This is a genomic window from Nocardioides sp. CCNWLW216 (assembly GCF_037120545.1).
Lineage (GTDB): Bacteria > Actinomycetota > Actinomycetes > Propionibacteriales > Nocardioidaceae > Nocardioides > Nocardioides lianchengensis.
Window position 1 is genome coordinate 307,001 of record NZ_JBBBBJ010000002.1, and the last position, 223,414, is coordinate 530,414.

Genomic DNA, 223,414 nt, shown 5'->3' on the forward strand with positions numbered 1-223,414 from the left:
CTCGCGGTCCTTCTCCACGAAGTCGCCGCCGGCCATCGAGTGGACCAGGTAGACGACCACGTCGACGTCCGCGACCGCGTCGCGGACCGACTCGTCCTCGGTCACGTCGAGGACCACCGGCTCGACGTCGTCGGACCAGTCGAACCGGTCCAGCCCGTCGGGGTCGCGGGTCGCCACCCGCACCGTGTGGCCCGCCTGCACCAGCTCCGGCACCAGGCGGGAGCCGACGTACCCCGTCGCTCCGGTCACCAGCACGCGTCGTACGTCCGTCATCGGGTCCCCCGCTCGTGGCGACCGCGGTGGACGCTCTCACCCCCGGTGCCCGACCCGGCGGTCCTCGAACCGCCGGGTCGCGCACGTCACGTCCGGATCACCGGCAGGGGATCACGTCCTGGCTGCCGAGGAAGCCGTCGTACACGCGCTCGCGGTTGCCGACGGTCGGCTGGGAGACGACCGTGTACGCCGCCGCGCCGGTGGCCCGGGCGCCGGTGCCGGGGAAGTGCGCGCGGTGGACCTTGACCCGCAGCGCGATCCGCGGCGCGTCGATCCCGGGGAAGCAGGCCGAGCCGCGCCGGGCCTCCCGGGCCTCCTGCGGGCTGACCCGGTCGCCGGGCTGCTGCCCCCGGTAGCGGAGGACCACGTTGCTCACCGCGCCGGTCCGGCGCTCCCACGGGGCGGTGACCGAGATGGACATGCCCTCGGTGAGTCGGGTCGGCACCCGGAGGACGACCTTCCCGTCCCGGACCCGGCGCACCGGGCCGGACCACGCCGCGTCCTCCCCGCTGCGGTAGGAGTGCGCCGTGAACGAGCAGTCGTCGCACCCGGCGACCCGTAGCACGACCCTCGTGATCTCAGCCCTCTCCGCGGGCGCTCCGGCGGTGGCCGGCGGTGCCGTGATGGTCAGGGTCGTCGCCGCGAGGACGCCCGTGAGGGCGAGGACCGCAGCCTGAGCTGCTGTGCGCGTCATGGTGGAGCTCCTTCTGGTCGGTGGAACGTGCTTGTCGGTGAGTGGGACACCCTCCGGCCACGAGAAGTTGTCGCCGCTCACGAGTGCTGCCCTCGATCTCCGAAACGCCTCGCCGCCCGGCGCAGGCGATCTACCCTCGGCCCATGAGCCTCTGGTCGCGACGGTCGGCGACGCACCGCGCCGACCTCGACGACCCGACCTGGGAGCCGCCGGTCCTGCCGCCCCGAGCGCCGTGGCACCGCGATCGGGTGGGGCTGGCGCTCGCCCTGATAGCCCTGGTGTGCCTCGTGATCGGGCTGGCGGACTCGGTCAACGACTGGGATCGGCCGTGGTCGCTGGCGCTTCCCGTCGGTCTCGTGGCGAGCTTGATCGCCAGGCTCCGGAGCTGGTGGTTCGAACGGCGGACCGCCGCCGCGAGCGGTGAGCACGCAACGGTTTCCTGAGCGTGGTCGGTTGCCACGTCACCGGCAGCGCCTGAGCTGTCTGCTCGCGCAACCGGATCACGGTCTCGACACGCCCGTCGCGGGGCTCGCTCAACCTCTTCGGGTCACGGCGGAACTTCTGCCCGCAGTCAGATGAAGGCCGGACTAGATGCCAATCAGCCTCTGACCTGCACGTTCTCGCATCGGTTGTCGTGGGTGGCGTTGGACAGATTCGGACGTCCTGCGGACCAAGTGCGGACTGGCGCCGGGCGAGCGCTCCCGTGGCCTGTGCAGCTGACGGCCGCAGGTGCGAGCAGGCGTCCACCGTGGTGGTGCTCGTCCTGGCGGGCGAGCAGCACGCTGGGCCGTGACGACGTCGTCCGTGTCGGCGATCAGTCCCGAGGCGTCGAGGTGCCCGCCCTCACAGCTGCCAGGAGAGGTCGTTGCCCTTGCGGGTGACCCTGACGTTGAAGCCGCCGATGAGGTTGCCGTTGCCGTCGTGGGTGGTCAGCCGCCCCTGCATCTGGGTCGCTCCCCGGTAGGTCATCCACTCGAAGCCGATCCCGAGCTTGCCGCTGTTGCGGGCCACGTAGAGGAGCTTCTTGGGAGGACTCCAGGTGTGGCCGGTGTTGTCGGTCTGGGTGCCCGAGGACATCAGCCTGACCGTCGTGGCGTACTGGTTGGCGTAGTCCGCGTAGAGGTTGACGCGCTCCAGCTGTCCGTTCTTGAGCCTGGCGGCGATGCATCCGCGCACGTGGACCTTCGAGGCCAGGGTGTCGTGCCAGGGCCCGCACCTCGTGTAGTTGGCGAACTCGTCGGCCGCCGCGGCGGGCTGGGCGGGGAGAGCGGCGAGGACGGCGGCGGACAGGGTGGTGGCGATGGTGACGATCGCGCTGCGGCGCAGGGCCATGGGAGCTCCCGAGGGGCGGGGGTGGGTGGATGCTCTTTGCCCGCTCCCGATGGCTAGAAACATCTCTTACCGGCTCCGACCGCCGGGACGCTCACCAGGACGGAACCGCCACGTCGACGGTCTGGTGGGGCTTGAGCCCACCGTGGTCGACACCTTGCCGCCGTGCCTCAGGCGACGATGGCTGAACGAGACCACCGCCGCGGTGGTGACCGGCGCATACGTCGACCCTCGCGCTGGGCGGATGACCTTCCGGTCGTAGTTCGACGACTGGTTGACCCGGCGCATCTACGTCGATACGACCCGCCGCGCCGTCGTCCTGGCCGCGCACTCGACCAGCTTCGCCGACGTACTGCTCAACGCGATCCGCAGCCGGCGCGTCGAAGTGGGTCAAGGACATGGTCTCGATCAAGGGTCTGGCCGGACCTACCCGAGGCGGCCGTGACCTGGCAAAACAGGCCAATCTAGACGTTGAAGCGGAACTCGACGACGTCGCCGTCGACCATGACGTAGTCCTTGCCCTCCATGCGGACCTTGCCGGCCTCCTTGGCCTTCTGCATGGAGCCGGCGGCGGTCAGGTCGTCGAAGGAGACGACCTCGGCCTTGATGAAGCCCTTCTCGAAGTCGGTGTGGATGACGCCTGCGGCCTGCGGGGCGGTGTCGCCCTGGCGGATCGTCCACGCGCGCGACTCCTTGGGGCCGGCGGTGAGGTAGGTCTGCAGGCCGAGGGTGGCGAAGCCGACGCGGGCGAGCACCTCCAGGCCGGGCTCGGTGACGCCGGCCTCGGCGAGGAACTCGGCCGCCTCCTCCTCGTCGAGCTCGACCAGCTCGGACTCGAACTTGGCGTCGAGGAAGATCGCCTCTGCCGGCGCGACGAGCGCCTGCATGCGGGTCTTCAGCTCCTCGTCGGCCAGCTCGTCGGAGTCGCAGTTGAAGACGTAGATGAACGGCTTGGCCGTGAGCAGGGACAGCTCGCGCAGCAGCGTCCGGTCGATGGAGGTGGCGATGATCGGCGTGCCGGCCTCCAGCGCCTCCTTGGCCTGCTGGGCGGCCTCCAGGTTGGCGACCAGGTCCTTGACCTTGCGCGCCTCCTTCTCGAGGCGCGCGATCGCCCGCTCGACCGTCTCCAGGTCGGCGAAGATCAGCTCGGTCTGGATGGTGGAGATGTCGTTGCCGGGGTTCACCTCGCCGTCGACGTGGGTGACGTCCTCGTCGCGGAAGACCCGGGTCACCTGGCAGATCGCCGCGGACTCACGGATGTGGGCGAGGAACTTGTTGCCCAGGCCCTCTCCCTGCGAGGCGCCGCGCACGATCCCCGCAATGTCGACGAACTCGACGGTCGCCGGGAGGATCCGCTCGGACCCGAAGATCTCCGCCAGGACCGGCAGCCGCGAGTCGGGAACCCCCACCACGCCGACGTTGGGCTCGATCGTGGCGAACGGGTAGTTCGCCGCGAGCACGTCGTTCTTGGTCAGGGCGTTGAAGAGGGTGGACTTGCCGGCGTTGGGCAGGCCGACGATGCCGATGGTGAGAGCCACGAGGGGCGAGTCTAGGTGCGTACGGCGAGCACCCAGGAATCAGCGCACCGGCCGGATGGGGCCGTCCCCCGGCGGGACCGCCTCGAGCACCTCGACCTCGTCGCCCACCCGGATGGTCACGCCCGCGACGTCGGGCACCAGGTTGACGCCGAACCACACGGCGCCGTCCCACCGCCGGATCCGCGCCAGCGACGCCGTCGGCTCCTTCTCCCGGTCGGCCGTGTCGGGGTCGATGGTGGTGATCACGCAGCGCGCACAGCCCTTGACCGCGCGGAACACGGAATCGCCGATCCGCACCCGCCGCCAGTCGTCCTCGGCCCACGCCTCGGTGCCGGTCACGACGACATTGGGCCGGAAGCGGGTCATCGGCAGCGGCTCGTGCGCACCCTCCGACCGCTCCACGACGGCGTCGTTGAGCGCCGCGAGCGACGCCTCGGTGGCGACGAGGAGCGGGTAGCCGTCGGCGAACGACACCCGGTCGTCGGGCTCACTGAACATCGGGCTGGTGCGTCGCCGCGTCGGATCGTCGAGGTGGACGAGGCGCGCCGTACGCCCCAGGGCCGCGGTGAACCAGCGGTCGGCGTCCTCTCCCGCCGGCGCCGCGGTCAGCAGCGAGCTCCACAGCCCCACCGGGACCTGGCTCGCCGGATCGGGCGTCGGTACGACGAGCCGCGGCAGCTCGGGCGCGGTCACGACGAGCCCGTCGTCGGTGATCTCCGGGTGGACCAACAGCATCCGGTTGACCTCGCGCGCGGTGATCGCGGCCCCGATCTCGTCCACGACCATCCAGCGCCGGTCCCCCGCCAGCCCCCAGGGCTCGACGAGCGCGGACGCCACGGACTCGCCGCGACAGGACTTCACCGGGTACCGGTGGATCGAGGACAGGTGCGGCACGCGAGAAGGCTAGTGGCCGGCGTTGGACCTGGCAGCCTTCCGCCATGACCACCCACCACTTCCGCGCCTTCGACGGCGTCGCCCTGTCCGCCCGCGTGGAGGGTGCAGGCGACCGGGCCGTGCTCCAGCTGTCCGGCGGCCCGGGGATGGTCAACTACCTCCCGGCGCCGCCCGACGGGTTCCCCGCCCGGGTCGTCTCCCCCGACCCCCGCGGCGTCGGCGCCAGCGCCGGCGGGCCGCACGGCCTGGAGCGGGCGATCGCGGATCTGGAGGCGCTGCGCCGCTCCCTCGGGCTGCAGGACTGGGACGTCGTGGCGGGCCACTCCTCGGGAGCGGATCTCGGTCTCGCCTACGCCGCCGAGCATCCCCACTCGGTCGCCCGGCTGGTCTCCGTCTGCGGCACCGGTCTGCAGGACGACCGCAGCTGGCACGCGGCGTACGAGGCAGCGCGGGACACCGAGCCCGACCTCGGCCTCCCGTACGACGAGGCAGTCCACCGCGCCCTCCTCGACGACTGGCGGCGCTGGATCCGCGAGCCGGACCTGTTCGAGCGGCTCCGACGGATCGACGAGCCGCCGCGCTTCGTGGTCGCCGAGCTCGACATCCGCCCGTCCTGGCCCGTCGCCCAGCTGGCCTCGCTGATGAGCGAGCGACCGCTGGTCGTGACCGGCGTCGGTCACGACTTCTGGCACACCCACCCCGAGCACTGGTGGGCGCTCGTCGCGCCGGAGGTGGGGCGACCTCCGGGCGAGCCTGACCCAGGCGAAGCCGCCACCCATGTCCGGGAACGGCTCGACATCATCGGCCCGTTGGTCGAGGCGGTCGACGACGCCCACGCGATCCTCGACCTGGTCCTCGGGTCGGCGGACGTCCGGGAGGCGTCGGAGCGCCTGGTCCGCGAGCGCGGGCTGACGGAGATCGCCGCGGCCGCCGTCCTCGACCTGCAGGTCCGCCGGTTCGCCGCGCGGCAGCGTCACCGGCTGGGCCAGGAGCGGGACGACCTGCTGCGCGACCTGGCCGAGATCACGCGACCCGACGACGACGTACGTCGCCCCGGGCGCGAGGCACCCGGGGCGACGTAGGACGAGCGGTCGGTCAGGCGGGCCGCTCGCGCAGCTTCCAGACCAGCGTCGACTCGCTGTTGACCGGCGCGTTCGACACCGTGCCCGACGTCCCGGTGGGGCTGTAGCCGCACCGGCCGTTCGACTGCAGCTGGTAGCGCAGCTTGCTCGCGGTGAACGAGCGCGTCTCCTGGGTCTGGTACATCTGGTACTGCACCCCGGCGGCGCCCGGTGTGTTCAGGGTGTACGACCAGGTCTTCGTCGCCCCCCACTGCTGGGCGAGCGAGACGCCTGCGGTGGCGCTGGCCTGGGCGAAGATCACCCCGGCCTCGGCCGAGACCGAGGCGGAGACGGTGGCGGTGGTGCTCGCCGTCGCGCTCTCCGAGTAGTTGATCGACCCGGATCCCTCCACCCAGTTGCTCTCCAGACCGGTCGGTGCGGTCCCGGACGTGATGCCCGTGATGCTCCAGATCGTGGTCTGCCCGTCCGGCGCCATCGAGCAGTCGGCAGCGGACGCGACTCCTGCGGTACTGACCAGTCCCACCCCCATCAGGGCCGTAGCAGCGACTGCACTGGTGATCCGGCGAGTGGCCCGTGTGCGGGTCATCCTCTTGCTCCGTTTCTTCAGATGTCGTGCTTCTGTCGCACGTCCGGTAGCCGACGCGCGGCCGACCACGCCCGGTCGGAGGGCGGAAGGATCCGGGTTTGAAGAGATCTCTCAGGCGGCGGGGTCGGGCTCGGGCTCCACCGGGACCGCGGCCGTCCGGCCGGCCGAGGGCCGCGCGCGGAAGGTGAGCCACAGGCTGACCGCGACGTAGTAGGCGACGTACGCGAGCGAGGCGACCGAGAGCCAGTCGGGGGCGTCCGGCAGCTGGGCGGTGATGACGCCGAACGCGACCAGCCAGAGGGTCGCGAGGGTCATGTTGAGGTACCAGAGGTCGGCCGTGCGCGACGGGTAGACGTACTTCACCGGCACGAAGACCAGCACCGCGAAGGCCATCAGCAGCACCACGGTGGCCCCGGTGCCGATCCCGAAGACGACGACGTAGAAGGCCACCACGTTCCAGTACGACGGGAAGCCCAGGAAGAAGTGGTCCTCGGTCTTCGCGTCACTGCGACAGAACTGGTAGCAGGAGGCCAGCAGCGGGATCGCCGCGACCACCCCGCCGGCGGCGCCGTCCGGCAGGTAGCCGTTGGCCCACAGCAGCACCATCGGCGCGAACGCGTAGGTGAGGTAGTCGACGATGTTGTCGAGCAGCGCCCCGTCGATCTGGGGCACCACCTCCTTGACCCGGAAGTGCCGGGCCAGGAAGCCGTCGGTGCCGTCGACGACCATCGCGACCAGGAACAGCCACAGGACGGTCTCGACCTCGCCCTCGTAGGAGAAGTGCACCATCAGCAGCGCCAGCACGGAGCCGACGGCGGTGTAGGCGTGGACGGACCACGCGGCGAACCTCTCCATGTGGCGCAACCCTACGGGCTTACTAGGGTGAGCCCGTGCGACTGGCCACCTGGAACGTCAACTCCCTCCGCTCCCGCATCGACCGTGTCGAGGCGTTCCTGCAACGTCACGACGTCGACGTCCTGGCCCTGCAGGAGACCAAGGCCCGCGAGGACCAGCTCCCGCTGATGGGCCTGCAGTCCCTGGGCTACGAGGTCGCGGCGGCCGGCGTCAGCCAGTGGAACGGCGTCGCGATCATCAGCCGGGTCGGCCTGGAGGACGTCGAGGTCGGCTTCGCCGACATGCCCGGGTACGGCGAGCCGCTGGCCCCGGAGGCGCGCGCGATCGGGGCGACCTGCGGCGGCGTACGGGTCTGGTCGCTCTACGTGCCCAACGGCCGCAAGCCCGACGACCCGCACTACGTCTACAAGCTCGACTGGCTGGCCCGGCTGCGCGACGCCGCGCAGGCCTGGACCGACGGCCCCACCGCGCTGGTGGGCGACTGGAACATCGCCCCGACCGACGAGGACGTCTTCGACGTGAAGCAGTTCGCGAAGTCGACCCACGTCACCCCGCCCGAGCGCGCGGCCTTCCAGCGCTTCCTCGACGACGGGTACGTCGACGTCGTCCGCCCGCACACCCCCGGCCCGGACGTGTACACCTACTGGGACTACTACCGGCAGCGCTTCGAGCGCAACCGCGGCCTGCGCATCGACTTCGTCCTCGGCTCCCCCTCCTTCGCCGACCGCGTCACCGGCGCCTTCATCGACACCGAGGAGCGCGACCCCGCGCAGTTCTCCGGACCGCCGTCGGACCACGCGCCCGTGGTCGTCGACCTGCACGACTGATCTCGTGCCGAAGGACCATCGCCGCGAGCTCTACAGCCCCACCTCGCCCGGCGCCGGCGAGCTGCCCGACGCGGTCGGACCCGACGGCGTCCGGGTGACGCTGCGGGTCGAGCCGGCCCTCGACCGCTACCTGCGCTGGCGCTTCCGTCTCTTCACCCCACCCGTGCTGACCGACCCGGTCCGGGCGTACGCCGGCTACCGCCTGCTGCCCGGCCTGGTCCAGCGACACCTGCTCCGCGACCGCTGGGCGGTCGCCGTCGAGGCCGACTCCGGCGAGCACTGCCGGGTGGTGGCCGCCGACCGCGACGAGGCCGCGGCCCACGCCCGGGCGATCCACGACGGGGTCACCGGCGACGGTGTCGCCTTCCTGCGCACCTTCGCCAGCTGAGCCGACCTGAGCCGACCTGAGCCGACCTGAGTAGGCAAGCTCAGGACGCCGAGCGCCGTCGGTCGCGACCATGGGTCCCGTGATCGTCTGGCTCCTCCCGCTCGGCCTCGCGCTGGTCTTCGCGGTCGTCCTGCTGCCGACGCGCGGGACCGATCGGCGTCGTCTGTCGACCGGCACCTGGGTCGGCTGCTGGCTGGCGATCGCCGCGATCGTCCCCGTGCTGGGGTTCCTGCTGGGCTGGACCCACTTCGAGCTCACGGAGTGCTCCGGCGGAGGCTCGGGAGAGTGCGATCTCGCCGGGATGGCCGGGCTCATCTGGGGCGCGGGCGCCCTGGTCATGACCGTGCTCGCCTGGGTCGCCGACGCCGTACGACGTCTCCGCCAGCCCGCGCGGGAGCGCTGACTGTCGGTGGCCCCCGCCATGCTGGCGCCATGGAGACCCTCACCGCCCTCCTCACCCTGCTGGTCGGGCTCGCCCTGGGCGCGCTCGTCGGCGTCCTGTGGGCGCGCTCGCGCCCCCAGCACGTGCAGGCCGTGGGCCAGGGCATGGTCGACCAGGCCGAGGTGATGCAGGGCCTCGACCGGCTGAGCGACCAGCTGGCCGACCTCGACCACCAGCGCTCGACCTGGCAGGGCCAGCTGCACCAGCAGGTGGCCGACATGCGGCTCTCGACCGAGACGCTGCGCCGCGAGACCCACGCGCTGAGCACCGCCCTGCGCAAGCCCCAGGTGCGGGGCCGCTGGGGCGAGCTCCACCTCCGCCGCGCCGTGGAGCTGGCCGGGCTGGTCGACCGGTGCGACTTCGCCGAGCAGGTCCGGCTGGACGACGGCGCGCTCCGCCCCGACCTCGTCGTCCGACTGGTCGGCGGCCGCAGCGTGGTCGTGGACGCGAAGGTCCCGCTCGACGCCTACCTCGACGCCACCTCCGCCGACGACGACGAGCGACCGGCCCACCTCGCGCGCCACGTCCGACAGCTCCGCACCCACGTCGACCAGCTCGGGGCGAAGGCCTACTGGCGCGCACTGCCCGAGACGCCCGAGTTCGTGGTGCTCTTCGTGCCGGCCGAGTCGTTCCTCGCCGCGGCGCTCGAGACCGACGGGTCCCTGATCGAGTACGCCGCGGCGCGCCAGGTCGTGCTCGCCACCCCGACCACCCTCATCGCACTGCTGCGCACGGTCGCCCACGGCTGGACCCACGAGGCCCTCGCCGACCAGGCCCGCGAGATCCACCGCCTGGGCCGCGACCTGCACGGGCGGCTCGGGACCCTCGGCGGCCACCTCGATCTGGTGGGCCGCTCGCTCAACGCCGCGGTCGGCCACTACAACTCGGCGGTCGGCTCGCTGGAGTCGCGGGTGCTCGTCGCCGCCCGCCGGTTCAGCGACCTGGCGGTCACCGACGAGCCGCTGCCCACCCCGCGGGCCGTCGAGCTGCGTGCCGTCGACCGGCGCGCCGCCCCCGACGAGCCCTCCCCCACCCCTAACGTGGGCTGGGAGAAGGAGGCGCGGTGAGCGGCAAGACCCTCTGGGAGCAGGGCCACGAGCCCGGCCGGCAGATGGTCGCGCTCGGACTCGCCGCCGCCCTGACCGTCGTCGCGATCGACCTGCTCCTCACCGGGCGGGTCAGCGTGCTGTTCGACATCGCCTTCGTCGCCCTCTCCGTCGGCCTGGCCCTGCGGGTGCGCCCGCGCGACTTCTTCACCGTCGGCGTGCTGCCTCCTCTGGTGATGGTGTCGGTGTTCCTGCTGCTCGCGGCCACCCGCCCGGAGGCGGTCGCCCACCCCGACGACAGCGTCGTCCAGGCCGTGATCTCCGGCCTGTCGAGCCACTCGGTGGCCCTCGTCCTCGGCTACGGCCTGTGCCTGGCCTGCCTGGCGGTGCGTCAGCGGTTCGTGACGGCGGAGCCGCGGCCGGCCGCGCCCGCCGCGGACGTCAGGCCTCGAACCGCTCCGGATCCCCAGCACCACGCCGGATGATCTCGGGAGAGCCGTCCGACCAGTCCACGACGGTGGTCGGCTCGGCCGGGGTGTCCCCCGCCTCGACGACCAGGTCCACCTGGTGGTCGAGCTCCTCCTTGACGTCCCAGCCCGACGTCCGCGGCTCGGTCTCGCCCGGCAGGATCAGCGTGCTGCTCAGCAGCGGCTCGCCCAGCAGGTCCAGCAGGGCCTGCACGACCGTGTGGTCGGGGATCCGCACGCCGACGGTCTTCTTCTTCGGGTGCAGCAGCCGGCGCGGCACCTCGGGGGTGCCCGGCAGGATGAAGGTGTAGGGCCCGGGCGTGCTGGCCCGGATCGCCCGGAACGCCGCGTTGTCGACGTGCACCAGCTGACCCAGCTGCGAGAAGTCCTTGCACACCAGCGTGAAGTGGTGGCGGTCGTCGAGCCCGCGGATCTTCAGGATCCGGTCGCGCCCGTCCCGGTTGCCGAGCCGCGAGCCGAGCGCGTAGCCGGAGTCGGTCGGGTAGGCGATCAGCTGGTCGTCACGCAGGGCGTCCACGACCTGCCCCAGCAGCCGCGGCTGCGGGTTGTCCGGGTGGATGTCGACGTAGCGGGCCACGGCTCAGGCCCGCGCCGCGGCAGCGGCCTTCAGATCGCGACGCAGCTCCTTGGGCAGCGAGAAGATCAGCGACTCCTCGGCGCTGTGCACGGCCTTCGCGTCCGGGAAGCCCCGCTCGGCCAGGAACGCCAGCACGCCGTCGACCAGCGCCTCGGGGACGCTCGCGCCCGAGGTGACGCTGACGCTGCGGACGCCGTCCAGCCAGGCCTCGTCGATCTCGCTCGCGTCGTCCACCCGGTACGACGCCTTCGCGCCCGCCTCCAGGGCGACCTCGACCAGCCGCACCGAGTTCGACGAGTTGCCCGAGCCGACCACGATCACCAGGTCGGCGCCCGGGGAGATCTCCTTGACCGCCAGCTGCCGGTTCTGGGTGGCGTAGCAGATGTCGTCGCTGGGCGGGTCGAGCAGCTCGGGGAAGCGCGCCCGGATCGCCGCGACCGTCTCGAGGGTCTCGTCGACCGACAGCGTGGTCTGCGAGAGCCAGGCCACCCGCGACGGGTCGCGCACCACGATGTTCGGGACGTCGGCCGGGCTCTCGACGAGCTGGATGTGGTCGGGCGCCTCGCCCGCGGTGCCCTCGACCTCCTCGTGACCGGCGTGCCCGATCAGCAGGATGTCGTAGTCGTCGTCGGCGAAGCGCCGCGCCTCGTGGTGGACCTTGGTCACCAGCGGGCAGGTCGCGTCGATGGTCTTCAGCTCGCGCTCGGCGGCCTGGCGGTGCACCTCGGGCGAGACGCCGTGGGCGGAGAACACCACGGTCTGGCCCGCCGGCACCTCGGCGATCTCCTCCACGAAGATCGCCCCGCGCGACTCGAGGTCGGCGACGACGTGCTTGTTGTGCACGATCTGCTTGCGGACGTAGACCGGCGAGCCGTAGAGGTCCAGCGCCTGCTCGACGGTCACGACGGCGCGGTCGACACCGGCGCAGTAGCCGCGCGGTGCCGCCAGCAGGACCGCCTTCTCAGCGTCCTCCGGCGACAGGATCGGCGGCATGCCCATGTTGGTCGATCGGCCGGTCGTCATGACGTCCAGTCTAGGTCTGTCCGCGGCATCCCCTAATCTCGCCGCCATGGCCCTGGAGACCTCGCCGCAGGCACCGGCCCCGGTCCGGCAGATCGCCAACGCGATCGCCGGCTGGGTCGACCGGCTCGGCGCGGTGTGGGTCGAGGGCCAGGTGGCCCAGGTCAACCGCCGTCCCGGCGTCGGCACGGTCTTCCTCACCCTGCGCGACACCGTCGCCGACATCTCCGTCCCGGTGACCTGCTCGCGCACCTACTTCGACGGCCTCAACCCGCCGCTGGTCGAGGGCGCCAGCGTCCTCGTGCACGCGAAGCCGTCCTACTACGCCAACCGCGGCACGATGTCGCTCTACGCCCGCGAGATCCGGATGGTCGGCCTCGGCGAGCTGCTGGCCCAGCTGGAGCGCCGTCGCCAGCTGCTGGCCGCTGAGGGCCTGTTCGCCGCCGAGCTGAAGCGACCGCTCCCGTTCCTCCCGGGCTGCGTCGGCCTGGTCACGGCCCCCAACAGCGCGGCCGAGCGCGACGTCCTGGAGAACACCCGCCGACGCTGGCCCGCCGTCCGCTTCGAGGTCGCGTACGCCGCGATGCAGGGCCCCCGGTCGGCCAGCGAGGTGATGGAGGCCCTGGAGCGGCTCGACCGCCACCCCGACGTCGAGGTGATCGTCGTCGCCCGGGGCGGCGGCTCGGTCGAGGACCTGCTGCCCTTCTCCGACGAGGCCCTGGTCCGCGCCGTCGCCCGCACCCGCACGCCCGTGGTCTCGGCCATCGGCCACGAGCCGGACAGCCCGCTGCTCGACCTGGTCGCCGACGTGCGGGCCTCGACCCCGACCGACGCGGCCAAGCTCGTCGTCCCCGACGTCCTGGAGGAGGTCCGCGGGGTCACCTGGGCCCGCGACCAGGTGCGCGCCGGGCTGCGCCGGATGCTCGACCGCGAGCAGGCCGGTCTCGACGCGCTCCGCTCCCGCCCCGCCCTGGCCGATCCCCGCCACCTGCTCGACGTCCGGCTCGACGAGGTGCACGCGCTCCGCGACCGGGCCCGGCGCACCCTCGGCCACGCGCTCGACCGGGCCGCCGACGACGTCGGCCACCAGCGCGCCCGCGCCCGCGCCCTCTCCCCGCTGGCCACCCTCCAGCGCGGGTACGCCGTCCTGCAGGACGGCGACGGCCACGTCCTCACCTCCGTCGCCGACGTGACCGCCGGCGACGCGGTCAGCGTCCGGGTCGCCGACGGCCGGGTGCACGCCACGACCACCACCACCGAGCAGCTGGAGGACCCCGGTGCCTGAGAAGCAGACCGAGCAGAAGCCCTCCTACGAGGACGCCCGCGAGGAGCTCGTCGACGTGGTCCGTCGCCTGGAGGCCGGCGGCACCACGCTCGAGGAGTCACTGGCCCTGTGGGAGCGCGGCGAGAAGCTCGCCACCTGGTGCCAGGAGTGGCTCGACGGCGCCCGCCAGCGCCTCGACGACGCGATCGGGAAGGACGAGGGCTAGGAGACCGGGTCGAGCGTCAGCAGCCCGATCAGCGTCTCCTGGTCCGCGACCGGCGCGGAGCCGTAGACGAGCAGGTTCTCCTCGCCCTGCCCGGTGACCACCTCGGTGGCGAAGCCGTGGTCCCCGCCCTCGTCGGAGAAGGTCTCCCACTCGGCGCCGAGGGCGCTCTCCACCGTGGCCGGGCCGTCCTCGCTGGCGTCCTCGTCGACTAGCTCGGCAACGAGGTCGTCGACGGACTCGTCCTGCTGGCGCAGCCCGACGTACGTGCCGTCGTCGGTGAGGATCCCGAGACCCCAGCCCGGGCGCGGGCCGCGGTCGACGACCACGCTGGTCACCTTCCAGCCCTCGGGCAGCGTCGGCGGGTAGGCGACCTGGCGGCCGCTGTCCTGGAGGGCCGCGACGGCCGGCAGGTAGTCGACCGGCTGGAGGTCGGCCTCGGGGGTGTCGCGGAAGACCTCGCGGAAGATGACGACGCCCAGGACCGCCACCACGGCCACGATCATCGACCCGATCAGGCCGCCGGTGGTCCGCTGGTAGCGGCCCGGCTTCTCGGCCGGCTGCCCTGACTCGCTCACGGCCCCATCCTCACAGGTGCCGTAGGTTGCGCGCGTGCCGCCCTCCGTCGACCTGCTGCAGCAGGTCGTGCCGCTCGTCGCCCTCGCGGCCCTGCTGACCACGGCCTACCGACACCCGCGCGCCCGCGTCGAGACGGCCGTCGCGGTGCTCGCGGCCACGGTCGTGCTCGCGGCGGGCGCCGTACCGCTCGGCGACGCGTGGGACGCCGTCGAGCACCTCGCGCCCGTGGTGCTGTTCCTCGTGACGATCCTCGTGGTGGCCGAGGTCTGCGCGCGGGCCGGCGTCTTCGCCGCGGCGGCGTACGCCGTGCGCCGGACGGCGCGCGACCGGCCGGTCCGCCTCCTGGGCGGGACGTTCGTGCTGGCCGCCCTGGTCACGACGGTGCTGAGCCTGGACGCCACCGTGGTCCTCCTCGCCCCGGTCGCGGTCGCAGCCGCCGCGGCCCTCGGGACGTCGACCCGCCCCGTCGCCCACGCCTGCCTGCGGATGGCCAACTCGGCCTCGTTGCTGCTGCCGGTCTCCAACCTCACCAACCTGCTCGCCCTCCCCGACCTGGACCTGTCCTTCCACGAGTTCGCGGTGGCGATGGCACCGGTGCTGGCCGCCGTCCTGGTGGTGGAGTACGTCGGGCTGCGGCTGCTCTTCCGGCGCGAGCTGGCGGGGACGACGTCCCCCGACGACCCCGAGCGGCCCGCTGTGGAGCCGGTGCCGCTGGTCGTGGTCGGGCTGATGCTGGCCGCCTTCGGCCTGCTCTCGCCGTTCGGCGTCGAGCCGGGCTGGGTCTCGACGGTGGCCGCGGCGGTGCTCGTGGCCTGGGCGGGCCGGCGCGGCCTGATCGGCGTGCGGGCGACGGCCTCGGCCGCGCACCCGTCCTTCGCCGTGTTCGTGCTCGGCCTCGGCGTCGTCGTGGCCGGGGTCGCCGACGGGGTGGTGGGCGACCTGGTCGCCGACCTGCTGCCGGGCGGGACCGGCTTCGCGGGCCTGCTCGCCGTCGCGGTGCTGGCCACGGTGCTGGCCAACCTGCTCACCAACCTGAGCGCGACCCTGCTGGTGGTGCCGCTGGTGGCGCCGCTGGGCCCGGAGGCCGTGCTGGCCGCGCTGCTCGGGCTGAACATCGGCTCCGGCCTGACGTACTCGGGCTCGCTGGCCAACCTGTTGTGGCGGCGCACCCTGGCCCGCACCGGCGCCGACCCCGGGCTGCGCGACCTGCACCGGGTGAGCCTGCTGCTGACCCCGGTCTCGCTGTTGGTCGCCGTCACCGTGCTCAACTGGACCTACTGAACCGCATCTGCGGCCCGGCATCCTCGAATCTGACCGCAGGTGCGGCATGATGACCGCGTGACCACGTACCGGATCGCGGAAGCCGCCGAGCTGCTCGGCGTCAGCGACGACACCCTGCGGCGCTGGACCGAGGCCGGCCGGGTGGCCTCGACCACCGAGGACGGCCGCACGGTCATCGTCGGCACCGACCTCGCGGCCCTGGCCGAGTCCCTCGCCGACCACCCGGACCGGGACGCCACCCGCGCGGCGGCCGTCAGCGCGCGGAACCGCCTGGCCGGCATCGTCACCAGGGTCACTAAGGACACCGTGATGGCGCAGGTCGACCTGATCTGCGGGCCCTATCGGATGGTCTCCCTGATGAGCACCGAGGCCGCCGAGGAGCTCGGCCTCGCCCCCGGCGTACGCGCGATCGCGTCCGTCAAGTCCACCAACGTCGTCGTGGAGCGTCCCTGATGAAGCGTGCCCTGCTGCCCGTCCTCGCCCTGCTGCTGCCGCTCACGGCCTGCGGGGGCGACGACGAGAGCACCGCCGACGACCGCGGCGACAGCGGCGGGACCACCACTCTGACCGTGTACGCCGCCGCGTCACTCACCGCCACCTTCGAGCAGATCGCCGCGGACTTCGAGGCCGAGCACGACGGCGTCGAGGTCGAGCTCAGCTTCGGTGGCTCGTCCGACCTGGTCACCCAGATCACGGAGGGCGCCGAGGCCGACGTCTTCGCCTCCGCGGCCACGAAGAACATGGACGACCTGGTCGCGGCCGACCTGACCGGCGCCGAACCGCAGGACTTCGCCACCAACGTGCTGGAGATCGCCGTACCCCCGGGCAACCCGGCGGGCGTCGAGTCGCTGCAGGACCTCACCGGCGACCTCAACCTGGTCCTCTGCGCCCCCGAGGTGCCGTGCGGCGCGGCCGCGCAGCAGGTCGCCGAGGCGGCCGGGATCTCCTTCTCCCCCGTCAGCGAGGAGCAGGCGGTGACCGACGTACTGGCCAAGGTCGCCTCGGGCGAGGCCGACGCCGGCCTGGTCTACGTCACCGACGTGGCCGCCGCGGGCGACGACGTCGAGGGCATCGAGTTCCCGGAGTCGGCCGACGTGGTCAACACCTATCCGATCGCCCCGGTCGCCGACAGCGACGAGGCCGACCTGGCCCAGGAGTTCGTCGACTTCGTGCTCGGCGCGACCGGCCAGTCGGTCCTCCAGGACGCGGGCTTCGGGCAGCCTCAGCCCCGGTGACCACCCAGCAGCGCCAGGTCGGGGTCCCCGCCTGGATCTACCTGCCCGCGCTGCTCGGCGCCGTCCTGGTCCTGCTGCCGCTGGCCGGCATGCTCAGCCGGGTCGACTGGTCGAGCTTCGTGGACCTGGTCACCACCGACTCCGCCCGCACGGCGCTCGGGCTGAGCCTGCGCACCTCCGCCGTCAGTACGGCGCTCTGCGTGCTGCTCGGCGTGCCGATGGCGGTCGTGCTGGCCCGGACGTCGTTCGCGGGTCAGGGCGTGCTGCGCTCGCTGGTGCTGCTGCCGATGGTCCTGCCGCCGGTCGTCGGCGGCATCGCGCTGCTCTACACCTTCGGCCGCAAGGGCCTGCTCGGTGCCGAGCTCGACGCCCTGGGCGTCCAGGTCGCCTTCTCGACGATCGCGGTCGTGCTGGCCCAGACCTTCGTGTCGCTGCCGTTCCTGGTCGTCAGCCTGGAGGGCGCACTGCGCAGCGCCGGCCAGCGCTACGAGGTGGTCGCGGCCTCGCTCGGCGCCTCGCCGACCACGGTGTTCCGGCGGGTCACCCTGCCGCTGGTCCTGCCCGGGCTGGTGTCGGGCGCGACGCTGGCCTTCGCCCGGTCGCTGGGCGAGTTCGGCGCCACGATCACCTTCGCCGGCAGCCTCGAGGGGACCACCCGGACCCTGCCGCTCTACATCTACCAGCTCCGCGTCACCGATCCCGACGCCGCCGTGGCCATGTCGCTGCTGCTGGTCGTGGTCGCCGTCGTCGTCATCGGCTTCGCCCGCCCGGGGCGCACGGGATGACCCTCCGCCTGCGCGCCACCGTCGCCGACCGCCGGTACGACGTCGCCCTCGACGTCGCCGACGGGGAGACGGTCGCCCTGCTCGGTCCCAACGGCGCCGGCAAGTCCACGACGCTCGACCTGGTCGCCGGTCTGCTGCGCCCCGACTCCGGCGCCGTCCACCTCGACGACCGCGAGCTCACCGGCGATCGGACCTGGGTCGCGCCCCACGACCGTCGGGTGGCCCTGCTCGCCCAGGAGCCGCTGCTCTTCCCCCACCTCAGCGTGCTCGACAACGTGGCCTTCGGCCCGCGCAGCGCGGGTGCCGGCCGGGCCGCGTCCCGTGAGACGGCCCGGCACTGGCTCGCCGAGGTCGGGGCCGCGGAGCTCGCGGACCGCTCCCCCGCCCGACTGTCGGGCGGCCAGGGCCAGCGGGTCGCCGTCGCCCGGGCGCTGGCCGCCGACCCGCGGCTGCTGCTGCTCGACGAGCCGATGGCCGCCCTCGACGTCGCCGTGGCCCCGGCCCTGCGGCAGACCCTGCGCCGGGTGCTCGCCGACCGCTCGGTCGTCGTGGTCACCCACGACGCGCTCGACGCCCTGCTGCTGGCCGACCGGGTGGTCGTCCTGGAGGACGGCCGGGTCGCCGAGGAGGGACCGGCCGCCGAGGTGCTGGCCCGGCCGCGCAGCGCCTTCGCCGCCCGGATCGCCGGCCTCGACATGCTCCGCGGCCGCTGGGACGGCGGCGTCCGGACCGCCGACGGCTCCCTCGTCCACGGCCTGGTGACCGGCCCCGAGCCCGACCCGGGCGACCCGGTGGTCGCCGTCTTCCGCCCCGCCGCGGTGGCGGTCTACCGCGAGCCGCCGGGCGGCAGCCCGCGCAACGCCTTCGCGGTCGAGGTCACCGACCTGGAGCCGCTCGGGGACCAGGTCCGGGTCCGGGCGGGCGACCTCGCGGCCGACGTCACGACGTACGCCGCTGCCGAGCTCGACCTCGCTCCGGGGACCTGGGTCACGTTCAGCGTGAAGGCCAGCGAGGTCGCGGTCTACCGCACCTGAGCGGGGGATCTGCCGACCCCGGATCACCGATAGGGTTCGGCCCATGACGGAGAGCCTGAGCGTCGCCCCCGAGTCCCCCGACCGCAACCTCGCCCTCGAGCTCGTCCGGGTCACCGAGGCCGCCGCCATGGCCGCGGGCCGCTGGGTCGGCAAGGGCGACAAGAACGGCGCCGACGGCGTCGCGGTCAACGCGATGCGGGTGATGATCTCGACCATCGGCATGCGCGGCACCGTGGTCATCGGCGAGGGCGAGAAGGACAACGCGCCCATGCTCTACAACGGCGAGGAGGTCGGCGACGGCACCGGGCCCGAGTGCGACGTCGCGGTCGACCCGATCGACGGCACCACCCTGACCGCGAAGGGCATGAGCAACGCCGTCGCGGTGCTGGCGGTGGCCCCGCGCGGCTCGATGTACGACCCGTCCGCGGTGTTCTACATGGACAAGCTCGCCACCGGCCCCGAGGCGGCCGACGTCGTCGACATCCGCCTCCCGGTCGCCGAGAACATCCACCAGGTGGCCAAGGCCAAGGGCGGTAAGCCCGAGGACGTCACCGTGGTGCTCCTCGACCGGCCCCGCCACCAGCAGCTCGCCGACGAGATCCGGGCCACCGGTGCCCGGATCAAGTTCATCGTCGACGGCGACGTCGCGGGCGCCATCTCGGCGGCCCGGCCCGACAGCGGCGTCGACCTCCTGCTCGGCATCGGCGGCACCCCCGAGGCGATCATCACCGCCTGCGCGATGAAGGCGATGGGCGGCGTGATCCAGGGTCAGCTGTGGCCGACCGACGACGAGGAGCGGCAGAAGGCACTGGACGCCGGCCACAACCTCGACCCCGACTTCGTGCTCACCACCGACGAGCTGGTCACCGGCGACGACTGCTTCTTCGTGGCCACCGGCATCACCGATGGCGATCTCATGCGCGGCGTGCGCTACGCCGGCGGCGGGGCCACCACGCACTCGCTGGTGATGCGCTCGCGCAGCGGCACGATCCGCTCGATCACCTCCGAGCACCGCCTGCAGAAGCTACGCGCTTACTCCGCGATCGACTTCGACCGCTGAGCGCGGCGTGAGCTGCGTCGCCAGGGCGGCGCTGACGTGGTCGACGACCCGCGGGTCCACGGCCATGCCGACGTGGCTCGCGGTCACCTCGATCGGGACGGCGATCGGGTCGACGCAGGCCCTCCAGTCGACGATGCCGTCGCGCCGGCTGTAGATCGCGGTGAAGGCGACGTCGTCGGCCAGCGGCTCGCGGCTCTCGTCGAAGCTCTGCCGCGCGCAGGCGCCGCCCACGCATTCCTCCGACATGAGCCCGGGCAGCCCGGCCCGGCTCAGCCGGACCAGGACGTCGACGCTCGCGGTGAGGGCCAGGTGGTGAGCCCCGGGTGCCAGCATCGGGCTGCCCATCGTGACGATGCCCGACACCAGGTCCGGGCGTCGTACGGCGACCCCGCGGGCCAGCATCCCGCCGAGGCTGTGCCCGACGACCTGCACGCGGCTGCCGCGCCGCATCGCGATCGACTCGAGTCGGGCCTCCAGTTGGGCGGCGGCGTTGAGGGTGCAGCCCACGTTGGCGCGGATGTGCGAGCGGTAGGTGCGGAACCCGCGCTGGCGCAGCACCGTCGACATCAGGCTCAGCGACAGGTCACCGGCCAGGAAGCCGGGCACCAGGACCACCGGGTCGGCGAACCGCTCCGGGGCGCGGTCGCCGTACGGCGTGGCGTGGCGAACCCGGCGGTCGCCGACCCGCCGGACGACGTGACGACCGGCCTCGCCGACCAGGCTCGCCTCGCGCAGCACCGCTCCGACCCCGGGTCGGGCGAAGCCCGCCGGGAGCAGGAAGGAGGCGAGGGTGTTCTGGCTCACACCTGCAGATTACGGCGATGCCACACGAAATCGTAGGAATTCCAACTATCCGGGCATTTCCTGACAGCGGCACTGTCAGCAACACTCTTATCCATGACCAGCGCGCCCCAGGTCCTTGTCTCCCCCGAGCTGTTCGCCCCCGTCGGCGACGGCGTCGAGCTCTGCTACCAGACGTTCGGCGACCCCGACGACGAGCCACTGCTGCTCGTCATGGGCCTCGGCGGCCCGATGACCTGGTGGGACCCCGAGCTGTGCCGGATGCTCGCGGCCCGCGGCTTCTTCGTCATCCGCTACGACAACCGCGACACCGGCCGCTCCTCGCGGATGACCGGGCGGATCGGCCGGGCCACGCTGGTCCGGGCGTTCACCGGCGCGAAGGTGCGGGCGCCGTACTCGATCGCCGACCTGGCGCGCGACGCCGTCGGGCTGCTCGACCACCTCGGCCTCGACTCCGCCCACGTCGTCGGCGTGTCGATGGGCGGCATGATCGCCCAGACCGTGGCTCTCGACGCCCCGTCCCGGGTCCGCTCGCTGACCAGCATCATGTCGACGACCGGCAAGCGCAGCGTCGGCTGGCAGCACCCCTCGTTGCTCCCCACCCTGCTGAGCGGACGCGGCGACTCGCGCGAGGAGTACGTCGCCGGCAGCGTCGTGATGGCCCGACTGATCGGGTCCCCCGCCTACCCCGAGCCGGAGGAGGGTGCCCGCCTGCGTGGCGAGGAGACGTTCGATCGCGGCATCAACCCGGCGGGCGTGCTGCGCCAGATGGTCGCCGTGCTGACCCAGCCCAACCGCGGCCAGCGGCTGCGCGGCATCCGGGTCCCGACCCTGGTCGTGCACGGCCTGGCCGACAAGATGGTGCACGTCTCGGGCGGGCGGGCGACCGCCGCGGCGGTCCCGGGCAGCGAGCTGCTGCTGGTCGACGGGATGGGCCACGACCTTCCGGCCGAACTGTTCGAGACCTTCACCGCCGCGATCCGCCGCAACGCCGATCGGGCCTGAACCACCGCGCTCACCTCTTCGGGTGACGGCGATGTTTCCTGAGAGCCCTCCTTGGTTAGTGGACAAACCACGTGAACAGGGACTAGACCGTGTGACACGTGCCACACGATCCGGGGAGGGGCCGCATGTCGTCATCCGCATCGCCACCGAGGCGGAGGGCCCGACGCGGCCTGGCCGCCGCCGGGGCACTCATCTGTACGGCGGGGTTGCTCTCCGCGTGCGGGGAGTCGGGCAAACCGACGCTGAACTGGTACATCAACCCCGACGGGCAAGCCACCCTCGGCAAGCTCGCCGAGCAGTGCAGCACCGACCAGTACGACATCGAGCTGCAGCTGCTCCCGGCGAGCGCGACCGACCAGCGCACCCAACTGGCCCGCCGGCTCGCGTCGGGCGACACCTCGACGGACCTGATGAGCCTGGACCCCGTCTACGTCGCGGAGTTCGCCAACGCCGGCTGGCTCGAGGAGCTGACCGGTGACACCGCCACAACCGCCGTCGACGACGACGTCCTGAAGGGCGCGGCCGACACGGTCACCTGGGACGACGGCGTCTTCGCCTTCCCGCAGTGGGCCAACACCCAGGTGCTCTGGTACCGCAAGTCGCTCGCCGAGGCCGCCGGACTCGACATGAGCCAGCCGGTCACCTGGTCGCAGGTCATCGACGCCGCAGCGGACAACGACGGCACCGTCGGCGTCCAGGCCAACAAGTACGAGGCGTACGTCGTCTGGATCAACGCGCTCATCCAGGGCGCTGGCGGCGACATCATCTCCGACACCGAGGCCGGCGCCGACGCGCAGGTCGACATCGACTCCGACGCCGGTCGCGCCGCAGCCGAGGTGATCCAGCAGTTGGCCGACTCGAAGGCCCGCCAACCCGACTTCACCACCTCCAACGAGGGCACCTCCCTCGGCCAGATGTTCCCGGCGAGCGGGGCCGGCGAGTTCATGACGAACTGGACGTTCGTCTACAACAACTACAAGCCCACCCCCGACAACGGGATCACCGAGGAGCAGTTCTCCGACCTCGGCTGGGCCCGCTACCCCCAGACCGTCGAGGGCGAGGAGTCCAAGCCCCCGATCGGGGGCATCGACATCGGGGTCGGCGCCTACTCCAAGCACTCCGACTGGGCGCTCGAGGCCGCGGAGTGCGTGACCACCACGGAGGCGCAGGTGGCCCTGGCCGTCAACGAGGGCCTGATGCCGTCGCGCTCCTCGGCCTACGAGGCCGCCGAGCTCCAGGAGGCCTTCCCGCCCGAGCTGCTCGCGCTGTTCCAGGAGAGCGTCGACAGCGGGGGCCCGCGCCCCAAGACCGCCTTCTACTCCAAGGTCTCCGCCGCGATCCAGAGCGTGTGGCACTCGCCGACCTCGGTCGACCCGTCGAAGACCCCGGAGGAGTCGGCCGAATTCCTGTCCGAGATCCTCCAGAACAAGGCCCTGCTATGAGTACGACGACGCAGGCCGCTCGCCCGGCCACCAAGGTCCAGGACAGCGACCGGCTGAAGGCCGAGAACCGGCTCGGCCGCAAGCTGGTTGCTCCGGCCCTGATCGTGATGCTGGTCGTCACCGCCTTCCCGATGCTGCGGGCGCTCTACCTGTCGCTGTTCAGCTACTCGCTCACCGCGCCCGACGACCGCGAGTTCATCGGGCTGAGCAACTACGTAACGGCGTTGACCGACAGCCTCTTCTGGCGAGACACCGGCATCACGGTGCTGATCATGCTCGTGACGGTGTTCTTCGAGCTGGTCATCGGGTTCATCTTCGCGATGGTCATGCACCGAGTGATCTTCGCCCGGGGCGTGATCCGCACCTCGATCCTGATCCCCTACGGCATCATCACGGTGGTCTCGGGCTTCGCCTGGCAGTTCGCCTTCAGCCTCAACAACGGCTTCGTCAACGGCTGGCTCCCGTTCGTCGACGACACGTTCAACTGGTTCGAGAGCACCACGCCGTCGCTGATCGCGATCATGGTCTCGGAGATCTGGAAGACCACGCCGTTCATGTCGCTGCTGCTCCTGGCCGGTCTGGCCCAGGTCTCCGACGACATGATCGAGGCCGCCAAGGTCGACGGGGCCACCTGGTGGCAGCGGTTGTGGAAGGTGATCCTGCCGAACATGCGGGCGGCCATCATGGTCGCGGTGCTCTTCCGGGCCCTCGACGCCTACCGGATCTTCGACAACATCTTCGTGATGACGGCCGGCGCCAACGGCACCGAGTCGGTCTCGTTCCTGACCTACCGACAGGTGGTCGAGCAGTTCGCGCTCGGCATCGGCTCCGCGCTCTCGGTCCTGCTGTTCCTCTCCGTCCTCCTCATCGCCTGGCTGATCGTCAAGATCTTCAAGGTCGATCTCGCCCAGGCCCGACAGGAGTAGTGGCTATGAAGCAGAAGATCGGAACCGCCGTCGGGTGCGTGCTCATCCTGGTCTGGTGCCTGCTCCCCGTCGCCTGGATCATCTCGCTGTCGTTCAAGTCGCAGGAGTCGATCACCAACGGCAGCCCCGGGTTCTTCCCCTCCGACGGAGGGGGCGCCGGCTGGCAGAACTACCAGGACGTCTGGAACAACGACCAGTTCCGCCGGGCTATCTTCAACTCCATCGGGATCAGCCTGATCGCCACCCTGCTGTCGGTGATCATCGCGACGCTGGCGGCGTACGCCATCGCCCGCCTGGAGTTCAAGGGCAAGAAGTTCGTGCTCAGCACCGCGCTGGCGATCGCCATGTTCCCGGTGGTCTCGCTGGTCGGTCCGCTGTTCGACATGTGGCGCACCTTCGGCCTCTACGACACCTGGCCGGGACTGATCATCCCCTACATGTCCTTCACGCTGCCGCTGGCGATCTGGACGCTCTCCGCCTTCTTCCGCGAGATCCCGTGGGAGATGGAGCAGGCCGCCCAGGTCGACGGCGCCACGTCGTGGCAGGCGTTCCGCAAGGTGATCGTCCCGCTCGCGGCGCCGGGTGTCTTCACCGCGGCGATCCTGACGTTCTTCTTCGCGTGGAACGACTTCGTCTTCGGGATCTCGCTGACCTCGACCGAGAGCGCCCGGCCGATCCCGGCCGCGCTGTCGTTCTTCGTCGGTGCCGATCCGTTCAACCGGCCGGCGTCGCTGCTGGCCGCGGGAGCCGTCATCGCGACGATCCCGATCGTGCTCATCGTCCTCGTATTCCAGCGCAAGATCGTGGCCGGACTGACGTCCGGCGCGGTGAAGGGGTGACCTGATGGCTGCCATCACGATGAAGAACATCGTCAAGAAGTACGGCGACGGCTTCCCGGCCGTGAACGACGTCTCGATCGACGTCGCCGACGGGGAGTTCGTGATCCTGGTCGGCCCGTCGGGCTGCGGGAAGTCGACCCTGCTGCGGATGATCGTGGGCCTGGAGGACATCACCTCCGGCGACATGGTCATCGGCGACCGCCGGGTCAACGACCTCGCCCCACGCGACCGCAACCTGGCGATGGTGTTCCAGAACTACGCGCTCTACCCGCACCTGACGGTCTACGAGAACATCGCCTTCCCGCTCCGGCTCGCCGGCGCGAGCAACGACGAGGTCGACCAGAAGGTGCGCGAGGCGTCCAAGACGCTAGAGCTCGACGAGCACCTGGAGCGCAAGCCGGCCAACCTCTCCGGTGGTCAGCGCCAGCGGGTCGCGATGGGTCGGGCGATCGTCCGCGAGGCCGACGCGTTCCTCTTCGACGAGCCGCTGTCCAACCTCGACGCCAAGCTCCGTGGCCAGATGCGCACCGAGATCGCCCGGCTGCAGAAGAAGCTCGGCATCACCACGGTCTACGTCACCCACGACCAGACCGAGGCGATGACGCTGGGCGACCGGGTCGCCGTCCTCAAGCGCGGCGTGCTCCAGCAGCTCGCCTCCCCGCGCGAGCTCTACGACAACCCCGGCAACCTGTTCGTCGCGGGATTCATCGGCTCCCCGCCGATGAACTTCCTGCCGGCCGAGGTCGACGGCACCACCGTCAAGCTGCCGTTCGGCTCCGTGCAGATCCCGGCCGACAAGGCCGATAAGGTGGCCGGCAAGGGCCTGCTCATCGCCGGCATCCGGCCGGAGAACTTCGAGGACGCCTCGGTGATCGAGGCCAAGGACGAGGCGTCCACCTTCACCGCCAAGGTCGAGGTCGTGGAGTGGCTCGGCAACGAGACCTACGCCTACATCCCCTTCGAGGCCCCGCCCGAGGTCGAGGAGCAGCTGCGCCAGCTCGAGCGCGACCTCGACGGCGAGTCGCTGCGCACCCAGCTCGTCGTCGCCCTCGACGGCACCAGCCGGATCAAGGAGGGCGAGGAGGCGCAGATCTGGATCGACTCGCGCAAGATGCACCTCTTCGACCCGGCGACGGGCGAGAACCTGACGGTCGACAGGGCCCACGCCGGTCGGATCCTCGGCAACGCGATGGCCGAGGCCGCCGAGCAGCCGGCTGCCGCCGGCTGAGCCGCACGGACCCACCCGACGGGGCGGGCGTTCGGGGTCGTTCGGACCCTGGCGCCCGCCCCGTCGTCGTACGGCCCCAACGGACACGATCGCCGGGACAGCTCCCCCAACCCCCGGAGGTCTCCGTGCCCGACGGCCCCACCCCGCATCCTGCGATCGAGCGCGGACCCGCTCCGCAGGAGGACACGACCTCGTGGCTCGGCCTCGCCGCCACGACCGCGTTCTTCGGTGCCCTCGCCGTCGCTCTCACGATCCCGTCCCTCTGGGACTCCTGGATCGTCGAGAACGACAGCCGCCGCTTCGGCGGGCTCCTCGGCCGGCTGGAGGACCTCGGCCGGCTGCCCGTGGCCGGCGTCCTCGGCCTCGTCGCGCTGGTCGGGCTGGTCGCCCTCGTCCACGAGCTCCGGACCGACCGAGAGGACTCCTGAGATGGGTCTGTTCGACAAGCTGACCGCCAAGCTCGCCTCGATGGGCATCGACCACGCCGCCGTCCTCGCCGGGCAACTCGGCCCTGAGGACGCGTTCGTCGCTACGGCCGGCGTGCTGCCGGCGGCGTACGAGCGGGGCGGCGGTGTCCGCCTGCTGAACGGCACCCAGATCGCGATGAAGGCCGTCGACGCCGCGACCAACGCGGTGTCGGGCAAGAAGCACGTCGGGGGCGACGCCGACAGCATCGCGGCGGCGCTCCCGCGCGAGGGCGAGCTCCGGTACGCCGCCCTCAGCACTCGAGGGCTCTCGCTGTGGGACTTCGGCCTCAACGGCCAGCAGGACCCGCCGACCTTCGTGCTGCGGATCACCGGCGAGCAGGTGCGCTCGGTCGTCGACACGGGCAAGAGGGCCCAGGGCGGCGCGGTCGTCGTCCGGTTCACCTTCACGGACGGGTCGTTCTTCGACTATCGGGTGCTGCCGAACGGGCAGGACTTCATCACGGCCTGCGCGGAGCGCTGGCCGGCCTGATCCTCGGGACGGCTCAGTCGGAGGCCCGGCGGAGGCGCTTGCGCTTCTCGCCGGGCATCGGCTTGCGCACGACGGTGACCGCGCCCATCAGTGCGACGCCGCGGACCCGCACATGCGGGGAGGCCGGGCCGATCTCGGGATCGACCTTGGCCCGGCCCTCCTCGAAGGTGCCCATGATCCCGACCCCCTCGACCGTGACCCGGGTCCAGGCGTTGACGATGACGTCGACGGCCCCCATGACGGCGTTGGCGGTGATGACGACCTCCGGCGTCGTGAAGACGGCCTCGCGCAGGTCGATGTCGACCCCGCCCATTATCGTGAACGCCGTGTGGTTCGGCGGGACCTCCCAGACCCCCTTGCGGTCCGTCCCGCTCATCACCGCGATGCTCGTGCCGTAGCGCGGTGCCCCGGTCGGCGCCGGCAGCTGGCCGGGCCGCGGGGCCGGCACCAGACCGGTCGGCAGCGGGCCCTCCGCGCCGGGCAGGTCGACGACCAGCGGCACCAGGTCGCCGTACACCTTCGCGGCGTACGCCGCCTCCAGCCGCTCGTCGAGCTCCTCCAGGTCGATCCGGCCCTCGCCGGCGGCCTGGCGCAGGAACTCGGCCGTGCGGTGCCGATCGTCGTCGGAGATGCGCTGCTGGTGCGGCTCGATCACGGCACCAGGGTAGTGCGGGCGGACCGGGCCCGGTCCCGCTCGGGGCGGCGGCTCTGCCGCTCGGCGAGCGCCTCGGCCTCGTCGTACCAGCGAACGGCCGTCGCGGGGTCCTCCCCCGCGGCGGCGAGGTCGCCCAGGGCGAGCGTCGCCTCGACCTCGGGCGAGCCCCAACCGTGCTCACGGGACCGGGCCAGCGCCCCCTCCAGGACGCGGACGCCCGCCGCCGGGTCGCCCTGACGGGCCAGCAGCCGTCCGCGGGTGACGTCGAGCAGGGCCAGCGCCTCGCCCAGCTCGTGCCGGGCCAGGGCGGTCTCGGCGTGCGCCAGGTCGGTCGCGCACGCCTCGAGGTCGCCGACCTGCTCGAGGTGCCGGGCCAGCCAGCCCCGGCTGATCGCCGCCAGGGTGGCGAATCCGCCCGCCTCCAGCTCGGTCACGGCCTCGACGCCGAGCCGGACCGCCCCGACCGGGTCACCCAGCGCCTCCGCGAGCAGCGGCCGGTTGCTGCGCACGATGGCCAGCGCGAGGTCGTCGCCCGCGCGGGCGGCGTACTCCTCGCACGCGTCGTAGACCTCCGCACCGATCCGGGGGTGACCGAGGAGGCGCAGGGTGTCGGCGAGGTTGCCGAGCGCCCGACCGCGGGCCTGGTCCTGCCCGCGCGCGGCCGCGAGGCGCACCGAGCGGGCGTAGGCACGGACGGCGTCGCGGTAGCGACCGCGGTGCTTGTGGATGTTGCCGATGCCGTTCACCACGCGGGCCGCCTCGGTGTCGGCGGGGTCCTCGGCGTCGTGGGCCCGCTCCAGCTCGGCCAACGCCTCGTCGAGCCGGCCGCGCATCTCCAGGCTGCGGGCGCGCAGGCGCCGTACGCCGCGGTCGTCGACGCCCGCGTCCAGGGCGTGCGTGCAGAGCGCGTCGCAGGTCGCCCACTGGCCGGTCACCTCCAGGTGGTCGGCCAGCAGCAACGCGACCTCGGCGGTCGCCCGAGGACGGCCCCACCCGGGGGCCGCGTCCGCGACGGCGAGCAACGACGACTGCTCGTCAGTGAGCCAGCCGACGTCCGGGTCTCCTGCCGGTGCGTGCTCACGGGTCCGCTCGACCACGGTGTCGAGCAGCCGCTCACGCGCGGCCTGCCGGGCCGACCGCGGGTCCACGATGAGCCCGAGGTGGGTCGCGAAGGCCCGGACCAGGTCGTGCAGGAGGTAGCGCCCCCGTCCGTCCTGGCGGAGCAGTTGCTCGGCGACCAGCTGCTCGAGGTGGTCCGCGGCCACGTCCTCGGCCACCCCCGCCAGCGCCGCGACGACCCACTCCGTGAGCTCGGGCCCGGGGTGCAGGGCCAGGGCCCGGAGGGTCGCGGCGACGTCCACGGGAAGCAGGTCGTGGCCCATCCGCAGCGCCGGGCGGAGCCGCTCGTCGCGCGGGAGCGCCTCGAGCCGGGCGGCGTGGTCGTCCAGGGTCCACTCCGGCTGGGCGGCGACCAGCGCCCCGGCGACGGTGAGGTCGAGCGCCATCCGGCCGCAGGCCCGGACGATCCGCTCCGCGGCCGCCCGGTCCTCGACCCGGACGTCGCGACCGCCGGTCCGGGCGAGCAGGTCCAGCGCAGCGGGCTCCGAGAGCTCGGTGAGGACCACCTCGCGGTGCTCCGTGCCGCGGGGCAGGCCGGTCAGCGCCCGCCGCCCGGTCACCAGGACGCGGGCCCGCGGCGGGATGGGGAGCAGCGCGGCGACCGGCGTCGCGTCGCGGACGTTGTCGAGCAGCACCACGGCCGGCGTCGCGGACAGCTCGCGCCACAGCAGCTCGCGACGGCCCGCGAGATCCAGGCCGTCGTACCGCTGCGGGACGACGCCGAGGCCGACGAGCAGGCCACCCAGCACGGCCGACGGGTCGAGCGGAGGGCGCTCGGGGTCGTAGCCGCGCGCGTCCAGGCCGACCGTCCGGCAGCCCGGGCCGAGCCGGTCCTGCCAGACCCGGGCCACGTGGAGCGCGACCTCGGTCTTGCCGATGCCGGCGAGGCCGACGACCGAGGTGACGCCGCCGGGCGGGTGCGCCACCACCGTGCGCAGCACCTCGTCGCGGCCGACCAGCTCCCGGCGCGGCCGGACCAGCGGCGGCCGCTCCGGAGCTGCGCCCGCCCCGTGCACGTCGCGGAAGGCCGCCCGCCAGTGCGCCAGGTCGCCGGCGGGCACCCCGAGCACGGTGACCAGATCGAGGTAGAGCTCGCCGTCGAGACGTCGCCGCCCCGGCCGGAAGCAGTCGTAGACCGTCACCTTGCCCGGCCGGCCGGTGCGGAGCCCGCGCCCGCTCCGCAGATCGCCGACCCGCGTCGCGAGGGCGGCGTACGACGGGCCGCCCGCCCAGGCCCGCAGCTCGGCCAGAGCGCGGGTGAGGTCGTCGAGCGTCGTCGCCCCGACCGGGCGAGGTGCCCGGTCGCCCCTGCTCACCCCGCGATCCTAGTCAGGCCTCTCAGCCGTCGGTCGCGACCACCAGCACCGGGATCGGGTCGACGACGATCCGGACCCGCGTGCCCGAGGCGAGGGCCTGCGCCTCGGCGTTGCCGAGTTGGGCGACCACGAGGGTGCCGTCCCCGAGGGCCGCCGTCACCCGGGACAGCCCGCCCAGGAAGGCCACTGACAGCACGGTCGCCGTACCGGCGTCGTCGGCGACAAGCGACACGGACTCGGGACGGACCAGCGCGACCCCGGACCCGGCCGCCGAGCCCGGCAACGTGGGGACGGAGGTGCCGAGGACGTCGGCCACGCCGCCGGAGACCCGGGCGGGGATCCGGTTGCTGAGGCCGACGAACTCACCGACGAACGGCGTCGCCGGCGCGCTGTAGAGCTCGGCCGGCGTGGCGATCTGGTCGAGACGACCGGCGTTCATCACGCCGACCCGGTCGGCGACGGCCAGCGCCTCCTCCTGGTCGTGGGTCACGAACAGGGTCGTGGTGCCGACGTCGAGCTGGATCCGGCGGATCTCGTCGCGCAGCTGCACGCGCACCTTGGCGTCGAGCGCCGAGAGCGGCTCGTCGAGGAGCAGCACCGCCGGCTCCACGGCCAGGGCCCGGGCCAGGGCGACCCGCTGCTGCTGGCCGCCGGAGAGCTGGTTGGCGTAGCGGCCGCGGTGCTGGGCCAGGCCGACCAGCTCGAGCATCGCCGTCGCGCGGGCGTGCCGCTCCTTGCGCGAGCGGCCCCGCAGCTTGAGCCCGAAGGCCACGTTGTCGAGGACCGTGAGGTGCGGGAAGAGGCTGTAGGCCTGGAAGACCATGCCCATGTCGCGCTTGTTCGCGGGGACGCCGCTGATGTCGCGGCCGCCGACGGTGATGGTGCCGGCGTCCTGCCGCTCCAGCCCGGCCAGGATCCGCAGCGCGGTGGTCTTGCCGCAGCCGGAGGGACCGAGCAGCGCGACCAGCTCGCCCGGCGCGAGCCGGAGGTCCAGGCCGTCGAGCGCGTGCACGTCGCCGTACGAACGGCGCAGACCGCTCATCGACACCGCCAGGCCGGCGTTCGGGTTCTCGTCGGTCATGGTCACTTCCCTCCGGGGGTACGCCGGCGCCGGTCGAGGAACGACAGGAGCACCAGCAGGACAGCGGCGAACAGGATCGAGGCCAGGGAGAGGGCCATCGACTGGGGAGCGTCGCTCTTGCCGAGCAGAACGATCACCACGGGCAGGGTCTCGTAGTTCTGCAGGGAGGCGACGGTGTACTCGCCGAGCACCAACGCGACCGAGATGAAGGCGGCACCGAGCACCCCCGTCCAGATGTTGGGGGTGATCACCCGGACGATCACGGTCAACCAGCTCGCGCCGAGCGAGCGGGCCGCCTCCGCGAGGGTCACCGCGTCGATCGACGACAGGGCAGCGTCGAGGGAGCGGTAGGCGTAGGGCAGCACCAGCACGACGTACACGAAGGTGAGCGTCAGGGCGGAGTCCCCCATGAGGTAGTGCACCCAGGCGTAGACGTTCTTGATCCCGACCACGATCACCAGGGCCGGGATGGTCAGCGGGAGCAGGCACAGGAACTCGACGAGCCGGGAGGCCCGCGGCACCCGGAGCCGGACCCAGATCATCGTCGGCACCAGCAGCACCACCATCCCGACGACGGTGAGCAGCGCCAGCAGCACCGACGTGGTGATGGCCTCGGTCAGGGTGGGGTCGTCCAGCAGGGTCCGCCACGCCTCCCCGGTGCGCTCGCCGGTCCCGGGGACCTTCGTGCTGAAGTCGAGGAGGGCGGCCAGCGGCAGCAGGAAGAACAGGCCGAAGGCCAGCAGCAGCACCCAGCGGAGCACCCGCCACGTCGTCGAGCCGGTCATGAGAGCCACCTCGACGTCCGCTTCAGGAGCCAGGCGTACAGCGCCATCACGATCGCGACGACCACCACCATCTCGAGGGCCAGCGCGTAGCCGAAGTTGGCCTGCCCGAGGACGATCTCGCTGGTGAGGGCGGAGCGGATGAGCAGCGGGGTGATCGGCGCACCCTGGCTGACCAGCGCAGCCGCGGTGGCGTACGCCGCGAACGCGTTGGCGAACAGCAGCAGCGCCGAGCCCAGGAAGGCCGGCCGCAGCAGCGGCAGGGCCACCTGGAACCAGTACTGCCGGGTGCTCGCCCCGAGGTTGACCGCCGCCTCGCGCCACTGCGGGCGCAGGCCCTCCAGCGCCGGCAGGAAGACGATCACCATCAACGGGATCTGGAAGTAGGTGTAGACGAGGACCAGGCCCGGCAGCTCGTAGAGCCACGCCGACCCGGCGTCGTCCCGGCCGAGCACGTCGGCGAGCAGGTTGGTCAGCAGCCCCCCGAAGCCGAGCGTCGCCATCCAGGCGAAGGCCAGGGTGACGCCGCCGAACTGGGCGAGGACCCCGCAGACCGCGGTGACCGCGCGTCGCATCACGCTCGTGGGCGGGGCGGTCACCACCAGGTAGGCCAGCAGCGCCCCGAGGACCGAGCCGACGGCGGCCGACGAGAGCGACAGCAGCAGGCTCTCGCGGAGCGCGCGCATCGGCGTCTCCTCGGTGAGGGCGCGCACGCGGTCGAGGGAGAATCCGCCGTCGTCACCCTGGAAGGCGCCGATGATGACGGTCACGGTCGGGACCAGCAGGAAGACGCCGATGAAGACGAGGAACGGGAGCAGTCCGAGGACGGGACCCGGCCGCAGCCGGGTCCCGCGCCTCCGGTCGGGGGGCGGGCCCCGGGCCCGGGGGCGGCCCGGGGGGGGGGGGGGGGCGTGGGGGGGCCCCCGCCCGCCCCGGGCCCCCGCGCCTCCGGTCGGCTGCCGGCCCCGTCTCCGGGGCCGGCAGCGGAGCGGTCGTGGTCACTTAGGAGATGGCCTTCGCCCAGTTCTCGGCGAGGTACGCCGCCATGGTCTCGGTCTGCTCGTTGGTCGGGACCACCGGCGTGCCGGTGACCTCCGGCAGGGCGTCGTACAGCTCCTGGTCGATGGTGCCGGCCTCGACCATCGCGTCGGCGCGCACCGGGCGGGCACCGCCGGCGAGCCAGAGGTTCTGGCCCTCGTCGCTGTAGAGGAACTCCTGCCAGAGCCGAGCCGCTGCGGGGTGCGGGGCATCGGCGTTGATGGCCTGGAAGTAGTAGCCCGCGATCGGGGCGTCCTCGGGGACGAAGACCTTCCAGCTGTCGAGCTTGGCCGACTCGGCGGCGTTGAGGTAGTCCCAGTCGATGACGACCGGGGTCTGGCCCGACTCGATGGTCGCGGCCGTCGGGTCGACCGGCAGGAAGCTGCCGGCCTTCTTCAGCTCGGCGAAGTAGTCGACGCCCGGAGCGATGTCGTCCGCCGAGCCGCCGTTGGCCACCGAGGCCATCACGACGCCGCTGAACGCGGCACCGGCCTGGGTCGGGTCGCCGTTGAGCGCGACCTTGCCCTTGAACTCCGAGCCGAGCAGGTCGTCGAGCGACGTCACGTCCGGCACCTTGGCGGAGTCGTATCCGACCGACATGAAGCCGCCGTAGTCGTTGACCCAGGTGCCGTCCGGGTCCTTGAACTCGGCCGGGATGTCGTCGAACGTCTCCACCTGGTACGGCGCGAACATGTCGGTGTTCGCGAGCGCCACCGACTGACCGAGGTCGAACACGTCGGGTGCGCGGTCGGTGCCGGCGAGCTGGTTCGCCGCGTTGATCTCGTCCTGGCTCGCCGCGTCGGGCTGCGCCGAGTTGACCGTGATGTCGTACTTGGCCTCGAAGGCGTCGATGATCGCGCCGTAGTTGGCCCAGTCCGGGGGCAGGGCGATGACGTTGAGCTCACCCTCCTCCTCGGCGGCGTCGACGAGACCCTCCAGGCCCCCGAGGTCGGCGGCCGACGTGGCCTCGGCGGCGTCGGCGGAGCTGCCGGACCCCGAGTCCTTGTCGTCCTCGGGAGGAGCGCAGGCCGCGAGCGAGATGAGCGACGCGACCGCCAGGACCGAGATGAACGAGGTGCGTACCTTCACGTGTTCTCCTGATTCAAGGGCGCATGGGATTGCGCCGGCGCTCACCCTGAGGGGTGGGCATGGCTCGGACGGTACTCCTAGGTGGCCTTTCGGAGGTCCTGCGATGAACGACCACGGCTCGGCGTACGCTGGCGGCTCGTGGCGACCGAACCAGAGTTCCGTTACTCCGACCTCCTGCCCCTCGGCACCGACGAGACGCCGTACCGGCTGATCACGACCGAGGGTGTCTCGACCTTCGAGGCCGACGGCCAGACGTTCCTGCGGGTCTCCCCCGAGGCGATCCAGCGGCTGACGTCGGAGGCGATGCACGACATCTCCCACTACCTGCGCCCGGCGCACCTGGCCCAGCTGCGGAAGATCATCGACGACCCCGAGGCCTCAGGGAACGACCGGTTCGTGGCGCTCGACCTGCTGAAGAACGTCAACATCTCCGCGGGCGGCGTGCTGCCGATGTGCCAGGACACCGGCACCGCGATCGTGATGGGCAAGAAGTCCGAGGGCGTGCTGACCGGCGTCGACGACGGCGAGGCGATCTCCCGCGGCGTGTACGACGCCTACACGAGGCTCAACCTGCGCTACTCCCAGTTGGCGCCGCTCACGACGTACGACGAGAAGAACACCGGCACCAACCTGCCCGCGCAGATCGAGCTCTACTCCACCCCGCAGACCAGCGGGCCAGATGGGATTCCTCGGCAGGAGTACAAGTTCCTCTTCATGGCCAAGGGCGGCGGGTCGGCCAACAAGTCGTTCCTGTTCCAGGAGACCAAGGCGGTCCTCAACCCGACCCGGATGCTGGAGTTCCTGGACGAGAAGATCCGCTCCCTCGGCACGGCCGCCTGCCCGCCGTACCACCTGGCGGTGGTGATCGGCGGCACCAGCGCGGAGTTCGCGCTGAAGACCGCCAAGTACGCCTCGGCGCACTACCTCGACAACCTCCCCACCGAGGGCTCGATGTCCGCCCACGGCTTCCGCGACCTCGAGCTGGAGGAGGAGGTCTTCAAGCTGACCCAGTCGTTCGGCATCGGCGCCCAGTTCGGCGGCAAGTACTTCTGCCACGACGTCCGCGTGGTCCGGCTCCCCCGGCACGGCGCGTCCTGCCCGGTCGCGATCGCGGTCTCCTGCTCGGCCGACCGCCAGGCGCTCGGCAAGATCACTCCCGAGGGCGTCTTCCTCGAGCAGCTGGAGACCGACCCCGCGCAGTACATGCCCGACGCCGGCGTCGCCGAGGACATCGCGGGCGGCGAGGTCGTCCAGATCGACCTCAACCAGCCGATGAGCGAGATCCTCGCCGAGCTGCGCAAGCACCCGGTGAAGACCCGGCTCTCGCTGACCGGCCCGCTGGTCGTCGCGCGCGACATCGCGCACGCCAAGATCAAGGAGCGCCTCGACGCGGGCGAGGAGATGCCGCAGTACCTGAAGGACCACCCGGTCTACTACGCCGGCCCGGCCAAGACGCCGGAGGGGATGGCCTCGGGCTCGTTCGGCCCCACCACCGCGGGTCGCATGGACTCCTACGTCGAGCAGTTCCAGGCCGCGGGCGGCTCGATGGTGATGCTGGCCAAGGGCAACCGCTCGAAGGCCGTCACCGAGGCCTGCCACGCCCACGGCGGCTTCTACCTCGGCTCGATCGGCGGCCCCGCGGCCCGGCTGGCCCAGGACTGCATCCGCAGCCAGGAGGTCATCGAGTACGCCGAGCTCGGCATGGAGGCGGTCTGGAAGATCGAGGTCGAGGACTTCCCGGCCTTCATCGTCGTCGACCACCAGGGCAACGACTTCTTCACCGACCCGTCCGGCACCGTCACGGTCCCCGTGACGGGCCTCCGCGTCCGCTCCGCCCAGTAGCCCACCGCAACGTCATGCGGACCGAGCCTTTAAGGGCTCGATCCGCATGACGTCCGGGAGGCGGTCAGACCCGGACGGTCTCCTTGCTGAGGACCGGCTCGCCGACCTGCTGGCGTCCGGAGAGGGCGTGGTCGAGCGAGAGCCGGCCGGGGCCGACGGCGGCGAGGACCAGGCCGGCGAGACCGATCACGGCGACCAGCTCCCAGCCGCCCTCGCTGGCCATCACCTCCGTGCCGCGGTGGGCGAACCAGAAGGCGCCGGCCATGTTCGCCGCGACCAGGACGCCGACGACCTGGGTGAGCAGGCCGACCAGGAGCAGCGCCCCACCGACCAGCTCGACCAGGCCGGCGAACACGGCGGCGGCGTACGGCGCGGGGATGCCCATCATGTCGAAGCCGTCGGCCGTGCCGCCGAAGCCGTTGGTGACGACCTTCTGCCAGCCGTGGCTGATCAGCACGACGCCGAGCAGGACCCGGGCGAGGAGGAGGACGGCGTCCTGGGCGGACGCGGGTGCGTGGTTCCCGAGGAGTGACTTCACGATGCTGCCTTTCCGAGGAGGTAGTTGATCGTTCACCGACCACGGTAGGCAGCAAGCATGAGAGAACGGTGAGAGCGCGGTGACGAACGTGTGTCAGTAGCTGCGGTTCGACTCCTTGTTGCCGGCGGGCTTGCCGTTGGGGCCGGCGTCCTCGCCGTCCTCGAGCGCGTTGTCGGCATCGGGGTTGCCCGCGACGCCCTGGTCGTCGGAGATCTCGGTGTCGGCGTCGGCCGGGTCCATCGCGCCGACCTCGGAGACCTGGCCGGCGGATTCCTGCGCGTCGTCCTGGTGCTGGTTCATGTCCGCCCGGTACCCGGAACCTCCTGCACGACGCGGACGTTGGACAGGGGTAACCCCCAGGAGGACCCGATGAAGTGCCCGACCGACGAGACCACGCTGGTGATGAGCGAGCGCAGCGGGATCGAGATCGACTACTGCCCCACCTGCCGGGGCGTCTGGCTGGACCGGGGTGAGCTCGACAAGATCATCGACCGCTCGCTGGGCCAGCCCGCCGCGGCCGCGCCGGTGCCGCCGCCGGCCCCCGCGCCGTCGTACGAGCGCTACGACCGCGACGACCGACGTGACGACCGACGTGACGACCGCCGGGACCGTGACGACCGGCGCTACGACGACCGCCGCTACGACCAGGGCTCCTACAAGAAGAAGCGCAAGGAGAGCTGGCTCAGCGAGATCTTCGACTGAGCCGGCCCTCCTCACTCCGACCGGGCTCAGCTGTTCGGCTGAGCCTCCGAGCGGACGTTGTCGGCCGCGGTCTGACCCTCGTCCTTGACCCGCGCGGCCGAGTCGACCGCCACGTCCTTGACCTCCTGGGCCGCGCCGGTGACGCGCTCCTTCAGGTCCTGGCCGAGGTCCTGGCCGACCGACTTCGCCTGGTCGACCAGGGGGCCGCCCTGTTCCTCGGCGGCGTCGACCAGGGTCGAGGCGACCTGAGCCTCCTTCGCCGAGGCGGGGAACAGCCCGGCGATGACGATGCCCGCACCGAACGCGACGAGGCCGGCCACGACCGGGCTCCCCTGGAACTGACCCTGGGCGCGATCTGCCATCCCGTGCGCGGCGTCCTGCACCCCGGACGTGGCTCCGGACGTGCCGGACGCGGCACCGGCGCGGACGTCGGACGCGGTGCCCATCACCTTGTCGCGCAGCCCGGAGACCCTGCTCCGAGCGGCCTCCTTGCGGCGGTCCATGATCGCGCTCGGGCTCACCCGGTCCTGCAGGGCGTCGAGATCCGACGCCATCCGGTCGCGGGTCCCGGCGATCTCCGTGCTCAGCTCTTCTGTGCTCGCGCCCATGCTGCGTCCTCCTTGAGTGTCTGCTGCGTCTTTGGCAGCTGCGGGTTGCTCTTCTTCAGCGCGGTCCGGCCGGTCACGGCGAGGAGCGCCGCGGCAAGACCCCACGCTGCGGTGACGATGAGGGCGGCCGCCCAGCGGGGCAGCCCCTCGTCGATGGCGAACATCACGGTCAGCGAGAGGAAGAGGAGCACCATCACGGCGGCCACGCCGGCACCGCCGAGCAGGCCGGCGCCCTTGCCGGCCTTCCCGACCTCCTCCTTCAGCTCGACCTTGGCGAGGTCCATCTCCTGCTTGATCAGCGTGGAGAGGTCGGTGGCGACGTCGCCGACGATCTCACCGAGCGACCGCTCATCGACCCGGCGCCCGGGCTCGGTCATCGCGGGTCCTCGTCGAGGACGCCGCGCTCGCCGTAGCCGGCGACGGGCGCGGCCATCGGCGGGTCGACCGGCACGGCCGGCGTCGTCATGGTCGGCGCGGACGGGACCACGGGCTGGACCGGCACGGGCGGGGCCGAGCTCGGCGCGGCCTCTGCGGCGCTGATCCCGTCCGCCGTCCCGCGGGCCAGCCGGCCGACGACCACGCCGGCGACGAGGGCGCCGACGAGGAAGGTCCCGGGTCGCTCCCGCGCGAAGCGTCGTACGTCGTCAAGCAGCTCGGCCGGCTCGCGGCCCTCCAGGTGGGAGCCGAGGCTCTGCACCCGGTCGGAGGCCTGCCGGGCGAGGTCGCCCGCCAGGCCGGGTGCGCTGCCGTCGGCCATCGAGCCGAGATCGTCGCCGAGGCTGCGCAGGGTGCCGGCGAGCCGGTCCTTCTGCACCGCGGACTGCTCCGTCACCTGACCGAGGGCGTCGTCGAGCACGCCCCGGGCCTGGGTCATGGCCTCGGACGCGACCTTCTGCGCCTCGTCCTTCGCGGTTCCGGCGACGTGCTTGCCCTCGTCCGCGGCCGTGCCTGCCGTGTCCTGCGCACGCTCTGTGGCGCTCTGGTCGGTCGTCATCGGGTTCCTTCAGGTGTCGTCGGATGTCTCGCTGGTCCGGTATCCGGACCACACCCCGCGTGCCCTCACCCTTGCGGGGCGTAGGGCGGGGCACCGATGGGGGCACCGGCTTGGCAGGCTGTGCCCCATGGAGTACGTCGAGGTCGCGCGCGCCGAGTCCGAGCGCGGAGAGCTGGTCCTGCGCGAGCGCCGCGACGAGGGTGCGCCGGTGGTGCTCGAGTTGCGCGCCAATGGCGTCTTCGTGATGGACACGCTCGAGACGAGCACCGAGCGGGCCCTCGCCACGGCCGCGCTCGACCTGGTCGCGGACCCGCGGGCGGTCGTCGTCGGCGGACTCGGCCTGGGCTTCACCCTGCACGAGGTGCTCGCCGACAGCCGGGTCGAGCGGTGCGCGGTCGTGGAGATCGAGGAGGCGCTGGTCGGCTGGATGCGCGACGGCACCGTGCCGCACGGCCCGGCCCTGCTGGCCGACGAGCGCGCGGCGATCGTGGTCGCCGACGTCGCGGTCGCGATGGCCGAGGCGCGGCCGGCGTCGTACGACCTCGTGCTGCTGGACGTCGACAACGGTCCCGGCTACCTGGTCCACGACACCAACGCCCGGCTCTACCAGACCCGTTTCCTCGAGACGGCGCGCGCGGCGCTGCGGCCCGGCGGTGCGCTGGTCGTGTGGTCGGCCGACGTCGCCCCGGACCTCGAGACCACGCTGGCCGGCGTCTTCGGCAGCGCCGAGGCGAGGCCCCTGGAGGTCCGGCTGCAGGACCGCGACGAGCACTACTGGCTCTACGTCGCGCGGGTACCGTCGCAGGAGTGAGCGACGACCAGCAGTTCCGCACCGAGCACGACTCCATGGGCGAGGTCCTCGTCCCGGCCGACGCCCTGTGGCGGGCCCAGACCCAGCGGGCGGTGGAGAACTTCCCGATCAGCGGCACCCCGATCGAGCCCCGTCTCGTCCAGGCGCTCGGCACGGTCAAGCAGGCCGCCGCCTGGGCCAACTTCGAGCTGGGCGTGCTGCCGCGGGAGCAGGCGTACGCGATCCGCGACGCCGCCGCCGAGGTGGCCGCCGGGACGCACGACGCGGAGTTCCCCATCGACGTCTTCCAGACCGGCTCGGGCACCAGCTCCAACATGAACGCCAACGAGGTCATCGCCAGCCTGGCCGCCCGCGCCGGCACCGAGGTGCACCCCAACGACCATGTCAACGCCAGCCAGTCCAGCAACGACACCTTCCCGACCGCGATCCACGTCGCGGCGACCCTGGCCGTCGTCGACGACCTGCTGCCGGCGCTCGACGTCCTCGCGACCTCGCTCGAGGCCAAGGCCGAGGAGTTCGCGGGCCTGGTGAAGTCCGGCCGGACGCACCTGATGGACGCCACCCCGGTCATGCTCGGCCAGGAGTTCTCGGGGTACGCCGCGACCGTCCGCTACGCCGCCGAGCGACTGGCCTCGGTGCTCCCCCGGGTCCGCGAGCTGCCCCTCGGCGGCACCGCCGTCGGCACCGGCATCAACACCCCGGCCGGCTTCGCGGAGCGCGCGATCGCCGTACTCGGGGAGCTGACCGGGCAGGAGTTCACCGAGGCCCGCAACCACTTCGAGGCCCAGGGCACCCGCGACTCGCTGGTCGAGCTCAGCGGGGTCCTGAGGACCTACGCCGTCGGCCTCACCAAGGTCTGCAACGACCTGCGCTGGATGTCGTCCGGACCGACCACCGGTCTCTCCGAGATCCACCTGCCCGACCTGCAGCCCGGGTCGAGCATCATGCCCGGCAAGGTCAACCCGGTGCTCCCGGAGGCGACGCTGATGGTCTGCTTCCAGGTCGTCGGCAACGACGCCGCGGTCACCGCGGCCGGCGCGAGCGGCAGCTTCGAGCTGAACGTGGCCATGCCCGTCATCGCTCGCAACGTCCTCGAGTCGACCCGCCTCCTGGCCGCCGCCTCGCGGGTCCTCGCCGAGCGCTGCGTCGACGGCATCACCGCCAACCCCGAGCGGATGCGGCAGTACGCCGAGTCCTCCCCCTCGGTGGTCACGCCGCTCAACAAGCACATCGGCTACGAGGCCGCCGCCAAGGTCGCCAAGAAGGCCCTGGCCGACGGCGCGACGATCCGTGAGACCGTCCTGGCCCTCGGGTACGTCGACCGCGGCGAGCTCACCGAGGAGCAGCTCGACGAGGCGCTCGACGTGGAGTCGATGACCCACCCCTGAGCGGCGTCAGCCGTCGAGTCGGTCCAGCTCCTCACCGAGCTCGCGGCGCAGGCCGTCGTACGCGGGGTCGTCGTACGGCGCGGGCGGGACCCGGCCCTCCCAGTGCCACCGGGCGGCCGGCCAGCCGACGACCTCGGGCGGCTCCCAGTGGTAGCGAGGGGTGACGTGGGCATGCAGGAACGCGTCGGTGTTGCCCTGGATCTCCAGGTTGATGCGGCGGAACCCGTCGGGGTCGCGGCGCATGCACACGGCGGAGACGGCGCGACCGAGGAGCGCCATGTCCTCCAGGAAGACCAGCTGTCGTGCCGGTGACAGGTCGGTCAGCTGGTCGACACCCGGGGTGTCGCCGACCAGCACGCAGTAGCCCGGCAGGTGCTGGTTGTCGCCGATGACGGCGAACCCGGCCCTCATCCGGCGCAGCACGGTCGGATTGGTGCCGGCGAGGGCCGAGCCCACCCGGTCGGCACGGAAGTCGGAGGGCACGCCGTCCATCCAGCCCTCACCGACCCGTCGATCGCTGGCCGACACGCCGCAGAAACAGGGCATTCAGTGACGGGTCGGCGTTTCACGGGAACGGGGCGGGTGCTCCTAGCCTTCTCCGGTGTCCGCCAGCCCCACCGTCCTGACCGTCCTCCGCTCGCCCCGTCTGCTGCGCACCGAGGTGGTCGCGGGGCTGGTGGTGGCGCTGGCGATGATCCCGGAGGCGCTGTCGTTCTCGGTGCTGGCCGGGGTCGACCCGCGGGTGGGGCTGTTCACCAGCTTCACCATGGCCGTGACCGCGGCGGTGCTCGGCGGCCGGCCCGCGATGGTCTCCGGCGCGGCCGGCGCCACGGCGCTGGTGATCGCTCCGTTGGTCGCCTCGCACGGCATGGAGTACCTCATCGCCACCGTGCTCCTCGCCGGGGCGATGCAGCTGGTGCTGGGCCTGGCCGGGCTGGGTCGGCTGATGCGGTTCATCCCGCGCTCGGTGATGGTGGGCTTCGTCAACGCCCTCTGCCTCCTCATCCTCGCCGCGCAGGTCCCCCACCTGGTCGGGCACGGCGGCCCCGTCTACGCGCTCGCGGTGCTGGCGGTCGTGGTCCTGGTGCTGCTCCCCCGGGTCACTCGGGTGGTGCCGGCGCCGCTCGTCGCGGTGCTGCTGCTGGGGGTGCTGGTCGCGGTCGGCGGCCTCGACGTACCCCTGCTCTCCGGGGAGGGCGAGCTGCCGACCAGCCTGCCCGGCCTGGTCTGGCCTGACGTGCCGATGACGGGCGAGACGCTGCGGGTGATCGCGCCGTACGCCCTGGCGGTGGCCCTGGTCGGGCTGATGGAGTCGCTGATGACCGCCAAGCTGGTCGACGACCTCACCGACACCCGGTCGAGCAAGACCCGCGAGGCGCTCGGCCAGGGCGGCGCGAACCTGGTCACCGGGCTCTTCGGCGGCATGGGCGGCTGCGCGATGATCGGCCAGACGATGGTCAACGTGAAGGAGGCCGGCGCCCGCTCGCGTGTCTCGGCGCTCATGACCGGCGTGTGGCTGCTCGTCCTCGTCGTCGGCCTGGGCGAGACGGTGGGCCGGATCCCGATGGTGGCGCTGGCCTGCGTGATGACGGTCGTCGCGGTCACCACCTTCGACTGGCACAGCATCCGGCCCGCGACCCTGCGGCGGATGCCGCGCAGCGAGACCGCCGTGATGCTCGTGACGGTGGCCGTCGTGGTCGCCACCGAGAACCTCGCCATCGGCGTCGTCGCCGGCGTGCTGGTCGCGATGATGCTCTTCGCCCGCCGCGTCGCCCACCTGGCCGAGGTCACCCGCGAGCTGTCACCGGACGGCGGCACCGCGACGTACCGGGTCACCGGCGAACTGTTCTTCGCCTCCAGCAACGATCTCTACACGCAGTTCTCGTACGCCGAGGACCCGCCGCGGGTCGTGGTCGACCTCACCGCCTCGCACGTCTGGGACGCCTCGACCGTCGCCGCGCTGGACGCGGTCGAGACCAAGTACGCCGCCCGCGGGGTCACCCTGGAGATCGTTGGGCTTAACGCTCCCAGCGCGGCCATGCACGGCCGGCTGAGCGGGACCTTGTCGTAGCCCGCAAGCCAAGATCGGGTCTCGTCACGCGGGTCGCCTTCGCTAGTACCAGCCAGTGCTCTGGCTGTGACCCCAGGCGCTGCACGGCGAGCCGTAGCGGTCGCGGATGTAGCCGAGGCCCCACTCGATCTGGGTGACCGGGTTGGTCATGTAGTCGGCGCCGAGGTCGTGGGTGGCGGTGAGCGCCTGCGGGATGCCGTAGGCCGAGGACGACGGGTTGTCGGCGTGGATGTTCCAGCCGCTCTCCTTGGTCCACAGCGAGTCGAGGCAGCCGAACTGGTCGGACGAGAAGCCGTACTCGCCCAGCAGGGCCCGGGCGATGTCGCGCGGGTCGTTGTCGGAGAGGGACTCGGTCACGGTCATCGCCCCACCCTCGGCCTGCGACAGCGCGGCGACCTTCACCGGGTCGGAGGCCTCACGGCGGTCGGAGCGCGAGACGACCGGGGTGCGCGCCGGCGCCTCGGCGGCCTCGGTGGCCTCGGTGGCGCCGGTGTCGGCAGCCTGGTCGTCCCGGGTCGCGCCCAGGTCGGCGGCCGCGGCGCTCACGGTGTCGGGCGCGGAGCCCAGCAGTCCGCCGGAGATGGTCGCGCCGGTCGCGGCGACGGCCACGGAGGACATCACCAGGGTCGTCCGGATCGCCTTCTTGGGAGCGTCGGCGGAGACGGGTCGCTTCGGGGCACCGCGGTGCGTGGGGACGTGCTTGACGTGCTTCGACACAGGGGATGGCTCACGGGTAGGGGTCGTGGGTCCCGACCACCCTGCCCGACAGGCAGGAGGGTCGCAAACCGAACGTCCGGTTGTTGAGGACTTCTTGAGGCTGCTGTAACGACCCGAGTGCCCCACGAGTCACAGCAGACCCGTGGGGCACTCCGGCCACATCCTCAGAGGGTGACGTTCTCCAGCATCTCGGTCACCAGCGCGGCGATCGGCGACCGCTCGGAGCGGGTCAGCGTGACGTGGGCGAACAGCGGGTGCCCCTTCAGCTTGTCGATGACCGCGACCACGCCGTCGTGGCGACCCACCCGGAGGTTGTCGCGCTGGGCGACGTCGTGGGTGAGCACCACCTTGGAGTTCGCCCCGATCCGCGAGAGCACCGTGAGCAGCACGTTGCGCTCCAGCGACTGCGCCTCGTCGACGATCACGAACGCATCGTGCAGGGACCGGCCGCGGATGTGGGTCAGCGGCAGCACCTCCAGCATCCCGCGGTCGAGGATCTCGTCGATCACGTCGCGCGACGTCATCGCCCCGAGGGTGTCGAAGACCGCCTGGCCCCAGGGCGACATCTTCTCGGACTCCGACCCGGGCAGGTACCCGAGCTCCTGGCCGCCGACGGCGAAGAGCGGACGGAAGACGACGACCTTCTTGTGCTGGCGGCGCTCCATGACCGCCTCCAGGCCGGCACAGAGGGCCAGGGCGGACTTGCCGGTGCCGGCCCGGCCGCCGAGCGAGACGATGCCGACCTCGGGGTCGAGCAGCATCTCCAGGGCGATCCGCTGCTCGGCCGACCGGCCGTGCAGGCCGAACGCCTCGCGGTCGCCGCGCACCAGGTGCACCTGCTTGTCCGGACCGACCCGCCCGAGGGCGGTGCCACGGTCGGAGAGCAGCACCAGGCCCTGGTGGCAGGGCAGCTCGCGGGCCTCGGCGAGGTCGAGCACGCCGTCGTCGTACAGCTCGTCGAGGTCGGAGGCCGGGACCTCGATCTCGGCCATGCCGGAGTAGCCGGTGTCGGACTCGCTGATCGCCTCGCCGCGGTACTCCTCGGCGTCCAGGCCGACCGCCGAGGCCTTGATGCGCATCGGCAGGTCCTTGGAGACCACCGTGACGGCGTGGCCCTCGTCGGCGAGGTTCTTGGCGACCGCGAGGATGCGGGTGTCGTTGTCGCCCAGCCGGAATCCCGACGGGAGGGCCTGGGGGTCGGTGTGATTGAGCTCGACCCGGAGCGACCCGCCCTCCTCGCCGACCGGCACCGGCTCGTCGAGACGGCCGTGGGTGATCCGCAGCTCGTCGAGCATCCGCAGGGCGCTGCGCGCGAAGTAGCCGAGCTCGGGGTGGTGACGCTTCCCCTCGAGCTCGGTGATCACGACGACGGGCAGCACCACCTCGTGCTCGGCGAAGCGCTTGAGCGCGCCGGGATCGGCGAGCAGCACGCTGGTGTCGAGCACGTAGGTGCGGGCGGCGGGAGCGGAACGCTGGTTCTTCTCGGCCTTCGACGGCACGGTTCACCCCTCACGGGCCGGCACGCGCACTCGTCGTCCCGGTCCTAGTTGCTGCTGACGGACCGGGGACACACCCGAAGACGGGAGTGCCCGCCTCCGAACGCACGGCGTACCAGCCGTCGTGCGGTGCAGTCGTGAATGCTCACGATCGGGCCTCCCGGTACGGCGAGCTTCCCCACTCACCGTTGCTCGGAACGTACGCCGCCCGGTGCTCGGTTTTCGGCGACACGCCCGAAACCAGAAGTGAACGTCACACGTCCGTAACGCGGGGTCGCGGCGGTTCCGGTCAGGAGCCGAAGCGACGCTCGCGCAGGGCGTAGGCGCGGATGGCGCGCAGGAAGTCGACGCGCCGGAAGTCGGGCCAGTAGGCCTCGCAGAAGTAGAACTCCGACTTGGCGGACTGCCAGAGCAGGAAGCCGCCGAGGCGCTGCTCGCCCGAGGTGCGGATCACCAGGTCGGGATCGGGCTGGCCCTTGGTGTAGAGGTGGTCGGCGATGTGCTCGACGTCGAGGATGCCGGCGAGCTCCTCCAGCGAGGTGCCCTTCGCGGCGTGCTCGTGAAGCAGCGAGCGGACGGCGTCGGCGATCTCGCGGCGGCCGCCGTACCCGACGGCGATGTTGACGAGCATGCCGTCGACGTCGCGGGTCGCCTCCTCGGCGGCCTTGAGCCGCTCGGCGGTGGTGGCGGGCAGCAGGTCGAGCGCGCCCACGGGGTGCAGCCGCCAGCGCCGCTGGTCGGCCAGCGAGTCGACCGCCTCCTCGATGATCTCGAGCAGCGGGGCCAGCTCGGCCTCGGGGCGGTTGAGGTTGTCGGTGGACAGCAGCCACAGGGTGACCACCTGGATCCCGACCTCGTCGCACCAGCCGAGGAGCGGCTCGATGTTGGCGGCTCCGGCGCGGTGGCCGTGGGCGGTGTCGCGGCCGACGGCCTTGGCCCAGCGGCGGTTGCCGTCGAGCATCACGCCGATGTGCTGGGGCAGGTCGGCAGGCATCTTGCGCAGCATCCGGGCCTCGTAGGCGGGATAGACGACCCGCCTGAGCCCGCGCTTCCAGTCCGCCACCGTCCCAGGGTAGCGGCGCAAAGGTGTGCTTCACCTCGTTCGGCGGTTCGCCAACCTCCTGGCGGGTAACTTAAGGACATGGCCAAGGCGATGAACGACGTGCGTGCGGGGATCGAGCACCTCGGCGAGTCGCTGCACGAGACCCTCGAGGAGCTCAAGCCCAAGCTGCGCGGCTGGCTCCATCTGGGCATCGCCCCGCTGACGCTGGCCGGCGGCATCGTGCTCATCGCGCTCTCCCCCGACACCCTCACCCGGGTCGGGTCGGCGGTCTTCACCGCCTCGGCGCTGATCCTCTTCACGGTCTCGGCGATCTACCACACCGGCACCTGGTCGCCGCGGACGTGGGCGTTCCTGCGCCGCTTCGACCACTCGAACATCTTCGTGCTGATCGCGGGCTCCTACACGCCGTTCAGCCTGATCTTCCTGGAGGGCACCCAACGCACGGTGCTGCTCTCGGTGGTGTGGACCGGAGCCATCCTCGGCGTGCTGTTCCGGGTCTTCTGGACCGACGCCCCGCGCTGGCTCTACACCCCCATCTACATCGCGATGGGCTGGGCGGCGATCTTCTTCATCCCCGGCTTCCTCGAGGGCGCCCGGACCTTCGGCGGCGTCGGCATCGCGGCCTTCGTGATGATCGTGGTCGGCGGGGCGCTCTACACCCTGGGCGGCGTGGTCTACGGCTTCAAGCGGCCCAACCCCTGGCCGCGCTGGTTCGGCTTCCACGAGGTCTTCCACACCTTCACGATCCTGGCCTTCGTGTCGCACTACGTCGGCGTCTCGCTGGCGACCTACGCGGTCCGATGACGGCCAGGGGTAGCACGAACTAGAACACGTTCCTATCCTCCTGGGCATGACCCAGGGCACCTGCCAGGAACCGTTCACCCCGCTGCGCGACCTGCTCGACGCGAACCTCGCCTCCGGCGCCGAGGCCGGCGCGTCGCTCGCGGTCGTCCACGACGGGGAGGTCGTCGTCGACCTCTGGGGCGGTACGGCGCGCGCCGGTGAGCCGTGGCGCGAGGACACGATCGTGCAGGTCTGGTCGGTCACCAAGCCGATGGCCGCGCTGACCGTGCTGGTGCTCGTCGACCGGGGCGCGCTCGACCTGGACGCGCCGGTGGCGTCGTACTGGCCGGCGTTCCGGCGCCGCGACGTGCTGGTGCGGCACCTGCTCGCGCACACCTCCGGCTACGCCGGCTGGACCGCGCCGCTCGACGTCGCCGGGCTGCTCGACCTCGCACACAGCGAGCAGCTGCTGGCCGAGCAGGAGCCGTGGTGGGAGCCGGGGACCGCCTCGGGCTACCACATGATCGGCTACGGCCACCTGCTCGACGGGCTGGTCCGGGCGGCGACCGGGAAGCCCCTGGCCGAGCAGTACCAGGACCTGGTGGCCGGGCCGCTCGGCGCCGACTTCCACCTCGGCGTGCCCGAGGAGGCGCTGGAGCGCTGCGCCGACCTGGAGCCACCCCCGCCCGGCGGCCTCGACCTCTCGCTGCTCCCCGAGGGCAACCTGCTGGTCCCCGCCATCGCCAACCCGCTGCTCGACGTCGGCGGGTTCTGCAACAGCGCCGAGTGGCGGCGGGTCTCGGTGGCGGGGTGCAACGGTCACGGCAACGCGCGGTCGATCGCCCGGGCGCAGTCGGTGGTCTCGCACGGCGGCGAGGTGGACGGCGTACGCCTGCTCTCCCCCGCGACGATCGACCGGATCTTCGAGGTCCAGGCCGACGGGCCGGACCTGGTGCTGATGGTCCCGCTGCGCTGGGGCATCGGCTACGGACTCCCCCAGCCCGCGTCCGCGCCGGCCGTGCCGGAGGGCCGGGTCTGCTGGTGGACCGGGTACGGCGGCGCGATCGTCGTCAACGACCTCGACCGGCGAGTGACCGTCGCCTACGCGATGAACCGGATGGAGAACCACTTCACGTCCTCGCCGCGCACCGACGCCTACGTGCGGACCGCCTTCGCGTGCCTCGAGGCGGTGGCCCGATGAGCACCGAGGTGAAGGTCTGCATCATCGGCGCCGGCTGCTCCGGCATCACCACGGCGAAGCGGCTGGCCGACCACGGCATCGCCTACGACCAGTTCGAGCTCTCCGACGACGTCGGCGGCAACTGGTACTTCCGCAACCCCAACGGCCGGTCCGCGGTCTACGAGTCGCTGCACATCGACACCTCGACCACCGGGCTGGAGTTCGAGGACTTCCCGGCACCGGCGGACTACCCGCACTTCCCGCACCACACGCTGATCCACGCCTACTTCCGCGACTACGTCGACCACTGCGGCCTGCGCGACACGATCACCTTCGGGACCGGCGTCGAGCGTGCCGTCCGTACGGCGAGCGGCGGATGGGACGTCACGCTGAGCACCGGCGAGACCCGCCGCTACACCGACCTGGTCGTCGCCAACGGCCACCACTGGAAGCCGCGCCTGCCCGACTACCCCGGCCACTTCGACGGCGTGCTGATGCACAGCCACGAGTACGTCTCGCCGTTCGAGCCGGTCCAGATGCGCCACCAGCGGGTGGTCGTGGTCGGGATGGGCAACTCGGCGATGGACATTGCCAGCGAGCTGTCGGCGCCGTGGATGGCGGACCGGCTCTACGTCTCCGCCCGCCGCGGCGTGTGGGTGCTGCCGAAGTACCGCAACGGCCAGCCCGCCGACAAGGTGATGGCCCCGCCGGACATCCCGAAGGAGCAGGCGCTGGTCGCGTCCCGGGCCCTGATCCGCGACCTGGTCGGCTCGATGTCGTCGTACGGGCTGCCCGAGCCGGACCACGAGCCGCTGGCCGCGCACCCGTCGGTCAGCGCCGACTTCCTGACCAAGGCCGGGTCGGGCGACATCCACATGCTCGCGGCGATCGAGCGGCTGGACGGCTCGACCGTGCACCTGACCGACGGCTCGTCGGTCGAGGCCGACGTGATCGTCTGCGCGACCGGCTACGAGATGAGCTTCCCGTTCTTCGAGGGGAGCGAGGCCGACCTGCACCCCGATGACGAGCATCGCTATCCGCTGTTCAAGCGGATCATCAAGCCCGGCGTCGACCACCTCTTCTACGCCGGGCTGGCGCAGTCGTCGCCGACGATCGTCAACCTGGCCGAGCAGCAGTCGAAGCTGATCGCCGGCGTGCTCGACGGCTCCTACCGACTGCCGTCGGTGGCGGAGCAGGAGCGGATCATGCGCGCCGACGAGGCCGCCCACCTGGAGCAGTACTACGACGCGCCGCGGCACACCATCCAGATCGACTTCGGCCGCTACTGCGTCGACCTGCACGCCGAGATCGCGGCCGGGGAGGAGAGGGCGCGCGCGGAGGCGTGACGGGCGATCGCGGCGACGGCGATCCCGGCCACCGTGAACACGCAGCCCAGGGCGGCCCAGCCGAGCAGGCCGTGGTCGATGGCGGTGGCCGTGACGACCAGCGGGGCGAGCATGCCGGCGATCGCGTAGCCCATCTGGCTGACGCCCTGGTAGGCCCCGACGCTCGCGGGGTCGGCCAGCTCGAAGGCCAGCCCCCAGGCGCCGGCCTCGGCCCAGATCTCGCCCAGGGTGGCGACCACCTCGGCGACGAGCAGCACCAGCACGGCCGCAAGCGCGCCGAGGCTGCCGGCGGCGCCGTACAGGAGGCAGCCGACGGCGAGCGCCCCGCCGGCGCGTCGTACGGTCCGGCCCGCGACCAGGACGTCGTCGGTCCCGCGGGCCGCGCGCACCTGCAGCGAGGCGACCAGCACCGTGTTGAGCACGAGCAGCACCGAGATCATCACCGCGGGCGCGTCGGTGTGGCCGGCGATCCACAGCGGGACGCCGACGCTCTGCATGCCGAACTGCATCGCGATGACGGCGTTCAGCGCCGACACCGAGAGGTACGTCGGGTCGCGGAACGGCGAGCGGCCGCGCACGGCCGCCGGGGTGCCCGGCGTGCGCACGCCCATCGCCTCCGCCAGGCCCGGCACCCGCTCGCGCAGGCCCAGCACCGGGAGCACGGACAGCAGGGCGAGCAGCCCGACGACGACCATCGCGGCCTGGTAGGCGGCCCGGGTGTCGACCAGCAGGGCGAGACCGGCGGCCAGGGTGCCGAGGCCGATGGAGACGTTCATGACCACCCGCAGCCGGGCCCGGACCGCCACCCGGTCGGGGCCGGTGAACCAGCGGGCGAGCAGGGCCGACTTCGCCGAGCCCTGGAGGCTGCGGAAGCCGACCGCGGCGCAGGCGATCGCCACGAACGACGACCAGCCCGCGGCCGCGACGTACGCCAGCAGGGCGAGCGCCTGCGCGACCGACGCCCAGCGCAGCACCCGGTCGGCGCCGACCAGGTCGGACAGGCGTCCCCCGGCGTACGACGCGACGACGCCGGCGGCGCCAGCGATGGTCAGGCCGACGCCGACGGAGGCGGCGGAGAGGCCGATGACCCGGGTGAAGTAGAGGGCGCTGACGCCGTAGAAGACGCCGTTGGCCATCGAGCCGGCCAGGGTGGTGAAGGTGAGGGCGCGTTCGACCGGATCGGCCGGGAGGATCGTGCGGGTCATGGGTCCGTTCTCGCACCGGCGTCCGGCCGGACGTTAACGATGTAGCGTTCTGCTTCATGCTGGAGTACGACCTGAGCGGCTCGGATCTCGGCGCGGTCCGGTTCGCGATCTCGCCGGTCAACGAGCTGGCGTTCTCACTGCGCGCCTGGCGCGACCCGGGCCGGTTCCCGCTGCAGCTGCCGTGGCTCACCGCGACCCAGCGCGCCCGGGAGGGGCTCGACGGCGACCTGCTGGTGGCCCTGACCAACACCCGCCTGGGCCTGCCCGACTTCCTCACGCCCCGGCCGCGCACCCCGTTGGAGCGCCTGGAGGACGAGCTGGCCGTCGTCGCCGCGACGCCGCTCGACGTCGTCCGCGCCGACTTCGCCGAGGTCCACCCCGAGGGCCTGCCCGGCCCGCTCCGGGGTCCGACGGCCCGCGTCCTGGGTCGGATCGTGGCCGAGCTCGCCGACTACTGGGCCGTCGCCCTGGCCCCGTGGTGGCCGCGGATGCGGGCCGTGCTGGAGGCCGACGTCGTGCACCGCGGGCGGACCACCGCCCGCGCCGGCGTGGCGGCGATGTTCGCCGACCTCGCCCCCGACGTGACCCTCACCGGCGACGTCGTCCGGGTGCAGGGCGGCAGTGCCGTGCTCCGCCGCCGGGTCACCGCGGGCGACGGGCTCACGCTGGTGCCGACCCTGTTCACCCACCGGACCGCCGGCCCGTTCGACCCGGACGAGGCACCGCTCCTCGTCTACCTCGCCCGCGGCACCGGCACCGTCTGGCAGCCCGATCGCACCGGCGGGCCGGCGGCCCTGGCCGCGCTCGTCGGCGACGTCCGCGCCGGCCTGCTGGCCGCCCTGGAGTCACCCGCCTCGTCGACCGAGCTCGCCGTACGGCTCGGCGTGACGACATCGGCGGTGAACCAGCACCTGCGCGCCCTGCGCGCGGCCGGATGGCTCACCTCGGCCCGGCACGGGCGCTCCGTGCTCTACCTGCGCTCCGAGCTCGGGGACGCGCTGCTGGCAGGATCGACCTCCGGATGACCCCTCGACGCCTCGGACGCCGCCCCCTCCTGCTGGCCGGACCCCTCGGCCTGCTGGCCGGCTGCGCGGACGATGACCTGACGCCGCCGAGGACGCCGACGCCCGCGCCACCGGCCGCGCCGGCGCCGTCCACCCGGATCCCCGGACTCGCCCGCCTGGAGCGTCGCAGCGGTGCCCGGATCGGCGTCCACGTCGACCCCCCGTCCGGGCCGCTCGCGCACCGCGCCGACGAGCGGTTCGCGCTGTGCTCGACCTTCAAGACCGTGCTCGCGGGAGCCGTCCTGGCCGGCGACCCGGAGCCCGACGCCTCGCTCCGGGAGGACCTCCGGCGAGCGGTCAGCGACAGCGACAACGACGCCGCCAACCGGCTGATCGACCGCCTCGGCGGACCGGAGTCGGTCACCCGGTTCGCCCGTGGGCTCGGGGACGACGTCACCCGGCTCGACCGGCGCGAGCCCGACCTGAACTCCGCGGTCCCGGGCGACCCGCGCGACACGACCAGCCCGCGCGCGATCGCCGCGACCTACCGCACCCTGGTCCTGGGCGACGCGCTCCCCCGCGGCGCCCGGGACCTGCTGACCGACCTCCTGGTCGGCAGCACGACCGGGGCCGAGCGGATCCGCGCCGGACTCCCGGAGGACTGGTGGGTCGGCGACAAGACCGGCACCGGCGGCTACGGCAGCACCCACGACGTGGCGGTGGTCCGTCCGCCCGGCGGCGAGGCGTTCGTCCTCGCCGTCTACACGTCGTACGACGACCCGGCCGCCGAGCCGGACCAGGACCTGGTCGCGGCCGTCGCGCGCCTGGTGGTCAGCGCAGCAACCGGTCCAGCAGGCTCGCGGCGCTGACCCCCGGCACGTCGAGGGCGGTCCGCGCGGCGAGCGTCGCGACGCCGTGCACGCCCGCCCACCGCGCGACCGCGTCGAGCTCGTCGCCGGGCAGGTGCGCCCGGCAGGCGGCGACCCAGGCGTCGAGCAGCGGCAGGGTGTGGGCGCGCAGGCCGAACCCGGAGCCCACCACCAGGTCGTGACGGGTCATCAGGTCGAACGCGTGCGGATGGGCGACGGCGTACCCGACGTAGGCCTCGGCCATCGCGCGCGGCTCGGCCGCGACGGTGGCCAGGACGGTGGCCAGCTCGTCGGCGACGTCACCCGCGAGCCGGGCGAGCAGCAGGGCCAGGGAGGGGAAGTGCCGGCGCGGGGCGCCGTGGCTGACCCCGCACCGGCGAGCCACCTCGCGGATCGTGACCGCGTCGGCGCCCGCCTCGTCGAGCAGCGCGCGCGCCGAGGCCACCAGCCGGACGTCGAGATCGGAAGGCATGTAGACAGTGTCTACCATCGGCGGGTGACCGCCGTGCTGCTGCTGACCCTCAGCGCGGCGCTGCACGCCTGGTGGAACTTCCTGGTCAAGCGCTCCGGCACCGCCGACGTCCTCTTCGTGTGGCTGTACTGCGTCCTCGCCGCCCCGGTGGCCGTCGCCGTCCTGCTGGTCACCGGACCGGGCCCGGCGTGGTGGGCGGCCCTGGTCAGCATGCTGCTGCACACCGGCTACGCGATCACCCTGCAGCGGGCGTACTCCGGCGCGGACCTCGGCGTCGTCTACCCGGTCAGCCGGGGCGCCGCCCCGGTCCTCGTCCTGGCGGTGAGCGCGCCGTTCGTCGGGGTCCCGAGCGCCCCCGAGCTCGTGGGGATCGTCCTGGTCGTCGCCGGGCTGGCCCTGATGAGCGGACCGGTCCGGCCCGGCGCGGGCGGCCTCGCGGCGGTCGTGGCCGGCCTGGGCGTGGCCGCGTTCATCACGGCGTACACCCTCTGGGACGCGTTCGCGATCACCTCCCTCGACGTCGCGCCGCTCCCCTACCTCGCGGTGAGCTCGCTGGCCCAGGCCGTGCTGCTGACGGTCGTCGCCCTCCCCCACCGCGCCCGGGTCCCCGCCGTCACCCGGACGCACTGGCGCGCCGCGCTCGCGGTGACCGTGCTGGTGCCGGCCGCCTACGGCCTGGTCCTGGTGGCGATGGAGCTCGCGCCGCCCGCCGTGATCGCCGCCGGCCGGGCGCTCAACGTCGTCTTCGCGGCCCTGGTCGGCATCTGGCTGCTGCACGAGCCGCGCACGCCGCGCACCCTGGGCGGCACCGCCGTGATCGTCGCGGGCGCGCTGGCCCTGGCCCTCTGAGGGGCTCTGTGACGACGCGCTACTCGCCGGTGAACAGCGGCATCGGCTCGTGCGCCACCCCGGCCGCGAGCAGGGACGGGTCGAGGGCGAGCTCGCGCAGCACGTCCACCGGGACCTGCCAGTCCGCCGTCCCGACGTCCGCGCCCCGGACGTACTCCGACGCCCGGGTGCTCACCTCGTCGGCCGAGTCGACCGAGACGACCCGCGACCAGGCGAAGGTGCTGGGATCGCGGCCCTCGACCTCGGCCAGGGTCAGCAGCCGGGGTGAGTCGCCCCCGATCTGCGAGATCGGTCCCACGCTGACCGTCAGCAGCGAGCCGTCCTCCAGGGTCGTCTCGTTGCAGTCCGCGAGGGTGCCGCGGGCGAGTCCGGCGGCGCACGCACCCTCGAACGGATAGTTCTCGCGGTCCTCCTCGGCGAAGCCCCCGACGGTGAGGTTGACCTGCGGGGTGCCGGCGGGGCGGTAGTCGAGCAGGAAGACCTGCGCGGCCGGGTCCCCGACCCCGACCGGTCGTCCGAGCACGTCGTTGACGCTCCAGCGCGGCGCGCCCAGCGCACCGACGTACGGCGTGAGGGCGTCGGTCGCGACGGCCTCCATCACCTGGTCGAGCGGCCCCGTGCGCAGCACCGGCGCCGGCCGGTCCTGCGCGACCGGGCCGGGGTCGTCCCCACGACCGACCACCCCGGAGCCGCCGAGGGTCGCGACGGCAGCCACCGCCAGGGCGCCCACGCCGGCGACCAGGGCGCGCAGACGGGTGGTCTGGCGGCGGCCCGTGCGGATCGCGTCGGCGGCGGTCACCCGCGCGGCCGGCGGATCGGCGAGGCGCTCGCGCAGCAGGGTCGAGAGCTCGTGCTCGGTCATCAGGGGCTCCAGGGCTCGGTGAGGGTCGGGAGGTGACGGCGCAGCGTGGCGATCGCCTTGGCGGTATGGCTCTTGACCGTGCCCTCGGCCAGGCCCAGGGCCGCGGCGGTCTCCGCGACGGAGCGGTCGTCGACGAACCGCAGGGCGACCACCGCCCGCTGCTGGGCCGGCAGGGTCGCCAGGGCGGCCTCCAGGTCCAGCGGCGTCTCGGGCTCGACCACCGCCCGCTCGGGCAGGTGCTCGGCGACGACGTCGCGCGGGCGTCGGGTCGTCCAGCTCAACGACTCGTTGACGACGGCTCGGCGCACGTAGGCCTCGAGCCCGTCGGGCCTGATCCGGGGCCAGGCCCGGTAGACCTTCACGAACGCCCGCTGGGTGACGTCCTCGGCGGCGTACCAGTCCCGGGTGACGACGTAGGCCACCCGACGCAGGGCCGCGACGCGCGCACCGTAGAACTCGGTGAACTCCGCGTCCCGGTCGCCTCGCTGCTGCATACCGTTCATACTCCGCCGACCCCGCGGCGGGTTCACCTCACTCCACGACGTGTCCGTGCGGACGCCCGGGATCGTCGTACGCCGGCTCCGGGACGCCGGCCCGCAGCGCCTCCAGCTGGGCGCAGACCGCGACGCCGTAGAAGAACGAGACGGCGGCGGCCAGGGCCCACAGCAGCAGGGCGACGATGCCCGCGAGGGGGCCGTAGGTGGCGCCGAACGAGCCGCTGAGCCCGACGTACGCCGCCAGTGCGCCGGTGGCCACCATGCTCAGCGCGACCGCGAGGGTGCCGCCGAGGGCCAGCCAGCTCAGTGCGGGCTGGCGGCGCCGCGGCGCGTGGTCCAGCAGGACGGCGATCGCCAGCACCGCGAGCGCGACCCCGACCGGCCAGCGCGCGATGTTCCAGGCCAGCCGGGTGCCGTCCGACCAGCCGTAGGACTCGGTCATCGCGGCGCCGAACGCGTGCCCGCCGACCAGGAGCAGGAAGCCCAGGCCGACCGGCAGGGCGAGGAGCGCGGTGAGCACCGCCGCGCGGCCGTACTTCTGCAGCGCCGGCCGGTCGCGCCGGATGCCGTAGATCCGGTTGGCGCCCCGCTCGACCTGGGCCATCGCGGTGGTCATCGAGGCGAGCGAGAGCAGCAGCCCGAGGCCCAGGGCCAGCTCGCCGGCGTCCTCGCTGCTCTCGTCGCCGGCCACCGCGGACGCCAGCGCGTCGCCGGAGCCCTGACCGGGCGAGATCCCGTCGATGGTTCGCGCCACCACCGTCGAGACCCGCTCCTCGTCGAGGTCGGCGGCCAGCCCCGTGAGCGCGAGCAGGAACGGCACCAGCGCCAGGCAGGCCTGGAGCGCGAGCGCACGCGAGCTGCTGAAGCCGTCGCCGTACCGGAACCGCACGAAGGCGCTGACCGCCACCGTGCGCAGCCCGTGCTTGCGCGCGAGGTGCCAGGCGTCCTCGGCGTCGAGCTCGTCGCCGTCGAGCTCGGTGGTCACGGGGACCGTGCGGGCGGTGGTCACGCCGAGAGAGTGCCCGCGCAGGCCTCAGGGCACGCGGCGCAACCAGTCCGGGTCGCCGAACTTCGAGACCGCCAGCTCGTCGGCCTCGGCCAGCGTCGCGTCGTCGACCGCCCGCCGGCCCAGCCCGTACGACGCCTCGAAGTGGCCGAGCATCGCGTCGACCACCTTCGCGCGGGTCAGACCGGTCTGGCTGCGGATCGGGTCGACCCGCTTGGCCGCGCTGACGTGCCCCTTGTCCGACAGCTTCTCGCGCCCGATGCGCAGGATGTCGAGCATCTTCGAGGCGTCCATGTCGTAGGACATCGTCACGTGGTGGAGCACGGCCCCATTGGCCAGCCGCTTCTGCGCGGCGCCGCCGATCTTGCCGAGCGGCGAGGCGATGTCGTTGAGCGGCACGTACGACGCGTCGACGCCCAGCTCGCGCAGCGCGCGGATCACCCACGCGTCCAGGAACGCGTAGGACTCGGCGAAGCTCAGCCCCTCGACCAGGGTCGCCGGGACGTAGAGCGAGTAGGTGATGGTGTTGCCGGGCTCCACGAACATCGCGCCGCCGCCGGAGATCCGTCGTACGACGGTGGCGTCGTGGCGGGCGGCCGCGTCGAGGTCGACCTCGTTGGAGAGCGACTGGAACGAGCCGATGATCACCGCGTTCGAGGCCCACTCCCACACCCGCAGACTCGGCGGGCGGGTGCCGTCGCCGACCTGCCGGGCCAGCACCTCGTCGAGGGCCATCTGCACCGGCGGGTGCAGCGGCCCGGTCACGACCAGCTCGAAGGCGTGGTCGTGCCAGCCGGTGCTGCGTCCGAGGGCCCGCAGCACGGCCAGCGCGACCGCCCGGGCGTCGAACCCGACGAGCACGGCGGCGCCCGCGGCTCGGTCGACGGCCTCGGTCAGCGCGCCGAGCGGCGCGTCCACGGGCTGACCCTCCAGCGCGTCGGACATCCACCCGAGCGCCTCGTCGGGCTCCAGGAAGAAGTCGCCCGAGAGGACGACGTCGCGCAACCGGCCCTCCACCACGTCGACGTCGGCGATCACGAGCTTGCCGCCGGAGACCTTGTACTCACCGTGCTTCCTCACACTGGAGCGAACACCGCCGGCCGCCGTTTCATGCCGCTCGTACCGTGGGGACCATGGCCACGATCGAGCTGACCGCCGAGAACTTCAGCACCCACGTCGAGGGCGACGACATCCTGCTCGTCGACTTCTGGGCCGGCTGGTGCGGCCCCTGCCGCCAGTTCGCCCCGACCTACGAGGCCGCCTCGGAGGCGAACCCCGACATCGTCTTCGGGTCGATCGACACCGAGGCCCAGCAGCAGCTCTCGGCCGCGGCCGGCATCCAGTCGATCCCGACGCTGATGGCCTTCCGCGAGGGCGTGCTGGTGTTCTCGCAGGCCGGCGCCCTGCCGGCCCCCGCGCTCGACCAGCTCATCGAGGCCGTGCGTGGTCTGGACATGGCCGACGTGCACCGGCAGGTCGCGGAGCAGCAGACCGCCGGCTGAGGCGGTCCGGTGGTTGGATCGGCCCATGGAGCCGATCCGCCACGTCGTGAGCGTGGCCAGCACCGCCGCGGACGCGTTCACGGTCTTCACCCGTGGCATGGGCGAGTGGTGGGACCCGGAGTACTCGCCGGACCCCGCCGCCTTCACCGGCATCGTGGTCCCGCCGGAGGTGGGCGGAGCGGTCGAGCTGCTGGGCGACAGGCGGTCCGTGTTCGGGGCGGTCACGGCCTGGGAGCCGGGCGTGCGCTACGCGCAGACCTTCTGGCTGGCGATGGACCCGGCCCACCCCTCGACCATCGAGGTGGGGTTCGTGGACGTCGACGGCGTCTGCGAGGTCACCTTCGAGCACGGCGGGTGGACCACCGCGAACGGCGAGGCCCGGGCGAGGTACGGCGACTGGCCGCACCTGCTGGGCCGCTACGCCGCGGCCTGTGCCGGCACCTAGGAGCGGGGCTCCTCGGGGTCCCGGGGCTCCTCGTCGTCGACCGGGCCGAACACGCCCGCCTTGCGGTTGGCCTCGGTGCGCTTGAGCTGCTTGGTGAGGAAGTAGCCGAGCACGGCCACGGCCAGGATCAGCCCGATGAAGATCACGAAACCGGGCCAGCCGGCCACCACGTCCTCGTCCTCGGGCACGGGGTCGCTGGTGAGGATCGTGGCGGCGACGAGGAGCAGGTGCTGCATGACGGCCACCCTCTCAGACGGGGTCGGTGATGCCGGCGAACAGGTCGTCCTCCGGGGTGGTGGACGGGACGTGACTCACGACGAGCTCGAAGTCCTCGGTGGGCCAGACCTCCTCCTGGAGCTCGCGCGGGATCGCGAACCAGAAGCCGTCGGGGTCGATCTGGGTGGCGTGGGCCAGCAGCGCCTGGTCGCGCACGCCGAAGAAGTCGGCGCACGGGACCTTGGTGGTCACCCGCGCGTCCCACTCGGGCTCGGGCTTCCACTCCTTCAGCCGCTCCGCCCAGGGCGACTCCAGCCCGTGGGCGAGCATCGCGTCGTGCAGCCGCTGCATCCGGTCGCGGTTGAACGAGTGGTGGTAGTAGAGCTTCAGGACCTGCCACGGCTCGCCGAGCTCGGGGTAGCGCTCGGGGTCGGCGGCCGCCTCGAAGGCGTACACGCTGATCTCGTGGCACTTGATGTGGTCGGGGTGCGGGTAGCCGCCGCGCTCGTCGTAGGTCGTCATGACGTGGGGACGCTGCTCGCGGATCAGCCGGACCAGCGGCGCAGCCGCCTCCTCCAGCGGCACCAGCCCGAAACAGCCCTCCGGGAGCGGGGGCTTGGGGTCGCCCTCGGGCCAGCCGGAGTCGACGAACCCGAGCCAGTCCTGCTTGACGCCGAGGATGTCGCGGGCGCGCTCCATCTCCTGACGCCGGATCTCGGTGATGTTCTCGAGGATGTCGGGGCGCTCCATCTTGGGATTCAGGATGGAGCCGCGCTCGCCGCCGGTGCAGGTCACGACGTGGACGTCGACGCCTTCCGCGACGTACTTCGCCGTCGAGGCGGCGCCCTTGCTCGACTCGTCGTCGGGGTGGGCGTGGACATGCATCAGCCGGAGGCCCGACCGGGGGTGCTGCGACATGGTCTCCATCGTAGGTGCGACCATGGACGGGTGACCCCGCAGGACTCCTCCACCGCCCTCGCGGAGCGGTACGGCGCCCCCGCGCCCTGGCGTCGACGCGTCCTCTGGGCCGTCAGCGCGGCGGTCGCCGCGGTGTTCCTGGCCTGGCTCGCGTGGACGATCGCCGACCAGTCGACCAAGCCCGTCGACTCCGACCTGGTCTCCTTCGACGTGGTCGACGAGCACACCGCGACCGCCGTGGTCGACGTGCGGGTCGCCGACGACGCGACCGACGTCTCCTGTCTCCTCCGGGCGTTCGCCGAGGACCACAGCGTCGTCGGCGAGCGTGCCTTCACCCCCGAGCCGGGCGACCCGAACCGGATGGAGGAGTCGGTCCGCACGGAGCGGAGAGCCACCTCGGTCGAGTTCCTCGGCTGCACCGCCGAGGGCCAGGCCCGCCCCAGCTGACACCTCGGCCTGAGACCCAGGTCACGCGTCGACCTGCTTCCTCGGGGGCAGGTTGCTAGACTCATCCGTCTGAGCCGTCCCGCCGGGCTGTCCAGATGAGGCCCCGCGACTTCCGGGACAGTGCCACGTGGTGGCCGACCGGAGCGGACGCCACACCCCGATCCCCGGCGGGCTCGTCCCGTCGTACCCCCCAGCAGTGCAGGAGCATCGCCATGACCCAGTCGACCGAGCAGGGCACCATCTGGCTGACCCAGGACGCCTTCGACAAGCTCCAGAAGGAGCTCGAGGACCTCAAGGGACCCATCCGCCAGGAGGTCATCGCCCGGATCAGCGCCGCGCGCGACGAGGGTGACCTGAAGGAGAACGGCGGCTACCACGCCGCCCGTGAGGAGCAGGGCAAGGTCGAGGGCCGGATCCGCCAGCTCGAGGACATGCTGCGCCGCGCCCAGGTCGGCGAGACGCCCCCCAACGACGGCGTCGTCGAGCCGGGCATGGTCGTGACCTACAAGTTCGTCGGCGATGACGACGACGAGGCCGAGACGTTCCTGCTCGGCGCTCGCGAGATCGAGCCCGAGGACCTCACGGTCTACTCCCCGCAGTCACCGCTCGGCTCGGCCATCAACGGCCACAACAAGGGCGAGACGGTCAGCTACGAGGCGCCCAACGGCAAGGAGCTCAAGGTCGTCATCCTGGACGCCGTGCCCTACACGGGCTGAGACTCAGGCACCACCCAACACCCGGTAGCCCCGCCCCCGCAGCCGCTCCAGCAGCAGTGCGGTGTGCGGGGCTCCGCGCGTCTCCAGCTGCAGGTGGACCTCGACCTCGTCGAGGTTGAGGGACGGCGAGATCCGCTCGTGGACCACCTCGAGGACGTTGGCCCCGGCAGCGCCCACCTCCCCCAGCAGCTGGGCCAGGCCGCCCGGGGTGTCGGGGACGGTGACGTGCAGGTTGAGGTAGCGGCCGGCGGCGGCCATGCCGTGCCGGATCACCTTGCCGAGCAGCAGTGGGTCGACGTTGCCGCCGGAGAGCACCGCGACCGCCGGGGTCCGGAAGCGGCCGGGCTCGTCGAGCATCGCCGCGACGGCGGCGGCACCGGCGGGCTCGACGACCATCTTCGCCCGCTCCACCAGCGCCAACAGCGCCCGGGAGAGGTCCTCCTCGGAGACCGTGAGGATCTCGTCGACGTGATCGCGTACGGCGGCGAAGGTGATGTCGCCGGGCAGCCCGACGGCGATCCCGTCGGCCATCGTCTGCATTGACTCCAGGGCGACCGGCCGACCGCTGGCCAGCGAGCCCGGGAAGGCCGCCGCACCGGCGGCCTGCACCCCCACCACCCGTACGTCGGGCCGCAGCTCCTTGACCGCGATCGCGATCCCGGCGAGCAGCCCCCCGCCGCCGGTCGGCACCAGCACGGTCTCGACGTCGGGCGCCTGCTCCAGGATCTCCAGCCCGGCCGTGCCCTGGCCGGCCACGATGTCGACGTGGTCGAAGGGGTGGATCAGCACCGCCCCGGTCTCGTCCGCGAAACGTCGGGCCGCGACGAGCGCGTCCTCCAGGTAGCGACCCTCGAAGACCACGTCGGCGCCGTACCCGCGGGTGGCCTTCTCCTTGGGGATCGGCGCACCCTCGGGCATGAAGACGGTCGCCCGGATGCCGAGCAGCTGGGCGGCCAGCGCGACGCCCTGGGCGTGGTTGCCGGCCGAGGCCGCCACCACGCCGCGTGCGCGCTCCTCCGGCGAGAGCCGGCTGATCCGGACGTAGGCGCCGCGGGCCTTGAACGAGCCGGTGCGCTGGAGGTTCTCGCACTTCAGCGAGACCGGGCCGCCGGCGAGCGCGGAGAGCCAGCGCGACTCCTCCATCGGGGTCGTGATGGCCACGCCGTCGAGGACCTCGCGGGCCGCGACGATGTCGGCCAGGGTCACGCTCATCGCTGCTCCTGCGGGATCTCCGGGGTCTCCCCCGTCTCCTCGTAGTCCTCGGCCAGCTCCTCGATCGGATCGTCCCCGGGGTCGGTGTTGGCCGCCAGGTGCTCGCCCACGGCGTTGACAGCCGCGGCCAGCGGCACGGCCACCAGCGCCCCGGCGACACCACCGACGAGCACACCGACCGCGATGGCGATGATGACGCCGAGCGGGTGGATGGAGACCCAGCGACCCATCAGGAACGGCTGCAGGACGTGCGCCTCCAGCTGCTGGACGCCGATGATCACGGCGAGCATCAGCAGCGCGGTCACCGGTCCCTGGTCGACCAGGGCGACCAGCACCGCGACGATGCCGGCGACCGTGGCCCCGATGAGCGGGACGAACGCGCCGAGGAAGACCAGCACGCCGATGGCGAGCACGAACGGGACCCCCAGGACGGCGGCACCGATCGCGATGCCGATCGCGTCGACCAGGGCGACCACGACCGTGGCCCGTACGAACTGGGTCAGCGAGATCCAGGCCACCCGCCCCGAGCTGTCGACCTGTGCGCGGGCCGCCCGCGGCGTGAGCCGGACGATCCAGGACCAGATCCGGTTGCCGTCGGAGAGGAAGAAGTACGTCGAGAACAGCGCGATGAACAGGCCCGCGAACACGTGCCCGACCGCGGTGGTGACCTCGGTGACCCGGGCCGCGATCTCACCGCCCTGGGACTGCTGGGTCAGCGTCTCCTGGGCCTGCTGCAGGTAGTCGTTGATCTGCGAGTCGCTGGCGTGCAGCGGGCCGTCCTTCAGCCAGTCGCGGATCTCCCCGATGCCCTGGGCGCTCTGGTCGACCAGGTCCGTGGCGCCGCTCGCGATCTGCTGCCCGGCGAGCGTCAGCAGCGCGGCGACCGCCGCGATGAAGCCGATGACCACGACGAGCGAGGACAGGCCGCGGGGCAGGCCCAGCCGGCGGTTCAGCAGGTCGACGAGCGGGACGACCAGCGCGGCGAGCAGCAACGCGATCACCACCGGGAGGACCACGACCGAGAGGAAGGCGACCGCCTTGGCGACCACCGCCGCGGCCACCACGATCACGATGAACCGCCAGGCCCAGGCGGCGGTCAGGTCGAGCCCGTGCGGCACCTGCCGGGTCGAGAATCCGTTGCCGCCGGCAGCCACGATCCGGGTCTCGGGGAGCGCGAGCGCGCGCTCGCGCTCCTCGCGCAGCTGGGCCCACTGGTGGGCCAGGCGCTGCGGGAGCCGTTCGTCGTCGTCCCGCTCCGGACGGATCCGGCGGGTACGGCGCCAGCGCGAGTCCTCGGGCTGCTCGGCGGGCTGGTCGTCCGGCTGCTCGGGATCGTCGCTCACCCGCACAACGTAACCGGATCGTCGGGGGCTAACCCTCCAGGGCGCGCTCCAGGTCGGCGACCAGGTCGTCGGCCGTCTCGATGCCGACGCTGAGCCGGACCAGGTCGGCCGGGACCTCCAGGTCGGTGCCGGCCACGCTGGCGTGGGTCATCCGGCCCGGATGCTCGATGAGCGACTCCACGCCACCCAGCGACTCGCCCAGGGTGAACACCTCGGTGCGGTCGCAGACCGCGAGCGCCTGGGCCTCCCCGCCGGTCACCCGGAAGGACACCATCCCGCCGTACCGCTTCATCTGCCGGCTCGCGACCTCGTGCCCGGGGTGGCTCTCGAGGCCGGGGTAGATCACCTCGCCGACCGACGGGTGGGCGGAGAGGAACTCGACGACGCGCTCGGCGTTGTCGCAGTGCCGGTCCATCCGGACGGCCAGCGTCTTCAGGCCCCGGTGGGTCAGGAAGGCGTCGAAGGGGCCGGGGACGGCGCCCATCGCGTTCTGGTGGAAGCCGACCTGCTCGGCGACCTCGAGGTCCTTGACGACCAGGGCGCCCCCGACCACGTCGGAGTGGCCGCCGACGTACTTGGTCGTGGAGTGGACGACGACGTCGGCACCGAGGGCGAGCGGCTGCTGGAGGTACGGCGACGCGAAGGTGTTGTCGACGACCAGCAGCGCGCCGGCGTCGTGCGCGAGCGCCGCGAGGGCCTCGATGTCGCCGATGTTGAGCAGGGGGTTGGTGGGCGTCTCGACCCAGACCAGCTTGGTCGTCCCGGGGCGGATCGCGGCCGCGACCTTCTCCAGGTCCGACACCGGCGCGGGCGTGTAGTCGATGCCCCAGACCCGCTGCACCTTGTCGAAGAGGCGCCAGGTGCCGCCGTACGCGTCGTTGGGGAAGACCACGTGGTCGCCCGGCTTCAGCACCGACCGGACGAGGGTGTCCTCGGCGGCCAGCCCGGAGGCGAACGCGAACCCGCGCTCCCCCTCCTCCAGCGCGGCCAGCGCGCCCTCGAGGGCGGTGCGGGTGGGATTGCCGGAGCGGCTGTACTCGTAGCCGCCGCGCAGCCCGCCCACGCCGTCCTGCTTGTAGGTCGACGTCGCGTAGATCGGTGGGATCACCGCCCCCGTCGTCGGGTCCGGCTCGTAGCCGGCGTGGATGGCGCGGGTCTCGAAGCCGGACTTGTGCCGGTGCTGCTGCTCGCTCACCCGGTCGAGGCTAGCCGCCGCCCGCGGGAACGATCGGTCCGCCTCCGGTGTTGCACACTTGCAAGCTCAACTCCCCCTTGAAGGAGGGCCCGTGAACCTGTTCCGCAAGTCCGCACTGGTCGACCCCGAGCAGACCCTGCCCGGACGCAGCGAGAGCCCGTTCGCCCTGAGTGACCAGCACGTCGTCCTGGGGACCCCGGTGATCACCGACCCCGAGTCCGGCACCGTCCCGGACGGCTACGAGGTCGCGTTCCTCGGCCTCGGCTGCTTCTGGGGCGCCGAGGAGATCTTCTGGCAGAAGGACGGGGTCTGGTCGACCTCCGTCGGGTACGCCGGCGGCACCACCCCGCACCCGTCGTACGAGGAGGTCTGCAGCGGTCGTACCAACCACACGGAGGCCGTGCGGGTCGTCTTCGACCCGGCGAAGGTCTCGTACGCCGACCTGCTGAAGACGTTCTTCGAGGTGCACGACCCGACCCAGGGCATGCGCCAGGGCAACGACGTCGGCACGCAGTACCGCTCGGCGATCTACTACACGACGCCCGAGCAGGAGCAGACCGCCCGCGAGCTGACGAAGGTCTACGGCGACGAGCTGAAGCGGCGTCGGCTGGGTGACATCACCACCGAGATCCGCCCCGCCAGCGAGACGCCGTACTTCTATGCCGAGGAGCAGCACCAGCAGTACCTCGCGAAGAACCCGTTCGGCTACCGCTGCCACGCCAACACGGGCGTGAAGTTCCCGCAGACCGCCTGATCGCTCACCCCGACGGCCCCGCACCTGCTGGTGCGGGGCCGTTCACGACTGGTCGAGCCACACTGTCGTATCCACCCCTCCCCGTTCGTAGCGTGGGTGGAGGCGGACGACGGGTCCGCCCGAGCGAAGGAGCCCCAGCGATGCCCCAGTACCTCCTCTACTTCAACCAGCAGTGGGTCGGCGACCACACCGAGGAGTGGTTCCGCGGGCGGGTCGAGCCCTCGATGGCCGCCCTCGAGGAGATGAAGGCGGCGGGGGTGTACGTCTTCGCCGGAGGGCTCGAGGAAGGGGCACCGGTCTACGCGGTCGACCCGACCGGCGCCGACACGCTGGTCACCGACGGCCCGTTCGTCGAGACCAAGGAGTTCCTGGGCGGCTTCACGGTCGTGGACGTGCCGGACGACGAGACCGCGAAGCACTGGGCGGCGCGGATCGCCGAGGGCTGCGGCTGGCCGCACGAGGTACGACGGTTCGGCTCGCCGCCGCCCGCGTAGGTCAGGCCAGGCCCACCAGCGCCGCCGACCGCGCCCAGAGCCCGTCGATGATCGCCTGGTCGCTCGCCTGCCGGTTCTCCCGACCGTCGGGGGTGAAGCGGCTGAAGTAGCGGCCGTTGATCTCGGGGTCCGGGCCGCGCTCGGCCAGCGCGACCAGCGGGGCCGCGCCGTCGGGGACGCTGATCGTGGCGAACCGCTTCAGCGGCGAGCGGTAGAGCAGCCCGACGAGCCACGAGTCGCGGCCGAAGGAGCTCCCGACCGGTCCGGGGTGGACGGCGGCGGAGAGGATGCCGTCGCCGGTCCAGCGCTGGGCGATGCCGCGGGTGAAGACGATGTTCATCAGCTTGCCGGTGCCGTAGGCCGGGAACTCGATCGCCCGGCGACGCTCGTAGTCGAGGTCGTCGAGGACGATCCGGCCCATCAGGTTGCCGATGCTGGAGGTGTTGACGACCAGCGACAGCCCGGCCGCGACCAGCTGCGGACGCAGCAGGTTCGTGAGCAGGAACGGCGCCAGGTGGTTGATCTGGAAGTTGGGCTCGTGGCCGTCGTGGGTGCGCTTGGACGGCGCGAAGGTGCCGCCGGCGTTGTTGACGAGCACGTCGATGGCCGGCGCCCGCTCGGCGACCTGGTCGGCGAGGCGTCGTACGTCGTCGAGCCGCGAGAAGTCGGCGACGAGTGGCTCGGTGCCGACCGCCTCGGCGACCGGCCGGAGCTTCTCGGCCGAGCGCCCCGTGACGTGGACCGTCGCGCCCCGGGCGTGCAGCGCCCGGGCGGTCTCGGCCCCGATCCCGTCGCTGGCCCCGGTCACCAGGACGGTGAACCCGGCCATGCTCTGCTCGCTCATGAGCCGAGCGTAGTGACCTGTGGGAAGACCCGGGCCGCGTGGAAGATCGTCTCCGAGAGCACCACCACCAGGTGGGTCTCCACCAGGGGCTCGCCGTAGACCGGGACCGTGGCGCGGGCCCGCACCTCGCCGTCCGCCTCGTCCATCTCGAACGAGACGACCTCGATGCCGTGGTTGGCCCGGTTCAGGAGCCGTAGGACCTCGTCCCGGCGCTCCTCGGCGACCGGCTCGCCGAGCACCGCGAAGCAGGTGATGAGCTCGCGCTCGTCGTCGGCGGCGACCACCAGGGCGTAGCGCGGCGGCCCCTCGATGACCGTGCTGATGGCACCGCCGTCGGGCATCCGCTCGAAGTCCCAGGTGTTGGCCCGCAGGATCGACTCGGCAGCGTCGAGCAGCCCCACCCTCAGAACCCGGTCTTCGACACGAGCTTGGTGACCCACTTGAAGCCCTTGGGCGTCTTGTCCCGCTTGGCGCGGTACTCGACGTACTTGGTCAGCTTGGCGGTCGCGTCGGCCTGCGAGGTGCCGCTCTGGCGGGCCTGGAGGTACTTGGCCGCGCCCTTCGCCGACGACAGGTTGCGCGACGACTCGCTCTCGACGTCGCCGCTCGCCACCTGCCGGACCAGGTCGAAGTTGGTGTTGAACAGGGCGGTCATGTCGGTGAGGGCCTGGGTGATGCCGTCGCTGATCGCAGCGATGATGGTCGGCCGGTTGGTGTTCAGGTAGCCCAGTGCCCCCGCGTTGTCGCGGTGGGCCTGCATGAACTTCGTGAGGAACGCGCCGATCGGCCCCAGCCGCTGCTGCAGGTCGATGAGCATCTCGAGGTAGCCGATCTTGCTGCCGAGATCACCGTCGACGACCTTGTTGCCCGAGCGGCCCGTCCGAGTCTTGCCCTTCGTCGACTTGGAGTCGTTGTCGATCGTGTTGACCTTGCCGGGCAGCAGCCCGGCGCTGGCCTGGTAGAAGAAGTTGCCCAGGTTGACGTTGCCGCCGACCAGCCGGTCGGTGTTGCCGAGGAACGCGTCGGACACCATGATCCGGCCGGTGTCCTTCAGGGCCTGCTCGTTGCCGAGGAACTCCGTCGCCTCGTCGTTGCTGAGGGTCTGGATGGACTTGCCGCCCATCTTCTCCATGATCAGGTAGGCCTTGGCGCCGTTGATCTGGTCGGTCACCTCGGTGTCGGACCGGGTGCCCTCGGCGGTCATCAGCAGCCGCTCGAGGACGTTGGCCTGCGGGGTGCCCTTGGCGTAGCGGACGGTCTTCGGCGCCGGCATGTTCATGCCCTGGGACATGAAGTCGTTGGCGTACTCGACCGTGCCGGTCGAGTTGAGCGGCTTCACCACGACGTCTCGGTCGGGCCCGACGAAGAACACGCCGGCAACGCCCTCGCCGGACCGACGTACGCGCTCGCCGTCCCAGGTCGACGGGTTGTCGGTGTAGGCGAGCCGGTGCAGCATCCGGTGGGCACCGCCACCGGTCTGGCGGGTGTGCGCGAGCTCGTGGGCGAGCACCCGCTCGCCGGCCGGCGTCTCGGGGGCGAACTGACCCCGGTCGAAGAACACGTCGGACCCGACCGTGAACGCCCGGGCCGAGACCGAGCGCGACAGGTCGGCCGCGCCCGCGTCGTCGTGGATGCGCACCGACGAGAACGACCCGCCGAAGGCGCCCTCCATCCGGCGGCGTACGTCGCCGGGCATCGCCCGGCCCTGGCCGACCCGGCTGGTGATCGCGTCGCTCGTCGCGGCGTCCAGCTCGCCCCCGGCCGCGCCGACCACCGGACTGGAGCCGGCGGGCGCGGGCGCGGCGAGGCGGTGGACGCACCCGGCGCCGTGCTGGTGGGCGTCGGCCTCGGGTGCCAGCCGGGACAGGGCCGCGTCGGCGACCCGGTCCGCGTCCACCTCGGCCCGGTCGTCGGCCGCGCCGACGACCAACGACGGGAGCGGCACCGGAGCGACGGGCGTCGCGGCCTCGACCTCCACGTCGCGCCGGACCTCCACGGACGAGGTCTCCTGCTCGGGCCGGCGCAGGCCCTGCTTGGTCGATGCGGTCATGACACTCCCCGGAGGATCGGTGGGGTCCCCCCGCGGAGCCCGGACTCACCGCCCAATGATCGGCAGGATCCCACGACGCGACCGTCCCCTCAACGTGGCCTAGATGGCTCCGGCCGCGAGGAGGCGCGGAGGTGGGCGCGCTGCCCCTGCCGGCCGATGAGGCTGAGGAACTCCACCGGTCCGGCCGACGTCGCGCCGAACCAGTGCGGGGTGCGGGTGTCGAACTCGACGGCCTCGCCCGGCTGCAGGAGCAGGTCGTGCTCGCCGAGGACCAGGCGCAGGATGCCGTCGAGGACGTAGGCCCAGTCGTGGCCCTCGTGGGTGCGCAGGTCGGGCTCGGCGTCGTCGCGGCCCGGCGGGAGGACGAACTTGTAGGCCTGGATCCCGCCGGCCCGGCGAGTGAGCGGCAGCACGGTGGTCCCGTCGGCTGTGACGACCGGTCGCAGGTTGACACGGGGATTGCCGGTGGGAGGTGCGTCCACGAGCTCGTCGAGGGTCACCCCGTGGACGCGGGCGAGCGGCAGCAGCTGCTCCAGGGTCGGGCGGCGCAGACCGGCCTCGAGACGGGACAGGGTGCTGGTCGAGATGCCGGTCTCGGCGGCGAGGTCGGCGAGCGTGACCCCGCGGTGCTCCCGCAGCCGGCGCAGCCGCGGACCGACGGCGTCGAGCGTGCGGTCGATCGGATCCTCGGTCATCGGCGTTTCCATTCGGCAACAACGTTTGCTGGTGAGCGCCCAGGGTCGCACGATCGTCGGGTGAGCGGACACCAGCACGACCACGGACACGACCACCAGCACGAGTTCGACAAGGCCTACTGGGAGCGGCACTGGCGCGAGGACCGGCCCGCCGCCCCCACTCCCCTCCCAGCGAACCCGTACCTCGAGCGCGAGCTCGCCGACCTGAGTCCCGGTACGGCGCTCGACGCCGGCTGCGGGGCCGGCGCGGAGGCGATCTGGCTGGCCGCCCACGGCTGGCGGGTCACCGCCGCCGACATCTCCGCCGAGGCGCTGGGCCGGGCCGCCGGGCGCGCGGCCGCCGCCGGCGTCGACGGGGTGGGCTGGGTGGAGGCCGACCTGAGCAGCTGGACCCCGGCGACGTCGTACGACCTGGTGACGACCCACTACGCGCACCCGGCGATCCCGCAGCTCGACTTCTACGACCGGCTCGCGGGCTGGGTGGCGCCGGGCGGCACCCTGCTCGTGGTGGGCCACCTGCACGGGCACCACCAGGACCACGGGCACGGCGACCAGCCGCCGGACGCGGCGACGGCGACCGCTGCCTCGATCACGGCCCGCCTGGACGCCGCGTCCTGGGAGGTGGCGACTGCCGAGGAGCTCGCCCGGACGGTGGACCGGCCGGGCGGCGCGCCGATGACGCTGCACGACGTGGTCGTGCGCGCGACCCGTCGTCCCTAGGGTCGACCTCGGGGGTCGGCCAGGGCTGATCCCGATGGGGCGACGGCGTCCGACGACGCAGGCTGGAGGCACACCCAGCAACAGGAGGAACCCCATGAACGACATCCGCTCCAGCCTCGCCCGCCAGGGCCTCGTCCGCCTCCGCCAGGGCCGGGTGCTCGGCGGCGTCTGCGCCGGCGTGGGGCAGCGGTTCGGCCTCACCCCGTGGGTCTCGCGGCTGCTGTTCGTGCTGCTGCTCATGGTGGTGCCGGGCAGCCAGGTGCTGATCTACCCGATCCTGTGGGTGCTCATGCCGGCCGAGGAGAACGTGGTCTACCCGACCGTTCAGGGTCAGCCCGCCACAATGGAGGCATGACCGACCTCCCCCGGAAGGCAGTGGCGCGGACCGCACGTCTGGCCGCCCTGCCCCTGGGGTACGCCGGCCGCAGCGCGCTCGGGCTGGGCAAGCGGCTCGGCGGGCAGCCGGCCGAGGCCGTGATGACCGAGATCCAGCAGCGCACCGCCGAGCAGCTCTTCCGCACCCTGGGCGAGCTCAAGGGGGGCGCGATGAAGTTCGGGCAGCAGCTCTCCGTGCTGGAGGCGGCCCTGCCCGACGAGCTGGCCGCGCCGTACCGGGAGCAGCTGACGAAGCTCCAGGACTCCGCTCCACCGATGCCGACGCAGACGGTGCGCGAGGCGCTCGCGCGCGACCTCGGCCCGGACTGGAAGCAACGGCTGGTCTGGCTGGACGGCGGCCCGACCGCGGCCGCCTCGATCGGCCAGGTCCACCGGGGTCGCTGGCACGACGGCCGCGAGGTCGCGGTCAAGGTGCAGTACCCCGGCGCCGGCGAGGCGCTCCGCTCCGACCTGCGCCAGCTCTCCCGGCTCGCCCGCACCATCGGTCCGCTCGTGCCCGGCGTCGAGATCAAGCCGCTGGTCGAGGAGCTGCAGGCCCGCGCGGTCGACGAGCTCGACTACCGCCTCGAGGCCGAGGCCCAGACCGTCTTCGCCGACGCCTTCGCCGGCGACCCCGACATCGAGGTCCCGGCCGTGGTCGCGGTCGGGGAGACCGTGCTCATCACCGAGTGGATGGAGAGCCCCGCCTCGCTGGCCCAGGTGATCCGCGACGGCAGCCAGTCCGAGCGCGACCACTACGGCGAGCTGCTGGTCCGGTTCCTGTTCTCCGGCCCCTCGCGCACCGGCATGCTGCACGCCGACCCGCACCCCGGGAACTTCCGGGTGCTGCCGGGCCCCGACGGCGAGCCGGGCCGGCTCGGCGTGCTCGACTTCGGCGCGGTCGCCCGGCTGGAGAGCGACGGGCTGCCCGAGGCGATGGGCAGCCTGATCCGGATCGCGGGCGACGAGGACCACGCGGCGCTGCTCGACGGGCTGCGCGCCGAGGGGTTCGTCAAGGACCGGATCACCATCGACCCCGACCTGGTGCTCGACTACCTCTCGCCGTTCGTCGAGCCGACCAGGGTTGAGCGGTTCCGGTTCTCGCGGGAGTGGATGCAGGAGCAGTTCCAGCGCATCAACAACCCGCGTGACCCGTCGTTCACGGTGGCGATGCGGCTCAACCTGCCGCCGCAGTACCTGCTCATCCACCGCACCTGGCTCGGGGGCATCGGGGTGCTCTGCCAGCTCGGCGCCGAGGCGCCGTTCCGGGCGATCCTGACCGAGCTGCTGCCGGGGTTCGCCGAACCCGTCTAGACAGGTTCGCCCCGCTTCTCGCGCGGGCCGTCGCGCACTCGTGGACGAGCGCGTTGACAGTCGACCCTCCGACTCCGAACACTCTCGACCGCCTCCTTTGTTAGGTAAGGCTTACTTAAGTTGAGAGGATCCCCCCATGCCCCATCTCACGCTCGTACGACGCATCTCGCTGCTCCTGGCCGCCGTCGCGTCACTCGTGCTCGTGACGACGTCGTCGGCGTTCGCCGCGACCTCCGTCAGCCAGACCACCGGCCTGACCGACGGCCAGGTCATCACCATCTCCGGTTCCGGGCTCACCCCCAGCAGCCCGCACAAGGTCGGCGTCTGCTCGACGCAGACCTACCTGGGCATCCCGGCGTGCACCGCCGGCACCGAGGTCACCACCGACGCGACCGGCGCGTTCTCGATCAGCTACACGGCGACCAAGACGAACACCAACGTGCACAAGACGGCCCTGCCGTGGCCGCTGAACGTGCCCCAGCCGACGTCCTTCACCTGCAAGGGCGCGAGCGGCGTCGACTGCCAGCTGCTCATCACCGAGCACCCGACCGACGGCACCAAGACCACCGTCGGCACCTACAACATCACCTTCCTCTGAGGACGTGACGGGGCGGCGTTCCGGCGCCGCCCCGTCACGCACGCCCGCACCCCCGACGAAGAGAGCCCGCTCGCCCATGACCCCGCACCGTCCCCGCACCCTCACCGCGCTCGCTGCGACCCTCGCCCTGCTGGCGTCCGGGCTGGTGGTGCTCCTCGCGGCCGCCCCGAGCGCCACGGCGGCCGCGGCCCCCCTCACCGAGGGCTCGCTCGTGTGGGGCGTGAAGGCGTCCTGGCGGCGCTACATCGGGCCCTACGAGGAGGCGACCGGCGCCGGCGCCCGCGCCGAGGACGGTGCGACCGTGGCGGCGACGGAGCAGACCGAGGGCGGCATCACGCTGCCGAAGGCCTGGCGCTTCCCGGTCGAGTCGGGCACCTTCGACGCCGAGACCGGCACGACCACCCTCGACCTCGCGGGCTCACTGCACTTCCGCGCCTGGTACGGCCAGGTGGCGCCGGGCAAGTGGGGCCTGGACACCCGGTTCAGCGACCTCAGTCTCGAGATCTCCCGCGACGCCCAGGTGCTGCGGGGCACGCACACCGGCTACCTGCGCGGCGACCCGGGCGGCGAGCTGCACGTCGACGAGGACGTCGTGCTGGCCAAGTTCGACATCGCCGGGGCGCAGACGACCTTCGGGCCGCCGACCACGTCGTACGACGCGATCCCGACGACGGCCGGTCCCGGGCTCAGCATCTACGGCGAGGGCACGACGCTCGACAACACCTCCTTCAGCTACGAGGGCGCGGGCGCGCTGCCCGACCTCACCGAGCACTTCGACCTCCCCGGCGCCCCGGTCCTCGAGCCGGCCGCCCTCTACTCCACCGGCCGCACCGGGAGCGCGACGCTCCAGCGCCGGCTGCTGGTCTCCGGCGACGGGAAGCGACTCTTCGCCCTCACCACCGGCGCCGACGACGATCTGACCGTCACCGCCCTGGACGCCGCCACGATGACGCCGGTCGGCACGCCGGTCGAGCTCGACCTGCACGACCTCGCGCAGCCGCAGTACCGCTTCGCCATCGACCCGGCGACGGACACGATCTTCTACCTCGGCCTGCACGAGGGCGACCCGGTCCCGGGCAGCAACGGCGGCCTGGGCGTCGAGCACGTCGTGCACAGCCTGACCTTCGACGGCACCCGCTTCACGACCGGCGTCGTCGGCCGCCTCCGCGACAGCACCACGCGCACGGTCGGCCAGAACGTCGTCGTGTCCGGCATCGAGACCAGCCAGCTGATCTGGAACGGCGTGGAGCAGGCGCTGCTGATCGCCCAGGGGATCCCGGCCGGCCAGCGCCCCGACATCCACACCAGCGACGAGATCTACCGGTTCACCCGCGACGGCTCCGGCTGGACGCGATCGGTGACGGACTTCCGGCTGCCGAGCGTCGGCGGCCAGTGGGGCGCGGCGACCGGCGACATCTCGAGCCCGCTGTCCTCCATCCTCGAGTACGTCGAGCACCTCGCCGTCCTCGGCGACGGCTCCTACGTGCTCGCGACCGGCCAGGCGCCGGTCATCCGCCAGGACGAGGACGGGGTCGACCACTACATGGGCGCCCTGCACGTGCGTCTCACCGACGGTCCCGACCCCACCGCCGTCGTCGCCGAGATCCCCGACACGGTGCTGCCGGCGGCCTACCTGGGCACCCTCTACAACGGCTACGTCGCCGCCCGGTCGACCGGCGACGGCGGCGTGGTGCTGCACGGCGACGGCGCGTCCCTGGAGGACTTCGTGACCGTCCGGGTCGGGCCCGACGGCACGGCCGCGGCCGGCACGCCCGTCGTGGGCGAGGACATGTACGCGCCGTTCGAGATCTCGGCCCTCGGCACCTCGCTCGCCGACGACCCGACCACCGGCGGCCTGTGGGTCGCCAACCCCTACGACCTCCGGGGCGAGCAGCTGCACTGGTACGACGGCACGACCGACGTGGCCGGGTACACGATCCGTCGCTTCACCGACTACCTCTTCGGCAACTTCCAGATCCACAGCCTGCCCGACGGCTCGATCGTCGTCCCGGCGACCGACTACGACGCCGAGGACCAGCCGGTGGGGTGGCTGCGCCTGGCGAACCTCGGCCTGGCGCCCCGGGTCACCACCCAGCCGGAGGCCGTGTCCACCACGATCGCGGCCGGGGCCGCCTCCACTCCGGTCGCGTTCGACCTCGCCCTCGACCCCGCGATCGAGGCGGAGGTGCAGTGGCAGCGCAAGCGTGACGGCGAGACCACCTTCACCGACCTGCCGGGCGAGACCGGCGCAAAGCTGGCCTGGGACGCCGTACCGGCCGACGACGGCGCGACGTACCGGGCCCTGGTGAGCAACGACGCCGGGCGGATCTCGTCCGCCGAGGTCGGCCTCGACCTGGCCTACGCGCCGCACGTGGTCCAGCAGCCGTTCGACGTGCGCACCGAGCCCGGGACCAGCGTCGAGCTGTCCACCCTCTGGGAGGCCAACCCGGAGGCCACCACGATCACCTGGCAGCGCAAGGTGGGCGGCTTCTGGACGCCGGTCGTCGAGGACGACGACCTGCTGCTGGGTGAGACCAGCCTGACGATCCGCGAGACCGCGGTCGACCAGTCGGGGGCGCAGTTCCGGGCCCGGCTGACCAACGCCGTCGGCTCGACGTTCACCCGGGTCGCGACCCTCACCGTCGCCGCGCCGCCGAGCGGGCCGGCCTCGCTGTCGGAGGTCCGGCTGGAGTGGACGGGCAGCGAGGAGATGCAGGTGGCTCCGCCGTTCGGCGGGTCGTCGTACTTCTCGGCGGGCGTCTCCGACGGCACCGAGGCCACCTACCGCGCGAGCTCCGGACCGGTGTCGGTGCGCCAGCGCGGGACGGCGGGTGAGACGGCCGCGACCTGGGCGACGCGGGCCGCGCACGTCGACGCCGACCCTGCCACCGAGCAGGTCGTCGTCCTGGAGGACGGCACCGGGACCCTCGCCGCGGACGGGTCCGCGCGCATCGGCTGGCGCGGGTCGTGGACCGTCAACTTCTACGGCGGCATGGTGCCGTTCACGGTCACCGACCCGGTCCTCGCGGTCCGGGCCGACGGCTCCGGGGTGCTCACCGGCGACCTGTCGGGCTACGGCTCGAGCCAGGAGAACCCGAACGAGAAGACGCCGGTCCCCCCGGTCGCCGACGTCGAGATCTCCACCTTCGACGCCGCGACGTTCGACCCGGCCGGGTTCGAGCTCCAGCCGGACTACGCCGGGGTCACCGTCGCCGTACCCGAGGGCGCGGCCGCCCAGGTCCGCACCGGCTCCGACTGGGGGGCCTGGCCGCAGCGGTTCGTCGACTTCCACGGACGCACCGGGCTGTCGTCGTACTGGTACTCGTCGGGGGGTGCCGCCGACCCGCACAAGCCGGGCGCGCCGATCACGATCGGCGCCGCCGAGCTCGGGCCGGTCGTGGAGCCCGCGCCGGTCGCCCCGCGCATCACCCGGCAGCCGACGAGCGCGCGGGTGACCGTCACCCGGCCGGCCGGGTTCACGGTCGCGGCGACCGGGGACGACCTCCGCTACCAGTGGCAGCGCCGGATCGGGTCGACCTGGATCGACCTGCCCGAGCAGCGTGATGCCCGACTGGTGCTCGACGGGGTGACCCGCGGGGACGACGGCGCCGGCCTGCGCGTCAAGGTCGCCAATGCCGCCGGGACGGTCGTCTCCCGCACCGTCACGCTCGACGTGGCCGCGGCCCGCGCCCGGGTGCGCCTGAGCGCCCGCCCGGGTCCGCGCCCACGGCTCGCGGTCCGGGTGAGCGACCCGATCGCGGCCGTGGCGCGCGGCACCGTCGCGGTGCGGGTCGACGGGCGCACCGTCGGTCGGGTCCGTGTGACCGGCGCCGGCCCGGTGCGCTACCGCCTGCCACGGGGGCTCGCCGCCGGCAAGCGCCGGGTCGTCGTGGTCTTCACCCCCGCCGAGCCCGGTCTGTTCACCGGAGCCCGGGCGGCCAGGACGGTGCGGGTGACGCGCTGACCTCCTCGGCCGCTCAGGTCCGGGCCTGAGCGGCCGATGGAACCACGTGCCCTCCCTCTCCTCGTGGCGGCGCTGGCCCCGTTGGCTGCCCCGCGGCGGCTCGTTGCCCGAGCCGGCCTGGCAGACCCGGCACCGCGCTGTCCTGTTCCTCCTGTGGGGGCACGTCGTCGCCGTCCCGGCGTACGCCGTCCTGCGCGGCAACGGGATCGGCCACGCCTGGGTGGACGCGGCCCCGGTCCTGATGGCGGCGATGCTCGCGACCTTCGTGCCGACGCGCCGGGTCCTGCAGGCTTCCGTCGCGGCCGCGGGCCTGATGATCAGCTCGGGCGTCATCGTGCACCTCTCCGAGGGGCTCGTCGAGGCGCACTTCCACTTCTTCGTCATGATCCCGGTGATCGCGCTCTACGAGGCGTGGGCGCCGTTCACCCTCGGCGTGGTCTACGTGCTCGTCCACCACGGGGTGATGGGCACCTCCGATCCCCGCGCGGTCTACAACCACCCGGCGGCCTGGGAGCATCCGTGGCTCTTCGCCGTGGTGCACGCCGCCTTCTTCGCCTGCGCCTCGATCGCCTGCGTCGTCAACTGGTGGCTGCACGAGCGCGCGCGGGACGCGGCGCAGGCCCAGACCCGGCTGCTGTCCACCATCGTCGACTCGCTCCAGGAGGGCCTGGCGGTCGTCGACCGCGAGGAGCGGGTCCTGCTGCGCAACCCGGCCGGGGTCGCGCTGCTGGGTGGGAGCGACCACCGGGCCCGCGGCATCGGCCCCGCCGAGGGCTACGGCCTCCATCACCTCGACGGCCGCCCGGTCGCCCGGCACGAGCTGCCCCACGTGCAGGCCCTGGCCGGGCACCGCGCGCGGGACATCGACCTGGTGGTCCGCAACGAGGGCGTCCCGGACGGCCGGGTCCTCACGTTCTCGGCGATCCCCCTGCCCCCGGACGGGGACGAGGGACCGGGCGACGTCGTCGTGGTCTTCCGCGACGTCACCGAGCGGCACCGGGCCGAGCAGGCGCTCACCGCCGCCCTCGTGACCGAGCAGGAGGCGGTGGAGCGGCTCCGGGAGCTGGAGCGGACCAAGTCCGACTTCGTCTCGACCGTCAGCCACGAGCTGCGCACGCCGATCACCAGCATCATCGGCTACCTCGAGCTGCTGACCGAGGGGGCCGTCGGAGACCTCGACGCCCCCCAGCTCGCCCTGGTCGGCCGGGTCCACCGCAACGGCCAGCGGCTGCTGACGCTGGTCGAGGACCTGCTGACCCTGTCCCAGATCGAGTCCTCGCGCCTGACCATCAACGCGGTCCCGACCGACCTGCGCGACGTCGTCTCGTCCGCGGCGGAGGCGGTCCTCTGGATGTTCGAGAACCGGTCGCTGGAGCTGGTCATCGACGTACCCGACGCCCCCGACCACCACGAGATCGACCCGACCCAGCTGGAGCGGATGCTCGTCAACCTGCTCACCAACGCCGTGAAGTTCACCCCGGACGGTGGCCGGATCGGAGTGCGCCTGAGCATCGGCGACACCACGTCGACGCTGGTGGTCACCGACACCGGGGTCGGCATCCCGGAGGCCGAGCAGCACCGGCTCTTCACCCGCTTCTTCCGCTCCTCGACCGCCACCGAGCAGGCGGTCCAGGGCACCGGCCTGGGGCTGACCATCGTGCAGGCGATCGTGACGCTCCACGGCGGGACGGTCGAGATCGCCTCCAGCCCCGAGCGGGGCACCACCGCCACCGTGCACCTGCCGCGTCGGCCAGGGGTCGCGCTCGACTCCCGGGTGCGGCGGCGGGCGTTGGCGAGCCGCTGAGTCTGCGGTCTTCGCGGATCCGCGGACCGGGGCGCCCGAGGTCGCGTTCGAGGTCGACGGCCGCGAGTACCGCACCAAGCCGGCGTACGACGAGCGCTGGTGCCACCTGCGCCACGAGGACGCCGCGACGGTCTACTACGACCCCTCGTCACCCCAGGACGGTCGCCTGGACCGGTACGGCGCGACGGTCGTCTGGCTGCTCCTCGGAGCCGTCGCGGCCCTCGGGACGGCAGCGCTGGCGCTGGTCGCGGGCCGTCGGGCCACCCCGACCGATGGCGCGCCGGACGGGCCCGGCCCGCTGCCCTCCTCCGCCCGGGTCCTCGCCCTGTCCTGCCTGGTCACCCAGGCGGTCGCCCTGGTCGACCACGGGACCCGGCAGGGCGGCGACCTCGGACTCGTGGTCAGCGTGGCCGCCGGAGCCGTCCTGGTCGGCTGGTTCGCCGCGGGCACCCTCCGCGCCCGTCCCGTGCGGTCCGTCCTCGTGGCCGTGTTCCTGATCCTCGGTGCGCTCGTCGGCGCCGGGAACCTGGCCGAGGCCGCCTCGTCCTCCGCCTCCGAGGTGGCCGAGGCCCTGGCCGTCCTCGTCCTGGGGATCACGCCCCTCGTCGCCCTCCTGCGCTTCCGCACCACGTCCTGGTACGCCTGGCACCGGCGGCACCCAGGAACGGTGGGGCCGGACATCTCGTCGCTCGTCCTGGTCGCCATGCTCGTCGGCGCCCTCAGCGGGCTGTCCGCCCCGGCTCCGGAGGGCTCGCCGTTCCGGCTGGAGGTCAGGGTCTAGAGGCCGGGAGGACCTCCGGCGGGTCGAAGCAACGCACTGCTGGCGGCACCCCGTCGTACGGCGTCACCTCGACGAGCGTGGTGCCGGGGCTCGGGCCCTGCGACAGCGACGAGGCGCCGCGGTCGGCGGTGAGCACGTTGGGGTTGCCGTGCCGGTCCAGGGACCCGGCGACGCCGGGGGTCTCGGGGTCGAACCAGGCGCCGGTTGCGAGCACCACCACGCCGGGCCGCACGTCGGCCGTGAGGACCGCCCCGGCCAGGCAGGCGCCACGCTCGTTGTGGATCCGTACGACGTCGCCCGCGGCGATCCCGCGCGCGGCCGCGTCGGCCGGGTGCAGCAGCACCGGCTCGCGGCCGGCGACCTTGCCGGCGCGACTGTGGGCGGCGTGGTCGAGCTGGCTGTGCAGCCGGCGGGACGGCTGGTTCGAGACCAGCGCCAGCGGGAACCGCTCGGCCGCGGACCCGCCCAGCCACTCGGCCGGCTCGTACCACCGCGGGTGCCCGCCGCAGTCGGGGTAGCCGAAGGAGGCGATGGTCGCGGAGGTGATCTCGATCCGGCCCGACGGCGTCGGCAAGGGGTACGACGCGGGGTCCTCGCGCAGCCGGGCGAACGACCAGCGCTCGTCGGGGGCCGGCTCGGGCGTCTCGACGGAGCCGAGCGCGCGGAAGTCGTCGTACGACGGGAGCGGGACGCCGTCCTCGGCCAGATTCGCGACGGTCCGGTCGTAGAGCTCGCGCACCCACGCGTCGGCGGTGCGCCCCTCGGTGAAGGTCTCGCCGAAGCCCAGCCGGGAGGCCAGCGCCGAGAACACGTCGTAGTCGGTCCGCACCCCGGCCGGCGGCTCCGCGACCCGCGACATCGCGGTGATGGTCAGGTCCATCATCCCGGCGGCCAGGTCGTCGCGCTCCAGGGTCGTGGCGATCGGGAGCACGATGTCGCTGAACCGCGCGAGCGGGTTCCAGTAGGCCTCGTGGGCGATGACCGTGTCGGGCCGCTGCCAGGCCCGGACCAGGCGGTGCAGGTCCTGGTGGTGGTGGAACGGGTTGCCCCCGGCCCAGTAGACGAGCCGCAGGTCGGGATAGGTGCGCCGTGCCCCGTCGTAGTCGTACGGCGTACCGGGGCCGAGCAGCGCGTCGGCGATCCGGGCGACCGGCAGCGGCGACCCGACCGGGTTGACGCCCTGCGGGAGGGAGGCGATCCGGTGCCGCCGCGGGCGGACCCCCATCAGCGAGATGCCGAGGCCGCCGGCGTACCCGCCTCCGGGACGACCCAGCGAGCCGGACATGGCGGCCAGCACCACGCCCATCCAGTGCGCCTGCTCGCCGTGCTGCATCCGCTGCAGCGACCAGGTGACGTTGATCGTGGTCCGGCTCCGGGCGATCCGCTCGGCCAGCTCGACGACGGTCATCGGCGCGATCCCGCAGGTCGATGCCGCCCACGCGGCCGACTTGGCGACGCCGTCGTCGCGACCGAGCAGGTAGCGCTCGAACGGCTCCCAGCCGACGCAGCAGCGGGTCAGGAAGTCCTGGTCGTGGCGTCGGGTGCGCAGCAGCTCGTGGGCCAGCCCGAGCATCAGCGCGACGTCGGTGCCGGGTCGCGGGGCGATCCAGTCGGCCCCGAGCGCGGGGTCGGCGTCACCGCGCAGCGGGGAGACGGTCACGAACTGCACCCCGGCGGCGCGGGCTCCTCGCTGCCAGGCCGGCTGCCGGTGCCGGGCCACGCCACCGGCGTTGGCGAAGGCGTTCTTGGCGGCGGTGCCGCCGAAGGAGACGACCAGCTCGCCGTGCTCGATGATCTCCGGCCACTGCACGCCCCGCTCGGCGAAGCTCCACGAGTCGCCGCCGATGACGTGCGGCAGCACCACCTCCATCGCCCCGGCGCTGTAGGAGTTCACCGACGCGGTGTAGCCGCCGCCCATCGTCAGGAACCGGTGCACCTGGCTCTGCGCGTGGTGGAACCGGCCGGGGCTGCCCCAGCCGTAGGAGCCGCCGTACACCGCCTCGTCCCCGTGCGTACGTCGCACCCGCGCCAGCTCGGTCGCCACCAGCTCGAGCGCGCGGTCCCAGGAGACCGCGACGAACGGCTCGCTGCCCCGGGCCCCGTCGGCCGGCCCGGGGCCGTGCTCCAGCCAGCCGCGTCGGACCATCGGCGAGGTGATCCGCAGGGGTCCCTCGCGGACGTCGAGCATCCCGTCGGCGAGCCCGTTCGGGGAGCCGTCGTCGGCCACCGGGTCGAGCGCGACCGGTCGCCCACCCTCGACGCGGACGTCGTAGGTGCCGAAGTGGGTGACCGTGCGCCTCAAGGTCAGGCCGGGCGGAAGGAGTCGTGCGCCTCGCGGGCCGCGTGCTTGATCATCACGTGCTGGGTGACGGTGTACTCCAGGACCGCCTCGTGGCTCATGTCCTTGCCGAAGCCGCTGCCCTTCACCCCGCCGTGCGGCGCCTCGGAGGCGATCGGCAGGTGGTCGTTGACCCAGGTGACCCCGGCCTCGATCCGGTGCGCGACGCGCAGCGCCTTCCCGACGTCGACGGTCCACACCGAGGAGGCCAGCCCGTAGGCGCTGTCGTTGGCCTGGGCGACCGCGTCGTCCTCCGAGGTGAAGGTGCCGAGGACCAGCACCGGCCCGAAGACCTCCTGCTGGACGATCTCGGCGTCCTGGGCGGCACCCCGGAGCAGCGTCGGCGGGTAGTAGCCGCCGGGCCCGTCGGGGACGACACCGCCCGTGACCAGCTCGGCGCCGGCGGCGACCGCCCGGGTCACGAAGCCGTGCACCCGGTCGCGGTGCTCGACCGAGACCAGCGGACCGATGTCGGTCGCCGGGTCACGCGGGTCGCCCCAGGTCACCGAGGCCATCCGCTCGCGGAGCAGGTCCGCGAACTCCTCCGCGACCGAGGCCTCGACGTACACCCGGGTGGCGGCGGTGCAGTCCTGCCCGGTGTTGTACGTCGACGCCATGGTCAGCGCGCCCGCGGCGCCCTCCAGGTCGGCGTCGGCGAACACCAGGGCCGGCGCCTTGCCGCCCAGCTCGAGGTGGACGCGCTTGGTGGCCGAGGCGGCGGTCTCCATGACCGCCCGGCCGGCCCCGGGCGACCCGGTCACCGAGACCATCGCGACCCGTGGGTCGGCGACCAGCGCCTGCCCGACGTCGGCCCCGCCGGTGACGACGTTGAGCACGCCCGCCGGCAGCCCGGCCTCGGCGGCCAGCTCGGCCAGCCGGACGGTGCTGCGCGGGGTCTGCGGGGCCGGCTTGAGGACCATCGTGTTGCCGGCGGCCAGCGCCGGGCCGATCTTCCAGATGGCCATCACCAGCGGGAAGTTCCACGGCGCGATGCCGGCGACGACGCCGAGCGGGCGGCGTACGAGCATCGAGGTGAAGCCCTCGCTCAGCACGCCGGCGCCGGTGCCCTCGAGCGAGCGGGCGGAGCCGGCGAAGAAGCGCAGGTTGTCGGCGGCGAACGGCAGCTCGCCGTCGCGGAAGACCGGGACCGGCTTCCCGGTCTCGGCCACCTCGAGGTCGGTCAGCAGCTCGGCGTCGGCCTCCAGGAGGTCGGCCAGCCGGAGCAGCACCCGGGCCCGTTCCCCCGCCGTCCGGGCCGACCAGGCGGGGAACGCGGCGGCCGCCGCGTCGACGGCCGCGCGAACGTCGTCGACCGAGCTCTGGGCGACCTCGCCGATCACGTCTCCCGTCGCCGGGTCGACCAGGGTGGCGGGAGTCCCACCGCCGGGGCGGCTGGATCCGTCGACGTGCAGTCCGTTGAGCATGAGCGGTCCTTAGCTGTTGAAGCCGACGCCGAAGCGGTCCATGGTCCGCAGCAGCGCGCCGCGGCGGCCGGTGCGGTCCTCGCGGGCCAGCGCGGCGCGGGTGGTCTGGACGGCGGCCCAGCGCACGGGCTCGGGTGGGAAGGGGACGGGACGCCGCTGCACCAGGCTGACCGCGGTCCGCTCGGTCTCGCGGCCGGCCAGCAGGTCCAGCGCGACCCGGGCGCCGAAGCGCGACGAGGCCACGCCGAGGCCGGTGTAGCCGACGGCGTACGCCACGCGGCCGGCGTACGCCGTGCCGAAGACGGGCGTGAACCGCGACGTGGTGTCGATGATCCCAGCCCAGCGGTGCGTCATCCGGACGTCGCGGAGCTGCGGGAAGGTGGCGTAGAACTGCTCGGCCAGCAGCTGGTGCGACCTCTCGCGCTGCTCGCGGCCGGCCTGGGTGCCGTTGCCGTAGTAGTAGACGGCGTCGTAGCCGCCCCACAGGATCCGGTCGTCGGCCGTGCGCCGGTAGTAGTGGAACTGGTTGCCCGCGTCGGTCAGCCCCTGCCCGTCGGCCCAGCCGATCGCGTCGAGCTGGCCGGTGGTCAGCGGCTCGGTGGCCAGGACGTGGTCCCAGACCGGCAGCACGTAGGCCCGGATCCGGCGCAGCAGCGGCGGGAACGCGTTGGTCGCCAGCACCACCTGGCGGGCCCGGACCACGCCGTGCTCGGTGCGGACGGCGACCCGGTCGCCGTCGCGCTCCAGCGAGCGCACGGGCGACTCCTCGTGCAGCGTCGCGCCCCGGCGGCAGGCGACGTCGCGGAGCCCGGTGGTCAGCCCCCACGGGTCGACCAGGCCACCGCCGGCGGTCCGGACCCCCGCGAGGTACGACGGCGAGTGGACGTCGGCCCGCACCTCCTCCGCGCTCAGGTAGGTGGACCTCTCGCCGTGCCGCAGGTTGAGCTCGTGCGCGGCCCGCAGCGCCTCGACCTCGTGCGGCCGGGTGGCGATGGCGGTCTTGCCGCACAGCCGCAGATCGGCGTCGATCTTCTCGCGGTCGACGAAGTCGTCGATCTCGGCGACGTTGGCCCGGCCCAGCCGGAGCAGCTCGGGCAGCTCGGCCGGCCAGGTGGCGATCCCGTGGGCGAGCCCGTGGGTCAGCGACTCGGACAGGAAGCCGCCGTTGCGGCCGGACGCGCCGGACGCGACGTGCGAGGCCTCCAGGACGACGACGTCCCGGTCCGGGTCCTCCTCCAGCGCGTGGATCGCCGCCCACAGGCCGGTGAGGCCGGCGCCGACCACGACCAGGTCGGCCGTGCGCTCCCCGGACAGCGGCTCGCTGACCGCGCCGGTGTCCCGGCCCTCCCACCACACGGGCAGCGGGCGGGCGCTCGCGAGCAGCTCGGTCATGCGAGGCCCTCGCCGACGGCGACCTCGTGCTGCCAGGCCAGCCCGACGGGCGTCCCGCGGACCGCCTCGGTGGCGCCGTGCTCGGTCACCAGGAACGGCTTGGCCTGACCGGGTACGTCGACCGCGACGGTCGACGTACCGCCCTGGAACTGGGTGTCCGCGACGGTCCCGTCGAGCCGGCCCGCGCCGGGCGCGACCAGCCGGACGTCCTCCGGGCGGACGACCAGGTGCTGGCCGGTGGACGGACCGGGCAGCAGGTTGCTGGTGCCGATGAAGTCGGCGACGAACAGGTTCGCCGGGTTCCGGTAGAGCTCCAGCGGGGTGGCGACCTGCTGGACCCGGCCCTCGGCGAGGACGGCGATCCGGTCGGCCATCGACATCGCCTCCTCCTGGTCGTGGGTGACCACGACGAAGGTGATGCCGACCTCGTGCTGGAGCCGCTTGAGCTCCAGCTGCATCTCGGCGCGGACCTTGCGGTCCAGGGCGGACAGCGGCTCGTCGAGCAGCAGCAGCCGGGGCCGCTTGACGATGGCCCGGGCCAGGGCGACCCGCTGGCGCTGGCCGCCGGACAGCTGCGCCGGGCGCCGCTTGGCCATCGCGGTCAGGCCGACCGTCTCCAGGACCTCGTCGACGCGCTGCGCGATCTCGGCCTTCGGCAGCTTCTCGCGCTTCAGGCCGTAGCCGATGTTGGCGGCCACCGAGAGGTGCGGGAAGAGCGCGTAGGACTGGAACATCAGGTTGACCGGGCGCTTGTTCGGCGGCAGCGCGAGCAGGTCCGAGCCGCCGAGCAGGACGGCTCCGCCGTCGGGGTGCTCGAAGCCGGCGATCGAGCGCAGCAGCGTGGTCTTGCCGCAGCCGGACGGGCCGAGCAGCGCGAAGAACTCGTTCTCGGCGATGGTCAGCGAGACCCCGTCGAGGGCGCGGACGTCGCCGAAGGACCGGCTGACCTGCTGGACTTCGAGCAGCGGAGCGTTCATGACTTCTCCTTCGGGCGGATCGCGCGGGCCGCGACGACCACGACGAGGACGCTGATCACGACCAGCACGGTCGCGAGGGCGTTGATCTCGGGCGTGACGCCGGTGCGCACCATCGCGTAGACGGTGATCGGCAGGGTCTGGGTGGTCGGGCCGGCGGTGAAGTAGGCGATCACGAACTCGTCGAGCGAGAGCGTGAAGACCAGCAGCGCACCGGCGATCACCGCGGGGGCGATCGAGGGCAGGGTGACCAGCACGAACGTCGAGAAGGCACCGGCGCCCAGGTCGCGCGAGGCCTCCTCCAGCGCCGCGTCGGAGCCGGCCAGCCGGGACCGCACGACCGCGACGACGAAGGCGGTGCCGAAGGCCGCGTGGGCCAGCAGCACGGTGAGCGCGCTCTTCGGGATCCCGGCGGCGTAGAAGAACGCGAGCAGGCCGATGGCCAGCACCAGGTCGGGCAGGATCGCGGGCGCCATCGCGGCCGCCTCCAGCATCTTCGACCGGGTGTGCCGGGCCAGCCCGACCGCGAGCAGGGTGCCGAGGACGGTGGCGATGACCGTGGCGCCGGCGGCGATGCCCAGGGAGGTCACCACGGCCGAGATCAGGTCGCTGTCGCGGGCCAGCTCGCCGTACCAGCGGAAGCTGAAGCCGCCCCAGGAGTACGCCGAGCCGCCGCCGTTGAACGACATCGCGACCAGCACCAGGATCGGCACGTAGAGGAAGGCACCGCACAGGACGAGCGGCAGCCACAGCCAGCCGAGCCCCTGGCGGGCCCCGGCCCTAGCCACGGGCCGGACCTTCCACGCGACGGGTGACCCAGGCCTGGCCGAGGAAGAGCAGCACCAGCAGGACGACCACGATCATCGCCAGCACCGAGCCGAACGGCCAGTCCTGCGCCTTGAGGAACTGGTCGCGGATCAGGTTGCCGACCATCACGGTCTTGCCGCCGCCGAGCAGCTCGGGGACCACGAAGTTCCCCAGGCTCGGGACGAAGACCAGGATCGAGCCGGTGACCACGCCGGGCATGGTCAGCGGCAGCTGGACGCCGAGGAAGGTGCGGACCCGGCCGGCGCCGAGGTCGGCGGAGGCCTCCAGGAGGTCCTCGTCGACCTTCTCGATGGCGGCGTAGAGCGGCAGGATCATCAGCGGCAGGTAGGAGTAGACGAGCCCGACGACGACCGCACCCGGCGTGTAGAGCAGGGTGAACCGGTCGTCGGTGACGCCGATCCCGACCAGCAGGTCGTTGAGCAGTCCCTGGCTGTTGAGCAGCACGATCCAGGCGTAGACCCGGATCAGGAAGTTGGTCCAGAACGGCACCACGACCAGCACCAGCGCCACCGTGCGCCACCGCGGCGGCAGCTTGGCGATCGCGTAGGCCGTCGGGTAGCCGATGAGCAGCGCGAGCAGGGTGGCCAGGAAGGCCAGGCCGAGCGACTCGCGGAACACCTCGAGGTAGACCGAGTCGGTGACCCGGCTGAAGTTGTCGAGGCTCAGCTCCCACTCGACGCCGCCGAAGCGGCCCCGGCGCGCGAACATGTAGGCGGTCACGAGCAGGACCGGCGCCGCCACGAGGGCGGCGTAGAACAGCAGGCCGGGGCCCAGCAGCACGGCGGGCTCGATGCCGCGGCGCAGCCGGGCTCCGAGGTGGTGTCGATCCAGCCCGCCGTGCTGCTCGGTGGAGTTCATCAGGACGCCGTGACCTCGGTGATGATCTGGTTGTAGAGCGCGGCCGCGTCGTCACCGACGTCGGTCATGTTCTCGCCCGACAGCATCTCCTCGCGGCGGGTGCCGAGGGTCTCGTACTGCTCCTTCAGCTCGGCCGGCACCAGCTCCAGCGCGGCCTCGTTCGGGATGTTGTAGAGGATGTTCTCCTCCACCCAGGCGTGCGTCTCGGCGTCGAGGATGGTGTCGATGAAGGCGTACGCCGCCTCCTTGTTCTTCGAGGACTTCAGCACCGCGATGCCGTCGGTCCACAGGTCCGAGCCCTCCTCGGGGACGACGAACTTGATGTTCTCGTCCTCGCCGGTGCCGTAGTTGCACCAGCCGTCCCAGGCCTCGGTCATGGTGGCCTCGCCGCTGATCAGCCGCTCGTAGAACGTCGAGTCGTCGTAGGCCAGCAGGTTGGGCTTGGCCGCGACCATCAGCTCCTTGGCCTCGGCCAGCTCGTCCTCGTCGGTGGTGTTGACCGAGTAGCCGAGCGCCTTGAGCGCGGGCAGCATGGCCCAGCGCTCGGTGCCCATCATCGTGACCTTGCCCTTGTTGGCGTCCGTGGGCTCGAGCAGGTCGCGCCAGCTGGTCGGCGCCTCGTCGACCAGGTCGGCGCGGTAGCAGATGCCGGTCGTGCCCCAGGTGTACGGCGCCCAGTAGGTCGCGCCGTCGACCTCGGCCGTGTCGGTGGCCGCCGACTCCAGGTTGCCCCAGTTGTCGAGGAGGTCGGTGTCGAGCGGCTCGATCAGGCCGGCCTTGGAGAGCGCCTCCAGGTAGGGCTGCGACCCGAAGACCACGTCGAGGCCCTCGCCACCGGAGCCGGTCACCTTGGCGACCATGTCCTCGTTGGTGGCGTGCGAGGTGATCTTCACCGTCGCGCCGGTCTTCTCCTTGACCCGCTCGGCGATGTCCTCGGGCATGTAGGCCTCCCAGTTGGAGACCACGATCGTCTGCTTGCTCAGGTCGGCGTCGGGGTCGAGCGCTGCGGGCTCGGCCGACGAGCCGTCGTCCCCGCCGCAGGCGGCGAGGACGAGGGTCACGGCGGTCCCGAGAACGGCGGCCGTCGCGATGCGACGCGGCCGGCGGTTGATGGTGGACATGGCTCTCTCCGATGTGATCGGACCCCTCACGGGTCGCCTTAGGCCGGAAACCTTGCACGCGGGTTCAGGAAATGCAATGGCTGAAACACAGACGTTTCATGCCGATCTGGACCATTCACTGAAGGGGGGTTCAATTTCTTTGCCTTGGCTGGCAGAGTGCCGCCCACGCCCGATCGACCCCCGAGATGACGTGAGGAACGCCCATGGCCGTCGGCCGCAAGCAGCGCCGCGAGAACCTCCTCGCCGCCGCCCGGCGCGCGGTCGCGGAGCACGGGGCCGACGTACGCCTCAAGGACGTCGCGGACGTCGCCGGCCTGACCTCCGGGGCGATCCTCTACCACTTCCCCGACGTCCAGACGCTGCTCGTCGAGGCCAACCGGGCCGGCATGGAGCGCTTCTACGACGAGCGGCTGCGGGCGGTCAGCGGGCCGATGACCCCCGACCGCAAGCTGGTCGTCACGATCGCCTCCGGCCTGCCGCTCGACTCCGACGACGAGGAGGTCCGGCTCTTCTGCGAGCTCGGGGGCGCGGCCGGTCGCTACCCGCGATACGCCGCGATGCTGACCTCGCTCTACGACCGCCAGGTGGCGATGTACCAGGTGATCCTGGAGGACGGCGCCGCCTCGGGCGTCTTCACCCTGGCCCAGCCCTCGCTGACCGTGGCCCGCAACATCGTCGCGCTCGAGGACGCCTACGGCTACCGGATGGTGGCCCACCACCCGACCATCGACCAGGTCGTGGCGACCCGCCTGATCCTCGACTACGCGCGGCTGGCCACCGGCCACGCGCTCGACCAGCCCGACCCGTCCACCCTCGAGGCAGGAGCCCTCGCATGACGCAGCTGACCGTGCTCTTCCTCCCCGAGTCCGCCTACGGGCCGACCAACCAGTGCATCGGGCTGGGCGACCTGCTCCTCAAGCGCGGGCACCGGGTGGTCTTCGCCAGCGAGTCGTCCTGGGCCGGCAAGCTCGCCCCGCTGGGCTTCGAGGAGCGGCTGGTCGACCTCGCGGCCCCCGACCCCGACGCCGGCGAGGAGGACGCGGGGCAGTTCTGGACCGACTTCATCGCCGAGACCGCGCCGGAGTTCCGCAAGAGCACCGCCGAGCAGCTCGAGACCTTCGTGCAGCCGACGTACCAGGCGCTCATCGACGGGGCGAGGTACGCCGAGCCGGCCCTGAAGGCGATCCTCGCGGAGGTGCGGCCGGACGTCGTGGTCGAGGACAACGTGGTGATCTTCCCGGCCCTGACCACCAGCGGCGCGCCGTTCGTCCGGATCGTCTCCTGCAACCCGCTCGAGGTGCCCGGCCCCGGCGTCGCCCCCGGCCTGTCCGGCCTGGCCCAGGCCGATCCGGCCTCCTGGACGCCGTTCCGCGAGGAGCTCGAGCGCACCCACCGGGAGACGTGGGAGTCGTTCAACGCCTGGGTCGTCGAGCAGGGTGGGGCACCCCTGCCCGACCTGGAGTTCATGCCGCGCGACAACGCAGCCAACCTCTACGTCTTCCCGGAGGAGGCCGACTACCTCGCCGACCGGCCGCTCGACGGCTCGTGGACCCGGATGGACTCCAGCGTCCGTCTCACCGACGAGGAGTACGACGTCCCCGCGGCCGTCGCCGACCGCCCCGAGGGCAGCGCGCTGATCTACCTGTCGCTCGGCTCGCTGGGCGGCGCCGACGTCGCGCTGATGCAGCGGCTGGTCGACGTGCTCGGGACGACCCCGCACCGGTTCATCGTCAGCAAGGGCCCCCAGGCCGACCGGATCGCGCTGGCCGACAACATGGTCGGCGAGCAGACCCTGCCGCAGACCAAGGTCATCCCGCAGGTCGACCTGGTGATCACCCACGGCGGCAACAACACGACGACCGAGGCGCTGCACTTCGGCAAGCCGATGATCGTGCTGCCGCTCTTCTGGGACCAGTACGACAACGCGCAGCGGGTCGACGAGCTCGGCCTCGGCATCCGGCTGGCGACGTACGCCTTCACCGACGAGGAGCTGACCGGTGCCGTCGAGAAGATCCTCGCCGACACCGACCTGCGGGCCTCGGTCGCCGCGCTCGGCGAGCGGATCCGGGCCCGCGACGGCCTGAAGGTCGGCGCCGACGTCATCGAGCGGGTCGGCCTCGACCACGTCGCGTCACGGGCCTGACGCGCGCGTGATCGTCCTCGACCGGCTGACGCTCGCGCCGGGTCTGGTGCTGCTCGTCGTCGACGACGGCGACGGCCTGCCCCGACCGGTGCCGTGGCTGGTCGACGGGGACCGGCGCGCCACCAGCGGGGAGGGCGCGGCCACCGCGCTGGTCGCCCTGCTCGGCGGCGGCAGCCGCGCGCTCGGACCGTTCCGGGTCACCACCTGGCATCACGAGACCGTCGCCGGCGAGCGCTCCTTCGGCGTCGACCAGACCAACGAGTCGGTCGTCGTCGGCGAGAAGGCCGTGGTCAAGTGGCTCCGCGCCGCCGAGCCCGGACCACATCCCGCGCCGAGCGTCTTCGACGCCCTCCAGCGGCACCGCTTCGACGGCATGCCGACGCCCTGGGGGCTGCTCGAGTGGTCCGCTCCCGGGGACGCGGCGCCCCGGCTTCTGGCCACCGTCGACAGCCTGCTCTCCGGCGCCGTCGACGGCTGGACCTGGACGGTCGGCGACCTGCGCTCCGCCGTCCTCGACGAGTCGTACGACGGCGTCCGCGAGACCGGTCGCCGGCTCGGCGACCTGGTCGGCCGGATGCACGCGGCCCTGGCCGAGGACGGGGTCTCCGCCGCCACCGCGGACGACCTCGCCGCCTGGGAGGCCGGCGCCGATCGCGACCTCGAGCAGGCCCTCGCCGCCACCACCGGCGACACCCACGACCTGCTGGCCCGGCGCGCCGTCGCGCTCCGGGCCGAGACCCGGGCCCCCGCCCACGCGCTCGGGACGCCGCTGATCCGCGTGCACGGCGACCTGCACGTCGGCCAGGTGCTGCGCCGGGGCACCGGCGCGGACGCGACGTACGTCGTCACCGACTTCGACGGCAACCCGGTGGTCCCCACGGCCGAGCGGCTGCTCCCCCAGCCGCCGGCCCTCGACGTCGCCGGGCTCGCGCAGTCGATCAAGCACGCGGCCCTGGTGCTGCGCCGCCACGAGCCGCACCACGACCTCGCCACGGTCACCGCCGCCGCGGAGGCGGCCGAGGACGCGTTCCTGACGTCGTACGCCGTGACCGTCGCGACCGCCGGGCACCCGCGGCTGGTCCAGCCCGCGCTCGTGCGCGCCTTCCGGCTGCGCCAGGTGTGCCGCGAGTTCAGCTATGCCGCCGCGCATCTGCCGCGGTGGTTCTACGTCCCCGAGGCGGCGCTCCCCGCGCTGCTGCCCCTCCCGGAGGAGAAGCCGTGAAGCCCGCCGAGTTCCTGGCCGACCTGCAACGCAAGCCCGAGGCCCTGCAGCACCTCGCCGAGGGGCTGCGCGCCGCCGACCCCTGGGCCGGGCTGGGCTTCCTGCCCGAGCGGGTCGTGCTGGTCGGCATGGGCTCCTCGACGTACGCCGCGGGCGTCGCCGCCGCCCGGATGCGGGCCCGCGGCCTGGTGGCGGTGGCCGAGCTGGCCAGCAGCGACCTGCTCCCCGCGTGGGGCGCCGGCACCCTCGTGGTCGCCATCTCGGCGACCGGCGGCTCGAAGGAGACCCTCGACGCCCTCGGGCGGGTGCACCCCGACGCGACCGTCGTCGCGCTGACCAACACCCCCGGGTCGACGATCACCCAGCGGGCCTCCTGGACCGTCGACCTCGAGGCCGGGCCGGAGCCGGGCGGGGTCGCCTGCCGCTCCTTCCAGCACACCCTCGCGCTGCTGCTCGCCCTGGAGGCGCACCTGCTCGGCGAGCCGGTGGACGCCGTCGCGGACACCGTGAGCGCCGCCGCGGAGGCGTCGTCGCACCTGCTGTCGACCTGGGGCGACTGGGGGCCGACCGTCACCGGCCTGCTCGACGGCCCGGCCGGCGCGCACGTCGTCGCCCCGGCCCGACGGCTGTCCTCGGCGCAGCAGTCGGCGCTGATGCTGCGCGAGGGCCCCCGGCGCGCGGCGGTCGGCTGCGAGGCGGGCGACTGGGCGCACGTGGACGTCTACCTCACCAAGAACACCGACTACCGGCTGCTCTCGTACGCCGGCTCCGCGTGGGACGACGGCATCCTGGAGTGGACGCTGCCGCGCTCGACCACCGTCGTGTCGGTCGGCGGCGACCTCGAGGGGGCGTCGTACACGCTGCGCTACCCGGGCGACACCGACGACGACGTCCGGCTGCTCAGCGAGGTGCTGGTGGCCGAGCTGGTCGCCGCGCACCTGTGGCTGGCGGGCTGATCACAGCCGCAGGTGCATGACGTGCAGGCCGACGTACCCGTGCCCGGCTGAGCGGAACGCCTCGGGGACGGTGCCGACGATGCGGAAGCCGAGGTCGGTCCAGAGCCGGACGGCGGCGGTGTTGGTCTCGACGACGGCGTTGAACTGGATCGCGCGGTAGCCCTGCTCGCGGTGCCAGGCGATCACGTGCTCGCCGAGCGCCCGACCCACTCCGCGTCCGCGGGCCTCCGGGGCGACCATGAACGACGCGGTGCCGACGTGGTCGCCGCGGCCGGGGCGGTTCGGGCCCATCTTGGCGCTGCCGAGGACGACGCCGCCCTCCTCCGCGACCACCGTCGCGCCGGGTGGCTGCTCCAGCCACCAGCCCCGTCCCGTCTCGACGGTCAGGTCGAGCGGGAAGGCGTAGGACTCCCCCGCCTGGACCGTCGCCTGGAAGAACGGCCAGATCGCCGGCCAGTCGTCGGCGGCGGCCGCGCGGATCCTCACCCGACCTGGCCGTCGATCGACTCCCGGATCAGGTCGGCGTGCCCGTTGTGCCGCGCGTACTCCTCGATCAGGTGCACCAGGATCCAGCGCAGGTTGGCCCGGGTCTGGGCGTGGTGGTTCGGGATGACCGCGAGGTCGTCGAGGCGCGCGGCGGCGTACACGCGGTCGGCTGCGGCGCGCTCCGCGTCGTACAGCGCCCAGAGCTGGTCGGGGGTGTCGTCCTTCGCGCTGTGCCAGTCCCAGTCGCCGTCGGCGCGCCAGTCGACGCTCGCCCACGGCTCGCCGGGCTCCTGGCCCAGGAAGACGCCGACGCTCCACCAGTTCTCCACGTAGGCGAGATGCTTGACCATCCCGCCGAGGGTCAGCGGGGACGGCGGGTGCGGCGTGTCGAGCTGCTCGGCGGTGAGGCCGCTGCACTTCTGGCGGAGGACGTCGCGATGGTGGTCGAGGAAGTGGAGGAGCGTGGCGCGCTCGTCGCCGGACTGGGTCATCCGGTGACTCTCGTGCCCGGGTCCCGGTCGGTCAAGCAGTATTCGGGGCCGGCGGGCGGCCGCAGCACCGTCCACTCGTCGTGCTCCGCGAGCACCTCCGCCCCGAGCGCGACGTGCCGGGCGGTCTCGGCGGCCCGGTCGGTGCACGCCAGGTCGAGGTGCCCGGTGACGGCCGGCTGGGGATCGTCGAGGCGCTGGAGCAGGATCCGCACCGCCATCGCGGGCGGGCGGAGCAGGTGGACGAACTCGCGTCCACCGATCCGCGCCGACCAGCCGGTCAGCCGACGCCAGAACTCCAGCTCGGCCTCCCAGAGGTCCGGCGGCACGTCGAGGCAGACCTGGTCGACCGACGAGCGATGGCTCTGTCCGGTGGGGCCCCCGGGCCAGGTCGCCGGCGCGGCGCGGACCGTCGCCCGCTCGGTCACGAAGCAGAACGCGAAGCCCCCGGGCGACGACAGCACGGCGTACCCGTGGTCGGCCACGAGCCGCGCCCCCAGCCGGACCGCGTCCTCGACCGCCGGCGCCACCGCCGGGACGTGCAGGTCGAGGTGGACCCCCGACGGCCCCGCCTCCAGGCGCTGCACCTTCAGGTGCACGTCCGCACCGGGCGGGAGGTACGACGCGAACTCGCCGTGATCGCCGCGCGGCTTCGACAGGCCGTGCCCGGTCACGCCGCGCCAGTGCCGCACCGCGGCCGGGTGGTCCGCGGGGGCGAGGTCGAGGAACGCCGTGAGCCAGGTCGGGGTCACGGGGCCGCTCCGCCCGTCACGAGCGCCAGGGCCCGCAGGGACGCCATGACGGTGGTCCCGGCCGTCACCGCGACCGTCCTCCGCGAGCTCCGTGCCGTGGTCGACTCCACACGCACAACCTAGTGCGTGGAGCCGCAGGTCCTCCGGCCCGTTCTGCTCCCGGCTTCGCCCGGCTCTTCCTCCTCGTCATGGTGGGTGGCCTGATCCTCATGGTTCGCGTCCTGGTCTGGAGCGTCCGCCTGGACAGGCAGGACTCCGCAGCCAATCGCTTCTTGGAGCGACACGCACGAGCGCTCTGCTGGACGTGCGGTCCCGCGCTCCTGATCGTGCTCTGGACCACGAGCTCGTTCAGCTGGTGGACGCTCATCCTCACCGGCGTCGCGGCCGTCGCGGCGATCGGTGATCGGTGATCTCAGCGAACGGCGATCGCCCACCGATGGAGCCACCGGTGACAGCCACGGGGCCCGTCGAGGCTGAGCCCGCCCCCTTCGGCGGGGATCGGGGGATCGGCTCGCGGCGTACCAGCGGGGGCTCAGGGCAGGCAGACTTCGCGCATGCTCACCCCCGGACCCGACGGACCGCCCGCACGCACCCCGCAGGAGGTGTGGGCCGAGTGGACCGCCGCCACCGAGGCGGAGGACGTCGCGGTCGCCGACCGCTGCGCCGCCGAGCTGACGGAGGTCGCCCCCGACTCGTACTTCGCCTGGTTCGAGGCGGGCATGCACGCCAAGGCCCGCCGGGACTGGGCGCTGAGCGCCAGCCGGAACGAGCGCGCGATGCCGCTCTTCGGCGAGGCCGAGGCGGCCGAGCTCGGCAACGGCGACGCCGACCCGGCGGCGTGGAACCTCGGCATCGCCGCCACCGCGCTGGGTGACTGGGAGCGGGCGCGACGGGCGTGGACGGCGTACGGCGTCGCGGGGCTGGACGGCGGCGCGGAGCCGATCGACGTGGACTTCGGGGCGGTCCCGATCCGGGTCAACCCCGACCAACCGAGCCTGTCGCTCCAGGTCCTGCCCGAGCACGGCACGACCGAGGTGATCTGGTGCTGGCGTCGCAGCCCCGCCCACGCGGTCGTCGCCAGCGTCCCGCTCCCGGAGTCGGGGCACCGCTTCCGCGACGTACTGCTCCACGACGGCCAGCCGACCGGGACCCGGCAGCTCGGGGACCAGGAGGTACCCGTGTTCAACGAGCTGGAGCGCCTGCACGACTCGGGACTGCCGACCTGGCAGGCCGAGGTGGAGGGCACCACCCCCGAGGACGTCCGGGCACTGAGCGACCTGGCCGGGCGACGCGGGCTCGGGGTCGACGACTGGTCGGCGATGCGCTTCCTGTGTGTCGCCTGCTCCCACGGCTCGCCGGGTCCCGGTCACTCCCACGCCCCCGCGCCCACCGCGACCACCCGTCTCGGCCTCGCCGGACACGCGCCCGACCTCTCGGCGTGCCTGCAGGAGTGGACGTCCACCCGATCGGGCGTGTCCGTGCTGACCCTCGACCTGCTCTGGTAGCGCTCAGGCGGGGTGGGAACCGGTGGGGCCGACGCGGCGTCTCAGGCCGTGAGGGGTGGTCCACTCGAACGTGGTCCGGTCGGTCTGTTCGACGGTGTAGCCGGCGTGGGTCTTGGCCCGGTGGTGCCTGCGGGTCAAGGGCGCGGCGGCGTGGTCACCGGTCTGTCCGGGTGGTCCGCCGGTGTCGGGGTCCAGGTAGGGCGTCGGATGGTCCAGATCGACCCGCCTCGTGACCGACGTGGAGTGCGGGAACGCGTCGGCCGGAATCAGGATCGCGGTCCGTTCCCGGACGATGGTGGGGTGCTCGTACCGGTCGACGGCGATGGTCTCCGACAGATCCAGCACCGGCCGCAGCGTCACGTTCGCATGGGCCAGGAGGAGTCGGACCTGGTCGAGGACCAGCGGTCCGAGCTCCTCGACTCGGGCGACGCCGACGCCGGTGTCGAGGGCGGCCTGGTGGAGGTGGACGTGCAGCACCGCTGACGGCTTCCTCCGCTTGCTGGCCTGTTCGTCGTCCTGCTGGTCGAGCAGATGGAGGAGTGCGGCGAGGTCGTGGGGGCGGGCCAGCCAGCCCAGCGCGACGGCGCGGAGCTCGGCCTTGGTGACGTCCTCGGGCAGGTCCGGGTGATGAGCCTGACGTAGGTCGGCGTCATCGTGGAGGAGGTCGGCGACCCGGTCGACGGTGGCGTCGATCCAGACGGCGTCGCCGGCCTCGAGGCGGGCGAACAGCATCCGTAAACCGGTGTCGTCGGTCGGGGAGAGCACCACGGTGCGGGTGCGGCGTTGTTCTTCGATGCGGGCGGTGTGGGCGGCGGTGTCGGCTTCGATGATCTTGGCCTCGACGATGCGGAACACCCGCCCGGGCGCGCAGCCGCCGATGGCCTTCGCGACGGCTTCGTCGACGAGCGCGACCTGGGCGAAGGTCAGCTTGCGGGTCATCGAGGCGACCCGGCACGCCACCCACGCATCGCAGGCCAGCGACTGCACGATGGCCCAGGTCAGGGGGAGGCGGTGGCGCAGGTCGAGTGCGTCGGCCATCACCGAGCGGGTCGAGAGGACGTGGGAGTGGCGGGCGATGGCCAACTCGCCGAGGCAGAGGTCTTGGACGTAGGGGGTGCCGGCGCCGCCGACGTCGATGAGCTGGTCCCCGCCATACCGGACCGGGATCGCGCCGGGGCGGCTCTGGGGGTCGTCGCCGTGAAGATCGGCCCAGGCCAGGACGAGATCGAGGTCTTCGAGGGCGGCGGCGCGGCGAGTGCGCACGGACGTCTCGGCGGCCGCCAGCACGGTGGCGGGGTCGAGGACGTCAAGGCTCATGCCTTCATTCTAGTTCGAACAGGTGTGCGAATCTAGAGCATCTGAGGATCTGTGGGCAAAGATCTGATCGGCCGGGGGTGTGCCCCTCTCTATACCGCCGGAAGGGCCACTTCGGACGGGCCGCAGGGAGCAGCCCGCGTCCGGCCGCCGACGGCAATCACGGTGGACATCGCCCAGGTAGCCAGCCGAACAAGGACGATCTGAGCGGACCTGCAGCCCTCGACCGACCGGCTGGCGTGTCACATCGGTGGGCTCAGTGCCGGCTCTCGAGCTGCGGGGGTTTCGACACGGTCGCTAGCGCGACCTGCTCAACCAACGGGGGGGGGTGCGACCACGACGCGGCAGGGAAGGCGGCGGCTCGTCGCGGTGTTGGGACGGATGTGAGGCTCTCCCTGCTCGACCGGTCCCGCACCCGCGCCGGCACCCCCGACGCCGAGGCCCTGGCCGCGACCGTCGACCGGGCGGTGCGCGCGGAGGAGGCGGGCTACGAGCGGTTCTGGGTCGCCGAGCACCACGCGGTGCCCGGCATCGCGTCGGGCACGCCCGCGGTGCTGCTGGCCGCGATCGCCGGTCGTACGACGACGATCCGGATCGGCTCCGGGGGCGTGATGCTCCCGCTGCACCAGCCGCTCGTCGTCGCCGAGCAGTTCCTCGTGCTCGACGCCCTGCACCCCGGGCGGGTGGACCTCGGCCTGGGCCGCTCGGTCGGCTTCACCGAGCCGGTACGGCGGGCGCTGCGCAGCGGCCCGGAGGCCGCGGAGTCGTTCGAGGCGGACCTGGCGGAGCTGCGCGGCTACCTCGACGGCACCGCTGAGGTCACCGCCCGTCCGGCGGCGCGAGCGCCGATCCCGCTGCACCTGCTGGCCACCGGCCGCGGCATCGAGGTGGCGGCTCGGCTCGGTCTGCCGGTGGTGGTCGGCGGGCCGGTCCTGGACTCCGAGGAGCTTCCCGCCGCGCTCGCGTCGTACCGCCGCGACTTCCGCCCGCACGGCGACGGCTCGCCCTGGGTGACGGTCTCGCTGGACGTCCTCGTCGCCGACGACGACGCGACCGCCCGCGAGCTCGCGCTGCCCGAGGCCTGGGCGATGGCCCGGTCGCGGCAGACCGGCGAGTTCCCGCCGCTGGAGTCCGCGGCCGCCGTGCACGCCGCCCCCTGGCCCGCCCAGGTACGGCGCCGCGTCGAGGCCTCCCTGGACCGCGCCCTGGCCGGGAGCCCGGAGACCGTACGACGCCGCCTCGACCGGCTCGTCGAGCGCACCGGGGCCGACGGGGTCATGTCCAGTGCCTCGACCTACGACCGGGACGCCCTGCTCGCCTCGGACCGGCTGCTCCGCGACATCGTGGCCTGATCAGTCGCGACGGAGCGCCCGGACGTAGAGCCAGATCGCCACCAGCGCCGCCCCCGTCAGGCCCGCGGCGACGAAGACCTCGACGAGCCCGGTGTCGGCCGTGGCGACGTAGGCGACCCCCACCACCGCCGCGCCGACGACGACGGTCACGCAGCTCACCACGAACCGGTGCTGCATCCCGTTCATGCGCCGACGATATCCACCCACCGCTCCCCCGCGGCGACGTCGAAGCCGGCGCACGGCGTCGCCGTGGTCTGCACCAGCGTGCGGCGGGCGCGCTCCCTCCCTAGGCTGGAGCCATGCAGCAGTCAGGTCGCACCCTCGCCACCATCGCGGGCGCGCTCGTCGCGCTGGGGATGCTCGCCTACGCCGTCGGGGTCGCGATCAGCGACCCGCTCTCGACCGGACTCGGCTTCCTCGTCCTGCTCTCCTGCGTGTCGACCGCCCTCCCCCTCCTCGCCGTCGGCGGCGCGATGTGGGCGATCGGCGCGCGTCAGGCGAGCGCGGCCGTCCGCCCCTTCTGACCCGGACCGGCGGGTCAGCCGCCGTCCACCCACCGCTCCCCCGCGGCGACGGTCTCGCCGCGCCCCGAGGTCAGCTCGGCGACGAGGGCGTGCAGCCGCGCCTCACCGTCGGGCGGTACGCCGAGCCGCAGCGTCGCGCGGGCGTCGTACGACGTGTCGAGCACGCGGACGCCGCGCGTCCGGAGCTCGGTCTCAATCCGGCCCGCGTCGGCGTGGTCGACCTCGAGGAGGTGCTCGCGCAGGAGCGAGCGGCGCAGCGTGCCGGCGGCGTCGAGGCCGGCGCGGACCGCGTCGCCGTAGGCCCGGACCAGGCCGCCGGCGCCCAGGAGGGTGCCGCCGAACCAGCGGGTGACGACCGCGACCGTGTCGCTGACCCCGGCGCCGCGGAGCACCTCGAGCATCGGGGCGCCCGCCGTACCGGCCGGCTCGCCGTCGTCGCTGGAGCGCTCGACCGGCACCGGGGGCGGCCCCACGACGAGGGCGGTGCAGTGGTGCCGCGCGTCCCAGTGCGCGGTCCTCAGCCGCTCGACGACCGCCCGCGCGGCGGCCTCGTCCGGCACCCGCACCACGGTGGCCAGGAACCGCGACCGCTTGACCTCGATCTCGGCCTCGGCGTCCCGGGCGAGCGTGAGGTAGCTGCTCACCAGACGCCCACGACGTCGCCGCCGATCCGCACCACGAACGCGGCGACGACGGCGATGAAGAAGATCCGGACGAACCGCGAGCCGCGCGAGACCGCCACGCGGGCACCGAGGTAGCCGCCGACCAGGTTGCAGACCCCCAGCACCAGCCCGGTCTTCCACAGCACCGCACCCTGCGGGACGAAGAGCAGCAGCGCGCCGAGGTTGGTCGCCCAGTTGGCCAGCTTGGCCTTCGCGGACGCCTCCAGGAACCCATAGCCGAGTAGCCCGACGAGGGCGAAGACGAAGAAGCTGCCGGTGCCGGGGCCGAGGGCGCCGTCGTAGAAGCCGATGGCCGCACCCACCACCATCGCGGCGGCCAGGTGGGTGCTGCCGGCGTACCGCAGCGCGGTGGCCTCGCCGAGGCTCGGCTTGAGCAGGACGTAGGCGCCGACGAGCACCAGCACGACCAGCACGATCGGCTCGAAGGCCTCGCGTGGGATCTGGCTGGCCACCAGCGCGCCGGCGAACGACCCCACCAACGCGAGCAGCATCAGCGGCAGGAACGTGTGCGGGTCGGGGCGGACCCGGCGGTAGTACGTCGCCGAGCTGACCGTCGTGCCGCAGATGCTGGCGAGCTTGTTGGTGGCCAGGATCTGCACCGGGCTCGCGTGCGGCAGCCCGACCAGCAACGCCGGCAGCTGGACCAGCCCGCCCCCGCCGACGACAGCGTCCACGAAGCCCGCTGTGACCGCCGCCAGCCCGAGGAGCGCCAGCACGGTCAGGGTCGGGTCCTCCACCCGGCCGATTGTCCGCGCCCGCCCGGGCCGCAGACGAATCCCGAGACATCGTGCGACCACAGGCGTGCGACCGGCCCGGTTGGGTAGGAAGTCCCCGCCCAGCACCTCTCTACAGAACCGGAGAAAACCTCACCATGACTCGTTGGCTGTCCCGCGCGGTCGTTGCGCTCGCCGTCCCCGTCCTCGCCGTCCCGGCCCTCACCACGCCCGCGCACGCCGCCAAGGCGCCGAAGGTCCCGGCGGTCGCGCAGGTCGCGAAGATCTACCCGCACCTCGCCGGCGGCACCGCCTCGACCTCCACCTCGTCGGTGAAGTCGATCAAGAAGTGCAAGTCCGGCAAGGCGATCAAGGGCGCAACCTCGGCGTCGGCGGCCTACTCGCCCGCCCAGTACGCGACCCCCACCGCCGCTGCGCCGCTGGTCTACGTCTCGGCGCTGAAGTTCCGCAACACCAAGGCCGCCGTGAAGTACCTGCGGAGCGCTTCGAAGACCGCCAAGTGCCCCGTCGACGTCGGCGGGACCAAGGTCAAGGTCAAGGTCAAGAAGCTGAAGGTCCGGCTCGGCGACCAGAGCTGGGGCTACACCGTGACCGCGACGATCTCCGGCCAGAAGTTCGTCAGCCAGTCGGTGGTGGCCCGCAAGGGCAAGAAGATCATCACCACCGGCGTCAGCGCCACGGACGGCGGGACGCCGTCGGCCAAGAAGGCCGTTAAGCTGGCCAAGCTGACCCTGAAGACCGCTCGCTGACCCAGCCCCTGGGTACCGTCGCGGCGTGCGCATCGTCTCGCTGCTCCCCTCGACCACCGAGATCCTCTTCGCGCTCGGCGCGGGAGAGGACGTCGTCGGGGTGACCTTCGAGTGCGACACCCCCGACGAGGCGCGCGAGCGCCGGATCGTCTCCACCTCGTCGATGCCGGCGGGCCTCACGCCCGCCGGCATCGACGCGTACGTCGCCGCCGCGCTCGGACGGGGCGAGGACCTCTACCGCCTCGAGCAGGACGCGTTGCGCGATCTCGAGCCGACGCACGTCGTCACCCAGGACCTGTGCGCGGTCTGCGCGGTCGACGTCGACACCGTCGCGGACGCGCTGCAGCACCTCGGCTCGAACGCCAGCGTGCTCACCTACGACCCGCACACGGTCGACGAGGTGCTCGCCTCCGTGATCTCCCTCGGCTCGGCGCTCGGCCGCACCGGACCGGCCGTCGCGCTGGTCGACTCCCTGCGCGCGCGGCTGGACGCCGTGGCCGCGCGGGTCGCCGACCGGCCGCGGCCCCGGGTCGTCGTGCTGGAGTGGACCGACCCGCCGTACGCGCCCGGCCACTGGATCCCCGAGATGGTCGCGCTCGCCGGCGGCGACCCGGTCCTGGGTACGGCGGGCGAGAAGTCCGTCCGGACGACCTGGGACGACGTGCACGCCGCCCGGCCCGACCTCGTCGTGGTCGCGCCGTGCGGCTACGACCGGGCCGGTGCCCAGGAGCAGGCGGAGACGGTCCGCCCCTTGCTGCCCGCCGGCGTCGCCGTGCACGCCGTGGACGCCGACGGCTGCTGGGCCCGCCCCGGGCCGCGCATCGTGGACGGGGTCGAGGAGCTGGCCGCGGTGCTCGACGAGCTGGCTGTCGGTGACCCCGGCTAGAACGGTGGCCATGTCCATCGCCGATGAGACCGAGCAGTTCCTGCGGGCCCTCTCCGAGCCCGACGCCGACCCGCGACCACGCGAGTGCCTGGTCTGCTACGTCGCGCGCCGACTGCGCGTGCGCGCGTGCGACCACCGGCGGCTGTGGACGCTGCGCTTCCGCGACCTGCGCTCCCCAAGGGCGACGTCGCTGGAGCACCGGCTGTGGACCCAGGGGGTCCGCTGCGACTGCGACCTGTTCCACCGCAACGGCTTCCGCGTGACCAGCGGACCACTCGTGCGCGACCTGCTCGGCACCCGCCCGACCGGGCACGACGAGCAGCCGGCCTGCGACGGGGTGCACCGCACCTCCACCCGGCCGTGCGCGCTGTGGGAAAAGCGGCCGCGGTGGGACCCGTGGCCGCCGCCCGAGGAGGACGACACCGCGCCGCCGTTCTGAGGCGGCTCAGTCGCCGACCCAGAACCCCCGGCCGCCGAACCAGTCGCCGTACCCCGAGCCGCCCCCGCCGAGGCCCGGCCCGCGCGACCCGAGGTAGGAGCCGACCACGGCGGCGCCCAGGTCGTCGAGCTCGGGCGCGACCACCCGGCCCTCGACCCGTTGGGCCATCGAGTCGACGAAGCGGGCCAGGCCCGGGTCCTCGCCGAGCCGGAAGAACGTCGTCTGCGCGCCGAGACGGCGCGAGTTGTCGAGCTCTCGGACGGCGTGGGCGACGGTGAGCGGGTGTGGCGGGTAGCTGAAGAACACCTCGCCGCTGGCCTCCAGGTGGGAGGTCGGCTCGCCGTCGGTGACGATCAGGAGCACCGGCTGCGCGTTCGGGTGCTTGCGGAAGTGCCGGTTGGCGAGCAGCAGCCCGTGGTGGAGGTTGGTGCCCTTCTCCCACATGGCGTCGAGCGCGGTCAGCTGCTCGATGTCCATCACCTCCGCGTGCCGGCCGAAGCCGATCAGCTGCAGGGCGTCGCCGCGGAACCGGGACTTGATCAGCGTGTGCAGGGCCAGCGCGGTGCGCTTCATCGGCACCCAGCGCCCGTCCATGGCCATCGAGAACGACGTGTCCACCAGCAGCGCGACACAGGCCTGGGTGCGGGCCTCGGTCTCCTGCACCTCGACGTCGCCGATCTCCATCAGCGGGCCATCCGGGGAACCGGCCCGGCGCAGCGTGCCGTTGAGGACAGTGCGCGGGATGTCCCACGGCTCGGTGTCGCCGAACGCCCACTCGCGGGTCGAGCCGGACAGCTCGCCGGCCGCGCCGGCTCGGCGCAGGTCGCGCTGGCCCTGGCGGCCTGACATCTTGTCGGCGACGTCCTTGAGCAGCGCCTTGCCGAGCTGACGCATCGCCTTCGGGGTGAGCTGGAGCTGGCCGGTCGAGTCGCGGCGCATCGTGCCCTGCTCGCGCAGCGCCTTCTCCAGCTGCTGCAGGGTCTTGGCGTCCACGGCCGCGGACTCGCCGAGCTGCTGGGCCAGCTTGTCGAGGTCGAGGTCGTCCATCCGCGCTCCGCCGTACGACTGCGAGAGCTGCTCGGCGAGCTGGTCGAGGTCGGCCAGGTCCTGGAAGACACCGGTACCGTCGCCGAGGCCCAGTCCCTCGTCACCGCCCAGCTGCTCCGAGCCGCCCCAGTCCTCGCCGGGGCGCAGCGACTGCAGGTTGCCGTCGAGCCGGGACAGCGCGTCCATCAGCTGCGGGGAGCCGAAGGCCTGCGCCGAGAGCTCCATCAGCTCCTGGCGCTGCTCGGGCGACATGGAGTTGAGCATCCGCTGCGCCGCCGCGGCCCGCTGGGCCATCGCGTCGAGGAGCTCGTCGAGGTTCTGCGGGTTCTCGGGGAAGAAGTCCCCGTGCTTCGCCATGAACTCCTCGAAGTCCTCCTGGGAGTCCTCGCCGAGCTGCCGCTTCTCCAGCAGCTGGTTGAGGTCGCCGAGCATCTCGTTGATCGCCGCCCGGTCGTCGTCGGTGGCGTTCTCGAGGGCGTCCTTCATGCCGGCGAAGCGCTGGTCGAGCAACTCGCGGCCGAGCAGGTCCTTGATCCTCTCGTAGTCCTCGCGCGCCTGCGGGCTCTGCCAGTCGTACGACGCCAGCTCGCTCACCGCCGCCGCGGGGCTGGGCGGCAGGTTCTCCAGCTGCATCTCCCGGAACGCCCGGTCGGCGTCGTCCATCATCGCGTCGCGGGCCAGCTGCTTGCGCTCCTCCAGCACGGCGCGGTCCAGCAGCTCCTTGACCTCCTGCAGGGTGCCGTCGAGGTGGTGCCGTTGCAGCAGCTCGCGCCGCTTCTCGGCCACCCGGCGGGCGAGCTCGTCGAGGCCGGCCTGGTCGCGCCCGCCCCGGCGCAGGAACTCCCGCATCGCCCGCTCCGGGCTGTAGCCCGCCATCACGTCCTCGCCGATGGCGTCCAGCGCCTCCGCGATGTCGACCGGCGGCGCGAGCGGGTCGCCGCCCTCGTACCGCTTGAACCGGGACTGCCGGGTCCTGCTCATGCCTCGCTCCTCTCACGCGTGACGGCGACCGACCCGCGCACCACGCGCGGGATCTCGGCCACCTCGTCGACCCGGGCGAGCAGCCCGTCGACGACCTGCTGCGGGGCGTCGCTGTCCACGTCGACGTCGTAGGCGATGGTCGTGGACGACCAGGTCGTGCTGTCGAAGCCACCGACGGCGTCCACCCGGACCCCGGCCAGGGCGATCCCCGGCTCCTGGGCCTCGCGGTAGACGTCGTTGAGCACGCAGCACGCCACCGCGGTCAGCAGCAGGTGCGCCCCGGTGCCGCCGCCGTCGACCGAGATGCCGTCCTCGGTCCAGGCGTGCGGGACGACGTACGCCGGCGCCAGCCCGTCGCGCCGCGAACCGGACGCGACGCGCACCCGGACCTGCACGTCAGCCGTAGACGGTCTCGGCACCGTCGGAGTCCTTGCCGATCTTGCGCGCGAGATAGAGCCCCTCGAGGGCGAGCTCGATGGCGCCGGCCCGCTGGCCGTCGTTGGTGGCGCCCAGCCGGTCGCAGACCTCGTCGTACAGCTCGGACTCGCCGAGGACCGGCAGCCCGGTGAGGAAGTCGCGCGCCGTGACCCGCTCCCCCGTCGAGACCATCTCGCCGGCCTCCAGACGGTCGACCAGCAGTCCGAAGTCGATGCCGCGGAAGTGCTGGCGCACCGTCTCGGCGGTCGCGGTGCGGAGCAGGTGGGTGAGGATCTCGGCCTCGCGGCCCTCCTCGCCGGACTCGAACTCGATCTTGCCGCCGAGGACGTCGACCGCGGTCTCCAGGTCGACGACCCGGGCGACCGCCTCGTCCTCGCCCTGGGCCGTGGCCCGGTGGATGGCCGCGGCGGCGATGGTCTCGGCACCCGCGATCGCGAACCGGGCCGAGACGCCGCTGCGCTGGTCGACCGAGCTGGACTCGCGCAGGTTGCGGGTGAACCGGGCCAGGATCTCGACCAGGTAGTCGGGCACCTCCGCGACCAGGTCGGCCTCCTGCCGGATCACCGCGACCTCGTCCTCGAGCTCCAGCGGGTAGTGGGTGCGGATCTCGGCCCCGAACCGGTCCTTCAGCGGGGTGATGATCCGGCCGCGGTTGGTGTAGTCCTCGGGGTTCGCGCTGGCGACGACGAGCACGTCGAGCGGCAGGCGTACGACGTACCCGCGGATCTGGATGTCGCGCTCCTCCATCACGTTGAGCATCGCGACCTGGATCCGCTCGGCCAGGTCGGGCAGCTCGTTGATCGCGACGATGCCGCGGTGGCTGCGCGGGATCAGGCCGTAGTGGATGGTCTCGGGATCGCCCAGCGAGCGGCCCTCGGCCACCTTCATCGGGTCGACGTCACCGATCAGGTCGGCCACCGACGTGTCGGGGGTGGCCAGCTTCTCGGCGTACCGGTCGTCGCGGTGGCGCCACTCGACGCCCAGCGCGTCGCCGAGCTCCAGCGCGCGACGGCGCGAGGCGTGGGTGATCGGCTCATAGGGGTGCTCGCCGAGCTCGGAGCCGGCGATCACCGGGGTCCACTCGTCGAGCAGGCCGATCATGGTGCGCAGCAGTCGGGTCTTGCCCTGGCCGCGCTCGCCCAGCAGGACGACGTCGTGGCCGGCGATCAGCGCCCGCTCGAGCTGCGGGATCACCGTGCCGCCGAGGCCGTGCAGCCCCGGCCACGGGTCGACGCCCTCGCGGAGCATGCCGAGCAGGTTGTCGCGGATCTCGGTGCGCAGCGGCTTCTGGACGTGTCCCGAGGCCCGGAGTTCGCCGACGGTGCTGATGCTGGGAGCGGAGGTCACGCTTCCAACGTACTCAGCACCTCAATCGGCGTCATGGGGTACGACGGCGACGGCACCGTCGGCCCGCTCCACCACGGTCGGCGCGACCGGCACCCGCACCAGCTGGCGCAGCCGCCCGGTCTGCCGCAGGCCGACGACGGTGAGGTCCCGGCCCTGCGACGCGGCGACCAGGGCCTCGTCGACCAGACCGCGCCAGAGGGCCCGCTCGACGGGCACCTCCGGGTACTCCTCCTGGAGCCCCGCGACCGACTCCGCGACGAGCAGCTCCAGATCGGCGTACGCCGACGAGCCCGGCTCGACCCGGTGGGCCGGCAGGGTGGCGACCTGCGCGTCCCAGAAGCAGTGCACGACGGTCAGCGGCAGCCCGCGCAGGGCGGCCTCGTGGAAGGCCAGCTCGAGCGCCGGCCGGGAGATGGCGGTGCCGTCGACGCCGACCAGCACGCCGCCGGTGGCGCGCTCGGCGCCCGGTCGCACGACGACGACCGGGCAGTGCGCCAGGCGGGAGACCGCCACGCTCACCGAGCCGAGCAGCAGGCTGCGTACCGGGCCCCGGCCGCGGGACCCGACCACCACCATCGCCGCCGACCGGGACAGCTCCTCGAGCGCGTCGCGCGGGTCGGCCTCCACGACCAGGCGGTGGACCTCCAGGTCGAGGGCGGGCCGCTCGGCGAGCAGCCCCGCGCGGACCGTGGCCAGCATCCCGACCGCCTCGTCGCGGATCGCCGCGGCGAGCGTCCGGTGGTCGATGCCGGCCTGGTCCAGCCAGCTGCTGCCGTTCAGGGTCCAGGCGTGCACGAGGGTCAGCGGCCGACGGGTCAGACCGGCCTCGGTGGCCGCCCAGCGCACCGCGCGCGCGGACCCCTCGGAGCCGTCGACCCCGACGACGACCGTGCCTGCGGGGACGGCGGGGGTGCTGCTCATGGTCTCCATGCCGCCAGCCTGCCGGGCCCCGCGCGCCGGGGTCAGTGGCTGACGACCGCGACCGAGGGGACCTTGGTCCCGGCCCGGAACACCTCGGCCGCGGTCGCGGCCAGGGCGTCGATCGCCGTCTCCCGGTCGACCAGCCGCAGCACCTCGCGGATGCGCAGGGTCGGGGCGACCCGGCGCGCCTCGTGCCGGGCCGCGGCGAGCAGCTCCTGCCCGGCGTCGGCCAGAGCCCCGACGACCTCGCGCAGCACCCACGGATCCGTGCCGAAGCGCTCCTCGACGGCGAGCGCGTGCACGAGGGTGAGGTCGCGACCGCCCTGTGCCGCCCGCTCGGCCGCCCAGCTCAGGGTCGACCACGAGGCCTCGTCGTCCTCGAGCTCCACCACGACCGTGCCCGCGGGCACCTCCACGATCCGCATGACTCGACGGTGCGGTGTGAGAGCCGTCTCATCGAGGGACCTCGGGTCCCAGCGGCCGGGACCTTGGTCCCGAGCGGGTAGCGTCGCGGCGTGCAGCTCCAGCGCCCCTGCCCGTGCGGCTCCGGCCCGTCGTACGACGCCTGTTGCGGGCGGCTGCACCGAGGCGCGGCCCAGGCCGCCACCGCCGAGGAGCTGATGCGCTCGCGCTACTCGGCGTACGCCGTCGACGACCTCGACCACGTGTTCCGCACCTGGCACCCGCGGACCCGGCCACCGGAGCTCGAGCCCGACCCGACGCTGACCTGGACCGGGTTGGAGATCCTCGGCTCGGGTGAGGACTGGGTCGAGTTCGTGGCGTCGTACGACCGGGGCGGGGTGGCCGGCCAGCGGCACGAGCGGTCGCTCTTCGAGCGGCGCGGCGGCCGCTGGGTCTACGTCGGGGAGGACGTCACCACCGGCTGAGCAGCCGGTCTACGGCCCAGCGGGCCGGGCGCCAGGCCGGCTCGACGTCGAGCACGACGGGCGCGCCGCGCGCGTCCAGCAGGACGTTGCCGACGAGGTTCGCGTCCACCAGCTGCGCGTCCGGCTCGTCGGCCGGGGGCAGGGCGTCGGGCCGGGTGGAGACCGCGACCGCCAGCTCCGCGTGCAGCAGGTGGGCGGTCGCGACCACGACGTCGAGGTCGGTGCAGACCGTCGTGCCCGGCTCGTAGCGGCTGGCCGCCCAGCCGTCGACCACCCAGGACCCGTCGCGCGCGGGCACCGGCATCGCCAGCCGCAGGTCGCGGGGGTCTCGGCCGGGTCGCTCGTCGAGGCGTACGGCGAGGCGGGCCAGCAGGGGGTTCAGCCAGGCCAGGACGTCGGCGTCCCGGTCGGGGCTGAGCACCAGGTCGCCGGCCACGACCTGGCCGCCGCGCGCACCGACGAGCGGGACGACGGCGTCCGGCACCACGAAGAGGTCGAGCACCCGGTCCGGCGGCCCGGCGGCGGGAGACCTGCTGGAGCCGAGCACCGAGCCAGGTTAGTGGCCCGGCGGGGGCGGCGGGCTCAGGGGCGCCGCCGACTGCTCCTCCGGGACCACGGCCACCAGGCAGGCGGTGCCGGAGTAGCGCTGGCGCAGGGCCGTCGCGCCCTCGGCGGTGCGCGCCGAGCGCAGGTCGGAGGCGGCGACCACCAGCAGGTCGTTGCGCGGCGAGGCGAGCAGCCGGTGGGCGCGGGCCTGCTGCGGGACCAGCAGCCGGGTCACCGCGATGTCCTCGCCGACCGGCCAGACCTTCCCGATCGATCCGCGGTAGACGATGGTCAACGAGACACCGAGCGCCCGCGCCTCGTGCTCGGCGAACGCGACCACGGCCCGCTCGTCGGCCTCGTGGAGGTAGGCGAGCACCCGGCCCCCGCGCTCGGTCCGGCTGCCGCGCACCAGCAGCACCGGGCAGCCGACGTCGCTGGTGACGCCCGCGGTGACCAGGCCCGGGACCATCGGGCGGACCGAGCTGGTCTCCGAGGTGCCGACGTACAGCCGCAGGGCGCGCGCCGTGACGGAGCTCAGGACGCCGACCCGGTCGCCGCTGAGCAGCGCGTCGTCGATCGCCAGTCCGGGGGCGGTCGCCCGGGCCAGCCCCACACCGCGCTGGACCACCGCCTCCCCGGCTGCGGCGAAGCGCTCGAGCAGCGTCTCGTCGACGTCGCCGTCGGCGTCGCGGTTGAGCGAGCCGACCACGTGCACGACCAGCAGCCGGGCGCCCTCGCGCGCGGCGGCGAAGGCCGCCTGGGGCACCGTGAGCAGGTCCGACTCGGACCCGCTCACCCCGACCACGACCGCACCGGACCCGCGCTCCACCAGCTCCGAACGTGCTGCTGGCAAGCCCCCACCCCCCGGTCGACGCGTCTGGGACCTTTGTTTCACACCTCCCCCTTTCGGGGGAAGCCGTCATCTCGTCAGCGATCGTCGGTGAACCGCGGCGCCCGACCCTCGTGCCGGGCCCGGGTCGCCTCCTCGAAGTTGCCGGTCAGCAACCGCAGGTAGAGCTGTCCCAGGCCCTCGCTGGGCAGGTAGGACTCCAGCGACGTCGCCGCCTGGCCGGCCTGCAACGATCTCTTGGTGAGCTCGACGCCGGGTTGGGAGAAGCCCGCGACCCGCTCACCGGTCCGGACCGCCGCGGCCACGACGTCCTCGTGGACCGACGAGACCAGGCCGATCCGCTCGGCCTCCGGGGCGCCGACGTCGCGCCCGGTGAGCATGATGTCGGCGGCCCGGGTCGAGCCCACCGCCCGCGGCAGCAGGTAGCTCAGCCCCAGCTCGCTCGCCGTGAGCCCGTTGTTGATGCCGGCGGCCCGGAAGTACGCCGCCGGCGCGGCCAGCCGCAGGTCGCAGGCCAGGGCCAGGCAGAGCCCGCCGCCGATCGCCGCGCCGTTGATCGCGGCGACCACCGGCTGGTGCAGCCGTCGTACGGTCAGCACGACCTCCTCGAGGACCTCCATCGCCCGGAGCGCGTACGTCGGCCGCGTCACCCCGACCACCCCGGGCGGCACCCCGGCGGACTCCTGATCGGCGCCCGAGCAGAAGCCCGCGCCGGCGCCGGTGAGGACGACCGCGCGCACCGTGTTGTCGCTGCCCAGCGCCCGCAGCTCCGCCAGCAGCGGGACCATCACGTCGAAGGCCATCGCGTTCATCCGCTCGGGGCGGTTGAGGGTGACGACGGCGACGGCCTCGACCGGGCGGTCGACCAGGACGAAGGACATCTCAGACGCTCAGGATCACCGACGACCCGTGACCGAAGAGCCCCTGGTTGGCGGTGATGCCGACCGTGGCCCCCTCGACCTGGCGACCGGTGGCCTGCCCGCGCAGCTGCCAGGTGAGCTCGCAGACCTGGGCCAGCGCCTGGGCCGGGACCGCCTCGCCGAAGCAGGCCAGCCCGCCCGACGGGTTGACCGGGATCCGGCCGCCGATGGTCGTCTCGCCGGCCCGGAGCAGCTGCTCGGCCTCGCCCCGCCTGCTGAGGCCGAGGTCCTCGATCCAGTCGAGCTCGAGGGCCGTCGACAGGTCGTAGACCTCGGCGACGCCGACGTCCGCGGGCTCGATCCCGGCCTCCTCGTAGGCGGCCCGGGCGATCGACTCCTTGAAGGTGTGCTCGGGCTCGCCCACGGCGGCGCTGGAGTCGGTCGAGAGGTTGGGCATGTCCATCACGGTGTTCGGGAAGGTCGGGGTGACCGTGGAGACCGCGGAGACCCGGACCGGGCTCGCCAGCCCCAGGCGCTTGGCGTACTCGGTGCTGGCCAGCACCACGGCCGCGGCCCCGTCGGAGGTCGCGCAGATGTCGAGCAGGTGCAGCGGGTCGCTCACCACGGCGCTGGACATCACGTCCTCGACGCTGACCGCCTTGCGGTAGCGGGCGTAGGGGTTCTCCAGCCCGTGCCGCGCGTTCTTGACCTTGACCTGCGCGAAGTCCTCCTGGGTGGCGCCGTAGAGGTCCATGCGCCGACGCGCGTAGAGCGCGAAGTACGCCGGGTTGGTCATGCCCAGCAGCCGGAACCGCAGCCAGTCCGGGTCGTCCCACCGCTCCCCCGCGTTCGGCGCGAGGAACCCCTTCGGCGTCGTGTCGGCGCCGACCACCAGGGCCACCTCGCACAGCCCGGCCAGGATCCGCGCACGAGCGGTGTCGAGGGCCTGGGCTCCGGTGGCGCAGGCGGCGTACGACGTCGCGACCCGGGCGCCGTTCCAGCCCAGCGCCTGGGCGAAGGTGGCGCCGGCGACGTACCCGCCGTAGCCGTTGCGGACCGTCTCGCCGCCGACCACCAGGTCGACGTCGGTCCACGCGACGCCCGCGTCCGCGAGGGCGGCCCGGGCCGCGTGCACGCCGTACGTGACGAAGTTCTTGCCCCACTTGCCCCAGGGGTGCATGCCCACGCCGAGGACGGCGACGTCGTGGCTCACTGATCGGCCTCCTGACCGAGCTCGACGACCGGCTTCCAGCGCCAGATCGACAGATCGTCGTGGAGGGTCTCGACGACCAGCTCGGCCTCCGCGCCGACCCGCAGGTCGGCGACGCCGTACCCCTGGGCGACCTGGCCGAGGACGGTCAGGCCCTCGGGCAGCTCGACCGCGGCGAGCGCGAACGGCTCGTAGGGGTCGGACGCCGGGACGTACGGCGCAGGCGGCTGGTACTGCGCGTCGGTGTAGGACCAGATCCGACCGCGACGCGACAGCTCGGTGCTCTCGAAGTCCTCGCCGTCGCAGGCGGGGTTGCGGCAGAAGCCACCCGCCAGCGGCGGGAAGTAGACCGTGGTGCACGTCGTGCACCGTGACCCCACCAGCGCCGGCTCCGGCCCCGTCGTGAACCACCCCTCGATCGCGGGTGTCGCCGTCATCCGTCGCCTCCTGAGACCCGAAAACTAGAACAGGTTCTCACTCTAGCGGCAGGACGCCCGCCCCCGCTCAGACCGGATCGACGAACCCCTCGTCGGCCAGCCAGTCCCGGGCCACGTCGGTCGGGTCCTCCCCGTCGACGTCGATACGGGCGTTCAGCTCCAGCAGCGCCTCGTTGGTGAGCTTCTCCGAGACCGGTGCGAAGAGGTCCGCGATGTCCGGGTGGTCCTCCAGCACCTGCTGCCCCAGGACCAGCGAGACGTTGTAGTTGGGGAAGTAGCGCTGGTCGTCCTCCAGCACGACGAGGTCCAGGGCCAGGATCCGGCCGTCGGTCGTGAACACCTCACCGAAGGTGCAGCGGCCCTTCGCGGTCGCGTCGTAGATCGCGCCGGTCTGGTAGGTCTGCAGGTTGTCCTCCGGGACCCCGTCCGCGCCCCGGGACAGCCCGTAGGTCTTCAGCATCCCGTTCAGCCCGTCGGGCCGGTTGGCGAACTCGGACTCGATGCACATCGTCCGCTCGGCGACCGGGACCTTGGCGATGTCGGAGAGCGTCTTCAGGCCGTACTTCTTCTGGGACTGCTCGGTCACCGCGAAGCCGTAGGTGTTGTTCATCGGCGCCGGCGGGAGCCAGGCCAGGCCGTTCTCGAGATCCTCGTCGCGGACCGCCTCGTACTGCTCCTGCTCGTCCTTGATCGGGTCGGTGTGGCCGAGGTAGGTGATCCAGCCGGTGCCGGTGTACTCCCACTGGGCGTCGATCTGGCCCTCGAGGGCGGCCTGCCGGGTCGCCGAGCTCCCGGGGATGTTGGTGAGGTCGGTGACCTCGGCCCCGGCGGCCTTCATCACGATCAGCGCGATCTTGCCGAGCAGGATGCTCTCGGTGAAGTTCTTCGAGCCCACGGTGATCTCGGCGCCGTCGAGGGACCCGGCGTCGGTCAGGGCCCCGGCCAGCTCGGCGTCGGGCACCGGTCCGCCGGCCGTCCCGAGGCCGCAGGCGGTCAGGGACGTGGCGAGCACCGCCACGACGGCGGTACGGCGCAGTCGCGTCGTCATGTCAGACCCCCTTCGGCCGGGTGAACAGCTCCAGGAGCCGGCCCAGCCACTCGACGAGCAGCGCGAGCAGCGCGATCAGGACCGCGCCCCACACCATGAGCGAGACCTTCAGCAGCGAGATGCCGGTGGTGATGATCGCCCCGAGCCCGCCGGCGTCGATGAAGGTCGCCAGGGCGGCCGTGCCGACGACGAGCACCAGGGAGGTGCGGACCCCGGCCATGATCACCGGCCCGGCGAGCGGCAGCTCGACCCGGAGCAGCACCCCGGTCGCCGACATGCCCAGGCCGCGACCCGCCTCCTTCAGCGTCGGGTCGACCCCCTGCAGGCCGGTGATCGTGTTGCGCAGCACCGGCAGCAGGCCGTAGAGCGTGAGGGCGATGACGCCGGTCCAGAACCCGTAGCCCCGCCACATCGCGAGCAGCGCGATCAGGCCGATCGACGGCGCCGCCTGCCCGGTGTTGGCCACCGCGACCACGAGGGGCGCCGCGATCCGGGCGCGTCCCCGGGTCAGGAGGACGCCGGCCGGCACCGCGATCGCGACGACGGCCAGCGCGGAGACCACGGTGAGGCGGACGTGCTCGCCGAGCAGCTTCCACACGGTGGGCCAGGCCAGCTGTGACTCCTCGATCGAGTCCAGCGTGGCCGTCTGGCGCCACACGACGTAGACGAGGAAGACGGAGGCGACGATGACCGGCGGCACCACGAGCATGGTCACGGTGCCGCGCGGCATCGACCGCAGTCGCGAGGTCCGGGCGGGAGGGTCGGTCGCGATGTCACTCACCATGGGCGGCGGCCTCCCGCTCCAGCTGGCGCATGTGGTCGGTGACCGCCTCGAAGCTGATCACGCCGAGGTACTGGTCGCGGTCCCCGGTCACCACCGCGGCCCCGTGGCTGGAGGTCAGCATGGTGTCGAGCGCGTCGTTCAGGGTCGCGCGCGAGTCGAGCGTGTTGAGCTTCTCGGCGTCGTACGACGGAACCCGGTCGTGCCCGCGCAGCTGGCGCAGCCAGGGCCAGCCCAGCGGCCGGCCGCGGTCGTCGAGCACGACGACCGCGTCGTGGCCCTCCGCCTCGGCGCGGGCCACGACCTCGCCGGTCGACTCGCCGACCCGGGCGGTGGGGCGGGGGGCCAGCTCGATCGAGGACACCCGGGCCAGGGACAGCTGCTTGAGCGTCGAGCCGGAGCCGACGAAGTCGCTGACGAAGTCGTCGGCCGGCGCGGCCAGGACGTTCTCGGGGGTGTCGTACTGCGCGACCTCGGCCCCCTCCCGGAGGATCAGGATCCGGTCGCCGAGCTTGATCGCCTCGTCGATGTCGTGGGTGACGCACACGATGGTCTTGCGCAGCTCGCGCTGGATGCTGAGCAGCTCGTCCTGGAGCCGCTGGCGGGTGATCGGGTCGACCGCACCGAAGGGCTCGTCCATCAGGATCACCGGCGGGTCGGCCGCCAGGCCGCGGGCCACGCCCACCCGCTGCTGCTGCCCGCCGGACAGCTCGCGCGGGTAGCGGCCGCGGTACTTGGCCGGGTCGAGACCGACCAGGTCGAGCAGGTCGACGACCCGCTGCTCGATCCGGTCGGCGTCCCACCCGAGCAGCTTCGGCACCAGGGCGATGTTCTTGGCCACGGTCATGTGCGGGAAGAGGCTGCCGCCCTGGATGACGTAGCCGACCTGCCGGCGCAGCTCGTTCTCGCCCTGCTGGCGCACGTCCTGCCCGCCGATCCGGATCGTGCCGGAGGACGGCTCGATGAGCCGGTTGATCATCTTCAGGCTGGTGGTCTTGCCGCAGCCCGACGGGCCGACGAACATCACGATCTCGCCGGCGGGGATGGTCAGGGTGAGGCCGTCGACGGCCGCGGTCTTCTGGCCGGGGTAGCGCTTGGTGACGTTCTCGAGCGCGATCTCGGCGCCGCTCACCTCGGGCTGGTCGGTGGTCATGCGCGGATTCCCTTCGAGACGGTGAGCCGCCCGAGCAGCAGCAGGAGGAGGTCGGCGAGGAGCGCGACCACGACGACACCGACGGTGCCGACGACGGCGTAGTTGACCGCGTTGGCCCCGCCGATCTGGGTGATGCCGGTGAAGATGTAGCCGCCCAGGCCCGGACCGTTCACGTACGCCGCGATCGCGGCGACGCCCATCGACATCTGCATCGAGACGCGCAGGCCGGCGTGGATCACCGGCCAGGCCAGCGGGAGCCGCACCCGGAGCAGGACGGCGACCGGGCCCATGCCCATCCCCCGCGCGGACTCCAGGAGCGTCGGGTCGACCCCCCGCAGCCCGACGACCGCGTTGCGCAGCACCGGGAAGACGGCGTAGAAGGCCACCGCCCAGAAGGCCGTGAAGGCACCGATGCCGAGCAGCGGCAGCAGCAGGCCCACGAGCGCGAACGCGGGGATGGTCAGCCCGATCGCCGAGACCGCGTTGGCGAGCGTCTCGAGCCGCGGCACCCAGACCACGACGACGGCCAGGGCCACCCCGACCAGCGCCGCGAACAGCACCGCCTGCACCACGAGGTTGGCGTGCTGGAGGGTGTTGTAGACGATCTGGTCAGACCGGTCGTCGACGAATTGCCACATGAAGCGCCGCGGTGCCCGATCACCGCCTCACCCAAACGTGTGTGCCCCTCTCTCCTCCGGTGGTCGAGGAGGGACGGAGTCCCGTCTCGAAACCCGTCCTGCCGACATCGGCCTCGATCCACGCCGGCCCTCGACCCACCGGGCTTGGAGGCTCAGGACTTCGTCCTTCGCACCTCAACCACCGGGTCCGACTGCACAGCCGGGCGTCAGGCGCCGGCGAGGAATCCCAGCAGGTCCTGGCGGGTCAGCACGCCGACGGGGGCGCCGTCCTCGTGCACCAGCACGGCGTCGGCGGTCTCCAGCAGGCTGACCGCGGCGGAGGCGTCCTCCCCCGAGCCGATCGTCGGCAGCGGCGGCGACATGTGGTCGGAGACCCGGTCGGTCAGCTTGGCGTGCCCGGCGTAGAGCGCGTCGAGGAGGGCGCGGTCGGAGACCGATCCGACGACCTCGGCGGCCACCACGGGCGGCTCGGCGCGGACGACGGGCATCTGCGAGACGGCGTACTCCTGGAGGATGGCGACGGCCTCGGCGATGGTCTCGCCCGGGTGCGTGTGCACGAGGTCGGGGAGCCGACCGTCCTTGCCGCGCAGCACCTGGCCGACGGTGCGGGTGGCCGGCGCGTGGCCGCTGGGGAAGCCGTACTGGGCCAGCCACGTGTCGTTGAAGATCTTGCCGAGGTAGCCGCGCCCCGAGTCCGGGAGGAGGACGACGATCACGGCGTCCGTGCGGCCCTCGGCGGCGAGCTCGGTGGCCAGCTGCTTCGCGGCGTACGCCGCCATGCCGGACGAGCCGCCGACGAGCAGCGCCTCCTCGCGGGCCAGCCGGCGGGTGAAGGCGAACGAGTCGGCGTCGGAGATCTCGATGACCCGGTCGGCCACGCCGCGGTCGTAGGTCTCGGGCCAGAAGTCCTCGCCCACGCCCTCGACCAGGTAGGGCCGGCCGGTGCCGCCGGAGTAGACCGAGCCCGAGGGGTCGGCGCCGACGACCTGGATCTCGGGGTTCTGCTCCTTCAGGTAGCGCCCGACGCCGCTGATCGTGCCGCCGGTGCCCATGCCGGTGACGAAGTGGGTGATCCGTCCCTCGGTCTGCGCCCAGATCTCCGGGCCGGTGGTCTCGTAGTGCGAGCGCGGGTTGTTCGGGTTGGAGTACTGGTCGGGCTTCCAGGCGCCGGGCTGCGCGGCCAGCCGGTCGCTGACGTTGTAGTAGGAGTCCGGGTGCTCGGGCTCGACGGCGGTCGGGCAGACGACGACCTCGGCGCCGTAGGCCTTGAGGACGTTGCGCTTGTCCTCGCTGACCTTGTCGGGGCACACGAAGATCGTCTTGTAGCCGCGCGCCTGGGCGACCATGGCCAGCCCGACGCCGGTGTTGCCGGAGGTCGGCTCGACGATGGTGCCGCCGGGCTGGAGGGCCCCGGAGGCCTCGGCCGCGTCGATCATCCGGGTGGCGATCCGGTCCTTCACGGACCCGCCGGGGTTAAGGTACTCGATCTTGGCCAGCACGAGCGGCCCCTCCACCCCCGCCAGGTCGTCGAGCGACGTCGAGAGTCGCAGCAAGGGGGTGTTGCCGATCAGGTCCAGGAGGGAGTTCGCGTACTGCACGACCTCAACATAAGGCAGGGGCGCCGGATCCGCGGCGTCGCGAGCGGACGCGGATCCGGCGGCCCTGCCCCAGGCCCGTGAGGAGGGCTCACTAGACTCCCCGGGTGGGCAAAGCGGGTGCAGCACGCAAGCTCGCCTCCGCTGCGGCGTACGGCGGAGGCGGCCTCTCCGTGCTCGGAGGAGCCCTGTACGGCGTCCTGACGGCCGAGGCGAAGCTGGCCCGCAAGACGATCGGCACCATCGACAAGAGCTCGGTGCCCGACCCGACCGGCTGGTACGGCCGCGGCCGGCCGGGCCCCGCCATCAAGCTCGTGGTGCTGGGCGACTCCAGCGCCGCCGGGTACGGCGTGGCCCGGGTCGAGGACACCCCCGGCGCCCGGCTGGCCAGTGGCATCGCCGAGCACGCCGACCGCCGGGTCTACCTGCGCGACTTCGCGGTCGTCGGCGCCAAGTCCTCCGACCTGGCCGACCAGGTCGACCGCGCCCGCCCCCTCGAGCCGGACCTCGCGGTCGTCCTCATCGGCGGCAACGACGTGACCCACACCGTCTCCCCCTCGGCGTCGGTGCGCTACCTGCAGGAGGCGGTCCGTCGCCTGCGCGCGACCGGCGTCGAGGTCGTGGTCGGCACCTGTCCCGACCTCGGCACCATCAAGCCCATCGCCCCGCCGCTGAAGCAGGTCGCCCGCGCCTGGTCGCGCCGGCTCGCCGCCGGCCAGACCATCGGCGTGATCGAGGAGGGCGGGCGGACCGTCTCCCTCGGCTCGATCCTCGGCCCGGAGTTCGCGGCCGCCCCCGCGATCATGTTCGGGGCCGACCAGTTCCACCCGTCCGCGCAGGGCTACCAGGCCGCGGCGGGGATCCTGCTGCCGTCCGCGCTCGCCGCCCTCGGCGTCATCCCGGACGACGAGGAGCACCTGGAGAGCCTGCGCGGCGAGGCGATCATGCCGATCAGCGCCGCCGCCGTCCGCGCCGTCAACACCCCCGGCACCGAGCTCGACGGCACCGAGGTCGGTGGCAACCGGCTCGGCGTCCGCGGTCTCTGGGTCGAGCTGCGCCACCGGCGCCGACAGCCCCCGTCGGAGGGCGAGGCGCCGGAGGAGACCGACGAGGAGCCGGCCGAGGGGTAGGGACGCAGAAGGGGCCCCGGGCGGATCGCCCGGGGCCCCTCGTGAAGCGGTGCTGCGTCAGTCCTGCTGGAGGATCGCGAGGATCCGGAGCAGGTTGGTGTAGATCCAGACGAGCGTCACGGTCAGGCCGAAGGCCGCCCGCCACGACTCGACCTCGGGCAGCCGGTTGGCGACGCCCTGCTCGACGAAGTCGAAGTCGAGGATCAGCATGAAGATGCCGAGCACCAGACCACCGATGGCCATCAGCAGGCCGAGGCCGCCGAAGCCGTAGAGGCCCAGCTGGGCGTTGAAGATGCTGAGCACGAGCTCCATCAGGCCGAGCGCGACCATGCCGAACATCGCCGCGACGACGAACGTGCGGAACTTGTCGCCGACCTTGATGTTGAAGAACTTGTAGGCCGCAAGCGTGCCCGCGAAGGCCGCGAAGGTGCCGATGACCGCCTGGACCACGATGTGGTTGCCGGGGGCGATGGCGTTGTCGATGACCTTGCTGAACGCGCCCATCGCGACACCCTCGAGGGCCGCGAACGCGAGGACCAGCGCGGGGCTGACCTTGCGCTTGAACGAGTTGACGAGCGACAGGACGAGAGCGCCGAGGCTGCCGACGACCAGCGCGCCGTAGAGCGTGCCGAGGTTCTCCTGCGAGTCGAGCGGCGGGGTGAGGACCCAGGTCGCGAAGGCCGCGACGAGGACGACACCGAGCGTCACGGCGGTCTTCTGGACGACCGAGTCGATCGTCATCGTCGCGCCGGAGCGCGCGTGGGTCTCGACGGGGGCGCCGGGCTCGCCGGTCCCCCACGTGGACGGGTCGGAGCCGTAGCCCTGGTAGCTGGCCCCACCGGCGTACTGGTTGCCGTAGGCGTTCGCGCCGGAGCGGTTGAACTCCTCCGACCGGCGGAACACCGGGTTGTTGGACTGCATGGTCTCCTCCTTGGAGGCCTGGTGCCCGTCGCTCTGACGGGTCGCCGAACAAGATCAGCCTAGTGACCTCATCGGGTTCAACGCATTCCCCCGGCTGTGCGTTCCCTGTTTTCGGATCTGTCGACGATCCGGATCCGCACCACCTTCCGGCCGGTCGCGCGGATCGACAGCAGCCGGCCGTCGCGCTTCACGACCCGGCCGCCGGACACGCGGACGTCGTACCCGTGCGGGTAGTGCAGGGGGCTCACGAACACCTGGGTCGGGGCGGCGATCCTGCGGTCCGGGCGGTAGCGGAACCGGAAGGCGCCGGTGCGGCTGTCGAACCGCATCGCCAGCGGGGTGCCGGCCGTGCGCTGGGCGTAGGTGCGCACCAGCTGCCGCACCTTGTCCCGCTTCACGCTGCGCAGGTCGCGGTCGTCGCGGAACAGCCCCTGGGCGTCGTCGGCGGTCGTGGGGTCGCGCCACTGCTTGTAGGCCCAGTGCGTCCAGCCCATCAGCGCGGCGTCGGCGGCTGCGGCGTCGATCTCGATCGCCCTGGCGTTGTCGGTGGCGCCCCACTCGCTCATCATCGGCACCGCGCCCATCCGGCGGGACTGGTCGAGCGCGTGCTCCTGACGACCGGCGGCGAACTCCGCGCAGTTCTCGACGTCGCCGCCGGGGATGCCCTGACTCTCCAGGAAGACGTCGGGGCAGTAGCTGTGCCACGAGAAGCCGAGGTTGCGCTCGCGGCGGGCGGGCCGGGTGTAGAAGGTGTCCAGCGGCTGGCCGCCAGCGAACTGCTGGGGCTCCCACCAGACGATGTTGCGCCGGTCCACGCGCCGGATCGCCGCCAGCCCGCGCTCCATCGCCGGCTGCAGCTCCCGCTCGTACGACGAGGGGCAGCCCCCGACCAGGCAGGTCGGCCACTCCTGGCCCATCCACGGCTCGTTGAGCAGGTCGTAGCCCATCAGGTAGGGCTGCCGGCGCCACTGCCGCGCGGCCACCCGCCAGGCCGCGGCCCAGCCGTCGAGCAGGCCGTCCTCGTTGGCCCAGAACCGGTCGAAGACGGTGGAGACCTCGGGCGTCCAGTAGCCGGTCGGGAACGGGGCGGTGACCGGCGGCAGCGCGGCGTACGGCTGGGGTCGGATCATCGCCCAGTCGGGGGCGCCCTCCCCGCCGTAGGTCTCGTGCCACTGGTCCTGGTGCAGGTCGAGCTGGATCCAGATCCGGCGTTTCGCGAGCAGGTCGAGGACCCGCTGGGTCCGGCGGAGGTACGCCGGGTCCGCGCGCCCGGGGGCGTCCGGGGTCAGACCCGCCCACAGCGTTCCGACCCGCGCGGCGTTGAAGCCGTGCCGGGCCAGCCAGCGGGCGTCGCGGCGGGTGAACCCCTCGCGCGTCGCGGGCGCGGCGTACGGCGCGTGCTTCCAGACCAGGTTCAGCCCGTGCACGATCACCACCCGGCCCTGCGGGTCGACCAGCCAGCGGCCCTCGCGGCGCAGCTGGGGTGGCCGCTCGTCGGCGGCGGACGCCGGCGGCCCGAGGAGGACTCCGGCGACCAGCACAGCCAGGGCGAGGAGGGCGAGCAGGCTGGAACGTGTTCTCGTCACGGGGGCCCAACGGCGGACCCCCGGCGCGGCTACGCCCGTCGTACCGCCCGGACGACGGTGTCGGTGACCGTGGCGGTCACGCCGTCGCGGGTCTCATCGCGGGTCGGGGCGTCGGCGACCTGCAGGTCCCAGTCGGCGGGATCGAGCAGTGCCGTGACCTTCTCGGGAGCGAAGAGCAGGTGCGCCAGCCGATCGTTGCGCAGCCCGGTCCCGATGTCGGCGGGGTGGTGCGCGCCGACCAGCAGCGTCCCGCCGGGCCGTACGGCGGCCGCGGCGGCGGCGTACGCCCGCTCGAACTGGGGGTCGGGCAGATGCAGGAAGTGCACCGAGACCAGGTCCGCCTCCGGCAGGGGCCCGCCGGCCATCAGGTCGACCTGCTGCCAGCGGCACTGGCGACCCACGCCGTTCTGCTCCGCGTGCTCGGCGGCCCGGTCGAGGGCTACCTGGGAGACGTCGACCCCGACGACCTGCCAGCCGTGGCGGGCCAGCCAGACGGCGTCGGCGCCCTCGCCGCAGCCGACGTCCAGGGCGGTGCCGGGCCTCAACCCGTCGACGTGCTCGACCAGGCGGCGGTTGGGGTTGCCGGACCAGATCCGGTCGGACCCGGCGTACCGCTCGTCCCAGAACTCCTGCGTGAACATCTGCTCCTCAGTCATGGGAGCAAGCCTGCCGCTTCAGGTCGACCTGAAGGCAAGCGTGTCGTCCAGCAGGGCGGTCAGGGTGGTGATGACGCCCTGCTCGCGGTGCGACGGCGCGACGTAGCGCGCGCGGGCCAGCACGTCCGGGTGCGCGTTGGCCATCGCGAAGGAGAGGTCGGCCGCGTCGAGCATCTCGAGGTCGTTGAGGTAGTCGCCGAAGGCGGCCGTCTGGGCGCGAGTCACACCGAGCTCCCGCTGGAGCCGCTCGACCGCGACGCCCTTGTTGGCGTGCGCCGCCATCAGGTCGGTCCAGTGCTCGCCGGAGACGACCACCTGATGGTCCGCGCGGAAGCGGGCCAGCGCGGTGGCGACCCGCTCGGCGCCGGCGAAGGCGAACACGGCGATCTTGACGACGTCGTCGTCGACCGCGAGCACGTCGTCGACGGTCTCCAGCGCGGCGTAGTAGGGCCGGACGTGGGCGAGGAAGGCCTCGTCCGAGCGCTCGACGTACGCCGACCGCTTGCCACAGAGCACCACGCCCAGGTCGTGGCCGTCGCGGGCCAGCTCGCGCAGCAGGGCGATCGCGTCCAGGACGAAGTCGCGCTCGAGGACCACGGAGTCGACCTCGGCACCGTCGCGGACGACGTAGGAGCCGTTCTCGGCGATGTAGGTCAGGTCGCGCCCGGCGCGCTGGAAGGTGCGCACGAGGGTGGCGTACTGGCGGCCGCTGGCGGGGGCGAAGACGATCTCGCGCTCGCGCAGCCGGTCGAGCAGCGGCCAGAGGGCGTCGGGCACCTCGCCGCGCTCGTCGAGCAGGGTGCCGTCCATGTCGACCACGACGAGGCGCAGGTCGCTCGTGTCGGTGGTCATGGGAAGGATTCTCCCGGGCGCCGCCGCGTACGACGGCGCCCGGGCTCGCGCGCGCTCAGCGCACGGTGAACTTGCTCACCTCGGTGTTGAGGTCGGCCGCCATCGTGGCCAGCTCGGCGATCGCGGTCAGGGTCTGGTTGACGGCCTGGGTCGTGCTCTCCGCCGCAGCCGCGACACCGGAGATGTTGGTCGCGATCTCACCGGAGCCGGTGGAGGCCTCGGCGACGTTGCGGGACATCTCGTTGGTGGTCGCGGTCTGCTCCTCGACCGCCGCGGCGATGGTGTTCTGGTAGTCGTTGATGCTGGTGATGATCTCGGCGATCTCACCGATGGCCACCACGGCGCCGGACGTGTCGGCCTGGATGGCCTCCACCCGACGCGAGATGTCCTCGGTCGCCCGAGCGGTCTCCTGCGCCAGCTCCTTCACCTCGTTCGCCACGACCGCGAAGCCCTTGCCGGCCTCGCCGGCCCGGGCGGCCTCGATGGTGGCGTTGAGGGCCAACAGGTTGGTCTGCTCGGCGATCGAGGTGATCACCTTGACCACGTTGCCGATCTCCTGGCTCGACGTCCCGAGCTTCGCGACGGTCTCGTTGGTGACCTCCACGGTGGTGACGGCCTCGGCCGCGACCCGGGCGGCCTCGTTGGCCGAGTGGGCGATCTCGCGGATCGAGGCCCCCATCTCCTCCGCACCCGCCGCGACCGTCCCGACGTTGCGCGAGACCTCGTCGGCGGCGCCGGACACCACGCCGGCCTGGACCGAGGTCTCCTCGGCACCGGCCGCGATCTGCTGGCTCGAGGCCGACAGCTCCTCCGAGGCCGCCGCCACCGCGACCGCGCTCGACGAGACGGTGCCCACGATGCCGCTGACGTTCTCGGCCGAGCGGTTGAACGCCTTCTGGAGGTCACCGGTGCACCCCGACGCCGTCTCCGGCAGCCGCTGGGTCAGGTCGCCCTGGGCGAAGACCTCCAGGGCATCGATCGCCGCTCGCAGCGGACGGACCAGGCTGCGGCTGATAGCGGTCGCGAGACCGGTCAGCAGCAGGAGACCGAGGACCGCGACGACCAGGACGGTCATCCGCATGCCCGAGGCGGTGTCCATCAGGTTCTGGGAGGTGCTGTCGGCGTCGGCGCCGATGTCCTCGACAGCACCGCTGAGCACGACGTCCATCGCGTCGTTGGCGGTCTGGATCTCGTCGGCGCGGGCGCGCTGGCCGGCCTGGTCCTCGGCCGCGGCCTGGACGAAGGCGGCGATGGAGGCGGTGTAGTCGGCGAACGCGTCCTCGACCTCGCCGACCAGCTGCTGGTCGTCGGCGTCGAGATCCAGGCCCTTCAGACCGGCGATGAGCTCGGCGACGGTCGCGGTGTCATCGGCGACGTCCGCCTCCAGCGCGGCCGGGTCGTCCGCGACCAGGGACTTCAGGGCGGAGACCTTCAGCTCGCTCGAGCGGGTGTCGAGCGACTGGTAGAGCGAGCGCGCGTCGGTGTGTGCCTTGGTCGTGTCCGCGTCATCCTCGACCGCGAACGCCGAGGTCCAGGCGACGACGGCGACCAGCGTGGTCACGATCAGTCCGATCGCCGTGATCGCGGCGATCCGACGTCCGACGGTCCAACGGATGTTCTTCATGCGTGCGTCCCCCCGGATGCATCGACGGCGCCCCGCGGTTGGAGCGTCCGCCGTCACCATCGGCCTGCACGTCGGGATGCTGAGTGACCGCCGACACCCAGATGTCGACGGTCCCCGGCTCAGACGGAGAACCTCCCGACCTCGGTGTTGAGGTCGGCCGCCATCGTGGCCAGCTCGGAGATCGCGGTCAGGGTCTGGTTGACGGCCTGCGTCGTGCCTTCGGCCGCGGTCGCGACACCGGAGATGTTGGTCGCGATCTCACCGGAGCCGGTGGAGGCCTCGGCGACGTTGCGGGACATCTCGTTGGTCGTCGCGGTCTGCTCCTCGACCGCCGCGGCGATGGTGTTCTGGTAGTCGTTGATGCTGGTGATGATCTCGGCGATCTCGCCGATGGCCACCACGGCGCCGGAGGTGTCGGCCTGGATGGCCTCGACCCGACGGGAGATGTCCTCGGTCGCCCGAGCGGTCTCCTGGGCCAGCTCCTTCACCTCGTTCGCCACGACCGCGAAGCCCTTGCCGGCCTCGCCGGCCCGGGCGGCCTCGATGGTGGCGTTGAGGGCGAGGAGGTTGGTCTGCTCGGCGATCGAGGTGATCACCTTGACCACGTTGCCGATCTCCTGGCTCGACGTCCCGAGCTTGGCCACCGTCTCGTTCGTCGTGTCGACCATCGACACCGCCTGGGAAGCGACGCGAGCGGCCTCGTTGGCCGAGTGGGCGATCTCGCGGATCGAGGCCCCCATCTCCTCCGCACCCGCCGCGACCGTCCCGACGTTGCGCGACACCTCGTCCGCGGCACCGGACACCACGCCGGCCTGCACGCTCGTCTCCTCCGCACCCGCAGCGATCTGCTGACTCGAGGCCGACAGCTCCTCCGAGGCCGCCGCCACCGCGACCGCGCTGGCGGAGACCGTGCCGACGATGCCGTTCACGGACTCGATGGACCGGTTGAACGCGACCTCCAGGTCACCGACGTCGCCCGAGGACCTCTCCTCCAGGCGGTGGGTCAGGTCGCCGCCGGCGAACTGCTGCAGCGCCCCGACGATCGCCGACAGCGGACGGACCAGGCTGCGGGAGATGAGGGTCGCGAGCACGGCCAGCACCGCGAGCCCGAGAACCGCGACGAGGAGGATCGTCGTCCGCATGCTCGACGTGGTGTCGATCAGCTCCGCGGCGGCGTCGGCGCTGGCCACGTTGCGGTCCAGCACGGTGGCGTGCAGCGTCTCGAACAGCTCCGCGTACGCCGCGGTCACCGCGGCCGCGTCGGCGCGTCCGTCGCCGTCGGCGGCGAGGATCTGCAGCACGGTGGCGCTGAACTCGTCGTACGCGGCCTCCGACGCCTGCGTGCCCTCGACGTCGGCCTGCGTCACGTGCGGGAGGTCCGCGATCATCGCGAAGTAGCCCGCGACCGTCGCGTTCTCGGTCTCGACCGCAGCGACGAGCTCCTCGGTGTCCGGCTCCACCGAGCCGCGCAGGCCGGCGGCCTGGACGACGCCCGCGCTGACCTCGACGGCCTGGTAGATGCCCTGGACGTCGGAGTCGGAGCGAGCCCGGTGGGCGTCGTCGGCGGCGGCCAGGGCCGACGCGATCGCCACGGCGGCCACCACGACGGTGGTCAGCAGGCCGATCACGGTGATGGCCGCGATCCGGCGACCCACGGTCCAGCGGATGTTCCTCATCACGAAGCTCTTTCCACGTTGTCCGACATCTGTCGCTTAGTGGTTCGACCAGTCGCCCGCGAACCTGAGATGTCGGCGGCGGCTGGCACGGTGACCCGTGATGGAATCTCGACGTGCAGGAGGTGGGAGTGAGCGAGGCGATGCTCCTCGGTGAGCGCAAGGCGTTCGGCGCCTACTACACGCCGACCGACGCCGCCCACGTGCTGGCGTCGTGGGCGATGCGCCACGACGGCGAGGTGCTGCTCGAGCCCAGCCTCGGCGACGGGTCCTTCGTCGCGGCCGCCCAGGAGGTCGCGGCCGCCCGAGGGTGGGCCCGGCCGGGGTTCGTGGCGGCCGAGCTCAACCCGCGCACCGCCGCCGGTCACGCCCACCACGGTCTGGTGCGGGCCGACGAGCTCGCGGTCGGTGACTTCCTCACCACCGCCGTCCGGCCGGTCGACGCGGTGGTCGGCAACCCGCCGTACGTCCGGCTCCGGGCGCTGCCCGACGACCAGGCCCGCAGCGCGGTGGCCGCCAGCCGCGACGACCTGGGTGAGCCGATGGCGTCCAGCGGTAGCGTGTGGATGCCCTTCGTCACTCGGGCGTCCCGCTTCCTGCGCCCCGGCGGCCGGCTCGCGCTGGTCCTGCCCTGGGACTTCACCTACGTCCGCTACGCCCGGCCGCTGTGGCGTCACCTCGGCGAGACGTTCGGCTCGCTGCGCGTGGTCCGGGTGCGCGAGCGACTCTTCCCCGACATCGGCCAGGACGTCCTGCTGCTGCTGGCCGACCACAAGGGCGGCCGCACCGACCGGGTCTCCTTCGAGGCCCACCGCACGGTCGCCGACCTGGTCGCGGACCGTCCCGAGGTGTCGACCACGATCTCGGTCGAGCGCGTGGTCCGCGGGGAGCGTGCCTTCCAGGAGGCGCTGCTGCCCGCCGGCGTGCTCGACGTCCTGGAGCAGACCCGGCCGCTGACCGTCGCCGCCCGCGAGCTCGCGACCTTCAACATCGGCTACGTCTCCGGCGACAAGGACTTCTTCCATCCGCCGGCCCGCGCCGGCCTGCCCGAGGAGAGCCTGCGCCCGGCGCTCACCAACGCGCGCCGGCTGCGGGGCGGCGGGCTGTGGACCTCGGAGCTCCCCGCCGACGCCCAGAGCCGGCTCTGGCTCCCGGGTGAGCGACTGAGCCCGGCGGAGGAGCGCTACGAGCGCCGCGGCCGCCGGCTCGGCGTCCACCGTCGCTACAAGTGCCGGGTCCGCTCCCCGTGGTACGCCGTCCCCGGGGTGAAGGTCCCCGACCTGGTCCTCTCGGTGTTCTCGCAGCGGCCGATCCTGATGATCAACGACGGCGGTCACGTCGCGACCAACAGCCTGCTCTGCGGCTACCTCCGCCCCGGCGTGGCCGCCGACGCGTTCGCCGCGGGGTGGTACACCTCGCTCACGCTGCTGCACGCCGAGCTGGAGGTCCACTCCCTCGGCGGCGGGGTGTTCGTGCTGGTGCCGACCGAGGCCGGCAACGTCCGGGTCCCCGTGCCCGGCACGGTGCCGGAGACGGTGCTGCCGCTCGTCGCAGAGGCGCTGGGGCGCGGCGACCTCGACGGGGCCTACCGCGCGGGCGACCAGGCCCTGGCCGCCCGGGTCGGGACCGAGGGGGTCCGGCTGGTCCAGGACGGCATCGCCGCTCTGGAGGCGTGGCGGACGGCCCGGCCGGTCAGTCCTTCGGCCTGAAAACGTCGAGCCAGATGTTGCGGTCGACGAAGGTGTCGACGAGCCGGTCGACGAAGGTCTCGATCCGCAGGTCGGCCTTCTCCAGCGGCACCCCCTGCTGGACGACGTCGTCGCGGATGCCCGGCAGCGGGACCTGGTCGAAGTCGACGACCAGGTAGGCGAACTGGTCGTAGATCCCGCGCAGGTCCTTGTAGCCCTTGCCGTCGCGGCCGGTGACCGCGGCGTACATCCGGGCGTAGCGCGCGTGGTCGGGACGCTCCTCGCGCGCCACGCGCTCCCCCGCGACCTTGCCCCACTTCCGGCTGATCAGCGGGTGCAGGTAGACGTAGCCGTAGACCGCCATCGGGAACCGGTCCTGCAGGCTGATGCACTCGCCAATGATCCCCTGGTAGTACTCCAGGACGTTGTTGCCGACCGAGGCCATCTGGCTGCGCACCCCGACGCTCAGCAGCACCCCGTTGTCCGGGTGCACCACCGCGACGTCCACGTCCTTCGGCTTGTGCGACCCGAAGACCCGCACCTCCTCCTTGACCTGGATGCCCTGTCGCCGGGCGTCGTCGGTGAGCCGATCCCGCAGGCCGTCGGCGACGTACTTGTGCAGCATCTTGATGAAGCCCTGGCTGCGGACGGCGGCGACCGGGTCGGCGTCGTACCTCGCCTTCATGTCGGCCAGCACGTCCTCGAGGGTCGGCCTGCTGAAGGGGAGCATCGCGTCGGTCATGGTGGCGGCCACCGTAGTCTCAGGCGGCCCGCTCGCGCCGCACCAGGTAGGCCGCGGCCGGCACCGCGGTGAGCACGGGGAGCAGCAGGGCCGCGAGGCTGAGGACCGCGTAGGCCGCGAGGTCCACCGGCGGTACGGCGGGGCCGAGCATCCCCAGGCCGACACCGAGCACGGTCGGCACCACCGCGAGCGTCCCGACCAGCCAGGCCAGCGCGCCGGTCACCAGGGCCTCGACCAGGACCATCCGGGTCAGCTGCCGGTCGGTCGCACCGGTACGCCGGAGCAGGCGGAGCTCGCCGCGGCGCCGTACGGTCGTCATCACCAGGGCGTTGGCGGCCGCCAGGAGCACGAAGCCGAGCAGGCCCAGGAGCAGCACCGTCGAGAGCCGACGCTCGGCCGCGTCGGCGCTCGACGCGTCCGCGGCGTACGACGCGGGCGTGGCCGCCTCGAGACCGAGGTCCGCGATCGCGGCCCGGCCGGCCGCGTCGGCGTCGACCAGCAGGACGTCGGCGGACCGGCCGGTCCGGTGCGCGTCGAGGGTCTGCGGGCCGACGAGGTAGTCGCCGAACCCGAGCCCGCGCTCGTAGACCGCGACCACGGCCGGGCTGCTGGTCGAGCCGTCCGGCCAGCGCACGGGGACGCTGTCGCCGAGGTCGAACCCGGTCTCGAAGGTGGCATCGCTGCTGACGGCGATCGTGCCGGCGCCGGCCAGGTCGGCGAGCGACCCCGCGCTGACGTCGGGGTCCAGCAGGTCCGCGTCGCCGGCGACGGACCGGACGACGGTCTGCTCCCAGGCGAGCGCGTCGACCACGCCGTCGAGGTCGGCGTCGGTGAGCACCCGGGCCGGCGAGGTGGCCAGGGCGGCCACGGCCGTCACGCCGGCGAGGCCGGTCACCGCGTCGACGTCGGTCGGGGTCAGCCCGCCCGGAGCGGTGACGACGGCGTCGGCGTGCAGGCCGTCGCGGAGCTGGGTCTCGGTGGCCGCGGCGACGGTCCGGTCCACCGTGGTCTGGGCGGTGCCGGCGGTGAGCGCGAGGGCCAGCGGGACCACGACCAGGGTCAGCCGCTGGGCGAAGCCGCGGAGGTTGGCCACCCCGAGGCGGCCGGCCGGGCCGAGGAACCGTTCGGCCCGGGCGGAGTGGGCGAAGGCCCACCCCACGAGCGACGGTCCGGCGAGCGCGGCCGCGCCGACCAGCAGGAAGGCGGACGTCGCGGCGCCGGCGCTGCCGACCGTGCCGGGGACGACCAGCGGGCTGAGCGCCGCGGCCAGGCCCAGCAGGGCGAGCGCGACGGCCGCGCCCCGCCGTACGACGCCGATGGTGGTGGTCTCGACGGCACTCGCCCGGGCCGCCGGGCCCGGGGCCGCGCGCAGGGTCTCGCGCACCGAGAGCCGCGCGGCCACCCAGGCCACCGGCAGCAGCAGGACGGTGGCGGACAGGACCGGGAGCGGGCTGAGCGACAGGGCCGCGTCCGCCTCGACCAGACCGGCGTCGCGGAGCAGCGGGGCCAGCAGCGGCGCGAGGAACAGACCCACGGACGCCCCCAGCGGTACGGCGGTCAGCGTGACCAGGACGACCTCGGTGCCGACCTGGGTGCGCAGCTGCCCCCGGGTCGCGCCGACGGTCCGCAGCAGCGCCAGCTCGCGCCGCCGCCCCCGCAGGGCCAGCGACACGGTCGCGGCCACCACCAGCACGACGACGGTGAGCACGGTGCCGGCGTACGAACCGGCGAGGACGACGAGCAGCCCGCTGTCGCGCAGGCCCGACTCCCCCAGCACTCCGGCGACGGCGAGCAGGAGGCCCGCCAGCACGAGCACGAGCGCCGTACCGGTGAAGCCGGCGCGGTGCGCCCAGGCGCTGCGCCGGGCGAGCGACCAGGTGGTCATCGGGGTGGTCATCGGGGTGGTCATCGGCCCAGCCCGATCATGCGTGCGGTGACCTGCTCGACGGTGGGGTCGTCGAGCTGGCCGACCAGCCGCCCGTCGGCGAGGAAGAGCACCCGGTCGGCGCTCGCCGCGACCTGCGGGTCGTGGGTCACCAGGACCACGGTCTGGCCGAGCTCGCGCGCCGTCGTCCGCAGCACCTGCAGCACCTGGGCCGCGGTCGCCGAGTCGAGGGCCCCGGTCGGCTCGTCGGCGAGGACGACGTCGGGGCTCGTGACGAGCGCTTGGGCGATCGCCACCCGCTGGGCCTGCCCGCCGGAGAGCTCCTGCGGCCGCCGCTGCTCCATCCCGCCCAGCCCGACGCTCGCGAGGAGCCGGTCGAGGTGCGCGTGGTCCGGCCGACGTCCGGCCAGTACCAACGGAAGGGTGACGTTCTCGACGACCGAGAGGTGGTCGATGAGGTTGTAGGCCTGGAACACGAACCCGACGTGCTCGCGGCGGAACCGGGTCAGGGCGTCCGGCGAGAACGCGCTGATGTCCTGCCCGCCGACCACGACCCGGCCCCGGCTCGGGACGTCGAGCCCGGCCGCGCAGGCGAGCAGTGTGGACTTGCCGGACCCGGACGGACCCATCACCGCCGTGAAGGAGCCGGTCGCGAGGGTCAGCGAGACGCCGCGCACGGCGGGCACCGGCGCGGCGCCACCGGGGTACGACTTGTGCAGGTCCTCGAGGTGGACGGCGGCCTCCGTGCGGACGGCCGGGCGGGGCGCTGAGTGCTGGATCGTCATGCCGTCAACGCTAGGAATCGCAGGCCCTCGCCACGAGCCGCTCAGGACGGAAGTCTCGGGCTCCACCTTTCGATGGAGGACCCCTGGTGTGACCCCGAGCGAGTACAGGTGCCCCCGGTGGGACTCGAACCCACACCACGCCGCTTTTAAGGCGGCTTCCTCTGCCGATTGGGATACGGGGGCGTGCGCCGCAACCTACAAGTAGGTCTTGCGCGGGTGGATGGCGTGCGCGCCCGCGGCGCGGTCGAGGAAGAGCAGACCGGAGCAGTGGTCGATCTCGTGCTGGAGGGCGCGGGCCTCGAACGCCTCGGCGGTGAGGACGACCTCCTCCGCCGTACCCGGCAGCTGCCCTCGTACGACGAGCCGCGTCGCCCGCTTCACGTCGCCGGTGAGGTCGGGCACGCTCATGCAGCCCTCGCGGGCCTTCTCGTTGCGGCTGGCCTCGACGACCTCGGCGTTGCAGAGCACGAAGGTGCCGTGGTGGCCGCGGGTCTTGGGGTGCGCGGAGACGTCGACGCAGAAGACCCGGGCCGAGACGCCGACCTGCGGAGCGGCCAGCCCGACGCAGCCGGGGCTGACCCGCATCGTGGCGACCAGGTCGGCGGCCAGCTGCACGGTCGAGCGGGCGCTCGGGTCGACCACCTCGCCGAGGGTGGCGAGCACGGCCGCGGGGGCGCGGACGACGTCGAGGACCCGGCCCTCGACGCCCAGCCGGGCCTCCGACCAGGAGGTGACCAGCTCGTCGCTCACAGCTCGTCGGCCTCCGCCGGGCGCAGGGTGGCGCCGACGCCGAGCGCGTCGGCGGCGGCCCGGATCGCCGCGGCCACGGCCTCGACGTCGGTGTCGGCGGGCAGGTCGATCTCGGCGACCAGGAGGTAGAGATCGCCGGCCAGCCGGGTGGTCAGGTCGGTGATGTTGCCGCCGACGTGGGCGACCTCGCCGACGACCGCCGAGACGATGCCGGGCCGGTCGCCCCCGTGGACGGTGAGCACCCAGGAGGTGCCGGTCGCGGCGGGCGCCGGCTCGGGCGGCACCTCGCGGACCGTGACGGTGAGGGTGCCGGCGGCGGTCAGGGGCGCGAGGGCGGCCTCGACCTCACCGGCAGCGGCGTCGCCGGCACAGACCAGGGTCATCGCGAAGTGGCCGCGCAGCAGCGTCATCGTCGAGTCCTCGAGGTTGAGGCCGAGCGCGGCGAGGACCTCGGTCGTCTCGGCGATGATGCCGGGCCGGTCGTGCCCGAGGACGGTGATGGCGTGGAGGGTCACCGGTCCATCCTCGCAGCGACGCTCGCGGCCCGGCCCAGGACGTCGTCCAGCATCGCCTCCGTGAGCCGGCCGGTGAAGGTGTTCTGCTGGCTGGGGTGGTAGCAGCCGAGCAGCAGCACGTCGTGCTCCGGACCCCCGAGGACGGCCGTCGCCCCGTGCCCGAAGCGCGGCTTGGGCCGCGGCACCTCCCAGCCGAGCGAGCGGAAGGTGCGCAGGGTCGCGTCCCAGCCGATCGCGCCCAGCGCCACCGCGACCCGGACCGTGCCGGCGAGCAGGCCGACCTCGGCCTCGATCCACGGCGCGCAGGTCTCGCGCTCCCGCGTCGTGGGCTTGTTGTCGGGCGGCGCGCAGCGGACGGTGGCGACCATCCGGGTCCCGACCAGCTCCAGGCCGTCGGTGGCGTGCACGCTGGTGGCCTGCGTCGCCAGTCCGACCCGGTGCAGGCTCGCGAAGAGCCAGTCGCCGGAACGGTCGCCGGTGAAGATCCGGCCGGTGCGGTTCGCGCCGTTCGCGGCCGGGGCCAGGCCGACCACCAGAATCCGGGCGGCGGGGTCGCCCCAGCCCGGGATCGGCCGGCCCCAGTAGGGCTCTCCGGCGTACGACGCCCGCTTCGTCACGGCGACGTCCTCGCGCCACTCGACCAGCCGCGGGCAGGCCGCGCAGACGCTGACCCGGGCGTCCAGCTCGGCGAGCGCCGCACCGCGGGCGAGCCGGCGGACCGCCGCCGGCGTACGAGCCACGGGCGTGTCCGGACGCGCCGGATCGCCGGGCCATCCCGAACCGGGTGGCACCGGCGATCCGAAGAGCTCCCCGGTCGCGGGGTGCGGGAGCAACGTCAGGGAGCGGGCTGGATCGACGCCTCGCGCTTGACCTTGTCGGCAGCCGTCGAGGCGACGTCAGTGACCTTGTCCTTGACCACGGAGGCGGCCGCGGCTGCCTGGGTCGCCGCGGTGTCCTGGACCTGGTGGGCGGCGTCCTGAACCTTCGGGTTGCGCGCGACCTTCTGGGCCTGCGCCTTGATCTGTTCGTAGCGCTCGTGCCCGGCGCGGGCGCCGAGCACGTAGCCGACGCCGGCCGCGGCCAGCAGGGAGAGCTTGCTCATGAGGTGCTCCTTCGGGTGGTGGGGTTCGGGGTTTCAGCGGCGGATGCGTCGTACGACGACGACGCCGAGCAGGACGACCACCGCAGCGCCGGCGACGACGCCGGCGAGCTTGGCCTGGTGGATCGCGGTCGCCTTCACGCGGGTCTGCAGCAGGTCGACGGTGGTGGCCAGCTGCTCGCGCTGGCGGACGATGTCGGCCTCGATCTCGGCCGGGGTCTGGCTCATCGGTGGGCCCCCTTCAGCGTCGCGACGTCCTCCTTGACCCCGGCGACGGCCCGCTCGGGCGTCGCGGGGGTGGCCTGGGCGATCTCCTTCTTGCCGAACAGCGCGAGCGCGCCGGCGACCAGGAAGACCGCCCCGCCCACGATCAGCGCGGCGGCCCAGACCGGGAGCACCAGGGCGAGCGCGGCGATGCCGGCCGCGAGGAACGCCCCGAGGCCGTAGAGGGCCAGCACGCCGGCCGCGCCGAACCCGGCCAGCCCGAGACCGGCGGCCTTGCCCTTCTGCGTGAGCTCGGCCTGCGCGAGGCGCACCTCGCTGCGGACCAGCTCGGGTACCTGCTCCGAGAGCCGGTGCACGACGGCGCCGATCGGCTCGTCCGTGGTCACGCTGGTGGTATCGGTCATGACCGTCCGGTGACCAGCCGCCCAACCCGGCAAACCGCTCGGAGGGGTGGTCAGCGGCCGATCGACCAGGCGATCCCCTCGAGGATGTCGGCCTCGGAGACGACCAGCTCATCGACGCTCGCCCGCCGCAGCACCCGCGAGAGGATCAGCGCGCCGGCGTCGATGACGTCGGCGCGGCCGGGGTGCATCCACGGCAGCTCGAGGCGCTCGGCGACGGTCATGCCGACCAGCCGGCCCACCATCGCGTGCACGTCGTCGAAGGACAGCCGCACCTGGTCGATCGCGTCGCGGTCGTAGGCGGGCAGGTCGAGGACGCCGGCGGCGATGGTGGTGACGGTCCCGGCGACGCCGACCACGGACGCCGCCGCGGCGATGTCGACCGGCGCGGACTCCAGCGCGGTGTCGATGTCGCGGACGCAGGCGTGCACCTCGTCCATCGAGGCCGGGTCGGAGCGCACGTGGCGCTCGTGCAGGCGGACCGAGCCGAGGTCGAGCGAGCAGGCCACCTGGGGCGAGGTGTCGCCGAGGATCAGCTCGGTCGAGCCTCCGCCGATGTCGAGAACCAGCACCGGCTCGGCCGGATGCTCGCGCAGGTCGCGGACCGCGCCCGCGAAGGCCAGGCCCGCCTCCTCGACACCGCTGAGCACCTCGGGCTCGACCCCGAGCCGCTCGCGCACCCCGGCGGCGAAGACGTCGGCGTTGCTGGCGTCGCGGGTGGCCGAGGTGGCGCAGAAGCGGATGCTCTCGACGGGCACGGCGTGCGCGCGCACGAGCTCGGCGTACTCGTCGAGGGCGGCGAAGGCCCGCTCGAGCGCCTCGTCGGCGAGCCGGCCGGTGGCGTCGACGCCCTGACCGAGCCGCACCATCCGGGTCTCGCGCACGGCGATCTCGGGCAGGTCGCCGATCAGCAGCTTGACCGTGTTGGTCCCGCAGTCGATCGCGGCTACCGGTCCACGCACGGACCCGCCTCCCACCAGGGCCCGAGCAGGGCCAGCACCTCGTCGCCGAGGGGGTTGGCTCCGGGACCCTGGGCCAGGGCCTGGCCCGCGAGGACGTGGAGGCACTTGACGCGATCGGGCATCCCGCCGGCGGAGATGCCCTCGATCTCGGGGACCTCCAGACCGGCGTCGCGGCCGATCTCGGCGCGGGCCGCGAGGTAGCGCTCGTGAGCGGCGCGGTAGGCCGCAGCGAGCTCCGGGTCCTCGCCCAGCCGCTCCTGCATCTCCTTCATCGTGCCCGTGCCCTCGAGGGTCCCGATCCGGGAGGCCGCGCGCGGGCAGGTGAGGTAGTAGGTCGTCGGGAACGGGGTGCCGTTGGGCAGCCGCGGCTCGGTGGTCACCACGTCGGGGTTGCCGCACGGGCAGCGGTGCCCGACCTCGTGGATGCCCCGGGGCTCCCGCCCCAGCTGGGCCGCGACCGCTTGCTGATCGGCCGATGGGATCACTGGTCCTGCTCCTCCGAGCCGTCGAGCTCCTTCAGGGGCACCGGGTCGCCCGCCGGCGGCGGGTCGCCGGCCAGCTCGACCGAGCCCCACGCGTCGCCCCACCAGGCCTCGGGCTCCTGCGGGTCGACCTCGGACGGGTCCGTCAGCGTCGAGCCCGGCTCGATGGGGTCGCCGTCGGCGTCGAGGGCGACGTACGCCGTCTCCCCCGGCATGACGTAGCCGAGCCGCTGCCGGGCCTGGCTGCGGACGTACGCCGTGTCCTGCCAGCGCCGCTTCTCGCGGGCCAGGTCGTCGATGCGGTCCTGGCGCTCCACGATCTCCTGCTGCAGGGCCTGCATCTCCGAGCGCTGCTGCAGGAACGCCCGCAGCGACGAGGCGGAGCCGACGGCCAGCACCGCGAAGACGACGGCCAGGATCGCCAGCCGGCTGGTCGGCCGGAGCCGGGCCCGCTCGGGCGGCCGCGAGGTCGGCCGGCCGGCCGCCTCGGCGGCCGTGCGCGGACGACCGGTCCGCCCGGCACCCGGGGTGCGCCCGGGTCCGGTGCGGCCGCGAGGGCGTGCCCCGCGGGCCGGGCGGCGGTCGTCAGCCATCGATCGGTCCCTGCTCAGCCCTGGAAGCGCGGGAACGCGCCGGCGCCGGCGTAGCGCGCGGCGTCGCCGAGCTCGTCCTCGATCCGCAGGAGCTGGTTGTACTTGGCGACGCGGTCGGACCGGGCCGGGGCGCCGGTCTTGATCTGGCCGCAGTTCGTCGCCACCGCGAGGTCGGCGATGGTGGTGTCCTCGGTCTCGCCCGAACGGTGGCTCATCATGCAGCGGTAGCCGTTGCGGTGGGCCAGCTCGACGGAGTCGAGGGTCTCGGTCAGCGAGCCGATCTGGTTGACCTTCACCAGCAGCGCGTTGGCCTGGCCGCCGGCGATGCCGCGGGTCAGGCGCTCCACGTTGGTGACGAACAGGTCGTCGCCGACGATCTGGGTCTGGGTGCCGAGCTGGTCGGTGATGGCCTTCCAGCCGTCCCAGTCGTCCTCGTCGAGCGGGTCCTCGATCGAGACGATCGGGTACGACGCGACCAGGTCGGCGTAGTAGGCGGTCATCTCGTCGGCCGACTTGGAGCCGCCCTCGAAGGCGTACGAGCCGTCCTTGAAGAACTCGCTCGCGGCGACGTCCATGGCCAGCGCGATGTCGCGGCCCAGCGTGAGGCCGGCGGCCGAGACGGCCTCGGCGATCAGGTCCAGCGCGGCGCGGTTGGAGTCGAGGTTGGGCGCGAAGCCGCCCTCGTCGCCGAGGCCGGTCGAGAGGCCCTTCTTCTTCAGCACCGACTTCAGCGCGTGGTAGACCTCCGCGCCCTGGCGCAGCGCCTCACGGAAGGTCGGCGCGCCGATCGGCGCGATCATGAACTCCTGGATGTCGACGTTGGAGTCCGCGTGCGAGCCGCCGTTGAGGATGTTCATCATCGGGACGGGCAGCAGGTGGGCGTTGGGCCCGCCGACGTAGCGGTAGAGCGGCAGCTGGGCCGAGTCGGCCGCGGCGCGGGCCACGGCCAGCGAGACGCCGAGGATCGCGTTGGCACCGAGCTCGGCCTTGTTGGGGGTGCCGTCGAGCGACAGCATCGTCTGGTCGACGAGGCGCTGGTCGTCGGCGTCGATGCCCTCGACCGCGGGGCCGATCTTCTCGATCACGCCGGCGACGGCGTTCTGGACGCCCTTGCCGAGGTAGCGGTCGCCGCCGTCACGCAGCTCGACCGCCTCGAACGCGCCCGTGGAGGCGCCGCTGGGGACCGCCGCGCGGGCGAACGAGCCGTCGTCGAGGACGACCTCGACCTCGACGGTGGGGTTGCCGCGCGAATCGAGGATCTCGCGCGCGCCGACAGCTTCGATGGTTGCCAAGGGACCTGCTCCTGAGGAAGTCGAGTGGATGCGCGACCAGCCTAGACCCGTCGAGACGGCGTTCCGTGCAGGCCGCGCGGCCGTGGCTCAGAGCAGCCGTCGTACGGCGTCGCGCAGGGCCTGCTCGGGATCGGTCCCGGACCCGTGGGCCTCGGCGACGAGCGCGAGCAGGCGCTCGCCGAGCCCGTCACCGTCCGGTACGACGGGCCGCCCCGCCCGCTCGAGCCGGTCGAGCACCTTGTCGGCGTACAGCAGCGCGGGCAGCGAGGCGGGCAGCCCCTCGGTGAGGTCGGAGCGGCCCTTCTCGGCGGCCTTGATCGCCTGCCAGGCGTCGTTGATCTCGGCGGCCGTCCCGCTCGACGCGTCGCCGAAGACGTGCGGGTTGCGGCGGACCATCTTGGCGGTGATGCCGCGCGCGACGTCGTCGATCGTGAAGCCACCGGCCTCCTCGGCGACGGCGGCGTGGAAGTAGACCTGCAGCAGCAGGTCGCCGAGCTCCTCGCGGAGGTGGTCGGGGTCGCCGGACTCGATCGCCTCGACCGTCTCGTGGGTCTCCTCGAGCAGGTAGCGGACCAGCGAGCGGTGGGTCTGCTCGGCCTTCCAGGGGCACTCGGCGCGCAGCCGGCGCATCACCTCACGGAACTCGAGGAGCGGCTCGTCGGTCACCGGATCAGCCGCCGCAGCGCTGGGACTCCGGCAGGTCCTTCGCGAAGCCCTCGGGAGCCTCGGCGGCGCTCGCGTCGACAGCGAAGTCGGTGGTGGCGACCGACAGGTCGTCGCGGGTGGTGAGGATCTGGTCGTCGCCGACGGAGATGGCGTCGAAGGCCGGGTTGGTGTCGATGTCGGCGTCGGCCTGCCAGTCCTGGACCGCCGCGACGCCCGCGGCGACGACCGCCTCCTGGGCGGCGTTGGCACCGGCCTCCTCGGCCCCGATGGCCAGCAGCACGTTGGAGAAGTACTGGTCGGCGACGAAGACCGGCTCGGCCGCCGCGACGTCGTCGGGGTCGGCGCCCGCGTAGGTCTCGCGGTAGGCCTGGGCCGTCTCGTCGGTGTCGGGCACCTGGACGTCGAAGGCGTCGACCAGCTGGTCGGCCATCACCTCCAGCGAGAGGCCGCGCTGGGCCGCGTTGCGCAGGGTGGTGCCGGCGATCGCCTGGCCGTCGAACTGCGGGTCGGAGCGCAGCACGGCGCAGGCGCTGCTCGCGACGTCGTCGACACGGGTGACCGAGATCGTGGTCCCGTTGATGCTCACCGCCTGGCCCGGTCGGATGCCGGCGTCGGTCACCCCGCACCCGGTCAGGAGCCCGGCGCACACCGGGACGACAGCGGCGAGGACGACGGCGAGGGGGCGACGCGGGCTCACGTGGGCTCCTAGGACTGGGCGGCCGGGGCAGGCGGATCGATGATGGCGTCGATCACATTCGCGGCCCATTGAAGCAGGGCGATGCCGTCGATCGGGCGACCGCCCACGACCGCCGTCTGCGGGCGCGGCACCAGGATGGTGTCGAGCTGGGTCTTCACGATCGACCTCGGATACATCCGCATCAGCCGCACCTGGCGCGACTCGGGCAGGCTGACCGGCGCGAACCGGACGTTCTTGCCGGCGATGGTCACCTCGCCGACGCCCGCCCGGCGGGCCCGGGCCCGGAACCGGGCGACCAGCAGCAGCGACTCGACCACCTCCGGCGGCGCGCCGTACCGGTCGACCATCTCCTCGCGGATCAGGTCGACGTCCTCGTTGGCGCGGACCTCCGCGAGCCGCTTGTACATCTCCAGGCGCAGCCGCTCGCTCGGGATGTAGTCGTGCGGCAGGTGGGCGTCGACGGGCAGCTCGATGCGGACCTCGTTGAGCTCGGGCTCGCCCTCGCCCTTGAACTCGTGGACCGCCTCGCCGACCAGCCGGACGTAGAGGTCGAAGCCGACGTCGGCGATGTGGCCCGACTGCTCGCCGCCGAGCAGGTTGCCGGCGCCGCGGATCTCGAGGTCCTTCATGGCGATGGCCATGCCGCCGCCGAGGTCGGAGTGCTGGGCCAGCGTCGCGAGCCGCTCGTGGGCGGTCTCGGTCAGCGGCTTCTCCTGGGGGTAGAGGAAGTAGGCGTAGGCGCGCTCGCGCGAGCGGCCCACCCGGCCGCGCAGCTGGTGGAGCTGGCTGAGGCCGAGGGTGTCGGAGCGCTCGATGATCATCGTGTTGGCGTTCGACACGTCGAGGCCGGACTCGACCAGGGTCGTGCAGACGAGGACGTCGAAGCGCTTCTCCCAGAAGTCGAGCATCACCTGCTCGAGCTGCTTCTCCCCCATCTGGCCGTGCGCGGTGGCGACCCGGGCCTCCGGGACCAGCTCCTTCAGCTTCCCCGCGGCCTTCTCGATCGAGTTCACCCGGTTGTGGATGTAGAAGACCTGCCCCTCGCGCAGCAGCTCCCGGCGGATCGCGGCCACCACCTGGCGGTCCTCGTAGGCGCCGACGTAGGTCAGCACGGGGTGCCGCTCCTCGGGCGGGGTGGTGATCGTCGACATCTCGCGGATGCCGGTGATCGCCATCTCCAGCGTGCGCGGGATCGGCGTCGCGCTCATCGAGAGCACGTCGACGGACGTGCGCATCCGCTTCATCTGCTCCTTGTGCTCGACGCCGAAGCGCTGCTCCTCGTCGACGATGATCAGGCCGAGGTCCTTGAACCGGATGTCGGGGTTCAGCAGCCGGTGGGTGCCGACCACGATGTCGATCGAGCCCTCGGCGACCCCGGCCATCACCTCCTTGGCCTCCTTGTCGCTCTGGAAGCGGCTCAGGGCCTTCAGCACGACCGGGAAGCCGCTCATCCGCTCGGCGAAGGTGCTGAGGTGCTGGGTGACCAGCAGCGTCGTCGGCACGAGCACGGCGACCTGCTTGCCGTCCTGGACCGCCTTGAACGCCGCCCGTACGGCGATCTCCGTCTTGCCGTAGCCGACGTCGCCGCAGACCAGCCGGTCCATCGGGACCACCTGGCGCATGTCGCCCTTGACCTCCTCGACGGTGGTCAGCTGGTCGGGCGTCTCGGTGAACGGGAAGGCGTCCTCCAGCTCGCGCTGCCAGGGGGTGTCCGGGCCGAACGCATAGCCCTTGGTGGCCTGCCGGGCGGCGTAGAGCTTGATCAGCTCGGCGGCGATCTCGCGGACCGCCTTGCGGGCCCGGCCCTTGCGCTTGGCCCAGTCGGCGCCGCCGAGCCGGTCGAGGCTTGGCTGCTCGCCGCCGACGTACCGGGTCACCTGGTCGAGCGCGTCGGCCGGGACGTAGAGCCGGTCGGGCGGGCCGCCGCGCTTGGAGGCGCCGTACTCGAGGACGAGGTACTCGCGCACCGCTCCCCCGGCCTCGCGCTGCTTCATCTCCACGAACCGGCCGACGCCGTGCTGCTCGTGGACGACGTAGTCGCCGGCCTTCAGCTCCAGCGGGTCGATCTGCTTCTTGCGGCGCGCCGGCATCTTGCGCATGTCGCGGGTGGACGCGCGCTGACCAGAGATGTCCTCGCCGGTCAGCAGCACCAGCCGGTTGGTGTCGTCGACGAAGCCCTGGGTGAGCGCGCCGCAGGTCACGCTGACCGTGCCGAGCACCGGGTCGCCGTCGAGGACGGCCGGGACGTCGCGCTCGCCGAGCGCCTCCACCATCCGCTCGGCCGGGCCGTGGCCGAGGTGGAGCACGACCGTGCGGTAGCCGTCGCCGCGCCAGCCGTCGAGGTCCTTGATGGCCTTCTCGACGTCGCCGCGGTAGGCGTCGACGGGGCGCATCGGGAGCACCCGGCCGCCGTCCTCCGCATCGACCTCGCCGTCCAGACCGAACGGGCTGACCGTCCACCAGGCCAGCGACCGGCCGATCGTGTGGTCGCGCACGTCGGCCAGGGAGCGGTACGACGCCGCGCCCAGGTCGATCGGGGCGGTGCCGCCGCCGGCGGCCGCCGCCCAGCTGGCGCCGAGGAACTCCTCGCTGGTGGCGACCAGGTCGTGCGCGCGCCCGCGAGCCCGCTCGGGGTCGAGGACCAGCACGTGGGTGTCGTCGGGCATCAGGTCGACGAGCAGCTCCATCTCGTCGACGAGCACCGGCGCCAGCGACTCCATGCCCTCGACGGCGATGCCGTTCGCGATCTTGTCGGTCAGCTCGACCAGCTGCGGGTGGGTGCGGCCGAGCTCGGCCGCGCGGGCGCGGACCTCGTCGGTGAGCAGCAGCTCGCGGCACGGCGGCGCCCAGAGCCGCTCGACCTGCTCGTGGGTGCGCTGGTCGGCCACCGAGAACGAGCGGATCTCCTCGACGTCGTCGCCCCAGAACTCCACGCGCAGCGGGTGCTCCTCGGTCGGCGGGAAGACGTCGACGATGCCGCCGCGGACCGCGAACTCACCGCGCCGCTCGACCAGGTCGACCCGCGAGTACGCCGCGTCCGCGAGCCGTCGTACGACGTCGTCGAGGGGGGCCGACTGGCCCGGCACCAGCTCGACGGGCTCCAGGTCGCCGAGGCCCTGGACCTGGGGTTGGAGGAGGGAGCGGACCGGGGCGACGACGACCTTCAGCGGGCCGTTGCTCGCGTCGGTGCCGGGGTGGCAGAGCCGACGCAGGACGGCGAGGCGACGGCCGACGGTGTCGCTGCGCGGGCTCAGCCGCTCGTGGGGCAGCGTCTCCCAGCTGGGGTAGTAGGCGACGGCGTGGGGGTCGACCAGGTCGGCCAGGGCCGCGGTGAGGTCCTCGGCCTCGCGCGAGGTCGCGGTCACCGCCAGCACCGTGCGACCGGCGCGGACCAGGCCGGCGACCACGAACGGCCGCATCGCCTCGGGGGCGGTCAGGTCAAGGCTGGGGACCAGGGCGCCGCGGGCGTCGTCGAGGGCCCCGCGGAGCGTGGGGTCGGCGAGGACGGCGTCGGCCAGGCCGGCGAGCGCGGTGGAGGACACAGGGCTCCTTGCAACAACACGGAAGCCCCCGGTCACGGATGACAGGGGGTGGACGCCCCCGATCCTACGTGGCGCCGAAGGCCCGCAATTTGGTGATGCTCCCCCGGCTCCGTGGGCCGATGGTGGGAGACCGGAGGTCCAGACCGGCCCGCCACCGCACGTCCCGAGGCACTACTCAAATTGTGGTATCCGTCTCGGAATCGCCATCGCGCTCCCGGACCCACCCCTAGGTTCCGAGTCACGGGACGAACTGGGGGTCGTCCGCTGATCATGATGGGACCGGCCGACACACCGTCCCATCCCCGGGACGGACATGGGGACGCTCCGACCGCAGGTACGACACCACGAGTCATCGGGGCTCGGACGATCTGCAGGGGACACGATGAGCAAGTTGCGCAATCCCGCCGACGCCTGGACCTGGCGGGGCTACACCCTCGCCCTCGGGCTGACCGCCACGCCCCCGGCCCTCGCGGGCTGGGCCGGCGCCGGTCGCTCGGGGAGCCAGGCCGTGACGACGGGCCACATGACGATCGCCCTGCTGGCGCTGCTGGCCGCCGCGGTGATCTACGTGCAGTACCGGCTGACGGGCGACGACGTCGTCGGCTGGCTCTGCCTGGGTGCGGTGATCCTGGGGGCCCGGTGCCTCAGCGTCGCCGCGGTGCACGGCACGTCCGGCGGGTCCGTCCTGCTCGGGCACGAGACCTGGACCCTGGTCGCCGACCTGACGCTGGTCGTCCTCCTGGTCGCGCTGACCCGGTCGCGCCGCTGGTCCTTCGACCGGACGGCCGGGCTGCTGGTCGCCGTCACGCTGACCGTCGGTCACCCGGCCCTGCTCGGGCGCGTGCCGGCCCCGGACATCCCGCACGACGCGGCCCTGGCCGCCCAGGCCGTGGCCGCTGCCCTCATCGCCTCCCTGGTGCTGCGGGTCGCCCGCACGCGCCGGCTGACGGTGGGGGCCCGGCAGCTGGTCCTCACGGTCGTGCTCTTCTCCGCCTACCAGGTGCTGGCCAGCCGGCCCACCGGCTCCTACCCGGTCGACCTCGCCGTGCTCGCCGCCGGCCTCTGCGGCACCGTGCTCCTCCTCCGGGCCTCCCTCGGCGGGCTGCGGCGGACCATCCGGACCCAGATCGACGAGCTCCGACAGGTGACCCGGCAGCTCGCGACGGCCGAGCGCGACCTCTACGAGCAGCGTGCCCAGCTGCACGAGGTCACCAACAGCGTGGCGGGCATCGCCTCCGCCTCGCACCTGATCAACCAACGGCGGGAGATCACCGTGCCGCACCGGATCCGACTCGAGCAGATGCTGGACCACGAGTCCGCCCGCCTCGCCCGCCTGCTGACCCGCCAGCAGCAGCTCTCCGAGGCGGCCCGCGGGTCGGTCGACCTCGACGAGACGCTGGAGCCCCTGGTGGTCGCGCACGAGGCTGCCGGGCACCCGGTGACCTGGGCGCCCAGCGGACTGCGCGCGCACGCGGAGGCGGACGACGTGGCCGAGGCGGTCAGCATCCTGCTCGACAACGCCCGCAAGCACGCCCCGCGCGCCGCCGTACGGCTCGACGTCCGCACGGCCGGGGACGGCACGGTCGAGATCGCGGTGTCCGACGACGGCGCCGGGGTCGCGCCGGACCTGCGGGAGCACCTCTTCGACTGGGGCCGGCGCGGGCCGGACTCGGCCGGGCAGGGCATCGGGCTGCACGTCGCCCAGCGCCGCCTGGAGCACAGCGGGGGCTCCGTGAGCCTGCTGCCCACGGCCGCCGGCACCACCTTCCTCGTCCGCCTGCCGTCACCCGCGCTGGTCCGGTCGTGAACCGCGCCGGGCCGAACGGCTCCCGCACCGTCCTGATCGAGGACCACGCGCTGTTCGCCGAGTCGCTCGAGATCGCCATGTCGATCGAGGGCTACGACGTCCGCCGCCTGCCCGTCCCGACCTCGGCCAGCGGCTCCGCGCAGCTGCTGGGCTCGATCGCCCGGCTGCGGCCCCGCATCGTGCTGCTGGATCTGGACCTGGGCTCGTTCGGCGACGGGGCCAGCCTGATCAACCCGATCGCCCGGATGGGCGCCAACGTCGTGGTCGTCACCGCCTCGCTCGAGCGGGCCCGCTGGGGCGAGTGCATCCGCTACGGCGCACGCAAGACGCTCTCGAAGGCCCAGCCGCTCCAGGAGATCCTGGCCGTCGTCCGGCGGATCAACCACGGGCTCCCGGTCATGGACGTCCAGGAGCGCGAGGAGCTGCTGGCCCTGTGGCACCACGAGCGCCAGGAGCGGCAGGAACGACGGCGCCGGATCGAGGAGCTCACCGCCCGCGAGCGGGAGGTGCTCGGTCACCTGATGGCCGGCCGGCCGGTCCGCGACATCGCCCGGCTGAGCGTCGTCTCGGAGGCCACCGTGCGCACGCAGGTCAAGTCGATCCTCGCGAAGCTGCAGGTGAGCTCGCAGCTGGCCGCCGTCGGGATGGCGTTCAGCCTGGAGTGGCAGCCGCCGACCGACCTGCGGGCGTCAGCCGGCCGCTCGACGTCCTGACCGCGATGGACCTGGTCATCGAAATCGGGGAAAGCGATCCTCGCCCGCCCCGGGCCCGTCCGGGAGGCGATGGGGTGGGTCCACGGCGCGGGACCCGGCCGGTCCGGCCGGACGGGAGGGCAGGCCGGGTCCCCGTCGTCCATCCGATCGTCGAGCCGGTCGTCCGGCCGAGCGGTGGTTGAGCCGCCGTGTACCTCTCGCTGCGGGAGCGCCCGGACGCCCCCTCCCTCCCCGACGCGACCCGGCGCCGACCGGTCGGCCGGACCGTCGTCCTCCTCGGCTGCGTCAGCCTGCTGACCGACGTCTCGTCGGAGTCGGTGGCGGCGATCCTGCCGCTCTACCTGTCCGTGGTCGTCGGCCTCTCCCCCGCGGCGTACGGCGTGGTCGAGGGCCTCTACCAGGGCGTGAGCGCGCTGGTCCGGCTCGGCGCCGGCTGGGTCTCCGACCGCACCGGTCGCCCCAAGTGGGTCGCCGCCTCGGGGTACGGCGTGTCCGCGGTCAGCCGGGTGCTCCTGCCCCTGGTGTCCGGCCTGGGCGCGGTGTCCGCGGTGGTGACGGCGGACCGGGTCGGCAAGGGCATCCGCACCTCCCCGCGCGACGCGATGATCGCCGCCGACGCCGACCCCGAGCACCTCGGCCGGGCCTTCGGCGTGCACCGCGCCCTCGATGCCGTCGGCGCCTTCCTGGGGCCGGTGCTCGCCTTCGTGGTCCTGTGGCTCGTGCCCGGCGGCTACCGCTCGGTGATGGTGCTGTCGATCGCCTTCGCGGTGGCCGGCCTGGCGCTGCTCGTGCTCTTCGTCCCGGCCGGCGCGGGCGCGGTGCCCGTGCCTGCCGGTCCCGCCCCGCCCCGGGTGCGCTGGCGCGACCTCCGCTCGCCCGCGCTGCTGCGGGTCAGCGTGGTCGCCGGCGCGCTCGGGCTGCTGACCGTCGGCGACGGGTTCGTCTACCTGGTGCTGCTGGAGTCCGGCGGCTTCGCGGCGCACTGGTTCCCCGTCCTGTACGTCGGCACCAGCGCGGCGTACCTCCTCCTCGCGCTCCCGGTGGGCCGGCTGGCCGACCGCTGCGGGCGGGCCCGGGTGCTGGTCGTCGGCCACCTCGCGCTCGCCGCCGCCTACGCCGGCGCGACCCTGCTGGCGACCCGGTCGGTGGCGGTCGGCACGGTCGCGACAGTCCTGCTGCTCGGCCTCTTCTACGCCGCCACCGACGGGGTGCTGGCCGCGGTGGCCGGCCAGGCCGTGCCGGTCCGGGCCCGCGCGAGCGGGATCGCGCTCGCCCAGACCGTCGTCGCCGTCGCCCGCCTGCTCTCCGCGGTCGGCTTCGGCGTGCTGTGGCTGGTGGTCGGCCCGACGGTCGCCCTGCTCGGGGTGGCCGCCGGGCTGGTCCTGCTGGTCCCGGCCGCGCTCCGCCTGCTCGCCCCGGCGTCGCGATGAGCCGCCGGACCCGCCCCGCCGCCTTCGCGGCCCTGTGCCTCGCCCTGGCCGGCGGCAGCACGGCGTACGTCCTGCAGGAGCGCGCGGACACCCAGGAGCGCATCAGCTCCCCGCCGAGCGTCCCCGTGGCGACCGCCCCCGCGGCCGCCGAGGGTCCGGTGCTGGTCTTCCGGCACACCGGCGTCGACCAGGAGTACGGCGTCGTCGCCACCGTCCCCCTCGCCGACCCGTCGGGCCCGCGCAGCTTCACCGGGGTGGTCTGCGACCGGGTCGACGCCACCGCGACGACCCGCAGCTGCCTGCGGACCGGACGCGGCGTCGTCACGTCGTACGACGCGCTGGTGCTGGACGCGGACTGGGAGGAGACCGGGTCCGCGCCGCTGCCCGGCCTGCCGAGCCGGACCCGACTGTCGCCGGACGGGTCGCTGGTCGCGACGACCGCGTTCGTCAGCGGCCACTCCTACCTGACCCGCGGCTTCTCGACCGCGACCGAGGTCCGCCGGGTCGGCGGGACGTCGTACGGGAACCTGGAGGAGTTCGCGCTGGAGATCGACGGCGAGCCTGCGGCCCCGCGGGACCGGAACGTGTGGGGGGTGACCTTCGCGGACGACGACCGCACCTTCTACGCCACCGTCGGCACCCGCGGGCGGACCTACCTGGTCCGCGGCGACCTGGTCGAGCGCACCCTCGAGACCGTCGCCGACGACGTCGAGTGCCCCTCCCTCTCCCCCGACGGCACCCGGATCGCCTTCAAGCAGGCCGACGGCCGCGGCAGCGGACGCCGCTGGACCCCGGCCGTCCTCGACCTGGCCACCGGCGAGCGCACCGTCCTGGGCGGCGAGGAGCGCAACGTCGACGACCAGCTCGCGTGGCTCGACGACGACACCGTCCTGTACGGCGTCCCGCGCCCCGACGAGCCCGGCGTCAGCGACGTGTGGTCGCTGGACACCGACCCCGATGCGGAGCCGGAGCTGCTCGTCGAGCAGGCCTGGTCGCCGGGGGTCGTGCGGTAGACCGCCGGGCCCGGTCGTCGTGCTTCCCCGGACACGAGACCGCGCAGTTGCGATCATGACGGGACCCACGTCTCGTGGGCTCCGCGATGCTGACCCACAGCACAGGCGGTCGCGTCAGCGGGAGGAAGGGCGTGGGCATGGGAATCGGTACGTACCGGAGCCGTCACGGCGTGGCCCACGTCTCGATGCAGTTCGACAACCGGGGCATGGCCGAGGCCGAGATGCTCGACGCCGGTCTTCGCAAGGCGTGGGACCAGCTGTGCGACCAGTCCAGCTGGCGCTACTGGCACCAGGGGATCCGGGACGACCTGACGAGTGCGGACACCTTCTACTTCATGCACTTCGACGAGAACCGCGACGCGATCGGGTTCCGCAGGACGAAGGACGGGCTGAACATGTACATCCCGCTGCGGCACCTGCGAGCGATGCGCTCGAACGCGGAGCGTGTCGACTACCTGCGCGACGTCTACCTCCGCTTCTTCGAACGCTATGCCACGGTCCGCGAGATCGACCCGCCTCCGGTCTGGACGGGGTGACGGGGTAGTCCGATCGCGGAGCCGCGATCGGGCTCAACGGAGGCCGACGTACGGCTCACCGGGTCTCGAGTCGGGACTTCGTCCCTCCTCAACCACCGGTGGGGCTTCAGCGCACCACGTCGCCCGTCTCGAGATCGGGGTGCCGGTCCAGCCAGGTCGCGGCGACGTCGTCGCGGACGGCGTCCCACAGCTCCCGGCCGAGGGGGCGGTCGAGGTGCACCACGGACTGCGCACCCTCGCGGCCGAGACCGGCGACCGGGGCGGTCAGGAACCGGACGTCGGCGGTGCGGAGGTCGCGCAGGGAGGCGCAGAAGCCCAGGATCCCGGTGAGCGACCAGGTCTCGTCGACGGCGACGTGCCGCAGCACCTCGGTCACGAAGTGGGCCGACTGCTCGGGGTCCTTGCGCATCTCGGCGTGCAGGCTGTCGGTGAGCAGGGCGCGCAGCACCGCCTGCTGGCGGCGGACCCGGTCCAGGTCGCCGCCGGGCAGGCCGTAGCGCTGGCCGACGTACGCGAGGGCCTCGTCGCCGCTGAGCAGGTGCTCGCCGGCGGTCCAGGTCGTGTCGCGGATGCTGTCGACGACCGTCTCCGGCACCCGGACCCGGACGCCGCCGGCCAGGTCGGCGAGGGCCCGGAAGCCGGACCAGTCGACGACCGCGACGTGGTCCAGCCGGACCCCCGTGAGCGTCTCGACCGTCTCGACGGCGCGCGGCAGGCCGCCGAGGGAGTACGCCGCGTTGATCTTCGCGCGACCGTGCCCGGGCACCCGGACCCAGGAGTCGCGGGGCAGCGACACCACCTGGACCGAGCGTCGGTCGGCGGCGACGTGCACCAGCATCATCGTGTCGGTGCGCTGCTCGCCCGGCTCCCACGCCGCCGCCCGGGCACCCTCCCCGGTGGTCGGCACGTCCGAACGACGGTCGGTGCCGAGCAGCAGGAGGTTGAGGGCGCCTCCGGCGGGGCCGGGCACCCGGGCGGGGCGGTCAGTGAGGCCCGCGAAGGCGGGCTCGGTGTGGCGGACACGGGGGATCTTGGACTGCGCCCACACCACGGTGCCGGCGACCAGGGCCGTGACCAGCGCGGTGCAGACCAGCAGCCCCAGCAGCGCGCGCAGGTCCCGGCGCTGGTCCTCGCGCTCGACGGGCGACATCCTCGGCCTCGTCCCGTCGGCCCGAGGCGGTCAGGCGCCGAGGGCGTGGTCGTGGCGGGCCGGGGCGACCGGTCCCCGGGCGAGGACGAAGCGGCGCAGCTCCTCGTCGCTCTCGACGTCGACGTACGACGCCGCGACCGCCTCGCGCGGGACGTCCTGCCGGTCGCGGCCGGTCAGCCGGTCGTAGACCCCGACGTACGCCGCCGCCTGCGGGCGCCAGTCCAGCACCTCGCTGGCCCGGGTCCGCGCGGCCCGCGCCAGCCGGCAGCGCAGCCCCGGGTCGTCGAGGAGCCGCTCCACCGCGTCGGCGAACCCGGTGAGGTCACCGGACTCGACGTACAGGCAGGTCTCGGCGCCGGAGACCCGGGTCTCGACGAGGTCGAACGCGACCGACGGCAGCGCGTAGGCCATGTACTCCATGGTCTTGTTCATCGTGGACACGTCGTTGAGCGGCGTCTTGCGGTCGGGGCACAGGCCGACGGCGGCCGCGCTCAGCCGAGTGGCGATCTCGGGGAGGCCGACCCGGCCGGTGAAGGTGACGACGTCGTCGAGGCCCAGCTCGTGGCTGCGGCGGACCAGGGCGTCGAAGCAGTCGCCGAAGCCCATCAGCACCGCTTCGACGTCGTCGCGACCGCGGACGTGGACCAGCTCGTGGACCACCTCCAGGACGACCTCGACGTTGTCCTGGGGGCCCATCACCCCGAGGTAGGCGAGCTGGTGCCGCGGCGGCGGCACCGAGGCCGCCGGCAGGACCGGGCGCATCACCCGGGTGTCCGGCCCGCTGCGCACGACCGTGACCTGCTCCGGCGCGAGGTGCCCGCGCTCGATCGCCACCCTCTGGTAGGAGCCGTTGGTCGAGATGACGTGGTCGGCCATGCTGTAGGTCCGCCGCTCCAGCCAGCGCAGCAGGCCGAGCTGGGCCCGCCCGCCGAGGCCGGTCGGCTCGCCGAAGCGGGACAGGAACAGCTCGGGGTTCAGGTCGTGCTGGTCGTAGACGAACCGGACGCCGCGCGGCTTCCAGAGCCGGGCCAGCGCCCAGTAGGTGTCCGGCGGGTTGCAGGCCTGGAGGAGCTGGAAGGGCTGCTCGCGCCAGACCCGCACCGACAGCAGCGCGGTGCGCACCCAGCTGTAGACGAACTCGACCAGGTAGCCCAGCGCCCCGGAGGCCTCGGGGGCGGGCCGGTACTTGTGCACGCGGACCCCGTCGAGGGTCTCCCGCGAGGGGTCACCCGGCCCCTTCGGGCAGATGACGCTGACGGCGTACCCCGCCTCGCGCAGCGCCCGGCACTCCAGCCAGACCCGCCGGTCCAGCGGGACCGGCAGGTTCTGCACGACGATCAGGACGTGGGGGGCGCTGGCCGCTTTCCTCATGCCTGCACCCTGCGAGCCCGCCGGCCCCGGTCAGGACGACCGGGACCGGCTTTCCCCAATACTGGTCAGGGGCTGACCACGCCGCCGTCCTGCCAGACGTTGCCGCTCCACTCGTTGCCCAGCGCGGAGCGGTCGAAGTCGAGCACCGGGGCGTAGGCCCCGCACTTGCCGGTCCGGCCCTTGACGAACACGTTGTCGAGGAACCGGACGCGCACGGTGAGGGCGGAGAACGGCTTGCCGCCCGACGAGCCGCCGTACGCGCAGGTGCCGCCGGTGCTGGGCAGGAACAGGTTGCCCTGGACCAGGACGTCGCGGACCGCGGCGAAGTCGCCGTACCCGGTGAGGCCGGCGGAGCACCCGGCGTCCGGCGGCACGTCGGGCGCGTCGCAGGCGATCGTGTTGCCGGTGATCGTCGAGCCGGAGCCCATCCGGATGCCGGACTCGTGGTAGGTCCCGGTCTCGTCGGTGAACTGCCCGTGCACGTAGGAGTCGCGGATGGTGCAGCTCATCCAGCAGTTGACCGACCGGTTGCCACCGGTGACCTCGACCCGGGTGGCCACGAAGTCGCGCGAGCCGATGCCGGTGCCCGGCCCGTCGCCGACCCGGACCTCGCTGTCGGTGATGGTGAACGACCGGCCGCCGGTGTTCTCGTCGTTGCCGACCGTCCCGTTGATCACCGAACGGCGGATCTCCACGCCGGCGGCGCGGATCTCCAGGTCGCAGTCCACCGTCTTCGCGTCGATGACCGCGCCGGCCTGGGTGATCGTGCACGGACCGGTGTACGGCGTGAGCGCGGTGCCGGCCGGCACACCGGTGCTGGCCGCGTCCGGGAAGCCGCCCGCCGGGGGTGTCGGCGTGGACGTCGGGGTCGGGGAGGGCGTCGGGGTGGGCGTCGGGGTGGGCGTCGGGGTGGTCGGGTCGTCGGTGGGCTCCTCCGTCGGGTCGTCCGTCGGGTCCTCGGACGGCTCGTCCGTGGGCTCCGTCGGGTCGTCGGTGGGCTCCTCGGTCGGCTCGTCCGTCGGGTCGTCCGTGGGCCCGTCCGTCGGGTCGGTCGCGCTTGGGTCCGGCGTGCCGGCCGTCCCGGACCCGTCGGGCACGAACAGCACGTCGACGTAGTAGTTCGTGTCGCGATAGGTCAGGGTCGGCACGGAGCCGGTCGCCCGCGTGTAGACGCCGCGCCAGGCGGTCAGGGCCCGGTTGACGACCGGGTCGTCGGCGTCCAGCTCCCCGTTGTCGCCGGCGTACCGGCCCCGCGGGGCGTCGTACGACGCGACGTAGCGCTGCCCGGGCTCCAGCCGGACCGGCTCGGACAGGGTCGCCGTGACCCAGCCCGTACGGCGGGTCCCGGTGAACTCGGCCGACGCGAGCGGGGTGCCCGTCGGCGACCAGAGGGTCCCGTCCTCGGGGACCGCGCCGCCGCGGCCGCGGTAGACCTCGACCGCGGTGACCACGCCCGGCGTGCTCGTCGAGAAGCTCACGCCGAGGGTGGCGGCCGCGGTGTCGGTGTCGACGGCCGAGTCCGGGACCAGGTCGGCCGGGAAGATCCCGTAGGCGGCAGCCACGGCGGCGGCCGGGCGGGAGGGCCGGATCTTGGACACGGCCGCGTAGGCCGTGACGGTGGCGGAGACGACCAGGGTGGTCGCGAGCGCCGCCACGAGGGCCGGGCGCCACCGGCGGACCGGGGGGCGGGCCGGCACGGCGGCCCGGTGGGTGCCACTCATGGCCGCACCCGCCCGCCGTCGATCCACCGGTTCCCGGTGAAGACGTTGCCCGGGGCGGACCGGTCGAAGTCCATCACCGGCTCCCAGTAGCCGCAGCGGCGCGTCGAACCGCGCTCGAAGCGGTTGTCGATGAACCGGATCCCCCGCGCGTGGCCGGAGAAGGGCTTGCCGCCCGAGGAGCCGCCGTACGCGCAGGTGCCGCCGGTCGTGGCCACGAAGAGGTTGCCCTGGACCAGGTTGTCCCGGACCGGGCCGTAGTCGCCGTACCCGGTGAGGGGGGCGGAGCAGCCGGCGTCGGGGGCGACGTTCGGCGCGTCGCAGGCGATCCGGTTGCCGACGAACCGGCCCCGGGTGCCCATCCGGATGCCGGACTCGTGGGTGCGTCCGGTCGCGTCGGTGTCCTGGCCGTGCACCCAGCTGTGCCGGACCAGGCAGCGGTCCCAGCAGTTGATGCTGCGGTTGCCGCCGCGGATCTCCGAGCGGACCACCCGGAACCGGCTCTCCCCCACGACGGTGACCATCCGGGACGAGCCCGGCGAGGCGTCGACGGTGGAGCGGACCAGGCGGAACGAGCCGCGGCCGGCGGTGGCGATGGTGCCGGCGACGTACGACCGGCTGATCCGGACGCCCCGGGCGCGGATGCGGAGGTCGCAGCCGACCGTCCGGCCGACGATGCGGGTGCCGTCACGGGTGATCGTGCACGGTCCGCGGTAGGGGCGCAGCCGCTGTGCGGCCGGGACCCCGGTGGTGGCCGCGCCGGCGATCCGGGGGGTCTCGCGGCGGTCGGCGGGCACCGCTGCCGACGCGCCGGCCGGCAGCAGGGCTGCCAGGACGACGCCGGCGACGAGCGCGACGAGTCGGGTCGAGATCTGCATAACACTCCTGCCCGAGGCGCGCTGAAGGGACGCGCGCACACGGAACTGTGGTCCGTCGATGATCCCACGCGCCGGACGGCACGTGGTCGAGGACCTCGCAGGTCCCCTCCCTCGTCGCGGACCGTAGCCACGGCAGGAGGTCGGGAATCCCGACTCTCCCTCAAATGGGTGATGCGCTCACTCGTCGGTCGGGTGGCCGCTGGGGAACGAAACGGCGTATCGAGACCCCCGCAGTGGGTCTCGATACGCTCGCTGGCGCTCGCTACTCGACCAACGAACACCACCCCATCCCTCGTCGGTCCTCGACCAACGAACACCACCCCATCCCTCGTCGGTCCTCGACCAACGAACACCACCCCGTCCCTCGTCGGCCCTCGACCAACGAACACCACCCCATCCCTCGTCGGCCCTCGACCAACGAACACCACCCCATCCCTCGTCGGTCGAGTAGCCGCTGAGGAACGAAGCGGCGTATCGAGACCCCCGCAGCGGGTCTCGACACGCTCGCCGGCGCTCGCTACTCGACCAACGAGCGTGGACCGGCCGGTGCGCGCTCGGCCACGGAGGCGGCCAGGGTGAGGTTGACCACCAGGGCGGTGCTGGCGGGGTCCGGCGCGACCTCGCCGCGGACCACCCGGTCGAGCCACTCCTCGCGCAGCAACCCCGTGGCACGCACCGGGTCGAGCAGCTCCGGGCGGTAGCGCCAGTACGACGTCACCCGGCTCGCGAGGGTGTCCCCGCCCGCGGGGGCACGACGCCCCCCGGCCAGCCGCTGCCCGGCCTTGCGGACCGCGGCCGCCCCCGTCGTACGGACCCGGGCGGGCACCGCGGTCCAGCCCGGCTCCGCGTAGAGGCGGGGCGGGGGCCGACCGTCGAGGGGCAGGTCGGCCAGCTCGGGGTCGAGGGCCACCGACAACCGGCCGAGGAAGCGCGAGGAGCGCTTGGCGGCCGGGGAGAGCGCGGACACGGCGGCGACGAACCGGTCGTCGAGCATCGGGTTCGCGACCGCGCGCCGCTGGCACACGGCCGTCTCGGTGGCGCCGGCCCAGCGCTGCATCCGCTCGTCGAGGTAGAGCCGGTCGGTGGCGGCGAACCACGGCTCGCCATCGGCGGCCAGGACCCGGTGCACCTCGTCGAGCGCGAACTCGCCCGCCCAGGTGGCGAAGCCCGGCGCCAGGACGTCCGGCGCCACCGCCTCGTTGGCGTACATCCGCCACCGGGCCAGCCGGTGCGCCCGCCGGGCCGTGACGGGCGACGTCGTCCCGAGGCCGAGGTAGTAGAAGCCGCGGGCGACCTCGCCGCCGAGCCCGGACAGCCGGGGGCCGGGCTCGGCCCGGGTCTCGGCGACGTCGAGCGCCGCGCGGGCGACCGGGTCCGCCGCCAGCTCGAGCGCGTCGGCGGCCGCGACCGTGAGCGTCCAGGCGGTCGCCGGGTCGAGGTCGTCCAGGCCGGCGAGGTCGAGGACCTCGTGCCGCATCCCCCCGCGGCGGGCCAGGTCGGCGGCGATGGCGACGTCCGGGCTGCCCGGCACCCCCAGGGTCAGCACCCGCAGCCCGCGCCGGCGCGCCGGGTCGATCGCCGAGAGCAGCAGCCGGGAGTCCTGGCCGCCGGTGAGCTGCAGGACCGGGTCGGGATGATCGTCGAGGTACGCCGTGAGGTAGCCGCGCAGCAGGTCGCGGCAGGCGGCGACGGTGGCCGCCACGTCCGTCGCCGAGCCCGCCACCGGTCGCGCGGGGCGGACGTCGCGGAGGTCCAGCCGGCCGTCGTGCAGGCGCAGCAGGCTCCCGGCGGGCACCTGCTCGACACCGGCGAAGAGGGTGCGCCGGCCGAGCTGCCAGCCCAGCCGGCTCTGGATCGCGACCGCCTTGAGGTCCAGGCCCGTCGGCGCCAGCGCCGCCAGCACCCGGGCGGAGCTGGACAGCGCCGCCCAGCCGGGTCCTCGGCGCAGGTAGAGCTGCCGCAGGCCGAGCGGGTCGACCGCGGCGACCACCGCCCCGTCGTCGTCCCGGGTGAGCGCGGCGAAGGGCGGCAGCACCTCGGCGAGCAGCGGGAGGTCCGGTCCGCAGAGGGCCCGCCGTACCGCCGCGGGGGTGAGGGGTCGGTCGTGCCGGCGGGCCTCGGCGGTGAGGACCAGGGCCGGCTCCGGCCCCCGATCGGGCCCCCAGGTCGCCAGGGCCACGCCGGCGGCCGCCGACCGGCTGGCGGGGACGCCGAGCACCCCGAGTCCGCGGTCGAGGAGGCCGTCGGCCTCCCGCCCGACGGCGGAGACCGCGACAAAGCCGGGCGCGGACGCGTCGCTCACGCCCCGCCGGCCCGGTCGTGCACGTACGCGCTGAGGCTGCCGAGGGTGGCGAACAGCTCGCCCGTGACGTCGGCGTCGTCGACGACGATGTCGAACTCCTCCTCGAGGGCGACGGCCAGCTCGAGGACGGCGAGCGAGTCCAGCTCGGGCAGCTCCCCGAGCAGCGGCGTCGTCGGGTCGAGCAGGTGCGCGCGGTCCTCGAGGCCGAGGACACGGACCAGGACGGCCCGCACCTGCGGGAACGGGTCGGGACGGGTGGCGGACTGGGACACGGTGACTCCTGATCTCCTGCGGGACGGGTGGGTGCTCAGACCAGGACCTCGGCGGGCGCCGGGTGGCCGAGGAACTGCTGGGGGCTGGCCGTGCGCCCGTAGGCGCCGGCCTGGAAGAGCACGACCAGGTCGCCGACGTCGGCGACCGGCAGCTCGACCTCGTGGCCGAGGACGTCGAGCGGGGTGCACAGGCAGCCGACGACGTCGACGGTCTCCACCTCGCCGCCGCCGAGACGGGTGCCGACGGCGATCGGGTAGTTGCGCCGGATCACCTGGCCGAGGTTGCCGGTCGCGGCGAGCTGGTGGTGCAGGCCGCCGTCGACGACCAGGTAGGTCCGCCCGCGCGAGACCTTGCGGTCGACGACCCGGGTGACGTAGACCCCGGACTCACCGACGAGGAAGCGACCGAGCTCGAGGACGACGTGCGCGTCGGGCTGCCGGGGCCGGACCCGCTCCTCGACCAGCCGGGCCAGCGTCCCGCCGACCTCCGCCGGGTCGAGCGGCCGGTCGCGCTCGGCGTACGGGATGCCGAGGCCGCCGCCCAGGTTCAGGTAGCGCAGCGGGGCGGGGAGCCGCTCGGCCAGCGCCAGCAGCAGGTCGACGGTGTGCTCCTGGGCCTGGCGGAGCAGGTCGGGGTGCAGGTTCTGCGAGCCGGCGAAGAGGTGGAAGCCCTCGACCGCGAGGTCCAGGTCGGCCAGCAGCACCAGCAGGTGCGGGACCTCCTCGGCGTCCACTCCGAACTGCTGGGGGCCGCCGCCCATCCGCATCCCCGAGCCCTGCACGGCGAAGTCGGGGTTCACCCGTACGGCGACCCGCGGGCGGATGCCGAGGTCCTCGCCCACCCGCACCACCCGGACCGCCTCGCGGGCCGACTCCAGCTCGATCAGCACGCCCGCGGCGACCGCGACGGACAGCTCGGTGTCGGTCTTGCCCGGGCCGGCGAAGCTGATCCGGTCGGGCGACTTCCCGGTGTCCAGGGCGACCGCCAGCTCGCCGGCCGATGCCACGTCCAACCAGTCGACCAGACCCGCCAGGTGGCCGACCAGCGCCGGCATCGGGTTGGCCTTGACGGCGTACCCGAGCTCGACGGCGTCGCCGAGCCCGGCCCGCAGGGCGCCGACCGCGCGGGTGACCCCGGCCCGTTCGTAGGCGAAGAACGGGGTCGACCCGACCCGTGCGGCCAGCCGGCCCAGGGGCACGCCACCGACCAGGAGCTCCACTCCAGAGCTCCCGAAGCGGTCGAGGTGCCGGTCGGTCGCAGCGCTCGCGGAGCGGTCCACGGTGCTCACGAGACGTCCTCGCGGATCCGCACCCGGTCGAGCTTGCCGTTGGGCGAGCGCGGCAGCCGGGCCCGGACCCGGACCTCGCTCGGCACCATGAACAGGGGCAGTCGGCGGCGGAGCGCGGCGAGCAGCGCGCCGGGGTCGGCGAGGTCGGCGTGCTCCTCGGACCGCGGGCTGACCACCAGGAGGATCCGCTGGCCCAGCCGCTCGTCGGGCACGCCGAGCGCGACGGCGTCGCCGACCAGGCCGCTGTCGTGGGCGGCCTCCTCCACCTCGGTCGGGCTGACCCGGTAGCCGGAGGTCTTGATCATGTCGTCGCGCCGGCCGACGAAGTAAAGGAAGCCCTCGGCGTCGGTGCGCACGGTGTCGCCCGACCAGACCGCCAGCTCGGGGGTGCGCCAGCCGGCGACCGTGCCGGGCAGCGGCCGGAACCGCTCCGCGCTGCGCTCCGCGTCGTTCCAGTAGCCGAGCGCGACGAAGGGTCCGCGGTGCACCAACTCGCCCTCCTCGCCCGGCGCCGCCGGCGTCCCGTCGGGGCGCAGGACGAGGATCTCGGCGCCCGGGACCGCCTTGCCGATCGAGTCCGGCCGCCGGTCCACCTCGGCCGGATCCAGGTACGTCGACCGGAACGCCTCGGTCAGGCCGTACATCAGGAACGGCCGGGCGTGCGGGAAGAGCGCCCGGAGCCGGTCCAGCGTGGCCCGGGGCAGCCGGCCCCCGGTGGTGGCCAGGTAGCGCAGCCGGACCCCCTCGGCCGGCCACGCCGCCTCGGCCAGCTGGGCCCAGAGCGGGGGCACGCAGGTCAGCCCGGTCACCCCGTGCTCGACGCAGAGCCGGACGACGTCGGCCGGCGCCAGGTAGTTGACCAGCACGACGTGGGCGCCGACCGCGAAGGTCGTCGTCAGCTGGCTCAACCCTGCGTCGAAGCTCAGCGGCAGCGCCGCGAGCACGACGTCCTCGGGCCGGTGCTCCAGGTAGCCGGCCACGCTCTCGGCGCCGGCCAGCAGATTGCGGTGGGTCAGCACGACGCCCTTGGGCCGGCCGGTGCTGCCCGAGGTGTAGAGGATCGCGGCCAGGTCCCCCTCCGCCCCGCGGTACGACGGGCCGCGCCGGTCCGGTCCGGCGGCCAGCGCGTCGGCCCACGGCACGAGCTGCGAGCCGTCCTCGTCGCCGCCGCTGCCCGCGGGCGCGTCGACCAGCACGACGACCTCCGGCGCCGGTCCGGGGCCCGGCTCGGCGCGGAGCGCCTGCCACCGCTGCCGGGTGGTCACCAGCAGCCGGACCTCGCAGTCGGCGAGCACGTGCCCCACCTGGGCCGGCTTGAGGACCGGGTTGACCGGCACGAACACCCCGCCCGCGGCCGAGGTGGCGAAGATCGACTCGACGGTCTCCAGGCGCTTGTCGAGCAGGATCCCCACCCGGTCGCCGCGGGTCAGGCCGAGGCCGCGCAGTCCGGCCGCGAGCGCGTGCACGCGGGCCGCGAGCTCGCCGTACGGGACGGTCGCGGCGCGGTCGGTCAGCGCCGGCCGGTCGGGATGCAGCCGGGCCTGCTCGTCGAGCAGGTCGTGGAGGTGGACGCGCATCGAGGGACTCCTCGGGACGGGGATGGACGGCGCCGTCACCACGGCACCAGGACGAGCTCGCTGTAGAGGTCGTCGACGGCCTCGACCGGGACGTCGCCGCGGACGAGCTTCGGGCGGGGGTGACGGAGGAGCACCGAGCCGGCCGGCCGGCCGCCGGTCACCCGCAGCTCCGCGAGGGTGAACGGCAGCCCGCGGGCGAGCAGGTGACGGGCCAGGTCGCGGCGGCAGCGCCGCAGCACCGCCGGGTCCGACACGTGCAGCAGGGACGCGAACAGCCGCAGCCCCCGGCGCCGGGAGGGCCGGTAGACGACGTAGCAGCACGCCCCGGACGGCTCCTCGAGCAGCACGTGGTGGACGGCGCGGGCGTGCCGGTGGTCGCGGAGGACGGCGCGGTCCGACCCGGTCAGGCGCCGCTCGATCTCCGCGGGGTCGTCGTGCACCCGGGCCCGGCGGAGGCCCGGCAGGTTGGGGAACAGGGCCGTCGTGGTGTCGAGGTGGCGGAACCCCAGCCGCTCGTCGATGGCCACCACCGACCCGCTGGGCGAGAGGTCGGTGAAGACCTGCCCGCGCTGAGCGAGCGCGGCCAGCAGCAGCCGCAGGCCGCGGTCGCGGTAGGGCTCCAGGACACACCAGGCGCCGAGGTTGCAGAACCGGACCTCGCGGCCCTCGACCTCACGGTCCGCGTAGAACGCGAGCTGCACGCCGACCAGCAGGTCCCCGGCCCGCAGCAGGAAGCCGTGGTTGGGCGCGGCGACCGGCCAGGTGGGGACGGCGGCGCCGGCCCAGGCGGCGGCGCTGAGGCGCGGGTCGAGGTGGTCGTGCAGGAACGCCCCGACCTCCGGCAGGTCGGACCGGTGGACGGGCGACACCCGGACGGGGGCCTCGGTGACGAGCCCGGCGGGAGGGAGGACGGCCATGACAGGGACGCTAGGGAGGCGGCGGCGCCGTACCGTCGGGTCGCGGTGCGCGTACCCAATCCTGGGGAGCGACCGACGCGAGCACCGCGGCCCCGGGGTCGCGCGCCCACTCTCGCACCATGAGCGAGACCGTGCCGTCCTCCCCGCCCTCCCGCGCCAGCGTGGTGGTGGCCGCCCACGACGAGGAGCAGGTCATCGAGCGGACGCTCGGCGCCCTGCTGGCCGGCGCCGACCCCGGCGAGCTGGAGGTGGTGGTCGTGGCGAACGGCTGCACCGACCGGACCGCCGATCGGGCCCGCCGGGTCGCCGGCGTGACGGTGCTGGAGTCGGAGCGGCCGAGCAAGACCGAGGCGCTGCGGCGCGGGGACCGGGTCGCCACCGCGTTCCCCCGGATCTACCTGGACGCCGACATCCCCACCTCCGTGACCGCCGTACGCCGGCTCTGCGCCGCCCTCGACGGAACGGGCGCCCCGCTGGTGGCCGTGCCGTCGCGCCGGGTCGACGTGACCGGCCGGCCGTGGCCGGTCCGGGCCTACACCGCCGTGCACCTCCGGCTCCCCGTCGTCGAGAACGGGCTCTTCGGACGCGGGATGATCGCGCTCTCCGAGGCCGGTCGGGGCCGGTTCACCGACTTCCCCGACGTGGTGGCCGACGACCTCTTCCTGGACTCGCTGTTCACCGACGCCGAGCGGGTCCGGCTGCCGGACGTCGCGACCACCGTCGAGGCGCCGCTGCGGACCGGCGACCTGGTCCGGCGGCTGGTCCGGGTCCGCCGCGGGAACGCCGAGCTGCGCCGGCGCCCGACCACCCCCGGCGCCGTCGTACGGCGGAGCGAGCGCAGCGCCTGGCTCCGCGACGTCGTCCTGCCCCGGCCCTGGCTGGCCCCGGCCGCGACCGTGTACGTCGCCCTCACCGGGTGGGCCGCTCTGCAGGCCCGCCGGGTGCCGCCGGCCGGCGCCGCCGCCTGGGGCCGCGACGCGTCGACCCGCACCGGGCTAGCCCGGTGACCACCCACGTCAACCTCTGCTTCCACGGGATCGGCCGGCCGGGGCCCGAGCGCGAGCCGGGCGAGTCGTCGTACTGGATCGGGACGGACCTGTTCCAGCGGGTCCTGGACCTGGCGGCCGACGACCCGCGGGTGCGGCTGAGCTTCGACGACGGCAACGCCTCGGACGTCGAGGTCGCGCTCCCCGCCCTCGTCGAGCGCGGGCTGCACGCGACCTTCTTCGTGCTCGCCGGGCGGCTCGACGACCCCCGGAGCCTGGACGCGGACGGGGTGCGGCTGCTGCAGGCGCACGGCATGACCGTCGGCACGCACGGCATGGACCACCGACCCTGGCGGGGGATGGACCCCGCCACCGCGACCCGCGAGCTCGACCGGGCCCGCACCGACCTCGCGGCCGTGACCGGCCGACCGGTGGAGCACGCGGCGCTCCCGCTCGGGCGCTACGACCGGGTGCTGCTGAGCCGGCTGCGCGCCCGCGGCTACGCCGGCGTGCACACCAGCGACCGGGCCTGGGCCCGCGACGGGGCCTGGCTGCAGCCCCGCTTCAGCCTGCGGGCGACCGACACCCTCGACGGCCTGCGGCACGACGTCCTCCGGCCGCCCGCGCTGCCGCGCCGGCTCCGTCGCGAGCTGGTCGGCGGGCTCAAGCGGCTGCGCTGAGGGGCCTGAAGGACTACCCCACCACCTCAGCGCAGCCAGTCCGGCCCGGCCGGCTCCCGCAGCCGAGTCGGGTCGACGAGGGCCCGGAGCGCGGCCCGGGAGGTCGGTCGGCCCAGGCCGGCGCGGCCGCCCTCGCGCAGGACCAGGGCCAACCAGAACGGCACCGCGGCGAGCAGGCCGTGGCGCCGACGGAACAGCCGCAGGCGGTTGACGACCAGCAGCGGCCACAGCCGCACCGAGCCCGCGGAGCCGCCCTGGAGGTGGACGGCGCCGGCGGCCGGCACGTAGCGGGTGCTCAGGCCGGCGTCGCCGGCGCGCAGGTCGAAGTCGGTCTCCTCGGAGTAGAGGAAGAAGGTCTCGTCCCAGGGGCCCACCCGCGCCCAGCAGTCGGCCGAGACCAGCTGCACGGACCCCTCGGCCCAGTCGGTGTCGCAGGCGGCGGCGTACGCCGACTCGTCGGTGACCACCTCCCCCAGCCGGCCGATCCGGCCGGCCCGCGCGGCTCCGAGGCCGGCGTCGGCGAGGGCGCGCAGCAGCGTCGGCTCGCGGCGCTGCGAGTCGATCCGAGCGCCGGTCCCGTCCCGCAGCCGCGGCACCGCGATCCCGACCCCCGGCTCGCGGAGCGCGGCCAGCAGGATGGGCACGCAGCCGGGGTCGAGGCGGACGTCGGGGTTGAGCACCAGCACCGCCGCGTGGTGGCCACCGGTGGCGACGGCGGCGTTGATGCCGGCGGCGTACCCGCCGTTGCGGCCGGTCGCCAGCACCCGGGCGTCGGGGGCGAGCCGACGCGCCACCGCGACGCTGTCGTCGCGCGAGGCGTTGTCGACCACGACGGTCTGCCAGGTGGCGCCGGCCATCGCGGCGGGCAGGCTCGCCAGCAGGCCCGGCAGCACGTCCGCGCTGTCGTGGGTGACGACGGCGACCAGCACGTCCACGCCGCTCATCGCACGGCCTCCGGCCGCGCCGAGGGTACGGCGAGCACCTCCCGCGGCCGTTGCTCGACCGCGAGCTGGGCGGCGGCCCCGGCCAGGCCGACCAGCAGGAACGAGAGCCCCGCGGCCATCGGGAAGCCCCAGGCGTCGAAGGTGACCATGCCGACCGCACCGCCGAGGATCGACGCGGACAGCACCAGGCCGAGGTGCCGCGAGCGGGCGGTGCGGGCCCGGCGGCGCGCGCGGCGGCCGTTGGCGAAGCCCGTGACGATCAGCAGCAGGACCGCCGCCAGCCCGACGGCCCCGAGCTCGACCAGGATCATCAGGTACTGGTCGTCGAGGATCCGGTAGTGCCGCGGCACGAACGTGAACAGCCCGCGGCCCAGCCACGGGTGCTCGCCGTACAGCGAGAAGACGACGCCGTAGTCGTCGGTGCGCCCGCTGACGCTGGGGTCGTTCCCGACGTTCTTGAACAGCGACACGATGGTCCCGACCAGGCCGGGGATCGCCAGCCGCAGGCCGACCACCGCGAACGGCGCGAGCATCAGCGCCCGCAACCGCCACCGGGCCGGCCAGCCGAGCAGCAGCACCACCAGGGTCACCGCGAGCACGAGCACCGCCGACCGCGAGACGGACAGGGTCGAGCCGACGAAGACGAGCACCACCGGCAGGGAGGCCCCGCGGTGGCCCCACCGGTGGATGCTGTGGTGGAGGGCCAGCGGGAACAGGCAGGCGAGCACCACCCCGAACTCGATCGGGTGCACCGCGGTGCCCGAGACCCGGTTGAGCGCCGAGCGCGACAGCACCGCCCCGAAGTCGGAGTTGGCGCTGAGCCCGGGGATCTGGATGTAGCGGGCGATGTCGACCCCCGCGACGAACTGCAGCAGCCCCACGCCGGCCAGCAGCGTGCCCAGCCAGGCCAGCCAGCTCACCACCAGCTCCAGGTCGCGCCACGAGCGCAGGCCCTCGGCGGCGACCAGCACGACGGCCATCCAGCCGGCGAACGACAGCAGCCCGCGGTCGGCCGCCTTGATCATGGTGGCGGTCGTGTCGGCGACGGTCGGCGGGACCAGGGTCCACAGCTCGTCGGTGGCCTGCCGGATGTCGGGCGGCGCGTACCAGCCGGAGGCCGTGCCGTTGGCGTACGCCGCCAGCACCGCCGCGGTCAGGAGCCCGACCGCCACCCGGGTCGCCGTGAGGCCGCGGACCGGGTTCAGGCCGCCGACCGTCGCGCAGACCCAGCACAGCAGCCCGCCGAGCGCCCACAGGTTCGCGGGCGTCCCGGGGGCGCCGAGCGGCTGCAGGATCAGCTGCGAGGGCACCCCGATCAGCAGCACGGCGTACCCGACGAGGAAGAACGCGGCGGCCCGCGGGGCGCCGCGGTGCAGCCCCAGCCCCAGCCGGGCGACCAGCCAGCGCATGCGTCAGCTCGCGATCCGGGGGCGTTGCCGGCGGCCGGCCGGCTGGGCCGGGGCGGGCTCGTCGTCGGACTCGTCGTCGGCGGCGGCCGCGGCCTCGACCTCGGTACGGCGCTCGCGGCGTACCCGGCGCCAGGTGCGGAACCGGTCGGTGCCGAAGACCAGCAGCAGGGTCAGCAGCAGCCCGCAGCCGGCGGCTCCGGCCAGGGCGCGCATCCGGCTGCCCGGCAGCACCTCCGCCTGCTTCGACGTGTTGCTGATCTGGGCGCTGATGACCTGCTGCTTCGGCACCCGGGCCTCGGTCTGGATCCGCGTGAGCTCGGCCGCCACCCGTGCCATCACGGCGTCGCGGGTCGCGAGCGCCACCTGCGGGTCCTTGTCCTTGGCCGTGATCACCAGCAACGGGCCGGCCTCGGGCGCCAGGGCGACGGCGTACGTCGCGTCCAGGCCGTCGGCGGCGAGCGCCCGGTGCACGTCCTTCGTCGCGACCGCGCCCGCGACCAGCGAGCCGGTCGTGGACAGGCCGTTGGGGAGGTTCAGGAACGGGCTGGTCGGCGTCGCCGCACCGGTCGCCTCCGGGGGCAGGAGGAACATCATCTGCCCCGAGGCCTGATAGTCGGGCTCGACGTTCTGGATGACCCAGCCGCAGGCCGCCCCGGTCAGGAGCAGCCCGACCAGGGCCACGAGCCACTGCCGCAGCAGCGCGGCGAACGCGTCAGCGAGATACATAGGACCCCTCCTCGACCCGGTCGGTCAGCAGGTCCAGCAGCAGCCGCTCGACCTGGACGCCGGCGCGCTCCCAGCCCACGTCGTCGACCGACGCAGCGGCGCGCGCGGCCCGCAGGCGCGCGGCGGGAGCGGCCTGGTCGACCAGCTCGCCGAGGGCTGCCGCCAGGTCGCGCGGCGTGGGCCGGGCGTAGCGGACGTGCGGGTTGGCGAGCACCGCCCGGTGCTGGTCGGCGTCGTTGACCACCGGCACGCAGCCGGCCGCGAGCATCTCCAGCGGGACCAGCGAGACGTTGGTCGCCGAGAGCACCAGTCCCGCGACGCAGCGCCGGTAGAGCGCGCCGAGCTCGGTCGGCGACAGCCGCCCGTGCTGGTGGGCGGGGAACGGCAGGTCGGCCACCACCGCTCCGTAGCAGTGGATCGGCACCTGCGGGTGCAGTCGGGCGAACCGCTCCAGCGCCAGCAGAGCCAGCTCGTGCGCCCGGCGGGGCGTGCCCGGGCGGCAGTAGTACGCCACCCCCTCGCGCTCCCCCGGTGGCTCGTCGGCACGGGCGCGGTAGGTCCCGAGGTCGCAGCCGAGGTCGAAGTGCTCGGCCGCCATCTGGTGGTCGGCCCGCAGCCGCTCGGCCAGCCAGGGGCCGGCGGTGATGCCCTGCATCTTGAAGCCGTACGTCGCCTCCGCGAGCAGCGCGGCGCTCCCCGCCGGGTAGAACATCGGCTCCAGGTCCTGGACCAGGTAGCAGCGCCGACCGCGGGCCCTCGAGGCCAGCACGGCGTACGCCGTCTCCCAGCCGGTCGCCACCACGGCGTGCGCGTCGGCGATCCCGTCGGCGAGGTCGTGGACCTCGGCCCGGACCTCCGGCCAGTGCGCGCGGACGGTCGCCCGGTGCTGGTCGACCGACCAGCCGTGCCGGTCGCGCAGGTAGAGGTCGCACCGGTGCCCCGCCCGCTCGAGCGCGGCGACGAGGCGGAACATGGTCGTGTGACCGCCCGAGCCGGGGGCCGGCGGCGTGCAGACCCAGGCCACCCGGAGCGGCTCGCCCGGACGCCACGGCAGCGGCTCCGGGGCGGGGGCGTCGCCGGCCGCGACCGCGGTCGCGCGGTCGATCTCCTCGGCGGTGACGGTCAGGCCGGCCGAGCCGGGCGGGACCAGGGCCTCCGCGAGGCGGACCCGCACCCGCCGCCGCAGCCCCGCGACGCCCTCGGTGCCGAGCAGCCGCCGCAGCTGCTGCCAGCGCTGGACGGCGCCGGCCTCGGGACGCATCACGACCCGACCTCCTCGAGCGCGGCGCGCAGCGCGGACGCCACCCGCTCCTGCTGGGCGGCGCTCAGGCCGGGGTACATCGGCAGCGAGAGGATCTCGCCGGCCGCCCGCTCCGCCCGGGGGAAGCTCCCCGGCCCGAGGCCGAGGCGGGCGAAGGCCGGAAGCAGGTGCACGGGGGTCGGGTAGTGCAGCCCGGTCGCGACGCCGGCCTCGGCCATCAGCTCGCGGACCCGGTCGCGGTGCGGCACCCGGACGACGTACAGGTGCCAGACGTGCTCGTTGCCGGGCACGACCCGGGGCAGGGTGACCCGGTCCAGGTCGCCCAGCAGGTCGGCGTACCGGGCGGCGGCCGTCGCGCGCTGGGCGTTCCACTCCTTCAGGTGCGTCAGCTTCGTCGACAGCACGGCGGCCTGGAGCGAGTCCAGGCGCGAGTTGGTGCCGACGACGTCGTGCCGGTAGCGCTCGGTGCCGCCGTGGTTGCCGAGCATCCGCACCCGGGTCGCGAGGTGGTCGTGGTCGGTCGTGACCGCGCCGGCGTCGCCGAACGCGCCCAGGTTCTTGCCCGGGTAGAAGCTGGTGCCGGCCACGTCGCCCAGGGAGCCCGCGGCCCGGCCGTGCCGGGTGGCGCCCTGGGCCTGGGCGGCGTCCTCGACCAGCACCACCTCGGGGCCGACCACGCGGCGCAGCCGCTCGAAGGGGGCCGGCTGGCCGTAGAGGTCGACCCCGACGACCGCCCGGGTACGCCGACCCGCGCGACCCGCGACCCGGTCGACGTCGATCAGCAGGTCGTCGTCGCAGTCGACGAGGACCAGGTCGGCGCCGGCCAGGACCACCGCCTCGGCGGTCGCGACGAAGGTGTTGGCGGGGACCAGCACCTCGTCACCCGGACCGACGCCGGCGGCGCGGAGCGCGAGCTCGAGGGCGTCGGTGCCGTTGCCGACGCCGACGCAGTGGTCGGTGCCGCAGAAGCCGGCGTACTCCTCCTCGAAGCGGGACACCGCCGGACCGAGCACGAAGGCGCCGGACCGGCAGACCTCCTCGAGGGCGGTGCGCGCCTCGGGCCAGACGGCGTCGAACTGGTGCTGCAGGTCGACGAGCGGGACGGGATGGTCGTTCATGGCTCTCCTCACGGGGACGGACGGGTGAACGGGTGGTCTCAGAGGCCGGTGCGGGCCCAGCGCAGGTAGGCGACCTCGTCGCGCAACCGGTGGCGGGCCGCGCGCACGACCGCCCCCGGCCGGGCGGCCCGGCCGCGGCGGCGCGCGAGGGCGTCCCACCGGGCGGCGACGAGCGGGGTACGACGCAGCGGCGCCGTCTCGAGCGCGTAGGCGCGCAGGTCGGTCAGCAGCGCGTCGTCGTCCCGGCCCCGGTCGACGGCGCGGGCGGCGTGCCGGAACGCCTCGTCGGCGAGGGTGTCGCGCCAGGTGTCCTCCAGCTCCGCGCGGTCGGGGAACCGGTCCCCGACGGAGGACAGCAGCTCCCGGAAGACCCGGCGACGCTCGACCAGGTCGACCATCAGCCCGGCGCCGACGGTGACGCTCATGCTGGCGTCGTGGTCGCGGTGCAGCGCCTGGTCGACGTCGTCGATGCGGCCCACCTGACCCAGCGCCGCGACCCGGAGGCAGAACTCCATGTCCTGGGCGAAGCGCAGCGCCTCGTTGAGCGGGCCGGCCTGCTCGACGACGGCGGAGCGGAACACCACCTCGGGAGTGGTCAGGCAGTTGACGCCGCGGCGGCACCGCTCCCGGACCCAGTCGCGCCCGTCCCAGACCGTCCACGACGGCCGGCCGACCCGCGCCCGCGGCGGGGTGACGGACGTGAAGTGGCGCGGGTGGCCGTAGACCAGGCCGAGGTCGGGGTGCTCCTCGACGAGCGCGGCGGCCCGGCTCAGCGCGCCGGGGGCGAGGAGGTCGTCGGCGTCCAGCCGGACGAGCAGCTCGCCCCGGGCCTCGGCGAGGCCGCGGTTGAAGGTGGCGACGTGGCCGAGGTTGCGCGGGTTGCGCAGGACCCGGACCCGCGGGTCGGCCGCCAGGGCCTCGCTCACCTGCGGCGTCGCGTCCGTGGAGGCGTCGTCCACGACGACGACGTCCACGGCGCAGCCCGGCTGATCGAGCGCGCTGGCCACCGCGGCGGGCAGGAAGCGCGCGTAGTTGTAGCTGGGGATCACGACGGTCGCGGTCGGCGATCCGCTCGGTGCCGACCGGGTCGGGCGGCCGCGCTCGACCAGCGGGCGCACGGTCGGGCGGTCGAGCAGCAGGGCGGCGCGGTCGAGTCGGGGTCGACGCCAGTCGGCCTCGGCCACCCAGTCGTGGAGACGGTCGCCGACGACGGTGGGGTTGAGCGTGGGGATCACAGCAGCACTCCTTGCGAGGCGGTCGGCACCGGGACGACGGGCGTGACCGGTGGCGCGGCGGAGGGACGGTGCCGGCGCAGCCAGGGCCACGCCAGCAGGAGGTAGACCGCGCCGCCGACCAGGCCGGCGCCCAGGACGTCGGTGCCGGGACCCGTGCCGGCGGCACCGGCGAGGGCTGCGACCGCCAGGGCGGGCAGGACGAGCAGGACCGGCGGCCACAGCGCGGCCGCGACCGGTCGCAGGTCCGCGCCCGCGCGGGCCACCGCCACGAGATAGCAGGGGGCGACGACCACGAGCCCGACCACGACGTGCGCCCAGCCGACGCCGACCAGGCCGCCGACCTGCAGGCCGATCACGACCGCCGGCACCAGCGCGACGAACCACACCACCTGGACGACGAGCGTGGTGGCCGCCCGCCCGCGGGCGAGCAGGTAGGTCGCGAACAGGTCGAAGAGGACGCGCAGTGCCCCGAAGAGCGCGAGCGGGACCAGGACGACGGACGAGCGGGCCCAGGAGCCGCCGTACACGAGGACGACGAGGGGGGTGGCGAGCAGGGCGAGGAACGCCCCGGTCGGGACGGCGAGCGCCCAGGAGAGCCGGACGCCGGTCGCCAGGGTCGGATCCGGGCCGCCGGCGCTGCGGTCGGCCCGGGCGAAGGCGGGCAGCGCGACCGAGCGGACCACCTGCCCGAGGACCGACATCGGCCAGGTCGAGATGTTGAAGGCCAGCACGTAGAGACCCAGCTCGACCCCGCCGAGCCCCCGGGCGACGACGACGGTGTCGATGCTCAGCAGCGCCCACGAGAGCAGGTTCGCGAGCGCGACGGGCAGGCCGAAGCCGACGGCGGAGCGGCCCAGCCGGCGGTCCAGCCCGAACCGGGGCCGCACCTGCGCGAGCCGGAACTGCAGCAGCAGCGCGAGGCCCTGGCCGAGCACCCGGCCGATCGCGATCGAGACGATCCCGACGTCGGCGAGCACCAGCGCGACCGTCACCGTCGTGCTGACGACCAGGTCGGTCAGGGCGACCGCGAGGAGCCGGCGCTGCTGGAAGCTGCGGACCAGCCGTGCGTAGGGGACGACGCCGAGACCGCCGAGAGCCAGGGTCAGGGCCAGGACCCGGACGGCCGGGGTGCTCGCGCTGCTGCCCATCGCGGTCGCGAGCGGGCCGGCCAGGAGCGCCATCAGCGCGGCGAGGACCAGCCCGGAGACCAGGCCGAGCGTGGCCACGGTCGGGGCCCGGCGCTCGGGGTCCTCGGACCGGACCAGGTCGGCGCTGAGCCCCAGGTCGGCCAGGGTCATCAGGACGGTCTGCACGGTGAGCGCGACGGCGTACGCCCCGAACTCCTCCGGGGAGAGCAGCCGCGCCAGCACGATCCCGACGCTGAGGGACCCGGCGCGCAGCACCAGGTTGCTGAGCGCGCTCCAGCCCAGGCCGCGGCGGACCGCTCCGGCGAGCCCGTGCTCGGTCGCGAGGTCGGTGGTCACGGGGCCACCCCCGGCTCCCAGGTCGACTCGTGCACCCCGAAGCGCAGCCGGGCCGCGGAGCGACCCGAGCCGTTGCTCCACCACACCTCGTCGACGCTGGTGCTGGCCGCGACGACCTGGGTCAGGGCGACGCACGCCCGGCCCCGGCGGCTCGGGGCGACGACCACCACCCGGGTGGGCTGGGTCCGCGCGAGCAGGCCGGCGAGCTCGGTCTCCAGCGCCCCCGTGCGCCACAGCAGGGTGCGCAGCCGGGAGCGCCAGCGCAGCCGGAGGCGCCGGTAGCGCGGGCGGAGCGCGGGGACCGGTCCCGCGGGACCGCGGTGGATCCGGAAGGGGCGCCCCTCCCCCGGGTCGACGGGGACGAGCGAGGCGCGGCGGCGCGGGTCCGCGGGGTACGCCGCGGCGAGCCGCGCGGCCCGGTCGGGCCGGTGCGCGGCCGTCTCGGCGCGGACCAGCAGCGCCAGCATGCCCGGGTCGGGCTCGCCGCCGATCGAGGTCGACATCTCCACCCCGCGGGCCGCGACGTCGGCCGCCGAGGCGGCCCGGCCGACCGCGAGCCGGCAGCGGGCCAGCTCGGCGAGCGGCTCGATCGCCGGGTGCAGGTTGGCCGCCCGCAGGGCCCGGACCTCGGCCTCGGCGACCCGGCCGCCGCGGCGCAGCTCGCCGGCCTCGGCGAGCAGGATCCGGTCCCGCCCGTCGGCCGCCAGCGTGGGCGCCTGCGTGCCCACCTCCAACGGCAGGAACGGGCCGCGGTGCCCGATCCGCGCCCCCGGGTGCTGTCGGCGCAGGTCGTGCCACTGGCGGACCTGGTCGCGCTGCGCCGCGGTGTGCCGCTCCAGGACCAGCGCGCGCCCGGCGGCGGCCAGGCGGGCGAGCTCGTCGGGCTCCTCGAGCAGGTCGCGGGTACGTCGTACCGCCTCACGAGGCTCGGCCAGCACGCAGTTGACCCCGTCGCGGAAGCCGGCCGCCGCCAGCGCCGCCGACGGCTCGGCCACCAGCAGCGCCCCGGCGGCCGGCACCTCCAGGTGCTTGCGCACCAGGTCCCGCGCGATGCTCCCGCAGGCCGGGACCACCTGGGAGGACTCCAGCTCGGCGACGTAGGCCGCGCCCGAGACCATCCGCGCGTCGGCGGCGCGGTCGAACCACCCCGCGTGCGGCGTACGACGGGTCGCGATCCCCGCCTGCTCAAGCTCGCGGGCGACCGCCACCCGCCACGGGTAGTGGGCCGCGTGGCTCCCGGTCATCAGCACCGGCACCGGCCGGCCGGCCGGTGGGAGCGGGTCGTCGCCGCTCGGCACCACGAAGTTCGGCCAGACCACGAGCCGCTCGGCCAGCGCGGGCGTGTAGGCGGCCATCGAGACCGAGGTCGTGAGGACCTGCTCGACCTCCCAGTGGTCGAAGTCGGCGATCGCCCGCGCCCGGGTCGGGCAGTAGGCGTCGGCGTGCAGGAAGCCGAGGCGCGGCACCTCGGGGCGGGCGGCCAGGCCGGTGATCGTGCGCGGGGCCGTGTAGACCCCGGACTCCAGGAGCGCGAGCGCCGGCTCGTGGCGGTCCACGAGCGCGGCGTAGTCCGCGTCCCCCTCGACCACCACGACCCGGAACCACTGCTCCAGGCAGCGGCGCTGGTCGGCGAGGTGCCCGCGGACGAACGCCGGCAGGTGGGCGGTGCCGGTGCGCAGGTGCAGCAGGGTCGGCCGCGCGCTCATCGCCGGGCTCCGGCGGTCGCGCGAACGGGCCGGGCCGGTACGCCGACCCAGGTCTCCCCGGCCGGCACGTCCTCCAGCACGACCGCGCCCATGCCCACGGTGGCCCCGGGGCCGACCGTCCGGCCGGGGTGCACGCTGGCGTTCATGCCGACGTACGCCTCGGCACCGACGTGCACGCCGCCGCCGAGGCTGACGCCGGCGCAGAGCGTCGCGTAGTCGTCGACCACGTCGTCGTGGGTGAGGGTGACCTGGGGCATCAGCACCACGTGCGCGCCCACCTGCACGTCGCTGGTCAGGCTCACGTGGGCGAGCACGACGCTCCCGGGACCGATCGTGCAGCTTGCCGGCACCGGTACGCCGGGGTGCACGAGCCGCGCGTAGCGGTCGGCCGTGACACCGAGCCGGGCCAGCCGCCCGACCAGGGTGCGCCGGGTGCTGCCCCGGCCCGCGCAGACCACGACCTCGCTGGTGGTCAGGTCGGCGAGCTGGTCGATGCCGCCGATGACCATCGCGCCGGTCGGGTCCCCGAGCCGTCGGCCGGCCAGGTCCCGGGCCCACCGGCGCGGGTCGTCGTCCACGGCCACGACGCAGTCGTGACGACCGGCCACATCGACCACCGTGAGCGCCTCGCGGGCCAGCCCGCCGGCCGCGACGAGGACCAGAGTCCTCATCGCCCCGCCCCCACCAGCACCTCGAGCACGCGCTGCTGCTCCGAGTCGGTCATCCGGTGGAAGAGCGGCAGGACCAGGGTGTGGTCGGTGAGCCGCTCGGTGACCGGGAGCGGCGCCCGACCGGTGTCCCGGCCGGCGTACGCCGGGTGCCGGTGGGCGGCCATGATCCCGCGCCGCGCGGAGATGTCGGCGCGGGCCAGGTCCTCCAGCACCTCGTCGCGGTTGCGCGGGTGGTCGGGTCGGACCTCGATCCAGAACGACTGGTAGCTGGTGGTCCCCCAGGCCGGGTCCGCGACCGGCCGCAGCCCGTCGATCCCGGCGAGGACCTTCTGGTAGCCCGCCGCGAGCACCCGGCGCCGGGCCACCATCTCGGGGAGTCGCCCGAGCTGGACCAGGCCGACCGCGGCCTGGAGGTCGGTCATCCGGTAGTTGAACCCGACCTCGTCGTACACCTCGGGCGGGGCGAGCACGCTGCGGTGCCGCTCGGCGGCCGAGACGCTCATCGCGTGCTCGCGCAGCCGCCGCGCCCGCGCGGCCCACTCCGGGTCGGACGTCGTGAGCATGCCGCCCTCGCCGGTGGTGAGCACCTTGCGCGGGTGGAACGACCAGGCGGTCAGGACGGCGCCCGCCCCCACCGGGCGGCCGCGGTACGTCGACCCCGCGCCGCAGGCCGCGTCCTCGACCACGACGATCCCCCGCGGGTCGCACAGCTCCCGGACCGACCCGAGGTCGACCGGTACGCCCGCCTGGTCGACCGCGACGACCGCCCGGGTGGCCGGGGTCAGCGCCTCGGCGACCGTGGCCGCCGTGACGTTCCCGGTGACCGGGTCGACGTCGCAGAACACGGGGCGCGCACCGACGTGCACGACCGCGTTGGCGGTCGCGACGAACGAGAAGGACGGGACGACGACGTCGTCGCCCGGCCCGATGCCGGCCACCACGAGGGCCAGGTGCAGCGCGGTGGTGCAGCTGGACAGGGCGACGGCGTGGTCGGCCTGCTGGGCCTCCCCGAACCGCTGCTCGAACTCGGCGACGCGGGGGCCCTGGGCCACCCAGCCCGACTCGATGACGGCGACGACGGCCGCGGCCTCCTCGGCCCCCAGCCAGGGCTCCATCACGTGCAGGCGGCCGGCCTCCCCGGTCACGACGCGACCCAGTTGCGGTCGTCGATGCGCTGCAGCATCTCGCGCGGCGTCCGGTCCTGGGCGGCGAACCAGTCGACCAGGTCGGCCAGGCCGGTGCGCAGGTCGACCCGCGGGCGCCAGTCGCAGAGCGTCCGCATCTGCGCGTCGTCGACGAGCAGCCGTCGTACGTCGCCGGGGCGGGCCTCGAGGTGCTCGGCCACCGGGCCGTCGTGCCCGACGAGGCCGTGGACGAGGTCCGCCAGCTCGTTGACCGTGACCTCCGAGCCGGAGCCGAGGTTGACCGTCCGGCCCACCACGTCGGGCGACTCGGCCAGGGCCACCAGGCCGGCCGCGGTGTCGCTGACGTGGGTGAAGTCCCGCGACTGCTCGCCGTCGCCGAAGACCAGTGCCGGCAGGCCGCAGAGCGCCCGCACGATGGTGCGCGGGATGACCTCGCCGCTGTCGCCCTCGAAGTGGCTGCGCGGGCCGTAGGTGTTGAACGGCCGAGCCACCACGACGGGCATCCCGTAGGTCCGGAAGTGGGCGCGGGCGTAGGCCTCGCCGGCGAGCTTGCCGGCGCCGTACACGGTCTCCGGGCAGGTCGGGTGGCCCTCGTCCATCGGCGCGTACTGGGCGGTGCCGTAGACCTCGCTGGAGCTGACGTGGACGAACCGGCCGACCCCCTCGTGCAGCGCCGCCTGCAGCATCGTCAGGCTGCCGGACGCGTTGACCCGGTGGTTCTCGACCGGGTCGTGCAGGCTGTGCCGGACCCCGAGACAGGCCAGGTGCAGGACGACCTCGGCGCCGGCCACGGCCGCGGCCGCGTCGGCCGGGTCGGCGACGTCGCCGACCCACAGGTCCAGCCGCGGGTCGTCGGCCAGGTGGGCGAGGTTCTCGCGGCTGCCGGTGGCCAGCGAGTCGAGGACGATCACCCGGGCGACCCCGGCGTCCTGCAGCAGGGTCGTGACCAGGTGGCTGCCGATGAAGCCGGCGCCGCCGGTGACCAGGACGCGGGCTCCGCGCAGGGTGCTCATCGGACGATCTCCAGCGGCCGGTCGAGGATCGCGACGTCGACCAGGGCACCCCGGGCCCGCAGGCTGGTGGCCGCGGCCTCGAGGACCGACAGCACCCGCAGTCCCGCCTCGCCGTCGGTGGCCGGCGCCCGCTCCTCGCGGATGCTGGCGGCGAACTCGTGGACCATCGCGCCCAGCGCCTCGCGCTCGGGCAGGGCCGGGGACCAGGTGTCGCCGAGCCGGTAGGACACCGACGCCGTACGACGGTCCGCGCTGTCCACCGACTGCTGGACCAGGTCCACGCCACGGTCGTAGACGCTGATCCGCTGCTGCGGGTTCAGGTCGTCCCAGACCAGGGTCCGCTCGCTGCCCCCGATCACCATCTGGCGGATCTTGGTGGGGCTGAGCCAGTTGACGTGCACGTGCGCCATCGCCCCGCCCGGCAGCGGCAGGCTGAGGTAGCCCACGCAGGGCCGGCCGGCCCCCACCGGGTCGGCCCCCTGGGCGGCCACGCCGAGCGGCCGCAGGCCCCCGGGCAGCACGTGGTCGAGCACCGACAGGTCGTGCGGGGCCAGGTCCCAGAAGACGTCCACGTCGGGCTGGACCAGGCCCAGGTTGATCCGCACCGAGTCGACGTACAGGATCTCGCCGAGGGCGCCGTCGGCGACCAGCTCGCGGATCTTCTCGACCGCCGGCGTGTAGCAGTAGGTGTGGTCGGCCATCAGCACGAGGCCCTGGCGGCGGGCCAGCTCGACCATCGCCCGGCCGGCCTCGACGCCGTCGGCCAGCGGCTTCTCGACGAGCACGTGCTTGCCGGCGCGCAGCGCCTCGACGGCGATCGGGTGGTGGGTGCGGGCCGGCGTCGCGATCGCGACGGCGTCGACGTCGTCGCGGGCGAGCACGTCGGCGAGCGAGTCGGTGACCTGGACGTCGTGCCGGCCGGCGACCTCGCGGGCCCGCTCCGGGTCGAGGTCGCACACGGCGAGCAGCTCCCAGTCGGGCGAGCGGACCAGGTTGCGGACCAGGTTGGGACCCCAGTAGCCGGCCCCCACGACCGCGATGCCGAGCGGTGGTCCGCCGTCGGTCCCGCCGGTGGCGGAGGGCGTGGACGGGTACGACGAAGCGGGCATCGGACGGGCTCCTGACGGGTGGTGGCCGGACAGTCCCATCGAAGGTCGCCCGGCTCCCGCCCGGGCGGGAGCCGGTGGTGTATCCCCTCAATTGGGGAGGGTCGCTCAGGGCGTGCGGAGGACGACGTCGACGAAGTAGTTCGTCGACCCCCAGCTCGACCCCGGGTAGCCGCTGCTCGCGCCGTACCGGTAGCGGCCGTTGCCGGCCGCGGGCGCGGTCAGCCGGCCGCGGGTCCAGGGGGCCGAGAAGAAGCCGCCGGTGACCGCGTAGTGCCCGTTCGGCGCGAAGTACGACGCCACGTAGGTCTGCCCGCCCGTCACCGGGTACGGCGTCGCGAGCTCGGCGGTCTGCCAGCCGGTGGCCGACTCGTCGGCGAAGGTGACCCGGGCCAGCGGATCGCCCGCGGCCGACCACAGGGTGCCGGTGTGCGTGCCGGTGTTGCCCGCGCCCTTGTAGAACCGGATCGCCGTGACGACCCCGTCGACCGCCGGGGTGAAGGCCACCCCGAGCTCGAGCGGGTCGCTCTCGCCGACCGCCGCGGTCGCCGGGGTGACGCCGGCGAACAGCGAGTCGTAGGTGACGGGGGCGGCCTCGGTGCGGAACGTCCACGACCCGTCGGGCAGCACGGCCCCGTCGACCGAGACCACGCCGGCGTGCTCGACGGTGACCGGGCGGTCCGCGGGCAGCGCGGCGGCGGGGGTGAAGGTCAGCCGCCGGGCGTCGCCGGACAGCTCCACGCTGCCCGCGACGGGTGCCCCGTCCACGAGGACCCGCAGCGTGGCTCCGCTGCGGATCGCCGTGCTGAACGCGATCGACGGCCGGACGCCGGCGCTCACCCCGGTCGCGCCCGAGGTCGGGGTCCGGGAGGTGACCGCGATCGTCGCCTCGTCGGGCACGTACTCGACGTCGGCGAAGTAGCTCGACGAGCGGTAGCTGAAGGTCGGGAACCCGCCGGCGGCGCCGTACAGGTAGCGGCCGTTGTCGCCGCCGGGGGCGACGAGCAGACCCGAGGTGACCGGCTGGGTGAAGTAGTCCTGGGAGTAGGAGTAGTGGCCCTGCGGGGCCAGGTAGGACACGACGTACCGCCGGCCGGCCAGGACCCGGGCCGGCGTCGACAGCCGGGCCCGCTGCCAGCCCTGCGGGGTCTCGTTCGCGAACGTCACCCGGGCCACGACGGCGCCGGTGTCGTCCCACAGCGTGCCCACGTGGGTGCCCCCGTTGCCGGTGCCCTTCAGGAACCGCAGGGCGCTGACGGTCCCGTCCCTGCTCGGCACGAACGCCGTCCCGAGCTCGACCGGGGACGACGAGTCGTCGCTCGGCACCTGGGGCAGCGCGTCACCGAAGATGGTCTGCGCCGCGACGCCGGGCGCCGCCGTGGTGAACGTCCAGGTCCGGTCGGCCAAGACCGCGCCGTCGTCCGAGACGACGCCCGTGAGGCGCACGGTCACGACGCTCGCCGCGGGCAGGGCCGCGCTCGGCACGAACGACAGCCGGGTGCGGTCGGCCGAGGACTCGAGGGCGCCGGCGACCGGCTGGCCGCCCACCGACGCGGTCAGCGACGCACCGGTGCGCACCGGCTCGCTGAACCACACCCGCACCGGGTTGCTCCGGGGCACGTCGAGCGCGCCGGCCGGCGGGTCCTGCGCGGTGATCTCGATCGCCGGCGCGCGCCGCTCGAAGACGACGTCGACCAGGTAGCTCGTCGACGACCGCTCCCCCGGGAAGCCCGCGCCGTAGGTGTAGCTGCCCGCCGTCGAGGACACCCGCAGCGGGGGCCGCGACAGGTTGGCCGCCGAGAACGCGCCGGGGGTCTGCGAGAAGCGACCCTCCGGGCTGCGGTACGACACGACGTACTCGGCGCCGGCGACGATCGTCACCGGCTGCGCCAGCACGAGCGTCTGCCACCCGGCGGCCGACTCGTCGGAGAAGGTGCCGGAGGCGAGCTGCTCGCCGGCCGCCGACCAGAGCGAGCCCACGTGCGGCCCGGTGTTGCCGGCCCCCTTGTGGAAGCGCAGCGCGGTGACCGTGCCGGCGACGTCGCTGGTGAACCGGGTCCCGACGCTGAGGGCCCGGGCGTCGTCGGCCTGCGAGGCCGGCGCGGTGTCCTCCGAGAACAGCGAGCACGGGCAGACGCCGGGCGCCCCCGGCGGGACGGCGCTCGTGAACGACCACGAGGCCGGGCCGGTGAGGGCGATCCCCTGCGGGTCGGTCCCCGCGACCGTGGCGGTGAACCGGACCCCGCCGGCCAGCGGCGCGGCCGGCGTGAAGGTGACGATCCGCGTCGCCGCGTCGTACGACGTGCTGCCGGCGACGTTCGCGCCCGTGCTGTCGACCAGCCGGACGGTCGCACTGGCCGGGCTCACCGGCCGCGAGTACCGGGCGGTGACCGTCGTGGAGCGCGGCACGCTCGTCGAGTCCGCGAGCGGGGCGCGGGTGAGCAGGGTGAGCGGCGAGCTGTCGGTCAGGGTGAACACCGGCTCGACGAAGTAGCCGGTGTTGCGGTGTGACGACGTGGGGAACGCGCCGGGGCCGCCGTACACGCCGGCGGGCGGGGCGCCGAAGCCGCCGCGGATCCGGAACGGCGCGCGCTCCCATGTCGCGGACGAGAAGGCGTCGGTCTGCGAGGCGTAGCGCCCCTGGGGCGCGGTGTACGACGCGACCAGCTGCTCGCCGGCCGAGACCGCGACCGGGGTCGCGAAGTCCACGCGCTGCCAGCCGGTGGCCGTCTCGCCGGTGAAGGTCGCCGTCGCGAGCCGCTCGCCGGCTGCGCTCCACAGCGAGCCGACGTGGGTGCCGCCGTTGCCGCCGCCCTTGTAGAAGCGGACGCCGGAGACGAAGCCGGCCTCGGTCGCGGTGAACCGGAGGCCGAGCTCGACCGCGCCGGGGTCGTCGGTGGTGGGGAGCGCGGGGGCGGTGGGCACCGCGGCGCCGTACACGGTGCAGGGGCAGGTGACGATCACCGAGCGGCTCGTGACCGCACCGGTGTTGGCGCTGTCGTCGGTGGCCCGGGCGCGGATGCTCTCGCTGCCCACCCCGCGCTGGACGGCGGTGTAGGACCAGGCACCGGTCGTGAGGTCGAGGCTGGTCGCCGGGTGCCAGGTGTCGCCGTCGTCGGTCGTGACCTCGACGCCGGCCACGCGGCCGCCCCCGGTGTCGGTGGCGGTGCCCGTCACGGTCAGGCTCGCGCCGTTGGCCCGGCTCGCGCCCGCGGCGGGGCTGGTGATCGTGGTGGTCGGACCGGTGGCGTCGCTCGACGCGGTGGCGGCCGTCAGGTCGCTGCTCAGGCTCCGCGGCTGGGCCCCCATGTCGGCGAGCAGGTTGACCTGCGCCTGCTGGATCCGCCGGTCGGCGGGCTCCGCGGCGTACGGGCTGTCGTGCTCCTCGTCCAGGCCCCACGTCCACTGCACGCTGCCGGCACTGAAGACCAGCGCGCCGCTCGCGGCGCGGTAGAGCGTGAGGTGGTGGGTCGTGGTGCCCGACACCACGGTGTTGCCGTAGTCGGTGAGGTACTCCGGGGTCGGCCCGGTCGTGGTCGAGAGCCGGATCAGGCCCGGGGGCCGGAAGCCGTTGTCGACGTCCTCGTTGGACTCGTAGCCGACGGTGTGCGGCGCGAGCGTGGCCGTCGTACCGGCGGCCAGGGAGGCCAGGGTGGTCCCCCGCCAGAGTCGTAGTCGGCCCTCGCCGGCGCTGACCTGGACGGCGAGGTCGTCGTGGTTGACCTGGTACTGGGTGCCGGTCACCGCGTTCTCGGGCCGGCCGCCGCCGTCGGCGGGCGCGGCGAAGCGCGGGTCGCGCCAGGTGCCGGTCCACTGCGGCGACGTCGCGTCGATCTTGGCGCCGCCGCGCCGGTCGTCGTCGCCCCATGTCTCCTTGTAGGACACCAGCGTCCGGTACGGCGTGTGGCTCGCGTCGGCGGACGGCTCGTAGCGGGTGCGCCAGTACATCTCGTTGCCGCTGAGGAACTGCAGGTGCACGCCCGCGTCCCGGGCCGCCTCGACGTTGGCCCGCTGCGCACCGCTCCAGTACTCGTCGTGACCGACGGACAGGAACGTCTTGTGGTTGCGCAGCAGGTGGCCGCGGCGGTCGGTGTCGACGCCGGCCTGGTAGCTGACGTCGTACCCGTTCTTCTCGAGGAAGCGGATCAGCGGGTACTCGTTGGCGAAGAAGAAGTCGCGACCGCCCGGACCCCCGCGGGTCAGCACCGGCCGGTTGTAGCTGATCTTGTAGGCCCGGCCGTTCTCGCCGCCGGTGTAGAAGTCCGAGCCGCCGTACTCGTTGTAGGCCTGCCAGGTCGTGTCGGACGTCTGGAAGACGACGTCGGAGCGGCTGGCGTCGTCGCGCACGACGAAGGTGATGTGGCTGGCCGCGCCGGTCGACGGGATCTCCAGACGGGCGACGTACACGCCGGAGACGGCGGTCGTGGGCACCTGCCACGAGGCGGAGACCCCCCAGGTGCCGCAGTCGTAGAGCTCGGTGTCGACGTCGGTGATGCACTGGGGCTGGCGCTGCGGCAGGGTCGCGGTGACCGGGACCGAGGTGATCCGCCGGGCGCCGGCGCCGTCGTAGTAGCCGATCCGGAAGATCGTCACCGTGTACGCCGTGGCGTCGGTGTCGATCTTGAAGTCCACCCGGTTGCCGACGTTGACGCTGATGTCGGTGGAGAAGCCCTGGATGTCCGGGCTGCCCGCGCCCTGACCCCACATGCCGTCCCAGTCGGCCCAGTCGGCGCCCTCCTGGCTGTTCTCGCAGGTGATCCGGTTGCCCTGCGCACCGCAGGGGTCGGCGGCGACCGCGGGCGGCGGGGTGGCCAGCGCCACCAGCCCTCCCGCGAGGAGGGCCAGCACGAGGACGAGACGGAAACGGGCGTGGGTCACGGTGGCACCTGCCTGCAGGAGGGGCTTCCACGGTCGCGGGCCCCGGGCCTCCGGGCCCGTCCGGTCCCGTCAAGTTCCCCGGAATCGGGTAGCGACCCCCGCTTCCGCCCCCGCGCCTTGCGGTCGACGGCTGGCATGGGTCCATGACCGTCACCGAGACCACCCCGCTCATCGACCCGAGCGCCGACGTCGACCCCCGGGCCGAGGTCGGCGCCGGGACCCGCGTCTGGCACCTGGCCCAGGTGCGCGAGGACGCCCGCCTCGGGCGCGACTGCGTCGTCGGTCGCGGGGCGTACGTCGGCCCCGGCGTCCGGGTCGGCGACCGCTGCAAGCTCCAGAACCAGGCGCTGGTCTACGAGCCCGCCGTGCTCGAGGACGGCGTCTTCGTCGGCCCGGCGGCGGTGCTGACCAACGACGAGTTCCCCCGGGCCGTGACCCCCGACGGCCGGCTGAAGTCGGCGGACGACTGGGACGCCGTGGGCGTGACGCTCCGCGAGGGGGCGAGCATCGGCGCCCGGGCCGTCTGCGTCGCCCCGGTGGTCGTCGGCCGGTGGGCCCTGGTCGCGGCCGGTGCCGTCGTGGTCGCGGACGTCCCCGACTTCGCGCTGGTCGTCGGCGTCCCGGCCCGGCGGATCGGCTGGGTCGGCCACGCGGGCGTCCGGCTGGAGGCCGACCCGGACGACCTGCCGGACGGCTGGCGCTGCCCGCGGACCGGCCGGCGCTACGTCGGGTCGCCGTCCGGCCTGGTCCCCGTGGATCCGCCCGTCGACCCGCCGGTCGATCCGCCCGTCGACCCACGCTGCGCATAGAGCGCGACCGCCCCGAGCTGGGAGTTCACCCCCAGCTTGCGCAGCACCGAGCGGACCTGGCTGCGGACGGTGGCCACCGCGACGCCGAGCTGCTCGGCGATCCCCGGGACCGTCTCGCCCCGGTAGAGCAGGCGCAGCACCTCCAGCTCGCGCGGGCTCAGCGAGCCGATGCGCCCCCCGATCTCGTCGCGGGTCCGCACGGCCTGGTGCCAGGTGTCGATCATGGACCGCCGCTGGTCGGGCGCCAGCAGGAGCGCCCCGCGCTCCACGGCCCGCAGCACCAGGACCACCTCGTCGAGGGTCACCGACGCGGGCAGCACCGTCGACGCTCCGCTCTCGAGCACCGCGCCCCAGAGGGCCTCCTCCTCGGTCGCGGCCAGGACGACCGTCGGCAGGTGCAGGTCCTCGATGAGCGCGCGCGCAGCGGCGAGCCGGGGCTCGCGGGCCAGATCGGCCAGGACCAGCAGCACGGTGGGACCGAGCTGCAGCATCCGGGCCGCCTGCCCCTGGCTGACCGGCCCCGGCGCGATGGTGGCACCCACCGCGTCCAGGCCCTGGCTGCGCAGCGCCGTACGCACCGCGTCGGCGACGAGCGGCAGGTCCGACAGGACGAGCACGCGCACGTCGGGCAGTGGTTGCTCCACCGCCTCGGCGGAGACGTCCGCCTCTCGGGGCACGTCGCACACGACCGACATCACCCTCCTCGGGGTCCGGAACGGCAGGCATCAGGACGAGCCCGGGACGGCGGGCGCTGCCCATCCTCCCGAGCCGCCGATCCGCCGAGGGGCGTCTGGTGGAGCAGGTCCCCGAGTTTGGGGACGGGCTCCCCAGTTGTGGGGATCGGGCCCCGCCACCCTCCGCCGCCGGGGCTCGCGTCCCTACCCTGCGGGGTGGGATCGGGGTCGACGGACCAGCGGGGAGATCGGAGGGTCTGCGATGAGCCCGTCGTCTCCCGGCCGCCGGCCGGCGCGGCTGGTCGTGGTCGAGGACCACGCACTGCTCGGCGAGTCCATCGAGCTCGCCCTCACCGCGGCGGGGTACGCCGTGGCGCACCTGGCCCCCGGCCCGCCTCCCCTCGCGGACACCATCTCCGCCGTCACCCGGCTGCGTCCCGACATCGCGCTCGTCGACATCGACCCCGGCCGGTACGGCGACGGACTGCGCCTGGTCGCCCCGCTGTCGCGCAACCGGATCACGGTCGTCGCGATGACCTCCTCCCCCGTCCGTGACCGGTGGGGCGAGGCCGTGCGGTACGGCGCCGCCAAGGTGCTGTCCCGGGCGCGACCGCTGGCCGACGTCCTCACGACCGTGCACCGGATCCTCGCCGACCTGCCCGTCATGTCGGAGGAGGAGCGGACCCGGCTGGTCGAGCTGGGCCGGCGCCGGCAGCTCGAGCAGCGCGACGTCCGGGCGCGTCTCGAGAGCCTGACCACCCGGGAGGCGGAGGTCCTCGGCGAGCTGATCGAGGGCCGTCCGGTCCGCGAGATCGCCACCGGGTGGGGGGTCAGCGAGTCGACCGTGCGCACCCAGGTCAAGGCGATCCTCACCAAGCTCGACGTGTCGAGCCAGGTCGGGGCGGTCGGACGCGCCCACGAGGTCGGCTGGCGGCCGCCACCGAGGTGAGCGGGAGATGCCCCATTTGCGGCATGCCCGGACCCCCCGCCGGTTCCTACGGTGAGCCCACCTCGCCCGGAAGTCATCATGGAAGGAACCGACCACGTGGCCGCGACGACCTCCCTCCTCACCCCTCGGCCCGTGCTGGCCGCCCCGCTCGCGCCGGAGCTCCCCGCCCGGGTTCGGGCGCTGCGCCCGAGCCCCGCGGTCGTCCGGGCGACCGACCTCCTCGCCGCGACCGCGGGGACCCTGCTCGTGCAGCTGCCGAGCCCTCCGCCCGAGCCCGCGGTGCTGCTCGGCGTCCCCGTCATCTGGTGGTTCCTGCTGACCGGGACCAGCGTCCCGCGGGCCGGCCTCCTGCTCGGCCTGGTCGGCACGCTCCTGGCGACGACCGGTCCGGCGGCGGTGCCGCCCGGGCGGATGCTGCTGCTCACTCTCGGCCTGGTCGCGGTCGCGCTCGGGACGAGGCGCCTGGCGGCGGCGGGCGGGACGCGGGTGGTGCTGGTCGGCGACCCGACCGCCCTCGACGCGGCGAGCACCGAGCTGGACCGACCCGGCTCGCGCTTCTCGGTCGTCGACCAGGTGCCGACCGGACCCGGGGCGGTGCTCGCCGCGGGTGCGCTCGCCGACGTCGCGGGGCACCGGTCGGCGGACGCCGTCCTGGTGCTGCCGGGGGCCGGCCTCGACGCGGCGGCACTGCGACGGCTGGGCTGGGAGCTGGAGGACCACGGCGTCGAGCTGTACGTCGGCACCGGCCTGCTCGACGTCTGCGCCGCCCGGACGTCGTCCACCCGGGCCGGCGGGCTCGGGCTCGTGCACGTGCGCCGCACGGTCCACGCGGGCCCGGGTCGGCTCGTGAAGGCGGTCGCCGAGCGGGTCGTCGCGGCGGGCTCCCTCCTGCTGCTCGGTCCGCTCCTGCTCGCCCTGCTGCTGGTCGTCCGGCTCAGCAGCCCCGGCCCGGCGCTGTTCCGCCAGACCCGCATCGGCCGCGACGGGCAGCCGTTCACGATGCTCAAGCTCCGCACCATGACCATCGGCGACGACCGCCCGCACACCGACCTCCTGGCCCGCAACGAGGTCGGCGGGGGCGTGCTGTTCAAGCTGCGCGAGGACCCGCGGGTGACCCGGGTGGGACGCGTGCTGCGGCGCTATTCGCTCGACGAGCTCCCCCAGCTCGTCAACGTGCTGCGCGGCGACATGGCGCTGGTCGGCCCCCGGCCGGCGCTCCCCCGCGAGGTCGAGGCGTACGCCGCCGACCCGCGCCGGCGCCTCGTCGTACGGCCGGGGCTGACGGGGCTCTGGCAGGTCTCCGGCCGCTCCGACCTGTCCTGGGAGGAGACGGTCCGCCTGGACCTCAGCTACGTAGACAACTGGTCGCTCGGCCTCGACCTCTGGATCGCCGCCCGCACGGTGCGGGCCGTCCTCGGGCACCGGGGCGCGTACTGACGGCCGACCCTGCGGCGCGTCCCTGTCCCCCGACGGTTAAGTCCTTTAGCGTCCAGATACTGGGACAAGGGACGAGGTGGCGATCTTCGGAGCACCGGAACGGGTCTGAACAGTCACCGAGCGACGGACGGGAGGGCGGACGATGGCGAAGCTCAGACCGCCCGCGGACGTCTGGAGCCGGTGGGCGACCCTGGCGGCCCTCACCCTGGTCGCCGCCCCGATGCTGGTCCTGGTCACCGTGGTGCCCGGCATGCAGAGCCTCGCCCGGCTCTCCGCCGTCTCCGGGATGTCGGTGTCCGTGCTCTGCCTGGTGGCCGCGCTGCTCTTCCACCTCCACTGGCGGCTCACCCGGGCCGACACCACGGAGTGGCTCGCCGCCGGCGCGGCCGTGCTCGCCTCCCACGGGATGGCCCTCGCGCTCGTCGAGCGCAGCCGGGCGGTCGAGGACCTGGCGCCGTACCGCACGGCGACGACGCTGACGGTCGCCCTGCTGCTCGCGCTGCTCGCGCGGCGGGCCACCTCGCCCCTGGCCCCGGTCGGTCCCGACCCGATGGCCGCGGGCCTCGGCCTCGGCCTCGCCGTCGCCACGCTCCACCTCACCCTCGCGTACGGCGGCCCCGCGTGGCCGCTCCCCCTCGCCGTCCGCGTCGCGTGCTCGTTCGTCATCGTCGGCACCGGGGTGGTCCTGACCCTGGGTCTGCCGCGGGTGTCGGCGCTGCCCCCGTGGGCGCAGGTGCGGCTGCAGCTGGGCGTGCTGGCCGTCCTGCTGCGCCACGGGCTCGCGCTGCACGGGGATCTCGACGGCCCCGCCGGCGACGTCGTCCTCGCCGTGGGGACGCTGGCGGGGATCCTGGGCGCGGTGCTGCTCAGCACCACGGCGCTCGGCCTGGTCCGCTGGGCGATCCGGGACCAGCAGCGGATGGTCCAGGCCCTGCGGAACCGGCTGGCCGCCCTCGAGCAGGACTCCCGCACGGACCGGGAGCGCATGCACGAGGTGCGGGGCACCCTCGCCGGCATCGCCAGCGCCACCGAGCTGATGACCAGCTCACCCTCGCTGGACACCACCGAGCGGCCCGAGCTGGTCCGAATGGTGGCCCACGAGGTGTCGCGGCTGCACCGGATGCTCCACGACACGGTGCCGTCGCGGCCGGTCGCGGTCTCCCTCGACGAGGTCCTCGCCCCGCTGGTCCTCCGGCACCGCACCCAGGGTCACGACGTCCGGTGGGAGCCGGACGGGCGGTGGGTGCTCGTCGTACCCGACGCGCTCGCGCACGCGGTCAGCGTGCTGCTGGCCAACGCCGACCGGCACGCCCCCGGCTCGCCCGTCGTCGTCCGGGTGACCGACGAGCCCGGCTGGGTCGTCATCCGGGTGAGTGACTCCGGTCCCGGGGTACCGGCCTCCGTGCTCGAGTCCCTGTTCGCACGAGGTGCCCGTGCCGGGCCTCGCCCCGGCAGCGGCCTCGGCCTCCACCTCGCCCGCCGGCTGCTCACGGAGGGCTCCGGCCGGCTGACCTACGACCCGTCGCACCGTCCGGGCGCGTCGTTCCTCATCGGCCTGCGCCACGCCTCCCCGCCCGACCCCGGTCCCCGAGGCAGCACGTGACCGAGCGCCTGCGCCTCGCCGTCCTGGACGACCACCAGCTGTTCGCCGAGACCCTCACCCTGGCCCTGGGGCAAGAGGGCTTCCAGACCCGGCGGTTCGCCGTACCCGAGCAGCCAGGGGCCACCGAGGACCTGCTGCGCGAGATGAACCGGTTCCGGCCGAGCATCGCGCTCGTCGACCTGTCCCTCGGGCGGTTCGGCAGCGGCCTGCGGCTGGTGCGCCCCCTGGTCACCGCAGGCACCGCCGTCCTGGTCGTGACGTCCGCTCCCCGCTCGCAGTGGGGCGAGTGCCTCCTGCACGGGGCGAGCCGGGTGATCGCCAAGACCGCGCCGCTGCAGGAGATCCTGGCCTGCGTCCGCGACCTGGGGCAGGGGCGCACGGTGATCGACCCCCAGGAGTACGCCGAGCTGGTCGGCGAGTGGCAGGACGGCTCCCGCGAGCAGGCCACCCTGCGGGCCCGCCTCGCGGGGCTGAGCTCGCGCGAGCAGGAAGTGCTGGCGCAGCTGATGGAGGGGCACACCGCCCGCGACATCGCCCACGAGTGGATCGTCTCGGAGGCCACGGTGCGGACCCAGATCCGCGCGATCCTGACCAAGCTGGAGGTCTCGTCCCAGCTGGCCGCCGTCGTCCTGGCCAACCAGGCCGGCTGGACGCTCGACCAGGACTGACCGGGTGGCTCAGCCCTCGGCCGCGGCGAGCTCCTGCTTCCAGACCCGGAAGGTCTCCTCGGTCCGGCCGCGGCGCCAGTAGCCCGAGATCGACGCATCCTGGCGCGGTACCCCCCGCTCCTTCAGCAGGTAGGGGCGCAGGCCGTGCATGGTCACCTGGGCCTCGCCGTGGGCGAACACCTGGACCCGCCCCTCACGCCACAGAAGCGCCCGCACGGCGCCTTCCAGGTCCCCGTCGAGCACCCACCGGACCTCGACGCCCGCCGGCCCGATCAACGGCTGGACGTGGTCGGCGCCGTACGCCTCGACGACCGCGTGGCCGACCGCGTCGGCCGGCAGCGCCTCCAGCGCGGCCCGGATCGCGGGCAGCCCGGCCTCGTCGCCGGCGAGCAGGTGCCAGTCGGCGGTCGGATCGGGCGCGTAGCCGCTCCCCGGCCCCCGGACCTCCAGCACGTCCCCGGGCTTCGCGGCCGCGGCCCAGGGCCCGGCGTACCCCTCGTCGCCGTGGACGACGAAGTCGATGTCGAGCGTCCCGGCGGCCACGTCGGGGTTCAGCGCGGTGTAGGTGCGGACCACCGGCGACTCCGGCGTACCGAGGACGAGCTTGACGTAGCGGTCGGTGTCGGTGCTCCCGGCGAAGGCCGAGAGGTCGTCGCTGCGGAAGCGGACCCGGACCATGCCGGGGCTGAGCCGCTCGGTGGCGGTGACGACAAGGGTGGTGCTGCTGGGCACGGAGGCTCCTGACGATCGGTGTTAGGGAAGCCTAACTCGCCCGTGTGTACGGAACCTGAGGCTCGGACGTCGGGCCGGGTCCGGCGCGCCTCTCCTCGGCATCAGCTCGTGGCGAGGAGGGCCTCGGCGATGGCGATGGCGCGTTCTGTCCCGTCCTTGACGGTGACCCCCTCGGCCATCACCGCGTACTTCTGGACGAGCACGACGAGCACTCGGTCACCGACGTGGACCACCAGGTCCGCCATCTGACTCCCTCGATCTCCGCGGTCGCGGACAGGGCCGGCGATCCCGCGACCGTCACCTCGGTCGTCGACGTCGACGCCGCAGGTGACCCGAGGCGAACGAGGTCGTCTTCGAGCCCGTCATGCTCGCTCCACACCTCGACCGTCGCCACGAGCCCGGTGCTCGGACTCAGGGCGAAGCAACCGTCGTCTCGACCGGGTCGGGCGGGCGTGGTCTCGCCCGGCTCGAAGGACCCGCCGGTGATGTCGGACAACTCCTCCGGGGTGAGCCGGTCGCACAGGTCGCCCCGCTCCACGGCGCCCAGTGAAGCGGCGTCGGGTCCGCCCTCGGCGGCACGGTCGTCAGCACAGCCGCCGAGCGCCAGCACGGCCAGTGCGACCACGCCCGACAAGGGCCTCGCTCTCCGCACGAACGCCTCCTCTCCGGGTCGGGACGACGCTTCATCTCCCGCAGACGCGCCTGCGCCCTGGCGAGGACCGCGCACTCGGCGGCAGTCCCCGCCGACGTGACGTGCTACCACCTGGTCGCGCCGTCGGACTCGGCCCGTCCCGTCAGCAGAGGACGGTCGTGGAGAACCATGATCTCGGATCGCATGACGAGGCACCGTGGGGAGGCTCGTCCTCACCGAGGGGACGACGTAGAGCCTGATGGCGCCGTCGACCGGCTCAGGACTCGTCCACGCAGGTCAGCTGCAGGAGGATCCGCCGTCGCCGGAGCCACCATGCCCACCGCCGTCCGACCAGCCCGCACCGCCGAGAGCGCCGCTCCAGCCGGCCGCGTGGCCGGCGCGACGGCGTACGTCGGGGTTACCTGGCACCAGGACGGCGTCGAGGAAGGCGGCCAGGACGACCACGGCCACCAGCCAGGCGAACACGGTGGCGCCGACCGCCATCCGGCCACCGTCGTTCAGCACGACCGTCGAGATCGCGACGACCAACGCCACGACCGCAACCGTGGCGAAGGTGAGCCAGGCTGTGCGGGAGTGCGGGGCGAGGCGACGCGTGAGGGTACGCACGCGGTCAGTGTGCGCCGGTTCGGGCGGGACCGCCAGAGGTTCACGCTGCTGAGGCTCATCGGCAGGGGCGCGCCCGTGGCCCTGAGCGGGCGGGCCGTCAGGGCTGCGGGGTGGTGGTGCCGGTGTGGTCGCGAACGAACGTCAGCCCGTTCGGACTTCGCCAGACGAACGTGGTGTCGTCGACCTTGTCGTAGCGCCAGCGCGTATGTGTCTTGGCGCGGTGATGTCGCCGACAGAGGGGTGCGACGTTGCAGTCGCACGTGGCCCCGCCGTGGGCGGCGGGCTCGCTGTGGTCGTGGTCGCAGGACCTGGCCCTGCGGCGGCACCAGGGGAAGACACAGGAGTGCTGGAGCAGGGCCTGGCGTTCCTTCAACCTGTCCGGGACCTCGTAGGCATCCACGTGGACGTGACCGGCAAGGTCGATCACGGGCTTGATGACGACCTGACTGTCTCCGTCCTGACACCAGCTCTTGACCTGCTCGACCGAGATCATCGATCGGGTGTTCTCGACGCGGGCGATGGCGGCGTCGGCGAGGTGGACGTGGACGACGACCTGACGGGGTCGTTTGCGGTCGGGGTCGGGTTCGGCGTTGAGGTCGAGGGTGAGCTGGCGTCGGGCGAGGTCACCGACGGCGATGGAGCGGCGTACGTCGAGGGAGAGGTCGGCGGTGATGGTGCCGAGGTGGGTCGCGCCGCGGGCGACCGCGTCCTCCAGATCCAGTGCGTCGACCAGGTCGAGGGTTCCGCGGACTTCGACGTGGCCGTCGTAGGAGACCTGCTGGGTGTCGATGTCGAAGTGCCGCACCTCGGCCGCATCCCGGGCCCGCTGCTGGGCTGCTTCGGGGTCGAAACGGGTGCGGGCTTCTTCGATGGTGCGGTCGAGTTGGGCGATGGAGATCTTGTGCGCGGTCGCGGCGACGTGAAGGTCGACGAACTCGGCGCCATCTTCGGGGAGGTCGATGGTCTCGGCGGCGATGCGGCGGGCCTTCCACACCGGGAGGTCGAGGGATTGGACGCGTTCGTAGACCCGTGGGAGTCGGTGGGCGAGCTCGACGGCGTGGCCGAGGTAGATCCGCCCGGAGTCCGACGACATCCCCAGCGCGGCGGAGAACTCCAGCACGGAGAACTCGGCGATCAGGGGTGCGCCGGGTCCGGCGATGGCCATCTCGTCCTCACAACCAGGGATCCACACCGCTGCCGCATCCTGCAGGGAGCCGGTGGAGTGCATGCCGGCCCAGGCGACCGCAGCAGCGAGCTGGTTCGCGGCCGCGCGCAGCTCGTCTCGTCGCTCGAAGCGCACGTACGACAGCACCGCCGAGGCGGTGTCGCAGTCGTCGAGGTCCCGAACCATGCCCACATCCTAGTCGAACAGGTGATCGAATGCGAGGGTTGTTCACAGCCTTGTTCGAACGGTCGACCCCAGGTGACCGAAAGCTAGAAGCAGGCTCGTGATGGCCCTTGATCACCGCGGACGGTGAGCCCCCTTGTCTCTGTAAATGTCTTTGAACCGGCCTGGTGCCAAGCGCAGACGGCGCGGCAGGGACCGGCCTACCGCGAGGTCGCTTGCTGGCTGCGGGGGTCTCGACGGGCGCTCAGGACTTCGTCCTTCACTGCTCGACCACCGGCGGCGGGGACCGGCGGCAGCTACCGGCGGCAGGGCCCACCTACCTGAGGTCGCTTGCTGGCTGCGGGGGTCTCGACGGGTGCTCAGGACTTCGTCCATCGCTGCTCGGCCGCCGGCGGCAAGGGTCGGGCGGATCAGCTCGAGGTGCGCTCGGCGTACGCCGTGGCGGCGGAGTGGACGGCGTCGACGTAGGTCTGGGCGTGGTTGTAGGAGAAGATCGCGTCCGCCCAGCCCTGGCCGGTGGTGAGGTCGTGGCCGTCGGCGCAGAGGTAGCGGGCGGCGGCGTAGGCGGCGTCGTCGAGGTCGTTGGGGTCGCTGACCCCGTCACCGTCGCCGTCGGAGCCCCAGGTGTCCCAGGTGGTGGGGATGAACTGCATCGGGCCGACCGCGTGGTCCCACCGGTCGTTGCCGTGCCACAGGGTGCTCTCCGGCGTGGCCGGGATGGCGGCGAAGCTGCCGGACCCGTCGAGGGCCGGACCGAGGATGCGCGAGGAGGAGTGGCCGTCGGCCTGGAGGACCCGGTCGCCGATCGTGCCGTGCTGGGACTCCACCCAGCCGATGCCGGCGAGGGTCGTCCAGCCCAGCGAGCAGGACTTGTCGACCCGCAACTGGGCCGTGGCGTAGGCGCGCAGCGCCGGCTCGGGCACGCCCGAGGCCTCGGCGTTGGTGGCGAGCCAGCCCGCGTCGACGACCGGGACGCCGACGGGCTCCCCCGCGGGCGCGACCGGGGCCGCCGCCTCGGCCGGGACGGGCGCGGCGACGTACGCCTGCTGCTGAGGTACGTCGATCTCGGCCGGGGCGAGCAGGGTGAGCGAGGCGAGGTAGCCGAGCCCGGCCACGGCGACCAACAGGGCCGCCAGCAGGCCGATGAGTCGGGCAGGACTCACCCGAAACGACCGTTGACGTAGTCGTTCGTGCGCTGGTCCTGCGGGTTGGAGAACATGGCAGCAGTATCCCCGTGCTCGACGATGACGCCGGGGGTGCCCTGGGCGGCGAGGAAGAAGGCGCAGGTGTTCGACACCCGCGCGGCCTGCTGCATGTTGTGGGTCACGATGACGATGGTGACCTCCTTCGCCAGCTCGAGCATGGTCTCCTCGATGACCCGGGTCGACGTCGGGTCGAGGGCCGAGCAGGGCTCGTCCATCAGCAGCACGCGGGGCTTGATGGCCAGGGAGCGGGCGATGCAGAGCCGCTGCTGCTGACCGCCCGAGAGGCCGCCGCCCGGGGCGTCGAGGCGGTCCTTGACCTCGTTCCAGAGGCCACCGCGGACCAGGCAGTACTCGACGAGCGCGTCGCGGTCGGACTTGGACGCCTTGGCACCGGTGAGCTTGAGGCCGGCGAGCACGTTCTCGCGGATGGACATCGCGGGGAACGGGTTGGGCTTCTGGAACACCATGCCGATGCTGCGCCGCGCGTCGGTGAGCTTGCGCTGCGGGTCGTAGATGTCGTCGCCGTCGAGCAGCACCTCGCCCGCGAGCTGGGCCGACGGCACCAGCTCGTGCATGCGGTTGAGGATGCGCAGGAAGGTCGACTTGCCGCAGCCGGAGGGGCCGATCAGGGCCGTGATCTGGCCGGCGGGCATGTTCAGCGAGACCCGGTCGAGCACCTTGCGCTCACCGAACCAGGCGGTGATCTCGCGGGCGTCCAGCGCGGCGAGCGGCCGGGTGGGCGGCACGGCGACGTACGCGTCCTCGACGGCGGGGATCTGGGTGGTCGGGGCCTCGGGCAGCGTGCTCATCGGGTTCTCTCAGGGTTGGTACGACGGGGAGCGGGTCCGGGCCCGGGACGCGGAGTGCGCGTCCCGGGCCCGGCCGGGGATCACTTCTTCTTCTTGGCCTTCGCCACCTTGACGGTGACGGCCTTCACCGAGCCGACGCTGTTCGCGTCACCGGCCCAGACGACGCGCAGCTTGTTCTTGCCCGCCTTCAGGCCCTTCTTCAGGGTGAGCTTCGCCTTGCCGTTGACCAGCTTGCCGGAGGCGATGGTCTTGCTGCCCTTGGTGACCTTGATCGTGCCGGTCGCCTTCGCCGGCACGCCGGCGAGGGTGACGGTGGCGGTGCCGCGGACGGCCTTGCCGGCCTTGGCAGCCTTCTTCGGGAAGACGACCTTCAGGACGGAGGAGGTCTTCACCCGACCGGCACCGGTGGCCTGCGAGGGCTCGAAGACCGAGCCGGCGGCCGGGACGAACTCGGCGCGGTAGCTGCGGTTGCCCGGGGCCAGACCGGCGACGGTGGTCGTGGCCTGACCCGAGATGAGGGCGACGCCGGCGCGCAGCACCTTCGCACCGTCGTAGAAGGTCACGGTGCCGCGCGGGGCGGTCGAGCCGGAGACCACGGCGGTGAGCTTGGCGGTGCGAGCGGTGGTGCTGGCGACCGACAGGCGGACCGAGGTCACGACGGCCTGGTTCAGCGTGAAGTTGCTGGTCGAGCTCTGGGTCGGCAGACCGCACTCACCGCCCTTGGCCTCGGTGGCGAGCTGCTTGAGGCCGCCCTGCTCGATGAACGGCCGGGCCGCGGTCGAGCAGAAGAAGCCGTCCTCGCCGAAGACCGCCTGGACCTTCGGGTCGGTCAGCGAGGACTGGCGCACGACGTTGTAGACCGCACGGTCGGCCTTCCAGCCGGTGCCCGCCGCGTCGCTGGTGAGGCGGAGGCTGCCCTTCAGGAGCTCCGCGCGGCCGAGCGAGAACGGCGCCACGGCGTTCGGGTTGTTCTTGACGGTCGTGTCGTCGTGCTCCTGCACCTCGACGACCGTGCCGGCCAGGGTCACGTCGCTGCCCTTAATGGCCTTCAGCTGGGCCAGGAAGAAGTCGCGGGTGCCGGAGCCGCCCTGCGGGACCTTCGGCGCGATGACGCCGGCCTTGCCGCCGGGGAGCTGGTTCCAGTTGGTGATGTCACCCTCGTAGATGTCCACGATCTGCGCAGGTGTGAGCGACGACGGGGCGTTGGACGCCACGCTGCCCGAGACCGCGATGCGGAGGGTGTCGAGGCCGAACGGGTAGAGGCGCAGGCCGGCGGCCTTCTCGTTGTCGTTCAGGCCGGACGACGACCGGGCGAAGTCGAGCTCGACCTGGTTGTTGGCGCCGTAGAGCAGGCCCTTGCCACCGCCGGAGCCGTTCGGACGGTTGATCACCGTGGCGGTCGGGGTCGAGGGCAGGCTGATCGTGTTGGCCGGAGCGGGGGCGGCCGGCTGCGGCTGGGCCGCGTAGCTGGCGACCTTGAACCCGGCGTTCGGGAAGGCCGAGTTGAACGCCTCCGCGACGTAGTGCACCGAACCCATCGTGGTGTCCGAGCCGCCGCCGATCAGGTCCGCCGAGACGGGCGTGAAGCTCGGGTCGAGCTCGTGCTTGGTGTAGACGGCCGAGGCCGGTGCGGCAGTCAGGGCGATCCCCGACACGGCCACCGCAGCGGTGGCCAGGCCGGCGAGCAGCTTGCGTGCGTGCATCAGTTGGATTTCCTTCTCGATGTCGGCCGCGGTGCGGCCTGGTTGGGTTGCGGCTCGATCGTGGGACGGATGTCCCGCTGCCGCGGTCGGTTTGGTCTGGAGTTGGCGTGGTCGCCGTCTGTCGTTCAGACGAGGTTGGGCAGGAGCCGCATCACCACGTCGGTCGTCTGCCAGGCGAGGGCGAGGGCGACCGGGGTCGCCACCACCCACACGAGGACGGCGGAGTAGCGCTGCCGCGCCGCGACGACCGCAAGGGTCAGCGCGAGCAGCAGAGCCAGGCAGAGGGAGAGCAGCGGGAGCGCGGACGACCGGTCGGTGGCCATCGGCTTCTCGGCGGCCGGGATGCCGGCCGGCCGGCCGGCCGGAGCACCGAAGGCCTCCGGCGCCTCGGCGTCGACGTACACGACCTCGCCGGGGCTGAGCGCGGCGAACCGCCCCTCGCCCTCCGCGCTGATCAGGGTCAGCCGGGCGGTGCCGGCCGGACGTGGCTGGGGCTCGGGGTCGCCGGCCCGGCGCACGCCGAGGACGGTGAACGTCTTGACCCCTTGGCCCACGGTCACCGTGATCGGATCGCCCGCCTCGAGGTCACCGATGTCGCCGAACGGGGCGCCGTACGACGCGCCCCGGCCCATCAGCACCGACTCGCCGTCCTGGCCGGGCAGCACCGAGCTGCGCACGTGTCCGGGTCCGGCGAGCAGGTCGCCGGACGCGGTGCCCTCCACGACGACCTCGTCCATCCCGATCGCCGGCACCTGGACCAGCGCCACCGGAGTGCCCGGATCGATCGGCTGGTCGCCCATCGGGGCGGTCAGGTTGGCGAGCTGGCTCCTGAAGTCGCCGTAGAGCAGGTCCTGGGACCGCTCGTGGGAGAGCCCGCCCAGCACCAGCATCTGCAGGAAGACCCAGCAGGTGACCAGCGCGACCATCGTGACGGCGGAGGAGACACCGGCGACCTTGGCGTCCTGGGGACGCGCGGCCCGTGGTGGGCGAGGAGCCCGCGGGGGCCGGGGAGGCTTGCTCTCGGCCCGCCGCTGCGGCGCCGACGACGGGGTGGGCTCGGTCACCGGGCTGTCCGGTCCGGACATCGTCGTCGTCATCGCCGCCTCGGTCCCTGCACGACGAACCGCAGCAGGCTGGCGAGCGCGATCCCGAGCAGGCCGATGAGCAGCAGCGTCGGCATCACCCGGCTCGCCGTACCGGAGCTGATCGACGCGGTCGGATCGGTCGCCACCGGGGCGGTCGTGGCCGACACCGTCGGCGCGGCCGAGGGTGCGGCGCTGGGTGCCGTCCCCGTCGGCGCGGCGGCCGGCGGGTCGACGGCATCGACGGCGGGCGCGGCGGTGCTCGGGGTCGACGACGCTGTCGCGCTCGGCTTCGCCGTCGGGGCCGGCCGCTGCTTCTCGACCGCGGTCGCGACCTCCTGCGCCGCCTCGTACAGCTCGGCGGTCACCCCCCGCTTGGTGATCGGCAGGAACCCGCCCGGGAGCTGGCCGTTCCCGCTGCCGGGCCGCTGACCCTCGGTGATCGAGACCCGGATGAACTGGGCGACCTTGTCGGCGTCCTCCTGACCCGCGTTGCGGAGCCGGGCGGCGGTGTAGACGACCATCGTCCCCGGGTAGGCCTTCGTGGAGCGACGCAGGTCCTGCTGGCTGATCTCGAAGGCGCCGTACCGCTTCTCCCGCTCGGCGAGCTTCACGGCCGCGCCCAGCGAGGCGTCCGTGGCCGCGACGTACGACCCGCCCTTGGCCTGCAGCGCGGCGGTGCGGATGCCGAAGCGAGCGGCGTCACCCAGGCTGACGAGTCCGAGCATGAAGCGCGCGCCGTACGACTGCCGGTCGACCCGGCCCACCTTGTAGAGCGCGGTCGGAGCGTCGTACTCGCACTTGGTCTGCACGTTCGGCCAGGCGTCGAGGAGCGACTCGCTGATCCGACGCATCGTCGGGACCGGGGCGGCCAGCTGGCTGAAGTAGACCGCCGGGTTCTGCTGGCGGCAGGTGCTGCCGGTCTTGGGGATGTACTCGTCGAGCAGGGGCCAGCTGGACCGGGGCAGGGAGACCTTGCGGTAGGCCGGGTTGACCTTCATGCCCCAGGGGTCGGCCTTGCCGTTGACGAAAGCCATGGCGGCCTCGTCGGCTGCGATGTAGGCCGTCAGCTGCTCGACGACGTCGGAGGCGTTCGCCAGGCCGAGCAGCGTCGCGCCCGTCTCCTGGGAGTCGAGCTTCAGGCCGGGGTTGAGCTTCGTGAACTCCGGGTCGCTCATCAACCCGAGCGGGTTCTCCTTGATGCCGGGGTGGTCACGCCCGAGGTCGGAGCCCAGGTAGGACTGGGTGAGCAGCTTCGCGAGCAGGCGCGGGTTCAGCCGCAGGCGCTCGTACTCACCGGCGTTGTTCGGACGGTCGATGACGTAGCCGATGCCGAAGCCGGTGACCGCGGTCGGTGCGTAGCCCACCGGGTCGTCGCCCTTGCGCTCGTGCGCGGAGGAGACGATGGCGGCGGCACCGCCACCCTTCTCCATCAGGTTGAACCCGGCCTCGTCGGACATCTGGTTGTGCTGGAACTTGAACCGCTTCTTGTCCAGGCAGTACGCCGGGGCCCACTGGAGGCCGGCCTGCGCGAGCAGCTCGGAGCCGTAGAAGCCGGTCGCCGGGCGCGAGTCGAGCACGTCGCAGGTGTTCGGCGGCAGGCCGAAGGTGATCGGGACGGTGAACCGGTGCTTCCAGTTCGACGGCGACCACCAGTACGACGGCGAGACCGCCGCGTCGACGCCCTGGCCGGCGAAGTTGCTGGAGCCGGGGAGGTGCTGGCCGCCCCGCCGGCAGGCCTGGTCGACCGGCGTCGCCGGACTCTCCTCCTGCGCGCAGCTGAGGCCGACGATCGGGATCACCACCACGGCGCACTTCACCTTGCTGCTGCACCCGAGCGACTCGTTCTCGACGTCGCTGCGGACCTCGAACTGGATCGAGCCGTTGCCCTCGGTGTCGGTGAAGGCCGCCACCTCGGCCGGCGGGAACGCTGCGCCGACGGCCGCCTCGGGCGGCATGGTGTCGGACGAGCACGCGGGGAAGGCGGTGCCCTTGAGCGGCCGGAACGGCGTCAGCCGGGTCCAGAGGTCGGGAACGACGGCGCTCTTGCAGGACGCCGGGTTGGGGTCGATGCCGGAGAACGGCTGGCGGTAGTCGGCCGAGGCGTCGAGGTCCTTGGTCCAGACCGCCGCGCCGCGCGAGACCGCCACCTGGGACCGCTGGAGGTTGGTGGCCGTCCAGCAGGTCTCCGGGGTCAGTCGCTGAGCAGCCGCGACGCTCGCGCTGTCGACACCGCGGCACTGCAGGACGACGACCGGGTACTCCTGGGCCATCCCCTTCTCGCCGTACGGGCTGCTCGCGCGGCCACCACTGGGCTGGGCACCCTTCCAGGCGATGTTGATCCGCTGGCGGCCCCGCAGGTTCCGGGTCTGGTCGGCGGTCACCGTGACGTCGTTCTGGATCTGGACCTCGCGCTCGCCCGCGGCGTTGACGAAGACCCGCTCCAGCCTCTTGGTCTGCGAGTACGCCGGCTTGGCCGCGGCCGACCGGCCGACGACGACCGGCTCGTCGGCCGCGGAGGCACCGACCGGCGCCCACGTCAGCAGGGCCGCTCCGACGAGCGCGACGCCGGCGACGGCCAACGGCCGCTTGCTGCGCTCGGACCACCAGGCGGAGAGGGCGCTCATCGGCGGGCCCCCGTCGTACCGGGACGGCGGCGCAGCGAGGCGGCGTACACCCCGGGCAGGACGACGAGCGCGACCAGCAGCCCGACGGCCAGCCAGCCGAACGGCGCGTTGTCGGCCGGGCGGGACGCCTCGAGCTCGGTGGCGCTCGCGAAGACGGCGGTGTCGGTCGTGGTGCCGGCGCCGTCGTCGGTGACGACGCCGGGGTCGCCGGCCGCGGGGTCGGTCCCGGGAGCGGCCGCGTCGGTCGGGGCGTCACCCGGGGCGGCCGTGGCACCGCCACCGGCAGCCGGGGTCTGGGCCCCACCACCGCCGGCGGCCGGGGCCTGGCTCGGGGTGTCGGCCGGCTTGGCGCCGCCCTGGCCGGTCTCCGTGCCGCACGGGCCGGCGCCGGTCTTGTCGCACGCCTCCGGCTGCGGGGCCTTCTCGGCCAGCAGGTTCTTGTTGAGGTTCTTGCCGTCGAAGGTCGGGTTGTTGCACGACTTCACGTCGCGGTTGGTGACCTCGACCTTCGGGTCCGCGGTCTTCAGCTTGGCCAGCTGCTGGAACCCGGCCTGGACGAGGTTGAGCGGCAGCGGGCTGTAGCCGTACGGGCCGGCCTTCGACTGCCCCGCGCACAGCGAGTAGAACATGAAGTCGGCGATGGTCTGCCGCTTCGCCGTGGTCATCCGGGTGTCGGTCTTCCCGGTGGGGATGATCATGTAGGAGTAGGACGAGATCGGGTACGCCCGCGGGTCCTTGTTGGTGTAGACCCCGTCCAGGATCTGCGTCAGGTAGAGCGGGCTGCTCTTGTCCTGGTTGATCTTGGCCTTGGTCAGCGCGACGGCGGTGTTGTACTCCGTCGGCTCGACGAAGTAGCCGGCGGCGTTCTCGACCTTGACGACCGGGTAGTCCTTGTCGAGCGGGTAGGCGTACTCGACGTAGCCGATGGTGCCGTTGCCCGCGCTGCTGGCGATGTAGTTCATGACCTGGTCGGAGCCGGCCTGGCTCACCGCGCGTCCCTTGCGGGGGAAGTACGACGTGAGCCCGGACTTGCCGAAGAACTTGCGCCACGGACCGGGGTGGGCCTTGTCCATCCAGGTGGTGAACTGCGCCGTCGTACCGGAGCCGTCGGAGCGGACCACCGGGGTGATCGGCAGCTTGGGGAACGAGCGACCGTTGTTGTCCTTGGTGATCGCCGGGTCGTCCCAGCTGGTGATCTCGTTGGTGAAGATCTTCGTCAGGGTGTCGCCCGACAGCCGCAGGTTGCGGACCTTCTGGTTGCCGATGTTGAGCTGGTAGGTGAAGGCGGTGCCACCCGCGACGATCGGCAGGTAGGCGTACTCGCGACCCGCGCTGGTGTCGGCGTTCCCCTGCTCGTCCTTGCCCTGGTAGGGGATCTCGGAGATCGCGAAGTCGGTGCTCTTCAGCGAGAAGTCCTTGCGGCCCTTCGACGAGCCGCCGCCGGTGTAGACGACCTGCATGCCGTTGGAGTTCACGTCGGCGATCCACTGCTGGACGATCAGGTCGGACCAGGTGGATCCGGTGCCCTCGATCTGGGCGTAGGTGGCGGCCGCGGCGGTGCCGGGCGTGCTGAAGGTGCACCCCAGCGCGATCAGGATCGCGATGACCGCACGGATGCTGCGGTGACGGGTGGACGGGCGGTTCACGAACGGACCTCCGGAGGACGACGAGCGAACAGACGGGCGCGCAGGGACGGCTTGCCGCCCCGCGGCCGGGCGAGCAGACGGGCGACGACGAAGAGCGCGAGGACGAGGATCAGGAGTACGGCGGCGGCCGCGAAGGCCCGGTCCTCGGCGGTCCCCTGGCCACTGCGGACGTTGGTGTAGATGAACAGCGGGAGGCTGTTCATCACGCCGTCCGTGGGGTTGGCGACCACGAAGGCGGCGGCACCCGAGGTGAGCAGCACCGGGCTGGTCTCGCCGGCTCCGCGGGCGATGCCCAGGATCAGTGCGGTGGCGAGGCCGGGCCGCGCGGTGGGCAGCACCACGTGCCAGACGGTCTTCCAGCGGCTCGCGCCCAGGGCCAGGCTGGCCTCGCGCAGGCCGCCCGGGACGACCCGGAGGACGACGTCGGAGGCGCGGGCGATGATCGGCAGCATCATCACGCCGAGTGCCAGGCCGGCCGCGAGCCCCGAGCGGGGGTAGCCGAGCGCGACGATGAAGACGCTGTAGATGAAGAGGCCGGCCACGATCGAGGGCAGCGCGGTCATCGCCTCGACGACGGTCCGCACCACCTTGGCGAACTTGCCGCCCACCTCGGTCATGAAGACGGCCGTGCCGATCCCGAGCGGCAGAGTGATCGCGACCGCGATGGACAGCTGGACGATCGTGCCGACGATCGCGTGCAGCACGCCGCCCTGGGTGAAGGGGTCCGACGGCCCGACGCCCGACATGTCCTCGAGGAAGAAGTTGGCGTGGAGCAGCGGCTCCCAGCCGCGGTAGAAGATGTAGCCGATGGTGCTGACCAGGGCCGCGCCGACCAGCACCGCTCCCCCGGTCACCATCGAGCCGGCGACCCGGTCGCGGACCTCGATCAGGCCCCCGTGCATCGCTCCGGTCACCGCCGACATCAGCAGGCCGCAGACGAAGAAGACGACCACGAACCACGGCACACCGGCCAGCGGCAGCAGCCGCTGGGTCACCAGCCAGGCCAGTCCGAGCGCCGCGGCCCAGGTGCCCCAGGCGAGGAAGCTCTCCTCCGGGCTGGGCCGACCGAGCGACGTGCGGGGCTGCGCCGGGGGCGCGTCGTCGTCGAGGACCGGCAGGTACGTCGTACCGCGGGTCGGCGGGGTCTCGACCTCGTCCTGGAAGAGCGTCATCAGGCGTCCGTCCCGGCGCCCGAGCGGCTGCGGTTGACGACCACGGCCGCGGCCGTGTTCACGAGCAGGGTGATGAGGAAAAGCACGAAGCCGGCGGCGAGCAGCGCGGAGAGCTGGCTGGCGCTCGCCTCGCCGAAGCGGTTGGCGATCAGCGAGCTGATCGTCGAGCTGCCGGTCTCCAGGACGTTCCACTTGACCTCGAAGGCCACGGAGAGGATGAGGGCGACGGCGATGGTCTCGCCGAGCGCACGGCCCAGCGCGAGCATGGTGCCGCCGATGATGCCGCCGCGGCCGAAGGGCAGCACGACGCTGCGGATCATGCCCCACCGGGTGGCGCCGAGCGCGAGCGCGGCCTCCTTCTCCCCGGGAGGGGTCTGCGAGAAGACCTGGCGCATCACCGCGCAGGCCATCGGCATCACCATCATCGACACCGCGATTCCTGCGCAGAAGGCGCTGGAGTAGTAGCGCGAGGCGTCCCAGTACGCCGCGTCCGGGTCGGCTCCGCGGACCTGCAGGAACGGCAGCCAGCCGGCGTTCGACTCCAGCCAGCGGGCGAGCTCGGCGGCGTACGGCATGATCAGGAAGTAGCCCCAGATGCCGTAGACGATGGAGGGCACCGCGGCCATCAGGTCGACCATCGAGACCAGGAACGACTTCGCGCCGGCCGGGGCGTACTCGCTGATGTAGAGGGCGGTCAGCAGGGCGAGCGGGAAGGCGATGATCATCGCGACGAAGGCCACGGAGAAGGTGCCGGCCAGGACGCCGGCGATCCCGATCCGGTCCTCGTCGGGCAGCCACTGCTCCTCGGTGAAGAAGCTGAAGCCGTACCGCTTGATGGTCGGGTAGCCCTGCCAGCCGAGGAACAGGCCGACGCCGCCGGTGATGACGAGGACGGAGGCGCCGATGGCCCGCGAGGACCACTCGAACACCGCGTCGGCGCCGGTGGCCTTGCGGGAGATCTTGCGGGGCGTGACCGCGAGGTTGCCGCGGTCGTCGTGCACGGGAAGCGTGGTCACCTGGGATCCATGACTCGGTAGGACGGGCTCGGCGATCGCCGAGCCGCCCTGAGTGTCAGGATCTCTGCGGAACGAAAACGTCTTCTCGCGTGAACGCCGGGAGAACAGCCCAGCGGCCTTTCCCGAACAGGCCAGGCGAACGAAAAACGCCTAGTCCGAACGGACTACTCGCCTCTAGTCCCGCCCGAGCAGGGCGGTCCTGGGGAGATGGATCAGGGGTGAACTGCGGGTGGCGCGGCGGCGCGTTCGGTCTCCGAGCGGAGGATGCAGAACTCGTTGCCCTCGGGGTCGGCCAGGGTCACCCATCCGGAGCCCGGTCCGTACTTCCCGCGGAGGTCGGCGAGCACCGTCGCGCCGTGCTCCAGGAGCACCGCCAGCTCCTCGTCGCGGGTCCCCTCGCGCGGAGCGAGGTCGAGGTGCAGGCGGTTCTTCACGACCTTCTCGTCGGGCACCTCGATGAACAGCAGCTGATGACCGGTCTCGGGGTCCCGGTTCATGCACTCCTCATGGCCCGGCTCGTTCGGGTCGCCGTCGATGTCGACGTACCCGAGGACCGGCTTCCACCACTCCGAGAGCTCGTAGGCGTCGCGGCAGTCGATGGTCGTGTGCGAGATGAACGCGGTCATGGCGCCCACTGTGCTGAGGGGCGGGGTCGGGCTCAAGAGAGTTTCATCGGCTGGCCGATGAACCTGGAGCCTGGACGATGAACCTTCGTCGTCCCGGCGTGAGGTTCATCGGCCAGCCGATGAACCTTTGCGGGCGGCCCCTACCAGCGCACCCCGTGCCCGGCCAGCAGCCCGTAGAGCCGCTCGTGCCCCTCGGCGAGCTCCCACCGCTCGGCGTGCAGGCCGGCCACCCGGGCGCCGTCGACGTTCTCCTGCTTGTCGTCGACGAACAGCACCTCGTCGGCGGGGGCGCCGATCATGGCCACCGCCTTGTCGAAGTACGCCGGGTCGGGCTTGGCCAGGCCGATCTCGCAGGAGTAGACCGCCACGCCGAAGCGGTCCTCGTCGAAGCCGAGGGTCTCGCGCATGTGGCGGCCGCGGTGGTGCTCCTGGTTGGTGCCCAGGTGGACGCCGTACCCGGCTGCCAGGAGCGCGTCGACCAGGGCGGTCGAGGTCGGGTCGACGACGATCGAGCGCCACATCAGCGGGAACAGGTCGGCGGGGTCGACGTCGACCCCGTGCTGCCGCGCGAGTCGGCTGAACTCGACGAAGAAGTCGATGTCGCCGCGCATCGCCGGCGCGTTGAGGGCGCCGAGGTCGGCGATCAGCTCGGCGGTGATCAGCTCGGCGTACGGTCCCGCGGCCTCGCCGGGCACGCCCGGGTGCTGGAGCACCTCGTCGGCGTCCAGGAGCAGGTGCCGGATCGTCGAGGTCATCCGGCGGAGGTCACGCCGTGGCGGCGGACGAAGTCGACGATCGTGTCGGCCAGCTCGGGGCGGCAGACGATCAGGTCGGGCAGGTAGACGACGTCCTGGTTGTACTCCAGCGGGCGGCCGTCGATGCGCGAGGTGAACAGGCCGGCGTCGCGGGCGACGGCGACCGGGGCCGCGGAGTCCCACTCGTACTGCCCGCCGGCGTGGACGTAGGCGTCGGTCAGGTCGCGGACCACCGACATCACCTTCACCCCGGCCGAGCCCATCGCCACCAGCTCGGCGTCGATCTCGCCGGCCAGCACGGTGACGAACTCCGGCGGCCGGCTCCGGGACACCGCGATCCGCGGCCGCCCCTCCGCCCGCGGAGGTACGACGGGCGCCCCGTCGCCGGTCACGAAGGTCTCCCCCAGCGCCGGCTGCGCGACCGCGCCGGCCGTGAGGTCGGCCGGACCGCGCTCCCAGAGCGCGACGTGCACGGCCCAGTCGTCGCGCGGCGGCTCGGAGAACTCGCGGGTGCCGTCGAGCGGGTCGATGATCCACACCCGGTCGGCGGCGAGCCGGACCTTGTCGTCCTTGCCCTCCTCGGAGAGCACGGCGTCGCCGGGGCGGTGCTCGGCGACCAGCGCCATCAGCAGCTCGTGGGCGGCGGCGTCGCCTGCGTCCTTGAGCGCCCGGCCCTCCAGGCCCTCCTGGCGCACCTCGAGCAGTCGCCCGCCGGCGGCCTCGGCCAGCCAGGCGGCCAGGACGTGGTCGTCGTGCGCGGCGGCGGGGGGCGGCGTACCGGGGTCGAAGGTCACGGCCGTGAGCCTAACGGGGCGCGCCGCCGTTCAGCGGAGGATGCCCACCACCAGGAGAACGGTCCCGGCGAGCATCGCGGGCGCCAGCGTGACGAGCAGCAGGTCGACCACCCGCTCGCGCCCGGGAGCTGCGCGGTGCTCGCCGGCCGCTCCCGGGGCGAACCGGCGCCCGGCACCCCACAGCGCGCCGAGCTGGGTCGCCAGCCAGTTCGCGTAGGCGCCGTGGACCAGCAGGGCGAGCGCCGCGACCTCCCCGGACCGGGGCAGGTCGAGCCGGGGCCACAGCAGGCCCACCAGGACGAGGAACGGGCCGTTGGTCATGCCCTGCAGGTGGCTGGCGACAGCCATCCGCGGGTTCCGGTGAGCGGGTACGGCGAGGCCCGTCAGCAGGCCGAGCAGGAACAGCACCAGTCCCAGCACGATCAGCGCGTCCTGCATGCCTGTGCACGCTAGGCCCCGCGGCCGGCTCCGACATGACCCGCGTGGGGGATGGTCAGGAGTTGAAGCGCTGCTGGGTCCGCTCGAGTCCCTCGGCGATCAGCGACTCGACCGCGTCGGCGGCGGTGTCGACGGTGAACGGCACGACCTTGCGCTCGGTCGTGGAGTAGTTCGACAGCACGAAGTCGGCGACCTCCTGGCGACCCGGGGGCCGGCCGATGCCGACCCGCACCCGGTGGAAGTCGCCGGTGCCGAGCGAGGAGCGCATCGACTTCAGGCCGTTGTGGCCGTTGTCGCCGCCGCCGAGCTTGACCCGCATCGTGTCGAACGGGATGTCGAGCTCGTCGTGGATCGCGATGATCCGCTCCGGCGGCACCTTGTAGAAGGTCGCCAGCGCCTTGACCGGCCCGCCGACCTCGTTCATGTAGGAGCGGGGGCGGGCCAGGACGACGCGCGGGGCATCGCTGCCGGGCACGCCGAGCCGACCCTCGACCACGTCGGAGCGGCCGGACTTGTGGGCACGGAACGAGCCGCGCATCCGGCTGGCCAGCTCGTCGTTGACGAGGTAGCCGATGTTGTGGCGGTGGCCGGCGTACGAAGGCCCGGGATTGCCGAGGCCGACGACCAGCCACACAGGCGTGCTGGAGTCGGTCACGGCGTCCCGGGCCTTTCGTCGTGCGAGGAAGCGGAAGGTCACTCCTCGGTGGCGGACGCCTCGTCCGAGGACTCCTCGGCGCCGACCTCGTCGACGTCGTTGTCGGCCTCGTCGCGCTCGATGCCGGCCTCGGCCTCGGCCTCCTCGAGCTCGGCCTCGAGGGCCTCGGCGGAGACCTGCTCGGTGATGTTGACGATCAGCGTCTCGGGGTCGAGCGTCAGCGTCGAGCCGGACGGCAGGCTCAGGTCGGACGCCAGGATCTGGGTGCCGGCGGGCAGGCCCTCGATCGAGACCTCGATGGACTCGGGGATGTGGGTCGCCTCGGCCTCGAGCTCGATCTCGGTGGTGTCGGTGACCACGAGCGTGTCGGGGCCGGCCTCGCCGACGAGGAGCACGGGCACCTGCACGGTGACCTTCTCGCCCTTGACGACGACGACGAAGTCGATGTGCTCGATGACCCGGCGGATCGGGTCGACCTGGACCTGCTTGGTCAGGCCGAGCGTGCTCTTGCCGTCGATCTCGAGCTCGAGGAGCGCGTTGGCGCCGCCGTGCTTGAGGGCCATCATCGTGGCGTGGCCGGGCAGGGTCACGTGGACCGGCTCGTTGCCGTGCCCGTAGAGGACGGCCGGGATCTTGTTGTCGCGGCGGATGCGGCGCGCGGCACCCTTGCCGAACTCGGCGCGGGTCTCGGCGGTGATCTTCTCGGACATGCTGGTTCTCCTCGGTGCTGGCTTCTCGGCGTCGGGGGCCTCGGCTCGACGGCTCGGCGCATCCCGGAGGAGTCCAGCCCTGTCGATCACGGAGCGGTCCGATCCGTGAGGACCGCCGCTCCCTCGCCGAGGCAACCGCAGGAGTCTAGCCAGTACGACGGGCCGCGGCGAAATCCGCGGCCGGGCGCGGGAGCGTCAGGCGTGCCCGTCGAACATCGAGGTGACCGAGCCGTCCTCGAACACCTCGCGGATCGCCCGGGCGACCAGCGGCGCGATCGACAGCGTCGTCAGCTTGTCGAACTCGCGGTCGGGCGAGATCGGCAGCGTGTTGGTGACGATCACCTCGACGGCCGGGCAGTTCTTCAGCCGGTCGACGGCCGGGTCGGAGAGGATCGCGTGGGTCGCGGCGATGATCACGCCAGCGGCGCCGTCGTTCATCAGCGCCTCGGCGGCCTTCACGATGGTGCCGCCGGTGTCGATCATGTCGTCGGTCAGCACGCACATCTTGCCGGCGACCTCGCCGACGACGCGGTTGGCGACCGTCTCGTTGGGCCGGTCGGTGCGGCGGGACTTGTGGATGAACGCCAGCGGCACGCCGCCGAGCTTGGCCGACCAGCGCTCGGCGACCTTGATCCGGCCGGCGTCCGGGGAGACCACGCAGAGCTGCTCGCGGCCGTAGTGCTCCTTGACGTAGTCGGTCAGGATCGGCAGCGCCATCAGGTGGTCGACCGGGCCGTCGAAGTAGCCCTGGATCTGGTCGGCGTGCAGGTCGACCGCGATCAGCCGGTCGGCGCCGGCCGTCTTGAACAGGTCGGCCATCAGCCGCGCCGAGATCGGCTCGCGGCCGCGGTGCTTCTTGTCCTGGCGCGCGTAACCGTAGAACGGCAGTACGACGGTGATCCGCTTGGCGCTCGCCCGCTTCAGGGCGTCGACCATGATCAGGTGCTCCATGATCCACTCGTTGATCGGAGCCGTGTGGCTCTGGATCACGAAGGCGTCGCAGCCGCGCACCGACTCCTCGTAGCGGACGTAGATCTCCGAGTTCGCGAACTCGTACGCCGAGGTCGGGACCAGGTCGACGCCGAGCAGCGTCGCGACCTCCTCCGACAGCTCGGGGTGGGCCCGTCCGCTGAAGACCATCAGGTTCTTCTCGGTGGTCTTCTTCATTCCGGTCACGGTGCTGCTCCTGGGTCGCCGGAGGGAGGGAACTTCTAGGATTCTGCCCCTGCGGACCCCGGGTCCCCAACTCCGGGGTCGTCGTTGTGAGACGCGTCTCCCGCCGCCTCGGCGGCAGCCGCCTGAGGGGTCCCGGAACGACGCGTCTGGGCCCAGCCGGGGATGTTGCGCTGGGGCCCGCTGCTGACCGCGAGCGCACCCGGCGGCACGTCGCGGCGTACGACGGTGCCGCCGGCCGTCGACGCGCCGTCGCCGATGTGGACCGGGGCCACGAACGTGTTGTTGGACCCGGTCCGCGCGTGCCGGCCGACGGTGGTGCGGTGCTTGGCGACGCCGTCGTAGTTGGCGAAGATCGTGCCGGCGCCGATGTTGGTGCCCTCGCCGATCTCGGCGTCCCCGACGTAGGAGAGGTGCGGGACCTTGGCCCCCTCGCCGATCCGGGCGTTCTTGGTCTCGACGAAGGCGCCGATCTTGCCGTCGGCGCCCAGGTGGGTGCCGGGGCGCAGGTAGGAGAACGGCCCGACCGTGGCGCCCTGCGCGACGACCGCCAGCTCGCCGTGGGTGCGGACGACGCGGGCTCCGGCGCCGACCTCGCAGTCCTTCAGCGTGGTGTCCGGCCCGACGACGGCGTCCTCGCCGACGACGGTCGCGCCGAGGAGCTGGACGCCGGGCAGCAGGGTGACGTCCTGGGCGAGCACGACGTCGGCGTCGACCCAGGTGGTGGCCGGGTCCATGACGGTGACGCCCGCGCGCATCCAGCGGTCGAGGATCCGGCGGTTGAGCTCGGCCCCGAGCTCGGCCAGCTGCGCCCGGTCGTTGGCGCCCTCGGTCTGGCGGACGTCCTCGAGGACGTGGGCGCCGACGGTCAGGCCGGCCTCGCGGGCCAGGTGGACGACGTCGGTCAGGTAGTACTCGCCCTTCGCGTTGTCGTTGCCGATCCGCGGGAGCGCGTCGGCGAGGAAGGCCGCGTCGAGCGCGTAGATGCCGGAGTTGATCTCGCGGATCTCGCGCTGGTCGGCGTCGGCGTCCTTCTCCTCCACGACCGCGACCACGTCGCCCTCGGCGTCGCGCACCACCCGGCCGTAGCCGAACGGGTCGTCCACGACGCCGCTGAGGATGCTGACCGCCCGCTGGGCCGCCTCGTGCTCGGCAGCGAACTGCTGCAGGGACTCCCCCGCCAGCAGCGGGGTGTCGCCGTACGCCACGACGACGGTGCCGGACGTCGCGCCCGCGGCCGCCATCGCCACCAGCAGCGCGTGGCCGGTGCCGAGCTGGTCCTCCTGGACCGCCAGCACCACCCCGGGCAGCTGCTCCTCGACGTGCGGTCCGACCAGCTCGCGCTGGTGGCCGACCACGGCCACGACCCGGCGCGGCTCGAGCGCCTGCACGGCGGTCAGGACGTGGCCGACCATGCTCCGGCCCGCCACCTGGTGCAGGACCTTGGGGGTCTTCGACCGCATCCGGGTGCCGCCCCCGGCGGCGAGGACGACGACGGTCAGGTCAGTGGGCACGCGGCTTTCCTCCAGGTTCGGCGACCGACTCACTGTAGAGGGCCCAGGTGACGGGGCCTCAGCCCGCGAGGTGCCCGTGGTCGACGACCTGGATGCTGCCGTGCACGGCGGCTGCGTCGTCGGAGGCGAGGAAGGCCACGACCGCGGCCACGCTGTCGGCGCTCATGAAGCCGCGCGCGGCCGAGATCCGCATGACCAGCTCGAAGTCGGCGCCCTCCGGCACCTCGATCGTGTGCACCTGCGGGGTGTCCATCCCGCCCGGGCAGACGCAGTTCACCCGCAGCGGCGACTTCACGTGCTCGACCGCGAGGGCCTTGGTCAGCCCGACCACGCCGTGCTTGGCCGCGGTGTACGCCGCCGAGTACGCCTCCCCCACGACCCCGGCGACCGAGGCGACGTTGACGATGTTGCCGGCCGTCTCGAGCAGGTGCGGGATCGCGGCCTGCGAGCAGAAGAAGGCACCGCCGAGGTTCACGGCGACGTCGTGCGCCCACTGCTCCTCCGTCACCTCCGCGGTCAGCCGGAAGTCGTGGCGCCCCGCGTTGTTCACGAGTACGTCGAGCCGCCCGAACACCTCGACAGCGGCCGCCACCGCCTCCCGGCACGACGCCGGCACGGCGACGTCGAGCGGCCCGAAGGCCACCTCGCCGGGCAGCCCGGCGCAGGACGCAGCGACCTCGGCGAGCCGGTCCTGGTCGCGCGCGGCGGCGTACACGCTCGCGCCGGCGGCGGCGAAGCGCCGGACGCACGCCGCGCCGAGGCCGGACGACGCCCCGGTGACGAGGACGGCTCGGCCGGCGAAGCTCGCGGAGGACATGTCCCGCAACCTAGCCAGCACGCAGCGCCTCGGCACAGACGAGTCCCACCGCGGGCTAAGACGATCGCCGAAACCGCGGACGGCACCTGCACGCGGCACTAGCCTGCGGGTGTCGGGCATCGGAAGGCGGTCCGTGGACACGGAGCAGAACACGACGACGGCGGTGCCGGCTTTCCTGCGCTTCGCCGACGCCGCACTCGACCGGGCGCTCGGGGAGGACGAACCCGCCGAGCTCGAGCGGGCCCGCGCGGCGCTCGCCGCGGGCGGCGAGCAGGTCGACGCCTTCGACGCCCTGGCCGCGAACATCGACGCCCGTGGGGCGGTGCGCGAGCTCCTCGCCCTGCTCCTCGCCTGCGAGACCGACCTCGCCCGGACGGCGCGGTTGGCCGTCCTGACGGGCAGCGGACGCCCGGGCCGGCTCACCCTCGGGGCGGCGGCGCGGCTGCTCGGTGGTCTGGGACCGACGGTGGCGGCGACCGGACCGTCCTCTCCCCTGCGGCGTGCGGCGATCGTCGAGCTCGTCGGGAGCGGCCCGTGGTCGACCACCGAGATCGTGCTGGCCCCGAGCGTCGTCTGGGCGTTCGGGGGCGACCCGTCTCCGGACCCCGACCTGCCCGTCGGCGCCTGGACGATGGACGCGCCACCCGGCGCGGTCCGGTACGACGACCGCCTCGTCCTGGTCTCCGGGCCCGACCCGGTACGCCGCCGCGTCGCCGCCACCCGCCGGCAGGCGGCGGCCGGCTTCCTCGTCACCCCGACCCCGGCCGGCGACGAGGGGTGGGCGGCCGTGGTGCGCGAGGCGACGATCACGGGCTGTGGCGTGCTGGTGGAGCTCGGGGACGACCTGCCCCCGACCGGCCGGCAGTGGATCGACCGGGCGGCCCACCTGCCCTGGGTCCTCTCCAGCCGCGACGAGATCCCGCTCGGCGAGCTGCCCGCACGCGAGCGCGTCGAGCTGCGGGCCGGCGACGAGGTGGTCTCCGAGGAGGAGTGGCGCGGCGTCTTCGGCGAGCAGGTCCCGCGCTCCCACCGCCTGAGCGCCCACCAGCTGGAGCAGGTCGGCTCGGCCCTCCCGGCCATGGGCGACCTGGACCTCGCCGTACGCCGGCTGCTCGCGGGTCCGCTGGCCCGCCTGGCCCGGCGGATCCGGCCGAGGAAGACCTGGGACGACCTCGTGCTCGGCGAGCCCCAGCTGGTCCAGCTCCGCTCGATCGCGGCCCGGTTCCGCCACGCCGGGACGGTCTACGACGACTGGGGCGCGACGTCGGCGTCCGGGCGCGGCATCGTCTCGCTGTTCACGGGCCCGTCCGGTACGGGGAAGTCGCTGGCGGCCGAGGTCGTCGCGCACACCCTCGGCCTCGACCTCTACAAGGTCGACCTGTCCTCCGTCGTCAGCAAGTACATCGGCGAGACCGAGCAGAACCTCGAGCGGCTCTTCGCCGCCGCCTCGGCCGGCAGCGCCGTGCTGTTCTTCGACGAGGCCGACTCGCTGTTCGGCAAGCGCTCCGAGGTCAAGGACGGCCGCGACCGCTACGCCAACCTCGAGGTGTCCTACCTCCTGCAGCGCCTCGAGAGCTACGACGGCGTGGTGGTGCTGGCCACCAACCTGCCCAAGAACATCGACGACGCGTTCCTGAGGCGCATCCACGAGGTGGTCTCGTTCTCCCTGCCCGCGGTCGACGAGCGCCGGGCGATCTGGGCCCACCACCTGGCCGACGGCGACCTCCCGGTCGGACCGGACGTCGATCTCGACCGGCTGGCGGGCCGGTTCGAGGTCGCGGGCGGCATCATCCGCAACGTCGTCCTCAGCGCAGCCTTCCGTGCGGCGGACGAGGACCGGCCGATCGCCATGGCGCACCTGCTGCACGCGTTGTCCGGCGAGTACAAGAAGCTCGGCCGCCTCCTCAACCCCGACGACTTCGAGGCCGCCGGAAGCCCCGCGCAAGAGGTCTCCCTACCGTAGGCTGGCGTCCTCGGATCTCAGGACCTCGACCCGGACGACCGCCGCGAAGGACCCCGATGTCACGACGACACCCGCGCACCCGGCGGCCTCGTCCGGACGGCCTGCACTCGGAGCCCGGCACGCTCCGGGTCGCTGCTGCCGACGATCACGCCGAGCACGACGCCGACCGGCGCGCCGACGAGGCCCTCCACTGGCTCGCCGCGCAGGAGCCCGCTCCCCACGCGCCGGTCCCGGCGGGCGCCGTACGACGACGGCACGCGCCTCACCCCGACGGCGCCATCGGCGCCGAGGGCGGCACCCTGGACACCCGGACGGAGCGTCAGATCCGGTCTTCGACGGGCACGCCCCTCGCGGCGCCGGTGCGGCGAAGCATGGAGGCGGCGTTTGGGGCCGACCTCGGGCACGTCCGGGTGCATCACGGCGCGCAGGCCGACCGGCTCTCGCGCTCGATGTCCGCGCAGGCGTTCACGACCGGCCGCGACATCTTCTTCTCCGAGGGCGCCTACGCCCCCGACAGCGCGCAGGGACGCCACGTCCTGGCCCACGAGCTCGGCCACGTCCTGCAGGGCGGCGGCGCCGTACGCCGGCTGCTGTCGATCTCGGCCCGCGACCTCGACGCCGTCGGGACGTCGGGCCCGCGGGCGATGACGTCGTCGTTCTCGAAGATCCGGGAGGGCGTCGCCGACGTGTGGCGGGCGAAGACGCCGGAGAAGCGGATGCAGTTCATGCACAAGCTGAACAACCTCTGCCTCGACTACCTCAACACCCACCAGCGCAGCGACGACCCGAAGGACGCCGAGCGGCGCCGGCTGGTCGACGCGTTGGTGGACCAGCTCACGGCCGAGCTCGCACAGGGCAGCCAGGACCAGGCCCAGGCCGACTACCTCCAGGCCGCCAGCGGCAAGGCGACCGGCGCGAAGGAGAGGTTCAACCTCAAGGCCATCACCAACGGCTCGCGCAACATCGCCGCCCGCGAGAGCTTCAACCCGGACCTGGAGGCGGCCAAGTCGGCCGGGCTGAGCAAAGCGGAGTACAGCGCCATCAGCACCTTCACGGGCATGGACTACCGCTACATCAACCCCGCCTCGGCCAACAGCGAGAGCTGGATGGGGATCACCGCGAAGAACGCCAGGGCCTCGAGGAGCGAGGTGGAGCGGAACATGTTCGCCCACGACACCCCCACCCTCGTCGAGGAGGGCACGCTGCACAGCGGGGTCGCCATGCAGGGGCTGGAGCGGATGCCCGAGTACACCGGGACCGTCTACCGCGGTCAGCCGATGGACGACAAGCAGCTCGTCGACCTGCGGCGGTCGAAGAAGTGGTCCTCCCCCTCCCTGTCCAGCGCCACCAAGTCGCAGGGCGTCGCCGAGGGCTTCGCCGTCCAGAACACCCAGGGCAAGAACAACCGGGTGATCTTCGCGATCGAGGACAGCGGCGGACGCGACATCGAGTCCTTCTCGCAGGTGAAGTCCGAGAAGGAGGTGCTGCTCCTCGCCGGCTCCCAGTACGCCGTCACGAAGGTCGAGCGGATGGACACCCCCACCCACTACGCGAAGGGACTGGCCAGCGACGGCACCGTTCCCCGCTGGTGGATCGTCCGCCTGACCTCGACCAAGAAGGGCGCCCGAGCCCCCGAGAAGGCGCCCGCGCCGTCACGGCCCGCGAGGCCCGCACCCAAGCTCCCCGGGTAGGAGTCGAACCTACGTCGCTAGTCCTGATTCAAAGTCAGGCGGGCCCTGCCGGCAGACCAACCGGGGATCGACTGGCAGGGACACCCTAGAACGACCGCCCGCTGTCCGCGGAGCCGGATAAGTTGCGAGGGTGGACCTGCCCGTGATGCCGCCCGTCCAGCCGATGCTCGCCAAGTCCGTGTCCGGGATCCCCGACCCGGCGAAGCACGGTGGGCTGAGCTTCGAGCCCAAGTGGGACGGCTTCCGCTGCCTGGTCTTCCGCGACGGCGACGAGATCGAGCTGGCGTCGCGCAACACCAAGCCGCTGACCCGCTACTTCCCCGAGGTCGTCGCGGCGATGCGGGAGCAGCTGCCGGAGCGGTGCGTGCTCGACGGCGAGCTGTTCGTCGCCATCGACCGCCGGCTCGAGTTCGAGGTGCTCCAGGAGCGGATCCACCCCGCCGCGTCGCGCATCGAGATGCTCAGCGAGAAGACGCCCGCGGGCTTCGTCGCCTTCGACCTGCTCGCCCTGGGCGACACGTCGTACGCCGACCGCCCGTTCGCCGAGCGGCGGGCCGCGCTGGAGCAGGCGCTGGCGGGCCTCTCCGGTCCGTGCCACCTCACCCGCACCACCACCGACCCGGCCGAGGCCGGCGAGTGGTTCACCCGCTTCGAGGGGGCCGGGCTCGACGGAGTGATGGCCAAGCCGCTGGGAGCGCCGTACTCCCCGAACGGCCGGACGATGCTGAAGATCAAGCACGAGCGCACCGCCGACGTGGTGCTGGCCGGCTACCGCGAGCACAAGACCAGCACCCCCGAGCGGCCGCTGATCGGCAGCCTGCTGCTGGGGCTGCAGACCGACGACGGCCTCCAGCACGTCGGGGTCAGCGCCAGCTTCACCGCGACCCGTCGCGCCGAGCTGTACGACGAGCTGCAGCCGCTGGTGTGCCCGATCGAGGAGCACCCGTGGGGCCACTGGCAGGAGTTCCTCACCGCCAACCCGGACCGGGTGCCCGGCACCCAGAGCCGCTGGAGCCAGGGCAAGGACCTGTCGTTCACGCCGCTGCGCCCCGAGCGGGTCCTGGAGGTGAAGTACGACCACATGGAGGGCCGCCGGTTCCGCCACACCGCCCACTTCAAGCGGTGGCGGCCCGACCGCGACGCGGGGTCGTGCCGCTACGACCAACTGGAGGAGCCGGTCGGCTACGACCTCCGCGAGGTCCTCGGCGGGGATCCGCAGGACTAGAGTCGGAGGCATGAACGACTACGACGTGGTGCTGCTCGTGGAGCAGGCGCTCACCCAGGCCGACGCCGCCCAGGTGCGGTCCCTGCACGAGGGTCTCGACGAGCCGGTGACCTACCACGTGCTGCTGCCGCTGGAGGACGCAGCGGCCCGAATCGAGGCCGCCATGGGCTCGCTCTCGGCCGGTGAGCTGATGGCCTCCCCCGCCGTGGCGATGTCCGACGTCGACCTCGAAGCGGTGCGCCAGGAGTGCGAGGACCGCTCCACGACCGACCTGAAGGACACGCTCGCCGCACTGACGGCCGCCGGCGCCCACGCGACCGGCCAGGTCGTCCCCGGCCCGCCGATCGAGGCGCTGGCCGCCAAGATCAAGGAGGTCGACGGCCGCGAGGCGATCATCCTGACCCGCCCGCACGTGGTGGCCGAGTTCTTCCACCTCGACTGGACCTCGCAGGCCCGCCGCAAGATCGGCGTCCCCGTCCTGCACCTGCTCGAGCACGAGAACTTCGACGAGCAGGCCGGCGGCGGCGAGGGCGTCAGCGGGCTCTGACGCCCGCCGCTGTTACCGAGTCTGTTACCGAACGCTGGAGGTCGTGTGGATCTTCCGTGGAGCACGGATCTCTAGAGTTCTACCTATCAGCGAGGCCTGGACACACGAGTACGAGCTGATGAACCGGATGGTCGGAGCTTCGGGGGGAGCGCTGGCGTACCGGACCCGCAAGGGTCGAGAGTCCATGGAATTCCGGGGGGAACTTCCACGGTTCGGGGGGACCGAGTGACTTTCGCCAGGAGCAACCCGCCCGGCGCTGTCCCGAGCAGCGCCAGGCGGGCCTTCTGCAGTTCGGGGGTCTTTCAGACCTCGCGCTTCGGGGACACGTAGTCGCTCGGCTCGTCCTCGATCATGTAGTTCGGGTCCGCCTCGATCGCCGCGACCGTCCGCTGCAGCCACTCCTCGTCGGAGGTCTCGATCTCGCGTTCGGCGAGCTGGTCGCGTAGGTAGCCCACCAGGTCCTCGGTCGCGCGTGCGTCCTTGGCGACGGACGTCGCGTCCACCGCGGCCTGCAGGTCGGAGTCGTAGACAGCCATGGCCGGGGAGTACCCACCCGACCCGTTCACGACTCGACGCGGTTGCCGTCCTCGTCCCAGTGCTCCGCGACCTTCTTGCTCGGCTGCACCCGCGGCGGCTCGCCCGGCATCTTGGGGGTGCCTCCCGCCTGAGCGTTGTGCTCTCTGACTGGGGAGGCGCAGGAGCGACGAGCGTTGTGGGTCAAGTTATCGGGCGAGTTCCGACTCTCCTGACCGACGGCTCGGACTGGTGCTGGCACACCAGCCCGGCCTAGGAACCGACCCCCCAAGGAGGGACCAGAACCATGACCGAAGCATCGCAGAAGACCGGCCCGAAGAAGAAGGACAGGAAGGTCGGCGGCGTCTACACCTACTGCCCCCCTTGGCGCGCGGACGGGCTGGCCGGACATCGGGCCGCCTATGCCGAGGGTACGAACCTCGAGGGTGCCCGGGAGCACCTCAGCATCGAGCTCGGCGGGCAGGTCGACGACATCGTCAACTACCTCGCGAAGCGCACCGATCGCCCGGGGGCCGGCGGGTGGCGCGCACAGCTCCGACGTGGCAACCCCTACGACGACGTTCCGGTCGATGGACTCAACATGACGACCGTGTTCTTCGAGCTGCACACGATCACGCCGCTCGGAGGCGAGGAGAACAAGCACGAGCGAATCAGCCTGAACCTGACTACGGCCGAGGCGCGCACGATGGCCGCACAGCTGATCCACCTGGCCGACCTCGAAGACCTCCGCGAGCGATGACCCCGCTCTTCTACCCGCCCGGCCGCTCCCCACCGTGCAGCCCGCCCATATGTGGCGGGCTGGCCCCTCGTTTCGACGCCCGCGCCGCGATACGCAGCAACCCCGACGCGGGCGTCTGCCCAACCGCTACCCACCGCCGACAGGAGCCCTCGTGGCAGCCCGTGAACAACACGTAACAACTCCCCCGACCGTCGAGATCATCGAGGTCTCCCCCGACCTTGCCGCGTCCTGGCTGCAGAAGAACCCGAACAACCGGAACCTCCGCCGCCCGGTGGTCGACTCCTACGCCCGCGACATGGAGGCGGGCAACTGGGCATTGAACGGCGAGACGATCAAGCTCGACGTCGATGGCCGGCTGCTGGATGGCCAGCACCGCCTCTCCGCGGTCATCCAGGCCGACGCCACGGTCCCGATGATCGTCGTGCGCGGCATGTCCCCCGACGTGATGCCGACGGTCGACGCAGGCGCCAAGCGGTCCTACTCGGACGCCCTGAAACTGGCGGGCGAGGAGAACACCTCGACCCTGGCCGCGGTCTGCCGTCGTGCAGTGATGTGGGAGCGCGGGATGCGGACGAACACGGGTGCGATCAAGCCGACCCCGACGGAAATGTCGGACTTCATCGATCGGCACCCGGAGATCCGCACGTCTGCCGAGCTCGCCGCCCGACTGGCGTCCCGCGAGTCACTCCCCGCGTCGGTCTACGGGCTGTGCCACTTTCTGATGGCCAAGCTCGACGCCGAGCAGGCCACCTGGTTCCTTACCCGGGTCTCCGACGGTGAGAACCTCGGCGCCAACGACCCGATCAAGCACCTGCGCGACCGGATCACCCGTCTGCGCGTGCGGGGCGGCCGCATCAACGAGACGGTCGGCCTGGCGCTGACGATCAGGGCCTGGAACGCGCACCGGTCGGGTCAGTCACGGGCAAAGCTGCAACTGCCGGCAGGCGGGCTGACGAATGAGAACTTCCCACTGCCGAAGTGAGATAGAAGCACCCACCTAGGTGGCTTCCATATCCGGCCAATTCGATGTTAGGTACGCTTCAACCGCTCGGTGACGGAATTTGTACTGACTTCCCCTGTCGATGATGCCCCGAATTGTGTCAAGGCGCTGCGCAGTTGGGCCCGCTTGTGATGCACTATCGAAGCCCATCTTGCGTGCGATCTTCGTAGCGGTGCGGTTTTCAGGAGCGATCTTCGCCATTGCCTCAACCATCTGACGCTCCCGCCCTGGGAGTCGCTCGAGGATTCTCTCCACATGCGCCGCTGCCTCAGCGCGGGCGGCGGACCATCCTTCGCGCACTTCGGACAGCGTTATGACTGGCCCGTCGCCCGCGTACCAGGCCCGCTCACCCGCAAGTTGAAACAAGAACGGTTCTCCCCGACACAGCCGAACGATCTCATCGGCCGCCGCAGGTTCCATGCCTACCAGTCCAGTTCCGCCTTGATCGCCAGGGACGGTCCACCCAGGCGATATGAACTCCTGCAGAGCCATACGAAGGTCGTCGTCGTCGATCGGGGCGAGTGTGGTTGTCATAAAGCGCCGCGCAAAAGTGGCGCCCTTTCTCGCTCCCGCCATGTCTGCGAACTCGGGCAGACCAGTCAGATATACCGCGATTGGCAGGACCCGCCGGAAAATCACCCCGCCGGGCGCTTCCACGTCGATCTCATACGCAATCGCATCACCGAGACACACCAGAAGTTGGGAGAGTGTCTCCTCACTGGTGATGTTCTGAACTTCGTCGATATGAATCAAGACAGCAACATCTCTGCCAATTGCCGCCTGCCCTATCTCAATTAATAGATCAGTCAAAGCCGTATAGGGCTCGGGACCCTCTCCGCGATCCAGCGTAAGCGAGATTCCGCTCGCCGCGACCGCGCGAACTCGGTCCAGCAGATCCTTAATTCGTCGATCCCGCGCCGCCGCAAGCCCAGCCTTGTCTGCCAGGATCAACATCGCCGAGGCGACTGCCTTGAGTGGGTCAGCCCCCATCGGGATCCGCAGCTGGGGCGTCACCCAATCACCACTGGATTCGGCCATTGCTGCGATTCGACGCACCAAGGTGGACTTGCCCAGACCAGCCTCGCCAAGGATGGTCCGCCCTCGCTCGGACAGACCAGCGACTCGGCGAGGTCGGACAACCGCATCCCAGTCCCTCAGTTGAGCTACCCGACCCGCCCAGATCTGTGGGACCGTGTCTGACCCAGGCGTAAACGGATTGTCCAGCGCAGTCCTCATGCTGATAACTTTATCAGAGTCGGCGGGTCGATGATAAAGTTATCGCGAAGGTCAATGAGGCCACGCAGACTGGAACTTACGCACGGACTCCAGCGACAGCGACGCCTTCGTGCGACGAACGGCCCGACGCTGGATCTACCGGCGGTCACGGCACGCCTGATTGTCTCGGCACTGCAGCCGAAGATCCGAACTGCCTCGACGTGCGAGACCCACTGGTCGCGTTCGCGCGCATACTCGTGGGCCTCGGCCTCGCGGACCCACCAGCGGACCCCAACCTTCCGCGCCTCGAGTCGTCCCTGCCGTGCGAGGTAGACGACGTGGTCCGAGTGCGCGTACCCGAGCCGCTCGGCGGCTTCGGTCGCTTGGATCCAGCCCTCGGGCTCGGGTGGACGGATGCGGCGGGCCTCGCGGTCCTGGCGGCGCTCCTGCAGTCCCGCTATGCGTTCGCGCCACCAACCGGCGAACTCCTCGACGGACTCACGCTGCAGGCTGCCGCCGCGGCGCCCCTGACCTGGCCGGCGCACAATCCGACCAGTCCGGACGTAGTGCTCGACCGTGGGGACCGGGCAGCCGACGAGCTCAGCAGCTTGGGGCCAGGTCAGCCAGTCCGGAGTCTCGTTCACAATCCTGATTGTGGATCAGATGCGTAAAGACGGACCACCTTACTACCCGTCGCCGGGTCGCCCCGGGCATAACTCGACCCCGCCCACAAGATTGTGGACGGGGTCGAGTTCGAGTTTAGAACTGACCGGACTGCCAGGTCGTCTCTCCGCTCGCGCTGCCCGAGCCGGACCAGTAGAGCTTCCAGACGAAGTTCCCGTTCTCGACGAACGGAATATAGCTGGTGTCCATGTCGTGGCAGTTGGGGTCGTCGTTTCCGCCGAGGTCGGTGATAACCACTCGCCCTCCCGCAGAGTCGATTACGAGGGTCGCCTGCGCGCCTGACGTTCCGTTGTAGGCGCGGGTGCAGAACCGATTTTCCGCATCGTTGTACTGAGCGTGAGCCTTCCAGACGCCGTCCTTCCAGACGGTTAGCGGGTCGGCGGCAGCCATTGCTGGACCCTGGAGGGCGAAGACAGCAGCGCCAGCCGATCCAATTGCAATCGCAGCCCGAGCCACGTTCCGAGTGAAGTGCATTAGCAACTCCTTTGTTGGGGGAGTTGCAAGATTCATCACTGCGGAACCACTGCGCAAGATGCAGCACCCAAGCGTCGACAATCGTTCAGGTTCCGACTAGACCACAGGCTCGATTATCGAACGATTCTGCAAAGAGTCTTGGTCACCGGGACGGGTGGCCGGGTCCCATGGTTGGAGGCCTGGTATGGCCCACTACCGAAACTAGTGCTGATTTTGGCCCATCCGCCACACGACCTCGGCCGCCGCATGCCCGTTTTCCTCGTCGGTGCCGCTGGCCGCGACCAAGAGCCGGGAGGCCTTCTCGCCGACCCAAGCCTTGACCGGGTCGGCCTGCCAGGCGCCGAGCATCGCGGCGGCGGTTTCCGAGAGCAGGTCGACCCGCAGAACTGGCGCACGTCCCTTGACCCGCTCGGTGGCGATCTCAACCAACTCGGCCACAGCGACGTCGGCCGAACTCTTCGCGTGCACGTGGCGGGTGGCGGTCCCGTGCAGCCGCGCCATCGTCACGCGGTCGGGGCTCGGGTTGTGTCGCGGCATAGTCAGCCTCGGTTGACCTGGACGCTGAGGAGTCGGTGGCCCGCGGGCACCTCGGCGCGGACAACGGCCATGCAGGCGTCGTACTCGGGGCGCTCGACGTCGTAGACCGTGCCGCGCACATTCGGGTCGTCGATGGGCCGGGTCGTCGCACGCATGATCACCCCGGCAACCTAGTCGAACACGTGTTCGACCGCCATTCCCCGACCGAGAGTGCTAGTCGTCGTTCGCCGCAGGCGGAAGGTCGGCTGGCGCCGAACCTGTGCCCTCCGTTCTTCTCTGCCGCGAGGGCCTCCAGCGACCCACAGGTTCAGCGGCAGCTGCGGCGACGACGCGCGCTGGCGGGGGACGGAGCTGCCGCCCAACGATGCCTAGGGGGGTCCATGCTCCGCCGGCCGGCAAGTAGAACAGATCGATTCCGCCAGCGCGTTTGATGCCTCCCACCAATGCGCCTCCCTCGTAGAGGGTCGGCGCGACAGACAACGATTCACGCAGGTCCCAAACGGTGTCGGTGCGTGCGAGGCAGGCTGAAGGTTGCTCCTCCAGCACCCACTGTTGCAAAGCCGCGTGAGCTGGGCCGGCAACAGAACGGTGAAGTTCGTCGTAGGAAATGGGTGCGTCAACGTGCAGGACCACACCTGGCAGCGCGAGGATCTTGCAGCCGGACAGGGGTGCGGTGAAAAAGAGCTCGCCAGTATCTAGTTCATCAATCTCGAACACCGTGGTTCCGCCGCTACGCCACGGCAGCCACCCCACTCGCATCGCGTCTTCGTCGTAGTTTTGGCTGATGACGGCTTCGTTGCCATCCATCGTGATCGTCACCCCGTAGGGACGAGACGAGAGATCCCTCAGCGCGTCGAGGTTCACACCCAGGTTCCCGCCGGTGGCCATCGAAACTCGCAGTTGAGCGGCGACGCCGGCCACGGGGGAAGGCGCAGGTTGTGCGGCTTCTTCATCTGCCTCCATCATCCGACGGATGGAGGCACCATCCATGTGGTCATCGCGTCGTCCGGTCGCGCCACTGCTGGGTGTCAGGCGGGCGAGCATTGCGGCGTCCGAGGTGGGCGCCCGGTGTCCTGGGTGGATTGCTCCTACCGGCGTGAGGCGATGGAGGTCGAACGGGTCTTCCGGTCTGCTCGTCGAGCCGGCCGACAGTCGCATAGGTTCTGGGTCCGCGCATCCCGATGTCGACACAGGAAGCGGTGCGGGGGCAGCTGGTGTGGCAGTCGCTGTCGGAACGTGGGGCGTTGTCGCTGCTGTTTGAGGACTACGCGTCGCCGGCGCTCTCTCCACCTGTCGGAGCATAATTCGGCCGGGGGCGTCATCGGTCTGATTCGACAAATCCGCCGCTGGCCTGCGTGACGAGGACAAGCACCGGGTCATGCGGATTGGCCTCGGGTGGGGCGTACTTGCCTTCCCAGACGGGACAGACGTGATCGAGCAGCTCGGGCTCAGCATCACCGGCCTACTGGGCCGATCAGTCGTGGAACAGTGTGACCCTGACACGCGACATCTCGACGTAGTGCGCCGACGCTTCACGGGTGGTGATCGAGAGGTTGCAGGTCGCCGTGCCGTTCGTGAACGTGGACCCAACCTTGCGCGCCATCACTTGGTCGTCCTCCAGAATGAGCAGCTCTTTGGTGGGCGGAATCAGGATCAGCGACAGGTTCCGGCGTCGTGACTGTTCTCCACATGATCGCAGGTCGTAGTTCTCCCTCGCTGCTCGTGGCATGCGTGACCGACGGCGAGATTTTGTAGCGCGGAAACCCCACCAAGAGACCCTCAGGGGTGTCCACCAAATCGAGGAGACTGCAACGCTGCTTGGAAAAGCATCGATAGGTGACCAGACGGTGAGCATGAAGCTCTCCGCTGGCTTTCAGAGCTCCGTAGATTGCCGACGCGAGTTCGGTGCGTGCCCGACTTGATCGAAGAGCTTCGAGAAGTGGATCCGCACTGCGGTTGCTCATACTCGGTCACCGCGGCGAAGTCGTTGTGCCGCTGCCTTCGCTCGTGCGTCTGCGGCCGAGGCGCCATATCGCTCCAGCATCACGTCCGAGGACCAGCCGGCTAGCCGCTTCAAGTCACGCTCCTGCCCGCCATTCATCAGGAAGTCATGCGCCCACGTGTGCCGGAAGCGGTGCGGGTGAAGGTCTTCGATACCCGCCTGCTGCCCGCGGACCTTCATGCGCTCGCGGGCACCATCCGGCGTCATGGCGCCGCGTTGGGTCAGGAAAAGGGCGTCCAGGTGCGCCCAGCGGTGGCCTCTTCGCGCGCGGATGTATCGGTCGAGCGCGCGCGTGGTGCGGGCCCCAAAGTAGATGGGGCGGATCTTGCTGCCCTTGCCTCGCACTAGGGCCATGCCCTGGTCAAGGTCAACGTCAGCGGACAGCCCGCATAGCTCCGAGATGCGCAGGCCGCAGTCGAGAAGCAGCCGGATCATGGCTTCGTCGCGTCGGTCGGCGAAGTCTTTGCCGGCGCAGGCCTTCAGGAGAGCTGACAACTCGGCGTCGTCCAGGATGGGAACCGGCTTGTCGTTGAGCTCGGGCGGTGACAGCGTCTTCATCGGGTTCTCGTCAAGCTCGTCCTCGTCGACCAGCCACCCGCAGAAGCGGAATAGGCCGCGGTAGCGGATCTTCACGGTCGAGGGTTCGTTCACCTCGACGAGCTGGGCCAACCACTCACGGATAGCTGGTCGGTTGAGCTCGTCGAGGTCAGCTGGTCGCCCCTGCGCCTCCAACCACCCGGAGAAGAAGTTGATCGCCTGACCGTAGATCTTGATCGTGCGTTCGGACTTGCCCTCGGCTCGCAGGTGGCGAGCGAAGGAGCGATGAAGATCTTCGATGCGGGCGGTCACGTAGTTGTCGAGTCTCTGTCGTAGAGCACCCGATTCACCTTGGTGTGTAGTTCACGGCTGAGGCGGTCGAGGTCCCGCAGTTGCCCCTGGAGAGCAGCCGACTCGGCCTGCAGCCGCGTGGCCTGTGCGTGCAGCGCGCGACGAGCCACCCACCATCCTCCGAACATCAGGAACAGGCTCAGCACGTACACGAAAGCCGCAAGAACGATGTGCACATTCGCGTCATTCAGACCAATGCTCAGGGAGGCACCGAGGAAGACCGAACTGGCTGTCGCCGTGAGGCCGCTGAGCGCAACGCCGCGAGCTTCGCCCTGTGGCGCAACCGAATCCATACCTACTAGGTTATCCATTGAGTGAGCGTGGTGCTACCTCATCCACGCGGCGTCGTACCATCGTTTTCCCAGTTCAGAGCGTTCTTCCGACTTGGTTGGACTCTTGGCGGCTCGCCCGGCATCTTGGGGTAGTCGGGCGGGAAGTTGAGCTCGACCGCCCCCTGCTCCTCCCACAGGTCCAGCAGCGGCTGGAGGGAGTACGACGTGTCGTCGATCGCCGCCCAGGCGTCGCCGCTGTCGGCGAGCCGCTCGGGGACCGTGAAAAGGTTGAGGTCCTGAGGGCCGGTCAGCTCGGCCAGCTCCGCCCAGCTCACCGGCGTCGAGACCGGGGCGCCCGGGATCGGCCGCAGCGAGTACGCCGAGGCCATCGTCCGGTCGCGGTTGTTCTGGTTGAAGTCGACGAAGATCCGCTCCCCGCGCTCCTCCTTCCACCACTCGACGGTGACGCCGTCGTCGCGCGCGGCGAGCGCGCGGCCGAAGGCGATCGCCGCGTGGCGCACGTCGACGAACTCCCAGCGCGGCTCGATCCGGACGAAGACGTGCACGCCGCGGTTGCCGGAGGTCTTCGGGTAGCCGACCATCCCCAGCTCCTCGAGCAGCTCCTTCGCGACGCCGGCCACCCGGACCGCGTCGCCGAAACTGGTGCCGGGCTGGGGGTCGAGGTCGATCCGCAGCTCGTCGGGCCGGTCGACGTCGGCCCGTCGCACCGGCCAGGGGTGGAAGGTGAGCGTGCCCATGTGGGCGCACCAAACCGGTACGGCGATCTCCGTCGGGCAGATCTCCTCGGCCGTCCGGCCGGACGGGAAGGTGATGCCGACGGTCTCCAGGTAGTCGGGCGCGCCCTTCGGCACCCGCTTCTGGTAGAACGCGTCGGCGTCCTTGTCCTGCGGCCCCGTGGCCAGCTTCATGCCCGGCCGCACCCCCGACGTCCACCGCTCCAGCGCGGTCGGGCGGTCGCGCAGGGCCCGCATCAGGCCGTCCTCGACGCTCGCGAAGTACTCGGCGACCATCAGCTTGGTCACCTCGGGCGTCCGCTCGGTCGCCTCGTAGATCACCCGGTCCGGACTCGACACGCGGACGGCGCGACCGCCCGCCTCGACCTCTGCCGCCGGAGCCTTCGCCATGCCCCGACCCTAGGCCGTCGAACCCCTCCGGTGGTCGAGCAGTGGAGGACGAAGTCCTGAGCGTGTCGAAACCCGCCTTGCCGACCGCCGACCCCGATCGAGGTCACTTCTCGGGTGCGGGGGTTTCGACACGGTCGCTAGCGCGACCTGCTCAACCACCGGCAGCACCGCCGGTACGACCGGTAGCACCGGCGGCGCCACCAGCCGGTGGTTGAGCAGCGAGGCCGCGCTAGCGGGTGAGCGTGTCGAAACCCCCGCAGCGCGCCAGCGACCTCAGCCACCGGAGTCGGCGGACAGCAGCGAGTTGGGCTGGAAGGTGGGGCGGCGGTCGTCGTCCTCCTTGGCGGCGCGGACGAACTCGAAGCCGGCGGTGAGGACGACCTGCCAGGCCGGGTCGGCGGCCGTCGTACGGCGGTGGGCGTCGGCGCAACCGGCGTGCATGGGCGGCAGGTGCAGGGCGTTGCGGGCGATCTCGTCGGGCGTGCCCAGGAACGCGACCGGCCGGCCGAGCGGCTCGGCGCAGACCCCGCAGATCCGGCTGAGCGCGCACTGGGTCACCCAGCGCTTGGCGCCGACGTCCTCGACGACGGCGTTCACGACGCCCGCCGCATCCAGCCGCCCAGTTCCGTACGACGGGGCGGCCGCTCGGCGTCCGACCTCCGCTTGCGGTCGCGGGACGGGGTGGGCGGCTCGGGCTGGTCGCTCGACGTCCACGAGTTCGGCACCGAGAGCTTGATGATCGTGCGCAGCGCCTGGCCGTACTGCCGGTGCAGCGGGCCGGTCGTGTAGGGCAGGTCGTACTTGTCGCAGAGCTCGCGGACCCGCACCGAGATCTCGGCGTACCGATTGGACGGGAGGTCGGGGAACAGGTGGTGCTCGATCTGGAAGCCGAGGTTGCCGGACAGGATGTGCAGCAGCGGGCCGCCCTGGAAGTTGGCGGCGCCGAGGACCTGGCGCAGGTACCACTCCGCGCGGGTCTCGTCCTCGATCTCCTCCTCGGTGAAGTGCATCGCCCCGTCGGGGAAGTGGCCGCAGAAGATGATCACGTAGGACCACAGGTTCCGGCTCAGGTTGGCCGTCGCGTTGGCGACCATGACCTGCTTCCAGCGCGGACCGGACAGCGCCGGGTAGACGACGTAGTCCTTGACGATCTGGTTGCGGCCCTTGCGGAAGATCTGCCCGAGCTGGCGCTTCATCTCCTTCGGGTCCTTCTCGCCCTTGCGGATCCGCTCGATGTCGAGGTCGTGCAGCGCGACGCCCCACTGGAAGAGCGTGGCGAGCGCGGCGTTGTAGACCGGCTGCCCGAGGTTGAACGGCGACCACTTCTGCTCGCGGGCCATCCGCAGGATGCCGTAGCCGATGTCGTTGTCGTAGCCGAGCACGTTGGTGAACTGGTGGTGCACGTAGTTGTGGCTGTGCTTCCACTGCTCGGCCGGCTGGGCGGTGTCCCACTCCCAGTTGGAGGAGTGGATCTCGGGGTCGTTCATCCAGTCCCACTGGCCGTGCATGACGTTGTGGCCGATCTCCATGTTCTCGAGGATCTTGGCCAGCCCCAGCAGTACGGCGCCCGCCGCGACCGCCGGCTTCTCGGCCCGCGGCGCCCAGCGCGCGCCCCAGGTGCCCGCGAGCATCGAGACCCGGCCCGCGGCGGCCAGCCCGCGCTGCACCTTGATCATCCGGTTGATGTAGGCCGCGTCCTTCGCGCCGCGCGAGTCCTCGACCTCGGCGCGGATCGCGTCGAGCTCGCGGCCGATCTGCTCCACCTCCTCGTCGGTGAGGTGGGTGTACTCCTGGACGTCGCT

At 73.0% G+C, this 223,414-nt stretch carries 226 protein-coding genes, 2 tRNA genes and 1 pseudogene (2 of these 229 cut by a window edge); 78 read left to right on the forward strand and 151 right to left on the reverse strand.

Going from position 1 to position 223,414, the window contains the following annotated elements; all coding sequences use genetic code 11:
• A protein-coding gene (locus V7S47_RS05900) for an NAD(P)H-binding protein (protein ID WP_336560690.1) crosses the window boundary here: on the reverse strand, positions 1 to 273 show its 5' portion. 705 nt of this gene lie to the left of the window's left edge; 273 of the gene's 978 nt are visible here — the first part of the coding sequence; its start codon is at positions 271 to 273; its stop codon lies off the left edge, out of view.
• 97 nt (positions 274 to 370) lie between these two features.
• Positions 371 to 967 (reverse strand): hypothetical protein, encoded by a 597-nt coding sequence (locus V7S47_RS05905; protein WP_336560691.1) that lies wholly within the window; start codon positions 965 to 967, stop codon positions 371 to 373.
• A 143-nt stretch (positions 968 to 1,110) separates the two neighbouring features.
• Here V7S47_RS05905 and V7S47_RS05910 point away from each other — a divergent pair, with 143 nt between their 5' ends.
• On the forward strand, positions 1,111 to 1,410 hold the full coding sequence (locus tag V7S47_RS05910; RefSeq protein WP_336560692.1) for a hypothetical protein: 300 nt from the start codon (positions 1,111 to 1,113) through the stop codon (positions 1,408 to 1,410).
• Between the two features lie 400 nt (positions 1,411 to 1,810).
• Here the strand turns inward: V7S47_RS05910 and V7S47_RS05915 are convergent, their stop codons facing one another.
• From V7S47_RS05915 to V7S47_RS05925, 3 genes are all read right to left on the reverse strand, one after another.
• Positions 1,811 to 2,299 carry a hypothetical protein gene (locus V7S47_RS05915; RefSeq protein ID WP_336560693.1) on the reverse strand — a complete coding sequence of 163 codons (489 nt, stop codon included), beginning with the start codon at positions 2,297 to 2,299 and terminating at the stop codon, positions 1,811 to 1,813.
• 461 nt (positions 2,300 to 2,760) lie between these two features.
• A complete protein-coding gene (gene ychF, locus V7S47_RS05920; protein ID WP_090858049.1) occupies positions 2,761 to 3,834 on the reverse strand; it encodes a redox-regulated ATPase YchF in 1,074 nt (357 codons plus the stop codon).
• Between the two features lie 39 nt (positions 3,835 to 3,873).
• A complete protein-coding gene (locus V7S47_RS05925) occupies positions 3,874 to 4,728 on the reverse strand; it encodes an MOSC domain-containing protein (RefSeq protein ID WP_336560694.1) in 855 nt (284 codons plus the stop codon).
• 44 nt (positions 4,729 to 4,772) lie between these two features.
• Between V7S47_RS05925 and V7S47_RS05930 the strand changes: the two genes are divergently transcribed.
• Entirely contained in the window at positions 4,773 to 5,810 is a 1,038-nt protein-coding gene (locus V7S47_RS05930; protein WP_336560695.1) for an alpha/beta fold hydrolase, read from the forward strand.
• Positions 5,811 to 5,823: 13 nt separating this feature from the next.
• On the opposite strand, the gene V7S47_RS05935 is transcribed toward V7S47_RS05930, so the two are convergent.
• Complete coding sequence (locus V7S47_RS05935) at positions 5,824 to 6,396, reverse strand: hypothetical protein (RefSeq protein WP_336560696.1); 573 nt, start codon at positions 6,394 to 6,396, stop codon at positions 5,824 to 5,826.
• Between the two features lie 111 nt (positions 6,397 to 6,507).
• Complete coding sequence (locus tag V7S47_RS05940; protein ID WP_336560697.1) at positions 6,508 to 7,251, reverse strand: CDP-alcohol phosphatidyltransferase family protein; 744 nt, start codon at positions 7,249 to 7,251, stop codon at positions 6,508 to 6,510.
• Between the two features lie 35 nt (positions 7,252 to 7,286).
• Between V7S47_RS05940 and V7S47_RS05945 the strand changes: the two genes are divergently transcribed.
• The 5 genes from V7S47_RS05945 to V7S47_RS05965 all read left to right on the forward strand — a co-directional run bounded on the left by V7S47_RS05945 (position 7,287) and on the right by V7S47_RS05965 (position 10,439).
• Complete coding sequence (locus tag V7S47_RS05945; protein WP_336560698.1) at positions 7,287 to 8,078, forward strand: exodeoxyribonuclease III; 792 nt, start codon at positions 7,287 to 7,289, stop codon at positions 8,076 to 8,078.
• Positions 8,079 to 8,082: 4 nt separating this feature from the next.
• Positions 8,083 to 8,466 (forward strand): hypothetical protein, encoded by a 384-nt coding sequence (locus V7S47_RS05950; protein ID WP_336560699.1) that lies wholly within the window; start codon positions 8,083 to 8,085, stop codon positions 8,464 to 8,466.
• 79 nt (positions 8,467 to 8,545) lie between these two features.
• On the forward strand, positions 8,546 to 8,869 hold the full coding sequence (locus tag V7S47_RS05955) for a hypothetical protein (RefSeq protein ID WP_336560700.1): 324 nt from the start codon (positions 8,546 to 8,548) through the stop codon (positions 8,867 to 8,869).
• A 29-nt stretch (positions 8,870 to 8,898) separates the two neighbouring features.
• Positions 8,899 to 9,975, forward strand: coding sequence for a DNA recombination protein RmuC (locus tag V7S47_RS05960; RefSeq protein ID WP_336560701.1), 1,077 nt, complete (start codon positions 8,899 to 8,901; stop codon positions 9,973 to 9,975).
• Entirely contained in the window at positions 9,972 to 10,439 is a 468-nt protein-coding gene (locus tag V7S47_RS05965; RefSeq protein ID WP_336560702.1) for a DUF6542 domain-containing protein, read from the forward strand. The genes V7S47_RS05960 and V7S47_RS05965 overlap by 4 nt, the downstream gene beginning before the upstream one ends.
• Here the strand turns inward: V7S47_RS05965 and V7S47_RS05970 are convergent.
• Both V7S47_RS05970 and V7S47_RS05975 read right to left on the reverse strand, forming a co-directional pair.
• Complete coding sequence (locus V7S47_RS05970; protein WP_336560703.1) at positions 10,396 to 11,019, reverse strand: L-threonylcarbamoyladenylate synthase; 624 nt, start codon at positions 11,017 to 11,019, stop codon at positions 10,396 to 10,398. The two genes, V7S47_RS05965 and V7S47_RS05970, sit on opposite strands and share 44 nt — an antisense overlap.
• A gap of 3 nt (positions 11,020 to 11,022) precedes the next feature.
• Entirely contained in the window at positions 11,023 to 12,042 is a 1,020-nt protein-coding gene (locus V7S47_RS05975; RefSeq protein ID WP_336560704.1) for a 4-hydroxy-3-methylbut-2-enyl diphosphate reductase, read from the reverse strand.
• Between the two features lie 46 nt (positions 12,043 to 12,088).
• On the opposite strand from V7S47_RS05975, the gene xseA reads away from it, so the two are divergent.
• Both xseA and V7S47_RS05985 read left to right on the forward strand, forming a co-directional pair.
• Positions 12,089 to 13,324: an exodeoxyribonuclease VII large subunit gene (gene xseA / locus V7S47_RS05980; protein WP_336560705.1), complete on the forward strand. Its 1,236-nt coding sequence runs from the start codon at positions 12,089 to 12,091 to the stop codon at positions 13,322 to 13,324.
• Positions 13,317 to 13,529 carry an exodeoxyribonuclease VII small subunit gene (locus V7S47_RS05985; RefSeq protein ID WP_336560707.1) on the forward strand — a complete coding sequence of 71 codons (213 nt, stop codon included), beginning with the start codon at positions 13,317 to 13,319 and terminating at the stop codon, positions 13,527 to 13,529. Before xseA ends, V7S47_RS05985 begins: the two co-directional genes overlap by 8 nt.
• Here the strand turns inward: V7S47_RS05985 and V7S47_RS05990 are convergent.
• On the reverse strand, positions 13,526 to 14,104 hold the full coding sequence (locus V7S47_RS05990) for a DUF4245 family protein (protein WP_336560708.1): 579 nt from the start codon (positions 14,102 to 14,104) through the stop codon (positions 13,526 to 13,528). The two genes, V7S47_RS05985 and V7S47_RS05990, sit on opposite strands and share 4 nt — an antisense overlap.
• A gap of 34 nt (positions 14,105 to 14,138) precedes the next feature.
• Between V7S47_RS05990 and V7S47_RS05995 the strand changes: the two genes are divergently transcribed.
• From V7S47_RS05995 to glpX, 6 genes are read left to right on the forward strand one after another with little or no spacing between them, the layout of a single operon-like run.
• Positions 14,139 to 15,386 (forward strand): SLC13 family permease, encoded by a 1,248-nt coding sequence (locus V7S47_RS05995; protein WP_336560709.1) that lies wholly within the window; start codon positions 14,139 to 14,141, stop codon positions 15,384 to 15,386.
• A gap of 57 nt (positions 15,387 to 15,443) precedes the next feature.
• A complete protein-coding gene (locus tag V7S47_RS06000; protein ID WP_336560710.1) occupies positions 15,444 to 15,839 on the forward strand; it encodes a TOBE domain-containing protein in 396 nt (131 codons plus the stop codon).
• Positions 15,839 to 16,621 carry a molybdate ABC transporter substrate-binding protein gene (modA, locus tag V7S47_RS06005; protein ID WP_336560711.1) on the forward strand — a complete coding sequence of 261 codons (783 nt, stop codon included), beginning with the start codon at positions 15,839 to 15,841 and terminating at the stop codon, positions 16,619 to 16,621. The genes V7S47_RS06000 and modA overlap by 1 nt, the downstream gene beginning before the upstream one ends.
• The gene (locus V7S47_RS06010; protein ID WP_336560712.1) at positions 16,618 to 17,406 is read left to right on the forward strand and encodes an ABC transporter permease; all 789 of its coding nucleotides are present in this window, start codon (positions 16,618 to 16,620) and stop codon (positions 17,404 to 17,406) included. Before modA ends, V7S47_RS06010 begins: the two co-directional genes overlap by 4 nt.
• A complete protein-coding gene (locus V7S47_RS06015; RefSeq protein WP_336560713.1) occupies positions 17,403 to 18,440 on the forward strand; it encodes a sulfate/molybdate ABC transporter ATP-binding protein in 1,038 nt (345 codons plus the stop codon). The genes V7S47_RS06010 and V7S47_RS06015 overlap by 4 nt, the downstream gene beginning before the upstream one ends.
• A 43-nt stretch (positions 18,441 to 18,483) precedes the next feature.
• On the forward strand, positions 18,484 to 19,500 hold the full coding sequence (glpX, locus tag V7S47_RS06020; protein ID WP_336560714.1) for a class II fructose-bisphosphatase: 1,017 nt from the start codon (positions 18,484 to 18,486) through the stop codon (positions 19,498 to 19,500).
• Here the strand turns inward: glpX and V7S47_RS06025 are convergent.
• Positions 19,465 to 20,304 (reverse strand): esterase/lipase family protein, encoded by an 840-nt coding sequence (locus V7S47_RS06025; protein ID WP_336560715.1) that lies wholly within the window; start codon positions 20,302 to 20,304, stop codon positions 19,465 to 19,467. The genes glpX and V7S47_RS06025 overlap by 36 nt on opposite strands.
• 93 nt (positions 20,305 to 20,397) lie before the next feature.
• On the opposite strand from V7S47_RS06025, the gene V7S47_RS06030 reads away from it, so the two are divergent.
• The 7 genes from V7S47_RS06030 to V7S47_RS06060 all read left to right on the forward strand — a co-directional run bounded on the left by V7S47_RS06030 (position 20,398) and on the right by V7S47_RS06060 (position 26,698).
• Entirely contained in the window at positions 20,398 to 21,306 is a 909-nt protein-coding gene (locus V7S47_RS06030) for an alpha/beta fold hydrolase (RefSeq protein WP_336560716.1), read from the forward strand.
• Positions 21,307 to 21,431: 125 nt separating this feature from the next.
• Positions 21,432 to 22,748, forward strand: coding sequence for an extracellular solute-binding protein (locus tag V7S47_RS06035; RefSeq protein WP_336560717.1), 1,317 nt, complete (start codon positions 21,432 to 21,434; stop codon positions 22,746 to 22,748).
• The gene (locus V7S47_RS06040) at positions 22,745 to 23,674 is read left to right on the forward strand and encodes a carbohydrate ABC transporter permease (RefSeq protein ID WP_336560718.1); all 930 of its coding nucleotides are present in this window, start codon (positions 22,745 to 22,747) and stop codon (positions 23,672 to 23,674) included. Before V7S47_RS06035 ends, V7S47_RS06040 begins: the two co-directional genes overlap by 4 nt.
• Positions 23,675 to 23,679: 5 nt before the next feature.
• Entirely contained in the window at positions 23,680 to 24,513 is an 834-nt protein-coding gene (locus V7S47_RS06045; protein ID WP_336560719.1) for a carbohydrate ABC transporter permease, read from the forward strand.
• 4 nt (positions 24,514 to 24,517) lie between these two features.
• Positions 24,518 to 25,741, forward strand: coding sequence for an ABC transporter ATP-binding protein (locus V7S47_RS06050; protein ID WP_336560720.1), 1,224 nt, complete (start codon positions 24,518 to 24,520; stop codon positions 25,739 to 25,741).
• A gap of 125 nt (positions 25,742 to 25,866) precedes the next feature.
• A complete protein-coding gene (locus V7S47_RS06055) occupies positions 25,867 to 26,169 on the forward strand; it encodes a hypothetical protein (protein WP_336560721.1) in 303 nt (100 codons plus the stop codon).
• A gap of 1 nt (position 26,170) precedes the next feature.
• Entirely contained in the window at positions 26,171 to 26,698 is a 528-nt protein-coding gene (locus tag V7S47_RS06060) for a hypothetical protein (RefSeq protein ID WP_336560722.1), read from the forward strand.
• Between the two features lie 13 nt (positions 26,699 to 26,711).
• On the opposite strand, the gene V7S47_RS06065 is transcribed toward V7S47_RS06060, so the two are convergent.
• The 6 genes from V7S47_RS06065 to V7S47_RS06090 form a co-directional block, all read right to left on the reverse strand.
• Positions 26,712 to 27,353 (reverse strand): DUF1707 SHOCT-like domain-containing protein, encoded by a 642-nt coding sequence (locus V7S47_RS06065; RefSeq protein WP_336560723.1) that lies wholly within the window; start codon positions 27,351 to 27,353, stop codon positions 26,712 to 26,714.
• Entirely contained in the window at positions 27,350 to 29,788 is a 2,439-nt protein-coding gene (locus V7S47_RS06070; protein ID WP_336560724.1) for a tetratricopeptide repeat protein, read from the reverse strand. Before V7S47_RS06070 ends, V7S47_RS06065 begins: the two co-directional genes overlap by 4 nt.
• 22 nt (positions 29,789 to 29,810) lie before the next feature.
• Positions 29,811 to 30,869: an ABC transporter ATP-binding protein gene (locus V7S47_RS06075; protein ID WP_336560725.1), complete on the reverse strand. Its 1,059-nt coding sequence runs from the start codon at positions 30,867 to 30,869 to the stop codon at positions 29,811 to 29,813.
• A 2-nt stretch (positions 30,870 to 30,871) separates the two neighbouring features.
• Positions 30,872 to 31,654, reverse strand: coding sequence for an ABC transporter permease (locus tag V7S47_RS06080; protein WP_336560726.1), 783 nt, complete (start codon positions 31,652 to 31,654; stop codon positions 30,872 to 30,874).
• The gene (locus V7S47_RS06085) at positions 31,651 to 32,421 is read right to left on the reverse strand and encodes an ABC transporter permease (RefSeq protein WP_336560727.1); all 771 of its coding nucleotides are present in this window, start codon (positions 32,419 to 32,421) and stop codon (positions 31,651 to 31,653) included. The genes V7S47_RS06080 and V7S47_RS06085 overlap by 4 nt, the downstream gene beginning before the upstream one ends.
• A 232-nt stretch (positions 32,422 to 32,653) precedes the next feature.
• Positions 32,654 to 33,778, reverse strand: a complete 1,125-nt coding sequence (locus tag V7S47_RS06090; protein WP_090858132.1) for an ABC transporter substrate-binding protein — start codon at positions 33,776 to 33,778, stop codon at positions 32,654 to 32,656.
• A gap of 138 nt (positions 33,779 to 33,916) precedes the next feature.
• Between V7S47_RS06090 and V7S47_RS06095 the strand changes: the two genes are divergently transcribed.
• Positions 33,917 to 35,620, forward strand: coding sequence for a fumarate hydratase (locus V7S47_RS06095; RefSeq protein ID WP_336560728.1), 1,704 nt, complete (start codon positions 33,917 to 33,919; stop codon positions 35,618 to 35,620).
• 64 nt (positions 35,621 to 35,684) lie between these two features.
• Here V7S47_RS06095 and V7S47_RS06100 read toward each other — a convergent pair whose 3' ends face one another.
• Both V7S47_RS06100 and V7S47_RS06105 read right to left on the reverse strand, forming a co-directional pair.
• On the reverse strand, positions 35,685 to 36,158 hold the full coding sequence (locus V7S47_RS06100) for a DoxX family protein (protein WP_336560729.1): 474 nt from the start codon (positions 36,156 to 36,158) through the stop codon (positions 35,685 to 35,687).
• A gap of 93 nt (positions 36,159 to 36,251) precedes the next feature.
• Positions 36,252 to 36,458: a hypothetical protein gene (locus tag V7S47_RS06105; protein ID WP_336560730.1), complete on the reverse strand. Its 207-nt coding sequence runs from the start codon at positions 36,456 to 36,458 to the stop codon at positions 36,252 to 36,254.
• 69 nt (positions 36,459 to 36,527) lie between these two features.
• On the opposite strand from V7S47_RS06105, the gene V7S47_RS06110 reads away from it, so the two are divergent.
• Positions 36,528 to 36,860 carry a TFIIB-type zinc ribbon-containing protein gene (locus V7S47_RS06110; RefSeq protein ID WP_336560731.1) on the forward strand — a complete coding sequence of 111 codons (333 nt, stop codon included), beginning with the start codon at positions 36,528 to 36,530 and terminating at the stop codon, positions 36,858 to 36,860.
• 26 nt (positions 36,861 to 36,886) lie between these two features.
• Here the strand turns inward: V7S47_RS06110 and V7S47_RS06115 are convergent, their stop codons facing one another.
• The 3 genes from V7S47_RS06115 to V7S47_RS06125 are packed head-to-tail and all read right to left on the reverse strand — an operon-like array spanning position 36,887 to position 38,462.
• Positions 36,887 to 37,468, reverse strand: a complete 582-nt coding sequence (locus V7S47_RS06115; protein ID WP_336560732.1) for a DUF3618 domain-containing protein — start codon at positions 37,466 to 37,468, stop codon at positions 36,887 to 36,889.
• Positions 37,444 to 37,845 carry a phage holin family protein gene (locus V7S47_RS06120; RefSeq protein WP_336560733.1) on the reverse strand — a complete coding sequence of 134 codons (402 nt, stop codon included), beginning with the start codon at positions 37,843 to 37,845 and terminating at the stop codon, positions 37,444 to 37,446. Before V7S47_RS06120 ends, V7S47_RS06115 begins: the two co-directional genes overlap by 25 nt.
• Complete coding sequence (locus V7S47_RS06125) at positions 37,842 to 38,462, reverse strand: hypothetical protein (RefSeq protein WP_336560734.1); 621 nt, start codon at positions 38,460 to 38,462, stop codon at positions 37,842 to 37,844. The genes V7S47_RS06120 and V7S47_RS06125 overlap by 4 nt, the downstream gene beginning before the upstream one ends.
• 127 nt (positions 38,463 to 38,589) lie before the next feature.
• On the opposite strand from V7S47_RS06125, the gene V7S47_RS06130 reads away from it, so the two are divergent.
• Both V7S47_RS06130 and V7S47_RS06135 read left to right on the forward strand, forming a co-directional pair.
• Positions 38,590 to 39,273 carry a hypothetical protein gene (locus tag V7S47_RS06130; RefSeq protein ID WP_336560735.1) on the forward strand — a complete coding sequence of 228 codons (684 nt, stop codon included), beginning with the start codon at positions 38,590 to 38,592 and terminating at the stop codon, positions 39,271 to 39,273.
• Positions 39,270 to 40,661: a class II fumarate hydratase gene (locus tag V7S47_RS06135; RefSeq protein ID WP_336560736.1), complete on the forward strand. Its 1,392-nt coding sequence runs from the start codon at positions 39,270 to 39,272 to the stop codon at positions 40,659 to 40,661. The genes V7S47_RS06130 and V7S47_RS06135 overlap by 4 nt, the downstream gene beginning before the upstream one ends.
• Before the next feature lie 6 nt (positions 40,662 to 40,667).
• Here the strand turns inward: V7S47_RS06135 and V7S47_RS06140 are convergent, their stop codons facing one another.
• Positions 40,668 to 41,144: an HIT family protein gene (locus tag V7S47_RS06140; protein WP_336560737.1), complete on the reverse strand. Its 477-nt coding sequence runs from the start codon at positions 41,142 to 41,144 to the stop codon at positions 40,668 to 40,670.
• A gap of 118 nt (positions 41,145 to 41,262) precedes the next feature.
• Between V7S47_RS06140 and V7S47_RS06145 the strand changes: the two genes are divergently transcribed.
• Positions 41,263 to 42,732, forward strand: coding sequence for a SulP family inorganic anion transporter (locus V7S47_RS06145; protein WP_336560738.1), 1,470 nt, complete (start codon positions 41,263 to 41,265; stop codon positions 42,730 to 42,732).
• Positions 42,733 to 42,774: 42 nt separating this feature from the next.
• Here the strand turns inward: V7S47_RS06145 and V7S47_RS06150 are convergent, their stop codons facing one another.
• From V7S47_RS06150 to V7S47_RS06160, 3 genes are all read right to left on the reverse strand, one after another.
• Positions 42,775 to 43,449, reverse strand: coding sequence for a lytic transglycosylase domain-containing protein (locus V7S47_RS06150; protein ID WP_336560739.1), 675 nt, complete (start codon positions 43,447 to 43,449; stop codon positions 42,775 to 42,777).
• A 164-nt stretch (positions 43,450 to 43,613) separates the two neighbouring features.
• Positions 43,614 to 44,948, reverse strand: coding sequence for a PhoH family protein (locus tag V7S47_RS06155; RefSeq protein WP_336560740.1), 1,335 nt, complete (start codon positions 44,946 to 44,948; stop codon positions 43,614 to 43,616).
• 286 nt (positions 44,949 to 45,234) lie between these two features.
• Positions 45,235 to 46,008 carry an isoprenyl transferase gene (locus V7S47_RS06160; RefSeq protein ID WP_442945330.1) on the reverse strand — a complete coding sequence of 258 codons (774 nt, stop codon included), beginning with the start codon at positions 46,006 to 46,008 and terminating at the stop codon, positions 45,235 to 45,237.
• Between the two features lie 78 nt (positions 46,009 to 46,086).
• Between V7S47_RS06160 and trhA the strand changes: the two genes are divergently transcribed.
• From trhA to V7S47_RS06175, 3 genes are read left to right on the forward strand one after another with little or no spacing between them, the layout of a single operon-like run.
• A complete protein-coding gene (gene trhA / locus V7S47_RS06165) occupies positions 46,087 to 46,812 on the forward strand; it encodes a PAQR family membrane homeostasis protein TrhA (protein ID WP_336560742.1) in 726 nt (241 codons plus the stop codon).
• Positions 46,813 to 46,858: 46 nt separating this feature from the next.
• A complete protein-coding gene (locus V7S47_RS06170) occupies positions 46,859 to 47,992 on the forward strand; it encodes a serine hydrolase domain-containing protein (RefSeq protein WP_336560743.1) in 1,134 nt (377 codons plus the stop codon).
• Positions 47,989 to 49,317 (forward strand): flavin-containing monooxygenase, encoded by a 1,329-nt coding sequence (locus V7S47_RS06175; protein WP_336560744.1) that lies wholly within the window; start codon positions 47,989 to 47,991, stop codon positions 49,315 to 49,317. The genes V7S47_RS06170 and V7S47_RS06175 overlap by 4 nt, the downstream gene beginning before the upstream one ends.
• On the opposite strand, the gene V7S47_RS06180 is transcribed toward V7S47_RS06175, so the two are convergent.
• Positions 49,254 to 50,522 (reverse strand): MFS transporter, encoded by a 1,269-nt coding sequence (locus tag V7S47_RS06180; RefSeq protein WP_336560745.1) that lies wholly within the window; start codon positions 50,520 to 50,522, stop codon positions 49,254 to 49,256. The two genes, V7S47_RS06175 and V7S47_RS06180, sit on opposite strands and share 64 nt — an antisense overlap.
• A gap of 56 nt (positions 50,523 to 50,578) precedes the next feature.
• Between V7S47_RS06180 and V7S47_RS06185 the strand changes: the two genes are divergently transcribed.
• Complete coding sequence (locus tag V7S47_RS06185; protein ID WP_336560746.1) at positions 50,579 to 51,547, forward strand: ArsR/SmtB family transcription factor; 969 nt, start codon at positions 50,579 to 50,581, stop codon at positions 51,545 to 51,547.
• Positions 51,544 to 52,395 (forward strand): class A beta-lactamase, encoded by an 852-nt coding sequence (gene bla / locus V7S47_RS06190; protein WP_336560747.1) that lies wholly within the window; start codon positions 51,544 to 51,546, stop codon positions 52,393 to 52,395. Before V7S47_RS06185 ends, bla begins: the two co-directional genes overlap by 4 nt.
• Here the strand turns inward: bla and V7S47_RS06195 are convergent.
• Entirely contained in the window at positions 52,358 to 52,867 is a 510-nt protein-coding gene (locus V7S47_RS06195; RefSeq protein WP_336560748.1) for a TetR/AcrR family transcriptional regulator, read from the reverse strand. The genes bla and V7S47_RS06195 overlap by 38 nt on opposite strands.
• Before the next feature lie 24 nt (positions 52,868 to 52,891).
• Between V7S47_RS06195 and V7S47_RS06200 the strand changes: the two genes are divergently transcribed.
• Positions 52,892 to 53,716 (forward strand): DMT family transporter, encoded by an 825-nt coding sequence (locus tag V7S47_RS06200; protein ID WP_336560749.1) that lies wholly within the window; start codon positions 52,892 to 52,894, stop codon positions 53,714 to 53,716.
• A gap of 19 nt (positions 53,717 to 53,735) precedes the next feature.
• On the opposite strand, the gene V7S47_RS06205 is transcribed toward V7S47_RS06200, so the two are convergent.
• Genes V7S47_RS06205 through V7S47_RS06220 form a run of 4 tightly spaced genes read right to left on the reverse strand, consistent with a single transcriptional unit; the run spans position 53,736 to position 57,161 of the window.
• Positions 53,736 to 54,578: a hypothetical protein gene (locus V7S47_RS06205; protein ID WP_336560750.1), complete on the reverse strand. Its 843-nt coding sequence runs from the start codon at positions 54,576 to 54,578 to the stop codon at positions 53,736 to 53,738.
• The gene (locus tag V7S47_RS06210; protein WP_336560751.1) at positions 54,578 to 55,072 is read right to left on the reverse strand and encodes a SigE family RNA polymerase sigma factor; all 495 of its coding nucleotides are present in this window, start codon (positions 55,070 to 55,072) and stop codon (positions 54,578 to 54,580) included. Before V7S47_RS06210 ends, V7S47_RS06205 begins: the two co-directional genes overlap by 1 nt.
• 37 nt (positions 55,073 to 55,109) lie before the next feature.
• Positions 55,110 to 56,084: a YhjD/YihY/BrkB family envelope integrity protein gene (locus V7S47_RS06215; RefSeq protein WP_336560752.1), complete on the reverse strand. Its 975-nt coding sequence runs from the start codon at positions 56,082 to 56,084 to the stop codon at positions 55,110 to 55,112.
• Positions 56,085 to 56,108: 24 nt separating this feature from the next.
• On the reverse strand, positions 56,109 to 57,161 hold the full coding sequence (locus V7S47_RS06220) for a lipoate--protein ligase family protein (RefSeq protein WP_336560753.1): 1,053 nt from the start codon (positions 57,159 to 57,161) through the stop codon (positions 56,109 to 56,111).
• A 53-nt stretch (positions 57,162 to 57,214) separates the two neighbouring features.
• Between V7S47_RS06220 and V7S47_RS06225 the strand changes: the two genes are divergently transcribed.
• Both V7S47_RS06225 and V7S47_RS06230 read left to right on the forward strand, forming a co-directional pair.
• Entirely contained in the window at positions 57,215 to 57,583 is a 369-nt protein-coding gene (locus V7S47_RS06225) for a thioredoxin family protein (protein WP_336560754.1), read from the forward strand.
• A 25-nt stretch (positions 57,584 to 57,608) separates the two neighbouring features.
• A complete protein-coding gene (locus V7S47_RS06230) occupies positions 57,609 to 58,028 on the forward strand; it encodes an SRPBCC domain-containing protein (RefSeq protein WP_336560755.1) in 420 nt (139 codons plus the stop codon).
• Here V7S47_RS06230 and V7S47_RS06235 read toward each other — a convergent pair.
• A complete protein-coding gene (locus V7S47_RS06235) occupies positions 58,025 to 58,264 on the reverse strand; it encodes a hypothetical protein (RefSeq protein WP_139175573.1) in 240 nt (79 codons plus the stop codon). The genes V7S47_RS06230 and V7S47_RS06235 overlap by 4 nt on opposite strands.
• Before the next feature lie 13 nt (positions 58,265 to 58,277).
• The gene (mca, locus tag V7S47_RS06240) at positions 58,278 to 59,171 is read right to left on the reverse strand and encodes a mycothiol conjugate amidase Mca (protein WP_442945331.1); all 894 of its coding nucleotides are present in this window, start codon (positions 59,169 to 59,171) and stop codon (positions 58,278 to 58,280) included.
• A gap of 21 nt (positions 59,172 to 59,192) precedes the next feature.
• On the opposite strand from mca, the gene V7S47_RS06245 reads away from it, so the two are divergent.
• On the forward strand, positions 59,193 to 59,609 hold the full coding sequence (locus tag V7S47_RS06245; protein WP_336560757.1) for a DUF4307 domain-containing protein: 417 nt from the start codon (positions 59,193 to 59,195) through the stop codon (positions 59,607 to 59,609).
• A gap of 212 nt (positions 59,610 to 59,821) precedes the next feature.
• Positions 59,822 to 60,325 carry a transcription elongation factor GreA gene (gene greA / locus V7S47_RS06250; RefSeq protein ID WP_090858200.1) on the forward strand — a complete coding sequence of 168 codons (504 nt, stop codon included), beginning with the start codon at positions 59,822 to 59,824 and terminating at the stop codon, positions 60,323 to 60,325.
• Positions 60,326 to 60,328: 3 nt separating this feature from the next.
• Here greA and ilvA read toward each other — a convergent pair whose 3' ends face one another.
• Genes ilvA through V7S47_RS06265 form a run of 3 tightly spaced genes read right to left on the reverse strand, consistent with a single transcriptional unit; the run spans position 60,329 to position 64,075 of the window.
• Positions 60,329 to 61,537: a threonine ammonia-lyase gene (gene ilvA, locus V7S47_RS06255; protein ID WP_336560758.1), complete on the reverse strand. Its 1,209-nt coding sequence runs from the start codon at positions 61,535 to 61,537 to the stop codon at positions 60,329 to 60,331.
• Entirely contained in the window at positions 61,534 to 62,880 is a 1,347-nt protein-coding gene (locus V7S47_RS06260; RefSeq protein ID WP_336560759.1) for an AI-2E family transporter, read from the reverse strand. The genes ilvA and V7S47_RS06260 overlap by 4 nt, the downstream gene beginning before the upstream one ends.
• A 28-nt stretch (positions 62,881 to 62,908) precedes the next feature.
• Positions 62,909 to 64,075 carry a cystathionine gamma-synthase gene (locus V7S47_RS06265; protein WP_336560760.1) on the reverse strand — a complete coding sequence of 389 codons (1,167 nt, stop codon included), beginning with the start codon at positions 64,073 to 64,075 and terminating at the stop codon, positions 62,909 to 62,911.
• A 91-nt stretch (positions 64,076 to 64,166) separates the two neighbouring features.
• On the opposite strand from V7S47_RS06265, the gene msrA reads away from it, so the two are divergent.
• On the forward strand, positions 64,167 to 64,829 hold the full coding sequence (gene msrA, locus V7S47_RS06270) for a peptide-methionine (S)-S-oxide reductase MsrA (protein WP_336560761.1): 663 nt from the start codon (positions 64,167 to 64,169) through the stop codon (positions 64,827 to 64,829).
• 140 nt (positions 64,830 to 64,969) lie between these two features.
• Positions 64,970 to 65,323, forward strand: coding sequence for a YciI family protein (locus tag V7S47_RS06275; RefSeq protein WP_336560762.1), 354 nt, complete (start codon positions 64,970 to 64,972; stop codon positions 65,321 to 65,323).
• 1 nt (position 65,324) lies between these two features.
• Here V7S47_RS06275 and V7S47_RS06280 read toward each other — a convergent pair whose 3' ends face one another.
• From V7S47_RS06280 to V7S47_RS06295, 4 genes are all read right to left on the reverse strand, one after another.
• Entirely contained in the window at positions 65,325 to 66,167 is an 843-nt protein-coding gene (locus V7S47_RS06280) for an SDR family NAD(P)-dependent oxidoreductase (RefSeq protein ID WP_336560763.1), read from the reverse strand.
• Positions 66,164 to 66,568: a YbjN domain-containing protein gene (locus V7S47_RS06285; protein WP_336560764.1), complete on the reverse strand. Its 405-nt coding sequence runs from the start codon at positions 66,566 to 66,568 to the stop codon at positions 66,164 to 66,166. Before V7S47_RS06285 ends, V7S47_RS06280 begins: the two co-directional genes overlap by 4 nt.
• A 2-nt stretch (positions 66,569 to 66,570) precedes the next feature.
• Complete coding sequence (locus V7S47_RS06290; RefSeq protein WP_336560765.1) at positions 66,571 to 68,217, reverse strand: eCIS core domain-containing protein; 1,647 nt, start codon at positions 68,215 to 68,217, stop codon at positions 66,571 to 66,573.
• An 89-nt stretch (positions 68,218 to 68,306) separates the two neighbouring features.
• Complete coding sequence (locus tag V7S47_RS06295; RefSeq protein WP_336560766.1) at positions 68,307 to 68,912, reverse strand: helix-turn-helix domain-containing protein; 606 nt, start codon at positions 68,910 to 68,912, stop codon at positions 68,307 to 68,309.
• A gap of 60 nt (positions 68,913 to 68,972) precedes the next feature.
• Between V7S47_RS06295 and V7S47_RS06300 the strand changes: the two genes are divergently transcribed.
• The 8 genes and pseudogenes from V7S47_RS06300 (at position 68,973) to V7S47_RS06330 (ending at position 78,468) form a co-directional block, all read left to right on the forward strand.
• A complete protein-coding gene (locus V7S47_RS06300) occupies positions 68,973 to 69,632 on the forward strand; it encodes a class I SAM-dependent methyltransferase (RefSeq protein WP_336560767.1) in 660 nt (219 codons plus the stop codon).
• Between the two features lie 94 nt (positions 69,633 to 69,726).
• Positions 69,727 to 69,987, forward strand: coding sequence for a PspC domain-containing protein (locus V7S47_RS06305; protein WP_336560768.1), 261 nt, complete (start codon positions 69,727 to 69,729; stop codon positions 69,985 to 69,987).
• The gene (locus V7S47_RS06310) at positions 69,984 to 71,321 is read left to right on the forward strand and encodes an ABC1 kinase family protein (RefSeq protein ID WP_336560769.1); all 1,338 of its coding nucleotides are present in this window, start codon (positions 69,984 to 69,986) and stop codon (positions 71,319 to 71,321) included. Before V7S47_RS06305 ends, V7S47_RS06310 begins: the two co-directional genes overlap by 4 nt.
• Positions 71,322 to 71,457: 136 nt before the next feature.
• The gene (locus V7S47_RS06315; protein ID WP_336560770.1) at positions 71,458 to 71,919 is read left to right on the forward strand and encodes a neocarzinostatin apoprotein domain-containing protein; all 462 of its coding nucleotides are present in this window, start codon (positions 71,458 to 71,460) and stop codon (positions 71,917 to 71,919) included.
• Between the two features lie 76 nt (positions 71,920 to 71,995).
• Positions 71,996 to 75,883: an HtaA domain-containing protein gene (locus V7S47_RS06320; protein ID WP_336560771.1), complete on the forward strand. Its 3,888-nt coding sequence runs from the start codon at positions 71,996 to 71,998 to the stop codon at positions 75,881 to 75,883.
• A gap of 46 nt (positions 75,884 to 75,929) precedes the next feature.
• Positions 75,930 to 77,687, forward strand: coding sequence for a sensor histidine kinase (locus V7S47_RS06325; RefSeq protein ID WP_336560772.1), 1,758 nt, complete (start codon positions 75,930 to 75,932; stop codon positions 77,685 to 77,687).
• Between the two features lie 43 nt (positions 77,688 to 77,730).
• Positions 77,731 to 77,853 (forward strand): annotated as a pseudogene (locus V7S47_RS25680) (DUF3592 domain-containing protein); the annotation flags it as partial.
• A 240-nt stretch (positions 77,854 to 78,093) separates the two neighbouring features.
• Entirely contained in the window at positions 78,094 to 78,468 is a 375-nt protein-coding gene (locus V7S47_RS06330; RefSeq protein WP_336560773.1) for a hypothetical protein, read from the forward strand.
• Here V7S47_RS06330 and V7S47_RS06335 read toward each other — a convergent pair.
• The 7 genes from V7S47_RS06335 to V7S47_RS06365 are packed head-to-tail and all read right to left on the reverse strand — an operon-like array spanning position 78,458 to position 87,403.
• Entirely contained in the window at positions 78,458 to 80,770 is a 2,313-nt protein-coding gene (locus tag V7S47_RS06335) for a molybdopterin-dependent oxidoreductase (RefSeq protein ID WP_336560774.1), read from the reverse strand. The genes V7S47_RS06330 and V7S47_RS06335 overlap by 11 nt on opposite strands.
• A 2-nt stretch (positions 80,771 to 80,772) precedes the next feature.
• Positions 80,773 to 82,230 (reverse strand): aminobutyraldehyde dehydrogenase, encoded by a 1,458-nt coding sequence (locus tag V7S47_RS06340; protein ID WP_336560775.1) that lies wholly within the window; start codon positions 82,228 to 82,230, stop codon positions 80,773 to 80,775.
• Between the two features lie 9 nt (positions 82,231 to 82,239).
• A complete protein-coding gene (locus V7S47_RS06345; protein ID WP_336560776.1) occupies positions 82,240 to 83,622 on the reverse strand; it encodes an NAD(P)/FAD-dependent oxidoreductase in 1,383 nt (460 codons plus the stop codon).
• Positions 83,619 to 84,599, reverse strand: coding sequence for an ABC transporter ATP-binding protein (locus V7S47_RS06350; RefSeq protein ID WP_336560777.1), 981 nt, complete (start codon positions 84,597 to 84,599; stop codon positions 83,619 to 83,621). The genes V7S47_RS06345 and V7S47_RS06350 overlap by 4 nt, the downstream gene beginning before the upstream one ends.
• The gene (locus tag V7S47_RS06355) at positions 84,596 to 85,384 is read right to left on the reverse strand and encodes an ABC transporter permease (protein ID WP_211753009.1); all 789 of its coding nucleotides are present in this window, start codon (positions 85,382 to 85,384) and stop codon (positions 84,596 to 84,598) included. The genes V7S47_RS06350 and V7S47_RS06355 overlap by 4 nt, the downstream gene beginning before the upstream one ends.
• The gene (locus tag V7S47_RS06360) at positions 85,377 to 86,282 is read right to left on the reverse strand and encodes an ABC transporter permease (protein WP_336560778.1); all 906 of its coding nucleotides are present in this window, start codon (positions 86,280 to 86,282) and stop codon (positions 85,377 to 85,379) included. Before V7S47_RS06360 ends, V7S47_RS06355 begins: the two co-directional genes overlap by 8 nt.
• Complete coding sequence (locus V7S47_RS06365) at positions 86,282 to 87,403, reverse strand: polyamine ABC transporter substrate-binding protein (protein ID WP_336560779.1); 1,122 nt, start codon at positions 87,401 to 87,403, stop codon at positions 86,282 to 86,284. The genes V7S47_RS06360 and V7S47_RS06365 overlap by 1 nt, the downstream gene beginning before the upstream one ends.
• 203 nt (positions 87,404 to 87,606) lie before the next feature.
• On the opposite strand from V7S47_RS06365, the gene V7S47_RS06370 reads away from it, so the two are divergent.
• The 4 genes from V7S47_RS06370 to V7S47_RS06385 are packed head-to-tail and all read left to right on the forward strand — an operon-like array spanning position 87,607 to position 91,724.
• Entirely contained in the window at positions 87,607 to 88,239 is a 633-nt protein-coding gene (locus V7S47_RS06370; protein WP_336560780.1) for a TetR/AcrR family transcriptional regulator, read from the forward strand.
• Positions 88,236 to 89,546 carry a glycosyltransferase gene (locus V7S47_RS06375; protein WP_336560781.1) on the forward strand — a complete coding sequence of 437 codons (1,311 nt, stop codon included), beginning with the start codon at positions 88,236 to 88,238 and terminating at the stop codon, positions 89,544 to 89,546. Before V7S47_RS06370 ends, V7S47_RS06375 begins: the two co-directional genes overlap by 4 nt.
• A 7-nt stretch (positions 89,547 to 89,553) precedes the next feature.
• The gene (locus tag V7S47_RS06380) at positions 89,554 to 90,768 is read left to right on the forward strand and encodes a phosphotransferase (RefSeq protein WP_336560782.1); all 1,215 of its coding nucleotides are present in this window, start codon (positions 89,554 to 89,556) and stop codon (positions 90,766 to 90,768) included.
• Positions 90,765 to 91,724 (forward strand): SIS domain-containing protein, encoded by a 960-nt coding sequence (locus tag V7S47_RS06385; RefSeq protein WP_336560783.1) that lies wholly within the window; start codon positions 90,765 to 90,767, stop codon positions 91,722 to 91,724. Before V7S47_RS06380 ends, V7S47_RS06385 begins: the two co-directional genes overlap by 4 nt.
• Here the strand turns inward: V7S47_RS06385 and V7S47_RS06390 are convergent, their stop codons facing one another.
• From V7S47_RS06390 to V7S47_RS06400, 3 genes are read right to left on the reverse strand one after another with little or no spacing between them, the layout of a single operon-like run.
• Positions 91,725 to 92,210 (reverse strand): GNAT family N-acetyltransferase, encoded by a 486-nt coding sequence (locus V7S47_RS06390; protein WP_336560784.1) that lies wholly within the window; start codon positions 92,208 to 92,210, stop codon positions 91,725 to 91,727. It abuts the gene before it with no gap.
• Entirely contained in the window at positions 92,207 to 92,701 is a 495-nt protein-coding gene (locus V7S47_RS06395; RefSeq protein ID WP_336560785.1) for a DinB family protein, read from the reverse strand. Before V7S47_RS06395 ends, V7S47_RS06390 begins: the two co-directional genes overlap by 4 nt.
• On the reverse strand, positions 92,698 to 93,450 hold the full coding sequence (locus V7S47_RS06400) for a VOC family protein (protein WP_336560786.1): 753 nt from the start codon (positions 93,448 to 93,450) through the stop codon (positions 92,698 to 92,700). Before V7S47_RS06400 ends, V7S47_RS06395 begins: the two co-directional genes overlap by 4 nt.
• 554 nt (positions 93,451 to 94,004) lie before the next feature.
• Between V7S47_RS06400 and V7S47_RS06405 the strand changes: the two genes are divergently transcribed.
• Positions 94,005 to 94,955 carry a hypothetical protein gene (locus tag V7S47_RS06405; protein WP_336560787.1) on the forward strand — a complete coding sequence of 317 codons (951 nt, stop codon included), beginning with the start codon at positions 94,005 to 94,007 and terminating at the stop codon, positions 94,953 to 94,955.
• 3 nt (positions 94,956 to 94,958) lie between these two features.
• Here the strand turns inward: V7S47_RS06405 and V7S47_RS06410 are convergent, their stop codons facing one another.
• Positions 94,959 to 96,272 carry a hypothetical protein gene (locus V7S47_RS06410; protein ID WP_336560788.1) on the reverse strand — a complete coding sequence of 438 codons (1,314 nt, stop codon included), beginning with the start codon at positions 96,270 to 96,272 and terminating at the stop codon, positions 94,959 to 94,961.
• A 380-nt stretch (positions 96,273 to 96,652) separates the two neighbouring features.
• On the opposite strand from V7S47_RS06410, the gene V7S47_RS06415 reads away from it, so the two are divergent.
• Positions 96,653 to 97,621, forward strand: coding sequence for an MsnO8 family LLM class oxidoreductase (locus V7S47_RS06415; protein WP_336560789.1), 969 nt, complete (start codon positions 96,653 to 96,655; stop codon positions 97,619 to 97,621).
• Here the strand turns inward: V7S47_RS06415 and V7S47_RS06420 are convergent, their stop codons facing one another.
• Complete coding sequence (locus tag V7S47_RS06420; RefSeq protein ID WP_336560790.1) at positions 97,622 to 97,807, reverse strand: hypothetical protein; 186 nt, start codon at positions 97,805 to 97,807, stop codon at positions 97,622 to 97,624.
• A gap of 113 nt (positions 97,808 to 97,920) precedes the next feature.
• On the opposite strand from V7S47_RS06420, the gene V7S47_RS06425 reads away from it, so the two are divergent.
• On the forward strand, positions 97,921 to 98,145 hold the full coding sequence (locus tag V7S47_RS06425) for a hypothetical protein (protein ID WP_336560791.1): 225 nt from the start codon (positions 97,921 to 97,923) through the stop codon (positions 98,143 to 98,145).
• Between the two features lie 14 nt (positions 98,146 to 98,159).
• Here the strand turns inward: V7S47_RS06425 and V7S47_RS06430 are convergent, their stop codons facing one another.
• Positions 98,160 to 98,789, reverse strand: a complete 630-nt coding sequence (locus V7S47_RS06430; protein WP_336560792.1) for a YigZ family protein — start codon at positions 98,787 to 98,789, stop codon at positions 98,160 to 98,162.
• A complete protein-coding gene (locus tag V7S47_RS06435) occupies positions 98,786 to 99,565 on the reverse strand; it encodes a TSUP family transporter (protein WP_336560793.1) in 780 nt (259 codons plus the stop codon). Before V7S47_RS06435 ends, V7S47_RS06430 begins: the two co-directional genes overlap by 4 nt.
• A gap of 134 nt (positions 99,566 to 99,699) precedes the next feature.
• Here V7S47_RS06435 and V7S47_RS06440 point away from each other — a divergent pair, with 134 nt between their 5' ends.
• The 3 genes from V7S47_RS06440 to V7S47_RS06450 are packed head-to-tail and all read left to right on the forward strand — an operon-like array spanning position 99,700 to position 101,636.
• The gene (locus tag V7S47_RS06440; protein WP_336560794.1) at positions 99,700 to 100,311 is read left to right on the forward strand and encodes a hypothetical protein; all 612 of its coding nucleotides are present in this window, start codon (positions 99,700 to 99,702) and stop codon (positions 100,309 to 100,311) included.
• Positions 100,312 to 100,336: 25 nt separating this feature from the next.
• Positions 100,337 to 101,197, forward strand: coding sequence for a cobalamin-binding protein (locus V7S47_RS06445; protein ID WP_336560795.1), 861 nt, complete (start codon positions 100,337 to 100,339; stop codon positions 101,195 to 101,197).
• Between the two features lie 10 nt (positions 101,198 to 101,207).
• Positions 101,208 to 101,636, forward strand: a complete 429-nt coding sequence (locus V7S47_RS06450) for a DUF2695 domain-containing protein (protein ID WP_336560796.1) — start codon at positions 101,208 to 101,210, stop codon at positions 101,634 to 101,636.
• 6 nt (positions 101,637 to 101,642) lie between these two features.
• Here V7S47_RS06450 and V7S47_RS06455 read toward each other — a convergent pair whose 3' ends face one another.
• The 5 genes from V7S47_RS06455 to V7S47_RS06475 are packed head-to-tail and all read right to left on the reverse strand — an operon-like array spanning position 101,643 to position 106,795.
• The gene (locus tag V7S47_RS06455; protein WP_336560797.1) at positions 101,643 to 103,664 is read right to left on the reverse strand and encodes a vWA domain-containing protein; all 2,022 of its coding nucleotides are present in this window, start codon (positions 103,662 to 103,664) and stop codon (positions 101,643 to 101,645) included.
• Positions 103,661 to 104,083 (reverse strand): OsmC family protein, encoded by a 423-nt coding sequence (locus V7S47_RS06460; RefSeq protein WP_336560798.1) that lies wholly within the window; start codon positions 104,081 to 104,083, stop codon positions 103,661 to 103,663. The genes V7S47_RS06455 and V7S47_RS06460 overlap by 4 nt, the downstream gene beginning before the upstream one ends.
• Entirely contained in the window at positions 104,061 to 105,449 is a 1,389-nt protein-coding gene (locus V7S47_RS06465) for a sigma 54-interacting transcriptional regulator (protein WP_090858323.1), read from the reverse strand. The genes V7S47_RS06460 and V7S47_RS06465 overlap by 23 nt, the downstream gene beginning before the upstream one ends.
• 21 nt (positions 105,450 to 105,470) lie before the next feature.
• Complete coding sequence (locus V7S47_RS06470) at positions 105,471 to 106,379, reverse strand: universal stress protein (RefSeq protein ID WP_336560799.1); 909 nt, start codon at positions 106,377 to 106,379, stop codon at positions 105,471 to 105,473.
• Between the two features lie 32 nt (positions 106,380 to 106,411).
• Complete coding sequence (locus tag V7S47_RS06475) at positions 106,412 to 106,795, reverse strand: hypothetical protein (RefSeq protein ID WP_336560800.1); 384 nt, start codon at positions 106,793 to 106,795, stop codon at positions 106,412 to 106,414.
• 90 nt (positions 106,796 to 106,885) lie between these two features.
• Between V7S47_RS06475 and V7S47_RS06480 the strand changes: the two genes are divergently transcribed.
• A complete protein-coding gene (locus V7S47_RS06480; protein WP_336560801.1) occupies positions 106,886 to 107,257 on the forward strand; it encodes a YchJ family protein in 372 nt (123 codons plus the stop codon).
• Here V7S47_RS06480 and V7S47_RS06485 read toward each other — a convergent pair.
• From V7S47_RS06485 to V7S47_RS06530, 10 genes are all read right to left on the reverse strand, one after another.
• On the reverse strand, positions 107,244 to 107,804 hold the full coding sequence (locus tag V7S47_RS06485) for a hypothetical protein (RefSeq protein ID WP_336560802.1): 561 nt from the start codon (positions 107,802 to 107,804) through the stop codon (positions 107,244 to 107,246). The genes V7S47_RS06480 and V7S47_RS06485 overlap by 14 nt on opposite strands.
• Positions 107,805 to 107,813: 9 nt before the next feature.
• Positions 107,814 to 108,656: a universal stress protein gene (locus V7S47_RS06490; RefSeq protein WP_336560803.1), complete on the reverse strand. Its 843-nt coding sequence runs from the start codon at positions 108,654 to 108,656 to the stop codon at positions 107,814 to 107,816.
• A gap of 74 nt (positions 108,657 to 108,730) precedes the next feature.
• The gene (locus V7S47_RS06495; RefSeq protein ID WP_336560804.1) at positions 108,731 to 109,534 is read right to left on the reverse strand and encodes an enoyl-CoA hydratase; all 804 of its coding nucleotides are present in this window, start codon (positions 109,532 to 109,534) and stop codon (positions 108,731 to 108,733) included.
• A gap of 1 nt (position 109,535) precedes the next feature.
• Positions 109,536 to 110,726 carry a lipid-transfer protein gene (locus V7S47_RS06500; protein ID WP_336560805.1) on the reverse strand — a complete coding sequence of 397 codons (1,191 nt, stop codon included), beginning with the start codon at positions 110,724 to 110,726 and terminating at the stop codon, positions 109,536 to 109,538.
• Positions 110,723 to 111,160: a Zn-ribbon domain-containing OB-fold protein gene (locus V7S47_RS06505; protein ID WP_336560806.1), complete on the reverse strand. Its 438-nt coding sequence runs from the start codon at positions 111,158 to 111,160 to the stop codon at positions 110,723 to 110,725. The genes V7S47_RS06500 and V7S47_RS06505 overlap by 4 nt, the downstream gene beginning before the upstream one ends.
• Before the next feature lie 67 nt (positions 111,161 to 111,227).
• A complete protein-coding gene (locus V7S47_RS06510) occupies positions 111,228 to 112,208 on the reverse strand; it encodes a glycine betaine ABC transporter substrate-binding protein (RefSeq protein WP_336560807.1) in 981 nt (326 codons plus the stop codon).
• Position 112,209: 1 nt separating this feature from the next.
• The gene (locus V7S47_RS06515) at positions 112,210 to 112,992 is read right to left on the reverse strand and encodes an ABC transporter permease (protein ID WP_336560808.1); all 783 of its coding nucleotides are present in this window, start codon (positions 112,990 to 112,992) and stop codon (positions 112,210 to 112,212) included.
• The gene (locus tag V7S47_RS06520; protein WP_336560809.1) at positions 112,982 to 114,142 is read right to left on the reverse strand and encodes an ABC transporter ATP-binding protein; all 1,161 of its coding nucleotides are present in this window, start codon (positions 114,140 to 114,142) and stop codon (positions 112,982 to 112,984) included. Before V7S47_RS06520 ends, V7S47_RS06515 begins: the two co-directional genes overlap by 11 nt.
• Positions 114,139 to 114,780, reverse strand: a complete 642-nt coding sequence (locus V7S47_RS06525) for an ABC transporter permease (protein ID WP_090858362.1) — start codon at positions 114,778 to 114,780, stop codon at positions 114,139 to 114,141. The genes V7S47_RS06520 and V7S47_RS06525 overlap by 4 nt, the downstream gene beginning before the upstream one ends.
• Before the next feature lie 206 nt (positions 114,781 to 114,986).
• Complete coding sequence (locus V7S47_RS06530) at positions 114,987 to 116,378, reverse strand: cystathionine beta-synthase (RefSeq protein ID WP_336560810.1); 1,392 nt, start codon at positions 116,376 to 116,378, stop codon at positions 114,987 to 114,989.
• A 104-nt stretch (positions 116,379 to 116,482) separates the two neighbouring features.
• On the opposite strand from V7S47_RS06530, the gene V7S47_RS06535 reads away from it, so the two are divergent.
• Positions 116,483 to 117,505, forward strand: coding sequence for an SGNH/GDSL hydrolase family protein (locus V7S47_RS06535; protein ID WP_336560811.1), 1,023 nt, complete (start codon positions 116,483 to 116,485; stop codon positions 117,503 to 117,505).
• Positions 117,506 to 117,562: 57 nt separating this feature from the next.
• Here V7S47_RS06535 and V7S47_RS06540 read toward each other — a convergent pair whose 3' ends face one another.
• The 6 genes from V7S47_RS06540 to V7S47_RS06565 form a co-directional block, all read right to left on the reverse strand.
• Positions 117,563 to 118,426 carry a Bax inhibitor-1/YccA family protein gene (locus V7S47_RS06540; protein ID WP_336560812.1) on the reverse strand — a complete coding sequence of 288 codons (864 nt, stop codon included), beginning with the start codon at positions 118,424 to 118,426 and terminating at the stop codon, positions 117,563 to 117,565.
• 77 nt (positions 118,427 to 118,503) lie between these two features.
• Positions 118,504 to 120,012: a glycoside hydrolase family 5 protein gene (locus V7S47_RS06545; protein WP_336560813.1), complete on the reverse strand. Its 1,509-nt coding sequence runs from the start codon at positions 120,010 to 120,012 to the stop codon at positions 118,504 to 118,506.
• Between the two features lie 29 nt (positions 120,013 to 120,041).
• Positions 120,042 to 120,668: a class I SAM-dependent methyltransferase gene (locus V7S47_RS06550; RefSeq protein ID WP_336560814.1), complete on the reverse strand. Its 627-nt coding sequence runs from the start codon at positions 120,666 to 120,668 to the stop codon at positions 120,042 to 120,044.
• An 18-nt stretch (positions 120,669 to 120,686) separates the two neighbouring features.
• Positions 120,687 to 121,520 carry a Cof-type HAD-IIB family hydrolase gene (locus V7S47_RS06555; protein ID WP_336560815.1) on the reverse strand — a complete coding sequence of 278 codons (834 nt, stop codon included), beginning with the start codon at positions 121,518 to 121,520 and terminating at the stop codon, positions 120,687 to 120,689.
• 55 nt (positions 121,521 to 121,575) lie between these two features.
• Positions 121,576 to 123,144, reverse strand: coding sequence for a methyl-accepting chemotaxis protein (locus tag V7S47_RS06560; protein ID WP_336560816.1), 1,569 nt, complete (start codon positions 123,142 to 123,144; stop codon positions 121,576 to 121,578).
• A gap of 119 nt (positions 123,145 to 123,263) precedes the next feature.
• A complete protein-coding gene (locus V7S47_RS06565) occupies positions 123,264 to 124,820 on the reverse strand; it encodes a methyl-accepting chemotaxis protein (protein ID WP_336560817.1) in 1,557 nt (518 codons plus the stop codon).
• A 128-nt stretch (positions 124,821 to 124,948) separates the two neighbouring features.
• On the opposite strand from V7S47_RS06565, the gene V7S47_RS06570 reads away from it, so the two are divergent.
• Complete coding sequence (locus V7S47_RS06570) at positions 124,949 to 126,526, forward strand: Eco57I restriction-modification methylase domain-containing protein (protein WP_336560818.1); 1,578 nt, start codon at positions 124,949 to 124,951, stop codon at positions 126,524 to 126,526.
• Here V7S47_RS06570 and V7S47_RS06575 read toward each other — a convergent pair.
• The 17 genes from V7S47_RS06575 to mfd form a co-directional block, all read right to left on the reverse strand.
• The gene (locus V7S47_RS06575; RefSeq protein WP_139175596.1) at positions 126,510 to 127,247 is read right to left on the reverse strand and encodes a hypothetical protein; all 738 of its coding nucleotides are present in this window, start codon (positions 127,245 to 127,247) and stop codon (positions 126,510 to 126,512) included. The genes V7S47_RS06570 and V7S47_RS06575 overlap by 17 nt on opposite strands.
• A gap of 19 nt (positions 127,248 to 127,266) precedes the next feature.
• The gene (locus V7S47_RS06580) at positions 127,267 to 129,156 is read right to left on the reverse strand and encodes an ABC transporter permease (protein ID WP_336560819.1); all 1,890 of its coding nucleotides are present in this window, start codon (positions 129,154 to 129,156) and stop codon (positions 127,267 to 127,269) included.
• Complete coding sequence (locus V7S47_RS06585) at positions 129,153 to 129,917, reverse strand: ABC transporter ATP-binding protein (RefSeq protein ID WP_336560820.1); 765 nt, start codon at positions 129,915 to 129,917, stop codon at positions 129,153 to 129,155. Before V7S47_RS06585 ends, V7S47_RS06580 begins: the two co-directional genes overlap by 4 nt.
• A gap of 109 nt (positions 129,918 to 130,026) precedes the next feature.
• A tRNA-Leu gene (locus tag V7S47_RS06590) sits at positions 130,027 to 130,100 on the reverse strand.
• Positions 130,101 to 130,112: 12 nt separating this feature from the next.
• The gene (locus tag V7S47_RS06595) at positions 130,113 to 130,667 is read right to left on the reverse strand and encodes a peptide deformylase (protein ID WP_336560821.1); all 555 of its coding nucleotides are present in this window, start codon (positions 130,665 to 130,667) and stop codon (positions 130,113 to 130,115) included.
• The gene (locus tag V7S47_RS06600; protein ID WP_336560822.1) at positions 130,664 to 131,182 is read right to left on the reverse strand and encodes a glycine cleavage system protein R; all 519 of its coding nucleotides are present in this window, start codon (positions 131,180 to 131,182) and stop codon (positions 130,664 to 130,666) included. The genes V7S47_RS06595 and V7S47_RS06600 overlap by 4 nt, the downstream gene beginning before the upstream one ends.
• Complete coding sequence (locus V7S47_RS06605; protein ID WP_336561006.1) at positions 131,179 to 132,021, reverse strand: uracil-DNA glycosylase; 843 nt, start codon at positions 132,019 to 132,021, stop codon at positions 131,179 to 131,181. Before V7S47_RS06605 ends, V7S47_RS06600 begins: the two co-directional genes overlap by 4 nt.
• Entirely contained in the window at positions 132,018 to 132,284 is a 267-nt protein-coding gene (locus V7S47_RS06610) for a hypothetical protein (RefSeq protein WP_090858504.1), read from the reverse strand. Before V7S47_RS06610 ends, V7S47_RS06605 begins: the two co-directional genes overlap by 4 nt.
• A 33-nt stretch (positions 132,285 to 132,317) precedes the next feature.
• Complete coding sequence (locus V7S47_RS06615; RefSeq protein ID WP_336560823.1) at positions 132,318 to 132,509, reverse strand: DUF3618 domain-containing protein; 192 nt, start codon at positions 132,507 to 132,509, stop codon at positions 132,318 to 132,320.
• Positions 132,506 to 132,910, reverse strand: coding sequence for a phage holin family protein (locus V7S47_RS06620; RefSeq protein WP_336560824.1), 405 nt, complete (start codon positions 132,908 to 132,910; stop codon positions 132,506 to 132,508). The genes V7S47_RS06615 and V7S47_RS06620 overlap by 4 nt, the downstream gene beginning before the upstream one ends.
• A 50-nt stretch (positions 132,911 to 132,960) precedes the next feature.
• Complete coding sequence (locus V7S47_RS06625; RefSeq protein ID WP_336560825.1) at positions 132,961 to 133,869, reverse strand: Ppx/GppA phosphatase family protein; 909 nt, start codon at positions 133,867 to 133,869, stop codon at positions 132,961 to 132,963.
• Positions 133,854 to 134,354: a DUF501 domain-containing protein gene (locus V7S47_RS06630; protein ID WP_336560826.1), complete on the reverse strand. Its 501-nt coding sequence runs from the start codon at positions 134,352 to 134,354 to the stop codon at positions 133,854 to 133,856. Before V7S47_RS06630 ends, V7S47_RS06625 begins: the two co-directional genes overlap by 16 nt.
• Positions 134,351 to 134,944 (reverse strand): FtsB family cell division protein, encoded by a 594-nt coding sequence (locus V7S47_RS06635; RefSeq protein ID WP_090858515.1) that lies wholly within the window; start codon positions 134,942 to 134,944, stop codon positions 134,351 to 134,353. The genes V7S47_RS06630 and V7S47_RS06635 overlap by 4 nt, the downstream gene beginning before the upstream one ends.
• A gap of 14 nt (positions 134,945 to 134,958) precedes the next feature.
• Positions 134,959 to 136,236 carry a phosphopyruvate hydratase gene (gene eno / locus V7S47_RS06640; protein ID WP_336560827.1) on the reverse strand — a complete coding sequence of 426 codons (1,278 nt, stop codon included), beginning with the start codon at positions 136,234 to 136,236 and terminating at the stop codon, positions 134,959 to 134,961.
• An 87-nt stretch (positions 136,237 to 136,323) separates the two neighbouring features.
• Complete coding sequence (locus V7S47_RS06645; RefSeq protein WP_336560828.1) at positions 136,324 to 136,902, reverse strand: MazG family protein; 579 nt, start codon at positions 136,900 to 136,902, stop codon at positions 136,324 to 136,326.
• A gap of 4 nt (positions 136,903 to 136,906) precedes the next feature.
• The gene (locus V7S47_RS06650) at positions 136,907 to 137,599 is read right to left on the reverse strand and encodes a hypothetical protein (protein ID WP_336560829.1); all 693 of its coding nucleotides are present in this window, start codon (positions 137,597 to 137,599) and stop codon (positions 136,907 to 136,909) included.
• Between the two features lie 8 nt (positions 137,600 to 137,607).
• Entirely contained in the window at positions 137,608 to 141,141 is a 3,534-nt protein-coding gene (gene mfd, locus V7S47_RS06655; RefSeq protein WP_336560830.1) for a transcription-repair coupling factor, read from the reverse strand.
• 382 nt (positions 141,142 to 141,523) lie between these two features.
• Here mfd and V7S47_RS06660 point away from each other — a divergent pair, with 382 nt between their 5' ends.
• The 5 genes from V7S47_RS06660 (at position 141,524) to V7S47_RS06680 (ending at position 146,640) form a co-directional block, all read left to right on the forward strand.
• Positions 141,524 to 142,948: a sensor histidine kinase gene (locus V7S47_RS06660; RefSeq protein ID WP_336560831.1), complete on the forward strand. Its 1,425-nt coding sequence runs from the start codon at positions 141,524 to 141,526 to the stop codon at positions 142,946 to 142,948.
• Positions 142,945 to 143,661, forward strand: a complete 717-nt coding sequence (locus V7S47_RS06665; protein ID WP_336560832.1) for a response regulator transcription factor — start codon at positions 142,945 to 142,947, stop codon at positions 143,659 to 143,661. Before V7S47_RS06660 ends, V7S47_RS06665 begins: the two co-directional genes overlap by 4 nt.
• Before the next feature lie 188 nt (positions 143,662 to 143,849).
• Positions 143,850 to 145,091 carry an MFS transporter gene (locus V7S47_RS06670; RefSeq protein ID WP_336560833.1) on the forward strand — a complete coding sequence of 414 codons (1,242 nt, stop codon included), beginning with the start codon at positions 143,850 to 143,852 and terminating at the stop codon, positions 145,089 to 145,091.
• Positions 145,088 to 146,104 (forward strand): hypothetical protein, encoded by a 1,017-nt coding sequence (locus tag V7S47_RS06675; RefSeq protein ID WP_336560834.1) that lies wholly within the window; start codon positions 145,088 to 145,090, stop codon positions 146,102 to 146,104. The genes V7S47_RS06670 and V7S47_RS06675 overlap by 4 nt, the downstream gene beginning before the upstream one ends.
• Positions 146,105 to 146,274: 170 nt before the next feature.
• Entirely contained in the window at positions 146,275 to 146,640 is a 366-nt protein-coding gene (locus V7S47_RS06680) for a hypothetical protein (RefSeq protein WP_336560835.1), read from the forward strand.
• Positions 146,641 to 146,746: 106 nt separating this feature from the next.
• On the opposite strand, the gene V7S47_RS06685 is transcribed toward V7S47_RS06680, so the two are convergent.
• From V7S47_RS06685 to V7S47_RS06725, 9 genes are all read right to left on the reverse strand, one after another.
• Entirely contained in the window at positions 146,747 to 147,790 is a 1,044-nt protein-coding gene (locus V7S47_RS06685) for an LCP family protein (RefSeq protein ID WP_336560836.1), read from the reverse strand.
• A gap of 30 nt (positions 147,791 to 147,820) precedes the next feature.
• A complete protein-coding gene (locus tag V7S47_RS06690) occupies positions 147,821 to 149,161 on the reverse strand; it encodes a glycosyltransferase family 4 protein (RefSeq protein ID WP_336560837.1) in 1,341 nt (446 codons plus the stop codon).
• A 65-nt stretch (positions 149,162 to 149,226) separates the two neighbouring features.
• Positions 149,227 to 150,882 carry a DUF4082 domain-containing protein gene (locus V7S47_RS06695; RefSeq protein WP_336560838.1) on the reverse strand — a complete coding sequence of 552 codons (1,656 nt, stop codon included), beginning with the start codon at positions 150,880 to 150,882 and terminating at the stop codon, positions 149,227 to 149,229.
• A complete protein-coding gene (locus V7S47_RS06700; RefSeq protein WP_336560839.1) occupies positions 150,879 to 151,757 on the reverse strand; it encodes a hypothetical protein in 879 nt (292 codons plus the stop codon). Before V7S47_RS06700 ends, V7S47_RS06695 begins: the two co-directional genes overlap by 4 nt.
• A 517-nt stretch (positions 151,758 to 152,274) precedes the next feature.
• The gene (locus V7S47_RS06705) at positions 152,275 to 154,059 is read right to left on the reverse strand and encodes a hypothetical protein (protein ID WP_336560840.1); all 1,785 of its coding nucleotides are present in this window, start codon (positions 154,057 to 154,059) and stop codon (positions 152,275 to 152,277) included.
• Positions 154,056 to 154,331, reverse strand: a complete 276-nt coding sequence (locus tag V7S47_RS06710; protein WP_336560841.1) for an acyl carrier protein — start codon at positions 154,329 to 154,331, stop codon at positions 154,056 to 154,058. Before V7S47_RS06710 ends, V7S47_RS06705 begins: the two co-directional genes overlap by 4 nt.
• Positions 154,332 to 154,366: 35 nt before the next feature.
• Positions 154,367 to 155,620, reverse strand: coding sequence for a pyridoxal-dependent decarboxylase, exosortase A system-associated (locus V7S47_RS06715; protein WP_336560842.1), 1,254 nt, complete (start codon positions 155,618 to 155,620; stop codon positions 154,367 to 154,369).
• Complete coding sequence (locus tag V7S47_RS06720; protein ID WP_336560843.1) at positions 155,617 to 157,197, reverse strand: acyl-CoA ligase (AMP-forming), exosortase A system-associated; 1,581 nt, start codon at positions 157,195 to 157,197, stop codon at positions 155,617 to 155,619. The genes V7S47_RS06715 and V7S47_RS06720 overlap by 4 nt, the downstream gene beginning before the upstream one ends.
• Before the next feature lie 35 nt (positions 157,198 to 157,232).
• Positions 157,233 to 158,114, reverse strand: a complete 882-nt coding sequence (locus tag V7S47_RS06725; protein ID WP_336560844.1) for a hypothetical protein — start codon at positions 158,112 to 158,114, stop codon at positions 157,233 to 157,235.
• A gap of 119 nt (positions 158,115 to 158,233) precedes the next feature.
• On the opposite strand from V7S47_RS06725, the gene V7S47_RS06730 reads away from it, so the two are divergent.
• Both V7S47_RS06730 and V7S47_RS06735 read left to right on the forward strand, forming a co-directional pair.
• Complete coding sequence (locus V7S47_RS06730; RefSeq protein WP_336560845.1) at positions 158,234 to 159,121, forward strand: glycosyltransferase; 888 nt, start codon at positions 158,234 to 158,236, stop codon at positions 159,119 to 159,121.
• Complete coding sequence (locus tag V7S47_RS06735; protein WP_336560846.1) at positions 159,118 to 159,780, forward strand: polysaccharide deacetylase family protein; 663 nt, start codon at positions 159,118 to 159,120, stop codon at positions 159,778 to 159,780. The genes V7S47_RS06730 and V7S47_RS06735 overlap by 4 nt, the downstream gene beginning before the upstream one ends.
• 26 nt (positions 159,781 to 159,806) lie before the next feature.
• Here V7S47_RS06735 and V7S47_RS06740 read toward each other — a convergent pair whose 3' ends face one another.
• From V7S47_RS06740 to V7S47_RS06800, 13 genes are all read right to left on the reverse strand, one after another.
• Entirely contained in the window at positions 159,807 to 160,724 is a 918-nt protein-coding gene (locus V7S47_RS06740; protein WP_336560847.1) for a glycosyltransferase family 2 protein, read from the reverse strand.
• The gene (locus V7S47_RS06745; RefSeq protein ID WP_336560848.1) at positions 160,721 to 162,133 is read right to left on the reverse strand and encodes an O-antigen ligase family protein; all 1,413 of its coding nucleotides are present in this window, start codon (positions 162,131 to 162,133) and stop codon (positions 160,721 to 160,723) included. Before V7S47_RS06745 ends, V7S47_RS06740 begins: the two co-directional genes overlap by 4 nt.
• 3 nt (positions 162,134 to 162,136) lie before the next feature.
• Positions 162,137 to 162,859: a hypothetical protein gene (locus V7S47_RS06750; protein ID WP_336560849.1), complete on the reverse strand. Its 723-nt coding sequence runs from the start codon at positions 162,857 to 162,859 to the stop codon at positions 162,137 to 162,139.
• Positions 162,846 to 164,120, reverse strand: a complete 1,275-nt coding sequence (locus V7S47_RS06755; RefSeq protein ID WP_442945333.1) for a rhamnosyltransferase WsaF family glycosyltransferase — start codon at positions 164,118 to 164,120, stop codon at positions 162,846 to 162,848. Before V7S47_RS06755 ends, V7S47_RS06750 begins: the two co-directional genes overlap by 14 nt.
• A complete protein-coding gene (locus tag V7S47_RS06760; protein WP_336560851.1) occupies positions 164,120 to 165,238 on the reverse strand; it encodes a DegT/DnrJ/EryC1/StrS family aminotransferase in 1,119 nt (372 codons plus the stop codon). Before V7S47_RS06760 ends, V7S47_RS06755 begins: the two co-directional genes overlap by 1 nt.
• A gap of 38 nt (positions 165,239 to 165,276) precedes the next feature.
• Positions 165,277 to 166,473 (reverse strand): glycosyltransferase family 2 protein, encoded by a 1,197-nt coding sequence (locus V7S47_RS06765; RefSeq protein WP_336560852.1) that lies wholly within the window; start codon positions 166,471 to 166,473, stop codon positions 165,277 to 165,279.
• Positions 166,470 to 167,957, reverse strand: coding sequence for an oligosaccharide flippase family protein (locus V7S47_RS06770; RefSeq protein WP_336560853.1), 1,488 nt, complete (start codon positions 167,955 to 167,957; stop codon positions 166,470 to 166,472). The genes V7S47_RS06765 and V7S47_RS06770 overlap by 4 nt, the downstream gene beginning before the upstream one ends.
• Entirely contained in the window at positions 167,954 to 169,663 is a 1,710-nt protein-coding gene (locus V7S47_RS06775; protein WP_336560854.1) for a glycosyltransferase, read from the reverse strand. The genes V7S47_RS06770 and V7S47_RS06775 overlap by 4 nt, the downstream gene beginning before the upstream one ends.
• Positions 169,660 to 170,334: an acetyltransferase gene (locus tag V7S47_RS06780; RefSeq protein ID WP_336560855.1), complete on the reverse strand. Its 675-nt coding sequence runs from the start codon at positions 170,332 to 170,334 to the stop codon at positions 169,660 to 169,662. The genes V7S47_RS06775 and V7S47_RS06780 overlap by 4 nt, the downstream gene beginning before the upstream one ends.
• Positions 170,331 to 171,479, reverse strand: a complete 1,149-nt coding sequence (locus V7S47_RS06785) for a DegT/DnrJ/EryC1/StrS family aminotransferase (RefSeq protein WP_336560856.1) — start codon at positions 171,477 to 171,479, stop codon at positions 170,331 to 170,333. The genes V7S47_RS06780 and V7S47_RS06785 overlap by 4 nt, the downstream gene beginning before the upstream one ends.
• Positions 171,476 to 172,492 carry a dTDP-glucose 4,6-dehydratase gene (locus V7S47_RS06790; protein WP_336560857.1) on the reverse strand — a complete coding sequence of 339 codons (1,017 nt, stop codon included), beginning with the start codon at positions 172,490 to 172,492 and terminating at the stop codon, positions 171,476 to 171,478. Before V7S47_RS06790 ends, V7S47_RS06785 begins: the two co-directional genes overlap by 4 nt.
• Positions 172,489 to 173,601, reverse strand: coding sequence for a Gfo/Idh/MocA family protein (locus V7S47_RS06795; protein ID WP_336560858.1), 1,113 nt, complete (start codon positions 173,599 to 173,601; stop codon positions 172,489 to 172,491). Before V7S47_RS06795 ends, V7S47_RS06790 begins: the two co-directional genes overlap by 4 nt.
• A 105-nt stretch (positions 173,602 to 173,706) precedes the next feature.
• On the reverse strand, positions 173,707 to 178,476 hold the full coding sequence (locus V7S47_RS06800) for a DUF4082 domain-containing protein (RefSeq protein WP_336560859.1): 4,770 nt from the start codon (positions 178,474 to 178,476) through the stop codon (positions 173,707 to 173,709).
• A gap of 143 nt (positions 178,477 to 178,619) precedes the next feature.
• On the opposite strand from V7S47_RS06800, the gene V7S47_RS06805 reads away from it, so the two are divergent.
• Positions 178,620 to 179,285 carry an acyltransferase gene (locus tag V7S47_RS06805; protein ID WP_336560860.1) on the forward strand — a complete coding sequence of 222 codons (666 nt, stop codon included), beginning with the start codon at positions 178,620 to 178,622 and terminating at the stop codon, positions 179,283 to 179,285.
• Here V7S47_RS06805 and V7S47_RS06810 read toward each other — a convergent pair.
• Positions 179,198 to 179,980: a helix-turn-helix transcriptional regulator gene (locus V7S47_RS06810; RefSeq protein WP_336560861.1), complete on the reverse strand. Its 783-nt coding sequence runs from the start codon at positions 179,978 to 179,980 to the stop codon at positions 179,198 to 179,200. The genes V7S47_RS06805 and V7S47_RS06810 overlap by 88 nt on opposite strands.
• Before the next feature lie 241 nt (positions 179,981 to 180,221).
• Here V7S47_RS06810 and V7S47_RS06815 point away from each other — a divergent pair, with 241 nt between their 5' ends.
• From V7S47_RS06815 to V7S47_RS06830, 4 genes are all read left to right on the forward strand, one after another.
• Positions 180,222 to 180,908 (forward strand): response regulator transcription factor, encoded by a 687-nt coding sequence (locus V7S47_RS06815; RefSeq protein WP_336560862.1) that lies wholly within the window; start codon positions 180,222 to 180,224, stop codon positions 180,906 to 180,908.
• 78 nt (positions 180,909 to 180,986) lie between these two features.
• Positions 180,987 to 182,345 carry an exopolysaccharide biosynthesis polyprenyl glycosylphosphotransferase gene (locus V7S47_RS06820; RefSeq protein ID WP_336560863.1) on the forward strand — a complete coding sequence of 453 codons (1,359 nt, stop codon included), beginning with the start codon at positions 180,987 to 180,989 and terminating at the stop codon, positions 182,343 to 182,345.
• 142 nt (positions 182,346 to 182,487) lie between these two features.
• Positions 182,488 to 183,948 carry a sensor histidine kinase gene (locus V7S47_RS06825; RefSeq protein WP_336560864.1) on the forward strand — a complete coding sequence of 487 codons (1,461 nt, stop codon included), beginning with the start codon at positions 182,488 to 182,490 and terminating at the stop codon, positions 183,946 to 183,948.
• Positions 183,945 to 184,616, forward strand: coding sequence for a response regulator transcription factor (locus V7S47_RS06830; protein WP_336560865.1), 672 nt, complete (start codon positions 183,945 to 183,947; stop codon positions 184,614 to 184,616). Before V7S47_RS06825 ends, V7S47_RS06830 begins: the two co-directional genes overlap by 4 nt.
• A 9-nt stretch (positions 184,617 to 184,625) precedes the next feature.
• Here the strand turns inward: V7S47_RS06830 and V7S47_RS06835 are convergent, their stop codons facing one another.
• The 21 genes from V7S47_RS06835 to V7S47_RS06935 form a co-directional block, all read right to left on the reverse strand.
• Positions 184,626 to 185,348 carry a siderophore-interacting protein gene (locus tag V7S47_RS06835; protein WP_336560866.1) on the reverse strand — a complete coding sequence of 241 codons (723 nt, stop codon included), beginning with the start codon at positions 185,346 to 185,348 and terminating at the stop codon, positions 184,626 to 184,628.
• Between the two features lie 101 nt (positions 185,349 to 185,449).
• Positions 185,450 to 185,593 carry a hypothetical protein gene (locus V7S47_RS06840; RefSeq protein WP_336560867.1) on the reverse strand — a complete coding sequence of 48 codons (144 nt, stop codon included), beginning with the start codon at positions 185,591 to 185,593 and terminating at the stop codon, positions 185,450 to 185,452.
• A 683-nt stretch (positions 185,594 to 186,276) separates the two neighbouring features.
• Positions 186,277 to 186,606 (reverse strand): hypothetical protein, encoded by a 330-nt coding sequence (locus V7S47_RS06845; protein ID WP_336560868.1) that lies wholly within the window; start codon positions 186,604 to 186,606, stop codon positions 186,277 to 186,279.
• A 97-nt stretch (positions 186,607 to 186,703) separates the two neighbouring features.
• Positions 186,704 to 187,957 (reverse strand): HNH endonuclease, encoded by a 1,254-nt coding sequence (locus V7S47_RS06850; RefSeq protein WP_336560869.1) that lies wholly within the window; start codon positions 187,955 to 187,957, stop codon positions 186,704 to 186,706.
• A gap of 407 nt (positions 187,958 to 188,364) precedes the next feature.
• Positions 188,365 to 189,117 (reverse strand): lytic murein transglycosylase, encoded by a 753-nt coding sequence (locus V7S47_RS06855; protein WP_336560870.1) that lies wholly within the window; start codon positions 189,115 to 189,117, stop codon positions 188,365 to 188,367.
• Positions 189,114 to 189,968, reverse strand: a complete 855-nt coding sequence (locus V7S47_RS06860; RefSeq protein ID WP_090858623.1) for a phosphate ABC transporter ATP-binding protein — start codon at positions 189,966 to 189,968, stop codon at positions 189,114 to 189,116. The genes V7S47_RS06855 and V7S47_RS06860 overlap by 4 nt, the downstream gene beginning before the upstream one ends.
• Positions 189,969 to 190,048: 80 nt before the next feature.
• Positions 190,049 to 191,671 (reverse strand): Ig-like domain repeat protein, encoded by a 1,623-nt coding sequence (locus tag V7S47_RS06865; RefSeq protein ID WP_336560871.1) that lies wholly within the window; start codon positions 191,669 to 191,671, stop codon positions 190,049 to 190,051.
• 125 nt (positions 191,672 to 191,796) lie between these two features.
• Positions 191,797 to 192,768, reverse strand: a complete 972-nt coding sequence (locus V7S47_RS06870; RefSeq protein WP_336560872.1) for a sortase — start codon at positions 192,766 to 192,768, stop codon at positions 191,797 to 191,799.
• Positions 192,765 to 195,380 (reverse strand): hypothetical protein, encoded by a 2,616-nt coding sequence (locus tag V7S47_RS06875; RefSeq protein WP_336560873.1) that lies wholly within the window; start codon positions 195,378 to 195,380, stop codon positions 192,765 to 192,767. The genes V7S47_RS06870 and V7S47_RS06875 overlap by 4 nt, the downstream gene beginning before the upstream one ends.
• Positions 195,377 to 197,026: a substrate-binding domain-containing protein gene (locus tag V7S47_RS06880; RefSeq protein WP_336560874.1), complete on the reverse strand. Its 1,650-nt coding sequence runs from the start codon at positions 197,024 to 197,026 to the stop codon at positions 195,377 to 195,379. The genes V7S47_RS06875 and V7S47_RS06880 overlap by 4 nt, the downstream gene beginning before the upstream one ends.
• Positions 197,023 to 198,198, reverse strand: a complete 1,176-nt coding sequence (pstA, locus tag V7S47_RS06885) for a phosphate ABC transporter permease PstA (RefSeq protein WP_336560875.1) — start codon at positions 198,196 to 198,198, stop codon at positions 197,023 to 197,025. The genes V7S47_RS06880 and pstA overlap by 4 nt, the downstream gene beginning before the upstream one ends.
• On the reverse strand, positions 198,198 to 199,214 hold the full coding sequence (gene pstC / locus V7S47_RS06890) for a phosphate ABC transporter permease subunit PstC (protein ID WP_336560876.1): 1,017 nt from the start codon (positions 199,212 to 199,214) through the stop codon (positions 198,198 to 198,200). The genes pstA and pstC overlap by 1 nt, the downstream gene beginning before the upstream one ends.
• Before the next feature lie 212 nt (positions 199,215 to 199,426).
• On the reverse strand, positions 199,427 to 199,840 hold the full coding sequence (locus V7S47_RS06895; protein WP_336560877.1) for a VOC family protein: 414 nt from the start codon (positions 199,838 to 199,840) through the stop codon (positions 199,427 to 199,429).
• A gap of 140 nt (positions 199,841 to 199,980) precedes the next feature.
• Positions 199,981 to 200,595 (reverse strand): HAD-IA family hydrolase, encoded by a 615-nt coding sequence (locus V7S47_RS06900; RefSeq protein WP_336560878.1) that lies wholly within the window; start codon positions 200,593 to 200,595, stop codon positions 199,981 to 199,983.
• Positions 200,592 to 201,389, reverse strand: a complete 798-nt coding sequence (locus V7S47_RS06905) for a 3'(2'),5'-bisphosphate nucleotidase CysQ (RefSeq protein ID WP_336560879.1) — start codon at positions 201,387 to 201,389, stop codon at positions 200,592 to 200,594. Before V7S47_RS06905 ends, V7S47_RS06900 begins: the two co-directional genes overlap by 4 nt.
• Positions 201,390 to 201,419: 30 nt before the next feature.
• Positions 201,420 to 201,827: a hypothetical protein gene (locus V7S47_RS06910; RefSeq protein WP_336560880.1), complete on the reverse strand. Its 408-nt coding sequence runs from the start codon at positions 201,825 to 201,827 to the stop codon at positions 201,420 to 201,422.
• 55 nt (positions 201,828 to 201,882) lie between these two features.
• Positions 201,883 to 202,482: an aminoacyl-tRNA hydrolase gene (pth, locus tag V7S47_RS06915; RefSeq protein WP_336560881.1), complete on the reverse strand. Its 600-nt coding sequence runs from the start codon at positions 202,480 to 202,482 to the stop codon at positions 201,883 to 201,885.
• A gap of 38 nt (positions 202,483 to 202,520) precedes the next feature.
• Positions 202,521 to 203,192, reverse strand: coding sequence for a 50S ribosomal protein L25/general stress protein Ctc (locus V7S47_RS06920; protein ID WP_336560882.1), 672 nt, complete (start codon positions 203,190 to 203,192; stop codon positions 202,521 to 202,523).
• Positions 203,193 to 203,387: 195 nt separating this feature from the next.
• Positions 203,388 to 204,359: a ribose-phosphate diphosphokinase gene (locus V7S47_RS06925; RefSeq protein WP_090858654.1), complete on the reverse strand. Its 972-nt coding sequence runs from the start codon at positions 204,357 to 204,359 to the stop codon at positions 203,388 to 203,390.
• Positions 204,360 to 204,403: 44 nt separating this feature from the next.
• Positions 204,404 to 205,879, reverse strand: a complete 1,476-nt coding sequence (glmU, locus tag V7S47_RS06930; protein ID WP_336560883.1) for a bifunctional UDP-N-acetylglucosamine diphosphorylase/glucosamine-1-phosphate N-acetyltransferase GlmU — start codon at positions 205,877 to 205,879, stop codon at positions 204,404 to 204,406.
• Positions 205,880 to 205,937: 58 nt separating this feature from the next.
• The gene (locus V7S47_RS06935; RefSeq protein ID WP_336560884.1) at positions 205,938 to 206,696 is read right to left on the reverse strand and encodes an SDR family NAD(P)-dependent oxidoreductase; all 759 of its coding nucleotides are present in this window, start codon (positions 206,694 to 206,696) and stop codon (positions 205,938 to 205,940) included.
• A gap of 133 nt (positions 206,697 to 206,829) precedes the next feature.
• Here V7S47_RS06935 and V7S47_RS06940 point away from each other — a divergent pair, with 133 nt between their 5' ends.
• Both V7S47_RS06940 and V7S47_RS06945 read left to right on the forward strand, forming a co-directional pair.
• The gene (locus V7S47_RS06940) at positions 206,830 to 208,659 is read left to right on the forward strand and encodes an ATP-binding protein (protein WP_336560885.1); all 1,830 of its coding nucleotides are present in this window, start codon (positions 206,830 to 206,832) and stop codon (positions 208,657 to 208,659) included.
• A gap of 56 nt (positions 208,660 to 208,715) precedes the next feature.
• On the forward strand, positions 208,716 to 210,350 hold the full coding sequence (locus V7S47_RS06945) for an eCIS core domain-containing protein (RefSeq protein WP_336560886.1): 1,635 nt from the start codon (positions 208,716 to 208,718) through the stop codon (positions 210,348 to 210,350).
• Here V7S47_RS06945 and V7S47_RS06950 read toward each other — a convergent pair.
• Positions 210,339 to 210,417 (reverse strand) — tRNA-Gln (locus V7S47_RS06950). The genes V7S47_RS06945 and V7S47_RS06950 overlap by 12 nt on opposite strands.
• A 63-nt stretch (positions 210,418 to 210,480) precedes the next feature.
• On the opposite strand from V7S47_RS06950, the gene V7S47_RS06955 reads away from it, so the two are divergent.
• Together V7S47_RS06955 and V7S47_RS06960 are read left to right on the forward strand one after the other, a co-directional pair.
• Positions 210,481 to 211,575, forward strand: coding sequence for an ATP-dependent DNA ligase (locus V7S47_RS06955; protein WP_336560887.1), 1,095 nt, complete (start codon positions 210,481 to 210,483; stop codon positions 211,573 to 211,575).
• A gap of 10 nt (positions 211,576 to 211,585) precedes the next feature.
• Positions 211,586 to 212,122 carry a hypothetical protein gene (locus V7S47_RS06960; RefSeq protein WP_336560888.1) on the forward strand — a complete coding sequence of 179 codons (537 nt, stop codon included), beginning with the start codon at positions 211,586 to 211,588 and terminating at the stop codon, positions 212,120 to 212,122.
• Positions 212,123 to 212,424: 302 nt separating this feature from the next.
• On the opposite strand, the gene V7S47_RS06965 is transcribed toward V7S47_RS06960, so the two are convergent.
• Entirely contained in the window at positions 212,425 to 212,658 is a 234-nt protein-coding gene (locus V7S47_RS06965) for a hypothetical protein (protein WP_139175617.1), read from the reverse strand.
• Between the two features lie 284 nt (positions 212,659 to 212,942).
• On the opposite strand from V7S47_RS06965, the gene V7S47_RS06970 reads away from it, so the two are divergent.
• Both V7S47_RS06970 and V7S47_RS06975 read left to right on the forward strand, forming a co-directional pair.
• Positions 212,943 to 213,395: a hypothetical protein gene (locus tag V7S47_RS06970; protein WP_336560889.1), complete on the forward strand. Its 453-nt coding sequence runs from the start codon at positions 212,943 to 212,945 to the stop codon at positions 213,393 to 213,395.
• Positions 213,396 to 213,546: 151 nt separating this feature from the next.
• Entirely contained in the window at positions 213,547 to 214,377 is an 831-nt protein-coding gene (locus tag V7S47_RS06975; RefSeq protein ID WP_336560890.1) for a hypothetical protein, read from the forward strand.
• Between the two features lie 15 nt (positions 214,378 to 214,392).
• On the opposite strand, the gene V7S47_RS06980 is transcribed toward V7S47_RS06975, so the two are convergent.
• The 12 genes from V7S47_RS06980 to V7S47_RS07035 all read right to left on the reverse strand — a co-directional run.
• The gene (locus V7S47_RS06980) at positions 214,393 to 215,433 is read right to left on the reverse strand and encodes an ATP-binding protein (protein ID WP_336560891.1); all 1,041 of its coding nucleotides are present in this window, start codon (positions 215,431 to 215,433) and stop codon (positions 214,393 to 214,395) included.
• Positions 215,434 to 215,627: 194 nt separating this feature from the next.
• Complete coding sequence (locus V7S47_RS06985; RefSeq protein WP_336560892.1) at positions 215,628 to 216,254, reverse strand: hypothetical protein; 627 nt, start codon at positions 216,252 to 216,254, stop codon at positions 215,628 to 215,630.
• A 115-nt stretch (positions 216,255 to 216,369) separates the two neighbouring features.
• Positions 216,370 to 216,684: a hypothetical protein gene (locus tag V7S47_RS06990; RefSeq protein WP_336560893.1), complete on the reverse strand. Its 315-nt coding sequence runs from the start codon at positions 216,682 to 216,684 to the stop codon at positions 216,370 to 216,372.
• 285 nt (positions 216,685 to 216,969) lie between these two features.
• Complete coding sequence (locus V7S47_RS06995) at positions 216,970 to 217,305, reverse strand: hypothetical protein (RefSeq protein WP_336560894.1); 336 nt, start codon at positions 217,303 to 217,305, stop codon at positions 216,970 to 216,972.
• Between the two features lie 2 nt (positions 217,306 to 217,307).
• Positions 217,308 to 217,466, reverse strand: coding sequence for a hypothetical protein (locus tag V7S47_RS07000; protein ID WP_336560895.1), 159 nt, complete (start codon positions 217,464 to 217,466; stop codon positions 217,308 to 217,310).
• A gap of 52 nt (positions 217,467 to 217,518) precedes the next feature.
• The gene (locus V7S47_RS07005) at positions 217,519 to 218,349 is read right to left on the reverse strand and encodes a BLF1 family deaminating toxin (protein ID WP_336560896.1); all 831 of its coding nucleotides are present in this window, start codon (positions 218,347 to 218,349) and stop codon (positions 217,519 to 217,521) included.
• A gap of 430 nt (positions 218,350 to 218,779) precedes the next feature.
• The gene (locus V7S47_RS07010; protein ID WP_336560897.1) at positions 218,780 to 219,034 is read right to left on the reverse strand and encodes a hypothetical protein; all 255 of its coding nucleotides are present in this window, start codon (positions 219,032 to 219,034) and stop codon (positions 218,780 to 218,782) included.
• Between the two features lie 231 nt (positions 219,035 to 219,265).
• On the reverse strand, positions 219,266 to 220,156 hold the full coding sequence (locus tag V7S47_RS07015; RefSeq protein WP_336560898.1) for a tyrosine-type recombinase/integrase: 891 nt from the start codon (positions 220,154 to 220,156) through the stop codon (positions 219,266 to 219,268).
• Positions 220,153 to 220,488: a hypothetical protein gene (locus tag V7S47_RS07020; RefSeq protein ID WP_336560899.1), complete on the reverse strand. Its 336-nt coding sequence runs from the start codon at positions 220,486 to 220,488 to the stop codon at positions 220,153 to 220,155. Before V7S47_RS07020 ends, V7S47_RS07015 begins: the two co-directional genes overlap by 4 nt.
• Positions 220,489 to 220,526: 38 nt before the next feature.
• A complete protein-coding gene (locus V7S47_RS07025) occupies positions 220,527 to 221,612 on the reverse strand; it encodes a DNA polymerase domain-containing protein (protein ID WP_336560900.1) in 1,086 nt (361 codons plus the stop codon).
• 273 nt (positions 221,613 to 221,885) lie between these two features.
• Positions 221,886 to 222,209, reverse strand: a complete 324-nt coding sequence (locus V7S47_RS07030) for a hypothetical protein (RefSeq protein WP_336560901.1) — start codon at positions 222,207 to 222,209, stop codon at positions 221,886 to 221,888.
• A protein-coding gene (locus V7S47_RS07035) for a fatty acid desaturase family protein (protein WP_336560902.1) crosses the window boundary here: on the reverse strand, positions 222,206 to 223,414 show its 3' portion. Its footprint extends 9 nt past the window's final position; the window shows 1,209 of its 1,218 coding nt (coding positions 10–1,218); its start codon lies beyond the right edge, outside the window; the stop codon is at positions 222,206 to 222,208. The genes V7S47_RS07030 and V7S47_RS07035 overlap by 4 nt, the downstream gene beginning before the upstream one ends.

Excerpts from the sequence above, each read along its gene's own strand:
- V7S47_RS05905 (WP_336560691.1), bottom strand. The coding sequence starts at position 967 with ATGACGCGCACAGCAGCTCAGGCTGCGGTCCTCGCCCTCACGGGCGTC.
- V7S47_RS05910 (WP_336560692.1), top strand. The coding sequence starts at position 1,111 with ATGAGCCTCTGGTCGCGACGGTCGGCGACGCACCGCGCCGACCTCGAC.
- V7S47_RS05915 (WP_336560693.1), bottom strand. The coding sequence starts at position 2,299 with ATGGCCCTGCGCCGCAGCGCGATCGTCACCATCGCCACCACCCTGTCC.
- V7S47_RS05930 (WP_336560695.1), top strand. The coding sequence starts at position 4,773 with ATGACCACCCACCACTTCCGCGCCTTCGACGGCGTCGCCCTGTCCGCC.
- V7S47_RS05935 (WP_336560696.1), bottom strand. The coding sequence starts at position 6,396 with ATGACCCGCACACGGGCCACTCGCCGGATCACCAGTGCAGTCGCTGCT.
- V7S47_RS05940 (WP_336560697.1), bottom strand. The coding sequence starts at position 7,251 with ATGGAGAGGTTCGCCGCGTGGTCCGTCCACGCCTACACCGCCGTCGGC.
- V7S47_RS05960 (WP_336560701.1), top strand. The coding sequence starts at position 8,899 with ATGGAGACCCTCACCGCCCTCCTCACCCTGCTGGTCGGGCTCGCCCTG.
- V7S47_RS05975 (WP_336560704.1), bottom strand. The coding sequence starts at position 12,042 with ATGACGACCGGCCGATCGACCAACATGGGCATGCCGCCGATCCTGTCG.
- xseA (WP_336560705.1), top strand. The coding sequence starts at position 12,089 with ATGGCCCTGGAGACCTCGCCGCAGGCACCGGCCCCGGTCCGGCAGATC.
- modA (WP_336560711.1), top strand. The coding sequence starts at position 15,839 with ATGAAGCGTGCCCTGCTGCCCGTCCTCGCCCTGCTGCTGCCGCTCACG.
- V7S47_RS06015 (WP_336560713.1), top strand. The coding sequence starts at position 17,403 with ATGACCCTCCGCCTGCGCGCCACCGTCGCCGACCGCCGGTACGACGTC.
- glpX (WP_336560714.1), top strand. The coding sequence starts at position 18,484 with ATGACGGAGAGCCTGAGCGTCGCCCCCGAGTCCCCCGACCGCAACCTC.
- V7S47_RS06030 (WP_336560716.1), top strand. The coding sequence starts at position 20,398 with ATGACCAGCGCGCCCCAGGTCCTTGTCTCCCCCGAGCTGTTCGCCCCC.
- V7S47_RS06035 (WP_336560717.1), top strand. The coding sequence starts at position 21,432 with ATGTCGTCATCCGCATCGCCACCGAGGCGGAGGGCCCGACGCGGCCTG.
- V7S47_RS06040 (WP_336560718.1), top strand. The coding sequence starts at position 22,745 with ATGAGTACGACGACGCAGGCCGCTCGCCCGGCCACCAAGGTCCAGGAC.
- V7S47_RS06045 (WP_336560719.1), top strand. The coding sequence starts at position 23,680 with ATGAAGCAGAAGATCGGAACCGCCGTCGGGTGCGTGCTCATCCTGGTC.
- V7S47_RS06050 (WP_336560720.1), top strand. The coding sequence starts at position 24,518 with ATGGCTGCCATCACGATGAAGAACATCGTCAAGAAGTACGGCGACGGC.
- V7S47_RS06060 (WP_336560722.1), top strand. The coding sequence starts at position 26,171 with ATGGGTCTGTTCGACAAGCTGACCGCCAAGCTCGCCTCGATGGGCATC.
- V7S47_RS06075 (WP_336560725.1), bottom strand. The coding sequence starts at position 30,869 with ATGACCGACGAGAACCCGAACGCCGGCCTGGCGGTGTCGATGAGCGGT.
- V7S47_RS06080 (WP_336560726.1), bottom strand. The coding sequence starts at position 31,654 with ATGACCGGCTCGACGACGTGGCGGGTGCTCCGCTGGGTGCTGCTGCTG.
- V7S47_RS06105 (WP_336560730.1), bottom strand. The coding sequence starts at position 36,458 with ATGAACCAGCACCAGGACGACGCGCAGGAATCCGCCGGCCAGGTCTCC.
- V7S47_RS06110 (WP_336560731.1), top strand. The coding sequence starts at position 36,528 with ATGAAGTGCCCGACCGACGAGACCACGCTGGTGATGAGCGAGCGCAGC.
- V7S47_RS06115 (WP_336560732.1), bottom strand. The coding sequence starts at position 37,468 with ATGGGCGCGAGCACAGAAGAGCTGAGCACGGAGATCGCCGGGACCCGC.
- V7S47_RS06120 (WP_336560733.1), bottom strand. The coding sequence starts at position 37,845 with ATGACCGAGCCCGGGCGCCGGGTCGATGAGCGGTCGCTCGGTGAGATC.
- V7S47_RS06125 (WP_336560734.1), bottom strand. The coding sequence starts at position 38,462 with ATGACGACCGACCAGAGCGCCACAGAGCGTGCGCAGGACACGGCAGGC.
- V7S47_RS06130 (WP_336560735.1), top strand. The coding sequence starts at position 38,590 with ATGGAGTACGTCGAGGTCGCGCGCGCCGAGTCCGAGCGCGGAGAGCTG.
- trhA (WP_336560742.1), top strand. The coding sequence starts at position 46,087 with ATGGCCAAGGCGATGAACGACGTGCGTGCGGGGATCGAGCACCTCGGC.
- V7S47_RS06170 (WP_336560743.1), top strand. The coding sequence starts at position 46,859 with ATGACCCAGGGCACCTGCCAGGAACCGTTCACCCCGCTGCGCGACCTG.
- V7S47_RS06175 (WP_336560744.1), top strand. The coding sequence starts at position 47,989 with ATGAGCACCGAGGTGAAGGTCTGCATCATCGGCGCCGGCTGCTCCGGC.
- V7S47_RS06180 (WP_336560745.1), bottom strand. The coding sequence starts at position 50,522 with ATGACCCGCACGATCCTCCCGGCCGATCCGGTCGAACGCGCCCTCACC.
- V7S47_RS06185 (WP_336560746.1), top strand. The coding sequence starts at position 50,579 with ATGCTGGAGTACGACCTGAGCGGCTCGGATCTCGGCGCGGTCCGGTTC.
- bla (WP_336560747.1), top strand. The coding sequence starts at position 51,544 with ATGACCCCTCGACGCCTCGGACGCCGCCCCCTCCTGCTGGCCGGACCC.
- V7S47_RS06195 (WP_336560748.1), bottom strand. The coding sequence starts at position 52,867 with ATGCCTTCCGATCTCGACGTCCGGCTGGTGGCCTCGGCGCGCGCGCTG.
- V7S47_RS06205 (WP_336560750.1), bottom strand. The coding sequence starts at position 54,578 with ATGACCGAGCACGAGCTCTCGACCCTGCTGCGCGAGCGCCTCGCCGAT.
- V7S47_RS06210 (WP_336560751.1), bottom strand. The coding sequence starts at position 55,072 with ATGCAGCAGCGAGGCGACCGGGACGCGGAGTTCACCGAGTTCTACGGT.
- V7S47_RS06225 (WP_336560754.1), top strand. The coding sequence starts at position 57,215 with ATGGCCACGATCGAGCTGACCGCCGAGAACTTCAGCACCCACGTCGAG.
- V7S47_RS06230 (WP_336560755.1), top strand. The coding sequence starts at position 57,609 with ATGGAGCCGATCCGCCACGTCGTGAGCGTGGCCAGCACCGCCGCGGAC.
- V7S47_RS06235 (WP_139175573.1), bottom strand. The coding sequence starts at position 58,264 with ATGCAGCACCTGCTCCTCGTCGCCGCCACGATCCTCACCAGCGACCCC.
- mca (WP_442945331.1), bottom strand. The coding sequence starts at position 59,171 with ATGGAGACCATGTCGCAGCACCCCCGGTCGGGCCTCCGGCTGATGCAT.
- greA (WP_090858200.1), top strand. The coding sequence starts at position 59,822 with ATGACCCAGTCGACCGAGCAGGGCACCATCTGGCTGACCCAGGACGCC.
- ilvA (WP_336560758.1), bottom strand. The coding sequence starts at position 61,537 with ATGAGCGTGACCCTGGCCGACATCGTCGCGGCCCGCGAGGTCCTCGAC.
- V7S47_RS06275 (WP_336560762.1), top strand. The coding sequence starts at position 64,970 with ATGCCCCAGTACCTCCTCTACTTCAACCAGCAGTGGGTCGGCGACCAC.
- V7S47_RS06280 (WP_336560763.1), bottom strand. The coding sequence starts at position 66,167 with ATGAGCGAGCAGAGCATGGCCGGGTTCACCGTCCTGGTGACCGGGGCC.
- V7S47_RS06290 (WP_336560765.1), bottom strand. The coding sequence starts at position 68,217 with ATGACCGCATCGACCAAGCAGGGCCTGCGCCGGCCCGAGCAGGAGACC.
- V7S47_RS06295 (WP_336560766.1), bottom strand. The coding sequence starts at position 68,912 with ATGACCGAGGATCCGATCGACCGCACGCTCGACGCCGTCGGTCCGCGG.
- V7S47_RS06305 (WP_336560768.1), top strand. The coding sequence starts at position 69,727 with ATGAACGACATCCGCTCCAGCCTCGCCCGCCAGGGCCTCGTCCGCCTC.
- V7S47_RS06310 (WP_336560769.1), top strand. The coding sequence starts at position 69,984 with ATGACCGACCTCCCCCGGAAGGCAGTGGCGCGGACCGCACGTCTGGCC.
- V7S47_RS06315 (WP_336560770.1), top strand. The coding sequence starts at position 71,458 with ATGCCCCATCTCACGCTCGTACGACGCATCTCGCTGCTCCTGGCCGCC.
- V7S47_RS06320 (WP_336560771.1), top strand. The coding sequence starts at position 71,996 with ATGACCCCGCACCGTCCCCGCACCCTCACCGCGCTCGCTGCGACCCTC.
- V7S47_RS06340 (WP_336560775.1), bottom strand. The coding sequence starts at position 82,230 with ATGCTCAACGGACTGCACGTCGACGGATCCAGCCGCCCCGGCGGTGGG.
- V7S47_RS06345 (WP_336560776.1), bottom strand. The coding sequence starts at position 83,622 with ATGACCGAGCTGCTCGCGAGCGCCCGCCCGCTGCCCGTGTGGTGGGAG.
- V7S47_RS06350 (WP_336560777.1), bottom strand. The coding sequence starts at position 84,599 with ATGAACGCTCCGCTGCTCGAAGTCCAGCAGGTCAGCCGGTCCTTCGGC.
- V7S47_RS06360 (WP_336560778.1), bottom strand. The coding sequence starts at position 86,282 with ATGAACTCCACCGAGCAGCACGGCGGGCTGGATCGACACCACCTCGGA.
- V7S47_RS06365 (WP_336560779.1), bottom strand. The coding sequence starts at position 87,403 with ATGTCCACCATCAACCGCCGGCCGCGTCGCATCGCGACGGCCGCCGTT.
- V7S47_RS06370 (WP_336560780.1), top strand. The coding sequence starts at position 87,607 with ATGGCCGTCGGCCGCAAGCAGCGCCGCGAGAACCTCCTCGCCGCCGCC.
- V7S47_RS06375 (WP_336560781.1), top strand. The coding sequence starts at position 88,236 with ATGACGCAGCTGACCGTGCTCTTCCTCCCCGAGTCCGCCTACGGGCCG.
- V7S47_RS06395 (WP_336560785.1), bottom strand. The coding sequence starts at position 92,701 with ATGACCCAGTCCGGCGACGAGCGCGCCACGCTCCTCCACTTCCTCGAC.
- V7S47_RS06405 (WP_336560787.1), top strand. The coding sequence starts at position 94,005 with ATGCTCACCCCCGGACCCGACGGACCGCCCGCACGCACCCCGCAGGAG.
- V7S47_RS06410 (WP_336560788.1), bottom strand. The coding sequence starts at position 96,272 with ATGAGCCTTGACGTCCTCGACCCCGCCACCGTGCTGGCGGCCGCCGAG.
- V7S47_RS06420 (WP_336560790.1), bottom strand. The coding sequence starts at position 97,807 with ATGAACGGGATGCAGCACCGGTTCGTGGTGAGCTGCGTGACCGTCGTC.
- V7S47_RS06425 (WP_336560791.1), top strand. The coding sequence starts at position 97,921 with ATGCAGCAGTCAGGTCGCACCCTCGCCACCATCGCGGGCGCGCTCGTC.
- V7S47_RS06440 (WP_336560794.1), top strand. The coding sequence starts at position 99,700 with ATGACTCGTTGGCTGTCCCGCGCGGTCGTTGCGCTCGCCGTCCCCGTC.
- V7S47_RS06450 (WP_336560796.1), top strand. The coding sequence starts at position 101,208 with ATGTCCATCGCCGATGAGACCGAGCAGTTCCTGCGGGCCCTCTCCGAG.
- V7S47_RS06455 (WP_336560797.1), bottom strand. The coding sequence starts at position 103,664 with ATGAGCAGGACCCGGCAGTCCCGGTTCAAGCGGTACGAGGGCGGCGAC.
- V7S47_RS06470 (WP_336560799.1), bottom strand. The coding sequence starts at position 106,379 with ATGGAGACCATGAGCAGCACCCCCGCCGTCCCCGCAGGCACGGTCGTC.
- V7S47_RS06475 (WP_336560800.1), bottom strand. The coding sequence starts at position 106,795 with ATGCGGATCGTGGAGGTGCCCGCGGGCACGGTCGTGGTGGAGCTCGAG.
- V7S47_RS06495 (WP_336560804.1), bottom strand. The coding sequence starts at position 109,534 with ATGTCCTTCGTCCTGGTCGACCGCCCGGTCGAGGCCGTCGCCGTCGTC.
- V7S47_RS06505 (WP_336560806.1), bottom strand. The coding sequence starts at position 111,160 with ATGACGGCGACACCCGCGATCGAGGGGTGGTTCACGACGGGGCCGGAG.
- V7S47_RS06510 (WP_336560807.1), bottom strand. The coding sequence starts at position 112,208 with ATGACGACGCGACTGCGCCGTACCGCCGTCGTGGCGGTGCTCGCCACG.
- V7S47_RS06515 (WP_336560808.1), bottom strand. The coding sequence starts at position 112,992 with ATGGTGAGTGACATCGCGACCGACCCTCCCGCCCGGACCTCGCGACTG.
- V7S47_RS06520 (WP_336560809.1), bottom strand. The coding sequence starts at position 114,142 with ATGACCACCGACCAGCCCGAGGTGAGCGGCGCCGAGATCGCGCTCGAG.
- V7S47_RS06525 (WP_090858362.1), bottom strand. The coding sequence starts at position 114,780 with ATGTGGCAATTCGTCGACGACCGGTCTGACCAGATCGTCTACAACACC.
- V7S47_RS06540 (WP_336560812.1), bottom strand. The coding sequence starts at position 118,426 with ATGCAGTCCAACAACCCGGTGTTCCGCCGGTCGGAGGAGTTCAACCGC.
- V7S47_RS06550 (WP_336560814.1), bottom strand. The coding sequence starts at position 120,668 with ATGACTGAGGAGCAGATGTTCACGCAGGAGTTCTGGGACGAGCGGTAC.
- V7S47_RS06555 (WP_336560815.1), bottom strand. The coding sequence starts at position 121,520 with ATGACCACCGACACGAGCGACCTGCGCCTCGTCGTGGTCGACATGGAC.
- V7S47_RS06560 (WP_336560816.1), bottom strand. The coding sequence starts at position 123,144 with ATGAAGAACATCCGTTGGACCGTCGGACGTCGGATCGCCGCGATCACG.
- V7S47_RS06565 (WP_336560817.1), bottom strand. The coding sequence starts at position 124,820 with ATGAGGAACATCCGCTGGACCGTGGGTCGCCGGATCGCGGCCATCACC.
- V7S47_RS06575 (WP_139175596.1), bottom strand. The coding sequence starts at position 127,247 with ATGACCGACGCGATGCTCCCCTTCAGCAGGCCGACCCTCGAGGACGTG.
- V7S47_RS06580 (WP_336560819.1), bottom strand. The coding sequence starts at position 129,156 with ATGACCACCCCGATGACCACCCCGATGACCACCTGGTCGCTCGCCCGG.
- V7S47_RS06585 (WP_336560820.1), bottom strand. The coding sequence starts at position 129,917 with ATGACGATCCAGCACTCAGCGCCCCGCCCGGCCGTCCGCACGGAGGCC.
- V7S47_RS06610 (WP_090858504.1), bottom strand. The coding sequence starts at position 132,284 with ATGAGCAAGCTCTCCCTGCTGGCCGCGGCCGGCGTCGGCTACGTGCTC.
- V7S47_RS06615 (WP_336560823.1), bottom strand. The coding sequence starts at position 132,509 with ATGAGCCAGACCCCGGCCGAGATCGAGGCCGACATCGTCCGCCAGCGC.
- V7S47_RS06620 (WP_336560824.1), bottom strand. The coding sequence starts at position 132,910 with ATGACCGATACCACCAGCGTGACCACGGACGAGCCGATCGGCGCCGTC.
- V7S47_RS06635 (WP_090858515.1), bottom strand. The coding sequence starts at position 134,944 with ATGGCTGACGACCGCCGCCCGGCCCGCGGGGCACGCCCTCGCGGCCGC.
- V7S47_RS06660 (WP_336560831.1), top strand. The coding sequence starts at position 141,524 with ATGAGCAAGTTGCGCAATCCCGCCGACGCCTGGACCTGGCGGGGCTAC.
- V7S47_RS06675 (WP_336560834.1), top strand. The coding sequence starts at position 145,088 with ATGAGCCGCCGGACCCGCCCCGCCGCCTTCGCGGCCCTGTGCCTCGCC.
- V7S47_RS06685 (WP_336560836.1), bottom strand. The coding sequence starts at position 147,790 with ATGTCGCCCGTCGAGCGCGAGGACCAGCGCCGGGACCTGCGCGCGCTG.
- V7S47_RS06690 (WP_336560837.1), bottom strand. The coding sequence starts at position 149,161 with ATGAGGAAAGCGGCCAGCGCCCCCCACGTCCTGATCGTCGTGCAGAAC.
- V7S47_RS06695 (WP_336560838.1), bottom strand. The coding sequence starts at position 150,882 with ATGAGTGGCACCCACCGGGCCGCCGTGCCGGCCCGCCCCCCGGTCCGC.
- V7S47_RS06700 (WP_336560839.1), bottom strand. The coding sequence starts at position 151,757 with ATGCAGATCTCGACCCGACTCGTCGCGCTCGTCGCCGGCGTCGTCCTG.
- V7S47_RS06720 (WP_336560843.1), bottom strand. The coding sequence starts at position 157,197 with ATGCGCGTCCACCTCCACGACCTGCTCGACGAGCAGGCCCGGCTGCAT.
- V7S47_RS06725 (WP_336560844.1), bottom strand. The coding sequence starts at position 158,114 with ATGGCCGTCCTCCCTCCCGCCGGGCTCGTCACCGAGGCCCCCGTCCGG.
- V7S47_RS06730 (WP_336560845.1), top strand. The coding sequence starts at position 158,234 with ATGAGCGAGACCGTGCCGTCCTCCCCGCCCTCCCGCGCCAGCGTGGTG.
- V7S47_RS06740 (WP_336560847.1), bottom strand. The coding sequence starts at position 160,724 with ATGAGCGGCGTGGACGTGCTGGTCGCCGTCGTCACCCACGACAGCGCG.
- V7S47_RS06745 (WP_336560848.1), bottom strand. The coding sequence starts at position 162,133 with ATGCGCTGGCTGGTCGCCCGGCTGGGGCTGGGGCTGCACCGCGGCGCC.
- V7S47_RS06750 (WP_336560849.1), bottom strand. The coding sequence starts at position 162,859 with ATGTATCTCGCTGACGCGTTCGCCGCGCTGCTGCGGCAGTGGCTCGTG.
- V7S47_RS06755 (WP_442945333.1), bottom strand. The coding sequence starts at position 164,120 with ATGCGTCCCGAGGCCGGCGCCGTCCAGCGCTGGCAGCAGCTGCGGCGG.
- V7S47_RS06760 (WP_336560851.1), bottom strand. The coding sequence starts at position 165,238 with ATGAACGACCATCCCGTCCCGCTCGTCGACCTGCAGCACCAGTTCGAC.
- V7S47_RS06775 (WP_336560854.1), bottom strand. The coding sequence starts at position 169,663 with ATGAGCGCGCGGCCGACCCTGCTGCACCTGCGCACCGGCACCGCCCAC.
- V7S47_RS06780 (WP_336560855.1), bottom strand. The coding sequence starts at position 170,334 with ATGAGGACTCTGGTCCTCGTCGCGGCCGGCGGGCTGGCCCGCGAGGCG.
- V7S47_RS06790 (WP_336560857.1), bottom strand. The coding sequence starts at position 172,492 with ATGAGCACCCTGCGCGGAGCCCGCGTCCTGGTCACCGGCGGCGCCGGC.
- V7S47_RS06795 (WP_336560858.1), bottom strand. The coding sequence starts at position 173,601 with ATGCCCGCTTCGTCGTACCCGTCCACGCCCTCCGCCACCGGCGGGACC.
- V7S47_RS06805 (WP_336560860.1), top strand. The coding sequence starts at position 178,620 with ATGACCGTCACCGAGACCACCCCGCTCATCGACCCGAGCGCCGACGTC.
- V7S47_RS06810 (WP_336560861.1), bottom strand. The coding sequence starts at position 179,980 with ATGTCGGTCGTGTGCGACGTGCCCCGAGAGGCGGACGTCTCCGCCGAG.
- V7S47_RS06815 (WP_336560862.1), top strand. The coding sequence starts at position 180,222 with ATGAGCCCGTCGTCTCCCGGCCGCCGGCCGGCGCGGCTGGTCGTGGTC.
- V7S47_RS06820 (WP_336560863.1), top strand. The coding sequence starts at position 180,987 with ATGGAAGGAACCGACCACGTGGCCGCGACGACCTCCCTCCTCACCCCT.
- V7S47_RS06825 (WP_336560864.1), top strand. The coding sequence starts at position 182,488 with ATGGCGAAGCTCAGACCGCCCGCGGACGTCTGGAGCCGGTGGGCGACC.
- V7S47_RS06840 (WP_336560867.1), bottom strand. The coding sequence starts at position 185,593 with ATGGCGGACCTGGTGGTCCACGTCGGTGACCGAGTGCTCGTCGTGCTC.
- V7S47_RS06850 (WP_336560869.1), bottom strand. The coding sequence starts at position 187,957 with ATGGTTCGGGACCTCGACGACTGCGACACCGCCTCGGCGGTGCTGTCG.
- V7S47_RS06860 (WP_090858623.1), bottom strand. The coding sequence starts at position 189,968 with ATGAGCACGCTGCCCGAGGCCCCGACCACCCAGATCCCCGCCGTCGAG.
- V7S47_RS06865 (WP_336560871.1), bottom strand. The coding sequence starts at position 191,671 with ATGCACGCACGCAAGCTGCTCGCCGGCCTGGCCACCGCTGCGGTGGCC.
- V7S47_RS06870 (WP_336560872.1), bottom strand. The coding sequence starts at position 192,768 with ATGACGACGACGATGTCCGGACCGGACAGCCCGGTGACCGAGCCCACC.
- V7S47_RS06875 (WP_336560873.1), bottom strand. The coding sequence starts at position 195,380 with ATGAGCGCCCTCTCCGCCTGGTGGTCCGAGCGCAGCAAGCGGCCGTTG.
- pstA (WP_336560875.1), bottom strand. The coding sequence starts at position 198,198 with ATGACGCTCTTCCAGGACGAGGTCGAGACCCCGCCGACCCGCGGTACG.
- V7S47_RS06895 (WP_336560877.1), bottom strand. The coding sequence starts at position 199,840 with ATGACCGCGTTCATCTCGCACACGACCATCGACTGCCGCGACGCCTAC.
- V7S47_RS06900 (WP_336560878.1), bottom strand. The coding sequence starts at position 200,595 with ATGACCTCGACGATCCGGCACCTGCTCCTGGACGCCGACGAGGTGCTC.
- V7S47_RS06910 (WP_336560880.1), bottom strand. The coding sequence starts at position 201,827 with ATGCAGGACGCGCTGATCGTGCTGGGACTGGTGCTGTTCCTGCTCGGC.
- V7S47_RS06920 (WP_336560882.1), bottom strand. The coding sequence starts at position 203,192 with ATGTCCGAGAAGATCACCGCCGAGACCCGCGCCGAGTTCGGCAAGGGT.
- V7S47_RS06925 (WP_090858654.1), bottom strand. The coding sequence starts at position 204,359 with ATGAAGAAGACCACCGAGAAGAACCTGATGGTCTTCAGCGGACGGGCC.
- V7S47_RS06935 (WP_336560884.1), bottom strand. The coding sequence starts at position 206,696 with ATGTCCTCCGCGAGCTTCGCCGGCCGAGCCGTCCTCGTCACCGGGGCG.
- V7S47_RS06945 (WP_336560886.1), top strand. The coding sequence starts at position 208,716 with ATGTCACGACGACACCCGCGCACCCGGCGGCCTCGTCCGGACGGCCTG.
- V7S47_RS06960 (WP_336560888.1), top strand. The coding sequence starts at position 211,586 with ATGAACGACTACGACGTGGTGCTGCTCGTGGAGCAGGCGCTCACCCAG.
- V7S47_RS06965 (WP_139175617.1), bottom strand. The coding sequence starts at position 212,658 with ATGGCTGTCTACGACTCCGACCTGCAGGCCGCGGTGGACGCGACGTCC.
- V7S47_RS06970 (WP_336560889.1), top strand. The coding sequence starts at position 212,943 with ATGACCGAAGCATCGCAGAAGACCGGCCCGAAGAAGAAGGACAGGAAG.
- V7S47_RS06980 (WP_336560891.1), bottom strand. The coding sequence starts at position 215,433 with ATGGCCGAATCCAGTGGTGATTGGGTGACGCCCCAGCTGCGGATCCCG.
- V7S47_RS06990 (WP_336560893.1), bottom strand. The coding sequence starts at position 216,684 with ATGGCTGCCGCCGACCCGCTAACCGTCTGGAAGGACGGCGTCTGGAAG.
- V7S47_RS06995 (WP_336560894.1), bottom strand. The coding sequence starts at position 217,305 with ATGCCGCGACACAACCCGAGCCCCGACCGCGTGACGATGGCGCGGCTG.
- V7S47_RS07005 (WP_336560896.1), bottom strand. The coding sequence starts at position 218,349 with ATGCTCGCCCGCCTGACACCCAGCAGTGGCGCGACCGGACGACGCGAT.
- V7S47_RS07010 (WP_336560897.1), bottom strand. The coding sequence starts at position 219,034 with ATGCCACGAGCAGCGAGGGAGAACTACGACCTGCGATCATGTGGAGAA.
- V7S47_RS07020 (WP_336560899.1), bottom strand. The coding sequence starts at position 220,488 with ATGGATTCGGTTGCGCCACAGGGCGAAGCTCGCGGCGTTGCGCTCAGC.
- V7S47_RS07025 (WP_336560900.1), bottom strand. The coding sequence starts at position 221,612 with ATGGCGAAGGCTCCGGCGGCAGAGGTCGAGGCGGGCGGTCGCGCCGTC.